Annotated in this window: 227 protein-coding genes, 2 tRNA genes and 1 other RNA gene (2 of these 230 only partly in view); 129 read left to right on the top strand and 101 right to left on the bottom strand. The window is 70.7% G+C overall.

Going from position 1 to position 221,015, the window contains the following annotated elements; genetic code table 11:
• Together HQQ85_RS05070 and HQQ85_RS21445 are read left to right on the top strand one after the other, a co-directional pair.
• Positions 1 to 1,572, top strand: the 3' portion of a protein-coding gene (locus HQQ85_RS05070) for a CYTH and CHAD domain-containing protein (RefSeq protein WP_173181375.1). 96 nt of this gene lie to the left of the window's left edge; only the last 1,572 of its 1,668 coding nucleotides appear in the window; its start codon lies beyond the left edge, outside the window; its stop codon occupies positions 1,570 to 1,572.
• Positions 1,573 to 1,663: 91 nt separating this feature from the next.
• Entirely contained in the window at positions 1,664 to 4,282 is a 2,619-nt protein-coding gene (locus HQQ85_RS21445; protein ID WP_173181374.1) for an acyltransferase family protein, read from the top strand.
• A gap of 118 nt (positions 4,283 to 4,400) precedes the next feature.
• Here HQQ85_RS21445 and HQQ85_RS05060 read toward each other — a convergent pair whose 3' ends face one another.
• A complete protein-coding gene (locus tag HQQ85_RS05060; protein WP_173181373.1) occupies positions 4,401 to 5,582 on the bottom strand; it encodes a Na+/H+ antiporter NhaA in 1,182 nt (393 codons plus the stop codon).
• Positions 5,583 to 5,759: 177 nt separating this feature from the next.
• On the opposite strand from HQQ85_RS05060, the gene HQQ85_RS05055 reads away from it, so the two are divergent.
• The 7 genes from HQQ85_RS05055 to HQQ85_RS05025 are packed head-to-tail and all read left to right on the top strand — an operon-like array spanning position 5,760 to position 11,268.
• Complete coding sequence (locus HQQ85_RS05055) at positions 5,760 to 6,161, top strand: arsenate reductase ArsC (protein WP_173181372.1); 402 nt, start codon at positions 5,760 to 5,762, stop codon at positions 6,159 to 6,161.
• Between the two features lie 43 nt (positions 6,162 to 6,204).
• Positions 6,205 to 7,104, top strand: a complete 900-nt coding sequence (locus tag HQQ85_RS05050; protein ID WP_173181371.1) for a serine hydrolase — start codon at positions 6,205 to 6,207, stop codon at positions 7,102 to 7,104.
• A 54-nt stretch (positions 7,105 to 7,158) separates the two neighbouring features.
• Positions 7,159 to 8,208, top strand: a complete 1,050-nt coding sequence (locus HQQ85_RS05045; protein WP_371741764.1) for a permease — start codon at positions 7,159 to 7,161, stop codon at positions 8,206 to 8,208.
• Entirely contained in the window at positions 8,201 to 9,028 is an 828-nt protein-coding gene (locus tag HQQ85_RS05040) for a TIGR03943 family protein (protein ID WP_254069114.1), read from the top strand. Before HQQ85_RS05045 ends, HQQ85_RS05040 begins: the two co-directional genes overlap by 8 nt.
• Positions 9,028 to 10,494 carry a hypothetical protein gene (locus HQQ85_RS05035; RefSeq protein ID WP_173181370.1) on the top strand — a complete coding sequence of 489 codons (1,467 nt, stop codon included), beginning with the start codon at positions 9,028 to 9,030 and terminating at the stop codon, positions 10,492 to 10,494. The genes HQQ85_RS05040 and HQQ85_RS05035 overlap by 1 nt, the downstream gene beginning before the upstream one ends.
• Before the next feature lie 60 nt (positions 10,495 to 10,554).
• Positions 10,555 to 10,989: a hypothetical protein gene (locus tag HQQ85_RS05030; protein WP_173181369.1), complete on the top strand. Its 435-nt coding sequence runs from the start codon at positions 10,555 to 10,557 to the stop codon at positions 10,987 to 10,989.
• A gap of 24 nt (positions 10,990 to 11,013) precedes the next feature.
• On the top strand, positions 11,014 to 11,268 hold the full coding sequence (locus HQQ85_RS05025) for a three-helix bundle dimerization domain-containing protein (RefSeq protein ID WP_173181368.1): 255 nt from the start codon (positions 11,014 to 11,016) through the stop codon (positions 11,266 to 11,268).
• A 100-nt stretch (positions 11,269 to 11,368) separates the two neighbouring features.
• On the opposite strand, the gene HQQ85_RS05020 is transcribed toward HQQ85_RS05025, so the two are convergent.
• A complete protein-coding gene (locus HQQ85_RS05020) occupies positions 11,369 to 11,989 on the bottom strand; it encodes a DUF1992 domain-containing protein (protein ID WP_371741763.1) in 621 nt (206 codons plus the stop codon).
• Positions 11,990 to 12,231: 242 nt separating this feature from the next.
• Here HQQ85_RS05020 and HQQ85_RS05015 point away from each other — a divergent pair, with 242 nt between their 5' ends.
• Positions 12,232 to 12,468: a hypothetical protein gene (locus HQQ85_RS05015; RefSeq protein WP_173181367.1), complete on the top strand. Its 237-nt coding sequence runs from the start codon at positions 12,232 to 12,234 to the stop codon at positions 12,466 to 12,468.
• 110 nt (positions 12,469 to 12,578) lie between these two features.
• Here HQQ85_RS05015 and HQQ85_RS05010 read toward each other — a convergent pair whose 3' ends face one another.
• The 3 genes from HQQ85_RS05010 to HQQ85_RS05000 all read right to left on the bottom strand — a co-directional run bounded on the left by HQQ85_RS05010 (position 12,579) and on the right by HQQ85_RS05000 (position 14,765).
• Complete coding sequence (locus HQQ85_RS05010) at positions 12,579 to 12,950, bottom strand: hypothetical protein (RefSeq protein ID WP_173181366.1); 372 nt, start codon at positions 12,948 to 12,950, stop codon at positions 12,579 to 12,581.
• A 58-nt stretch (positions 12,951 to 13,008) separates the two neighbouring features.
• Positions 13,009 to 14,199: a zinc-ribbon domain-containing protein gene (locus HQQ85_RS05005; RefSeq protein WP_173181365.1), complete on the bottom strand. Its 1,191-nt coding sequence runs from the start codon at positions 14,197 to 14,199 to the stop codon at positions 13,009 to 13,011.
• Between the two features lie 227 nt (positions 14,200 to 14,426).
• Positions 14,427 to 14,765, bottom strand: coding sequence for an ATP-dependent DNA ligase (locus HQQ85_RS05000; protein WP_173181364.1), 339 nt, complete (start codon positions 14,763 to 14,765; stop codon positions 14,427 to 14,429).
• A 238-nt stretch (positions 14,766 to 15,003) separates the two neighbouring features.
• Here HQQ85_RS05000 and HQQ85_RS04995 point away from each other — a divergent pair, with 238 nt between their 5' ends.
• Together HQQ85_RS04995 and HQQ85_RS04990 are read left to right on the top strand one after the other, a co-directional pair.
• A complete protein-coding gene (locus HQQ85_RS04995; RefSeq protein ID WP_173181363.1) occupies positions 15,004 to 15,387 on the top strand; it encodes a Rid family detoxifying hydrolase in 384 nt (127 codons plus the stop codon).
• A 108-nt stretch (positions 15,388 to 15,495) separates the two neighbouring features.
• Positions 15,496 to 16,074: a GIY-YIG nuclease family protein gene (locus HQQ85_RS04990; protein ID WP_173181362.1), complete on the top strand. Its 579-nt coding sequence runs from the start codon at positions 15,496 to 15,498 to the stop codon at positions 16,072 to 16,074.
• A 141-nt stretch (positions 16,075 to 16,215) separates the two neighbouring features.
• Here the strand turns inward: HQQ85_RS04990 and HQQ85_RS04985 are convergent, their stop codons facing one another.
• From HQQ85_RS04985 to HQQ85_RS04970, 4 genes are all read right to left on the bottom strand, one after another.
• On the bottom strand, positions 16,216 to 17,436 hold the full coding sequence (locus HQQ85_RS04985) for an MFS transporter (RefSeq protein ID WP_173181361.1): 1,221 nt from the start codon (positions 17,434 to 17,436) through the stop codon (positions 16,216 to 16,218).
• Positions 17,433 to 18,710: an FAD-dependent oxidoreductase gene (locus HQQ85_RS04980; protein ID WP_173181360.1), complete on the bottom strand. Its 1,278-nt coding sequence runs from the start codon at positions 18,708 to 18,710 to the stop codon at positions 17,433 to 17,435. Before HQQ85_RS04980 ends, HQQ85_RS04985 begins: the two co-directional genes overlap by 4 nt.
• 27 nt (positions 18,711 to 18,737) lie before the next feature.
• The gene (locus tag HQQ85_RS04975) at positions 18,738 to 19,901 is read right to left on the bottom strand and encodes a helix-turn-helix domain-containing protein (RefSeq protein ID WP_173181359.1); all 1,164 of its coding nucleotides are present in this window, start codon (positions 19,899 to 19,901) and stop codon (positions 18,738 to 18,740) included.
• A gap of 67 nt (positions 19,902 to 19,968) precedes the next feature.
• Positions 19,969 to 20,319: a UBP-type zinc finger domain-containing protein gene (locus tag HQQ85_RS04970; RefSeq protein ID WP_173181358.1), complete on the bottom strand. Its 351-nt coding sequence runs from the start codon at positions 20,317 to 20,319 to the stop codon at positions 19,969 to 19,971.
• A 181-nt stretch (positions 20,320 to 20,500) separates the two neighbouring features.
• On the opposite strand from HQQ85_RS04970, the gene HQQ85_RS04965 reads away from it, so the two are divergent.
• From HQQ85_RS04965 to HQQ85_RS04955, 3 genes are all read left to right on the top strand, one after another.
• Positions 20,501 to 20,956, top strand: a complete 456-nt coding sequence (locus HQQ85_RS04965) for a DUF3817 domain-containing protein (RefSeq protein ID WP_173181357.1) — start codon at positions 20,501 to 20,503, stop codon at positions 20,954 to 20,956.
• Positions 20,957 to 21,081: 125 nt separating this feature from the next.
• A complete protein-coding gene (locus tag HQQ85_RS20730; protein ID WP_254069112.1) occupies positions 21,082 to 22,614 on the top strand; it encodes a serine/threonine-protein kinase in 1,533 nt (510 codons plus the stop codon).
• The gene (locus HQQ85_RS04955; protein WP_173181356.1) at positions 22,604 to 23,128 is read left to right on the top strand and encodes an SRPBCC family protein; all 525 of its coding nucleotides are present in this window, start codon (positions 22,604 to 22,606) and stop codon (positions 23,126 to 23,128) included. Before HQQ85_RS20730 ends, HQQ85_RS04955 begins: the two co-directional genes overlap by 11 nt.
• A 36-nt stretch (positions 23,129 to 23,164) precedes the next feature.
• On the opposite strand, the gene HQQ85_RS04950 is transcribed toward HQQ85_RS04955, so the two are convergent.
• The 6 genes from HQQ85_RS04950 to HQQ85_RS04925 form a co-directional block, all read right to left on the bottom strand.
• The gene (locus HQQ85_RS04950; protein ID WP_173181355.1) at positions 23,165 to 23,494 is read right to left on the bottom strand and encodes an ATP-dependent DNA ligase; all 330 of its coding nucleotides are present in this window, start codon (positions 23,492 to 23,494) and stop codon (positions 23,165 to 23,167) included.
• A gap of 70 nt (positions 23,495 to 23,564) precedes the next feature.
• Entirely contained in the window at positions 23,565 to 24,368 is an 804-nt protein-coding gene (locus HQQ85_RS04945) for a sigma-70 family RNA polymerase sigma factor (RefSeq protein ID WP_173181354.1), read from the bottom strand.
• Positions 24,369 to 24,445: 77 nt separating this feature from the next.
• On the bottom strand, positions 24,446 to 24,640 hold the full coding sequence (locus HQQ85_RS04940; RefSeq protein WP_173181353.1) for a DUF2795 domain-containing protein: 195 nt from the start codon (positions 24,638 to 24,640) through the stop codon (positions 24,446 to 24,448).
• Positions 24,641 to 24,700: 60 nt separating this feature from the next.
• Complete coding sequence (locus tag HQQ85_RS04935; RefSeq protein ID WP_173181352.1) at positions 24,701 to 25,582, bottom strand: glycosyltransferase family 2 protein; 882 nt, start codon at positions 25,580 to 25,582, stop codon at positions 24,701 to 24,703.
• Positions 25,579 to 27,195 carry a D-glycero-beta-D-manno-heptose 1-phosphate adenylyltransferase gene (rfaE2, locus tag HQQ85_RS04930; RefSeq protein ID WP_173181351.1) on the bottom strand — a complete coding sequence of 539 codons (1,617 nt, stop codon included), beginning with the start codon at positions 27,193 to 27,195 and terminating at the stop codon, positions 25,579 to 25,581. Before rfaE2 ends, HQQ85_RS04935 begins: the two co-directional genes overlap by 4 nt.
• The gene (locus HQQ85_RS04925) at positions 27,192 to 28,667 is read right to left on the bottom strand and encodes an aldehyde dehydrogenase (RefSeq protein WP_173181350.1); all 1,476 of its coding nucleotides are present in this window, start codon (positions 28,665 to 28,667) and stop codon (positions 27,192 to 27,194) included. Before HQQ85_RS04925 ends, rfaE2 begins: the two co-directional genes overlap by 4 nt.
• Before the next feature lie 210 nt (positions 28,668 to 28,877).
• Between HQQ85_RS04925 and HQQ85_RS04920 the strand changes: the two genes are divergently transcribed.
• On the top strand, positions 28,878 to 30,044 hold the full coding sequence (locus HQQ85_RS04920; RefSeq protein WP_254069110.1) for a glycosyltransferase family 9 protein: 1,167 nt from the start codon (positions 28,878 to 28,880) through the stop codon (positions 30,042 to 30,044).
• Between the two features lie 68 nt (positions 30,045 to 30,112).
• Here the strand turns inward: HQQ85_RS04920 and HQQ85_RS04915 are convergent, their stop codons facing one another.
• The 7 genes from HQQ85_RS04915 to HQQ85_RS04885 all read right to left on the bottom strand — a co-directional run bounded on the left by HQQ85_RS04915 (position 30,113) and on the right by HQQ85_RS04885 (position 36,827).
• Positions 30,113 to 30,811, bottom strand: coding sequence for an SDR family oxidoreductase (locus HQQ85_RS04915; protein ID WP_173181349.1), 699 nt, complete (start codon positions 30,809 to 30,811; stop codon positions 30,113 to 30,115).
• 72 nt (positions 30,812 to 30,883) lie between these two features.
• Entirely contained in the window at positions 30,884 to 32,311 is a 1,428-nt protein-coding gene (locus tag HQQ85_RS04910; RefSeq protein WP_173181348.1) for a PfkB family carbohydrate kinase, read from the bottom strand.
• Positions 32,308 to 32,967 carry an SIS domain-containing protein gene (locus tag HQQ85_RS04905; protein ID WP_254069108.1) on the bottom strand — a complete coding sequence of 220 codons (660 nt, stop codon included), beginning with the start codon at positions 32,965 to 32,967 and terminating at the stop codon, positions 32,308 to 32,310. Before HQQ85_RS04905 ends, HQQ85_RS04910 begins: the two co-directional genes overlap by 4 nt.
• Positions 32,964 to 34,214, bottom strand: a complete 1,251-nt coding sequence (locus HQQ85_RS04900; protein ID WP_173181347.1) for a glycosyltransferase — start codon at positions 34,212 to 34,214, stop codon at positions 32,964 to 32,966. Before HQQ85_RS04900 ends, HQQ85_RS04905 begins: the two co-directional genes overlap by 4 nt.
• On the bottom strand, positions 34,211 to 35,200 hold the full coding sequence (locus HQQ85_RS04895) for a glycosyltransferase (protein WP_173181346.1): 990 nt from the start codon (positions 35,198 to 35,200) through the stop codon (positions 34,211 to 34,213). Before HQQ85_RS04895 ends, HQQ85_RS04900 begins: the two co-directional genes overlap by 4 nt.
• Entirely contained in the window at positions 35,197 to 36,267 is a 1,071-nt protein-coding gene (locus HQQ85_RS04890) for a glycosyltransferase family 9 protein (protein ID WP_173181723.1), read from the bottom strand. The genes HQQ85_RS04895 and HQQ85_RS04890 overlap by 4 nt, the downstream gene beginning before the upstream one ends.
• Positions 36,267 to 36,827: an HAD-IIIA family hydrolase gene (locus HQQ85_RS04885; protein ID WP_173181345.1), complete on the bottom strand. Its 561-nt coding sequence runs from the start codon at positions 36,825 to 36,827 to the stop codon at positions 36,267 to 36,269. Before HQQ85_RS04885 ends, HQQ85_RS04890 begins: the two co-directional genes overlap by 1 nt.
• 152 nt (positions 36,828 to 36,979) lie before the next feature.
• Between HQQ85_RS04885 and HQQ85_RS04880 the strand changes: the two genes are divergently transcribed.
• From HQQ85_RS04880 to HQQ85_RS04855, 6 genes are all read left to right on the top strand, one after another.
• Positions 36,980 to 37,984 (top strand): glycosyltransferase family 9 protein, encoded by a 1,005-nt coding sequence (locus HQQ85_RS04880; RefSeq protein WP_173181344.1) that lies wholly within the window; start codon positions 36,980 to 36,982, stop codon positions 37,982 to 37,984.
• Positions 37,985 to 38,083: 99 nt separating this feature from the next.
• Positions 38,084 to 38,455, top strand: coding sequence for a hypothetical protein (locus tag HQQ85_RS04875; RefSeq protein WP_173181343.1), 372 nt, complete (start codon positions 38,084 to 38,086; stop codon positions 38,453 to 38,455).
• Between the two features lie 90 nt (positions 38,456 to 38,545).
• Positions 38,546 to 40,249: a RecQ family ATP-dependent DNA helicase gene (locus HQQ85_RS04870; protein WP_173181342.1), complete on the top strand. Its 1,704-nt coding sequence runs from the start codon at positions 38,546 to 38,548 to the stop codon at positions 40,247 to 40,249.
• Between the two features lie 97 nt (positions 40,250 to 40,346).
• Positions 40,347 to 41,360 (top strand): SDR family oxidoreductase, encoded by a 1,014-nt coding sequence (locus tag HQQ85_RS04865; protein WP_173181341.1) that lies wholly within the window; start codon positions 40,347 to 40,349, stop codon positions 41,358 to 41,360.
• Positions 41,357 to 42,805, top strand: coding sequence for an NAD(P)/FAD-dependent oxidoreductase (locus HQQ85_RS04860; RefSeq protein WP_173181340.1), 1,449 nt, complete (start codon positions 41,357 to 41,359; stop codon positions 42,803 to 42,805). Before HQQ85_RS04865 ends, HQQ85_RS04860 begins: the two co-directional genes overlap by 4 nt.
• Before the next feature lie 75 nt (positions 42,806 to 42,880).
• Positions 42,881 to 43,399 carry an SRPBCC domain-containing protein gene (locus HQQ85_RS04855; RefSeq protein WP_173181339.1) on the top strand — a complete coding sequence of 173 codons (519 nt, stop codon included), beginning with the start codon at positions 42,881 to 42,883 and terminating at the stop codon, positions 43,397 to 43,399.
• 15 nt (positions 43,400 to 43,414) lie between these two features.
• On the opposite strand, the gene HQQ85_RS04850 is transcribed toward HQQ85_RS04855, so the two are convergent.
• The gene (locus HQQ85_RS04850; RefSeq protein WP_371741762.1) at positions 43,415 to 44,128 is read right to left on the bottom strand and encodes a GAF and ANTAR domain-containing protein; all 714 of its coding nucleotides are present in this window, start codon (positions 44,126 to 44,128) and stop codon (positions 43,415 to 43,417) included.
• A complete protein-coding gene (locus HQQ85_RS04845) occupies positions 44,125 to 44,841 on the bottom strand; it encodes a GAF and ANTAR domain-containing protein (RefSeq protein WP_173181338.1) in 717 nt (238 codons plus the stop codon). The genes HQQ85_RS04850 and HQQ85_RS04845 overlap by 4 nt, the downstream gene beginning before the upstream one ends.
• A 93-nt stretch (positions 44,842 to 44,934) precedes the next feature.
• Between HQQ85_RS04845 and HQQ85_RS04840 the strand changes: the two genes are divergently transcribed.
• Positions 44,935 to 45,153 (top strand): hypothetical protein, encoded by a 219-nt coding sequence (locus tag HQQ85_RS04840; protein ID WP_173181337.1) that lies wholly within the window; start codon positions 44,935 to 44,937, stop codon positions 45,151 to 45,153.
• Positions 45,154 to 45,186: 33 nt separating this feature from the next.
• Here HQQ85_RS04840 and HQQ85_RS04835 read toward each other — a convergent pair whose 3' ends face one another.
• Positions 45,187 to 45,525 carry an ATP-dependent DNA ligase gene (locus HQQ85_RS04835; protein ID WP_371741761.1) on the bottom strand — a complete coding sequence of 113 codons (339 nt, stop codon included), beginning with the start codon at positions 45,523 to 45,525 and terminating at the stop codon, positions 45,187 to 45,189.
• 187 nt (positions 45,526 to 45,712) lie between these two features.
• Here HQQ85_RS04835 and HQQ85_RS04830 point away from each other — a divergent pair, with 187 nt between their 5' ends.
• From HQQ85_RS04830 to HQQ85_RS04820, 3 genes are read left to right on the top strand one after another with little or no spacing between them, the layout of a single operon-like run.
• Positions 45,713 to 46,441 (top strand): hypothetical protein, encoded by a 729-nt coding sequence (locus HQQ85_RS04830; RefSeq protein WP_173181336.1) that lies wholly within the window; start codon positions 45,713 to 45,715, stop codon positions 46,439 to 46,441.
• Positions 46,438 to 46,854 (top strand): phage holin family protein, encoded by a 417-nt coding sequence (locus HQQ85_RS04825; protein WP_173181335.1) that lies wholly within the window; start codon positions 46,438 to 46,440, stop codon positions 46,852 to 46,854. The genes HQQ85_RS04830 and HQQ85_RS04825 overlap by 4 nt, the downstream gene beginning before the upstream one ends.
• A complete protein-coding gene (locus tag HQQ85_RS04820; protein ID WP_173181334.1) occupies positions 46,851 to 47,441 on the top strand; it encodes a DUF3618 domain-containing protein in 591 nt (196 codons plus the stop codon). Before HQQ85_RS04825 ends, HQQ85_RS04820 begins: the two co-directional genes overlap by 4 nt.
• Before the next feature lie 132 nt (positions 47,442 to 47,573).
• Here the strand turns inward: HQQ85_RS04820 and HQQ85_RS04815 are convergent, their stop codons facing one another.
• The 4 genes from HQQ85_RS04815 to HQQ85_RS04800 form a co-directional block, all read right to left on the bottom strand.
• The gene (locus HQQ85_RS04815; RefSeq protein WP_173181333.1) at positions 47,574 to 48,827 is read right to left on the bottom strand and encodes a cytochrome P450; all 1,254 of its coding nucleotides are present in this window, start codon (positions 48,825 to 48,827) and stop codon (positions 47,574 to 47,576) included.
• A gap of 10 nt (positions 48,828 to 48,837) precedes the next feature.
• Positions 48,838 to 49,689, bottom strand: a complete 852-nt coding sequence (locus HQQ85_RS04810) for a glycosyltransferase family A protein (protein WP_173181332.1) — start codon at positions 49,687 to 49,689, stop codon at positions 48,838 to 48,840.
• Complete coding sequence (locus tag HQQ85_RS04805; protein ID WP_173181331.1) at positions 49,686 to 50,567, bottom strand: manganese catalase family protein; 882 nt, start codon at positions 50,565 to 50,567, stop codon at positions 49,686 to 49,688. The genes HQQ85_RS04810 and HQQ85_RS04805 overlap by 4 nt, the downstream gene beginning before the upstream one ends.
• Positions 50,568 to 50,743: 176 nt before the next feature.
• On the bottom strand, positions 50,744 to 51,724 hold the full coding sequence (locus HQQ85_RS04800; RefSeq protein ID WP_173181330.1) for an SDR family oxidoreductase: 981 nt from the start codon (positions 51,722 to 51,724) through the stop codon (positions 50,744 to 50,746).
• Positions 51,725 to 51,864: 140 nt separating this feature from the next.
• On the opposite strand from HQQ85_RS04800, the gene HQQ85_RS04795 reads away from it, so the two are divergent.
• The 10 genes from HQQ85_RS04795 (at position 51,865) to HQQ85_RS04750 (ending at position 58,534) form a co-directional block, all read left to right on the top strand.
• Positions 51,865 to 52,665, top strand: coding sequence for an MBL fold metallo-hydrolase (locus tag HQQ85_RS04795; protein WP_173181329.1), 801 nt, complete (start codon positions 51,865 to 51,867; stop codon positions 52,663 to 52,665).
• A 61-nt stretch (positions 52,666 to 52,726) separates the two neighbouring features.
• The gene (locus HQQ85_RS04790; protein WP_173181328.1) at positions 52,727 to 53,176 is read left to right on the top strand and encodes a hypothetical protein; all 450 of its coding nucleotides are present in this window, start codon (positions 52,727 to 52,729) and stop codon (positions 53,174 to 53,176) included.
• A gap of 79 nt (positions 53,177 to 53,255) precedes the next feature.
• A complete protein-coding gene (locus tag HQQ85_RS04785; protein WP_173181327.1) occupies positions 53,256 to 53,924 on the top strand; it encodes a DUF6766 family protein in 669 nt (222 codons plus the stop codon).
• 34 nt (positions 53,925 to 53,958) lie between these two features.
• Positions 53,959 to 55,320, top strand: coding sequence for an NAD(P)/FAD-dependent oxidoreductase (locus HQQ85_RS04780; RefSeq protein WP_173181326.1), 1,362 nt, complete (start codon positions 53,959 to 53,961; stop codon positions 55,318 to 55,320).
• Positions 55,321 to 55,385: 65 nt separating this feature from the next.
• Positions 55,386 to 55,643, top strand: a complete 258-nt coding sequence (locus HQQ85_RS04775) for a hypothetical protein (protein ID WP_173181325.1) — start codon at positions 55,386 to 55,388, stop codon at positions 55,641 to 55,643.
• A 1-nt stretch (position 55,644) separates the two neighbouring features.
• On the top strand, positions 55,645 to 56,424 hold the full coding sequence (locus HQQ85_RS04770; protein ID WP_173181324.1) for an alpha/beta fold hydrolase: 780 nt from the start codon (positions 55,645 to 55,647) through the stop codon (positions 56,422 to 56,424).
• The gene (locus tag HQQ85_RS04765; protein ID WP_173181323.1) at positions 56,421 to 57,095 is read left to right on the top strand and encodes an alpha/beta hydrolase; all 675 of its coding nucleotides are present in this window, start codon (positions 56,421 to 56,423) and stop codon (positions 57,093 to 57,095) included. The genes HQQ85_RS04770 and HQQ85_RS04765 overlap by 4 nt, the downstream gene beginning before the upstream one ends.
• Positions 57,092 to 57,454, top strand: a complete 363-nt coding sequence (locus HQQ85_RS04760) for a hypothetical protein (protein WP_173181322.1) — start codon at positions 57,092 to 57,094, stop codon at positions 57,452 to 57,454. Before HQQ85_RS04765 ends, HQQ85_RS04760 begins: the two co-directional genes overlap by 4 nt.
• 80 nt (positions 57,455 to 57,534) lie before the next feature.
• Entirely contained in the window at positions 57,535 to 57,792 is a 258-nt protein-coding gene (locus HQQ85_RS04755; RefSeq protein ID WP_173181321.1) for a hypothetical protein, read from the top strand.
• Between the two features lie 130 nt (positions 57,793 to 57,922).
• On the top strand, positions 57,923 to 58,534 hold the full coding sequence (locus HQQ85_RS04750; RefSeq protein WP_173181320.1) for a hypothetical protein: 612 nt from the start codon (positions 57,923 to 57,925) through the stop codon (positions 58,532 to 58,534).
• Between the two features lie 71 nt (positions 58,535 to 58,605).
• On the opposite strand, the gene HQQ85_RS04745 is transcribed toward HQQ85_RS04750, so the two are convergent.
• Together HQQ85_RS04745 and HQQ85_RS21440 are read right to left on the bottom strand one after the other, a co-directional pair.
• A complete protein-coding gene (locus HQQ85_RS04745; RefSeq protein ID WP_173181319.1) occupies positions 58,606 to 59,877 on the bottom strand; it encodes a M18 family aminopeptidase in 1,272 nt (423 codons plus the stop codon).
• 22 nt (positions 59,878 to 59,899) lie between these two features.
• Positions 59,900 to 61,096 carry an NAD-dependent epimerase/dehydratase family protein gene (locus HQQ85_RS21440; protein ID WP_173181318.1) on the bottom strand — a complete coding sequence of 399 codons (1,197 nt, stop codon included), beginning with the start codon at positions 61,094 to 61,096 and terminating at the stop codon, positions 59,900 to 59,902.
• 159 nt (positions 61,097 to 61,255) lie between these two features.
• Between HQQ85_RS21440 and HQQ85_RS04735 the strand changes: the two genes are divergently transcribed.
• Both HQQ85_RS04735 and HQQ85_RS04730 read left to right on the top strand, forming a co-directional pair.
• Positions 61,256 to 61,900 (top strand): hypothetical protein, encoded by a 645-nt coding sequence (locus HQQ85_RS04735; protein ID WP_173181317.1) that lies wholly within the window; start codon positions 61,256 to 61,258, stop codon positions 61,898 to 61,900.
• An 81-nt stretch (positions 61,901 to 61,981) separates the two neighbouring features.
• A complete protein-coding gene (locus HQQ85_RS04730; RefSeq protein WP_173181316.1) occupies positions 61,982 to 62,773 on the top strand; it encodes a PhzF family phenazine biosynthesis protein in 792 nt (263 codons plus the stop codon).
• Positions 62,774 to 62,863: 90 nt separating this feature from the next.
• Here HQQ85_RS04730 and HQQ85_RS04725 read toward each other — a convergent pair whose 3' ends face one another.
• Positions 62,864 to 64,360, bottom strand: coding sequence for an MFS transporter (locus tag HQQ85_RS04725; RefSeq protein ID WP_173181315.1), 1,497 nt, complete (start codon positions 64,358 to 64,360; stop codon positions 62,864 to 62,866).
• A 106-nt stretch (positions 64,361 to 64,466) separates the two neighbouring features.
• On the opposite strand from HQQ85_RS04725, the gene HQQ85_RS04720 reads away from it, so the two are divergent.
• Positions 64,467 to 65,105: a TetR/AcrR family transcriptional regulator gene (locus HQQ85_RS04720; protein ID WP_173181314.1), complete on the top strand. Its 639-nt coding sequence runs from the start codon at positions 64,467 to 64,469 to the stop codon at positions 65,103 to 65,105.
• 109 nt (positions 65,106 to 65,214) lie between these two features.
• Here the strand turns inward: HQQ85_RS04720 and HQQ85_RS04715 are convergent, their stop codons facing one another.
• The gene (locus tag HQQ85_RS04715; RefSeq protein WP_173181313.1) at positions 65,215 to 66,030 is read right to left on the bottom strand and encodes an SDR family NAD(P)-dependent oxidoreductase; all 816 of its coding nucleotides are present in this window, start codon (positions 66,028 to 66,030) and stop codon (positions 65,215 to 65,217) included.
• A 162-nt stretch (positions 66,031 to 66,192) separates the two neighbouring features.
• On the opposite strand from HQQ85_RS04715, the gene HQQ85_RS21435 reads away from it, so the two are divergent.
• On the top strand, positions 66,193 to 70,149 hold the full coding sequence (locus HQQ85_RS21435; RefSeq protein ID WP_216851419.1) for a bifunctional RecB family nuclease/DEAD/DEAH box helicase: 3,957 nt from the start codon (positions 66,193 to 66,195) through the stop codon (positions 70,147 to 70,149).
• Positions 70,150 to 70,315: 166 nt separating this feature from the next.
• Here the strand turns inward: HQQ85_RS21435 and HQQ85_RS04700 are convergent, their stop codons facing one another.
• The 3 genes from HQQ85_RS04700 to HQQ85_RS04690 form a co-directional block, all read right to left on the bottom strand.
• The gene (locus HQQ85_RS04700; protein WP_173181312.1) at positions 70,316 to 70,948 is read right to left on the bottom strand and encodes a DNA-3-methyladenine glycosylase; all 633 of its coding nucleotides are present in this window, start codon (positions 70,946 to 70,948) and stop codon (positions 70,316 to 70,318) included.
• Complete coding sequence (locus HQQ85_RS04695; RefSeq protein ID WP_173181311.1) at positions 70,945 to 72,582, bottom strand: cyclic nucleotide-binding domain-containing thioredoxin-disulfide reductase; 1,638 nt, start codon at positions 72,580 to 72,582, stop codon at positions 70,945 to 70,947. The genes HQQ85_RS04700 and HQQ85_RS04695 overlap by 4 nt, the downstream gene beginning before the upstream one ends.
• A 70-nt stretch (positions 72,583 to 72,652) precedes the next feature.
• Positions 72,653 to 75,898 carry a BTAD domain-containing putative transcriptional regulator gene (locus tag HQQ85_RS04690; RefSeq protein ID WP_173181310.1) on the bottom strand — a complete coding sequence of 1,082 codons (3,246 nt, stop codon included), beginning with the start codon at positions 75,896 to 75,898 and terminating at the stop codon, positions 72,653 to 72,655.
• 132 nt (positions 75,899 to 76,030) lie between these two features.
• On the opposite strand from HQQ85_RS04690, the gene HQQ85_RS04685 reads away from it, so the two are divergent.
• The 8 genes from HQQ85_RS04685 to HQQ85_RS04650 all read left to right on the top strand — a co-directional run bounded on the left by HQQ85_RS04685 (position 76,031) and on the right by HQQ85_RS04650 (position 81,588).
• Positions 76,031 to 76,795 (top strand): tetratricopeptide repeat protein, encoded by a 765-nt coding sequence (locus HQQ85_RS04685; protein WP_173181309.1) that lies wholly within the window; start codon positions 76,031 to 76,033, stop codon positions 76,793 to 76,795.
• Positions 76,788 to 77,414 carry a TetR/AcrR family transcriptional regulator gene (locus tag HQQ85_RS04680; RefSeq protein WP_173181308.1) on the top strand — a complete coding sequence of 209 codons (627 nt, stop codon included), beginning with the start codon at positions 76,788 to 76,790 and terminating at the stop codon, positions 77,412 to 77,414. The genes HQQ85_RS04685 and HQQ85_RS04680 overlap by 8 nt, the downstream gene beginning before the upstream one ends.
• Positions 77,415 to 77,502: 88 nt before the next feature.
• Entirely contained in the window at positions 77,503 to 78,366 is an 864-nt protein-coding gene (locus HQQ85_RS04675) for an alpha/beta fold hydrolase (RefSeq protein WP_173181307.1), read from the top strand.
• 151 nt (positions 78,367 to 78,517) lie between these two features.
• Positions 78,518 to 79,273, top strand: a complete 756-nt coding sequence (locus HQQ85_RS04670) for an alpha/beta fold hydrolase (RefSeq protein ID WP_173181306.1) — start codon at positions 78,518 to 78,520, stop codon at positions 79,271 to 79,273.
• 17 nt (positions 79,274 to 79,290) lie between these two features.
• On the top strand, positions 79,291 to 79,557 hold the full coding sequence (locus tag HQQ85_RS04665; protein WP_173181305.1) for a hypothetical protein: 267 nt from the start codon (positions 79,291 to 79,293) through the stop codon (positions 79,555 to 79,557).
• Between the two features lie 23 nt (positions 79,558 to 79,580).
• A complete protein-coding gene (locus HQQ85_RS04660; protein ID WP_173181304.1) occupies positions 79,581 to 80,423 on the top strand; it encodes an alpha/beta hydrolase in 843 nt (280 codons plus the stop codon).
• An 84-nt stretch (positions 80,424 to 80,507) separates the two neighbouring features.
• Positions 80,508 to 81,140 (top strand): pyridoxamine 5'-phosphate oxidase family protein, encoded by a 633-nt coding sequence (locus tag HQQ85_RS04655; protein ID WP_173181303.1) that lies wholly within the window; start codon positions 80,508 to 80,510, stop codon positions 81,138 to 81,140.
• A gap of 67 nt (positions 81,141 to 81,207) precedes the next feature.
• A complete protein-coding gene (locus HQQ85_RS04650) occupies positions 81,208 to 81,588 on the top strand; it encodes a hypothetical protein (protein WP_173181302.1) in 381 nt (126 codons plus the stop codon).
• A gap of 98 nt (positions 81,589 to 81,686) precedes the next feature.
• Here HQQ85_RS04650 and HQQ85_RS04645 read toward each other — a convergent pair whose 3' ends face one another.
• Genes HQQ85_RS04645 through HQQ85_RS04635 form a run of 3 tightly spaced genes read right to left on the bottom strand, consistent with a single transcriptional unit; the run spans position 81,687 to position 83,041 of the window.
• Entirely contained in the window at positions 81,687 to 82,076 is a 390-nt protein-coding gene (locus HQQ85_RS04645) for a nitroreductase/quinone reductase family protein (protein ID WP_173181301.1), read from the bottom strand.
• A gap of 3 nt (positions 82,077 to 82,079) precedes the next feature.
• Complete coding sequence (locus HQQ85_RS04640) at positions 82,080 to 82,661, bottom strand: TetR/AcrR family transcriptional regulator (protein ID WP_173181300.1); 582 nt, start codon at positions 82,659 to 82,661, stop codon at positions 82,080 to 82,082.
• The gene (locus tag HQQ85_RS04635) at positions 82,658 to 83,041 is read right to left on the bottom strand and encodes a hypothetical protein (RefSeq protein WP_173181299.1); all 384 of its coding nucleotides are present in this window, start codon (positions 83,039 to 83,041) and stop codon (positions 82,658 to 82,660) included. The genes HQQ85_RS04640 and HQQ85_RS04635 overlap by 4 nt, the downstream gene beginning before the upstream one ends.
• Positions 83,042 to 83,183: 142 nt before the next feature.
• On the opposite strand from HQQ85_RS04635, the gene HQQ85_RS04630 reads away from it, so the two are divergent.
• From HQQ85_RS04630 to HQQ85_RS04620, 3 genes are all read left to right on the top strand, one after another.
• Complete coding sequence (locus HQQ85_RS04630; RefSeq protein ID WP_173181298.1) at positions 83,184 to 83,588, top strand: DUF6188 family protein; 405 nt, start codon at positions 83,184 to 83,186, stop codon at positions 83,586 to 83,588.
• Between the two features lie 148 nt (positions 83,589 to 83,736).
• Positions 83,737 to 84,015, top strand: a complete 279-nt coding sequence (locus tag HQQ85_RS04625; RefSeq protein WP_173181297.1) for a hypothetical protein — start codon at positions 83,737 to 83,739, stop codon at positions 84,013 to 84,015.
• Positions 84,016 to 84,646: 631 nt separating this feature from the next.
• Positions 84,647 to 84,922, top strand: a complete 276-nt coding sequence (locus HQQ85_RS04620) for a hypothetical protein (protein ID WP_173181296.1) — start codon at positions 84,647 to 84,649, stop codon at positions 84,920 to 84,922.
• Positions 84,923 to 85,046: 124 nt separating this feature from the next.
• Here HQQ85_RS04620 and HQQ85_RS04615 read toward each other — a convergent pair whose 3' ends face one another.
• Positions 85,047 to 85,328: a hypothetical protein gene (locus HQQ85_RS04615; RefSeq protein ID WP_173181295.1), complete on the bottom strand. Its 282-nt coding sequence runs from the start codon at positions 85,326 to 85,328 to the stop codon at positions 85,047 to 85,049.
• Positions 85,329 to 85,675: 347 nt separating this feature from the next.
• On the opposite strand from HQQ85_RS04615, the gene HQQ85_RS21580 reads away from it, so the two are divergent.
• The gene (locus tag HQQ85_RS21580) at positions 85,676 to 85,912 is read left to right on the top strand and encodes a PLDc N-terminal domain-containing protein (protein ID WP_173181294.1); all 237 of its coding nucleotides are present in this window, start codon (positions 85,676 to 85,678) and stop codon (positions 85,910 to 85,912) included.
• A gap of 100 nt (positions 85,913 to 86,012) precedes the next feature.
• On the opposite strand, the gene HQQ85_RS04605 is transcribed toward HQQ85_RS21580, so the two are convergent.
• A complete protein-coding gene (locus HQQ85_RS04605) occupies positions 86,013 to 86,285 on the bottom strand; it encodes a hypothetical protein (protein ID WP_173181293.1) in 273 nt (90 codons plus the stop codon).
• 112 nt (positions 86,286 to 86,397) lie between these two features.
• Positions 86,398 to 87,264 carry an AraC family transcriptional regulator gene (locus HQQ85_RS04600; protein ID WP_173181292.1) on the bottom strand — a complete coding sequence of 289 codons (867 nt, stop codon included), beginning with the start codon at positions 87,262 to 87,264 and terminating at the stop codon, positions 86,398 to 86,400.
• A gap of 331 nt (positions 87,265 to 87,595) precedes the next feature.
• Between HQQ85_RS04600 and HQQ85_RS04595 the strand changes: the two genes are divergently transcribed.
• A complete protein-coding gene (locus HQQ85_RS04595) occupies positions 87,596 to 87,877 on the top strand; it encodes a hypothetical protein (protein ID WP_173181291.1) in 282 nt (93 codons plus the stop codon).
• A 1,011-nt stretch (positions 87,878 to 88,888) separates the two neighbouring features.
• On the opposite strand, the gene HQQ85_RS04590 is transcribed toward HQQ85_RS04595, so the two are convergent.
• Entirely contained in the window at positions 88,889 to 89,179 is a 291-nt protein-coding gene (locus HQQ85_RS04590) for a hypothetical protein (RefSeq protein ID WP_173181290.1), read from the bottom strand.
• 115 nt (positions 89,180 to 89,294) lie between these two features.
• On the opposite strand from HQQ85_RS04590, the gene HQQ85_RS04585 reads away from it, so the two are divergent.
• The 4 genes from HQQ85_RS04585 (at position 89,295) to HQQ85_RS04570 (ending at position 93,850) form a co-directional block, all read left to right on the top strand.
• Positions 89,295 to 89,891 (top strand): SRPBCC family protein, encoded by a 597-nt coding sequence (locus HQQ85_RS04585; RefSeq protein ID WP_173181289.1) that lies wholly within the window; start codon positions 89,295 to 89,297, stop codon positions 89,889 to 89,891.
• Positions 89,888 to 92,587 (top strand): hypothetical protein, encoded by a 2,700-nt coding sequence (locus HQQ85_RS04580; RefSeq protein WP_173181288.1) that lies wholly within the window; start codon positions 89,888 to 89,890, stop codon positions 92,585 to 92,587. Before HQQ85_RS04585 ends, HQQ85_RS04580 begins: the two co-directional genes overlap by 4 nt.
• An 85-nt stretch (positions 92,588 to 92,672) precedes the next feature.
• Positions 92,673 to 92,834, top strand: a complete 162-nt coding sequence (locus tag HQQ85_RS04575) for a helix-turn-helix domain-containing protein (RefSeq protein ID WP_173181287.1) — start codon at positions 92,673 to 92,675, stop codon at positions 92,832 to 92,834.
• A gap of 44 nt (positions 92,835 to 92,878) precedes the next feature.
• Positions 92,879 to 93,850 carry a TIR domain-containing protein gene (locus HQQ85_RS04570; protein WP_173181286.1) on the top strand — a complete coding sequence of 324 codons (972 nt, stop codon included), beginning with the start codon at positions 92,879 to 92,881 and terminating at the stop codon, positions 93,848 to 93,850.
• Between the two features lie 93 nt (positions 93,851 to 93,943).
• Here HQQ85_RS04570 and HQQ85_RS04565 read toward each other — a convergent pair whose 3' ends face one another.
• Both HQQ85_RS04565 and HQQ85_RS04560 read right to left on the bottom strand, forming a co-directional pair.
• On the bottom strand, positions 93,944 to 94,303 hold the full coding sequence (locus tag HQQ85_RS04565; RefSeq protein ID WP_173181285.1) for a hypothetical protein: 360 nt from the start codon (positions 94,301 to 94,303) through the stop codon (positions 93,944 to 93,946).
• Positions 94,304 to 94,340: 37 nt separating this feature from the next.
• Positions 94,341 to 94,646 (bottom strand): hypothetical protein, encoded by a 306-nt coding sequence (locus tag HQQ85_RS04560; protein ID WP_173181284.1) that lies wholly within the window; start codon positions 94,644 to 94,646, stop codon positions 94,341 to 94,343.
• An 82-nt stretch (positions 94,647 to 94,728) separates the two neighbouring features.
• Between HQQ85_RS04560 and HQQ85_RS04555 the strand changes: the two genes are divergently transcribed.
• Positions 94,729 to 95,319, top strand: coding sequence for a hypothetical protein (locus tag HQQ85_RS04555; protein WP_173181283.1), 591 nt, complete (start codon positions 94,729 to 94,731; stop codon positions 95,317 to 95,319).
• Between the two features lie 2 nt (positions 95,320 to 95,321).
• Here HQQ85_RS04555 and HQQ85_RS04550 read toward each other — a convergent pair whose 3' ends face one another.
• From HQQ85_RS04550 to HQQ85_RS04485, 14 genes are all read right to left on the bottom strand, one after another.
• On the bottom strand, positions 95,322 to 95,960 hold the full coding sequence (locus HQQ85_RS04550) for a hypothetical protein (protein ID WP_173181282.1): 639 nt from the start codon (positions 95,958 to 95,960) through the stop codon (positions 95,322 to 95,324).
• A gap of 2 nt (positions 95,961 to 95,962) precedes the next feature.
• Positions 95,963 to 97,090: a hypothetical protein gene (locus tag HQQ85_RS04545; RefSeq protein WP_173181281.1), complete on the bottom strand. Its 1,128-nt coding sequence runs from the start codon at positions 97,088 to 97,090 to the stop codon at positions 95,963 to 95,965.
• Complete coding sequence (locus HQQ85_RS04540) at positions 97,087 to 97,446, bottom strand: hypothetical protein (protein WP_173181280.1); 360 nt, start codon at positions 97,444 to 97,446, stop codon at positions 97,087 to 97,089. The genes HQQ85_RS04545 and HQQ85_RS04540 overlap by 4 nt, the downstream gene beginning before the upstream one ends.
• Positions 97,446 to 98,657: a hypothetical protein gene (locus HQQ85_RS04535; protein ID WP_173181279.1), complete on the bottom strand. Its 1,212-nt coding sequence runs from the start codon at positions 98,655 to 98,657 to the stop codon at positions 97,446 to 97,448. Before HQQ85_RS04535 ends, HQQ85_RS04540 begins: the two co-directional genes overlap by 1 nt.
• Complete coding sequence (locus HQQ85_RS04530; RefSeq protein WP_173181278.1) at positions 98,638 to 99,144, bottom strand: hypothetical protein; 507 nt, start codon at positions 99,142 to 99,144, stop codon at positions 98,638 to 98,640. The genes HQQ85_RS04535 and HQQ85_RS04530 overlap by 20 nt, the downstream gene beginning before the upstream one ends.
• A gap of 21 nt (positions 99,145 to 99,165) precedes the next feature.
• Positions 99,166 to 99,831, bottom strand: coding sequence for an IPT/TIG domain-containing protein (locus HQQ85_RS04525; RefSeq protein WP_216851417.1), 666 nt, complete (start codon positions 99,829 to 99,831; stop codon positions 99,166 to 99,168).
• 4 nt (positions 99,832 to 99,835) lie between these two features.
• The gene (locus HQQ85_RS04520) at positions 99,836 to 100,201 is read right to left on the bottom strand and encodes a hypothetical protein (protein WP_173181276.1); all 366 of its coding nucleotides are present in this window, start codon (positions 100,199 to 100,201) and stop codon (positions 99,836 to 99,838) included.
• Complete coding sequence (locus tag HQQ85_RS04515; protein ID WP_173181275.1) at positions 100,198 to 100,572, bottom strand: hypothetical protein; 375 nt, start codon at positions 100,570 to 100,572, stop codon at positions 100,198 to 100,200. Before HQQ85_RS04515 ends, HQQ85_RS04520 begins: the two co-directional genes overlap by 4 nt.
• A 67-nt stretch (positions 100,573 to 100,639) precedes the next feature.
• Positions 100,640 to 102,259, bottom strand: coding sequence for a hypothetical protein (locus HQQ85_RS04510; RefSeq protein WP_173181274.1), 1,620 nt, complete (start codon positions 102,257 to 102,259; stop codon positions 100,640 to 100,642).
• Between the two features lie 6 nt (positions 102,260 to 102,265).
• Positions 102,266 to 103,288, bottom strand: a complete 1,023-nt coding sequence (locus HQQ85_RS04505) for a phage portal protein (RefSeq protein WP_173181273.1) — start codon at positions 103,286 to 103,288, stop codon at positions 102,266 to 102,268.
• 114 nt (positions 103,289 to 103,402) lie between these two features.
• A complete protein-coding gene (locus HQQ85_RS04500; RefSeq protein ID WP_173181272.1) occupies positions 103,403 to 104,995 on the bottom strand; it encodes a hypothetical protein in 1,593 nt (530 codons plus the stop codon).
• Complete coding sequence (locus HQQ85_RS21575) at positions 104,989 to 105,207, bottom strand: HNH endonuclease (protein ID WP_371741795.1); 219 nt, start codon at positions 105,205 to 105,207, stop codon at positions 104,989 to 104,991. Before HQQ85_RS21575 ends, HQQ85_RS04500 begins: the two co-directional genes overlap by 7 nt.
• Positions 105,208 to 105,390: 183 nt before the next feature.
• Positions 105,391 to 105,606, bottom strand: coding sequence for a hypothetical protein (locus HQQ85_RS04490; protein ID WP_173181270.1), 216 nt, complete (start codon positions 105,604 to 105,606; stop codon positions 105,391 to 105,393).
• Complete coding sequence (locus tag HQQ85_RS04485) at positions 105,603 to 106,004, bottom strand: hypothetical protein (RefSeq protein WP_173181269.1); 402 nt, start codon at positions 106,002 to 106,004, stop codon at positions 105,603 to 105,605. The genes HQQ85_RS04490 and HQQ85_RS04485 overlap by 4 nt, the downstream gene beginning before the upstream one ends.
• A gap of 427 nt (positions 106,005 to 106,431) precedes the next feature.
• Between HQQ85_RS04485 and HQQ85_RS04480 the strand changes: the two genes are divergently transcribed.
• Positions 106,432 to 106,752: a hypothetical protein gene (locus tag HQQ85_RS04480; RefSeq protein ID WP_173181268.1), complete on the top strand. Its 321-nt coding sequence runs from the start codon at positions 106,432 to 106,434 to the stop codon at positions 106,750 to 106,752.
• Positions 106,753 to 106,986: 234 nt separating this feature from the next.
• A complete protein-coding gene (locus HQQ85_RS04475; RefSeq protein WP_173181267.1) occupies positions 106,987 to 108,135 on the top strand; it encodes an AAA family ATPase in 1,149 nt (382 codons plus the stop codon).
• Between the two features lie 290 nt (positions 108,136 to 108,425).
• On the opposite strand, the gene HQQ85_RS04470 is transcribed toward HQQ85_RS04475, so the two are convergent.
• The gene (locus HQQ85_RS04470) at positions 108,426 to 109,919 is read right to left on the bottom strand and encodes a recombinase family protein (RefSeq protein WP_173181266.1); all 1,494 of its coding nucleotides are present in this window, start codon (positions 109,917 to 109,919) and stop codon (positions 108,426 to 108,428) included.
• Positions 109,920 to 109,921: 2 nt separating this feature from the next.
• Here HQQ85_RS04470 and HQQ85_RS04465 point away from each other — a divergent pair, with 2 nt between their 5' ends.
• The gene (locus HQQ85_RS04465) at positions 109,922 to 110,101 is read left to right on the top strand and encodes a hypothetical protein (protein WP_173181265.1); all 180 of its coding nucleotides are present in this window, start codon (positions 109,922 to 109,924) and stop codon (positions 110,099 to 110,101) included.
• A gap of 36 nt (positions 110,102 to 110,137) precedes the next feature.
• Here HQQ85_RS04465 and HQQ85_RS04460 read toward each other — a convergent pair whose 3' ends face one another.
• The 4 genes from HQQ85_RS04460 to HQQ85_RS04445 all read right to left on the bottom strand — a co-directional run bounded on the left by HQQ85_RS04460 (position 110,138) and on the right by HQQ85_RS04445 (position 112,952).
• Complete coding sequence (locus HQQ85_RS04460) at positions 110,138 to 110,461, bottom strand: hypothetical protein (RefSeq protein ID WP_173181264.1); 324 nt, start codon at positions 110,459 to 110,461, stop codon at positions 110,138 to 110,140.
• A 109-nt stretch (positions 110,462 to 110,570) separates the two neighbouring features.
• On the bottom strand, positions 110,571 to 111,335 hold the full coding sequence (locus HQQ85_RS04455; protein WP_254069103.1) for an ABC transporter ATP-binding protein: 765 nt from the start codon (positions 111,333 to 111,335) through the stop codon (positions 110,571 to 110,573).
• Complete coding sequence (locus HQQ85_RS04450; RefSeq protein WP_173181718.1) at positions 111,335 to 112,120, bottom strand: ABC transporter permease; 786 nt, start codon at positions 112,118 to 112,120, stop codon at positions 111,335 to 111,337. Before HQQ85_RS04450 ends, HQQ85_RS04455 begins: the two co-directional genes overlap by 1 nt.
• 139 nt (positions 112,121 to 112,259) lie before the next feature.
• Entirely contained in the window at positions 112,260 to 112,952 is a 693-nt protein-coding gene (locus HQQ85_RS04445) for an NTP transferase domain-containing protein (protein ID WP_173181263.1), read from the bottom strand.
• Positions 112,953 to 113,196: 244 nt separating this feature from the next.
• Here HQQ85_RS04445 and HQQ85_RS21570 point away from each other — a divergent pair, with 244 nt between their 5' ends.
• On the top strand, positions 113,197 to 114,486 hold the full coding sequence (locus HQQ85_RS21570; RefSeq protein WP_371741759.1) for an ATP-binding cassette domain-containing protein: 1,290 nt from the start codon (positions 113,197 to 113,199) through the stop codon (positions 114,484 to 114,486).
• The gene (locus tag HQQ85_RS04435) at positions 114,462 to 116,045 is read left to right on the top strand and encodes a hypothetical protein (RefSeq protein ID WP_173181262.1); all 1,584 of its coding nucleotides are present in this window, start codon (positions 114,462 to 114,464) and stop codon (positions 116,043 to 116,045) included. Before HQQ85_RS21570 ends, HQQ85_RS04435 begins: the two co-directional genes overlap by 25 nt.
• 10 nt (positions 116,046 to 116,055) lie before the next feature.
• Here HQQ85_RS04435 and HQQ85_RS04430 read toward each other — a convergent pair whose 3' ends face one another.
• Complete coding sequence (locus HQQ85_RS04430; protein WP_173181261.1) at positions 116,056 to 116,349, bottom strand: DUF3039 domain-containing protein; 294 nt, start codon at positions 116,347 to 116,349, stop codon at positions 116,056 to 116,058.
• A 54-nt stretch (positions 116,350 to 116,403) separates the two neighbouring features.
• The gene (locus tag HQQ85_RS04425) at positions 116,404 to 117,672 is read right to left on the bottom strand and encodes a nicotinate phosphoribosyltransferase (protein WP_254069251.1); all 1,269 of its coding nucleotides are present in this window, start codon (positions 117,670 to 117,672) and stop codon (positions 116,404 to 116,406) included.
• Between the two features lie 93 nt (positions 117,673 to 117,765).
• Here HQQ85_RS04425 and murI point away from each other — a divergent pair, with 93 nt between their 5' ends.
• Genes murI through HQQ85_RS04405 form a run of 4 tightly spaced genes read left to right on the top strand, consistent with a single transcriptional unit; the run spans position 117,766 to position 120,949 of the window.
• Entirely contained in the window at positions 117,766 to 118,602 is an 837-nt protein-coding gene (murI, locus tag HQQ85_RS04420; RefSeq protein WP_173181259.1) for a glutamate racemase, read from the top strand.
• Positions 118,599 to 119,366 (top strand): ribonuclease PH, encoded by a 768-nt coding sequence (rph, locus tag HQQ85_RS04415; protein WP_173181258.1) that lies wholly within the window; start codon positions 118,599 to 118,601, stop codon positions 119,364 to 119,366. Before murI ends, rph begins: the two co-directional genes overlap by 4 nt.
• Positions 119,363 to 119,962, top strand: coding sequence for an RdgB/HAM1 family non-canonical purine NTP pyrophosphatase (gene rdgB / locus HQQ85_RS04410; protein ID WP_254069250.1), 600 nt, complete (start codon positions 119,363 to 119,365; stop codon positions 119,960 to 119,962). Before rph ends, rdgB begins: the two co-directional genes overlap by 4 nt.
• Positions 119,963 to 120,007: 45 nt before the next feature.
• Entirely contained in the window at positions 120,008 to 120,949 is a 942-nt protein-coding gene (locus HQQ85_RS04405; RefSeq protein ID WP_173181256.1) for a cation diffusion facilitator family transporter, read from the top strand.
• 45 nt (positions 120,950 to 120,994) lie between these two features.
• Here HQQ85_RS04405 and HQQ85_RS04400 read toward each other — a convergent pair whose 3' ends face one another.
• The 3 genes from HQQ85_RS04400 to HQQ85_RS04390 form a co-directional block, all read right to left on the bottom strand.
• Entirely contained in the window at positions 120,995 to 121,759 is a 765-nt protein-coding gene (locus HQQ85_RS04400; protein WP_371741757.1) for a DedA family protein, read from the bottom strand.
• A 52-nt stretch (positions 121,760 to 121,811) separates the two neighbouring features.
• Positions 121,812 to 121,893 (bottom strand) — tRNA-Leu (locus tag HQQ85_RS04395).
• A 41-nt stretch (positions 121,894 to 121,934) separates the two neighbouring features.
• A complete protein-coding gene (locus HQQ85_RS04390; protein WP_173181255.1) occupies positions 121,935 to 123,197 on the bottom strand; it encodes an MFS transporter in 1,263 nt (420 codons plus the stop codon).
• Between the two features lie 55 nt (positions 123,198 to 123,252).
• Between HQQ85_RS04390 and prfB the strand changes: the two genes are divergently transcribed.
• The 4 genes from prfB to smpB all read left to right on the top strand — a co-directional run bounded on the left by prfB (position 123,253) and on the right by smpB (position 127,097).
• Complete coding sequence (gene prfB / locus HQQ85_RS04385; RefSeq protein ID WP_173181254.1) at positions 123,253 to 124,359, top strand: peptide chain release factor 2; 1,107 nt, start codon at positions 123,253 to 123,255, stop codon at positions 124,357 to 124,359.
• 109 nt (positions 124,360 to 124,468) lie between these two features.
• Entirely contained in the window at positions 124,469 to 125,629 is a 1,161-nt protein-coding gene (gene ftsE / locus HQQ85_RS20910) for a cell division ATP-binding protein FtsE (protein WP_254069101.1), read from the top strand.
• Positions 125,626 to 126,540, top strand: a complete 915-nt coding sequence (gene ftsX / locus HQQ85_RS04375) for a permease-like cell division protein FtsX (protein WP_173181253.1) — start codon at positions 125,626 to 125,628, stop codon at positions 126,538 to 126,540. Before ftsE ends, ftsX begins: the two co-directional genes overlap by 4 nt.
• An 80-nt stretch (positions 126,541 to 126,620) precedes the next feature.
• A complete protein-coding gene (gene smpB, locus HQQ85_RS04370; protein WP_173181252.1) occupies positions 126,621 to 127,097 on the top strand; it encodes an SsrA-binding protein SmpB in 477 nt (158 codons plus the stop codon).
• 48 nt (positions 127,098 to 127,145) lie between these two features.
• On the opposite strand, the gene HQQ85_RS04365 is transcribed toward smpB, so the two are convergent.
• On the bottom strand, positions 127,146 to 128,108 hold the full coding sequence (locus tag HQQ85_RS04365; RefSeq protein WP_173181251.1) for an SDR family NAD(P)-dependent oxidoreductase: 963 nt from the start codon (positions 128,106 to 128,108) through the stop codon (positions 127,146 to 127,148).
• A complete protein-coding gene (locus HQQ85_RS04360; protein ID WP_173181250.1) occupies positions 128,105 to 128,788 on the bottom strand; it encodes an SIMPL domain-containing protein in 684 nt (227 codons plus the stop codon). The genes HQQ85_RS04365 and HQQ85_RS04360 overlap by 4 nt, the downstream gene beginning before the upstream one ends.
• A gap of 124 nt (positions 128,789 to 128,912) precedes the next feature.
• Between HQQ85_RS04360 and ssrA the strand changes: the two genes are divergently transcribed.
• Together ssrA and HQQ85_RS04350 are read left to right on the top strand one after the other, a co-directional pair.
• Positions 128,913 to 129,311: a transfer-messenger RNA gene (ssrA, locus tag HQQ85_RS04355) on the top strand.
• A gap of 105 nt (positions 129,312 to 129,416) precedes the next feature.
• Positions 129,417 to 129,908 carry a hypothetical protein gene (locus HQQ85_RS04350; RefSeq protein WP_173181249.1) on the top strand — a complete coding sequence of 164 codons (492 nt, stop codon included), beginning with the start codon at positions 129,417 to 129,419 and terminating at the stop codon, positions 129,906 to 129,908.
• 28 nt (positions 129,909 to 129,936) lie between these two features.
• Here HQQ85_RS04350 and HQQ85_RS04345 read toward each other — a convergent pair whose 3' ends face one another.
• From HQQ85_RS04345 to aroA, 6 genes are all read right to left on the bottom strand, one after another.
• Complete coding sequence (locus tag HQQ85_RS04345; protein ID WP_173181248.1) at positions 129,937 to 130,596, bottom strand: histidine phosphatase family protein; 660 nt, start codon at positions 130,594 to 130,596, stop codon at positions 129,937 to 129,939.
• Positions 130,597 to 130,639: 43 nt separating this feature from the next.
• Positions 130,640 to 131,497, bottom strand: a complete 858-nt coding sequence (locus tag HQQ85_RS04340; RefSeq protein ID WP_173181247.1) for a DUF72 domain-containing protein — start codon at positions 131,495 to 131,497, stop codon at positions 130,640 to 130,642.
• A gap of 31 nt (positions 131,498 to 131,528) precedes the next feature.
• On the bottom strand, positions 131,529 to 132,032 hold the full coding sequence (locus HQQ85_RS04335) for a septum formation family protein (protein ID WP_173181246.1): 504 nt from the start codon (positions 132,030 to 132,032) through the stop codon (positions 131,529 to 131,531).
• Positions 132,033 to 132,184: 152 nt separating this feature from the next.
• Positions 132,185 to 133,108, bottom strand: coding sequence for an inositol monophosphatase (locus HQQ85_RS04330; protein ID WP_371741756.1), 924 nt, complete (start codon positions 133,106 to 133,108; stop codon positions 132,185 to 132,187).
• Between the two features lie 82 nt (positions 133,109 to 133,190).
• Positions 133,191 to 134,234 carry a ribosome small subunit-dependent GTPase A gene (rsgA, locus tag HQQ85_RS04325; protein WP_173181245.1) on the bottom strand — a complete coding sequence of 348 codons (1,044 nt, stop codon included), beginning with the start codon at positions 134,232 to 134,234 and terminating at the stop codon, positions 133,191 to 133,193.
• Positions 134,231 to 135,616, bottom strand: coding sequence for a 3-phosphoshikimate 1-carboxyvinyltransferase (gene aroA / locus HQQ85_RS04320; RefSeq protein ID WP_173181244.1), 1,386 nt, complete (start codon positions 135,614 to 135,616; stop codon positions 134,231 to 134,233). Before aroA ends, rsgA begins: the two co-directional genes overlap by 4 nt.
• An 80-nt stretch (positions 135,617 to 135,696) precedes the next feature.
• Here aroA and HQQ85_RS04315 point away from each other — a divergent pair, with 80 nt between their 5' ends.
• Together HQQ85_RS04315 and HQQ85_RS04310 are read left to right on the top strand one after the other, a co-directional pair.
• Positions 135,697 to 136,332 (top strand): sigma-70 family RNA polymerase sigma factor, encoded by a 636-nt coding sequence (locus tag HQQ85_RS04315; RefSeq protein ID WP_370545272.1) that lies wholly within the window; start codon positions 135,697 to 135,699, stop codon positions 136,330 to 136,332.
• Positions 136,329 to 136,568, top strand: coding sequence for a zf-HC2 domain-containing protein (locus HQQ85_RS04310; RefSeq protein ID WP_173181242.1), 240 nt, complete (start codon positions 136,329 to 136,331; stop codon positions 136,566 to 136,568). The genes HQQ85_RS04315 and HQQ85_RS04310 overlap by 4 nt, the downstream gene beginning before the upstream one ends.
• A 70-nt stretch (positions 136,569 to 136,638) precedes the next feature.
• Here the strand turns inward: HQQ85_RS04310 and HQQ85_RS04305 are convergent, their stop codons facing one another.
• A complete protein-coding gene (locus HQQ85_RS04305; protein ID WP_173181241.1) occupies positions 136,639 to 140,415 on the bottom strand; it encodes a multifunctional oxoglutarate decarboxylase/oxoglutarate dehydrogenase thiamine pyrophosphate-binding subunit/dihydrolipoyllysine-residue succinyltransferase subunit in 3,777 nt (1,258 codons plus the stop codon).
• 139 nt (positions 140,416 to 140,554) lie between these two features.
• Between HQQ85_RS04305 and HQQ85_RS04300 the strand changes: the two genes are divergently transcribed.
• Together HQQ85_RS04300 and HQQ85_RS04295 are read left to right on the top strand one after the other, a co-directional pair.
• Positions 140,555 to 141,952 (top strand): hemolysin family protein, encoded by a 1,398-nt coding sequence (locus HQQ85_RS04300; protein ID WP_173181240.1) that lies wholly within the window; start codon positions 140,555 to 140,557, stop codon positions 141,950 to 141,952.
• On the top strand, positions 141,945 to 142,985 hold the full coding sequence (locus HQQ85_RS04295; protein WP_173181239.1) for a hemolysin family protein: 1,041 nt from the start codon (positions 141,945 to 141,947) through the stop codon (positions 142,983 to 142,985). The genes HQQ85_RS04300 and HQQ85_RS04295 overlap by 8 nt, the downstream gene beginning before the upstream one ends.
• Positions 142,986 to 143,046: 61 nt before the next feature.
• On the opposite strand, the gene HQQ85_RS04290 is transcribed toward HQQ85_RS04295, so the two are convergent.
• Positions 143,047 to 144,147 carry an NADH:flavin oxidoreductase/NADH oxidase gene (locus HQQ85_RS04290; RefSeq protein WP_173181238.1) on the bottom strand — a complete coding sequence of 367 codons (1,101 nt, stop codon included), beginning with the start codon at positions 144,145 to 144,147 and terminating at the stop codon, positions 143,047 to 143,049.
• Here HQQ85_RS04290 and HQQ85_RS04285 point away from each other — a divergent pair.
• Complete coding sequence (locus tag HQQ85_RS04285; protein WP_173181237.1) at positions 144,146 to 145,093, top strand: ADP/ATP-dependent (S)-NAD(P)H-hydrate dehydratase; 948 nt, start codon at positions 144,146 to 144,148, stop codon at positions 145,091 to 145,093. The genes HQQ85_RS04290 and HQQ85_RS04285 overlap by 2 nt on opposite strands.
• Before the next feature lie 66 nt (positions 145,094 to 145,159).
• On the opposite strand, the gene HQQ85_RS04280 is transcribed toward HQQ85_RS04285, so the two are convergent.
• A complete protein-coding gene (locus HQQ85_RS04280) occupies positions 145,160 to 145,849 on the bottom strand; it encodes a YceI family protein (RefSeq protein ID WP_173181236.1) in 690 nt (229 codons plus the stop codon).
• Positions 145,850 to 146,019: 170 nt separating this feature from the next.
• Between HQQ85_RS04280 and HQQ85_RS04275 the strand changes: the two genes are divergently transcribed.
• Entirely contained in the window at positions 146,020 to 147,327 is a 1,308-nt protein-coding gene (locus tag HQQ85_RS04275; protein ID WP_173181235.1) for a glycosyltransferase 87 family protein, read from the top strand.
• Entirely contained in the window at positions 147,275 to 147,598 is a 324-nt protein-coding gene (locus tag HQQ85_RS04270; RefSeq protein WP_173181234.1) for a thiamine-binding protein, read from the top strand. The genes HQQ85_RS04275 and HQQ85_RS04270 overlap by 53 nt, the downstream gene beginning before the upstream one ends.
• A gap of 30 nt (positions 147,599 to 147,628) precedes the next feature.
• Here the strand turns inward: HQQ85_RS04270 and HQQ85_RS04265 are convergent, their stop codons facing one another.
• The 6 genes from HQQ85_RS04265 to HQQ85_RS04240 form a co-directional block, all read right to left on the bottom strand.
• On the bottom strand, positions 147,629 to 148,336 hold the full coding sequence (locus tag HQQ85_RS04265; protein WP_370545204.1) for a response regulator: 708 nt from the start codon (positions 148,334 to 148,336) through the stop codon (positions 147,629 to 147,631).
• A gap of 22 nt (positions 148,337 to 148,358) precedes the next feature.
• Positions 148,359 to 149,681, bottom strand: a complete 1,323-nt coding sequence (locus HQQ85_RS04260; RefSeq protein ID WP_173181233.1) for a hypothetical protein — start codon at positions 149,679 to 149,681, stop codon at positions 148,359 to 148,361.
• Positions 149,678 to 150,841: a sensor histidine kinase gene (locus tag HQQ85_RS04255; RefSeq protein WP_173181232.1), complete on the bottom strand. Its 1,164-nt coding sequence runs from the start codon at positions 150,839 to 150,841 to the stop codon at positions 149,678 to 149,680. Before HQQ85_RS04255 ends, HQQ85_RS04260 begins: the two co-directional genes overlap by 4 nt.
• A gap of 162 nt (positions 150,842 to 151,003) precedes the next feature.
• Positions 151,004 to 152,209 (bottom strand): homoserine O-acetyltransferase, encoded by a 1,206-nt coding sequence (locus HQQ85_RS04250; protein WP_173181231.1) that lies wholly within the window; start codon positions 152,207 to 152,209, stop codon positions 151,004 to 151,006.
• 78 nt (positions 152,210 to 152,287) lie between these two features.
• Complete coding sequence (locus HQQ85_RS04245; RefSeq protein ID WP_173181230.1) at positions 152,288 to 153,613, bottom strand: bifunctional o-acetylhomoserine/o-acetylserine sulfhydrylase; 1,326 nt, start codon at positions 153,611 to 153,613, stop codon at positions 152,288 to 152,290.
• Between the two features lie 32 nt (positions 153,614 to 153,645).
• The gene (locus tag HQQ85_RS04240) at positions 153,646 to 154,719 is read right to left on the bottom strand and encodes an acyltransferase family protein (RefSeq protein WP_173181229.1); all 1,074 of its coding nucleotides are present in this window, start codon (positions 154,717 to 154,719) and stop codon (positions 153,646 to 153,648) included.
• A 65-nt stretch (positions 154,720 to 154,784) separates the two neighbouring features.
• On the opposite strand from HQQ85_RS04240, the gene HQQ85_RS04235 reads away from it, so the two are divergent.
• Positions 154,785 to 155,558, top strand: a complete 774-nt coding sequence (locus HQQ85_RS04235; protein ID WP_173181228.1) for an SDR family oxidoreductase — start codon at positions 154,785 to 154,787, stop codon at positions 155,556 to 155,558.
• Here HQQ85_RS04235 and HQQ85_RS04230 read toward each other — a convergent pair.
• Positions 155,545 to 157,038 carry an MFS transporter gene (locus tag HQQ85_RS04230; protein WP_173181227.1) on the bottom strand — a complete coding sequence of 498 codons (1,494 nt, stop codon included), beginning with the start codon at positions 157,036 to 157,038 and terminating at the stop codon, positions 155,545 to 155,547. The genes HQQ85_RS04235 and HQQ85_RS04230 overlap by 14 nt on opposite strands.
• Positions 157,039 to 157,096: 58 nt before the next feature.
• Between HQQ85_RS04230 and HQQ85_RS04225 the strand changes: the two genes are divergently transcribed.
• The 6 genes from HQQ85_RS04225 to HQQ85_RS04200 all read left to right on the top strand — a co-directional run bounded on the left by HQQ85_RS04225 (position 157,097) and on the right by HQQ85_RS04200 (position 161,625).
• Complete coding sequence (locus HQQ85_RS04225) at positions 157,097 to 157,666, top strand: phosphoribosyltransferase (protein ID WP_173181226.1); 570 nt, start codon at positions 157,097 to 157,099, stop codon at positions 157,664 to 157,666.
• Entirely contained in the window at positions 157,663 to 158,394 is a 732-nt protein-coding gene (locus tag HQQ85_RS04220) for a peptidase S51 (protein WP_173181225.1), read from the top strand. Before HQQ85_RS04225 ends, HQQ85_RS04220 begins: the two co-directional genes overlap by 4 nt.
• On the top strand, positions 158,391 to 159,089 hold the full coding sequence (locus HQQ85_RS04215; protein WP_173181224.1) for a uracil-DNA glycosylase: 699 nt from the start codon (positions 158,391 to 158,393) through the stop codon (positions 159,087 to 159,089). The genes HQQ85_RS04220 and HQQ85_RS04215 overlap by 4 nt, the downstream gene beginning before the upstream one ends.
• Before the next feature lie 36 nt (positions 159,090 to 159,125).
• Entirely contained in the window at positions 159,126 to 159,716 is a 591-nt protein-coding gene (locus HQQ85_RS04210) for a GNAT family N-acetyltransferase (protein WP_173181223.1), read from the top strand.
• Positions 159,717 to 159,724: 8 nt separating this feature from the next.
• Entirely contained in the window at positions 159,725 to 161,155 is a 1,431-nt protein-coding gene (locus HQQ85_RS04205; RefSeq protein ID WP_371741755.1) for an amidase, read from the top strand.
• A gap of 83 nt (positions 161,156 to 161,238) precedes the next feature.
• Positions 161,239 to 161,625, top strand: coding sequence for an SIP domain-containing protein (locus HQQ85_RS04200; RefSeq protein WP_173181222.1), 387 nt, complete (start codon positions 161,239 to 161,241; stop codon positions 161,623 to 161,625).
• Here HQQ85_RS04200 and HQQ85_RS04195 read toward each other — a convergent pair.
• The 5 genes from HQQ85_RS04195 to HQQ85_RS04175 all read right to left on the bottom strand — a co-directional run bounded on the left by HQQ85_RS04195 (position 161,622) and on the right by HQQ85_RS04175 (position 167,437).
• Positions 161,622 to 162,008 (bottom strand): Fe-S oxidoreductase, encoded by a 387-nt coding sequence (locus HQQ85_RS04195; protein ID WP_173181712.1) that lies wholly within the window; start codon positions 162,006 to 162,008, stop codon positions 161,622 to 161,624. The two genes, HQQ85_RS04200 and HQQ85_RS04195, sit on opposite strands and share 4 nt — an antisense overlap.
• A 65-nt stretch (positions 162,009 to 162,073) precedes the next feature.
• Positions 162,074 to 163,519, bottom strand: a complete 1,446-nt coding sequence (locus HQQ85_RS04190; RefSeq protein ID WP_173181221.1) for an NAD(P)/FAD-dependent oxidoreductase — start codon at positions 163,517 to 163,519, stop codon at positions 162,074 to 162,076.
• A gap of 98 nt (positions 163,520 to 163,617) precedes the next feature.
• Entirely contained in the window at positions 163,618 to 164,478 is an 861-nt protein-coding gene (locus tag HQQ85_RS04185; RefSeq protein ID WP_371741754.1) for an arginase family protein, read from the bottom strand.
• A gap of 40 nt (positions 164,479 to 164,518) precedes the next feature.
• Complete coding sequence (locus tag HQQ85_RS04180; RefSeq protein WP_173181220.1) at positions 164,519 to 165,265, bottom strand: PspA/IM30 family protein; 747 nt, start codon at positions 165,263 to 165,265, stop codon at positions 164,519 to 164,521.
• Between the two features lie 45 nt (positions 165,266 to 165,310).
• Positions 165,311 to 167,437: a TPM domain-containing protein gene (locus HQQ85_RS04175; protein WP_173181219.1), complete on the bottom strand. Its 2,127-nt coding sequence runs from the start codon at positions 167,435 to 167,437 to the stop codon at positions 165,311 to 165,313.
• Positions 167,438 to 167,648: 211 nt separating this feature from the next.
• Between HQQ85_RS04175 and HQQ85_RS04170 the strand changes: the two genes are divergently transcribed.
• Positions 167,649 to 168,398 carry a gamma-glutamyl-gamma-aminobutyrate hydrolase family protein gene (locus HQQ85_RS04170; protein WP_173181218.1) on the top strand — a complete coding sequence of 250 codons (750 nt, stop codon included), beginning with the start codon at positions 167,649 to 167,651 and terminating at the stop codon, positions 168,396 to 168,398.
• Between the two features lie 211 nt (positions 168,399 to 168,609).
• The gene (locus HQQ85_RS04165; protein WP_173181217.1) at positions 168,610 to 169,959 is read left to right on the top strand and encodes an NlpC/P60 family protein; all 1,350 of its coding nucleotides are present in this window, start codon (positions 168,610 to 168,612) and stop codon (positions 169,957 to 169,959) included.
• A gap of 77 nt (positions 169,960 to 170,036) precedes the next feature.
• On the opposite strand, the gene HQQ85_RS04160 is transcribed toward HQQ85_RS04165, so the two are convergent.
• Positions 170,037 to 170,109, bottom strand: a tRNA-Arg gene (locus HQQ85_RS04160).
• Between the two features lie 102 nt (positions 170,110 to 170,211).
• On the opposite strand from HQQ85_RS04160, the gene HQQ85_RS04155 reads away from it, so the two are divergent.
• From HQQ85_RS04155 to HQQ85_RS04045, 23 genes are all read left to right on the top strand, one after another.
• Entirely contained in the window at positions 170,212 to 171,006 is a 795-nt protein-coding gene (locus HQQ85_RS04155) for a transglutaminase family protein (RefSeq protein WP_173181216.1), read from the top strand.
• Between the two features lie 80 nt (positions 171,007 to 171,086).
• On the top strand, positions 171,087 to 172,742 hold the full coding sequence (locus HQQ85_RS04150; protein ID WP_173181215.1) for an arginine--tRNA ligase: 1,656 nt from the start codon (positions 171,087 to 171,089) through the stop codon (positions 172,740 to 172,742).
• 128 nt (positions 172,743 to 172,870) lie between these two features.
• Complete coding sequence (locus HQQ85_RS04145; RefSeq protein ID WP_173181214.1) at positions 172,871 to 173,641, top strand: DUF2993 domain-containing protein; 771 nt, start codon at positions 172,871 to 172,873, stop codon at positions 173,639 to 173,641.
• A 264-nt stretch (positions 173,642 to 173,905) separates the two neighbouring features.
• The gene (lysA, locus tag HQQ85_RS04140) at positions 173,906 to 175,354 is read left to right on the top strand and encodes a diaminopimelate decarboxylase (RefSeq protein ID WP_173181213.1); all 1,449 of its coding nucleotides are present in this window, start codon (positions 173,906 to 173,908) and stop codon (positions 175,352 to 175,354) included.
• Positions 175,351 to 176,688, top strand: a complete 1,338-nt coding sequence (locus tag HQQ85_RS04135; RefSeq protein ID WP_173181212.1) for a homoserine dehydrogenase — start codon at positions 175,351 to 175,353, stop codon at positions 176,686 to 176,688. Before lysA ends, HQQ85_RS04135 begins: the two co-directional genes overlap by 4 nt.
• 50 nt (positions 176,689 to 176,738) lie before the next feature.
• Entirely contained in the window at positions 176,739 to 177,824 is a 1,086-nt protein-coding gene (gene thrC / locus HQQ85_RS04130; protein WP_173181710.1) for a threonine synthase, read from the top strand.
• Positions 177,825 to 177,874: 50 nt separating this feature from the next.
• A complete protein-coding gene (gene thrB, locus HQQ85_RS04125; RefSeq protein ID WP_173181211.1) occupies positions 177,875 to 178,828 on the top strand; it encodes a homoserine kinase in 954 nt (317 codons plus the stop codon).
• Positions 178,829 to 179,056: 228 nt separating this feature from the next.
• Positions 179,057 to 181,483, top strand: a complete 2,427-nt coding sequence (gene rho / locus HQQ85_RS04120; protein WP_173181210.1) for a transcription termination factor Rho — start codon at positions 179,057 to 179,059, stop codon at positions 181,481 to 181,483.
• The gene (gene prfA, locus HQQ85_RS04115) at positions 181,483 to 182,562 is read left to right on the top strand and encodes a peptide chain release factor 1 (protein ID WP_173181209.1); all 1,080 of its coding nucleotides are present in this window, start codon (positions 181,483 to 181,485) and stop codon (positions 182,560 to 182,562) included. The genes rho and prfA overlap by 1 nt, the downstream gene beginning before the upstream one ends.
• 46 nt (positions 182,563 to 182,608) lie before the next feature.
• A complete protein-coding gene (gene prmC / locus HQQ85_RS04110; protein WP_173181208.1) occupies positions 182,609 to 183,505 on the top strand; it encodes a peptide chain release factor N(5)-glutamine methyltransferase in 897 nt (298 codons plus the stop codon).
• A gap of 53 nt (positions 183,506 to 183,558) precedes the next feature.
• A complete protein-coding gene (locus HQQ85_RS04105) occupies positions 183,559 to 183,750 on the top strand; it encodes a PLDc N-terminal domain-containing protein (RefSeq protein ID WP_173181207.1) in 192 nt (63 codons plus the stop codon).
• 47 nt (positions 183,751 to 183,797) lie between these two features.
• Complete coding sequence (locus HQQ85_RS04100; protein WP_173181206.1) at positions 183,798 to 184,460, top strand: L-threonylcarbamoyladenylate synthase; 663 nt, start codon at positions 183,798 to 183,800, stop codon at positions 184,458 to 184,460.
• 1 nt (position 184,461) lies between these two features.
• Complete coding sequence (locus HQQ85_RS04095; RefSeq protein ID WP_173181205.1) at positions 184,462 to 185,667, top strand: MraY family glycosyltransferase; 1,206 nt, start codon at positions 184,462 to 184,464, stop codon at positions 185,665 to 185,667.
• On the top strand, positions 185,664 to 186,158 hold the full coding sequence (locus HQQ85_RS04090; protein ID WP_173181204.1) for a hypothetical protein: 495 nt from the start codon (positions 185,664 to 185,666) through the stop codon (positions 186,156 to 186,158). The genes HQQ85_RS04095 and HQQ85_RS04090 overlap by 4 nt, the downstream gene beginning before the upstream one ends.
• 192 nt (positions 186,159 to 186,350) lie before the next feature.
• On the top strand, positions 186,351 to 187,142 hold the full coding sequence (gene atpB, locus HQQ85_RS04085; protein WP_173181203.1) for a F0F1 ATP synthase subunit A: 792 nt from the start codon (positions 186,351 to 186,353) through the stop codon (positions 187,140 to 187,142).
• A 95-nt stretch (positions 187,143 to 187,237) separates the two neighbouring features.
• Positions 187,238 to 187,426 carry an ATP synthase F0 subunit C gene (gene atpE, locus HQQ85_RS04080; RefSeq protein ID WP_173181709.1) on the top strand — a complete coding sequence of 63 codons (189 nt, stop codon included), beginning with the start codon at positions 187,238 to 187,240 and terminating at the stop codon, positions 187,424 to 187,426.
• Positions 187,427 to 187,457: 31 nt separating this feature from the next.
• Positions 187,458 to 188,003 (top strand): F0F1 ATP synthase subunit B, encoded by a 546-nt coding sequence (locus HQQ85_RS04075; RefSeq protein ID WP_173181202.1) that lies wholly within the window; start codon positions 187,458 to 187,460, stop codon positions 188,001 to 188,003.
• A gap of 4 nt (positions 188,004 to 188,007) precedes the next feature.
• Positions 188,008 to 188,805, top strand: coding sequence for a F0F1 ATP synthase subunit delta (locus HQQ85_RS04070; protein WP_173181201.1), 798 nt, complete (start codon positions 188,008 to 188,010; stop codon positions 188,803 to 188,805).
• Positions 188,806 to 188,858: 53 nt separating this feature from the next.
• Positions 188,859 to 190,496 (top strand): F0F1 ATP synthase subunit alpha, encoded by a 1,638-nt coding sequence (atpA, locus tag HQQ85_RS04065; protein ID WP_173181200.1) that lies wholly within the window; start codon positions 188,859 to 188,861, stop codon positions 190,494 to 190,496.
• A gap of 2 nt (positions 190,497 to 190,498) precedes the next feature.
• Positions 190,499 to 191,401, top strand: coding sequence for a F0F1 ATP synthase subunit gamma (locus HQQ85_RS04060; protein ID WP_173181199.1), 903 nt, complete (start codon positions 190,499 to 190,501; stop codon positions 191,399 to 191,401).
• 59 nt (positions 191,402 to 191,460) lie between these two features.
• On the top strand, positions 191,461 to 192,924 hold the full coding sequence (gene atpD, locus HQQ85_RS04055; RefSeq protein ID WP_173181198.1) for a F0F1 ATP synthase subunit beta: 1,464 nt from the start codon (positions 191,461 to 191,463) through the stop codon (positions 192,922 to 192,924).
• Positions 192,925 to 192,926: 2 nt separating this feature from the next.
• Entirely contained in the window at positions 192,927 to 193,193 is a 267-nt protein-coding gene (locus tag HQQ85_RS04050) for a F0F1 ATP synthase subunit epsilon (RefSeq protein WP_173181197.1), read from the top strand.
• A gap of 92 nt (positions 193,194 to 193,285) precedes the next feature.
• Positions 193,286 to 194,035 carry a YaaA family protein gene (locus tag HQQ85_RS04045; RefSeq protein WP_173181196.1) on the top strand — a complete coding sequence of 250 codons (750 nt, stop codon included), beginning with the start codon at positions 193,286 to 193,288 and terminating at the stop codon, positions 194,033 to 194,035.
• Positions 194,036 to 194,089: 54 nt separating this feature from the next.
• On the opposite strand, the gene HQQ85_RS04040 is transcribed toward HQQ85_RS04045, so the two are convergent.
• Positions 194,090 to 194,608, bottom strand: a complete 519-nt coding sequence (locus tag HQQ85_RS04040; RefSeq protein ID WP_254069099.1) for a methylated-DNA--[protein]-cysteine S-methyltransferase — start codon at positions 194,606 to 194,608, stop codon at positions 194,090 to 194,092.
• 160 nt (positions 194,609 to 194,768) lie between these two features.
• Here HQQ85_RS04040 and HQQ85_RS04035 point away from each other — a divergent pair, with 160 nt between their 5' ends.
• The 5 genes from HQQ85_RS04035 to rbfA all read left to right on the top strand — a co-directional run bounded on the left by HQQ85_RS04035 (position 194,769) and on the right by rbfA (position 201,416).
• Positions 194,769 to 196,532 (top strand): proline--tRNA ligase, encoded by a 1,764-nt coding sequence (locus HQQ85_RS04035; protein WP_173181195.1) that lies wholly within the window; start codon positions 194,769 to 194,771, stop codon positions 196,530 to 196,532.
• 60 nt (positions 196,533 to 196,592) lie between these two features.
• Positions 196,593 to 197,591, top strand: a complete 999-nt coding sequence (gene nusA, locus HQQ85_RS04030; RefSeq protein ID WP_173181194.1) for a transcription termination factor NusA — start codon at positions 196,593 to 196,595, stop codon at positions 197,589 to 197,591.
• 53 nt (positions 197,592 to 197,644) lie between these two features.
• A complete protein-coding gene (locus HQQ85_RS04025; RefSeq protein WP_173181193.1) occupies positions 197,645 to 197,920 on the top strand; it encodes a YlxR family protein in 276 nt (91 codons plus the stop codon).
• Positions 197,921 to 198,002: 82 nt separating this feature from the next.
• The gene (infB, locus tag HQQ85_RS04020; RefSeq protein WP_173181192.1) at positions 198,003 to 200,864 is read left to right on the top strand and encodes a translation initiation factor IF-2; all 2,862 of its coding nucleotides are present in this window, start codon (positions 198,003 to 198,005) and stop codon (positions 200,862 to 200,864) included.
• Positions 200,865 to 200,981: 117 nt separating this feature from the next.
• On the top strand, positions 200,982 to 201,416 hold the full coding sequence (gene rbfA / locus HQQ85_RS04015; RefSeq protein ID WP_173181191.1) for a 30S ribosome-binding factor RbfA: 435 nt from the start codon (positions 200,982 to 200,984) through the stop codon (positions 201,414 to 201,416).
• 156 nt (positions 201,417 to 201,572) lie between these two features.
• Here the strand turns inward: rbfA and HQQ85_RS04010 are convergent, their stop codons facing one another.
• The 3 genes from HQQ85_RS04010 to HQQ85_RS04000 all read right to left on the bottom strand — a co-directional run bounded on the left by HQQ85_RS04010 (position 201,573) and on the right by HQQ85_RS04000 (position 204,708).
• Positions 201,573 to 203,015: an HNH endonuclease signature motif containing protein gene (locus HQQ85_RS04010; RefSeq protein ID WP_173181190.1), complete on the bottom strand. Its 1,443-nt coding sequence runs from the start codon at positions 203,013 to 203,015 to the stop codon at positions 201,573 to 201,575.
• A 164-nt stretch (positions 203,016 to 203,179) separates the two neighbouring features.
• On the bottom strand, positions 203,180 to 204,058 hold the full coding sequence (locus HQQ85_RS04005) for an A/G-specific adenine glycosylase (protein WP_173181189.1): 879 nt from the start codon (positions 204,056 to 204,058) through the stop codon (positions 203,180 to 203,182).
• Positions 204,059 to 204,093: 35 nt separating this feature from the next.
• Positions 204,094 to 204,708 carry a hypothetical protein gene (locus HQQ85_RS04000; protein ID WP_173181188.1) on the bottom strand — a complete coding sequence of 205 codons (615 nt, stop codon included), beginning with the start codon at positions 204,706 to 204,708 and terminating at the stop codon, positions 204,094 to 204,096.
• A 56-nt stretch (positions 204,709 to 204,764) separates the two neighbouring features.
• On the opposite strand from HQQ85_RS04000, the gene truB reads away from it, so the two are divergent.
• From truB to HQQ85_RS03950, 10 genes are all read left to right on the top strand, one after another.
• A complete protein-coding gene (truB, locus tag HQQ85_RS03995; RefSeq protein WP_173181187.1) occupies positions 204,765 to 205,820 on the top strand; it encodes a tRNA pseudouridine(55) synthase TruB in 1,056 nt (351 codons plus the stop codon).
• On the top strand, positions 205,817 to 206,185 hold the full coding sequence (locus HQQ85_RS03990; RefSeq protein WP_173181186.1) for a hypothetical protein: 369 nt from the start codon (positions 205,817 to 205,819) through the stop codon (positions 206,183 to 206,185). The genes truB and HQQ85_RS03990 overlap by 4 nt, the downstream gene beginning before the upstream one ends.
• Positions 206,186 to 206,210: 25 nt before the next feature.
• Positions 206,211 to 206,624, top strand: a complete 414-nt coding sequence (locus HQQ85_RS03985) for a hypothetical protein (protein ID WP_173181185.1) — start codon at positions 206,211 to 206,213, stop codon at positions 206,622 to 206,624.
• Positions 206,621 to 207,559 carry a bifunctional riboflavin kinase/FAD synthetase gene (locus tag HQQ85_RS03980; protein WP_173181184.1) on the top strand — a complete coding sequence of 313 codons (939 nt, stop codon included), beginning with the start codon at positions 206,621 to 206,623 and terminating at the stop codon, positions 207,557 to 207,559. Before HQQ85_RS03985 ends, HQQ85_RS03980 begins: the two co-directional genes overlap by 4 nt.
• The gene (locus HQQ85_RS03975) at positions 207,546 to 208,817 is read left to right on the top strand and encodes an MFS transporter (protein WP_173181183.1); all 1,272 of its coding nucleotides are present in this window, start codon (positions 207,546 to 207,548) and stop codon (positions 208,815 to 208,817) included. The genes HQQ85_RS03980 and HQQ85_RS03975 overlap by 14 nt, the downstream gene beginning before the upstream one ends.
• Positions 208,818 to 208,940: 123 nt before the next feature.
• A complete protein-coding gene (deoC, locus tag HQQ85_RS03970; protein ID WP_371741752.1) occupies positions 208,941 to 209,963 on the top strand; it encodes a deoxyribose-phosphate aldolase in 1,023 nt (340 codons plus the stop codon).
• Between the two features lie 9 nt (positions 209,964 to 209,972).
• The gene (locus HQQ85_RS03965) at positions 209,973 to 211,415 is read left to right on the top strand and encodes an aldehyde dehydrogenase family protein (RefSeq protein WP_173181181.1); all 1,443 of its coding nucleotides are present in this window, start codon (positions 209,973 to 209,975) and stop codon (positions 211,413 to 211,415) included.
• Positions 211,412 to 212,275 carry an aldehyde dehydrogenase family protein gene (locus HQQ85_RS03960; protein WP_173181180.1) on the top strand — a complete coding sequence of 288 codons (864 nt, stop codon included), beginning with the start codon at positions 211,412 to 211,414 and terminating at the stop codon, positions 212,273 to 212,275. The genes HQQ85_RS03965 and HQQ85_RS03960 overlap by 4 nt, the downstream gene beginning before the upstream one ends.
• Before the next feature lie 118 nt (positions 212,276 to 212,393).
• The gene (locus HQQ85_RS03955; protein ID WP_173181179.1) at positions 212,394 to 213,929 is read left to right on the top strand and encodes an SDR family oxidoreductase; all 1,536 of its coding nucleotides are present in this window, start codon (positions 212,394 to 212,396) and stop codon (positions 213,927 to 213,929) included.
• A 30-nt stretch (positions 213,930 to 213,959) separates the two neighbouring features.
• A complete protein-coding gene (locus HQQ85_RS03950) occupies positions 213,960 to 214,568 on the top strand; it encodes a GDSL-type esterase/lipase family protein (RefSeq protein ID WP_173181178.1) in 609 nt (202 codons plus the stop codon).
• Positions 214,569 to 214,610: 42 nt separating this feature from the next.
• Here HQQ85_RS03950 and HQQ85_RS03945 read toward each other — a convergent pair whose 3' ends face one another.
• From HQQ85_RS03945 to HQQ85_RS03930, 4 genes are read right to left on the bottom strand one after another with little or no spacing between them, the layout of a single operon-like run.
• A complete protein-coding gene (locus HQQ85_RS03945; protein WP_371741751.1) occupies positions 214,611 to 215,957 on the bottom strand; it encodes a M20/M25/M40 family metallo-hydrolase in 1,347 nt (448 codons plus the stop codon).
• Positions 215,954 to 217,078, bottom strand: coding sequence for a PfkB family carbohydrate kinase (locus HQQ85_RS03940; protein WP_173181177.1), 1,125 nt, complete (start codon positions 217,076 to 217,078; stop codon positions 215,954 to 215,956). Before HQQ85_RS03940 ends, HQQ85_RS03945 begins: the two co-directional genes overlap by 4 nt.
• A 3-nt stretch (positions 217,079 to 217,081) precedes the next feature.
• Complete coding sequence (locus HQQ85_RS03935) at positions 217,082 to 218,038, bottom strand: pseudouridine-5'-phosphate glycosidase (RefSeq protein ID WP_173181176.1); 957 nt, start codon at positions 218,036 to 218,038, stop codon at positions 217,082 to 217,084.
• Positions 218,038 to 218,448, bottom strand: a complete 411-nt coding sequence (locus HQQ85_RS03930) for a hypothetical protein (protein ID WP_173181175.1) — start codon at positions 218,446 to 218,448, stop codon at positions 218,038 to 218,040. Before HQQ85_RS03930 ends, HQQ85_RS03935 begins: the two co-directional genes overlap by 1 nt.
• A 39-nt stretch (positions 218,449 to 218,487) precedes the next feature.
• On the opposite strand from HQQ85_RS03930, the gene HQQ85_RS03925 reads away from it, so the two are divergent.
• Together HQQ85_RS03925 and HQQ85_RS03920 are read left to right on the top strand one after the other, a co-directional pair.
• Complete coding sequence (locus HQQ85_RS03925) at positions 218,488 to 218,820, top strand: DUF6804 family protein (RefSeq protein WP_173181174.1); 333 nt, start codon at positions 218,488 to 218,490, stop codon at positions 218,818 to 218,820.
• 123 nt (positions 218,821 to 218,943) lie between these two features.
• Positions 218,944 to 221,015: the 5' portion of a DEAD/DEAH box helicase gene (locus HQQ85_RS03920; RefSeq protein WP_173181173.1), read on the top strand. The gene runs 43 nt beyond the window's last position; the window shows 2,072 of its 2,115 coding nt (coding positions 1-2,072); it begins with the start codon at positions 218,944 to 218,946; its stop codon lies off the right edge, out of view.

The following is a 221,015-nucleotide window of genomic DNA, read 5'->3' as shown; positions in this document are numbered from 1 at the left end:
GTCGCTCAGGTGACGACGCTCGAGCCCTTCACCCTCGAGGCGGTCTACTTCGACACGGCCGAGCTCGCGCTGGCCCGGGCGCGGATCGCCCTGCGGCGGCGGGAGGGCGGGCACGACGCGGGCTGGCACGTGAAGCTCCCGGCCGCCGAGGGCCGCACCGAATTGCAGTGGCCGCTCGGCTCGGGCGACCCGTCCGAGGTGCCGGAGGAGGTCGCCGACACCGTGCGGGTGCATGTGCGCGACCACGGGCTCACCCCGCTCGCCCGGATCGTCACCACCCGGCACGTCACCGAGCTGCGCGACGCCGAGGGCGGGCTGGTGGCCGAGATCGCCGACGACACGGTGCAGGCGACGGATGCCCGGCAGGGCACGGCCCGCGTCTGGCACGAGTGGGAGGCCGAACTCGGCCCCGCCGGGCCCGCCACCGCCGCCGAGCGCACGACGCTGCTCGACGAGATCGAGCGGCACCTGCTCGCGGCCGGAGCCACCGTCTCACCGAGCGTCTCGAAGCTCGCGCAGGCGCTGGGGCGCACGGGGCTCGGATCGGACGAACCGGCACCGTCGTCCCCATCCGTCACCGCGAAGCCGACGGCGGCCGACGTGGTGCGCGCGGGAGTCGCCGAACTCGTGCAGCGGCTCGTCGAGCTCGACCCGGCGGTCAGGCGCGATGACGAGGACGCCGTGCACCGCTTCCGCACGACGGTGCGGCGCCTCCGCAACGTGCTCGCGATCCATCGCGGACTGTTCGACGACGCAGTGGTGGCGGGGCTCCGCGACCGGCTCTCCCGACTCGGCGCGGTGCTCGGCGAGGTGCGCGACCTCGAGGTCCGCGCGGACTGGGCCGCACACGAGCTGGACGCCTTCGCCCGGGAGCGCGGCATCGACGACCCGGATGCGGTGCGCCGGCTGGTCGAGGACACCCGGGCCGAGCACGCGGAGGCGCACCAGCGCCTCGTTCGGGTGCTGGGGCAGGGGCCGTACTTCCGGCTGCTGGAGGACCTGGAGGAGTTCGCCGGCGTCGGGGCGGGCGCGGGCGCGAGCGGCGCAGATGCCCCCGAGGACGGGAAGACCGCCCCCACCTCGCCGAAGAAGGACGCGAAGAAGGCCGTGAAGCGCACCGGTCGCCGGGCGCTCACGAGAGCCGCGCGCATCCGGGAGGCCCTGCCGGTGCTGAGCGACGGCACCGGTGACCGCGACGCCGACACCGACGCTGACGCCGACGGCCCCGAACTGGTCGCCGAGGCCGAGGCGATCGGGGCCCTGCACGACTCGCGCAAGGCCGCCCGCCGGCTGCGCCACGCCGCCGAGTTCTCGACCGACGGCCCCGCGGCCGTGCTCGGCTCCTCGGTCGCGACCGTCGGAGAGTCGGCCGAAGACCTGCAGGACGCCCTCGGCCGGCACCGCGACGCCTCGCTCTTCGCCGAGTTCGTGCTGCTCACCTCGCGCCGGGCCGAGGCGGCGGGGGAGGGCTCGTTCACCTACGGCGTGCTCTACCAGCGTTCGCTCGACCAGGCCCGGCAGGCCCTCGACGCCGCCGACGCGGCGCGCAAGGCCCTCCGCCGCCTGCTCTGAGGAGGACGACCCGCCGGCCCCGCCCGGGCGGCGGGGCGCTCGACCCGCAGCGGAAGGAGAGCGCTCTCCTCCCCGCTAGGATTCTCACGCCATGAACTCCCGCCGTCACGACATCCAGGGCCTCCGCTCCCTCGCCGTGATCGCGGTCATCCTCGACCACGTGATCGGCTGGCCGCTCGGTGGTTTCGCCGGCGTCGACGTGTTCTTCGTCATCTCGGGCTTCCTCATCACCGGCCTGCTGCTGCGCGACGCCGCGGCCGGCACGCTGTCGCTCCGCCGGTTCTACGCGAAGCGGATGCGCCGCATCGCCCCCGCCGCGGTGACCGTGCTCGTCGTCACCACGGCGCTCGCGTGGCTGCTGTTCAACCAGCCGCGCTTCTGGTCGACCGCGTGGGACGCCGTATCGGCCCTCGTCTTCGTCTCGAACTGGCGCTTCGCCGCCCAGGGCACCGACTACTTCCGGCAGGGCGACGCGGTCTCGCCGCTGCAGCACTTCTGGTCGCTCTCGGTCGAGGAGCAGTTCTACCTCGTCTGGCCCGTGCTCGTCGTGCTGCTCGTCGCCCTGATCGGCCGCCGCGTCTCGGCGAAGGACGGTGCCGGGGAGGACGGTGAGGCGGCGGCCACCGGGGACGCTGCGGCACGCGCATCCGCTCGCCCGGTGCGGCGGCAGCGGTGGGTGCTCGGGATCGTGCTGGCGCTGCTCGCGGCGGCGTCGTTCGCCGTGGCGCTCTGGCAGAGCACCGAGAACCCCACGGTCGCGTACTTCTCGACCCTGACGCGGGTCTGGGAGCTCGCATTCGGCGGGCTGCTCGCCGTGACCGCCCCGCTGTTCGCGCGCCTGCCCACGGCGGTGCGCGCGGTGCTCGGCTGGCTGGGCCTTGCCGGCATCGTCGCGTCGCTGCTGCTCGTCGACTCGACGATGGCGTTCCCGGGGCCATGGGCGGCGCCCGCCGTGATCGCCACCGCCGCCGTCATCGTGGCGGGCATCGGCGGCCGGCAGCGCTGGCTGTTCCCGCTCGAGAACCCCGTCAGCGGATTCCTCGGCGACATCTCCTACTCGCTCTACCTCTGGCACTTCCCGGTGCTCGTGTTCGTGCTGCTGCTCGTGCCCGAGCAGTCGCTCGCCGTCACGCTCGCGGTGCTCGGGCTGACGCTCGCGGTGTCGCTCGTGGCCTACTTCCTGATCGAGCAGCCGCTGCACCGCTCGCCCTGGCTGCGCGGCCGCGAGCTCCTCGAGAAGCCGAAGCCGGCCGAGCTGGAACCCGAAGCTGATCCCGAGCCGGCGCAGGTTCAGGATGCGCGGCAGCCCGATCCCGTGCAGCCGACCACCACGACGCGCGAGCCCGCACCCGCACCCGCCGTGGTGCCGCCGCGCCCGGCGACTGCCGCCGCGCGCGCGGGCTCCCCGGTGTCCGATCGCGTGCGCGCCCGGGCACTGGCGGCCGAGGCCGAGCGGGCGAGGCTGCGGGCCGAACTGGCCGCCTCGACCTCCGCACCCACGGCCGTTCCGGAGCGAGTCGCGGCGAAGTCGACGGCCGCGTCCGGCACCGACCGGGAGGCTGGCGCCCCCGAGACTGGGGCCGAGGGCGAGCGCGTCCGCCTCCGCGACGCGCGCCGCACCGCGTGGCAGGGCTGGCGGGAACGCTTCGGTGCGCAGTTCCTCGGCGCCGGCCTCGGGTTGGTCGTGATCGTCGTGGTGATCGCCGTGACCGTTCAGCTCTCGGTCAAGGGGGAGGGGCCGCTCGCCCTCGCGGTGCCGAGCGGGGTTCCCGCGGCGGGGCTGGGCGGGGACGGGCATCCGGAACCCGCCGCCACCGGCGACGGCCAGACCGACCCCGGCGCCGACCCCGCCGCCCCGGTGAACCCCGAGGACGAGCTGCAGGCCGAGCTCTGGAACGCCGCCTCGGCCACCGAGTGGCCGTCCGACCTCTCGCCCTCGATGGACGCCGCCATCTCGGAGACGTCCAGCCGCAACCCCGCGAAGGGCTGCTTCGACCTCGGCGGCACCCCCGACTTCGGGCGCTGCACCTGGGGCAGCGGCGACGCGCCGAACCACATGTACCTCGTCGGCGACTCGACGGCGCTGGCGTACGCGCCGGCCTTCCGCGAGATCGCCGATCGCAGCGGCGGCCAGTGGAAGGTCACCACCGTCGGCCTCTACGGCTGCCGCTTCACCGACGTGCTGGTGCAGAACGACGGCGACGGCGTGATGGACTCCTGCCCGCAGCGGAAGGCCGACGTCACCGCCCAGATCGCCGCCGACGCCCCGCAGCTCGTGGTCGTGTCGAACGCCTACGCCCTCGGCAACGCGGCCGACCGGCAGCCGCTCACCGTCGCCCAGCTGGTGGGCTCGACCATCTCACTGGCGTCGCGGTTCGACACCCCGGGGCACGTCGTCTACCTCGCGCCGCCGCCGCTCGGGGCGAACCTCGGCGCCTGCTACTCGCCCGTGAAGAGCCCCCAGGACTGCACGGCCGGTGTCGACGGCGCCTGGTACGACTTCCAGAAGTCCTTCGAGGCGGGGGTGGCGGCGCAGGGCACCGGCGACCACGTCGTCAGCTCGCTCGGCTTCACCTGCGCGCAGGGCTTCTGCCCGGCCTTCGCGGGTACGATCCCGACGCGCTACGACCAGGTGCACATGACGCCCGAGTACGCGGTGCGGGTGGCCGAGTCGATCCGCTGGGAGCTGGCCGCCCGGGGCGTCATGTAGCTCTCCGGATGCTCGGCCGCCGGTACGGGAGGAGAATCCTGCCGATGAGGCGTATATCGGCCTATCGGCGCGATTCTCCTCCCGTACCGACGTGCCGCGGCCGGGTCGTGTGGCTGGGTCAGGCGGACGCGATGCGGCGCTCGGCCTCGAGGCGCAGGCGGCGGAGCCGCCGGTAGGTGCCCGCGAGGGTCGAGACGAGGATCGCCGCCATCACGATCGAGATGCTCGAGCCGAGCAGCACGGCGAGGGTGCCCTCGTCGGCCACCTCCGGCTGGGCGGCGAACGCGAGCTCGTTCATCAGCAGCGACACGGTGAAGCCGACGCCGCCCAAGGCCCCTGCGGCGAGCAGCCCGTGCAGCGTGAGGTGCGGCCTCTTCTCACGCGGCCCGACGAAGCTCGACAGCCAGCCGCCTAGGCTGATGCCGATCAGCTTGCCCACCGGGAGTGCGACCAGGATGCCCCAGAACGGCGCCGCCAGCTCGCTCGGCGCGACCTGCGGGATCGCCACGAGCGCCGCCGAGAACGCGAACAGCGGGAGGATCGCCCCGTTCGTAATGGGCTCGAGGTGGTGCCGGAGCTTCATGGCGGGCTTCCGCACCATGGCGAGCCCGAGGGCGACACCGGCGATCGTGGCGTGCACGCCCGAGAGGTAGACGAGCGACCACGTCAGCACGGCGGTGACGACCATGGCGGCGGCCACGAGCATCCGGAACCTGGTGCCGAGCAGTCGGCTGAGCAGACCGAATACGACGACGCCGACCGCCCCCAGGACGATCAGCAGCAGGTTCGGGTCGGCGGTGAAGAACACGGCGATGATCAGGATCGCGACGATGTCGTCGAGGATCGCCAGGGCGAGGATGAAGATACGGAGCCTCGACGGGATGCCCTTGCCGAACACCGCCAGCACCCCGAGCGCGAAGGCGATGTCGGTCGCGGTGGGGATCGGCCAGCCGCCCTCGTAGCCCGATCCGGCGGTGATCAGGAGGAAGATCAGGGCCGGCACGATCACGCCGCCGAGCGCGGCGATCGCCGGGCGCACCGCCTTCGAGACGGAGTTCAGCTGCCCGACCGCGAACTCGTTCTTCAGCTCGACGGCCACGACGAAGAAGAAGATCGCGAGGAGGCCGTCGCTGATCCAGTGGCCGACGGAGAGGTCGAGGGGCGTGCCCGGGATGGCGAGATGGGCGTCCTGCATGTCCATCAGCGCGGTGCCGATCGGCGTGTTCGCGGCGATCAGGCCGAGGGCGGCGGCGATGAGGAGGAGGAACGCGGCGACGCGCTCGGAGCGGATGACGGCCATGCGGTGTCCTTGCTGCCACGGGTGGTGGCTCGGTGGGGCATCGAGAGCGGTCGCTCGACCGCCCGCCGACCAGACTTCCCGGCACACCAGAGGCCAGTCTACCGGGGAGGGTCGGGGCCGGCATCCGCTGTTCACCCACCCCGTCTACGATGGGCGCCACCGACCCCTTGGAGCCCCATGAGCGACCCGCGACCCGCCGTGCTGTTCGTCTGCGTGCACAACGCCGGCCGCTCCCAGATGGCCGCCGGGTACCTGCGGGCCCTCGCCGGCGACCGTATCGACGTGTTCTCGGCCGGCAGCGAGCCGGGCGACGCCGTGAACCCCGCGGCCGTCGCCGTGATGGCCGAGGAGGGCATCGACCTCGCGGGGGCCGTGCCGCAGATCCTCACGACCGATGCCGTGCAGCAGGCCGACGTCGTCATCACGATGGGCTGCGGTGACGCCTGCCCGATCTTCCCCGGCAAGCGGTACGAGGACTGGGAGCTCACCGACCCCGCCGGGCAGCCGGTCTCGGTCGTGAGGGACGTGCGCGACGACATCCGCGGCCGCGTCGAGCGGCTCATCGCGACCCTCGTCTGAGGCGAGGTTCGCCACTGTCGGGGGTGCCTGGTTGACTCGGGGCATGACTCGCGCCGATGACGTCCTCGCCCGTTTCGTCGCCGGTGTCGACGCCGAGCAGCTCGCCGCTCACGGTGTGCACGTGCTGGTCGGCGACGACGAGGCCCGGCGCCGCTGGCGCAGCGACGACCGCGAGAACCTCTACTCGGTCTCGAAGGGCGTCTGCGCCATCGCCGCCGGCATCGCGGCCGACGGCGGCCTGATCGCCCTCGACAGCACGGTCGGCGAGCTGCTCGGCGACACGGTGCCGGTGCTCGGCGAGGGCGTCGAGGCCGTCACCGTCGAGCACCTGCTCACCATGACCAGCGGCATCGACTTCCGCTGGTTCGCGCACCAGTCCGTGCCCTGGCCCGACCTCGCCCAGCAGATGCTCGGCCGGCCGACCGCGGGCCCCGGTTCCGTCTTCCAGTACAGCGACGCCAGCACCTGCGTCGCGATGCGGATGCTCGCCCGCGCGATCGGCGGCGACGTGCGCGACTGGCTCCTGCCGCGCCTCTTCGACCCGCTCGAGCTGCACAACCCGCAGTGGCTCCGCTGCCCGCTCGGTCACGTCATGGGCGGCAGCGGCCTGGAGCTGCGCACCGACGAGCTCGCCCGTCTCGGCCGGCTGCTGCGCGACCGCGGCCTGTGGCGGGGCGAGCGCCTCGTCTCGGCCGAGTGGGTCGACCGGATGCTCGACACCCGTGTCGACACCGCCGGCGCCGCCCCCTACCTCCGCTACGGCCTCGCGGTCTGGGCCGGCCCCGGTGAGTGCCGCCGCCTCGACGGCCGCTACGGGCAGTACGTCGTGATCGACGACGCGCACGACGCCGTCGTCACGATCACCGCGCACGAGGAGCACCGCGACGCCCGGCTGCAGGAGCTCGCAGGGGAGGCCCTCGCGGGGGAGGCGCTCGCGGGCTAGGCCGACACGCCGTTCCCAGGGACGTCAGGTCGCCCTGCCCTACGCTGGCTCCTTGTGACGAGCGACGTGCTGCCGCCCCGCACCCGGGCCCCCCGATCCCGCACCGCGCTCCGCGGTCTCGTCGTCGGCGCCGTGCTCGCGGTGGCGCTGCTCGTGCTCCGGGCCGTCTCGGCGACGTGGGGGGCGGATGCTCTTCCCGACCGCATCCGCGACTTCGTCACCCTATCGGTGAGCGTCGTGATCGAGTCGCTGCCGTTCGTGTTCCTCGGCATCCTGATCTCGGTGGTGGTGCGGTTCTGGGTGCCCGATCACGTCATCCATCGCATCATGCCCCGGAACCCGGCGCTCAGGCGCGTGGTGATCTCGCTGGTCGGCGTGCTGCTGCCGGTATGCGAGTGCGGCAACGTGCCGCTCGCCCGCGGCTTCATGATGAAGGGCTTCACCGTGCCGGAGGCGATGACCTTCCTGCTCGCGGCGCCCATCCTGAACCCCGTCACCATCGTCACGACCTACCAGGCCTTCGGCTGGAACGACGGCATCCTGATCGGGCGGATCGCGGGCGGCTTCGTGATCGCGAACCTGGTCGGCTGGCTGTTCAGCCGGCACCCGCGACCCGAGCTGCTGCTGACGCCCGCGTTCGAGGAGGCCTGCCGGATCGGCGACGGCGACCACGGCCATGAGCACGGACGGGCCGGGCAGCTGGCGAAGCTGCGGCGCGGTGTCGTCGCCTTCGCCGACGAGACATCCACCATGCTGCCCGCGCTGATCGTCGGCTCGGCGATCGCCGGCGCCATCCAGGTCGGGCTCTCGCGCGACGTGCTCACGGCGCTCGGCAGCAACCCGATCTGGTCGGTGCTCGCCCTGATGCTGCTGGCGTTCGTGATCGCGATCTGCTCCAACGTCGACGCCTTCTTCATCCTCGCCTTCGGTTCGACCTTCCTGCCCGGCGGGGTGGTCGCATTCCTCGTGTTCGGGGCGATGGTCGACGTGAAGATGATCACGCTGCTGCGCACCACCTTCACCACCGGCGCCCTCGTGCGGCTCGTCGCCGTGGTGGCCCTCGCCTCCCTCGCCCTCGGATTCGGAGTGAACCTTCTTGCGTGACCGACTGCTCACCCGCTGGCGCGGCATCCTCCTCTCGCTCGTCGGGATCGTCGCCATCATCTGGCTCGCCGTGACCGGCCAGCTCGGTCTGTACATCCACCCGCGCTACTACGAGTTCACGGTGATCATGGCGGTGCTCGCGGGTGTCGTGGTGCTCGCGGCGTTCGCGATCGTGCCGACGGCGACCGAGGCCGATCACGACCACGAAGGCCACGATCACGACCACGACCACGACCACGACCACGAAATCCACGACCACGACCACGAAGGCCACGATCACGAGCGCGGACGACGCCGGGACACCGTCTGGGCCGTCGCCGCCGGCGTCGTGATCGCCGCCACCGTCGGCGCCCTCCTGATCGTCCCGCCCTCGACGCTCACCACCGCCACCGTCGACCAGCGCGACCTGAACGCCTCCGCTGCCGTCACCGACACCAGCGCGACCGAGACCCTCGTGGGCAGCGACACGGCCGCCTTCACTATCAAGGACTGGGCCTCGCTCCTTCGTCAGGGCGCCGGCGAGGACTACTTCGCCGGCAAGTCCGCCACCCTCACCGGCTTCGTCACCCCCGATCCCACCGACCCCGACGACGTCTTCTACGTCGCCCGCTTCGCCGTCACCTGCTGCGCCGTCGACGCCCAGCCCGTCGGCGTGCCCGTCTACCTGCCGGGATGGCAGGACAGCTACGCGGTCGACACGTGGGTCGAGGCATCCGGAACCTTCGGCACCAACCCCAGCACCTCGAGCAGCCAGCCCATCGTCTTCGAGCCGGCCGACATCACCCCCGTCGACCAGCCCGATGAGCCCTACGTCTACTGATGGCCCGCCGCCTGATGGCCCGTGCTCGGGCCGCCTCCGCCCCCTCGCACGAGCGTGCCGAGCGCTCCCAGCTGCGCCGCTTCCGCCGCACCAGCGCCGTCACCCTCGTCGTGCTCGCCCTGGCGGCGGCCGGCCTCGGCACCGCAGCCGTGCTTCGCGGTCCGACCCTGCAGGCCGGCTCGGTGAACCCGGCCGCCACCATCACGCGCCCCGATCAGAAGCTCGTGCTGCACGCCGACCAGCCGCTCGAGTCGGTCGACGCCTCGCAGGTGACGGTGACACCGGCAGCACCCTTCACCCTCGACTCCTCGGGCGCAGACGTGACCCTGACGTTCGGGGCGGTCCTCGACTATGCCACCGACTACGCCGTGCGGGTCGACGGGGTGACCGGCGACGGCACGGGCCTGACCGGCACCATCGACTACTCCTTCCGTACCCCCGACATCGACGTCTACAGCCTGCTGCGGCGCGGCGGGGCGGCGGCCGGCGCCGACAAGCCCGACGACCAGATCCTGCGGTCAAGCCTCGCGTCGGGCGCGGATTCGTCGACCGACGTGGTGCTCGAGGCCCCGCGCATCCAGCAGTACGCCGTCGCCGGAGACGCCCTCGCGGTCATCCTGCTCGACGCCGAGGGCGGCAGCACGCTCGCGGTCGCCCAGGCCGGGGCGACGCCGGCGACGGTGTTCACGCCGACGGGCTCGCGCATCCAGAACCTGCACGCCTCGGCGACGGCCGGCCTGTTCGGCTACACGGTGAACGGGGGTCAGGATGCGCAGGGCCGCGTCTACCAGAACGCCCTGTTCACCTTCGACCCCCTCGACGCCTCCGGGCGCCCGAAGGAGGTGACCGGCTTCGACGGCTCGCCGCTGAGGGTGGTCGACTGGCAGTTCGTACCGGGAAGCTCGGCGCTCGTCGCCCAAAGCACCGACCAGCAGCTCTACCTCATCGACCCGCTCGGCAGCGGCGGGCCCACGCCGCTCGGCCGGCACGTCGAGATGCGCGACTTCCTCGCGGGCGGGCTGAAGCTCGTGGTCGCCGATCCGGCCGGCACCTCGACGATCGACCTCGCCGACGGCACCGTCGAGCCGCTCGACCAGGCGGTTCCGGATGCGGATCCCGCCCTCTACCCCGGGGCCATCGCCACCCTGCCGAACGGTGCCACGGTGCGCCAGTACGACGCGGTCGACTACTCGTCGGGGTCGGCGGCGCAGTCGTCGGTGATCCTCTATGCCGATGAGGCGGGGACGCGCGAGCTGTACCGGCCCGCGGCGGCCGGCTCGCGCATCCGGAGCTTCTGCCTCTCGCCGAACGGGCAGTATCTGGCGGTCGAGACGATCGCCGGCGGCGCGGTCGGGGACGGGTACGCGCTGCCAGGCTATTCGGAGATGACGACGTACTTCGTCGAGGTCGCGACCGGCGCCGTGGAGCGCGGGGTGCCGGGGTTCCAGCCTGATTGGTGCGGCTAGGGCATCCGTCGCCTACTCGACGTTCATCTCCGGTCAACCCGGTCACGGCATGATGGCGCCATGCGGAGCCATTTCTCTGGGGTCGTGGTGTGGCCGGTCGTCGGCGTGCTGGCGATGGTGCTGACGGTCGAGGAGTGGGACATGTCCGGGCCGGCGGTGGCCGGGGTGCTGCTGGGCACTGCGGCGGCGTACGCGCTCTGCGGACTGCTGCTCTGGGTGCCCGCCGCCGCGTGGGTCTCTCGACGCCTGCCGCTGCGGCCCCGGGGGCTGCGCGTCGTTCTGTTCGCGGTGGGCCTGTTCGCACTGCTGGGCGCCGTCATCGGCGCCGGGGTCTGCGGACTCCTGGTGCTGGCGTCGGGCAACGCGACGTGGCCCTCGTCGCTCGGGGTGGTGGCGCAGAACGGCGCGGCGGCGGGGGTCGCATCGGTGCTCGGGTGGGTGGTGACGTCGGCTGTCCGCAGGCTTCGGGGTCGGTCGGTCGACCCCGGCCGTTAACCCGGTGGTGCCAGACTGCGGCACATGGCCAGAGAAGTGACGGACGAAGAGACCATCGAGCAGATCGTCGACCGCCTGCAGCAGCGGTTCCCCGATCGGCCGCGCGCGGACATCGAGCAGGCCACGCGGGCCGAGTTCACCGAGCTGGCGGGGCGGCCGGTGCGGGACTATCTCGCGATCCTCGTGGAGCGGTCGACGAAGAAGCGGCTGAAGAAGGGTGCGGCGTCGGAATCCGAGGTTCAGGACGCCCCCGGCGCCCAGGACGCCCCCGGCGCCTGATCTCCCGCAGCGTCCGTCGGATCGGACGCGATCACGGCTTTCCGGGCTCGTGACATTGCGCGCGATCGCAGCTTGACTTCTGCCGGCAGGGGTCCGCGCGTCACCAGCCGTCGCGCAGGCGGCGGGCGCGGAGGGCGCGGCGGCGTTCCCGCCACGGGAGTGCGGCGATCTCCGCGTCCTCCCGCTCGCGGGCTTCCCGGGCGACGCGACCGCGCTCTTCGCGCCGACTGCGCCACGCCGCCACCTCGGCGTCGACGTCGCGCGTCGCCGTCACCACCGGCGGACCGCCCTGCAGCTGCCGCCGCGCCTCGATCACCCGGCGGTTGAAGTCGCCGAGCAGTTCTCTCACGGCGTGCTCGCTGTGGGTGGCGTCGAGGCGGGCGTCGAGCTCGGCGTCCTCGGTGCGGAGGGTGAGCGCGGGCGGGCCGAGCCCGGTCAGGCGTTCCCGCTCGATCTTCTGCCGGATCCACCAGTCCGGGTCGTACGTTCCCCCGAGCCCCGTCAGCGGCTTCCCGGCGCCCGGCAGGTCATCGAAGTCGCCCCGCCGCATGGCCTGCGCGATCTGGATCTCGACGTACTGCGCCCGCTGCTCCATGGTCGGCCGCCCGGCGTCGTCGGCCTCGGGCTCGTCCGTGTCGCCGGTGCCCGTGCGGTAGCGGGCGGCCTTCAGCCGCGGATCGGCGACCCGCCCGTCATCTCGCTTCGACCTGTCCTGCACCACTCGTTCAAGCGTAGAACGATTCCACAGTTCTCGGTCGCGACCCCCACGGCCGCCGCCCAGCCGCGAGCATCGCTGCATGAGCACAAGTACACCTGCGCATCCACCCGGTCATCGTCGTCGTCATCGTCACAGCGCGACACATGACGACGAAGTGACGTCACACCGGATGCTCGTCCCACCCGCTCGCCTACGGTGACCAGCACAGGCCGACGAGGGCGGCCACCGACCACGAGGAGAACCCCATGACCAACCGCGTGTGGACGACGCAGCACATCGACCACCGCCGGCGCCTGCACGCCCGCATCGACACCATCGCCGGACCGTCCCCGGCCGCCGCGGCGCGCCTCCGCCTGGCGCTCTACACGGTGACGCACGAGGCCGACACCGGCGTGCTCGACGCCGAGCTCCTCACCCTGGCGCTCGACGAACTCGACGCGGCCCTCACCGCTGCCGCCCGAGCGGCCCCGCGCGCCGCGTGACCCTCTTTCCCGCCACCGCCCGATCGTCGCCCTGCGCCGCGTGACGCTCTTTTCCGCCACGGCCCGATCGGCGCCCTGCGCCGCGCGACGCTCGTCAGCGCGTGTTCGCCTCAGCGCGCTTCGTCGTCCCGGTCGCCGGTGGGTGGGCTGGCGGTAGACCGCTCGGCGGTGGGTGGGCTGGCGGTAGACCGCTCGGCGGCGTGTGGAGAGGCGGTCGATGGCCTGTCTGCGGGCGGGGTCGTGTCGTCGAGGAGGTAGGCGCCGGGGGTGGTGTCGGGGCGGAGGCTGCTGCCTCGCGCCGACGGTGAGCGCGAGGATGGGGTGCCGGGAGTGCGGCCGCGGGCAGGGCCCGTCGAGAAGTCGCCGCGTCGGGCGGCTGCGGCCATCCGGATCAGGCGCCACGCCACCAGCGCGAAAACGACCAGCACCGCGACGAGCACGATCACCCAGAACGCCACCCCGACGCGGTCGACCCACTCCATGCCCTCAGGCTACCGCCCGCGCCTCACCACGATTCGAGGAGCTGACGACGGGGCGGGCTCAGCGGAGGTAGGCGTTCACGAACAGGTCGCCGCGGATGGTGCGGAGCGTGTCTATCAGCGAGTCGATCAGTCGGGCGGTGACGCCCGAGGCCACGATGTCGTGCGGGCCGAGGGTCTGCAGCTTGCCGCAGCGCACCCGGACGACCTCCCAGTCGACGGCGCGGAGCATGCGGTCCTTGCGGCGGTCGGTGTCCTCGCGGGGGCCGACGTGCTCGAGGCCGAAGCGGCCGACGGTGTCGTACTCGATCGCCACCCGCAGTTCGGGGATGACGATGTCCGGCCACACCTCCGTGCGCCCGAAGAACGGCCGGGTCACGGCCACGGCGTTGGCCCGCTCGGGGGAGAGGTCGAGGTCGAACCGCTCGGCGAGGCGGCTTCGCAGCTCGGCCTCGGCCGCCGAGGCCGTGCGCGGGGCGCGCGTGCTGTGGAACGCGTCGCCGGCCCGGTGGCGGGGGTCGGTGCGCACGTCCTCGCTCCGAACCTCCGCTCCGGGCATGGCGGGTGGGGGCGGATGCGCGGGCCCGACGCTCTCCGCGGGCGACTCCGGCAGCGGCGGCACCACGAAAGGCGCCACCGCCAGCCGCACGATCCCCGCCCTGGCGCGGCGCGCGGCCGCCCCGACCCCCGGCCCCGCCGGCGGCAGCGGATCCGCGGCCCGCTCCGACCGCGCCGCCCCCCGATACGCCGTGGGGCCGCTGGCCCGCCCGTCCCGGCGTGAGCTCCGAGTCCCACCGGTAGCCGTCACGCGGCTGCCGGGACGCGTCGCCCGCGACAGAGGCCTCGATTCGACTCCGGCGAGGGGATCCGGCGTCGGGGTCACGGCGGCTGCCGGGCCGTCGAGGGGGACCGCCGGGCCCGGGAAGGGCTTGGGCGGGCGGCGGGGGGCCGCCAGGTCGGAGCAGGTGGGGCACCAGACCGAGCGGCGCCGCTGGCCGCCGCCGGGGCGGGAGCGCTGCTCCGCGGGGGTGGCGATGAAGACGTGGCCGGACTCGCACTGCCATGTCAGGTAGACGTCCGCCGCCGGCGGCACCTGGGTGAGCGTGATCATGCGGTTCAGATCGGGGTGGTACTGACGCACGAGCACGGGGTAGGGCGCCCAGTCGTCGCGATAGGTGCCGACGGCGTAGGGCACGTCGCTGCCCTTCGAGCGCTGGCGTCGCGACCACCAGGCGTCGATGCTCTCGGGCACGCCCGCGCTCCTCTCCGGCCGCCGTGCGCGGCGGCCGCTCCGACCCTACGAGCGACCACCGACATCCGACGCCGCGTGCCGATACCGCATCCGCCGCTGATAGCCGCCGCCGACATCCGGCCTCGACATCCGCCGCCGGCCAGCGACGCCTATCACGCCGCCCGGCCACGAAGACCGGCCGCGAAGACAGGCCGCGAATCGACGGCGGGTAGCGCCGAACGTTCCGCTCAGCCGGGCAGTGCCGCCGCCGACCCGTCGGCCGAGGGCTCAGCCGCGGGTTCAGGGAGCAGCTGCAGCCCCGAGGCCGAGTTTGCGGACAGCATCAGCGCCTCGACCCAGCGGCGGTTGATCGCCGGAGGCCGACCGCCGAACGACTTGAACACGAGCGGGACGGCCGGGTGGATCCAGATGGACGTGCGCCCGTCGCCCAGCTGACCGTCGTCCTTCCACGAGAACGTGAACGACTCCCCGCGGCGCAGCTTCGCGCCGATCACGACCTGAAGGTGCGCGATCACCCGATCGTCGAAGTCGACCGTCAACGACGAGTCGTAGATGAGCTTGCCCACGGGTGTCCTTTCGCGGCCCGCTCGCCGGCGCGCCCGTCCCAGGGTTTCACGTCCCACCCTGCCGTTCCAACACGCCCCGGGGCTCGATCCCGGCGGTTCGTTTTCGGACCCGCCCGAAGCGGGCGCCGGCACCTCACCGTGCCTGCGGACAGACTTCCGCGAGGCTCTCGAAGCCGTTCGCGGCATAGCCGCCGAGGCGCCCGCCGCCAGCGGGGGCCCGCCGTGGCAGGATCGGGGCATGCCCAGACAGACCGTCCACGCGAACGACGCCCCCGCCGCCGTCGGCCCCTACTCCCACGCCGCGACCGGGCAGGGGCGCGAGCTGCTGTACCTCTCGGGCCAGACCCCGATCGACCCGGCGACCGGACGTCTGGTCGACGGCGACGTCGTCGCCCAGACCGAACGCGTGTTCGCCAACCTCGGCCTGGTGCTCGCTGCCGCCGGCCGCACGCTGGTCGACGCCGTGAAGGTCAACGTCTACCTCACCTCCATGGAGGACTTCGCGGCGATGAACGGGGTCTACGAGCGGATGTTCGACGCGCCGTATCCCGCCCGCACCACCGTCGCCGTGGCCGGCCTGCCGCTCGGCGCCCGCATCGAGATCGAGCTCGTCGCCGCCTGAGGCACCCGCCCGGGTGCAACCCGCCCGCCGCACGCCGCCCGCCGCACGCGGAACACATGGCCTACCGCGCCGCCCGCCGGTGTCGGAGGCTCGCGATAGCGTGCGGGCATGGACGATCCGAGCGCCGGCTGCGGCGCGGCCGACCCGAGCGGCGGGAGCGGCCGGTGCGCCCGACCGGTTGTCGTCGAGGCCGGGCTAGGGCTCTGCGAGGAGCACCTGCTGCGCGCCTCCGAGTGGGTCGCGGGTGAGGTGGGAGTCACCGACGTGCTGCCGTCGCCATGTCCGGCCTGCGGGTCACGGCTCGGCGTGAGGTGGCCGTCGGGGTGGCTGTGCGCGGTGTGCGAGTGGCGGCTGCACGAGCATCCTGATCCGGATGCGCGGCCGGTGCGGGTGGACGTCGTGTACTACATCCGCTCACGGGGCCGGATCAAGATCGGCACCTCGGCCAACCCGCGATCGCGGCTCGGGCAGCTGCACTACGAGGAGCTGCTCGCGTTCGAGCGCGGTGACCGGCGGCTGGAGCAGCGGCGGCATCAGCAGTTCGCGGCGCATCGGGCCGGGCGGGAGTGGTTCGACGAGCACGACGCGCTGCTGGCGCACATCGACGTGCTGCGCGCGGGCGCGACCGACCCGTGGGACCAGCACCGCCGCTGGCTCAGCGAGGCCGCCGCCCTCGCCGGCCACTAGCCCCACCGACCGGCCGACGCCCACTGCCCTGCCCGACGACCCACTGCACCGCCCCCACCGCACGGCTCGATGCCCCTACCGCACGGGCCGAAGCCCTACCGCACCGCACCGCCCGGTGCCCCCACCGCACGGTCCGAAGCCCTACCGCACCGCCCGCCGCCGCATCAGCACCGTCGCCACCGTCGTCGCCACGAGCACCAGCCCCACGAACACCACCAGCGCCACGATCGCCGGCACGAACGCCAGCGCCGCCCCCACCCCGAGCGCCGGCACCGCGAGCCCGGCGTACGCGATCAGGAACACCAGCGCCAGCGTCTCGCCGCGCCGCTTCGGGTCGGCGAGCCCGATGGCGGTGCCGAGCGCCCCCTTGAACAGCAGCCCCACTCCGAGCCCCGCCACCACGCCGCCGATCAGGAACAGCGCCAGCGCGGGCAGCAGCGCTCCGGCCGCGACGAGCACGAGGCCGGTCGTGCAGCCGAGGAGGGCGATGGTGAGCTGGGTGCGCATCCGGAGCTTCACCAGGGCCAGCTGACCGAGGGCCGCGGCGGCGAAGACCGAGAACGAGACGGCGCCGGCCAGCAGGTGGTCGGGGGAGTCGAAGGTGACCACCAGGAAGGTCGGCGCGAGCGACGAGAACAGCCCGAACACGGCGAAGCCCGAGAAGGCGCCGAACGCGGCCACGGCGAAGGCCCGGCCCGACCCCGCCGGCACCGAGAGGCGCTGCGGCCGGTACCGGGGGCGGTCGTCGCCGGTGGGCACGTCGACCGTCTCGGGCACGAGCAGCAGGGCGAGGGCCGCGACGATCAGCACGACGAGGAACACCAGGTGCGGCAGCATCAGCGGGTCGGGCAGGAACTCGGCGAACAGCCCGCCGATGAGGGGGCCGAGGGCCAGCCCGCCCAGGTTGGCCGCGCCCGACACCGAGGCCGCCACGATCGTGTTCTCGTCGGGCTTCGCCCTGGCCCGCAGCTCGCCGAGGTGGGCGGTGGCCGTCGCGGTCAGGATGCCGATGCTCGCCCCGTTCACGAAGCGCGCGACCAGCAGCCCCGGCACCTCGGTGAAGAACAGGAACAGCACGGCCGACAGCGCCGAGACGAGCACGGCAACGAGGAGCACGCGGCGTCGCCCGAGCCAGTCGCTGACGTGACCGGCGAGGTACAGGCTCACCATCACGCCCACGGCGTAGGCGGCGAAGATCATCGTGACGACGAACGGCGGGAAGCCGTCGCGCTGCTCGTAGAGCGGATAGAGCGGTGTCGGCACGGTCGAGTAGGCCATCACCAGCAGGAAGGTGACCGCGACGATCCAGAAGGCGGGCCCGTGCGAGACCGAGAAGCGGCGGGGCGCAGGGGAAAGGCTCATCCGAAGGTCTCCGAGAGGTAGCGGTGCACGAAGGTGACGGCCATCGCGCCCTCGCCGACGGCCGACGCGACGCGCTTCACCGAATTCTGCCGCACGTCGCCGGCGGCGAACGACCCCGGCACGCTCGTCTCGAGGAAGAACGGGTGCCGCTCGAGGGGCCAGACGCCGAGGTCCGCGGCACTGAGGTCGGGCCCGGTGACCAGGTAGCCGAGCCGGTCGCGCACGATCGGCGTGCCGGCCGCCCACGCCGTGTCGGGCGCGCCGCCGATGCAGACGAAGACCCGCGAGGCGGCAACCTCCTCGCTCGCGCCGGTGCGGCTGTCCTCGAGAGTCAGCCCGGTCAGGGCGTCGTCGCCGTGCAGAGCGGTGATGCGGGTGTCGAGACGGATGTCGACGTTCGGCTGCGCCATCACCCGCGTCGCGAGGTAGCTGGAGAGCGTGGCGCTGAGATCCGCACCGCGCACGAGCATCGTCACGCGGGCGGCGTGGGCGGCGAGGTTCATCACGGCCTGGCCGGCGGAGTTCCCGCCGCCCACCACGAAGACCTGCTCTCCCGCGCACTCCGGCGCCTCGCTGGTGCCGGCGCCGTAGTAGAGGCCGAGGCCGAGCAGCTCGTCCTCCCGGTCGAGGCCGAGACGCCGCCACTCCACGCCGGTGGCGCAGATGTTGGACCGGGCGACGAGGGTGCTGCCGTCGGCGAGCCGGGCGTGGATGCGGCCGTCGTGGAACTCGCCCTGCACCCCGGCCCGCATCATCAGCAGCTCGGCGCCGAACTCGACGGCCTGCTGCCGCGCGCGCTCGGCGAGGTCGGCGCCCGCGATGCCGTGCGGGAAGCCGAGGTAGTTCTCGATCAGGCTGCTGCAGCCGGCCTGGCCGCCCACCGCCTCGCGCTCGACCACGACGACCCGCAGGCCCTCGGAGGCGGCGTAGACGGCGGCCGACAGACCCGCTGGGCCGGCACCGTAGATCGACAGGTCGTACTCGGCGAGCTTGGGGGCCTCGACCCAGCCGAGGCGGGTGGCGATCTCGGCGAGGCTGGGGTCGCTCAGCCGGGTGCCGTCGGGCAGGTCGACGACCGGCAGCCGCGCCCCCGCTAGGGGCACGCCGAGGATGCTGCGGCACTGCTCGTCGGTGGCGAGCGTCGTCCAGGTGAAGTCGACCACGCTGCGGGTCAGGAAGTCGCGGATCGCGTAGGCGTCGCGGCTGCGGCGCTCGCCGTACAGGTGCACGGTGCGCGGGGCTGTGCGGGGGGCGGTCCGGGTCTGCTCCGTCACGGCGGCCTCTCCTCTCGCGGGCCGGGCCTAGGCCCGGCCCGTCGCTTCCCAGAACCGGATCAGCTTGAGGCACAGGTGCAGCGTGCTGCGCTGCATGCCGTCGTCGAGCGCCGCCTTCACGACCTCCGGCATGTTCTCGAGCCGGTAGTACAGCGTCGTGCGGTGGATGTGCAGCAGTTCGCAGGCGTCCCGCACCTGACCGCAGACGTCGAGGTAGGTCTCGACGGTGGTGCGCTGCAGCGGGTCGCCCTCGACGCAGAGCCGGTGGGCGGCCGGCGAGAAGATCGCCAGCTGCCGCCGGTCGCCCACCACGGCCGACAGCATCGCCCAGGCGCCGAGTTCGCCGATGTCGGCGCCGGGGCCGAGGTGCGGCAGGGCCGAGACGATCGCGGCGGCGGTGCAGGCCTGGTCGACGGCGTTCTGCAGGTCGTCGTCGGCGCGGTCGTGGTGCGCCGAGCCGATCGCGGCGACGGCCATGCCGTAGCGCTCCGCCTCGCGGCGCACCGTCTCGTCGAGGGCCTCCCGGTCGCCGGCGCGGCCGACGACGATCAGCGCGTCGCCGCACTCGCCGAGGAAGGCGAAGCCGGGGGAGCGGAGGGCACCGAGGTGCCGGCCGAAGGCGACGCGCTCGACGTGCGAGCGGTCGGAGCCCACCATCACGGCCCGCACCACGGTGCCGGGGCCGCGCTCCAGGAAGCGCTTGGTGACCGCGTCCGAGAAGGCGCGGCGCCGCGTGGCCGGGTCGGCCGAGAGCAGGCGCCGCAGCACGGCGGGGCGGCTGGTGCCCTCGCCCGCCCCCTCGCCGTCGGCCGAGAGCAAGGCCCGCAGCAGCGACCCCGCGGCCTCGATGGCGGCGTAGTCGGCGGCGGTGAGGGGCGGCAGGTCGCCCGTGATCAGCCACAGAATGGCCACGGTGCCCGACTCGTCGCGGATCGGCACGGCCAGCCGCTCCCGCCCGCCGAACTCCTCGAGTCCGATCAGCATCGGCTGGCGGGCCGTGTTGACCTGCAGCTCGTCGAGGTAGGCCTGATAGGGCTGGGGGGTGGCGCGCTGCAGCAGGCTCACCGTGCGGATCCGGTCGATCTCGTCGCCCTGCGCGCTCGCGGCGAGCGGACGGTAGGCGAGATCGTTCACCACCACGGAGCGGCCGAGCGATTCGGCGAGTTCGTCGACGACGTCTTGGAGGTTCATGCCCTCAGGCTAGGAAACCCCCCGGGCGGGCGCGTGGCCCTTCCGCTACCACTCAGCCCGCTACCACTCAGCCGAGCAGCGACTCCCAATCGGCGGGCACACGCTCCGCCGGCCCCGGCACCGTCTGCGACACGGGGTGGCTCTGCGGGTCGGCCAGCCGCGGCCCGTCGGTGTAGTCCTCGGTCGAGTAGTCCCAGAACCAGTCCTCGCCCGGCTCGAAGCTCTGCATCACCGGATGCCCGGTCTGCCGGTAATGGGCCGTCGCATGCTTGTTCAGCGAGTCGTCGCAGCATCCCACGTGACCGCAGGCGGCGCAGCGCCGGAGGTGCAGCCACCAGCTGCCCGTCGCCTCGCACTCCACGCACCCGGTTCCACTCGGCGGCACCGAGGGATCGATCGCCTGCACCGCTTCGGCCATGACGGCTCCCTTCGTCGGCACGACGCTACGCCACCCGGCCGCCCGTGCGGAAGTCTGGGCGTCGAAGGGCCATCCGACGATCGTCGCACGCGCGCACGCTCGCACGCCCATACGCAAGCACGTACGCCCGGCACGGTCCGCGGGCCGCGGCACGGCATCGGCGCTGGCTAGGCTGGAGGGGATGTCTCCCCGCCTGCTGTACCGCGCCGTGTCCATCGCCGAAGCCGTCACCTGGACGGCCCTGATCGCCGCCATGGTGGCCCGCTACGCCGCCGGCGCCGAGGTGCCGTTCTTCTTCGCGATCGGGCTCGCGCACGGCACCGTGTTCATCGCCTTCGTCGTGACGACGGTCGTGGTCGGGCTGAACCAGCGCTGGCCGTGGTGGCTGATCGTCGTCGCCGGGCTGACGGCGGTGCCGCCCTACGGCACGCTCGTGATGGATGCCGTGCTCGAGCGCCGGCGTCGGCTCGAAGGCGGCTGGCGCACCGAGGCGGGCTCCGATCCCCGTGACCGCACGCCGATCGACCGGCTGCTGCGCTGGTTCCTGCGGCATCCGTGGATGTTCGTGGTCGTACTGCTGGTCGTCGTGGCGGTGCTCACGACGGTGGCCCTGGTGGCCGGCCCTCCGGTCGGCTGAGCGCCCGCGCATCCGCTCGCTCACCTCACCCGTACCCTGCGGAATTCCACCCTTTTAGGTCAATCGCTGTTGACCTGATCGTGGTAGGCAAGAAGGAGCGGATTCCCCCGCGGGAAGGATCGGTGATGCGCGAGCTGCTGACCGACGACGTCCCTCGCACCGGCGAGATCCTCGATGGCCGCTACCGGCTCGAGGCCACGGCCGGTGAGGGCGGAATGGCCACCGTGTACCGCGCGAACGACGAGCTGCTGGGGCGCACCGTCGCCATCAAGGTCTTCCGCCCGGGTGCAACCGAGCCCTCCGAGTCGGGCCGCACCGTCTCCGAGACGCGGGTGCTCGCCTCGCTCAACCACCACGCGCTGGTGACCCTGTTCGACGCGCGGGTGGAGGAGGGCGGCCTCAGCTACCTCGCCATGGAGTTCGTCGAGGGACCCACCCTGCGCGGCCGGCTCGCCGACGGGCCGCTGGCGCCCGCCGACGCGGCTGCGATGGCCTTCGACCTCGCCGAGGCGCTGCACGTCGTGCACGAGCGCGGCGTGGTGCACCGCGACATCAAGCCCTCCAACGTGCTGCTTCGCCCGAGCTCGACGCCGGGGCCCGCCTTCCGCGCGAAGCTCGCCGACTTCGGCATCGCCTACCTCGTCGACAGCACCCGGGTGACCCTGCCGGGCACCATCATGGGCACCGCGGCGTACCTCAGCCCCGAGCAGGTGCGCGGGGCACCGCCGGCGCCTGCGGCCGACATCTACTCGCTCGGGCTGCTGCTGATCGAGTCGCTGACCGGCCGCCGGGCGTTCCCGCAGACCGGCACGCACGAGTCGCTGATGGCTCGCGTCACCCAGACCCCCGAGATCCCGGGCGGCCTCGGCTACGGCTGGAAGTCGCTGCTCACCGCGATGACGGCACCGCGACCGGATGACCGTCCCACCGCCCTCGACGTGGCCGTCGCCGCGCGGGAGCTGCAGCTCGCGCTGCTCGTGCCCGCCACCGCCGCCTCCGACGACGACTCGCTCGCGGCGACCGGCGTGATCGAGCTGCCGGCCGCAGCGACGGCGGCCGGGATCGCGACCGCGCCGCTCGAGGCCGCGCCCCTCGTCTCCATCGCCGAGCCGCACATCGGGTCCGATCTCGAGCCGGAGCTCGACCGAACGGTGGCGATGGAGCTGCCGACCCGGCGCACGCAGCGCCGTGCCGAGCGTCGGCGCCCCAAGGTGCTCGCCCTGGCGATCGCGGTGCCTGGAGCCCTGGCGGTCGGCGTGCTCGCGGTGCTGATCGGGCTCGGGGCGGCCGGCGGTTCGGTCAGCCCGACGGCCCCTCCCGTGGTGGAGTCCTCGACTCCGGCCACCGTCGAGGAGACGCCGGCGGAGCAGACACCGGTGGAGCCGGTCACCGACTCCGGAACCGGCGGCGACACGGCGCCGGTCGTCGAGGAGCCGGCCCCGGTGGAGGAGCCCGCCCCGGTGGAGGAGCCCGCCCCGGTCGAGCCGGAGCCGGCCCCGGCGGAGGAACCCCAGCCCGGCAACGGCAACGGCAACGGCAACGGCAACGGGAACGGTAACAGCGGCCCGGGCAACAACAACGGGAACGGGAACGGCAACGGGAACGGCAACAGCGGCCCCGGCAACAACAACGGCAACGGAAACGGCAATGGCAGATAGCATCACCCCTCGGCCCCTCCGCAAGGCCACCCGCTCGATCGTGGTGAAGGCCCCGCTCTCGGCCGCCTACAAGCAGTGGGTCGACCTGGAGTCCTTCCCCGACTTCCTCGAGCCGGTGTCCTCGGTCGCGGTGACCTCCGAGACCTACAGCCACTGGGTGCTCTCGGTCGGCCGCGTCACGCGCGAGTTCGACGCCGAGATCCTCGAGCAGATCCCCGACGACCACCTCTCCTGGCGCACCATCGGTGGCGACCTCGCCTTCACCGGCCGGGCCGACTTCGCCGCCGTCGACGACGATTCGACGCGGGTGACGCTCTCGGTCTCCTGGGAGCCGCACACCGCCGCCGAGCGCGCCGCCGCGACCGTGGGCATCGACGCCAGGGTGGTCGCCTCGGCACTCCGCTCCTACGCGAAGCACCTCGCCGCGACCGGTGGCCCGAAGGGCCGCTCGCACGTGACGATCAAGTCGGTCGACCGCGACGACCCGCCGCCCGCGAACGCCGAGCACGCATAGCCCGCCTTACTACCGGGCCGTAGCGAGGCATGGCCCTCAGTCGTGCAGGTGGTCGCCCGGTGCGCCCGGCTCGTCGGGCTCCCCGACGAGCTGCAGCCCCTGGGGCGAGTTGGCGGTGAGCATCAGCGCCTCGACCCAGGCCCGGTTCACCGCTGGTTGCCGCCCGCCGTAGAACTTGAACGTCAGGGGGATGTGCGGGTGCACCCAGATCACGGTGCGGCCGTCGCCGTTGCTCGGGTCGTCCTTCCACGAGAAGAAGAACGCCTCGCCTCGGCGCAGCTTGGCGCCGATGACGAGCTGGAGGTGGGCCAGCACGCGGTCTTCGAAGTCGACCGTGAAGGTCGAGTCGTACACGATCTTTCCCATGGCCGGCAGCCTCCCTGGCTATCCACTTTCCTCCGGTCCCGGGTATTCTGCAACCGGGTGGAACTCCTGATCACGCGACCAGACGGGTGCGGGCAAGATGAGCGGATGCGCGTCCCGCCGCCCGCCAGCGCACCGACGGTCCGCGGGCGATCCGCTGGCGCAGTCCGTCCAGGGCGCGGGCGAGCAGCCGCGACACCTGCATCTGCGTGACGCCCAGCTCGGACGCGATCTCCTGCTGGGTCAGGTCCTCGAAGAAGCGCAGGTAGATGATCCGCCGCTGCTGCTCCGGGAGCTCCCGGCAGGCGTAGGCGATCGTGGCGCAGGTCTCGGCGTCGCCGATCTCGTCGCCCGCGGAGGGGATGACGTCGGAGAGCCGTACGCCCTCGTCGTCGCCCACCGCACGATCGAGCGACGCCGGGAACAGGGTCGTGCTGGAGGCGAGCGCCTCGAGCACCTCGTCGACGCCGCAGTCGAGCTCCTGGGCGAGCTCGGCGGGCCCCGGGGCCCGGCCGAGCCGCTGGGTCAGCCGGGGCACAGCCTCCCGCACGCGCCCGTGCAGCTCCTGGATGCGGCGCGGCGGCCGGATGATCCAGCCGTTGTCGCGCAGGTGCCGCTTGATCTCGCCCGCGACGGTGGGCACGGCGAACGAGGCGAAGTTCTCGCCGCGCTCCGGGTCGAAGCGCTGCGCCGCCTTCACGAGACCGACGTAGGCGACCTGCAGCAGGTCCTCGTTCTGGTTCGCTCCGGCGCTGGGCCGGAAGTACCGGCGCGCGACGGCCTGGGCCAGCGCGAGATGGCCGAGCACCAGCTGCTCGACGGCCGGCGCATCGAGGGTCGGCGAGGCCGGAGCAGGGGAGAGTCGGAGTCGTGTCATGAACTCGGTCTACGGCCGCACCGTGGGCCCGAGAACACCCTTGACTCCTTCTCCCCACTGCTCTATGAGCCCGCCGGCTACGATCCCGACAGCGCCTCGCTCACCGCGGTCGGCGCGTCGTACTCCCGGTCGGGCAGCCCGCGCAGCGCCTCGAGCACGGTGTCGTCGGCTCCGGACTCCTCGGCCTTCGCCACGATGTCGTCCTTCGAGGCGGGGTAGTCGAGACCGCCGAGGTGCTTCTGCACCTGGATCGGGTTGGGGGTGTCGGACATGGTGTCTCCTTCTCTCATCTGTTCTGTCATCACTCGGGGTCTGTCATCACTCCGGGGCGGTCATCCCTCGGGGTCGGCGGGCGCGAAGACCACGTCGAACAGGTCGACCGGCCGGTGCGGGATGGTCGTCGGCGCCTCGAGGTGCACGGCGCCCGACGGCAGCACGCCCGCCCCGCCCCAGTGCTCCATCACCCGCCACTCCGCCGCGACGTCCTCGCCGGAGTGCACCGGTGGGGCGTCGCGCCAGAAGTCGAAGCCCCCGGCCTCCCGCAGCCGGGCGGTGTCGTAGAGCACGCAGCCGCCCAGCCAGGTGATCCGGTAGAGCACGATGTCCTCGTCGTCCAGATCCAGGTCGGCGGCCAGGTGGGCGAGGTTCGCCGCGTTGTGCAGCGAGAGGCGGTCGAAGCCCACGGCCCCGCGCCGCATGGTCTCCGGATGCACGGCCCCCCGCCACGGCTCGAACGACGCCCGCTCGTGCGGTCGCGCATCCGCCAGGTACGACAGCCCCTGCGGTGCGGCACCGACGAACCCGGCACCGCTCGCCCGGAGCGCCCCGTGCAGCCGCGCCAGCTGGCCCGGCTCGAGCCAGACGTCGTCGTCGAGGAAGAGGGCGGCCGGCGCCCGGGCGGCGTCGAGGAGGAACTGCCGCTGCTCCGCCATGCCGCGCCGTGGGACGTGGTGCTCGAGCCGCACCGGGCGTCCCTGCGCGGCGAGCACCCGCACCATCGCCTGCACGGCCGGCGCCCGCGCGGAGCCGAAGTCGTCGGACTGGTCGCTGACCACCACGCCGAACGGCGGGTCGTCCTGGGCGGCGAGCCCGGCGAGGGTCACCGCGAGCTCGGCCACGCGGCCGACCGTCGGGATGAGCACGTCGATCTCGGGGACGGGTGGTTCCGCCGGCCGGCCCCAGCGCGCCGAGCCCCGGCGGCTGCCGCCGCTCACGAGGGCACCGCCGGGCCGGTGCCGGTGCGGATGCGGTCGACCAAGGCCGTCGTGGAGTGCTCCGGAACGTAGTCGAGCATCACCACCTGGCCGCCGTAGGCCCGCACGAGGGCGGCCTCCTCGAGCATCTCGGGGGTGTAGTCGCCGCCCTTGGCGTAGACGTCGGGATGCACGGCCTCGAGCAGCGCCGCCGGGGTGTCCTCCGAGAAGGCGACGACGTGGTCGACGCTGCCGAGCGCGGCGAGCACGGCCGCCCGGTCGGCGAGCGGATTGACCGGCCGGCCCTCGCCCTTCAGCCGGCGCACCGAGTCGTCGTCGTTCAGCGCGACGACGAGCACATCGCCGCGCTGGGCGGCCTGACGCAGGTAGCTGGTGTGCCCCCGGTGCAGCACGTCGAAGCAGCCGTTGGTGAAGACGATGCGCCGCCCGGCGGCCCGATCGGCCGCCAGTGCCCGCACGAGACCGCTCGCGTCCAGCAGCTCGGGCGAGCTGCGGGCGACCGAGCGCTCGAGCTCTTCGGAGTCGCAGACCGAGGTGCCGTACTGCTGCACCACGATGTCCGCGGCCGCCTGGGCGAGGTCGGTGGCCAGGGCGAGCGGTGCGCCGCAGACGACGGCCAGAGTCAGGGCCGCCGCGAAGGTGTCGCCGGCACCGGAGGCCTGCTGCTCGAGGCTCGGCCGGGCGGTCGTGCGGTGCACGGGCGCGCCGGGCTGGAGCAGCACGGCGCCGTCGCGGTCGAGGGTCGCGACGACCGCCCCGGCGCCGGAGGCGGCGAGCAGCTCCGCGGCCAGCGCGGTCGCCGCCGCCGGCCGGTCGGAATCGGGGTCGCCGAGGGCGCGCAGCTGCTCGGCGGACTCCGGCCGCCGTCCTGCTCCCGCCAGGGCGCGCACGGCCTCGGCGGCGTTCGGCGTGACGACGTCGGCACCGAGACCGGCCCAGGCCGCGATGTCGTGGGCGTCGACGACCGTGATCGCGGGGCGGCTGTCGCGACCGACGAGGGCCGAGCGCACACGGTCGCCGAGAAGGCCCGTTCCGTAGTCGCAGACGATCTCGGCCTCGGCGCCGGAGCGCGCATCCGTCGCCGCCCGCACGGCCGCCACGAATCGTTCGTGCACCTCGGGCGTCGGCGGCGGGGCGTGCCGGTCACTGCGCACGATGATCTGGTCGCTGCCAACCACCCGGGTCTTCGTCGTGGTGGTGGCGCCCGGATGCTCGATCAGCCCGCTCGTGTCGACACCCGCCTGCTGCAGCAGGAGTGCGAGTTCCCGCCCCGCCTCGTCGTCGCCCACGACGGTCACCAGCCGCACCCGGGCGCCGAGGGCCGCGAGGTTGACGGCGGTGTTCGCCGCCCCACCCGGGCAGGAGCGGGTCTCGTCGACATCGACCACGGGCACGGGGGCCTCACGACTCATCCGCCGGGCGGGGCCGCGCCACCACCGGTCGAGGATGACCTCGCCCACCACCGTCACCCGCGGCGCGCGAGCCCGGATGAGGGCCGGCAGCTCGGCGAGGGCGAGCCCGGGCCCGACGCCGTGCCCGACCCCGTGTCCGACTCCCGCCCCGGCCCCGACTCCAGACCCGACCCCCGCCCCGCGCTCGGCCGCGGTCGTCATCGCGGCGTCCCGATGTGCACGACCTTCGTCAGGGTGAGTTCGTCGAGCAGTCCGGGGCCGTAGCCGAAGCCGCTTCCGCTCGCCTTGCGCGGCTCGGCGGATCCTCCGGGGGCGCCGCCGAACACGTCGTTGACCTTGACCGTGCCGACGGTGAGCTGCTCGGCCGCCTGCTGCGCGTGCTCCATCGACGGCGTCAGCACCACGGCCGAGAGCCCGTAGCGGTCGTCGTCGGCCAGCCGCAGGCCCTCGGCGAAGGAGCGCACGACCTGAATCGGGGCCACCGGACCGAAGGTCTCCTCCTGCATCACCGTCATGCCCGGGCGGCAGCCCGTCAGCACGGTGGCCGGGTAGAACGAGCCGGGGCCGGCCGGCACCTCGCCGCCCACCAGGGCCGTCGCGCCGCCCTGCACGGCGTCGGCGACCTGCTCGTGCACGGCCTGCCGCATCCGCTCGTCGACCAGGGGACCGAGAGCGCCCGAGCGGTTCAGCTCGCCCGCCCGCTCGACCAGTGCCGCCACGAACGGTTCGGCGACGGCCTGGTGCACGTAGATGCGCTCCACGGCGGTGCAGAGCTGGCCGGTGTTCGTGAAGGCGCCGATGGCGGCCTGCTCGGCGGCCCAGCGCGGGTCGACGCCCTCGTCGACGATCAGGGCGTCGTTGCCGCCGTTCTCGCGCACGACGTGGGCTCCGGTCAGGGCGGCGGCGCGGGCGATCCGCTCCCCGGTGGCGCTCGATCCCACGTGGGCCACGGTCGAGACGGCCGGATGCGCGATCAGCCGCGCCCCGGTCGAGCCGTCGCCCGACACCGACACCAGCACGTCGCGGGGGAACGCCGAGGCCAGCACCTCCCCGAGCCGGCTGCCGAGGTGCGGGCACCGCTCGCTCGGCTTGTGCACCACGGTGTTGCCGGTCACCAGTGCGGCGCCGATCAGACCGACGGCGACCGCCACCGGATCGTTCCACGGGGTGAGCACCGCGACGACGCCCCGGGGCTCGGGCACCGTGTAGTCGATGGCGCCCGATCCGCCGCGCAGGGTGCGGCCGGTGTGCAGCGGGCCGAGCTCGGCGTACTGCACGAGCGTCGACACCGCGGCCCGCACCCCTTCGAGCGCCTGCTCGAGCGGGCGGCCCGTCTCGCGGTGGTTCAGTTCGGCCAGCTCGAGCTCGCTCTCGGCGAGCAGTTCCGCGGCGTTCGCCAGCGTGCGCCCCCGGTCGGCGGGGGAGATGCGGCGCCAGCCCGGCAGGGCGGCCGCCACCCGGTCGACGGCAGCCGTCAGCTCATCGTCGGTGGTGAAGTCGACCCAGCCGACGAGGGCACCGGTGCGCGGGTCGGTGATGGCGACCTCGCCGCCGGGTGCGGCTGATCCGGGTGCGGCTGATCCGGCGGCAGCTGATCCGGCGGCGGCCGATCCGGCGGCCCGTGCCGTGGCCGGCGTCGTGGGCGGGGTGATGGTGTCGCTGTCGAACTGCATGCGTCCTCCTCGGTGCCGCGGGGGCCGACGCCGCACGGGCTGGTGCCGCGCGGAGCCGTCTCGGTGCCGCGCGGTGCGATGCCTGCGGCGCGGTCACCCGTGCTGTACCCAGCGAGGCCGCCGCTTACACACCCGGTGCGGCATCCGATGTTTCCCGCGGGGCTCTCCGGGGCACTCAGGGGGAACAGCACGAGGAAACGAGGATGCCGGATGACGATGACCCTGACCGACCTGCCGGGACAGACACCGGGCCCCGCGCTGGCCCCGCTCCGGGAGCGCTTCGACGGCATCCGCCGCATCGCCGTGCTGCGGGGAGGCGGCCTCGGCGACCTGCTGTTCGCCATGCCCGCCGTCGACGCGCTCGCTGCGGCCTATCCCGACGCCCGCATCACCCTGCTCGGCACCCCGCTGCACAAGGCCCTGCTCGAAGGGCGCCCGGGCCCGGTCGACGGGGTCGAGCTGCTGCCCGCGGCCCGCGGGGTGCACGGCGCCGACGACGCGGGCGATCCGCTCGCGACCGCCCGGTTCCACGACCGGATGCGCGCCGAGGGCTTCGACCTGGCGGTGCAGCTGCACGGCGGAGGCCGCTACTCCAACCCCTTCCTGCTGGCCCTCGGGGCCCGGCACACGGTCGGCACCATGACGGGTGACGCCGCGCCGCTGGAGCGCACCGTGCCGTACCTCTACTACCAGCACGAGGTGGTGCGGTGGCTCGAGACGGTGGCGCAGGCGGGCGCCGCGCCGGTGACGATGGAGCCCGTCATCCGGGTGCTCGACGAGGAGCGGCGGCGCGGCGAGGAGCTGCTCGGCGGGGGCCGGGGCGACAGCGCATTCCGGGGGGTCGTGGTCGTGCATCCGGGAGCCACCGACCCGCGCCGCCGCTGGCCCGCCGAGTCGTTCGCCGAGCTCGCCCGGCGCGCCCTCAACGACGACCACCGGGTCGTGGTGGTGGGCGACGCGAGCGACGTGCCGACGGCCGAGCGCATCGTGGCCCTGGCCGGGGGCGAGCGGATGCGCGGCCGACTCGTCTCGCTCGCCGGAGCGCTGACCCTGCCCGAGCTCGTCGGGGTGCTGGCGTCGGCCGACGTGCTGGTCGGCAACGACAGCGGACCGCGGCACCTCGCCCAGGCGGTCGGAACGCCGACCGTGTCGGTCTACTGGGTGGGCAACCTGATCAACGGCGGGCCGCTGACCCGACGGGAGCACCGCGTGCATCTCTCGTGGACGACGGCCTGCCCCGTCTGCGGTCAGGACTCGCGGCAGCCGGGCTGGACGGCCGAGCGCTGCGAGCACGACGACTCGTTCGTCGCCGAGGTCGAGGTCGGGCCGGTCTTCGACGACGTGCGCCAGGTGCTGGCGCTCGGCCGCCGCCGCTGAGCACGGGGCCGGCCGCACCACGGCCGGCCCCCGTGCCGCTGCCCGTCACGGCCCGATGGGCCGGCTCGTCACGGCCAGGACGGCTCCTCCTCGTGCGCGATCACGAGCTCGCGCACCTCGCAGCCCTCCGGCTGCTGCAGGGCGAACAGCACCGCGTTCGCGACGTTCGCCGGGTCGTTCAACTTCGCGTCGGCGCCCGGTCGGTACTGGTCGGGCCGGTCGTCGAAGAAGCGGGTCTGCATGCCGGCCGGGATGAGCGTGGTGACGCCGATCTCGCCCCGGGTCTCGGCGGCGAGGGCGCGGCTGAAGCCGAGCACGCCGAACTTCGAGGCGCAGTAGGCGGTGGCGTCGCTGACCGCGCGCAGGGCGAGCGAGGACGCCACCGTGACGACCCGGCCGTGCCGCTCGGTGAGGGACGGCAGGGCGGCGCGCACCACGGCGACCGTACCGAGGAGGTTCACCCCGATCACCCGCTCCCACTCCGCGGCTTCGACGTCGAGCAGCCGGCCGCAGCGATCGATCCCGGCCGCCGTCACGACGGCGTCGAGCGGGCCGAGGCGCTCGACGAGCTCGCGGACGGTCTGCTCGACGGCCCGCGTGTCGGACACGTCGGCCTGCACCGCCTCGTGGCCCTCGACCCGGCTCACGTCGAGGTCGAGCACGACGGGGGTGCCGCCCGCGGCGGCCACCGCGTCGGCGACGGCCGCCCCGAGGCCGGAGGCCCCTCCGGTGATCAGCACGCGTCCGAGTGGTCGTCGTTCGGTCATGGTGTTCCTTTCGTCGGTGCTGCGGCTGCAGCCGTGGTGCGGAGAGAGTGGAAACAGGACGCGGGAGGCGCGTCAGCCGACCTTCGCGAGCGCGGAGGCCAGCCGGGTGGTCGAACGGCCGGGGTGGTAGGGCACGGTGACGGTCTGCCCGCCCCATTCCGCGAGCACCGCCGTCTCGGGCAGGGCCGCCGCGACGTAGTCGCCGCCCTTCACCCAGAGCTCGGGCTCGAGTCGGCGGATCACCTGCTCCGGGGTGTCCTCGTCGAAGACGAGCACGGCGTCGACGCACTCGAGCGCGGACAGCAGCGCCACGCGGTCGTCCTGGCTCATGATCGGCCGGTCGGCGCCCTTCAGCCGGCGCACCGAGTCGTCGGAGTTGAGGCACACGATCAGGCAGTCGCCGAGGGCGCGCGCCGCTGCGAGGGTGCGGGCGTGCCCCGCGTGCAGCAGGTCGAAGCAGCCGCCCGTCGCCACGACGGTGCCGCCCGCGGCCCTGACCCGGGCAGCCACGGCGACGGCCTCACGGCCCCCGCCGACGAGCACCGCCGGTTCGGCCCGCTCCCCGCGATCGGCGGCGCTGCGCAGCCCGGCGACGCCGCCGGAGGCCAGGAAGGCGGCCGCCTCGTCGATGGCACGCTGCACCGCATCGGGGAGGGGGAATCGCTCGCCGAGGCTCCGGGCGAGCGTGGCCGCGAAGCGGTCGCCCGCGCCGCAGGGGTCGAGGGTCTCGACTCGAGGGGCCGGCACGACCAGCGGCCCCGACCCCGCCCGGTGCAGCAGGGCGCCCTCGTGGCCGAGCGTGACGACGACCGTCTGGGCGCCCCAACTCCCGGCCAGCGCCGAGGCCGCGCGGGCTGCTCCGGCGATGCCGTGGCCCGACGCTCCCGACAGAGCGAGCGCCTCGCTCAGATTGGGCGTGACGACGGCGGTGCCCGGAACCGGCTCGGTGCCGGCCGGGTGCGGGTCCCAGATCACGGGCACGACGGCGGCCCGCTGCGCGAGTGCTTCCCTGAGGGCCGGCACGGCCGTGAGACCGCGGCCGTAGTCGGCCACGACGATCACCTCGGCGGCGGCCACGGCGGCGAGCATCTGCTCGGTCACGACGGGGGCCGGCGGGGGATCGCAGCCCTCGTCGAGCCGCGCGACCGCGTGCCCGTCGGTGCGCACCCGGGTCTTCACCGGCGTCGGGGCGCCGGAGGGGCCGGCGACGAGACGGATGCCCGCCCGCTCCTCGAGCAGCGACCGCAGCTCCCCGGCGCCCTCGTCGTCCCCGAGCGCCGTGACGAGCTCGACCCGGAGGCCGCCCCTCTGACCGCCGCCGTCACCGCGAACGCCGCCGCCGTCGCCCGCGAGCATGGCCGCGACGAGGCCGGCGCCGCCCGCCCGCGCCCGCCGGTCGGTGACGCCGACGACGGGCACCGGAGCATCCGGGCTCAGCTTCGTGGTGCGGCCGTCGAGGTCGACGTCGAGCAGCACGTCGCCCACCACGGTGACGATCACGACGACCGCCCGGCAGTGGCGATGGCGTGGTCGAACACCCGGCAGAGCAGGTGGATCGCCACGAGCTGCGCCTCCTGCACGCTCGCCGCCGTGCCCGGAAGGGCGAGTGACTCCGCACTCGCCCGGGTGAGCGGGTTCGGCCCCTCGCCCGTGAGCGCCCAGGTCGCGGCGCCCGCTCGCACTCCCGCGCGGGCCGCCGCCACGAGGTTGGGGCTCCGCCCGCTGGTGGACAGCAGCACCACCACGTCGCCCGATCGGGCGTGGGCCGTGACCTGCCGGGCGAAGACCTGCTCGAAGCCGTAGTCGTTGCCGATCGCCGTGACGCTCGAGCTCTCGGCGTTCAGGGCGAGCGCCGAGAAGGGCGCTCGCTCGCCGTCGAAGCGCCCGACGATCTCGGAGGACAGGTGCTGGGCCTCCGCCGCCGATCCGCCGTTGCCCGCGACCAGCAGCCGCTGGCCGCGGCCGAGGCGGGCGGCGAGCTCGCGCCCCCAGCGCTCGATCACGGGCACCTGCGCCTCGAGCTCGGCCATCGCCCGGGCGTGGTCGTGCAGGTGCAGCCCCAGCAGCGCCCGCTCGGCGGTGCGGAGGGGCACCGAGGCGGGTGTGCGCCGCGTCGTGGTTGTCGTGGTGCTCGTGGTGCTGCTGCTCGTCGTCATAGCGTGACGCTCCCTCGGCGTGCTCTCTCGGCTGGGCGGGCCTGCCCGGCGGCCTGCCGGTAGGCGCGTTCGGTTTCCGCGGCGACCCTCGACCAGGCGTAGCGCCGCTCGGTGCGGCGGCGCCCGGCGGCTCCCAGCGCGGCGGCGAGAGCCGGGTCGTCGAGGATCGAGCCGACGGCGGCGGCGATCGCGCGGTCGTCCCGCGGGGGCACGTGCAGGCCGGTGACGCCGTCGACGACGCTGTCGATCAGGCCGCCGACCGCGGCGGCGACCAGCGGCACGCCCGACGCCATCGTCTCCAGCGGCACGATGCCGAAGGGCTCGTACCAGGGCGCGCAGACGACGACGTCGGCCGAGCGCATCATCGCGGGCAGCTCGGCCTGGCGGAGCTGCCCGCGGAAGGTCACCCGGTCGAGCACGCCGAGGCGCTCGGCGTGGGTGCGGAGCCGCCGCACGTCGGGATCCTCGAGCACCGCGTCCGGCCCGGTCGAGCCACCGACGATCACGAGCTCCACGTCGTCACGGCCCTCGGCCACGAGCCGGGCGAGCGCCGAGATCGTCGAGCCCACGCCCTTCCGGGGCACGAGCCGACCGACCGTCATGATGCGCCGGCGTCCGCCCCGCGGGGCGACCTCCCCGTCGGGCCGGAACAGCTCGACGTCGACCCCGCACGGCACCACCGAGATGCGTCCGGCAGGCACGCCCATGGCCTTCAGCTCGAAGGCCTCGTCGGAGCAGGTCGCGACGATGCGGTCGGCGCCGCGCCCCACCATCGGCTCGAGCACCGTGCGCTCGGGCGCGCTCGTGTCGTCGCGCCCCTGGTGCCGCTTCTTCACGGTGCCGAGGGCGTGGAAGGTGTGCACCACCGGCACCCCGATCCCGTCGCGGCCGGCGGCGTCGAGGGCTGCGAGCCCCGACATCCAGAAGTGGCTGTGCACGATGTCCGGCGGGTCCGATTCCCAGTGCTCCGCGAGCCGTGCGCCGAAGTCGGCCATCAGCGGCAGCAGCTCGTCCTTCGGCACGGGCTCGGCGGGGCCGGCGTCGAGGTGCACGACCTCGACGCCCGGCGTGAGCGTCACCCGCTCGGGCAGCGTCGCCGAGTCGCGCCGGGTGTACACCGTCACCTCGTGCCCGCGCTCGGCGAGGGCCGTGGACAGGGCCGCGACGTGCACGTTCTGGCCGCCCGCGTCGACCCCGCCGAGGGTGGCGAGGGGGCTGGCGTGTTCGGACACCATGGAGATCTTCACCGGGTGCTCCCTACTGTCGGTCGACCGCGCGCGAGCTCGGCGAGCACGCCCTCCCAGCGGTCGAGGAAGGTGGACAGGCTGTGGTGCTCGAGCGCGAACTCCCGGGCGACCCGGCCGCGGCGCCGGGCCTCGTCGGGGTCGGTGATGAGCAGCCGGGCCGCAGCGACCAGCTCGGCGACGTCGCTCGAGACGGCCCCCGCCTCGGGCGGCACGGCCCGGGGCACGTCGGTCGCCGCGAGCGCGACGACCGGCATACCGAGGTGCATCGCCTCCAGCAGCGAGAGCCCGAGCGAGGTCCAGCGGTTCGGGTGCAGGTAGAGCCGGCGCTCCGCGAGAGCGGGGTGCAGGAGTGCGGTCGGGAGGTCGCCGGCGGCGGTGACGAGGCCGTCGGGCAGGCCCAGGGCGCCGGGCAGCGCATCCGTCTTCATGCCGTAGACGTCGAGCGGGGCCACCGCGGCGAAGGCGGGCAGCAGGTCGGTGCCGGTCACCCGCCCGCGACGCACCGGCTCGTTGACCACCACGCCGATCCGGTCGAGGCTGCCCGTGTAGAGCGGGCCGGGGTCGGGCACGCCGTGCTCGACGACGAGGCTCGGCGCGCGGCCCGAGTCCCACATCAGGGCGTTGAAGTGGGTGACGTGCACGATCGGCACGGCGCTCTGATCGGCGAGCGGATGCACGGTCGAGGGCACCTCGCCCTTCGGGGTGTTGTGCTCCACGTACACCGCGGGCAGGTCCCGGCCCGGCCGTCGGCCGAGCAGCCGTTCGACGTGGGCCCGCTCCACCGGCCGCTGCAGGACGACGGCGTCGACCTCCGCGTCCCGGAGCTCCGCGAACGGAACCTCGACGGTCGTCGCCGGCCAGTCGCGGCCGCCCCGGCCGATGCCACCGCCCCGCTCGGCGTCGCCGGTCGGCAGCAGATAGTCGTGGCCGCCGCGCACGAAGGAGTCCATCCAGCCGCCGTGCACGTGCCACACCAGGATCCTCATCGGGCCGCCCCCGCCCGCTCGGCGAGCGGCACGAGGCGCCCGAGCGTCTCGAGCACCTCCGTCGCCGTCACGGATGCCAGGCACGGATGCCCGGGTACCGGGCACTCGACGGCCCGGGTGCCCCGGCAGGCCGCGAGCTGGTCGCCGAGCAGCTCGTGGGCGACCCGGTAGGGCGCCCAGCGCACCGCCGGCACGACGGGGGAGAACAGGCTCACCACCGGGGTGCCCACCGCGGCCGCCAGGTGCGCCGGGCCGGTGTTGCCCGTGACGACCGCCTCGGCGCCCTCGATCAGGGCGGCCAGGGCACCGAGGCCGGTGCGGCCGGCGAGATCGAGTCCCTCGCCGCCGGCGACGGCGGCGGTGAGCTCGCGCTCCCCGGCGCCCCCCGTCACCAGGGGCCGGATCCCCCGTGCGGCCAGCAGGCGCACCGTCTCGCGGTAGCGCTCTGCCGGCCAGCGCCGCGACGACGCGGTGGCTCCCGGGTGCAGCACGACGTACGGAGCCTCGGGCGCGAGAGCCTGTGCCGACGCGCGGTCCTCCGCACCGATCCGCACCGCGAGCCGCCCGTCGTCTCCCGGGAGCGGCACGAAGCCGCCCGCCGCCGCGATGGCGAGGGCGCGCTCGGGCTCGGGCAGGTCCTCGTCGAGGTCCTCCCCGGGGCGGAGGCGCACGTCGAGGAGTGCGCCGGCGTAGTCCACCGAGGCGCCGACGATGCGGGGCACCCCCGCGAGCCGCAGCTGGAGGGCGAGCGGCAGCGGCGACTGGTGGAACGAGGTCAGCAGCACGGCCACGTCGAGCGACGCACCGGCTGCGGCCTCGTCGAGCAGCCCGTCGAGCCGAGCGAGCTGCTCCCGGGTGGCGTCCGGCGGCGGGGAGGTGATCCAGGGGCAGTCCCAGGTGAGCACGCGGTCGACTCCCGGCAGCAGGGCGGCCGCGGCCTCGCCCTGGCGGCTGACGAGCATCCAGACCTCGTCGACACCGGGCGACGCGGCGACGGCCCGCACCGCGGGACCGGCCAGCAGCACGTCGCCGGCGTTGTCGAGCCGTGCGACCAGGGCGCGGCGGATCACGCGGGCACCCGATCGACGAGGGCCGTGAGCGCCAGGTCGACCGCCTCGGCGAGGTCGTTCGCCACGAGCTGTGCTGCCACGATCTCCTCGGCCCGCGTCACGGGGGTGGGCACCAGGATGCCGGTCGCCCCGGCCGCGCGGGCGGCCTCGACGTCGGCCCCGATGTCCCCGATCAGCACCACGCGGGCGGGCGGCACCCCGAGCGAACGGGCGGCGTCGACCACCATCCCGGGCGCGGGCTTCCGGCACGGGCATCCGTCGCCCGGTGCGTGCGGGCAGAGCCGCCAGACGTCCACGGGTCCGAGGAGACGCTCGACCTCGGCGTTCACGGCGTCGACCTGCTCCGCCGTCACCAGCCCCCGGGCGATCCCCGACTGGTTCGTCACGACCCCGACGGCCAGCCCCGCGTCGCGCACCCGCTGCAGCGCGGCCGCGGCGCCGACGACCGGCTCGACGCGCGACGGGTCGCCGTTGTACGGCACGTCGACCACGATCGTGCCGTCGCGGTCGAACAGCACGGCGGCCGGCCAGGCGGAGGGGGAGGCGTTGGCTTGCATGCTGGAGGAGTTCCCCGCTCCCCGGAGAACTAAACACCGTCTTCTCTTCTTCTCCCACCCGGAGTCAAGCCCCTCGCCGGAATCCGCTGCATTCCGCCGGTCCCAGGTGTCGGACGGTGGCGCACGGCACGGCTTCCGGGTTGCATGGGGGCATGCTGCACTTCGATCCCCGCGACGACGACGACCGCCCCGTGCTGCTGGCCCTCCGCGCCCTGAAGCTCGGCGACCTGCTGGTGGCCGTGCCCGCGCTGCACGGGCTGCGACGGGCGCACCCCGGCCACCGGCTGGTGCTGGCGGTGCCCGGCTGGCTCGAGCCGATCGTCGACCTCGTCGGCGGGATCGACGCACTGCTGCCGACCCCCGGCCTGAACGACCCCTTGCCGATCGCACCGGGGCGCATCGACGTCGCGGTGAATCTGCACGGCAGCGGGCCGGAGAGCCGCCTGATCGTCGACGCGCTCGGCGCCCGCCAGGCGATGGTGCACCAGGTGCCCGGTCTGCCCGCTGCTCCGGCACCGGCGCCCGAGTGGATCGACGAGATGAACGAGCGCGAGCGCTGGGTGCGGCTGGTCGGTGCCTACGGCGTGCCGGCCGACCCGGGCGACACGGTGCTCGAGATCGCGGCCCCGGCTCCGGATGCGCGGCGGCTCGGCGCCGATCTGCTGACCACGGCGCCGACCGTCGTGCACGTGGGCGCCTTCTACGGCTCCCGACTGTGGCCCGCCGACCGCTTCGCCGCCGTCGCCCGTCAGCTGGAGCAGGGCGGCCACCACGTCGTGTTCACCGGCAGCGCGGCCGAACGGGAGCGGGCGCTCGCCGTCGCGGGGGCGGCCGGGCTCGGACCCGGCCGGGTGCTGGCCGGCGAGCTGGGGCTGGCCGAGTTCGCCGGCGTGATCGCCCACGCCCGGCTCGTGGTCTCGGCCGACACCGGGGCGGCCCACCTCGCGTCGGCCTACCGCCGGCCCTCGGTCGTGCTGTTCGGGCCGGCGGCGCCCGAGATCTGGGGTCCGCCCCCGGGCCCGCACATCGTGCTGACCGACGCCGCGCAGCGCCGGGGCGACGCGTTCGCCGACACCCCCGACCCGGCCATCCTCGCCGTGTCCGTCGAGGACGTCCTGGCCGCCATCGCCTCCCTGACCCCCGAAGGCGTACTCTGAGAGGGACGCCCCAGACCCCGGTGTTCGACGACACGAACGCAAAGGGGTAGTTATGTCCAGCCAGCCGAAGGCCGTACGGCAGACGAGGGTCGTGCGGCCGTGAAGCGCATCCTGATCGGCGCGGCCGATCTCCTGACCGGAGACGCCTTCTCCGACGCCCTGCTCGACTACGCGGTGCTGCTCGGCCGGGCGGGGGCCACCGGCGTCGCCACGATCCCCGTCGTCGGCCCCGACGGGTGTGTGCAGCCGGCCCGTCTGCTCCTCGGGCCCGGCACGCCGATCGTCGTGCTGAGCACCGACTCGGAGCATCCGGAACCGGTCGACGCCGACGCGCTCGGCGAACTCCGCGAACTCGCCCGGCCGGGGCCGACGACTGCCGGCTGGACCGACGTCTACGACGACTACGACGTGTTCGGGCTCCCCGGCGAGCCGCTCCCTACCACGACCACCGCGGGGGACGAACCCGCCTGATCGGGCCCCGCTGTCAACCCCGTGCCGCCGGTTTTCGGCGCGCGTACGGTTCCGGATGCGCTGACCGCGCGCGTGCCGGAAGGAAGCCCGTTGACCACCACCCCCGACCTCACCCTGCTCGCCGGCCGTCTCGGCTACGACACCCTCAGGGAGGGTCAGGAGGCCGCCGTGCAGACCGTGCTCGCGGGCCGGGACCTGCTGGCCGTCATGCCGACCGGCCACGGCAAGTCAGCCATCCACCAGCTCGCCGCCCTCGCGCTCGGCGGGCTCACCGTCGTGGTCACGCCGCTGATCGCCCTGCAGTGGGACCAGGTGCGGCACGTCGACGAGGACGGCGGGCCGCTCCGGGCGGCGGCCGTGAACTCGGCGCAGTCGGCGGCCGAGAACGACGCGGCGTGGGAGCTGGCCGAGCACGGCACGGGAGCGCGCACGCTCCATCTCGCCCCCGAGCAGCTCGCGAACGACGAGACGGTCGACCGGCTGCGGGCGGTCGGGGTCGTGCAGTTCGTCGTCGACGAGGCGCACTGCGTCTCGGCGTGGGGGCACGACTTCCGGCCCGACTACCTCCGGCTCGGCGAGATCGCCGACCGGCTCGGGCATCCGCCGGTCGTCGCGCTCACCGCCACCGGCTCGGCCCCCGTGCGGGAGGACGTCCTCGAGAAGCTGCACCTCCGTGACCCGCGGGTGCTGGTCAGCGGCTTCGACCGCCCGAATCTGCACCTCGCGGTCGTGCGGCACGAGAGCCCCGACGAGAAGCGGCGTGCCGTCCTCGAGCAGCTCGCCTCGCTCGAGGTGCCCGGGCTGCTCTACGTGGCCACCCGGCGGGCCACCGAGGAGTACGCCGAGGCGCTCCGCGAGCGGGGTCGGCGGGCGGCGGCCTTCCACGGTGGCCTCCCGGCCCGGGTCAAGGAGGAGGTGTACGCCGCCTTCCACGCGGGCGAGCACGAGATCGTGGTGGCCACCTCGGCCTTCGGCATGGGCATCGACAAGGCCGACATCCGCTTCGTGGTGCACGCCGACGTGCCCGACTCGGTCGACAGCTACTACCAGGAGATCGGCCGGGCTGGCCGCGACGGCGAGCCGGCCGAGACGACACTGCACTACCGGCCGGAGGACCTCGGGCTCCGCAGCTTCTTCGCGTCCTCCTCGCCGGACGCGTCGCGGCTGCGGGCGATCGTCTCCGCGCTCGCGTCGGCCGAGCGCCCGCTGACCCGGGCGGCCCTGGCGAAGGCCTCCGGCGTGCCCGCCCGCTCGGTGACCCAGCAGGTGAACCTCCTCGCCGAGGCGGGGGCCGTGATCGACCGTCGCGCGGGCCTTCGGCTGGTGCGCGGGATCGACGAGCAGGAGGCGGTCCGCGGGGCGGTCGAGGCGCACGAGCGCCGCACCCGCATCGAGCACTCGCGCATCGACATGATGCGGGGCTACGCCGAGACGCTCGGCTGCCGCCGGCGCTTCCTGCTCGACTACTTCGGCGACACCACCCCTGTCCACGACGCCACCGCCGTCCACGGCACCACCCCCGTCGACGGCGCCGAGACGTTCTGCGGGCACTGCGACCTCTGCGAGACGCGGGCAGCGGCTCCGGATGCGCGCCCCGACGCCTCCGGCACGGCCCTCGCCGACACGGCGGAGGGCCCGGGCGACTTCGCGGTGGAGCAGCGCATCCGCCACCGGAGCCTCGGCGAGGGCACCGTGGTGAGCGTCGACCCCGACCGCATCACCGTGTTCTTCGACGGGGAGGGCTACACCGTGCTGTCGCGCTCGGTGATCGCCGAGCAGCACCTGATCGCCTGATGCGAGCGGGCCGGATCGGCCCGGGGTACGTTGACGAGCACAGTCCACCGGGCCGGCCACCTGGCCGGAGCACTCCGCCGGACACCAGAGGAGCAGCATGAGCAGGGGAGTCGCCGTCGTCACCGGAGGCACGGCCGGACTGGGGCGGGCCACCGTTCGAGCACTGGCGGGCCGGGGCTGGGACGTGGCCGTGCTCGCGCGCGGCACCGACGGACTCGACGGGGTCGTCGAGGAGATCGAGGCGTACCGCCGTCGGGGCCTCGGCATCGTGACCGACGTCGCCGACCGCGAAGCCGTCGAGCGGGCCGCCGACCAGGTCGAGCGGGAGCTCGGCCCGATCGACCTCTGGGTCAACGACGCGATGGTGGGCTCCTTCGCGGAGTTCGTCGAGACCGACCCGGAGGACTTCGAGCGGGCGACCGCCGTGAACTACCTCGGCTTCGTCAACGGCACCCGGGCGGCGCTCACGCGGATGATCCCGCGGGAGCGCGGGCACGTCATCCAGGTCGGCTCCGCCCTCGCCCACCGCGGCATCCCCCTGCAGGCGGCGTACTGCGGCGCGAAGCACGCGGTGCAGGGCTTCACCGAGTCGGTGACGACCGAGCTGATCCACCGGGAGAGCCCGGTGCGCATCTCGACCGTCGACATGCCCGCCATGAACACCATCCAGTTCAACTGGGTCAAGTCGGCGCTGCCGCACCACCCGCAGCCGATGGACGTGATCTTCGAGCCCGAGGTCGGTGCCAGCGTGATCGCGCACGTCGCCGAGCATCCGCGCCGGCGCACCTGGGTGGGGGGCCCGACCGCGAAGACCGTCATCGGCAACCGCTTCGTCGCGGGCTTCCTCGACTGGTACCTCGCCAAGACCGGCTACGACGGTCAGCAGGCGCCCGAGAAGACCGAGCCGATGCTGCCGACGAACCTCTACGAGCCGACCCCCGGCGACCAGGGCGCCCGCGGCATCTTCAGCGACCAGGCGAAGACCCGCTCGCTCGAGGTCTGGTACATCCTGCACCGGCCGCTCGCCCTCTCGATCGCGGGTGCCGGCGCCGCCGCCGGCATCGGTGCGCTGGGCCTCGCCGCACGCTCGATGCTGAGCGGCCGGCGATGAATTCGACGCCCGACGCGATCGTCGTGGGCGCGGGGCCGAACGGTCTCGCCGCCGCCGTGACCCTCGCCCGGGCGGGGCTGTCGGTGCAGGTGCACGAGCGCGACAGCACCATCGGCGGTGGTGCGCGCTCGGCGGAGGTGACCCTCCCGGGCTTCCTGCACGATCTGTGCTCGGCCGTGCATCCGATGGCCCTGGCGTCGGGCTTCTTCCGCAGCTTCGGGCTCGAGCGCCGGATCGAACTCGTGGTGCCCGAGGTGTCGTACGGGCATCCGCTCGACGGGGGAGAGGCCGGCATCGCGTTCCGGGACATCCGGCGGACGGCCGAGCACCTCGGAGCCGACGGCCCGGCGTGGATGCGGCTGATGGGCCCGCTGGCCGAGGAGGCCGACCGGGTCGCCCAGTTCGCCGGCTCCCCGCTCCTGCGCATCCCCGCGCATCCGCTCGTCGCCGCGCGCTTCGGCCTGCGGGCGCTCGAGCAGGGCTCGCCCCTCTGGAACGCGCGCTTCCGGGGCGAGGTCGCGCCGGCGATGCTGACCGGAGTCGCGGCCCACTCCATCCTGCCGATGCCCGGGCTCGCCACGGCGGGTGCGGCGCTGTCGCTCGGCGCCTACGCGCACGGGCGCGGCTGGCCCATCCCGATCGGCGGCAGCCAGGCGATCGTCGACGCGATGGCGGCCGACCTCCTCGCGCACGGGGGAGAGATCGTCACCGACTCCGAGGTGACGAGCCTCGACGAGCTGCTGGCGGCGCGGGCCGTTCTGCTCGACGTCACGCCGCGGGCGCTGGCCCGGATCGCGGGAGACCGGCTGCCCGCGCGGTTCCGGGCGCGGCTCGAACGGTTCCGCTACGGCAACGCGGCCGCCAAGGTCGACTTCGCGCTCGACGGCCCGGTGCCCTGGACGAACGAGCTGCTCCGGCAGGCCGGCACCGTTCACGTGGGGGGCACCCGAGCCGAGATCGCCGCCGCCGAGCGGGCCGTCGCCGAGGGCCGGCACGCCGAGTCGCCGTACGTGCTCGCGGCCCAGCCCTCGATCGCCGACCCGACCCGCGCCCCCGAGGGCAAGCACGTGCTCTGGACCTACACGCACGTGCCCCGGGGGTCGACCGTCGACCCGACCGAGGCGATCACCCGGCAGATCGAACGCTTCGCACCGGGCTTCCGTGACCTGGTGCTGGCCTCGTCGGCCCGCTCGGCCGTGCAGCTGGAGAGCTACGACCCGAACTACATCGGCGGGGACATCGCCGCCGGTGCGGCCGACTTCGTGCAGCTCGCCGCCCGGCCGCGGCTCTCGCTGAACCCGTGGGCGACCCCCGCCAAGGGCGTCTACCTCTGCTCCTCGTCCACCCCGCCCGGGCCCGGTGTGCACGGCCTGGCGGGCTGGTACGCGGCCCGCCGTTCGCTCGCCGCCGACTTCGGCATCGACTCCCCGCCCTCGCTTCGCTGAACCCGCTTCGCCGAACCCCACTTCGCTGAACCCCTCGCCGGGCGTCATCGCCCCTCCACCGGAAAGGTGACCACCATGTCGACCAACGTCCGCTTCATCCGAGCCACCCCGGAGCAGGTCTTCGACGTGCTCGCCGACGGCTGGCTGTTCCCCGTCTGGGTCGTCGGCGCGTCCCGCATGCGCGAGGTCGACGACGACTGGCCCCGGGTGGGCACGAAGCTGCACCACTCCTTCGGCGTCTGGCCGACCGTCATCGACGACGAGACGACCGTGCTCGAGTGGGACCCGCCGCATCGGATGGTCATCCAGCCGGCGGGCTGGCCCATCGGCGAGGCGCGGGTGACGGTCGACGTGAAGCCCCGCGGCGACGGATCGCTCGTGCGCATCCGGGAGCGCGCGGTGAAGGGGCCTGGTGCGTTCGTGCCCTCGCTGGTGCTCGACATGCCGCTCTACGTGCGCAACGTGGAGACGCTCCGCCGCCTGGCCTGGATCGCCGAGAACCGGCCGCACAACGACGCGACCGAGAGCCGCACCACCACGCCGGGCGCGGCCGGGGCGCCTGGCGCGACCCGGGCGCCCGGCGCCGCCCGCTAGAAGATCGCCGGCCGCCTAGAAGATCAGGGTGCGCCCGACGAGGCGCTGGGCCACGTCGTGCAGGCCCAGCCGGTTGGAGCGGGCGTAGCCGCGCAGCAGGTCGAACGCCTGCTCGGTCGACACGCCGTGGGTGTGTGCGAGCACCCCCTTGGCCTGCTCGATCACGACCCGGGTGTTCAGGGCGCGTTGCAGCTGGGTACGCACGGCGTCGGTCTCGCGGAACACGCGCTCGTGCAGGATGCCGATGGTGGCGACGTCGGCCAGGGCCTGGGCGGTTCGGAGATCGGCGCCCGACAGGGGAGTCTGCTCGAGGCGATACAGGCTGAGCACCCCGATGCGCGTCTCGCGGAGGCGCATCGGCACCGCCGCGACCGCCCCGAAGCCGAGCTGCTCGGCCGCCTTCCGGAAGGGGCCCCACTCGTCGGGAGCGTCGTCCAGCCGCTCGAGGCTGACCTGCTCCCCGGTCTCGAAGCTGCGATGACAGGGGCCGGCCTCGGCACCGAGCTGCATGGTGTGCACGAGCCGGGGATCCTCGCTCGTGGACGCGACCACGTCGAGCTCGCCGGTCTCGTCGGCGAGCAGCAGCCCGACGGCCTCGACCGCCAGTACGTCCTGGCAGATCTCGACGAGGGTCTGCAGCAGATCCACCACGTCGTAGCCTTCGACCAGTGTGTCGGCCAGGGTGGCGAAGCCCTCGATCAGGCGGGTCTCCCGCAGTTCGCCGTTCACGCGAGGTCCTCGATGCCGTCCCCGTCGACCGAGAAGCGCAGGCGGCCGTTCAGGATGTCGTCGGCCACCTCGGCCATGGTGCGACTCTCGGCGTAGGCGTGACCGCGCACGAGCATCTCCGCGTCGTCGACCGACACCCCGAGCTGGGCGATCACCATCCCGGTGGCCTGATGGATGGCGCGCCGGGAGTAGCGGTCGATCGGTGCCGAGACCGGCTCGTCGTCGGAGGCGGCCTCGAGGGCGCGTCGCAGGACCAGCCTGCTCACCACGGCGGCCATTGCCGAGGCCTGCCGGGCCTGCTGGGGCGTGAGGGTCGTCGGGTCGACGGAGTAGAGGTCGACGGCCCCCAGCCGCAGGTGGCCGATGACGAGCGGGAACGCGAACACCGCCCCGATCTCCTCCTGCGCGACGGCGGGGAGGAAGAACGGCCAGGAGCCCCGCGGTCGGTGGCGGATGTCGGGCTCCAGCACGGGGGAGACGGTGCGCAGGGCGTCCCAGCACGGGCCCTCGCCGAGGTCGAGCTGCAGTTCGTCGAGGCGCGCGGCCAGCGGGTCGCTCGCCGAGACCGTCTCGGAGGTGAGGATCTCGCCGAGGGTGGAGATCGAGGCGCCGGACACCGGGAAGCTGCGGGCGATGGGCTCGGCGAGGCGGGAGGCGTCGACCCCGTCGAACTCCCGGAGCTCCTGCAGAGCATCGGTGAAAGCATCGGCCATGCAGGAAACCGTACCAAGTACTGCCGGTTTCGGCCCGGGCATTGCCAAACCGGTTCCGGGGGCACAGTCTGGAGCATTCAGAGGAAGCGTGACATGAAGAGAATCAACATCGACTACGCCGGCAACCACTACTCGGTGGGCGGCCGGGACGTCGACGTTCTCCAGAAGGAGATCGAGACCATTGTGCGCAGCGGCGAGCCGGGCTGGCTCATCGTCAACCACGGTGAGGGTGTGCCCCAGGAGGCACGCCTTCTGATCACGCCCGGCGTCGCCCTGGCGCTGCTGCCCATCGAGGACAACTCTCAGGCGTAGCCGCTCCGCCAGGACCGTGATCGGGCCCGGCGTCTACGCGTCCGGCTCCGGCCGGAGCTGGAGTCCGCTCGGTGAATCCGCCGAGCGCATCAGTTCGTCGATCCAGCGTCGGTTGATCGACTCGGTGCGGGCGCGGACGAACGAGAAGATGAGCGGCAGCTCGGGCCTGATCCAGATCGAGGTGCGGCCGTTGCCGCCTGCCTGGCCGTCGCTCCAGCTGAACTGGAAGCCCTCCCCGCGGCGCAGCTTCGCGCTGATGACCATGGAGAGATGGGCCAGCGTGCGGTCGTCGACGTCCAGCGTCGTGGTGCCGTAGCTCAGCCGGCCCATCGGATTCCGTCGTGCCGGGGGTGCCGGGGGGAACTCATCCACCCATCGAGCCGCGTCGCTGTCCCGGTGCACAGGGCCTTGCGCCGGGAGCGCCTGAGGCGGTAATGGCGGTCCGCGCATCCGCGCGCCTGGATTGTAGCGATCGGCCGCGCCGTTCGGAAGCCCCGTTCGCCCCACCCCCTGCGAGGTGTTGGTGGGGGACATGGACAGCCGAACGGAAGGAACTCTGATGTCGGAGAACGGTGCAGCCGGACAGGCCGCGCAAGTGAAGGACACGGCGACCGCCCAGGCCGGTCAGCTGAAGGACACGGCCACCACGGAGGCCGGCCACGTCGCCGGAGTGGCGAAGGACGAGGCCGCCCGGGTCGCCCACGAGGCGGGATCCCAGGTGCGCGACCTCTACCAGCGCACGCAGAGCGAGCTGAAGGACCAGGCAGGGGAGCAGCAGCAGCGGGCCGCCGCGGGTCTGCGCTCGCTCGGGGAGGAGCTCGGCCGGATGGCCTCGAGCCAGGACTCGCCGGGCGTGGCCTCCGACCTCGTCGGGCAGGCCGCGTCGCGGGTCGGTGCGGTCGGCGACTGGCTCGAGGGCCGTGACCCCGGATCGCTGCTGGACGAGGTGAAGTCGTTCGCGCGCCGGAAGCCGGGCACCTTCATCGCGGTCGCGGCGGTCGCAGGCGTGCTCGCCGGCCGCCTGACGCGCTCGCTCGCGAGCGGCGGGAGCAGCGACACCAGCATCACCACGACCAGCAGCACCTCGACCGGCAGCAGCACCGGCAGCGCCGGCAGCACCGGTGACGCCCCCGTCGCCACGAGCTTCGGTGCCGCCGAGACGGTCGCCCCCGCCACGACGACCCCCGCCTACACCACCCCCGTGGTCCCCCCGGTGGTCTCACCCGAGGACACCCCGGTCTACACCGAGCGCGTGCAGGCGCAGGGAGACGAGGGGCTGCGGCCATGACCGACGTCCCCACCCCCTCCGAGCAGAAGGCCGCGAACACCTCGCTCGGCGACCTGCTCGGCGAGGTCACCCGCGACCTCTCGACGCTCATGCGTCAGGAGATCGAGCTGGCGAAGGCCGAACTGACCGACTCGGCCAAGAAGGCCGGCAAGGGCTCCGGCCTCTACGCGGGGGCCGGTTACGGCGCCCTGATGGCCGTGCTCTTCCTCTCGATCGCCCTCTGGTGGGGTCTCGGCTACCTCATCGGCAACGCCTGGTCGGCCGTCGTGGTCGCCGTGATCTGGGCGATCGTCGCCCTGGTGCTCTACCTCCAGGGCAAGAAGCAGATGAAGGCGGTCAAGGGTGCCCCCCAGACCGTGGACAGCGTCAAGAGGATCCCCGACGCCGTGAAGAGAAATGAGGAGAACCGATGACTGATTCACCCGAAGAGATCCGTGCCCGCATCGAGTCGACCCGGGCCGAGCTCGGGAGCGACGTCGACGCCCTGGCCGACAAGGTCACGCCCTCGAAGATCGTGCACCGCCAGACCGACAGGGTGCGCGGAGCCGTCGGCTCCGTGCGCGACCGCGTGATGGGAGCGGCGGGCGACGCCCGCGACGCGGTCTCGTCGGCGGCCGGCTCGGCCGGTGAGGGCATCGGCGGCGTCGGCGGGGCGGCGAAGGCCAAGGCGGAGGGCAACCCCCTCGCCGTCGGCCTGATCGCCTTCGGCGTCGGCCTCCTCGCCGCCTCCCTGGTGCCCGCCAGCACCAAGGAGAAGGAGATCGCCGAGAACCTCAAGGAGCAGGCGCAGCCCCTCGTGCACGAGGTCGCCGACGCGGCCAAGGGTGTCGCCGAGAACCTGAAGGAGCCGGCCAAGGAGGCCGTCTCCTCGGTGCAGTCCAGTGCCGCCGAGGCCGTCGACACGGTGAAGGGCGAGGCCCAGGACTCCGTGTCGACCGTCAGGGACGAGGCGCAGGGTGCCGCCTCCGAGGTCAGGGACACCGCCCAGTCAGGCAGCTGACCCGCACCAGCGCGACCCGAGACGGGCAGTCGCCGACTTCCGGCGGCTGCCCGTATCGCTGCTCGGCGTGACCGGCCAGCAGGGTCAGCCAGGACCAGCCAGAGCCAGAGCCAGGGTCAGCCAGAGCCAGGGTCAGCCAGACCCGGCGGAGCTGCGCCCGCGCGCCCGCACCTCCGTGATCGTGAAGTCGTCCACGGTCAGCGCCGGCATCCGCCGCAGCCCGATCCGCAGGTCCTGCGGGGGCACCCGGTACTCCAGGCTCGTGGTCAGCAGTCGCGTCGCCTCCACCACGAGGGCCACCGTGGCGGTCTCGCCGGGGCAGCGGTGCCCGTGCGCGGCGTCGCCCGCGCCCTGCGGCACGAGGGTGTCCGGGTTCCCGTCCCAGCCGGCGAACCGGTCGGGGTCGAAGCGCTCCGGCTGCGGCCAGCTGCGCTCGTCGCGGTTGGTGCCGAAGAGGTCGAGCAGCACCCACTGGCCCTCCCGCAGCCGTTCGCCCCGGAACTCGAGGTCACGCGTCGCGACCCCGCCGATGACGGGGAAGAACGGGTAGAACCGCCGCACCTCCTGCGCGAAGTGCAGTCGGTCGTCCGCGTCGGCGGCGACCCGGCCGGCCCACTCGGGGTGATGGTGCAGGGCCAGCGCGGCGAAGACGATGAAGCGGGCCACGGCGACGGTGGGTCTCAGGATGTTCAGCAGCTCCACCGCGGCGACCTCCGCCGGCAGCAGCCGCCCGTCGAGGTCGAGGTGCTCGGCGATGGTCCGCGCGAGCGCGTCCTCCGGCAGGGTGCGCCTGCCCTCCCGGATCTCCTCCACGACCTCGCGCGCCCAGCGCTCGGCGCGCAGCCGCTTCGTCCGCGCGGCCCAGTTCAGCGGGCCCACGGCAGCGGCCCGGTCGACCATGGTGCTCAGCGTGTCGGCGAGCCACTCGGACGCGGGCTCGAGCCCGGCCCAGCGCGTGGCGCTGCGGGCGAGCACCCCCACCGACTCCCGGTAGAGGTCGACCTCGGGCAGCCGCTGCCAGCGCTCCGCGGCCTCGGCCCACTCGTCGCGGAAGGCCTCGAGGAGGAGCTCGATCTGCTCCTCGCGCCGGGCCGCCAGGAACATCAGCTTGCGGTGGTCGTGCGCCGCGCCCTCGAGCGTCTGCACGCTGCCTGCGTCCTGCAGCAGGTGCACGACCGACAGCGGAAGGGCGCCGGCTCGCGAGAACCGGCCGCCGCCGTAGAAGAAGCCCGCGGCCTCGGCGCCGTACAGGCACACCACGGGCCGCAGCATCAGCCGCGTGCGGAAGGCATCGGTGCCCACCGAGCGGGCCTGGCGCCGCACGAAGGTGTAGCCCTGCGCGAGGAAGCGGAGGGTCGAGTCGGGCGTGCGGAGCCGGGGGATCATCGTGGTCCTCTCAGGGGCCGGGCGGCCGCGGGGAACGGGGCTCAGGGGTCCGGGGCAGCAGCGGGCGTGGCAGCTCCTGCCCGCCGTGCACGGTCAGGCTGTGCACCCCCCGACGCACCCGCAGCAGAAACGCCCGCGGGTCGGCGAAGGGCCGCATCGAGATGCCCATGCCGATGCGGCGGTCCAGACGGATGCCCGGCCGCCGCCACCGGCCACGGGCACCGTGCGCGGCCGCCGGCAGGGCGCCGAGGTGCACCGACAGGTCGAGGTCGTCGTGCACGAGCAGGTCGTGCCGGTGCACCTCGTCCCGCACGGCGAGCCAGGCCTCGCGCCGCACGGCGCAGTTCGAGCCGAACAGGGGCGGATGGCCGAGGGCGGGCGCCGAGAACAGGGCGTAGGCGCCCAGGTACACGACGGCGAGGGGCCGGCGCAGCAGCCGCGGCCCGTCGGAGAACCGTGCGTCGCCCGTCACGGCGACGAGCCCCGGGCGCTCGCGGAAGGCGCGGGCGACACCCGCGATCCACTCCACGGGCGGCACGCAGTCGGCGTCCAGCCGTGCCACGATGTCACCCCGCGCCTCGTCGAAGCCGCGGGCGGAGGCGGCGGGGATGCCCTCCTCGTCCTCCGTCACCACGCGGGCGCCGGCCGCGCGGGCCACGGCCGCACTGTCGTCGCTCGAGCCGTTGTCGACGACCACGATCTCCAGGGGCGCGAGGGTCTGGGCGGCCAGCGCGCGGAGACACCGCCGGAGCCCGTCGGCGTCGTCGCGCACCGGGATCACGACCGAGATCGTGGGCGGGGTGTCGCGGGCGTCGGCAGGGCGGTCGGGGTCTCCGGCGGTGTCTCGTCGATGGTTCGTCACTTGGTGCTGAGCTTGTCCTTCACGACCCCGGCGGCCTTCTCGACGATGTTGGGCTTCGGCGTGGTGCCGTAGTAGCGCTCGTCGGGCTGCGTCGCCGGTGGCATCGGTGCCGAGGTGCCGGGCGCGTCGAGGTAGGTGAACTCGCCCTTGCCGTCCGGCGTGGGGCCGCTCGCCCAGGATCCCTCGGCCGCGGCGGCGCCGTCGGAGAAGTTGATGTACTGGTACGAGACGTCACGGTACTCCTGTGAGAGCGGGAAGTTGCTCGGCACGGGCAGATCCTCCCGGCCCTCGGCTCGCAGCTCGGCGGCGGCGGCGGTCCACTGGTTCTGGTGCATCGTGTCGCGGGCGAGCAGGAACGACAGCAGCTCGCGCACGCCGTGGTCGTCCGTCATGTTGTAGAGGCGCGCGACCTGCACCCGGCCCTGCATCTCGGCGTTCGCGTTGGCCGTGAAGTCGGCCAGCAGGTTGCCGCTGGCGGTGATGTACGAGCCCTGCCAGGGATTGCCGTTGGAGTCGACGGCCCGGGCACCGGCGCCGGCGACGATGGCGTGCTGCACGTCCATCCCGCCCATCACGGCCCCGAGCACGGGGTCGGACGCGGCTGCGGCCTCCGACTGCTCGATCGGCGCCTTCTCGAGCAGCTGCGCGATCATGATGGCGAGCATCTCGACGTGACCGAACTCCTCGGCGCCGATGCCGAACAGCAGGTCGCGGTACTTGCCGGGCTCGTGGGAGTTCCAGGCCTGGAAGCCGTACTGCATGGCCACCGTGATCTCGCCGTACTGGCCGCCGAGCACCTCCTGCAGCCGTCGCGCGAAGAGGGCGTCGGGCTTCGCGGGCGTGGCCTTGAACTGCAGTTCCTGCTTGTGGAAGAACATCTGATCTCCGATCTGGTCCGGGTGCGCCGAGCGGGTCGACGCCGTTGCGGGCCACGGTACGGCCGCCCCGGAATGCCACGAGGGGCTTGACACTCCCAGGCCGACGCCCCAGTGACACCGCCGTCCCGACGCCGCAGTGCCGACGCCGCAGTGCCGCTCCGGGAACGCCGACCGCGTCAGCCCGCCTTCCGCACCCGGTCGACGACGAAGACCGCCGCCGCGGCGACCGCCAGCCAGCCCACCAGGCCCCGCCCCGTGCGCCGAGACGTGCCGTGCCAGCCGCCCGAGACGGAGGCCTTCGAGGCGTGCACCGGCCGGTACAGGATGCCCGTGCTCTCGGGCGCGCGCTCCGTCGGCGAGAGCTGCCCCGCCTCGGTCAGGGCCGCCATCTGCGCCTCCACCGCGCGCGGCGTGGCGGCGTGCTGGCGCACCAGGGCGCGCCCGAGCCGGCCCACCACGAACTCCGCCTTCGGCTTGGCGGCGAGCGAGACGATCGCCTTGGCGACGTCGTCGGCGGGGTACACCGGCGGCATGGCGATCACCCGGCGGCCGGTGTGGTTCGCGGCGTGCTGGAAGAAGGGCGTGTCGATCGTCGGGGGCAGCACGGTTGCGACGTGGATGTGCTTCTCCCCGGCCAGCGCGAGCTCGGAGCGCAGGCTCACCGACAGGGCGCGCACGGCGGCCTTCGACATGGCGTAAGGAGCCGCGTAGGGCTGCGGCACCTCGCCGACGATCGACGCCACGTTCACGATCACCCCGCGGCCGGCCGGCTTCATCTGCCCGACTGCGGCGCGCACCCCGTGCACGTAGCCGAGCTGGTCGACCTCGATCACCCGGCGCACGTCCTCCAGCGGCAGCTCGTCGATACGGCCGAACGAGGACACCGAGGCGTTGTTCACCCAGACGTCGAGCCGGCCGTATTCCGCGACCGCCCGCCGGGCCGCCTGCTCCATGTCGGCGGGCGAGGTCACGTCGGTCGTCACCGCGATCGCCTCGCCGCCGGCCAGCCGGCACTCCTTCGCCAGCTGCTCGAGCGCCGCCGTGCTGCGGCTGGCCAGCACGAGGCGGGCCCCGCGCGCGGCGAAGCGCAGGGCGGTGGCGCGGCCGATGCCGCTGGATGCTCCGGTGACGACGACGACCGGACGGTGCTTCGACATGACTGATCTCCTCTTATCGGGCGCACGGGGCGGCGCCGGTGCCGGGCCGGACGCCCGGAGGGTGTGCGGTGCACCGTACTCCGGGCACGCCCGTCGTCAAGCCCGGTTGCACGGATGCCCGGGCGGGGGAGTCTGGCGGCATGACCGTGCCCGTGCATCCGCTCCCCACGCCCTCCCGCCGCCGCTCGCGCCCCCGGCTCACCCGCAACGTGGCTCCCGGCGTGCACCGCCTCGAGCACGCCTACGTGAACCTGTACCTGATCGACGACGGTGCGGCCGGGGTGACCGTGGTCGACGCGGCGTTCCCCGACACCTGGATGCCCCTCCGGCTCGCGCTCGAGGCGATCGGCCGTCATCCGCGGGACGTGCGGGCGCTGGTGCTCACCCACGCGCACTTCGACCACGTCGGCGTGGCCGCGCGGCTGCGGGCGGAATGGGGTGTGCCCGTGTGGGTGCACCCGGGCGACCGGCGGCTCGCCGCGCATCCGTACCGCTACCGGCACGAGCGCTCGCGACTGCTCTACCCGATCGTCTACCCGCGCGCCATCGGCGTGCTCGGAGCCATGACCCGGGCCGGCGCTCTGCGCGTGAAGGGGGTGCCGTTCGCGAACACCGTGCCCGAGAGCGGCCCGCTCGACGTGCCGGGGCGCCCGCAGCCCGTCTTCTCGCCCGGCCACACCGACGGGCACATCGGGCTGCACCTGCCCGAGCGCGACGCCCTGCTGACCGGGGACGCGCTCGTGACGCTCGACCCGTACACCGGCCTCGTCGGGCCGCAGATCGTCGCGGGCGCGGCCACGGCCGACTCGGCGACGGCCCTCCGCTCACTCGACGCGCTCGCCGCGACCGGAGCGCGGATCGTGCTCCCGGGCCACGGCGAGCCGACGCGGATGGGGATCCGCGCGGCGGCCGAGGCGGCACGGGCGGCCGGGGCACGCTGAGGCCGGGACGGTGGCGTCGCACCCCCTGCGGAACGCGCCGCCCGCGAGTATGGTCACGGCCATGAACGGTGCCTCGACCTCGCACCGCGCCCTCCGCCCGGCGGCACTGGCCGCCCTGGCCGGCGCGGCGCTGCTGCTCGCCGGCTGCGCGGGCGGCACACTCTCGCCCTCGGCCGACGACGCCGCCCGGGTCGCCCAGGAGTTCTCGGCGGCTGTCGCCGCGGGCCGGGGCGCCGACGCGTGCGCACTGCTCGTGCCCGCCGCCCAGGAGCGGGCGGCCGAACTGGCCGGACCGACGAGCGGGGGCGGATGCGCGGCCGGCGTCGTCGCGCTCGCCCTCCCCGACTCGGGGCCGGTGCTCCATCAGCAGGCCTCGGGCCGGGCCGCCTTCGTCGAGCTCGAGAACGACACGGTCTTCCTGGCGGTGTCGGGCTCGGCCTGGCGGGTGCGCGCGGCGGGTTGCGTCGAGCAGGGCGACGCGCCCTTCGACTGCGTTCTGGAGGGCAGCTGATGCGCGCCGTGTTCGTCGGCTACGTCGCCGTCATCGTGGTCGGACTCGTCGCGATGTTCACGATCGGGCTGCTGCAGCGATGAAGCGCTTCGTGCGGGAGAACGGACTGGCCCTCGGGTTCGGTCTCATCTTCGTGCTCGCGCTCGTCGGTCAGTCCTTCGCCGGTCACGCCGCGTTCAACGACGAGCAGGTGAGCGCGCAGCTCGAGCCGATCGGCTACCTCGCCTACGTGACCTCGTCGAGCTTCGCCGCCGACGTGGCCGAGAACTGGCAGTCGGAGTACCTGCAGTTCTTCCTCTACATCGGTGCGACGATCTGGCTCGTGCAGCGCGGGTCGCCGGAGTCCAAGGAGCTCGGCGACGAGGGTCCGCAGTCCGACGCCGAGCAGCGGGTCGGACGCTACGCCGGGCCCGACTCGCCCCGCTCGGCCGCGGCCGAGGGGCTCCGTCAGGTGCTCTACTCGAACTCGCTGCTGATCGCGATGGGCACGATCTTCGTGCTCAGCTGGCTCGCGCAGTCGGTGGCGGGTGTGGCCGCCTTCGACGAGCAGCAGATCACCGACCTGGAGCGCCCGGTCACCTGGGCCGAGTACCTGCTCGAGCCCGACTTCTGGAACCGCACCCTGCAGAACTGGCAGTCAGAGTTCCTCGCCGTCGGCAGCATGGTCGCGCTGTCGATCTACCTCCGGCAGCGGGGCTCGCCCGAGTCGAAGCCGGTGGGAGCGAGCCATGCCCAAACAGGCACCTGAGCATCCACGACCCGATCACGAGAAGGAGACGACCATGAGAACAGGCGGAATCGCCCGCGTGCTGATCCTCGGCGGCGGCTACGGCGGCCTGATGGCGGCCCGGCTGCTGCAGCGGCACACCGACCGGGACCTCGAGGTCACCGTCGTCGACCCGAACACCTACATGACGTACCAGCCGCTGCTGCCCGAGGTCGCGGGCGGGCACGTCGCCCCGCGCGACGTCACGGTGCCGCTCGGCCGAACCCTCCGCCGCTGCCGGGTGCTCCAGGCCTCGGTCACGGGCGTCGACTCCGGCTCGAGGAGCGTGTCGCTCCGCGCGGCCGACGGCACCGAGTCGACGCTCGGCTACGACGAGCTGATCGTCGCGATGGGAGCCATCTCGCGGGTCTTCCCGACGCCTGGGCTCCAGGAGCACGGCATCGGCTTCAAGACGGTGGAGGAGGCAGCCTTCCTGCACGACCACGTGATCGAGCAGGTCGAGCGCGCGGCGGGCACCGACGACCCGGCCGAGCGCGCGAAGGCGCTCACCTTCCTCGTCGTCGGCGGTGGCTACACCGGGGTCGAGGGGCTGTCCGAGCTGGCCGACCTGAGCGTGAAGGCCGTCGCCCAGCACGACCGACTGTCCCGCACGGACATCCGCTGGGTGCTCGTCGAGGCCCTCGACCGGGTGGCTCCCGAGGTGGGCCCGGAGCTCTCCCGCTGGACCCTCGGGCACCTGCGCGAGAAGGGCATCGACGTGCGGCTGGAGACGACGGTGAAGAGCGTCGAGGACGCGGTCGTCGAGCTGAGCACGGGGGAGAGCTTCGCCGCCGGCACCGTGATCTGGACGGCCGGGGTGCAGCCGAACCCCGTGCTCGACGCCACCGACCTGCCGCGCGGGCCGAAGGGCCACCTGATGGCCGACGCCTCGCTGCGCGTGGTGCGCGAGGACGGCACGCCGGTCCCCGGCGTCTGGGCCGTCGGCGACATCGCCCAGATCCCCGACCTCACCGCGGAATCGCAGCCCGCCTACTACCCCCCGAACGCGCAGAACGCGATGCGGCAGGGCCCCGTGGCGGCCCGTAACGTGCTCGCCGACCTGGCCGGCCGGGAGCCCGAGGAGTACCGCCACGTCTCGCTCGGCACCGTGGCGAGCTACGGCATCGGCGACGGCGCCGCGAACATCAAGGGAGTGCGCCTGAAGGGCCTGCCGGCGTGGCTGGCCCACCGCAGCTACCACCTGCTCGCCCTGCCCACCCTCGGCCGCAAGACCCGCGTGCTGCTCGGCTGGATCGCGGAGGCCGTGGCCGGCCGCGAGCTGGTCGCGCTCCCGGCGGTGCGCCACCCCAAGCGCGCCTTCGACGGGTCGTTCAAGGCGCTCGCCGCCGCGGCGGCGAAGAAGCGGAAGTCCTCGTGAATCCGGTGCGGCAGCTGTTGTCAAGGCCCCCGGTCCTCCCCGGGCGGCGTCGTAGGGTCGCACGCATGAGCCGTCTCGCCCCCGCCACCGTCGACGTGCACCTCGTGCAGACCTCCGTCCTCGAGTGGGAGGTCAGGGTCGATCCCACCTGGGACTGTGTCGGCTACATCACGCGCTGCCCGGACGGCTACGAGGCCATCGACGTGCTGCCGCCCTACGAGGTGGTGCTCACGACGGAGCTCGACGACGCCTTCGACCGCATCAGGGACACCCTGACGACGGGCGACGCGGTGGTGGCGGCCTACACCGCCGCCGCCGGCTGACGTGCCGGAGTCCTCCGTCGCGCCGGGCGACCCGCCCGCCGTCGTCATCCTGCACGGGATCGGCGTCTCGCACCGCTACAGCGACCGGCTGCAGGAGGAGCTCTCCGACAGCCGCCTGACCCTCTCGTTCGATCTGCCCGGGTTCGCGGGCACCCCGCGCCCGCCCCGGCCCTTCTCGGTCGCCGACCACGCCGAGGTCGTGGCCGCCGCCCTCGACGCCCGGGGCTTGTCGGGGTGCACCGTCGTCGGGCACTCCATGGGGGTGCAGTTCGCGCTGGAGCTGGCGCTCCGCCGACCCGACCTCGTGGGCGCCCTGGTGCTGATCGGGCCGGTGACCGATCCGGCACGGCCCACGGCGTGGCAGCAGGCGCTCGACCTGGCGGCCGACACCTTCTGCGAGCCGCTCGGCACGAACGCGATCGTGGTGACCGACTACCTCCGCACGGGGGTGCGCTGGTTCTTCACCGAACTGGGGCCGATGCTCTCGTACCCGACCACGGAGGCGGTCGCCGCCGTGCAGGCGCCCGTCCTGGTGGTGCGCGGCAGCCGTGACCCGATCGCCCGGGCGCCGTGGTGCCGGGAGCTGGCCGCGGTGGCGGCCGACGGGCGTCTGCTGGAGGTGCGGGGTCACGGCCACGTCGTCCAGCGCTCGGCCGCCCGCACGGTGGCGGCCTCGATCGAGCAGTTCGCGGCCGAGTACGAGCGCGCGCACGGGCCGGCGGACACGCACGCGCCGGCGCACGAACACCGACCCGGACGCGCGGCCGGGGTGCACGGGTGACGGGCCTCGTCGCCCGCGCCCGCTGGTTCGTCGAGGACTACGCCACCGCCGCCGGCCTCCAGCTCGCCGGGATGGCCTCCCGCTCCGACCCGGCCGACTTCCAGACCGGCACCGAGCGTCCGTGCATCGTCATCCCCGGGGTGTACGAGACCTGGCACTTCATGGCGCCGGTGATCGAGGCGCTGCACGGCCGCGGGCATCCGGTGTTCGTGATCGAGGCCCTGCGCCACAACCGCCGGCCCGTGATCGACAGCGCCGGGGTGGTCGCCGACTTCGTGCGGCAGAACGGCCTCGACGACGTCTTCATCGCCGCTCACAGCAAGGGCGGGCTGATCGGCAAGTACGCGATGCTCGAGCTCGACCCCGACCGCCGTCTCGTGCGGATGGTCGCGATCGCGACGCCCTTCTCGGGATCCCGCTACGCGGACTTCGCGCCGAACCGCACCCTGCGCGCCTTCCGTGCCAGCGACCCGCTGACCGTGCTGCTCAACAAGGAGGACCGGGTCAACGACCGCATCACCTCGGTCTTCGGCGAGTACGACCCGATCATCCCCGAGTCGAGCGTGCTGCCCGGTGCCGAGAACGTGAAGGTTCGGGTCGGCGGGCACTTCCGGGTGCTCCGGCACGCGACGACGCTGGCGGTGACGGTCGAGGCGGCGGCCCGGCCGTGACCCGCTACCTGGTCGCGCTCGCGGTCGACGCGCTCGGCACCACGGTGCTGGCCCTGCTGGCCCTGCCGACCGGCTCGACCGCGCTGCTCGTGCTCGCCGCGACGTCCGTCGCGGGTCTGCTCCTCGCCGCCCTCGGGTTCGGCGCGTGGCGCGAGGCCGGGCGGCCGTGGCTCGCGCGCGGGCTGCTGCTCGCCGGGCTGATCGTCACGACGGCCGGATGCGCGGCGGTGCTCCTCGGCGCCGTCGGCCTCGCGCATCCGCTCGCCCTGCCCGCGGCCCTGGGGCTGCTGATCGCCGGCGACCTGCTGAGCGTGGTGTACCTGCGGCAGCTCGGCCGGGCTCGCGGGTACGCCGGTTGAGCGGGTTTGTCCAGCCTCCTGGCGAGCCCCCGTTCCGGGGGGTTTGCTGGAAGGAGACCGCGCCCTTGGAAGGACGACCCATGACCACCCTCCGCCACCGCATCCTCTCCCTCTCCGCCGCCGCCCTGCTCGCGGGCGGGGCCGTCGCCGGGCTCACCGGCTGCGACGCCGACGCGCAGACGCCGTACCCGGAGCGCACCTCGTCGGGAACGCCCGTGGCCCCCGACGACGACATCACGCCGTCGCCGTTCCAGTCCTCGACCCCGACGCCGGCCGAGTCGGACTTCCCGACGCCCGCCCCCACCTCGAGCGACGAGTCGGGCACGCTGGACGGCTAGCCCCGGCTCTGCGGCTGGCCCCGGCCGTGCCGCCGGCCGGGCCTTGCGGCTCAGTGGCACCGCGGGCGCCGGTCAGCCGGCTCCGATGACGCTCCGGTAGCATCGGGCCGTCGAGAACGGAAGGGGCCCGATGCCCGAGGACCGCGCACCCCGCGACCCCCAGCTGCCGAGCCGGGAGCCCACCGCCGCCACGGCCCTCGACGGGTTCCGGCTGCTGCCGCGCCGGAAGCTGCCCGTCATCCCGCCGAAGGGCGAGCCGTGGGCCGGACTGCTGCGGCCGGCGACGCTCGTCTGGCTCGGGATCGGCATCGTGCTCGTGGTGGCCGTCGTGATCGGTCTCACGACCTCGCGGTCATCCGCTCCCACGACCCTCGAGGGGGCGACCGCCGAGGCCTCGGCCCAGGCCGACGAGCTGACGGCCACCCTGCCGGCGCCGCCGGTCTCGGTCCAGGACTCTTCGGTCGTCGAGCCGTGCGTCGACGAGAGCGACCGCCAGCAGTACGAGCTCGAGCGGGTGCTGACCCTGGCTCCCGGGTTCGACCCGGCGGCGTGGGCGGCGAGCGTCTCCGACTCGTACGAGGCGAAGGGGTGGAGCGTCGTCACGGAGGCGCAGGGGGAGGACGGCGGAACGAGCATCCGTCTGATCGGGCTGAACCTCGTGCCGCTCACCGCCATCGTCTCGCCCGGCGACGACGGCACGACGGTGACGCTCCGCAGCATCTCCCGCTGCGGCACGGCCTGAGCCTCAGGCTCCGGCGCGTCAGGCCCTGGCGCCGCGGCGTGAGCGACGAGGCCGACAGCACGGCCTGAGCCTCAGGCTCCCGCGAAGAACGCGCCGATCGCCGCCGACAGCGCCACGAGGTCGTCGACGTGCGCGAGCTCGCGGGCCGAGTGCATCGACAGCAGCGGCACCCCGACGTCGACCGTGCGGATGCCGAGACGCGTCGCCGTGAGCGGCCCGATCGTCGACCCGCAGGGCACCGTGTTGTTCGACACGAACTCCTGGAAGTCGACCCCGGCCCGCTCGCACGCCCGGCGCCAGAGCGCGGCGCCGCGCGCATCCGTCGCGTAGCGCTGGTTGGCGTTGATCTTCAGCAGCGGACCCCCGCCCGCGACCGGCCGGTTCACCGGGTCGTGCTTCTCGGGGTAGTTCGGATGCACGGAGTGCCCCGCATCGGACGAGAGGCACCACGAGGCGGCGAACGCCCGTGCCCGCTCCTCCTCGCTCGCGCCGAGACCGACCTGCACCCGTCCGAGCACCTCGGCGAGCAGCGGACCGCTCGCGCCGGAGCGTGACTCGGAGCCGAGCTCCTCGTGGTCGAAGGCGGCGAGCACCGAGACCGTGTCGCCCTCGAGCCCCACCGTCAGCAGGGCCGCCAGGCCCGCGTGCACCGAGCTGAGGTTGTCCATCCGCCCGGCGGCGAACAGCGCTGAATCGAGCCCGAAGCGGGCCGGCGCCGCGGTGTCGGCGGTCAGGATGTCGTAGCCCGCGACCTCCTCGACCTCGACCCCGGCCGCCCGCGCGAGAATTCCGAGCAGGTCGGCCTGGCTCGCGTCGCCCACCCCGAAGACCGGCGCGGTGTGCCGCTGCCGGTCGAGGGTGAGCCCGGTGTTCGCGTCGCGGTCGAGGTGGATGGCGAGCTGCGGGATGCGCAGGAACGGCCCCGTGCGGGTGAGGTGCTCGACGCCGTCGCGGGTGACGAGACGCCCGGCGAGCTCGAGCTCCCGGTCGAGCCAGGAGTTCAGCAGCGGGCCGCCGTAGACCTCGACGCCGGCTTGCAGCCAGCCGTTCGAGCCCGTCGTCGGCTTCGGCTTCAGCTTGAAGCCGGGGGAGTCGGTGTGCGCGCCGAGCACCCGGAACGCACTGAGCGCGGTCGCGCCCTCGGGCACCACCCACGCGATCACGGCGCCGTCGCGCACCACGACGTAGCGGCCGGGCTCCCGCGGCCACTCGTCCGCCTCGGCCAGAGCCGTGAAGCCGGCCTCGAGCAGGCGCCGCCTCGTCTCGGCGGCCGCGTGGTACGACGACGGCGACTCCCGGATGAAGGCGGCGAAGTCGTCGATGTGCGAGGCGGTGTCGATCATCCCCCCATCCAACCATCCGCGGTCACTGCCGCAGCCGCTCCAGCACGCGGCGCTCCTTCTCGGGGGAGAGCCCGAGCGACGGCCGGTCGGCCCGCTGCGGCGGCACACCGCCGCGCTCGCCGAGCCACGCCCAGGTGTCGGCGACCGTCTCGGCCAGCGGCCGGAACGCCAGCCCGGTGGCGAGCGCCCTCGACACGTCGGAGCCGTGCAGGGCGTCGTGGTCGGGGCCCGCGGGCAGCCACACGGGCAGCTCGATCCACGGCTCGACGCCCTCGGCGAGCAGCACGTCCTCGGGCGCCCAGGTCAGCTGCACGGCCGGGCCCGTTCCCGCGACGGCGGCGCAGGCCTCGAGCAGCTCGCCCATCGTGTGCCGGCCGACGGGACTCACCGCGTCGACCGCGAGACTCCGCCCCGCACCAGCCACTCCGGGGTCGATGACCCTCGCCGCCGTAGGGCCCGCCACCCCCGCCGCCGTCACAGCAGCCCCCGCCACCGGCACAGCCGCCGCCGCCCCCGCCACCGGCACCGCAGCCCCTGTCTCCGCGACCGGCACCGCCGCCGGCAGCCCCAGCAGCCACCACGCCAGATCCCGCGCATCGACGTACTGGATGCCCGCCCCCGCCGCGCCCGGAGCCAGCACCTCCCCGCCCCGCGCCATCCGCGTGAGCCACCAGGGCAGCCGCCCCACGTTCTCCCACGGCCCGAGGATCAGCCCGGGCCGCACCAGCAGCCCCCGCGCGCTGAACGCCTCCTGCACCGCCCGCTCGCCGCCCGCCTTCCGCCCCGCGTAGTCGCCGTCGTCCTCCTCGGGAACCGGCACCAGCGCCGCCGTCTCGTCCGCCCCCGCGCCCGGCTCGGCGTACACCGACCGCGACGAGACGTAGCAGTACCGTTCCGCGACGGGCTCGAGCAGACGGGCGCTCTCCCGCACGACCTCCGGCTCCCACGACCAGGTGTCGACGACGAGGTCGTAGCGGCAGCCCTCGGAGGCGGGGGCGGCGAGCTCGTCGCCGAGGGCGCGGGAGGCGAGCTCGTCGCCCAAGGCGCGGGCGAGAGCATCCGGAACGCGCCGGTCGGCCACGAGCGACCTCGCCCCCGCGGGCGCCGGCTGCCGCCCCCGGTTCACGACCGTCACGTCGGAGCCGCGGGCCAGCGCGGCCTCGACGACCGCCCGCCCCACGAACTCGGACCCACCCAGCACCAGCACGCGTTCGACCATGCTGCGAGTCAACCCTCTCCGGCCGCCCCGATCCACCCTGTCTGCCGACGGCAGAGCGCCGCGCGCGCCCGGCGGCCCGCGTGAAGCTGACGGTCGGTTTCGTGGGCTACGGTCGTGGGTCGGAGCGATCCGCCGAGCGGCGGACCGGAGAGGGAGCGGATGCACAGGCGAGGGGCGGGCGCATCGATCGCCCTGGGGCTGACTGTCGTCGCGCTGGTGCCGGTGCTGCTGAGCGGATGCGCGGCGAGCCCCACGGCGGCCCTGTCGCGCATGGCGCATCTCGACCAGGGCACCCCGGTCTCCGAGCACGTCGTGCCGCCCGTCGTGCCCGACGTCGACGCCGACCTCGTCGACTCCAGCGTGCGTCTGCTCGCCGAGCAGGACGGCACCGCCTTCTGGGTCGGAGCCACCTCCGCCGACGACATCTGCTTCATCGCGGCGCCGGCACCGGCCGATCTGCTCGCGACCCCGTCGCCCACGCCGCCACCGGCCGGTGCGGGAACCGTCGGCCCGGGTGCGACCCCGACGCCCTCGGCCTCCGCCTCGTCATCTGCGGCGGACTCCGCCCCGGCAGCCGTCTCGGAGGGCTTCGGGCCGCCGACCACCGCGGCGCCCAGCCTGCCGGTGCCCTCGCTCACCGTGTCGCAGCCCGAGGCGGTGTGCCTCTCGCCCGACTCCTTCGGCTCGCACGGCGCCACTCTCCGCCTCGGCGCGGAGGGCACCCGCGTGTGGCTGCACACCGAGTACATGACGGTCGGCACGGGCTGGGTGTCGATCGCGCAGAACATCGCAGTCAAGGCCTGATCGCCCGGTCCCGCGCGTGCCAGGCCACGAGCCCTGCGGTGGCCCCTTGAGGGCCCGCCTCTGCGCGACCACACTCGAGGGATGAGCACCAGCCTCCCCGTCGACGTCGTCACCGTGTTCACCGACGAGAGCGGCGGCCACGGCAACCCGCTCGGCATCATCCGCTCGAGTGAGCGCACGCGGGGCGCCGAGCAGCGGATCGCGACCGGCCTGGGCTTCAGTGAGACGGTCTTCCTCGACGAGCTGGTCGAGCGCGGCGGCGGATCGGGCGCGGCTGGCGGATCGGGCGCGGCCGGGGGAACGGGTGAGGCCGGGGTGTCGGCGGTGGCCAGGGCAGCGACGGCGGTCGCGGGTGGCCGCCGGGCGCGCATCCGCATCTTCAGACCGGCGACCGAGCTGCCCTTCGCCGGCCACCCCTGCGTCGGAACGGCCTGGTGGCTGGCGCGGCAGGGCACCCCCGTCGTCGCCCTGGACACCCCGGCCGGCCCGGTGGCGGTGCGCGACACCGGAGACCTCGTCTGGATCACCGGCCGCGCCGCCTGGGCGCCCGACTTCGCCTTCACCCACCTGGACTCGCCCGCCGAGGTCGACGCGCTCGACCCGTCCGGCTTCCCGGACGGGCGGCACTACGCCTGGGCGTGGATCGACGAGACCGCCGGTCACCTGCGGTCACGGATGTTCGCCCCCGCGCTCGGCGTCCCGGAGGACCAGGCGACCGGCTCGGCGGCCGTCGCGTTGACCGCCCGCCTCGGCCGCGACCTGGCGATCGACCAGGGCCTCGGCTCGCGCCTGCTCACCCGAGTGCTCCCGGGCGACGACATCGAGGTGGGCGGCCGCACCGCGCCCGCGGAGCCCCGCACCCTCGACGTGTGACGTCGCGGCGCTCGGCCCCGGATGCGCGAAGCCCCGCACCCGCGACGTGTGACGTCGCGGCGCGGGGCTCCGGTCGTGCGGCTCGGGAGCTCAGTGCCCCATCGCGGGCGCTGGCTCGGCCGCGGTCTCGCCGGCCCGCTCCTCGGGCACCGCGACCCCCACGGTCACGCCCTGCCCCTTGCGCCGGAACAGCAGCGCCGCGATCACGGCGCCCACCGCGAAGAAGCCCGCACCCCACCAGTAGGCGGTGGCGTAGCTGTGCACGGCGGCCTGCGCGGCCACCTCGGCGGTCGCCGGCAGGTTGTCGGCCACGTAGTTCGCGGCGGCGGTCGCCGCGAGGGTGTTGAGCAGCGCCGTGCCGATCGACCCGCCGACCTGCTGCGAGGTGTTCACCATGGCCGAGGCCACCCCGGCGAACTGCCGGTCGACCCCGAGCGTCGCGGTCTGGATCGACGCCGGCATGATCGTGCCCATCGCGAGGCCCAGCAGCATCAGCGGCGGCATCACGTCGAGCGCGTACACGGCGGTCACGTCGAGGTGCGTCAGCCAGACCATCCCGAGCGCGGCCAGCGTCATGCCGATCGGCACCATGACCTTCGGCCCGAACCGTGGCACGAAGATGTTCGTCGACAGCTGCGCCGCCGTGATCAGCAGCAGGATCATCGGCAGGAACGACAGCCCCGTCTGAATGGGCGTGTACCCGAGCGTCGTCTGCAGGTAGTACGTGACGAACAGGAAGATGCCGAACATGCCCGCACCGGCGATCAGCACCGAGCTGTAGGCGGCCCCCCGGTTGCGGTCGAGCACGATCGAGAGGGGGAGGAGCGGATGCGCGGCCCGCCGCTGCCACAGCACGAACGCCACCAGCAGCACGACGCTCGCGCCGAGCATGCCCCAGGTCAGGGGCGAGTCCCAGTCGTTCGTCTCGGCGCTGGAGAAGCCGTACACCAGGGCGAACAGCGCGGCCGAGACGAGCACGGTGCCCGGCAGGTCGAGCTTCGGGCGGGCGCCCTCGCGCTTCGGCGTGCTCACGAAGATCACGGCGCCGACGATCGCGATGATCGCGATCACGACGTTGATGTAGAGGTTCCAGCGCCAGCTGAAGTTCTCGGTCAGCAGTCCGCCGAGCAGGAGGCCCACGGCCCCGCCGGCGCCGGCGATCGCGCCGAAGATGCCGAACGCGCGCGCCCGCTCCTTGGGGATCGTGAACGTCGTGGTGAGCACGGCCAGCGCGGTCGGGGCGAGCAGCGCGCCGAACACGCCCTGCAGTGCGCGGGCCGCGACGAGCAGGCCGAAGCTGTCGGCGGCGCCACCCAGGGCGCTGGCCGCGGCGAAGCCGATCAGGCCGATGATGAAGGCGCGCTTCCGGCCCATCAGGTCGGACAGGCGGCCGCCGAGCAGCAGCAGGCTGCCGAAGGCGAGGGAGTAGGCGGTGACGATCCACTGGCGGTCGCCGTCGGAGAAGCCGAGGTCGGCCTGCGCGGAGGGCAGGGCGATGTTCACGACGGTCGCGTCGAGCACGACCATCAGCTGGGCGAGGGCGACCGTGGTGAGGGTGAGCCAGCGGCGCGATGAATTTTCAGGCATGGTGGGACTATATACGGAACCAATCAGTTTCGGATACCATCAGTTCTGTAAATGTCGTGAAACAATCAGAGTGTCCGAACCGACGCCCGAAGGAGGAGCTGCGACGATGCCGCTCGACCTGATCGACTCCACGCCCACGCCCGCTCCTGGCCGCCCCGGCCGCCGCCGCGACCACTCCCGCGACCCCGAGATCCTCGACGCGGCCATCGAGGTGCTCGCCGAGGAGGGCTACGACGGCATGACCATGGAGATGGTCGCCGCCCGCGCGAAGGCCGGCAAGGCGACGCTCTACCGCCGCTGGCCGTCCAAGGGCGAGCTCGTGGTCGACGCGGTGGCGTGCATGAAGTCGCGCGACCTCGACGTCGACAACCTGCCCGACACGGGCACCCTCCGAGGCGACCTGGTGGCGATGATCAAGCCGCGCACGCTCGAGGAGGCCGACCGCAAGATGCAGGTCATGGCCGGCCTCATGTCGGTGCTCTCGCGCTCGCCCGAGCTGGTCGACGCCATCAACTCGGCCATCGTGGCCCCCCGCGCCGAGGTCAACCGGCGGCTGCTCGAGCGTGCCGTCGCCCGTGGTGAGATCTCGGCCGACGTCGACATCCCCACCATCGCCCTGGTCGCTCCGTCGATGACGGCTTACCGCCTGCTCGTCACGCAGCGCCCGGTCGACCGCGAGTACCTGTTGTCGATCATCGACGGCGTGGTGCTGCCGGCGGTCGGCCTCTCCGCCCCGCGCGCCTGAGCGGACGGCCCACCGGCGACGCGCCGGCTGTCCGTGATGAGGTGTCGATCGACGGATGCGCGACCGGTGGTTCTCCGGGCGCCCGCCGCACGGGCATCCGCTCGCTCTGCTACTCGGCGAGAAGCGCTTCGGTGTGCTCCCACAGCGCGAGCGCCGCAGCCGGATCGTCGGCCCCACGCCGGATCGCCGCCGGCGCGCGCTTGACGTAGTACCCGCCGCTCTGCCAGTCGATGCCGGGGGTGCCCGCTGCGAGCCAGACGAGCGTCTCGGCCCCCTGCTCGGGAGTGCGCAGCAGCCTCTTCAGCACCGAGGTGTAGACCAGCCGCAGGGCGCTGTTCGTCTGCCCGGCGAAGCTCGTCGACACCACGCCCGGGTGGAAGGCCGCCGCCGACAGGCCCTCGCCGTGGAACCGCCGGTGCAGCTCCCGCACGAACAGCAGGTTCGCGAGCTTGGCCGTGCCGTAGGCGCGCTCGGGCCGGTAGCCCTGTCGTGCTTCGAGGTCGTCGAAGTCGAAGGATCCGTAGCGGTGCGCGATGCTCGAGGTGGCGATCACGCTGGCGCGGCTCTCGATCAGCCGCGGCATCAGCAGCTGCGTCAGCAGGAACGGCGCGAGGTGGTTCACCTGCAGCGTCAGCTCGTGCCCGTCGACGGTCTCGGTGCGCGGGCCCATGATGCCGCCGGCGTTGTTCGCCAGAACGTCGATGCGCTCGTAGCGCTCGAGCAGGGTCGCGCCGAGCTCCCGCACCTCGTCGAGCCGCGAGAAGTCGCTCAGCAGCCACTCGGCACCCACGGACTCGGCGACCGCCCGCGTCTTCTCGGCCGACCGCCCCACGACGACCACGGTGTGCCGCTCGCTCAGGGCCCGCGTCGAGGCCGCCCCGATGCCGTCGCTCGCGCCCGTGATCACGATGATCTTGCCTGCCATGCGCCTGCTCCCGGTTCCGTCGCCCGTTCCGGCGATCCTTCCGCACCCTATCCCGGGCCACTGTCATCGGCCCGCCGTGGTCGACTCGCTGGCATCTGCCCGCCGTCGGCGGCCCGCTGTCGGAGGCTCGCACTACCCTGAACCCGACCCCAGGGAGGCCCCATGATCGTCGCCGGCGACCGCGTGCTCTACAGCGCCACCGACCTCACGGCCGCGGCGGTCTGTGAGTTCGCCCTGGTGCGCCGCCTCGACGCCAAGCTCGGCCGCATCGAGCCCGTGCCCGAGGTGGTCGACGAGATGCTCGAGCGCACCGCCCGCCTCGGAGACGCCCACGAGCTGCGCACCCTCGAGGCCTTCCGCGAGCTCTACGGCCCCTTCGACGGGGTGAACCCGCGCGGTGTCGCCGAGATCCCGCGGCCCGAGCGGCCCACCCCCGAGGCCCTGCTCGAGCACCAGCGCCTCACGCTCGACGCGCTCCGGGCGGGCGCCGACGTCGTCTTCCAGGCCACCTTCTTCGACGGCCGCTTCCTCGGCTTCGCCGACTTCCTGGTCAAGGCCCCCGCGCAGCCCGACTCGGCCATCGCATCCGCCGATGCCGACGTGCCCCGGCCGCCCGCTCCACCCGCCGACGCCGACGCGCCCCGGCCGCCCACCGCATCCGCCCCCCACCGCTACGAGGTCTACGACACCAAGCTGGCCCGGCATGCCAAGATCACGGCGCTGCTGCAGCTCGCCGCCTACGCCGACCAGCTCGACCGCCTCGACGTGCCGCTCGGCGACGAGGTGCACCTGCTGCTCGGCGACGGCACTCGCTCCACCCACCAGCTGCGCGACGTCCTCCCGGTCTACCTCGACCGGCGGCGGCGCCTCGAGGCCCTCCTCGACGAGCGGATGCACGAGCCCGCCGTCCAGTGGGGCGACTCCCGATACGCCATCTGCGGCCGCTGCGAGGTCTGCGCGCCCGAGGTCGAGGCGCACGACGACCTGCTGCTGGTGGCGGGCATCCGCGTGGCCCAGCGTTCGAAGCTGCTGGCGGCCGGCATCGCGACGCTCGACGAGCTCGCCCTGTCCGACGGCCCGGTCGACGGTCTGCCCGCGACGACGCTCGAGAACCTCCGCGACCAGGCCCGCATGCAGCGTGACGGACGCCACGGCCTGGCCGCCCGCGTCTACGACACGACGGCCCTCGACGGCCTGCCCGAGCCCGACGCGGGTGACATCTTCTTCGACTTCGAGGGCGACCCCCTCTACTCCGAGGGCGACGGAGCCGACTGGGGCCTCGACTACCTCTTCGGCCTCATCGAGCACGACCCCGACCGCCCCGGCGAGACGGTCTTCCTCCCGTACTGGGCGCACTCCTACGCCGAGGAGAAGGAAGCGCTGCGTGCCTTTCTCGATCACGTCACCTCGCGTCTGCGCGCCCACCCCGGCCTGCACGTCTACCACTACGCCAACTACGAGCGCGCCCACCTGCAGATGCTCTGCGCCCGCCACGGCGTGGGGGAGGAGCAGCTCGACGAGCTCCTCCGCGGCAACGTGCTGGTCGACCTCTACCCGGTCGTGAAGAAGAGCGTGCGCGTGAGCTCCCGCTCGTACAGTCTGAAGAAGCTCGAGCCGCTGTACATGGGGGAGCAGCTGCGCCAGAGCGAGGTCACCAACGGCGCCGACTCCATCACGGCCTACGTGCACTACACCGAGCTCCGCGACGCGGGCCGCACCGACCCCGCCGCGGCTCTCGCGGCGGACCGCCAGCTCGCCGAGATCGCCGACTACAACGAGTACGACTGCCTCTCGACCCTCCGCCTCCGCGACTGGCTCCTCACCCGCGCCGCGGCCCTCGATGCGGGCCCGCTCGCGCCCTCCCGCCTGGCCGCGGCGTCCGCTGCCGCCGCCTTCCTCTCCGGCGCTTCCCCATCCGACGCGTCCGCCTCCCACGACCCCTCCGCCCTCCTCGACGCCGCATCCCTCGTCGACCCCGCCGCATCCCTCGGCCGCGACCCCGACCCCGACGACCCCGCCTCCTTCGAGTTCGAGGAGAGCCCCCTCCACCGCGATCTGATGGCCCACGCGGCCGCCCTCGCCGTCGCGCGCCCCGACCCCGTCCAGCACTCTGACCCCGTCCAGCACTCCGACCCCGCCGAGCACTCCGGCCGCCCCGATCCCGCCACTGCCGCCACCGGCCCCGAGGCTGGCGCCGCGGCCCTCGATCCCGCCACCGGCGACCGCCACTCCACGCAGCCGGCCGCCCTGCCTCACCGCGACCCCGCGCATCCGGCCGCCGCGGGCCGCAGCGCCGACGAGCTGGCCGTCGCCGTGGCGGCCGCCGCCATCGACTACCACCGCCGCGAGGACAAGTCCTTCTGGTGGGAGCACTTCAACCGCCTCGAGCAGCCCCTCGACGAGTGGTCCGATACCCGCGACGTCCTCGCCGTCGAGACCGCCGTCGTCGACCGCCCCTGGTACCGCAACGCCGGCCAGCGCGCCGACCGCCGCGAGCTCCGCCTCCGCGGCACTCTGGCCCCCGGCAGCCGGCTCGAGCCCGGCGCGAACGGACGCTTCTTCGTCTACGACCCCCCGCATCCGTGGCCCGCCCCGCGCACCCGCCCCGCCGACCGCGTCGCCCACGCCCGTACCGTCCTCCGCGAGGTGCGCGAGCTCCCGAACGGCGTCACCCAGTACGTCTTCGAGGAGGCCCTCACCGTCGGCGCCGACCCTTACGACGCCCTCCCCGTCGCGGTCGCCCCGGCCGCCCCGCCGAAGACGGCCTCCCTGCAGGACGCCATCGCCGAGTGGGGCCGCGCCCTCGCCGACTCCCTCCCGGCCTTCCCGAACGACGCCGCGGTCGACATCCTGCGCCGCCGAGCCCCCCGCCGCCATGACGGCCGCCCCCTCGAACCGGTGGCCGAGCATCCTCGGGGCGCCATCGATGCCATCCGCGCCTCCCTCCTCGCCCTCGACGACTCCTACCTGGCCGTGCAGGGCCCACCCGGAACCGGCAAGACCTACACCGGCGCCCGTGTCGTCGCCGACCTCGTGCGCGACCACGGCTGGCGCGTCGGCGTCGTCGCTCAGTCCCACGCCGTCGTCGAGAACATGCTCACGGCCATCGTCGGTGCGGGCGTCGACCCCTCGCTCGTCGGCAAGGTCAGCGAGAATCCGGATGCCCGGTTCACTCCCTTGGCCAAGAACGCCCACCGCCGCTTCCTCGACGCCGCCTCCGCGAACGGCACGGGCGCGGTCATCGGCGGCACCGCCTGGGACTTCACCAACCCCACCCGCATCGACCGCCGCGAGCTCGACCTGCTCGTCGTGGACGAGGCCGGCCAGTACTCGCTCGCCAACACCATCGCGGTGAGCGTCGCGGCCCGCAACCTGCTCCTCCTCGGCGACCCGCAGCAGCTCCCGCAGGTCACCCAGGGCACGCACCCCGAGCCGGTGGACTCCTCGGCGCTCGGCTGGCTGACCGAGGGTCACGACGTGCTGCCGCCGGCGCTCGGCTACTTCCTGGCGGTCAGCTGGCGCATGCACCCCGCTGTCTGCGCCCCGGTCAGCGCCCTCTCGTACGAGGGAGAGCTGCACGCCGAGCCCAGGGCGACCACGGCTCGCTCCCTCGACGGTGTCGTCCCCGGCCTGCACCTGCACCCGGTGCTCCACCAGGGCAACTCGACGGATTCCCCCGAGGAGGCCGACCGCGTCGTCGCCCTCGTCCGCGACACCGTCGGCCGCCCCTGGTACGACCCCGCCGAGACCGCAGCCTCAGACCCGGCCGGCCGCCCGCTCCTGCCCGACGACATCATCGTGGTGGCGCCCTACAACGCCCAGGTCGAGCGCCTCCGTGCCCACCTGACGGCGGCGGGCTTCCCGGGAGTCCGGGTCGGCACCGTCGACAAGTTCCAGGGCCAGGAGGCTCCGGTGGCGATCGTCTCCCTCGCCGCGTCCTCGGCGGCCGACGTCCCGCGCGGAATCGCCTTCCTCCTCATGAAGAACCGCCTCAACGTGGCGATCTCCCGCGCCAAGTGGGCGGCCCACCTCGTCTACTCGCCGGCGCTCACCGACCACCTGCCCCTGAACCCGTCCGAGCTGGCGACCCTCTCGGCGTTCCTCCGCCTCACCCGGTGAATCGCAGCGCTAAATGAAATGGCCGTGTTCCGACAGCGCTTCCTATGACCCACGCTGCCCGTAACGCGATCCCCTATCGGGACGGGCCCACATGCGCGGAGCGCCGGAGGGTCCGTCCCGATCAGGTTCACGTCCGCGATTCGTGGCATGAGTCAAACTCGGACCGCTAGAGCGCTTTCAGTGATCGCCAGAGAAGAGCTGCGGCGCATGTACGGTGTGGCCTCCAGACCTCCCCTCGTTCCCGCACCTCGGCAATTGTGGGTGTCACGTCCAGGGAGTACGCCCGCTGCACCGCGAGCCGGATGCCCAGGTCACCTGCGGGGAGAACGTCGGGACGCATCAGTTGGTGGATGAGGAACATCTCGGCGCTCCACGGGCCTACTCCTTTGACCTGCGTCAGGACGGCGGTCGCCTCGTCATCAGACAGCCCATTCAGCTCGGAGAAGACGAGGTCGCCTCCCACGACTCGTGCGGCTAGATCGAGAAGGTATCTGGCCTTGGCGTGCGACGTGCCGAGCGCCCTGAGCTCGTCGGGGCTCATCCGCAGCAGATGTTCCGCAGTGGGGGTGCCACCCAACCTGTGCGAGAGGCGGTCGTACAGGGTGATCGCGACCTTCAGCGAGATCTGCTGCGAAAGGATGTGGAGCACCATGCCGGCGAACGGGTCGTCCGCGGTGCGGCCGTCGTCGGGGAACTTGAACGGGTCGGGTTTCCCGACTCGAGACACGAGGCTGGCCATGACAGGGTCTGCGGTTGCGAGAGCCGAGTAGGCGGCGTCACTTTCTTGGTGAGTGGTCATCGCGCCAACTCCAGGTCGGCTGCGAGGAGAGCGTGCACGGATGACACGGCGCTGGCACCTTCGCCGACGGCCGAGGCTACCCGTTTCATCGAGCCGGCTCGGACGTCTCCTACCGCGAAGACGCGTCGGTCGCTCGTCTGGAAAGGCAACGCCTCGTCGTGGCCGGGTAGCCGGGGGAGTCGGGTATCGGTGAGGATGAAGCCGGACTCGTCGAGCGCTAGCTCGGTGAGCCAATCGGTGTCAGGTACCGCGCCGACGAGACAGAAGACGATCCGGCTCTCCCGAGTCTCGGTCGAGCCGTCTGCGCTCTCGATCACAACCGCCTCGAGGGAGTCCGGCCCGGACAGCGTGACGACCTCAGCTTCGAGCCAAACGGTTATGAGTTCGTGGGCTCTGACGCGTCGGGCCAGGTAATCGGACATCTTCGACTCCAGGGCGGATGCACGAACGACCAGGTCCACTCGAGAGCCCTTGGAGGCCAGGAACAATGCAGCTTGACCCGCTGAGTTGGCACCTCCCACGACTGTCACGGGCTGCGAGCGGCAGTCGCGGGCGTCGAGTTCGGTTGCGGAGTACCGGATCTGCGTTCGTCGCTCGAAGTGGTCGCGGTGGGGAACGTCGAGGCGTCGGTAGCGGGCTCCCGTAGCGACGATCGCGGCGCGGGCTCGAAGTGTGGTGCCGTCGCGGAGAGTCACTATCGGGCCGGTGGCGTCGTGGGCGGATGCTTCGATACGGACGATCTGGCAAGGGGTGTAGAGCTGGGCGCCGAACTTCAGCGCCTGCAGGGTGGCGCTCTGAGCCAGGTCGCTCCCGCTCACTCCTCCTGGGAAACCGAGGTAGTTCTCGATTCTCGAGCTGGTCGCTGCCTGGCCGCCGGCACCGGTGGCGTCAAACAGAGCTGTGACCAAGCCCTCGGACGCCGCGTACACGGCTGCGGCCAGCCCGGCGGGGCCAGCTCCGATGACGACGAGGTCGACATCATGATCGCCCGGTGAATATGTGAGGCCTATCGCGGCGGCGAGATCATGGGGCGTGGCCCGCTTCAGCACTCGGTCGGCAGTGATCGCGACCGGGAGATCGGAGATCGTCAGTCCCCGCTCCGTCAGGAGTGCCTGTCCGGCGATGGAGTCGGCGTCGACCGTGGTGTGGGCGAGTTGCTGACGTGCGGCGAAGGTTCTCAGGGCCCGGTGGTCGGCGCAGTCGGTAACCCCGATGATCTGCGCCACGCTGCTGACCAGTTCGATGATGGCTTGGCGGCGCTGGCCGAACTCGCGGATCAGGATGTCGGCGACATCCGACTGTTCGTTGAGGGCCTTGCGGAAGTTGTTCGCGTCGATGCGCACGGCGGTGCCGGTTTCGTTGACTCGCAGCGTGAGGAAGACGCTTTGTCCGGTGAGCATTCCGAGTTCGCCGGTGAAGTCGCCGGCGCCTCGCGTGGAGACGATCCGTTCGGCATGAGTCCCGGTGGCGTCGCAGACAACGTGGATCGAACCGGACTCCACGAGGAAGAGGTCGTAGTGATGGTCTCCGCTTCGGGAGAGGATCTGGCCCGGGCGGATGTGTTCGCTCACGCCGTACGCGGCGAGGCGGCCGAACTGATCGGGGGTCAAGCGGTCGTGGGCGTCTCGATTCATGACCCCGAAGCTACGAGGGTGGTGTGCACGCCGAGTGGAGAGCTAGTGGATTAACGCGCACCTCAGTTGTTCAACGGCGCAGTTCAGTGAGGAGTCGCTCGGCGCGGTCGGCGAAGAGGTGAGCCTCGCGCTGTCTGGCCAGGGCGCGTGCGCGTTCGGCCTCACGGATGGCGGCGCGGTCGTCGCCGTCGGCTTGAGCGAGCTCGGCACGGACGAGAATGACGAGAGCCTCGGCCGAGCGCTGCCCGTGAAGGTCGAGTGCTTCATCGGCGCGGTCGAGCGCGCCCGCGGCCTCGGCGGGGGAGCCCGCAGCCAGGTGCATCTCGGCAAGGAGGGCGAGCCAGGTCGAGACGCAGGTGCGTGCCGGGCTGGTGAGGTTGCTGCGGATGAGCCGGTCGGCTTCATGGGCGGCGCGGGCGGGATCGAGCCCGGTCAGCGCTTGCCCCCACCAGCGGGCCAGCCTGAGGTAGGTGCCGAGAGAGACGAACGAGAATTCGGGATCGGCGGCGATGCCGCGATCGGCCGCTCTGAGGGCTCCGAGGGCGTCGCCGGCGACGGCGGCGGTTCTCGCCTCGAAAGAGGTGGCGACGGTGACTGCATAGGGGTCTCGACCCGCTGCTGTGTGCAGGGTCTCGAACAGGTCATCGGCGCGCGACAGGTCTCCGTGGTAGGCGACGATCTCAGCGAACATGCCGGCCGCCATGAGCTGCACACCGTCATGGACCGGGTCGTTCTCCTCCGAATCGATCTGCGGCACGAGGGCAGCGCTGATGGCGTCCAGCCGTCGGAAGGATTCGCCGACCTCGCCGACGCACCACCGGTGGATGCCGGCCGCGGTCGCACCGTAGGTGCAGACGACGGGGTCGCTTGACGTTGAGGAGAGCTGGTCGAGCTGGTCGGCGAGTGCTGTGCTCTGGTCGAGTTGGAGTCCTTGGCCGTGCGCGGTCCACCGCGAGAACAGGAATCCGGTCGCCATCCGGTCGTCCCCGAGTCGCTGCGCCACGTGCTCAGCCCGCTCGAGCAGGCTGACGGATGCGATGCCGTACATCGATCGCATGCCCACGACAGCGATCAGCTGAGACAGGCCGGTCAACTCGAGTTGGGGCAGCGAGGATTTGCGGGCCAGTTCGACCGCCGACCCGAGGTGGCGTTCTGCTGCTTGCAACGACGTCTTGGCGGTAGCCCTCGAGCCTGCACCGATCAGTGCGGAGATGGTGCGGGTGGGATCGGTGACCGGGCCCGCCGCCCACAGGTGGTGGGCCAGCCGTTCGGGCGCGGATTCATCATTCAACTGGCCCGCTTCGATCGCGTCGGCGATGCAGCCGTGGATCGTCGCGCCACGGCCGGGGGAGACTCCCTCCGACACGGCCTGGCGAACGAGGTCGTGCGTGTACCGGTAGGAGAAGGGATCGTCGGCGGCCGGGCCCATCAGACCGAGCTCGCGGACGGGCTCGAGGCGCTCGAGGCAGGTACCCACGTCGAGGGACGCCGCCCGGGCCAGCAGCAGCAGTTCGACGGAGCGCCCGATCAGTGCTGCCACCTCGAGCAGGGCGATCGTGTCGCTGCTCAGCGTGGCAAGCCGATCGCGCACGACGTCGCGGACGGTCAGCGGAACACCGCTCGATGCGACGGCCTCGATGCTGTCGACGCCCTGTGGACCGAGCAGTCGCGCCAGCTCCTGCACGAAGAAAGGATTTCCTGCGGTCCGCCGGTGGATCAGGTCGACGACGTCGCCCGGGGGGTTGATGCCGGTTTCGGAGCGCAGCAGTTCGCCGACCTCCGCCGTACTGAGCGGGCCGATGGACACCCGCCGGTGTCCCGGAGTTCGGCTCATCGTCGCGAGGGTGCGGGTGAGTTCGAGGCTGGGGGCTGCACCCCGGTCTCGTAAGGCGGCGATGACGGCGACGCCGGCGGGGAGGCGTGCGACGACGGAGTCGAGCAGTTGCAGTGAGCTCGCTTCCGCCCACTGGATGTCGTCGAGGATGAGCATCACGGGTCGGTCTGCAGCGGATTCAGCGATCACGTCGACCATCTGCTCGAGCAGTCGGAATCGCGCGTTCCCATCGGGATTGGCTGGAGTCTCGTCGCGATGGGCGCCGACGAAGTGACCGAGGTCGCGAGAGAGCCAGTGCTCGGTTCGGTCTTCGGGAAGCGCATCGAGCAGTCCTGTCGCGACCTGGACCCACGGCCACATCGTCGGTGCGCCGTCACCGTGCAGACAATGGCCCCAGATGACCAGAGCTCCACGAGACTCGGCATCGTTCGCGAGCGACTCCATGATCCGGCTCTTGCCCACCCCCGGTTCGCCCTCCAGTACGACGATCGCCTTTCCCCCGTCCCACGCGGGTTCGAGGGCGCGACTCAGAACGGCCAGTTCCTCGGCCCGGCCGACAAGACCGGGCCATGCGGAGGTGTCGGCCGATGCGGCGTCGAGAGCCTCTGGAGAAGATGGTGCGGGTGCGGGTGCGGGCGGTGGGACGGTCGTCACAATCGGGGCGGCCGACGGCTGCTCGAGCACACCCTGGCGGGCCGCGCGCAAAGCGCTACCGGGGTCGATGCCGAGTTCATCGACCAATCGTCGTCGCACGGCTTCGAACACCTCGAAGGCTTCGGCCTGCCGTCCTACCCGTCCGAGCAGGGTGACCAGACCAGCCTGTACCGGCTCGTGGAGGGGAGCCATCGCGGCGGCCCGCCGGAGGGCCGGCAGCGCGCGGGCAGGTTCGCCGAGCGCATCCGCGACCTGGGCTGCCTCGACGCAGGCTTCGAAGAACTCGTCGTTCAGAGCCGAGAAGATCGGTGCTGCGTCGGGGCTGTGTGCCCACCCGTCGCCGGCCGGGCCGTTCCACAGTGCGATGGCGTCAAGCAGGAGGCTGAGTGCCGTCGCCGCATCTCCGCCGACGAGTTCGGATCGAGCACGCGTGGTGAGTTGCCGGAAGCGAGTGAGATCGAGAACGTCCGGCCCGATGGTGCAGACGTAGCCGCTCGCCCGCTTGAGCAAGAACGCGCCGGGCTCCCGCGGAGGCAGTTCAGGTTGCAGGATGCGGCGAATCGCACCGATGTATTTGTGCAGCACGTTCAGCGCACTGGCGGGCGCATCTTCTCCCCAGATCAAATCGATAAGCTCGTCGGTCCCGGTCGGACGGCCTTCTCGGGCGAGCAGCACTCCCAAGAGGTAGGCCTGCTGACGCGGACCTGCGCTCACCTCGGTGGCGCCCTGCCACAGCCGGAGAGGGCCGAGCACCTGGAGGCGCAGACCACCGGTCACCGTTCCAGGCGCAAGGTCGTCGGCGCTCTCGGCGACGAGTTCGATGGTCATCTACGACTCCCTGGATGGGGTCGGCCCAGTCGAATCGCACCCTCGACGGGTGTGCGCTGGCGTGGTGTCAAGGTAAACTCTAGAGCCTGGAGTGCCACTCCAGCCAGTACAAGTTTCTTGAGTGGAGGGGTGATGACCGACGCACACCCCCTTCGCACGGCGTTCCGGCACGGTGAAACCACTGCAGTTCGGGAGGCGGCTTCCCAGCAGATTGACGCTGCGCGCCGGACAGGTGACACCGCCGGTGAGGTGGAGGGGCTATACGCCCTGGCGAGGGTCGCGCTCCGAGATCAGGATCTGCAGGTGGCCCGTGACAGAGCTGAAGAAGCTCTCGCCGTCGCCCGGCGTACGGGGGAGCGCCGTCTGGAAGAGAGGCCGCTGCACGTGCTGGCTGCTGTTGCCCGGCTGTCAGGCGATCACGAGAGAGCGACGGTGTTGTACGAGGCGAGCATCGACCTCAACCGCGCTCTCGGCAACGAGGTGAACGTACATACGGAGAGCCACAACCTCGCTCTCAGTGAGCTGCAGCTCGGGCATGTTGATCGCGCTCGTGAGTTGATGGCCGCGAGCGTCGATCGGGTTCATCAGGGCGGCCTCGACGACTTCGTGCCCTATCTGGGTCTCGCCGGGGCTGCCCTCGCCCTCGCCGACGACGACCCTCGTCGGGCCGCCCGCTTGATCGGGTTCACCGACCAGGCCTTCGTGGGCCTCGGTCAGGTACCGGACCCTGATGATGCCAGCGAACTCGAGGCATTGCGTGGCCGCGTTGTGGCCGAGCTCGGGGCGACGACGGTGCAGACTGAACTTGCGGCGGGTGCTTCCTGGTCACTCACCGAGGCCTTTGGTAGTACCCGGGCCCGTGCATCCGGTTCGATGCGGAAAGACGACGATGCCTGAGCAGACTGATCAGACCGCGGTGCAGAACCGGCGTGACGAATACGCGGAGATGACCCGACGTGACGTCGTGGCCGCGGCTCGGCGCCTGTTCGCCGAGCATGGCTACGAGCAGACGACGGTGGCGATGATCGCCCGTGAGGCTCGAGTCTCGCCGGCCACCGTCTATGCGCAGTGCGGTGGCAAAGAGGGCCTGCTCGGCACCCTGATGGATATGTGGACGACGAGTCCGACGGTGGGCCGCATCGTAGGTGACGCTGCGGAGGGGCTCACGGGCCGCGACAAGCTCCGCATCCTCGCCGAGGGATACGTGGCCCACGCCGCTGAGGCGGGAGACATCATGCGCATCGTCGAACGGGCGGCCGCCAGCTCGACGCCGGCGGAGGAGTTCATGGCGATCGCCGATGGCCGGCACACCGAGGCCCTCGAGATCATCACGAAGGGCATTGCGGATGTCGGCGAGCTCGCCGACGGGCTCTCGGTGACCGATGCGGCGAGGATCGTCTATTTCCACTTCCGCAATCCGCAGCTGGTGCTCGCCTCCGAGACCTTCGGGTGGGGGATCGACCGGGCTCAGCAGTGGCTTCTCGAGCGGGTGGAGTCCGCCATCCTAAAGCCGTGACGACCCGCGTCAACTGATCGTCAACAAGGCGTCTTTAGGCTCCAGACGAGCACGAAGCATCCGAGAATCTGGTTGGGGGCGCACAGACATGGTCCCCGTTCATCACCGGTACGCCGTCATCGGCGGACACCGCGTGTTCTACCGGGAAGCCGGCGGACTCGACCGCCCCACCGTGGTGCTGCTGCACGGATTTCCGACCAGTTCGACGATGTTCCGGAACCTCCTGCCGGTGCTCGCGGAACGGTGGCACGTGGTCGCACCAGACCTGCTCGGGTTCGGGCTCTCCGACGCGCCGCCGCCGGGCGAGTTCCCGTACTCGTTCGATTCGCTGGCTGACGTCACCTCCGCCCTGCTCGGGGAACTCGGCATCGAGCGCTACGCGCTGTTCGTGCACGATTACGGAGCGCCGATCGGCTGGCGCCTGGCGCTGCGCGCACCGGACGCGGTGCGGGCGATCGTCAGTCAGAGCGGAAACGCCTACAACGAGGGATTCCAGCCCGAGTTCTTCGTTCCCATGCGCGAGTATTGGCAGAACCCCGGTCCGGCCGCCGAACAGGCTGTCCGCGACACACTCACCCCCGAGGTCATCCGCTGGCTCTATCTGTCGGGAGCGCCCGACGAGACGCTCATCGATCCGTCGCTCTGGGTGCATGATCACGACCTCCTCGCCCGGCCAGGCAACGACCTCATCCAGCTCGCGCTCTTCAGCGACTACGCGTCCAACCTGACCCTGTACCGTACCGTGCAGCGCTATTTCCGGAGTACCCAGGTGCCCTTGCTCGCCGTTTGGGGACGCAACGACCCGGTCTTCGGGCCTGCTGGTGCACTCGCCTTCACCACCGACCTCCCGACCGCCGACGTGCATCTGCTCGACGGAGGGCATTTCCTGCTCGAGACCGCTCTCGGCGACGTCGCATCCCTCGTGACGGACTTCTTCGACAAGCACCTCTGAAGCCCCCTGCTGGGCAGTGAACAGTTCGGTCACTCGGCGTCAACAGGCCCTGTTTAGCGTCTGACGTATCAGCCATCGCCTCCTGATGGTCGAGTGTCATCCGGCACAGCCTCGTTACCGCCTCGGGCGATTTCACCGAAAGAAGACCATCATGTCGAACACCCCCACCGTCGTCCTCGTCCACGGCGCCTTCGCCGATGCCTCGAGCTACGCACCCGTCGTCCGTCGCCTCCTCGACGAAGGCGTCACGGTCGTGGCCCCGCCGTCGGCCAACCGCAGCCTCGCCTCCGATGCCGGCTACATCGCCTCCGTCGTGAGCCAGATCGACGGGCCGGTGCTGCTCGTCGGGCACTCCTACGGCGGAGCGGTCGTCACCGTCGCCGGCAACGAGCCCAACGTGGTCGGGCTGGTCTACCTCGCCGCGTACGTGCTGGCCGAGGGCGAGAGCTTGGGCGAGCTGCAGAACCGCTTCGCCCCGTCGCCGCTCGGCGAGGCCCTGGTCTACACGCCGTACCCGATCGAGGGCTCCTCTGAGCCGGGCATCGACGTGTCGGTCGACATCGCCCGGTTCCCCTCGATCTTCGCCGCCGAGGTCGACCCGGCGCTCACCACGGTGCTCGCGGTGTCGCAGCGCCCGCTGGCCGCGGCCGCCTTTGGCGAGCCGGCCGTCGGCGCACCCGCCTGGGCCGAGAAGCCGGCGTGGGGCATCGTCGCCTCCGCCGACCAGGCCATCAACCCGGACGTGCAGCGCTTCGGCTACGAGCGCGCCGGAGCCTCCGTGATCGAGGTCGACTCCTCACACCTCGTGATGCACGCCCACCCCGACGCCGTGGTCGCCGTCATCCGGGAAGCTCTCGCGTCCGTGTCCGCCGCGCAGAACGAGCCCGTCGGCTCGTCGGCGCTGTAGAACCGCCGGAGACGCAGATGACCGTGCAGCTCTCGGCCTACACCGAGATCGCAGAACGGGACCTTCCCCAGCTGCTCGCGGAGCTGCGCGGATCAGGCATCGTCACCCTCCAACCCGGTGTCGAGCAGGACGTTCCCCAGCTCGTCTCGGAGCTCATCGCTTCGGGACTCGTCCTGCTCGACACCATCCCGGGCATCCGGGCCGTCCCCGAGCCCGACCCGGCACCCCACCACGACATGGTCACGCACATCAGCCTGATGGCGTGGCAGCGGATCAAGCTGTGAACGACACGACAGAAGGAATGGCAATGACTCTCACCACCTCAGAACTCGACGAGGTCGCCGCCGCGAATGCCTCCGGCAAGACGCCGGTCGTGTTCGTGCACGGACTCTGGCTCCTCTCCAGTAGCTGGCGCGCCTGGCGCGACCTGTTCGAAGAACAGGGCTACGCGACCCTGGCCCCCGGATGGCCCGACGACCCCGACACCGTCGACCAGGCCAGGGCCGACCCCGATGCCTTCGCGGGCAAGATGGTGAAGCAGGTGACTGCTCACTATGCCGAAGCCATCGACGCCCTCGACGAGGCACCCGTGGTGATCGGCCACAGCTTCGGCGGCCTCATCGCACAGAAGCTCGCCGGCGAATCGAAGAATGCCGTGACAGTCGCCATCGACCCGGCTCAGTTCAAGGGCGTCACAGCGCTGCCTCCCGCGGCGTTGAAGGCCGCGGCTCCCGCGCTGCTCCGGTTCAACCACACCCGACACGGCGTCACACTCACCTGGGAGCAATTCGCGTTCGGCTGGTCGAACGCGCTCAGTGAGGAGGAAGGCCGCGCGCTCTACGAGGAATTCCACGTGCCCGCCTCGAGCGTGCCCATCTTCCAGGCGGCCACCGCCAACTTCAATCCCTTCGCGGAGACGAAAGTCGTCACGGACAACCAGGACCGCGGACCGTTGCTCCTCATCGCCGGCGCCGACGACAACACCGTGCCCCAGGCAGTCGTCGAGAACGAGTACCGCATCCAGCAGAAGAACGTCGGCGACACCGAACTGGCGATCATCCCGAACCGCGGGCACTCGCTGATCATCGACGCCGGCTGGAGGGAGGTCGCCGACACCGCCCTCGCGTTCGTGCACAAGCATGCCTCGTGACCTCGGCCTGGCGGCAGATCGGGGGTTCCGCGAAAGCGACGGAACCCCCGATCCCCCCTTGGTCGGCTCAATGGGAGCGCCGCGATGAGCCACCACTACGGATCAATCGCTTTCACTGACGCCGTCACATCGGAACAAGAAATCTACGGGAGCGTCGAGTTCTACGGTCGGGCAAAAAGTGGTCTGGCCGATTCCGCCAGCGACTCCCTTGGCGACCGAGAGAAGCACTTTCTCGAGAGCCGCGATTCCTTTTACCTGGCATCGGTTGGGGAGACTGGCTGGCCCTATGTTCAATTCCGCGGTGGGCCTGCTGGCTTCATTCAAGTCACTGACAACACCTTTGCCTGGGCCGACTACCGAGGCAACCTGCAACACATCACGACCGGTAATCTGCGTGCCAACGACCGAATCTCTGTGATCGCAATGGACTACCCACGCCGGCGACGGCTGAAGATATTCGGCACCGCGCAGGTAGTTCGCCTGACCGACGACCCGGCGTTCGTTGAAAGTTTGGTCCATCCAGACGATGCCAGTGCCATTGCCGAAAGGGCCGTGGTCATTACCGTGAGAGCATTCGACTGGAACTGCCCGCAGCACATCACGCCTCGCTTCACCGCCGACGAATTCGGAGACGCCACCGAGGCGCTACGTTTACGGATTTCCATGCTCGAGAGAAAGAACGCCCAGTTACGAGAGCAGCTCTCAGCTCATAGCTAATCGACCCGAGGTGACAGGAGCTGGACTAATTCTCGGCCGTGAAAAAGTACCGGTAGCCAGCAGATCTATGCGGCGCAAAGGCGTGCATATCAAACGCCGATTCGCTGTTCAGATGGGCGGCAGCGAGCTGTTTGTCAATGAAGCGCTTGGTACCGTCTCGTTCCTCACGCGAGAAGACTCCAAGCCCGGCGAGGAATGGCGTGTGTGCATCGACCAGCGTCTGTTGAATCAGCTCTACCCCAGACTCGCCCGGTCGGCTAAAGACCTTTGGCCGGAAGCCACCGAGGAGCGTGCGGCCTTCAACCTCATGGGAGTGCACCTCCAGGAAGCGCTGCTGACCTCGCGAAACTCTCGACACGTCGAACTTTCTGCGACCGGCATCACTTTTGTTGCCCTTGCGAATGAGACCGAGAAGACAACCCCACGCGGCACCCCTTCGCCCCTCTAAGGCTCAATCAACGAGACCTCAACGCAGCGCTCAAGATTGGAGCGTGCCGGACGCTGCCCGTCGAGGGATCCTCAAACGGTGCGAGCGCGGGTGTCTGCCTATTCGGAGTTGCCGGTGGTGCGGAGCAGTCGGAACTCGTGGCGGTGAAGGACTTGGAGGATGAGGCGCTGAGCAAAGGGGAAGGCGCGCCTGCCCGCGTCTTCCGGGTAGTTCTCTACAGAAATCACGTTGCGGGTGACGCCGGCCACGACGAGTTCGCAGCCACCTGCCGCGACGATGTTTCGGTACCAGTTCACGTTGTCGCCATAGGTGAGCTCCGCTATGAACCCTTCCGGAACCGCCGCGACGATGATCGGGGTTTGGTAGACCCTTCCCGTTTTCCGTCCGACGTGGCGCACGAGCGAGAAGGGGCCGCGTCCGGACGCGGCGATCCGTGTGGTCAGCCGGTTGAGGGTGTTTTTGAGTAGCCACAGAAGCCTTCGTCGCATGGGTCACTCTTCCGTTGTGATGCCGTGGAGCACGGTGTCGACGAACCCGTCAATCCATGGCTCGACGGGCTGACGTGTGATCCCGAGGACGAGAAGGCCGCTGATCAGCAAGCGCAACGCGGCTCGGGGGTCATGCTGACGCAGCTCTCCCGCCGCGATGCGCTCGTCCAGGTAGCGGCTGAGGTCGTCGAGAACCTGCTGCTGTATGTCGGCGATAACGGCATGGGTCGAGGGAGTTGGCGCGAGCACCTCGCGGAGAAGTATTCGGATCACGTCGCCTCGCGCCTCCAACAGCTCCGCGGCACGGCGGCTGAACTCCCGCAGCCCTTCTTCTGCCGGTCGGCCGGACAGACTCGCGGCGAGGCCCGCGAAAGCGGCGCGGGGACTGGCGGCGTCGAGGACGGCTGCGACCAGTTCGTCTTTGCTCTCGAAGTAGTGGTAGAGCAGGCCGGGCGTGACCCCCGCCCGCGTAGCCACGTCTGCCACGGTGACGTTTTCGAGGCCGCGTTCGATGAACAGCTCGAGGGTGACCTCGAGTAGCTGTTCTCTCCTGGCCTCGGCCTGTTCCCGCCTCGTCGAGGTCATGCTGCCCGCCTCCGGGCAATAACCACGAAGACGATCGTGACGACCACCCGCAAGCCGATGTTCGCGACGAGGACCGCACTCGGACCCTGGGTGCCCACGTAAACGACTTCGAGGATTGCAGTCGCGCCGTGGAAGGCCGCGAAACACAGCGCTATCAGGCGGACAGCTGCCGCGTCGTGCAGGCGAATCGCTGCGAGCGAGAGCAGCCCTACCCCGAGTTCCGCTGCGCCGAGGAAGTAGGAGAGGAGATACTCCTCGGGCTCGACCGAGACTCCCACAGTCGCAGGAATAGCGGCGGGGAACCCCATGAGTACGACTGCAGCGGCGAGAGTCACGACGCCGTGGCCGACGAATATTCCCCGCGTGAGACGAGACGACATGCGCTTAGCGTTTCATTGAATGAACGTTTAGTCAACAGAATAGTTTGCGTGAGAAGCGGCGCTGGTGTCATGGGAGCGCTGATGGAGCTCTCGCCGACTGTCCGTATGGGGATCGGCTGTCGCTCAGGTTCATACTGGCCCCGTGACCAATTCACCTGGCGACTCAGTCGTCCTCACCATTCGTAACGAGGATGTGACGCAGCTTCAGTTCGATTTTGCGTTCTCCATCGTCACCAGTGGCAGCCTCATCAGGATCGAGACACCTTTCCGGCTGACAAACGATGATGCACATACAGGCGGTACACGAACATGGGTCATTGACCCGGAAGGTTCAGATCGACCAGTTGAGCTGCTGCGCCTTCGGCATTTATCGCTGGATGCGGACTGCTTTGAGAGCGGCGCCCTCAGTCTGAAGTTCTTGAACGGGTCCACCATCGACGTGTGGGTGGACCAGCGCTTTGAAGCGTGGTCGCTCACTCGCCAGAATGGCGAAATGGTCGTTTCCCTCCCTGGCGGCGGCGTCGCAACATTCGAGGCTCGCCGGTGAAGGCTCGCGCGGGCACTGACTTACTTAGTGTTGTCGTGCGTTCCTGTTCGCTTCGACAGATCGGTTACCGGTGAAAGATGACGAACTGTGCCTGCACGATAGCCAACTAAGGACTGTATCCGTGGATTGGAAACGCGGATCAGCGCGCATGGAAATCAGCGCCTGGAGCAATGTTTCTATCCGGATCTTGGCCCGAGGCCTCGCGACCTTGGACGCTCCTCGTCAAGAACCGTGGGGACCTAGCGATTTCATCCTGTCTGCGTATTTCACGGACGAAGTGGGGCCATCAAGTCTCACCCTCGAGATGCAAAGCGGCGACGTAATCCAGCTCCGGGCCACCGAGATCGGCGTCATGTGCACCCGCCAATCGGATCGGCCGCTCACTCCCGATCCGCGCAACATTCCGTTGGGAGTCGACGAGGTCTGACTGGAGCAGCCGTTCCCGTCGCAGTATTTCCCAGTCCCGCTGCGGGAGGCCCATTCAAGGATTGGCCATCGGGCAGCTACCAATGCTTTGCGGACTGCCTGTGGTGCATTGCGAGATGATGGCGTAGTGAAAAAGCCACCGGTCGAGCGATCAATTAATCTTGACAGTTCACTGTCCGCTGAGGATGCCTCCATGAGGGTACGGAGATACTTTGCGCAGATTACGAAGACAGTTCAGGACGATCACGGCTTGACGGGGTCGGTACGAATGGGCTCTCGTTTTGCCTATCGGATATGGGGCGCAACGCCTATGGGTGTTCGTCGTATCCCCATCCGAGTGGCTTGGGCGGCAGCAGCAGCTCCGCGAGGGTGTGTGATGACGATCCACCTGGAAAGTGACGAGGGACCGTACGCCACCAGGGCAAGTTCTCATTTTCGTGCATACGAGCAGCAATTTGATGAGCTGTTAGAGAGGATACGAGCGCGGTTGAACTGACCAGTTCACTTCTCGAGTAGTCAGCTATTCCCGATAGCTGGAGATCCCGATGGACTAGCTGCCTCTAGCGAGCCACGGTTGGGTAGGCCATCCGACCACAATATGGCTCGCCCGTTCAACGATCCATCAGCGGGCAATGGTCAGGCGAACACGCCAGGAGCTAGAAGCGGTATCCACTCCGACCGGAATCGATCTGCACCTGCAGCTGCCGAAGTTCGCCGGCGAGGGCAGGATCAGAAGCGGAGATGTTATCGGCACGTCGACCGATCCCACCCTTCTGACGGAGGAGGGCGAATACGCCGACGAATGCTGCAGCAAGACCAACGGATCCTGCGGCTATTGCGGCGATGACTATACCCATGAGCGAGCTCCCTGCATCTGGTTCCTCAAGGCTAACTTCGACAGCCGATGATTACCAGGGAGTACCAAAAGTCGAGTGCCTGGGCGCCCGTAAGCCGATCCCCTAGTGGGACACGCTGTGAGGTTCAGCGCCGAGCCATCCTGATATCGCAGGGTGCTTCCGACGATTGACCTCCTTAGAAGTCATGCATATCGATGGCGGGCGGCGTTTCATCCCAGCTAGCCACCTCGTCGTCGTCGATCTCGCGGGTTTCGAACCGCACGCCTATACGGGGAGTCACCAGGACGGAGACGAGACCGTGGCCGGCTGCCGAGAACTTGACGAATTGGGGTCCGTCCTTTACCGCATTCACGATCAGGGCTTCGAGCGCGTCGATATCCTCCTCGGGTTCGAGGTAGAAGGACTGTCCGTCGACCTGCAGGTGTTTGACAAGCATCAGTGCGCCGCTCTCGGCCACCGATAGGACGCGAGGAGCCAGAAGCGGATTGCCCGACTGACGTAGCCCTCGCTGAGGGTGACTGCGACAAGCGTAGGCGCGGCTCCGTCTTCATGCACTCGAACGAAGGGGGTTGCGCAACGGGGAATGAGATGCTGCTCCACTGGGACCCAATTGCGGAACTTCCGCCGCATCGGCACATGAGATCGTATTGCTCTGATTTCCTAAAGCCCTTTGGGCCGGCCAACGGCGAGTCACCATCCTCATCGAACGCCGCCCCGTGCGGTAGCCGATCGTTCACCGGGCTTTTGGTCTGGTGACCTCTACGCCCGTCGATTTAGGATGAATGGGAGCGGGAGGTGTGACCCATGTCCGATCCAACGGTTCCGCTACTCCCGATACTTCTCGGAGCAGCGGCGATCGCGCTATATCTTGCGGCAGTCATTTTCGCCATCGTCCAAATTTCGAAGTCCTCGGAGCTCAACTCCACCGAACGGTCTATTTGGATCATCGGTGTTGTGCTTGCACCGGTTTGGGGAGCGATCGCCTGGTACGCACTTGGCCCCCACCCGTTCGGCCTTCGCGTGAGCCGCAACCTCCCGTAGGGGTTTCTGACTTTCCCGTCTCGCGGATGGTCCAAAGCGAACTTCAACTTCCTACGATTGTGAATCGCGCCTCTCTGATGGTGCCCTCAAGACGATCGGCTTACGAACGCGTTCGCCGTAATCGTCTGAGCTCATCGAGCTCGGCCCGTTTCCTCTCAATAGCGAAGCCAGCGATCAATCCTTCGAGCCGAGAGTTGGCCACGACTTTGGCCAGCGACAAAGGAACGCCCATCCGCGAAGCAATGAGGGTCGTGAAGTCCTCAGATGAGCCAATTGACGCGGCTTCTTCGAGGACGTCACTCAAGACGGGAGCGAAAGCTATCAGCGCCTCGAGAACCACAATCCTCGTCTGGACTTCGTCGTCATCCATCACGCCACCATTCTGCACCCGCTGAAAATAGATGATGTGAACACCGTGCCCGCTGATGGATCCATCAGCGGGCGGCGGACCTGCCGGCATCCCACGGCCGACAGGGCCTTCTCTGCTAAGCGCGCTCGACGGGGAGCCAGAGCTCGCAGGTGGCGGTGCTGAAGTCGTCGGCACGGTCGAGTACCGCGACGATGGACGGCCCGGGCCGGAGCCGCCAGGGGTTCGACGGGAACCAATCAGTCGCGGTCGCAGCCCATGCCTCCTGCAGCGCGGCCGGGTACTCGCCCTCGGTGTGGAACACAGCCCACGTGCCGGCCGGAACCTCGATCGTGTCGAGATCCTCGGCCACCGGGACCGTGCCCGTGACGGCGACGCCGTGCAGGTAGGTCAGTTCGCTTCCCTCGGTGTAGTCCGGGTCGACGTCGGCACTGACCTGCAGCAGGCCGGCCGGCTCGGTGTCGCTCAGGGCTTTGAGTTGTTCGTGTTCTGCCGCCGGCAGGGAGGCGATATGGGATTGGATGTGTGGGTTGACGCCCTCGTGGATGAGGGGCACGCGGGTAGCGTGGCCGACGAGGAGAAACGCCGGTCGATCGGTGATTCGGGTGTCCATGGTGATGTTCCCTTCTACGGTCAGGCGAAACCTGAGTTGCGGTTGTGTTCGAAGGGGGCCGCCGTCTCGCTTGACGTCGCCGACGCTGGCGCCGTGCACTGATCGGAATGCTCGGCCGAAGGCCTCGGTCGAGCCGTAGCCGTAGCGCACCGCGATGGTCAGCAGGTCGTCGGTTCCGAGAACATCCGCTGCCGCGACTGACATGCGGCGTCGCCGGATGTACTCCGACAGCGGCATCCCAGCGAGCGACGAGAACATCCGACGGAGGTGGTACTCCGTCGTGCCGAGTTCCCTCGCCAAGGATGCAACGTCGAGGTCGTCGTCCAGACGACCTTCGATCAGTTCGACCAGTCTGTTCAGCTCCGCGATCATGGCGCCTCCTTCGACACCCACACTTCCGGGTCGTCACGATCGGCACCCTACTATCGCGGTCCGATCGGATCGGCTACCGCACGGGGCGGCGTTCGATAAGGGGGTGTCTCGCCTTGGCCGGCCCAAGGGCTGGAGGTGATCAGGGCGGTTCGTTCTCAGGTGATTATGCGGCGGAAGCTGCGCAGCTGTTGGGGAGCATTTCATTCCTAGTTGCGCAACCCCCTTCGGTCGAGTGCATGAAAGCGCAGCAGTGCCTAGGCTTTGTCGGAGTCGCCCTCAGCGAGGGCTACGTCAGTCGGGCAATCCGCCTCTGTCTCCTCGCGTCCTATCGGTGGCCGAGAGCGGCGCACTAATGCTCGTGAAACACCTGCAGATCGACGGTCAGTCCTTCTACCTCGAACCCGAGGAGGATATTGACGCGCTCGAAGCCCTGATCGTGAAATCGGTGAAGGACGGCCCCCAATTCGTCAAGTTCTCGGCAGCCGGCCACGGTCTCGTCTCCGTCCTGGTGACTCCCCGCATAGGCGTGCGGTTCGAAACCCGCGAGATCGACGACGACGAGGTGGCTAGCTGGGATGAAACGCCACCCGCCATCGACATGCACGACTTCTAAGTAATTTGAACGTCAGATCTACGGGGTCCGGAAGGTCTGAATCATGTTGTCGAGATCATTGAGCCATACAGAACTAGGCGTGGTTGTACTTGCCGATGATTTTCCATCGGAGCTGACGACCGCGAAGATCGGAAAGTGAGCGCTGACCTCCTTCGGTCCCCGATCAACTTCAAGTATCAGTGTCGCTGGGCCATCACGCTCGAGTAGACCTATCCGTCCCCAAGGCACGCAAGTGATGACCTGAGGTTCGCGGTGGTCATTCCAAATCCGAAGGCCGTCCGGGCCCACGCTGACGGCGAATGTTAGTTCGCGCGGTCCGACCGCGGCACCGGCGTTCAAGATCTTTTCGACCAGCGTATCTAGAGGCCGGGATCGCTTGACCAGAAGCACTTTGCTATCCGGTACCCGACTCTGAACCTTGGGCCCAAACGCCAGTCCCTGTCGATCGGCCCACAGTCGAAAGAGAATCCCGCCGACGAGTAACCCGCTGAAGACAATCGCGAGGATACGGCCGGTGTCATCCCCGACTCGGGTCGCCATCGAAACTATTGAGAGGGTCACCCAAACGATTGGTAGACCAAAGCTCAGCCAGGTTCGTTGTTTCGGCTTCATCGCGGATGAGGCTAGCCGATAAAGGTGTCGAACAAGCCATAGAGGGTATGGCGACTGCTCACGCCGCCCGCAAGCCAGTCGGCCATCGGGCAGCAACGGCCGGCGACCAGCACGCCCGTCGCGACATTGGATGGGATGCCCGTTTACCCCGCCCGATTTACCTGCCCGCCAAGGTGCCCTATCTGCGACACGCGTTGAGGGCAGAACTACAACCAACACAGACGGTTGACGGCCTCTCCGGCTCCTCACCCAGATCGAACGAGTGACCGCGCTGAACGAACTCACAGATGTAACAGCTGAGGTCGCTGACGCCCTAGGCTCAGGCCGACTGGTACGGCCGAGCATCCGCCCATGTCCGGCCAACGGAACAGTGCGGCGATCGAGCGAGTGGGAACGCGATTACTGCACGAGCTCCCAGGCCCCGCCGACCCGGCGCGTCAGCTGCCACGCGATCGGCTCGACCGACACGCGCGAGCCGTCGACCCCCTGCTCGGCGATGAGGTACGCGGCCTCGTCCGTGTCGGCGGTGAACCGCACGACGACGCGCGGCGCGCCCTTCACGACGGTGACGTCCGACGCCTCGACGGTGGTGAAGTCGGCGATCGCCTGCGTCAGCGTCGGCAGCACCTCCTCGGGGCGCACGCCGAGCTCGAGCGATCCGACGATCATGGTCACGCGGTACGAAGGCATGCCCACAGCGTAGGGGAGCACCCAGGTCTCGCCCACTCACGACATCGGCAGAGCGACCGATCCCGCCACCCGTGACCTCCGCGGAGCATCCGCCGACCCGCGCTACGGTGAGCACATGCAGCAGCTCGTGCTCTTCGAGGCCGTCGGCGAGACGGCGGTGCCCGCCGCGGTGGCCTTCGCCCGGGTCGTTCCGCGCGACGACAGCACCCTCTTCCACCGCTTCCTCGTGCTCCCCGGGGTGACGGGCGTCACCGACGCGACCGGCCCGTGGGACACCCCGGGCCGCACCCGCACCGTCCACCTCTCCGACGGCAGCCGCTTCCGCGAGCACCTCGACGTCTACGACCCGCCCCTGGTTCCGGATGCGGTGGGCCGCTTCGACTACACCGTCACCGACTACACGAAGACCCTCGCGCACCTCGTCTCCGACGCCCAGGCGCGCTGGCGCTTCGAGCCGGCCGGCCCCGCGGGTGAGCGCTCGCGCATCCGCTGGACCTACGGCTTCCGCCCCCTGCCCGGCCGCCGCTTCGCCGTGGCCCACCTCATCGGCCCCGTCTGGCGCGTTTACATGCGCCGCAGCATGGCGGTCTGCGTCGCGGCGGCCCACGGCACCGACGGCTACGAGCCCCCCACCGCGCCGAGCGGCGACGGCGCGCCCGCGCCGAGGGGCGACGGCGTGCACCCCACGGGCGGCCCGCGCCCGGCCGCATGACGTCGGTCCTGCTGACCGGGGCGCGGGCCCCCGCCACGCTCGACCTCGCCCGGCGGTTCGCCGACGAGGGCGTGCGGGTGATCGTGGCCGACAGCCAGCCCGCGATCAGCTCGGCGTCGAGGGCCGTGTCGGCCGCCTACCGTGTTCCCTCGCCGCGGTTCCGCCCGATGGAGTTCGCGAAGGCCGTCGCGGGCATCGCCCGCCGCCACGCCGTCGACCTGGTCATCCCCACCTGTGAAGAGACGTTCTGGCTCGCCGCGGCGATCGATGCGGAGACGTCGGGAGCTGCGACGCGATCGGTGTCCGCGCTCGGGCGGGTGCTGTTCGCGCCCCCGATCGACGTGCTGAGACGCCTGCACGACAAGGCGGACTTCGCCGCCCTGCTGGCCGAGCTCGGTCTGCCGCACCCGGTGACCGAGGTCGTCGATTCAGCCATCGACTGGCGCCACCGCGCCGAGGCCCGCGAGCGCACACGGGATCGTGACGGTGCCGATGGTCCCGCACGTCTGGTGCTGAAGCCGGCATTCTCCCGTTTCGGCACCCGGACGCAGCTGATCGAGCCGCACCAGCCCCTCCCGACCCTGCCGCGCGTCACACTCGGCGAGCGATGGGTGCTGCAGGAGCATGTCCAGGGCACCGAGTTCTGCACCTACGCGGTCGCGCTCGAGGGTCGCCTCACGGCATTCGTTGCCTACCGCCCGGTGTGGCGCGCGGGCCCCGGCGGGGACACGGGCGCCGGTGTCGCCTTCGAGCGGCTCGACCCGTCGGCCGCACCGGTGAGAGAAGCCCTCCGCATCGCCAAGCGCCTCGCCGAGGCCCTCACCCTCACCGGACAGTTCGGCCTCGACCTGATGCACCGCCCCGACCACCCCGCCGCGCCCGTCGTGGTGCTCGAGTGCAACCCGCGCGCGACGAGCGGCATCCACCTCTTCGCGCCTGCCGACCACCTCGCCCGCGCGTTCCTCCCGCACCTCGTTCCCGATTTCCCGAAATCAGCGGCCGCCGCCGCAGCCACGTCCGCGTCCGTCGATTTCCCGAGATCACCGGTCACGGCCACAGCCACGTCCGCGTCGGCGTCGGCGGATGCTCGCCCACCCGCGATCGCAGCCTCCCGCCCCACCAGTCGCCTGGGCCTGCCCCACGCGATGTACCCGCCGCTCGCCGGCGCCCCCACTGAAGCCGGCAGCAATCGCCTGAAGCGGCTGAAGGTCTACGCCGAGCAACTGCGATACCCGGATGCTCTGCGTCCGCCCGAGGATCGCCTCCCTCTAGCGTCCCTGGTGCGGTCGCTCGCCGTGCAGCTGCGCGAGAGCCGACGCGCCCACGTCGATCTGCTGGCCGCCTCCACGTACGACCTCGAGTGGAACGGCGAGCCCGTCGTCCCGGGTCCATCTTCAGGCGGCCCACCGGCCGAGCCGCTGTCATCGCTCGATGCCGGCGACGAGCAGGGGAGCCGCGGGTGGGCACGAGCCCTCGCGGCCGCGATCGCAGACGAAGGCGGGGTCACTGCCGCGGTGACGAACGCGACCGCCGAACTCCAGACGGTGCAGGTGGGGCGGTACGAGCTGCCGCTGACGGTGTTCACCCACCGCGCGCGATCGCGGCGCGCCACGCGCGAGGGCGACCGCCGAGGACGTGGACACGGTGGCGCCACCACCTTCGCCGCCGCACCGACCCCCAGCTACGTCGTCTCGCCCTTCACCCACTACGTCGACTACGCCCGCGAGGAGCTCGGCGAGCTGCAGTCCGCCGGGATGCAGCGAGCCGCGTCTCTGCTGCTGCGCGGCCTCGGCGCCGTGCTCGACGCGGGACGGGTCGACGACGTGGTGCTGATCGGGAACGGGCTCGTGTCGACGAACCTGCTGCCGGATCTGGGGGAGCGGGAGGTGACGGAGGTGACCGCGCGGCTGCGGCGCGAGCATCCGGACCGCGCGATCGGGTTCAGGAGCGTGCACGGTCGCGGGATGCTGCTGCCCGAGGTGCTGCGGCGGAGCGGCTACCGCCTGCTGCCGTCGCGCAGCGTGTTCTTCGCTCCGACGCGCGGGCGGGAGTGGCTCGCGCTGCGCGACGTGCGCCGCGACCGGCAGCTGTTCGAGACCTCCGACTACGAGGCCGTGCCGGCTCCGATCGATCCCCGAACCGGTGCGTCCGACCGGCCGACCCGCGAGCGCATCGTCGAGCTGTACCGCATGCTCTACCTCGACAAGTACTCGCAGCTGAACCCCGCGTACACCCCCGAGTTCGTCGCAGCAGCGCAGCGCAGCGGCTTTCTCGACTTCACGCTCCTGGTGCGGCGGGGCGGAACCGACCCCGAGAACCACCCCGACACCGAGAACCACCCCGACACCGAGATCGGCACCTTCGCCGGGCGCATCGACGGTGTGATGGGCACGCGCACCGCGCACGGCTTCCTCGCCGCACCCGTCTTCGGCTACGACACCGGTCTCCCGCCCGAGACGGGGCTGTACCGGATGCTCAGCTGGCTCGTCGCCCGCCGGGCCCACGACCAGGGGGCTGAGCTACACGCCTCGAGCGGGGTCGCCGACTTCAAGCGCCACCGCGGAGGCGAAGCCGAACTCGAGTACACCGCCGTCTTCGTGCGCCACCTGTCGTGGCGCCGCCGGCTGGCCTGGGGCGTGCTCGAGGTCGTGCTGACGCGGGTGGCAGTGCCGCTGGTCATGCGAGAGGGACTGTGAGTCGCGTAGCCGCAAAGCGTTAGGTTGCAACACATGTAGTTCGGCCGCTCTGGTTGCCTGAGCATGGGGCAGGTAGGCATGGGGTGTGACTTCGAACTCCGATGCGGCCCGGCTGCTGGGCACCCGCATCCGGGAGGAGCGCCAGCGCTTCGCGATCAACCAGATGGAACTGGCCGAGCTCGCGGGGCTGCACTTCACGAACCTCGGCAAGATCGAGCGCGGGCAGGCGAAAGCTAATGCAAGCTAAGACACTCTTCGAAGTGAGTGGGTCGTTCCAGGGATACTAGATAAATGTCGACGACCTTCCGATTCGAGAGTGTGACGCCAACGCCTATCCTCCTCGGAGACTTAGCGGAAGCTGTGCGGAGATGTACCCGCCGGTGGTTTGACATGATGTCCTCTCCGGAGCGGAGTGAGTCGAACCGTTTGTGGTGGTACGACCCAATCAACCGGGTTAGGGAGGAGGTGGGTGACTCTGACGCCCTCCCCTCGGTCAAGATCGAACTCAGCAACGTCGAGATCGGTCCTCGGCGAATTGGCGAGTATGGCGAACCCTTTCTCTTTCCCCTTGAGAAAGGCATGGATTACATCACAAACATCGGGGCGTCATCTTTCGATCTAAAGATTGGGGACAGCTCTCCGGTAGGAATCCGCGTCGAGTTCCGAGGGTGGTCGACCACGGTCTCCATGTTCAACAGCATGGTGATGATGGAAGCGGACTTCGGCGCATCCCTTCTGGAGGATGAGGTAGAAGCCATCTTCACGACTGCTGAAGCTGAGAAAGCGGCCGCTGCCAAGACGGAAGCGCTAGCCTCGCAAGTCGCTCCCTTCGTCTACGAGCCTCCGCCCTTTCGAGTCTTTCTCGGCCACGGCGGCGATGATCAGTGGCGAGTCTTGCGGGATCAGCTTCGGGATGACCATGGTTTTGAGGTCAAGGCCTTCGAGGGTGAGCCGCGGGCGGGTTACACGATCGAGTCGGTTCTCGGGTCAATGGCGAACGAGTCGTCGGTTGCCGTGATTGTCATGACGGAAGCAGACACGATGGCCTCGGGGCAGATGCGCGCGAGGCAGAACGTGGTGCATGAGGTGGGCTACTTCCAAGGAAGGCTCGGCTGGTCGAACACCATTGTTCTCATGGAGGGCCAGGTGGAGGAGTTCTCGAACCTGGCCGGAACACAACACATCAAGTTCCCGAAGGGCCAGATTGCGGCCTCGGTAGGAGCGTTGGTCGCCGCGTTGAACAAGCGCAAAGCGTCGCGCTAACTGTTTAAGCAAGGGGGACGCTGCCGTCTCAGGAAAGCGACCCCCCGGCCCGCTTAAAACCTAGGGGTGCTAGCTGGGCAAATAGCAAGTTCTTTACGCCTCGGTAGTTTTCCTGCTCTGCCACGCTTTGACTAGAAAGTCCAGCGAGGGCACGAACATTGCAAACACGATGCCTGCGCCCATTGCGTTGAGCGCGATGCTGATGAACGGTTGCCCAGCGGCGTTTCCGTAGATGCCACCAACTACGCCAATAGCAAAGGTTTCAGTAGCTATCAGGGCCAGGCTGACAACGAATGCGTAGACGGCCGCTATCCGAGTAAGGACAACAGAACCCACCCACTGCGCAGAAAACATCTGCCGCATCTCAAGCCCAAGTGCAATTCCTAAGACGGGGATCAGTTGCGCCGTCATGCTCCAGAACTCGATCAGTCGGTCCCCGGTCAATTCGATCATTCCTGGACACTACCCTGACCGAAACAGCCACGTTTGATCAACGCCGCTTCACTGATCCGAGGAAGACCCAGGCGGAGTGTGCCTGACCCTCAGAGTCGATCCACTCGATCCGAACAGCGGTCTTGTTCCACTCCACCGCCCGCGCCTGGATGCGTACCTTCCCCGCAGTGATCGGCACCCAGGCCTCTACGTCGACCGGCTCGCGCGCCTGCACCGGCTTGTCTGTCTCGGCGTTCACTACGCCAGCGGGCAAGCTCTCGAACTTCGGGCGGAGGTTCATCTCCTCGATCTTGCGGGCCATGCGAGCGTCGACCTTGTCCGCATAGCGCCTGTTCGATCCCATGCTCCGATATTAGAACATACGTTCGATTGGCGATCGCGCGTGCTGCCGGACGGTTGTGCATTCTGTCGCTACGATCCGATGTATGGCAGGCGTAACCGTCACATTTGAGGGTGTTCGATTCAGGGCATCGACCGTCGAATCTGCGATCGCGGAATTTCGAAAGGGGCTCGATAGGGCTGAGAGGACATGGCGGAAGGAATGGACCGCCGTACATGGCGCTAACGGTTATCCCGCACCCTCCTACAACGGCGGAGGCAGTGACTCAATCGGTCTAGTGACGGTAGCTGTCACGGCGAACGGTGCTGAGCGGTCGTATGACGACCTGGACCGGTTCTTGGGCGCACTTCGGTTGGAGTTCGAATCAGCCACATTGATCCTTGCGTCGAGCTCCACCTACTACAAATCCATGCCCTCTCTTACGATGTATCAGTTCCCGACGGAAGCCAGAATTTCAATCTCCATGCCGTCCGACGGGGATGCTGACCGGCTAATGGGGGTGTTTCAGGACGCGCCGGAGGCCATAGCTGTCACATCTAGAAAGCCAAAGTCCGGCCGTCCGCGCGCTGTACGCGCGTTCATAGGTCAACACAAGGCTGAGTTCATCACCGGTGGAATCCTCGCTGTGTTTGGTGCTCTGGTCTCCTCCGGCCTGGCCCTTTTCAGCGGCAAGTAGCATCAAGGCTGGAAGTCGGGGGCTACGGCCATCCAGTAGAACCGAATCGGCGCGTTCGCCAGTACTGTGCCGGTGTTGGCGTTCGTGCACTGCACGGTGAAGGTCGTGTTGGTGCGGGTCGCTACCTGGAAGTTGATGCGACCGGCCTCGGATGATGTGTTGCTCGGGGTCATGAATACGAACGGCTGCACCCCGAGGCCGTGCGTGACCGTGACGATGCCGGAACCGTTCGAGTTCGCCGACAGCCATCCGGTCTGCTTGCCATCTGCGGGGTACCAGCCTGCGGGTGTGCGTCCGTTTGAGTTGTCGGAGACGGTGTCGCCGGAGTCGTTCTCGGCCCAGTACTTGTAGAACTTGTTCAGGCTCTGGACGTGCACCAGGTTGCCCTCGGCCTGCAACGCCAGCCGGGCCGCCTTGGTGGCCGGGGGCGGGAACAGGGCGTCGATGGCTAGAGGGCTGATGGCCTTGTAGACCTTGACGCGCCGGTTAAGTTCCGTCTCAACAGCGGTGACCCGACCCTTGGCCGTGCCGATCGCGCTGGATGCGGACTGCCCCAGCTTGTTCAGGGTGTCGGACTCGGAGACGTAGGGGTCGTCCTCAGCGAAGTTCCAAACTCCGTTTGTGTCGTAGTAACCGGGCATGTCTAGCTCTCAATCATTCGGGTAGGTGTGAGGCGCATCTCTGCGCGGGCAAGGTCGAAGGTCACGGCACGGATGATGCCGTTGACCTCCGAGGAGTCGAGGGTGAGGCGTAGGCCGTCTCGGGGTGCGGTGTCGTAGTTGGCGAGGCCGACAACATTCCAGGTGTCAGCGCGTACGGGTCCTCGGCGTAGAAGGTCCTCGGCGGCTTGCTGCGCGTACCGTCCTGGTGCGGTCCGGTAGTCGAAGCGCCGGACGCGGAGCGGCGTCGCACTGGTCGCGGCGTAGTAGAACGCCGACTCCGTGGTCGTGCCGTTGTCCCACTCGTACGCCACTACAACAGCGTCGAAGTAGTCGCCTGCGGTGCTTGTCTCGCGCTCGGCCGAGAGGACGTCTGTGCCCTTGGTGAGGGTTGTCAGCTGCGCGCCTTCGTAGGCGTCGGGGGCGAGGAGGAACCAACGGCCCGAGTCGCACCACAGCTGGAGCCCGCTGGCCTTGAGGTGCGGGTCTAGGAAGTCCAGCGCTGAGACGCCCGGCTCCCACACGGCCCCGTCCGGATCGATCGGCCCATCCTCGTCGCCATACTCCGGCACAGCACCGATCCGCGCCAACACGGTTGCCACGAGTTCGCGAATGCTTCCCGCGGTGAACGTGACCGGGGCGTTGCCGGTGAGAGCGTAGGACTGTAGTAGCGCCTCATCCGAGGCGAGCGCGAGGCGGACGGTCCCTGCGACGAGATCGCGCGTCCGGGTGAGGACCATCAATTCGAGGCTCTTGCTGCTGGGCGGAAGATACGTGTTGTTGAACGGTGTTCCGGTGAACTTGGCACTCTTGGTCGCGAGGTTAGGCCCGCCCACATCTGCTGAGATCTTCGCCAGAGTCGCGCCTGTAGAGGAATAGCGGTTCGTCAGGTCCGACAGTCGGCCGGGCTCAGCGAAGGTGCGAAGGAAGGTCAGGCGGGCTCGGGCGGTTCGCAACGGATCCAAAGAGTCGTACACCTCGCGCGAGGGGTCAGCGATGGTCACGGAGGCCTGCGCGTACGGGGACCACTCCGCGTCCAGGGTCAGGGTTGCGTCCATCACATCGATCGCGGTGTCGCCCGCGAAGAGGGTGGCGGTGTGCTTGTCGATCACGCGGACACCTCCCGGTAGTCCACACGGACCACCCAGCGTGTGCCCGTCTCTGTATCCAGGCTGCGGGTGACGCTGCCGGAGGGGAGGTAGGTCATGGCGATGGTCGGCCGCGCTGGGTCGGTAAGCGTGAAGACGCCGTTGGCGTCATGGAACGCGACGGCCTGCGCAGCCGAGATCTCATCGAGAAATAGCATTTCCAGCGTGCCCGACCGTCCACCTAGAGGGCGAAGCGAGACGGCTGGAAGAGCGGTGTCCCAAAGGTCGTGAAAGACGTGCTGGGAGGCCCTGGTGGCCTCGTAACCGAGGATCAGGCGGGGCGTGATGGCGGCGCTGCCACGTGAGATTGTCGCTACCATCACCACACCTGATTCCCGATGCGCGTGACCTGTCCTTCGAGGTTCACGGAGATGGTCCGGCCCTGCTGGCGGGTGATGGCCCGCTCAAGCTCGGAGTCATCGACGGACAGCCGAACAGTCGTGTTGGACGGCAGGGCGGCAAGTTTCGACTTGACCACATCGACTGAGGACGCTGCCCCTTCGTTCGCGGCAGCAAAGTCGCCCATGGCCTGCGCGTAGATGCGAGCCTTCTCGGTGGCGGTGTCCTTCTCGGAGTTGGTCCGGTCGAAGGCCTTGGCCTGCGTCTCAAGGGTGGAGATGTTGTATTCGATCGATGCGGACTCTTCGCCGTTCTTGGCGATGTAGGCGGCCTGCTCAGCCTGAGCCTCTTTGAGCGCGGAGGTTCGCGCGGACTCCACCTCCGTCTGCGCGGCGGTGTCACCGGCTAGCCCGCGAAGAACCGTTGATAGCTCTGCGCCGGTCATGGTCGCGATCTCCTGAGCCTGCGCGTAGGACGCAACCGCACCCTCCGCGTCAGTCTGAATAGCTTTGATGGCCTCAGAGACGTAGCTGTCCGTGACGAACTTCTGACCGGACTCGATCATGTCGTCGTACATCGCGGAGACGCGCTCCTTGGACTCCTCGGTCCCGGTGTTGATGGCCTCCGTCAGAATTCCAAAACCAGCCGCTCCTGCGATTCCCGCTGCCAGACCGATCGGCCCGAATCCTCCGAGCGCATTGGCCAGGACCTCCTGCACGAGATCTCCAGCGTCCCCAACCTCCCGGAAGCTGGCGGCAGTCTCGCGAGCGCTCTGCGCAGCCTCGGACTTGAGGTCTGTGAAACCTGACTCCGCCTTGTCGGTGCCGCGCTTGACGTTGCGCCCGAGGTCATCCCCGGCGTCCCGCGTCTCTCGCTTAGCAGTGTCGGCAAGCTCCTTGAACGACCGTTCCAGCTTCTCGGTGGCGCGGCGTCCCTCATCGGAGCCGTCCTCGATCCGACCGGCTGCGGTCTTGTAGTTGCGACCCAGGTCCTCGGCTGCACGGCCCGCATCCTTGGTGCTGTCGGCGATGTCGTCGCCAGACTTGTCAGCGGCACGCGTGAGGTCATCGAGTGCGTCGGCAACGTCTTCGAAAGCGTCCGCTGTGTCCTTGGCACCGGCGATGACAGAGCGGGTGTTGGCAGCGATGTCGATACTGAAGCCAGCCATGGCGCTACTTCCCTTCTGCTCCATCGCGGAGCGTCTTGATTGCTGTCTGGAACCAGAGACTGGCTAGCCTCGGGAGGAGATCATCGACGGTCGGCCCGATGACGTAGCCGTTGCGGCGTCGGGGACGAAGCTGTGCCGAGGTGTGGCGGGTGACCTGATACCGGTTTCCCTTCCGAGAGGTCGCGGTGTAGGTCGTGGTCTTCCCGGCATCTGCGCCGAACTCGGCTGCGTACCAGGACTCTGAGGGCTTGAGGCCTCCGGAGAGTGACTTGCTGAGCGATGCGGACTTGAGTCGGACATTCTGATTGCTGACCGAGACTCGAGCCGTGTCTACTAGCACCCGGTGCTCTAGCCGCGTCTCCGCCCGCTGAGCCAGACCCTTCTGCCACTCCGGCTCAAGCTCAGACCGGGTGTACTTCCGGATGTTGCCTTGCATCTCCTTGGAGGCCCGGTTGAGTCCAAGAATCAGCGCTTGCAGCTCGCGTGAGCTGCGGGCGTCGATGCGGAACATTCCGGCCTCCACGTAGACAGATCAGATGACGGTGTAGTTGGTGGTCACCGTCGAAATACCAGTTGCGTTGGTGACGGTGACAGCCTTGACGCCGATGGACGCTGCTGGCGCAACTGCATAGATGACCGAGTCGCTATCGACCATGAAGGAGGTCGCAGGTGTCGAAGCGAACTTGACCGAGGTAGCGCCGGTGAACTTTGTGCCTGTGATCTTCACCTGGATACCTCCAGCGGCCCCGCCGCCGGTGGGGGTGATTCCCGTGACGGTAGGGATGACAGGGGTGCCCGGCACAATGACGGGCTTGCCGGTCAGGCCAAGGGTGACCGTGGCCTCTGCGGTCGCGTTGCCCGCTCCGCCGATGGCACCGGGGGTGAGGGCCAGGTTGACGGAGAAGCTAGGACCCGAACCCGAGCGGGGGCGGAAGACACCGGCAACCGTCGCGCCTTCGTTCGCGAAGAGGTACTGCGAGAGCGAACCAGCGGTGTCCCAATCCTGAACGTAGGAAATGGAAACCTGCCACGTCGCTACTGAGGTATCGGTGAATGAGTTGCCTCCGATCCCGGCCCAAGTTACGGCGTTAGCGGAGGGAGTGAAGGTGACGTTGGAGACAGCCTTCTCGAACTGGTCGGCCCCGATCTGGAGCACGGCGTCCTTGATGACGAGAGGTGCAAGGTTGATGACGGACACGGGGTCAGTCCTTTCGTGAGGTGACGGTGAGGGTGATGTCGAAGGCCAGCGAGTCCTCATACCGGACCTTGTTGGCCCCGGACCAGAGGAATGCGGGGAGGTCATCGAACGCGGCGAGAAGGCCCAGGACGGCGTCCTCAAGGGACTCCTCGGCCTTGTCGAAGTTCGATGTCGGAACGGCGATGGTGACGCGGAAGGTCAGGAGGTTGGACCCGGCCTGGATGTTCGGGGCGGGCTCGATGTTCTGTAGCGTCACGATGACCGTGGGGGCACTGAGGGTGTCGATGTTGCGCTCCGAGGTGACGTAGCGGAACTTCTCCGGAAGCATCGGCTTGAGTAGGCCAACCAGGTTCTCAGCGAGGGTGCTCATCCGATCACCGGCCTTCCCCGCTTCGGGCGGAGGAGTGCCTGGACCTGCCAGGTGAGCGGGAACGGTGTGAAGGTGAAGTCGCCGGCCCCTAGGTCACCCGCCGGCGACACACGGCCTGCGTTGTATAGGTTCCGGACCTGCATCAGCTGAGCCAGCCTGAAAGCGTCAGGGAGACCGGGCTGGTACAAGTACCCGTTTGTCTCGTAGGGCTCCAGCGCGGAGGCCGGAGCATAGGCGCTCAGCTGCTCGATCGCGGCGGCGTTCAGCATGGCCAGGAGGTCATCTGCGGGTGCGTCGGGCCAGAGGTCTGCGACCTCCTCATCCGACAACCAGTAGCGGTTGTTCGGGTCCTCGAATAGCTCAAGAGTCATGCGTTCACCTCCTCGGGGTGAGAAGGCGGCGGGGCAAACCTCTACTGAAACCCCGCCGCCTAAATAGTTAGACCGTGGCGGCAGTGACCAGCTGGAGTGCAGCCGAGTCGTTGACATTGACTGCCAAGTACGCGAAAGCGGCCTTATCGGTTCCGCCTCGGGCCAGATCCAAAGCGTCCAGGCGAATCGGAGCGCCGGGAAGCTCGAAGACCGTGACGGCCTCGCGAGCGCCAACCAGGACCTTGCCAGTGGCGACCGAAGCGGAGGGGCGGATGGTGAAGCCTGCGAGGTCACCCTCGGTGACACCCAGCGCAGCGGATGCGTAGCCCAGGATGTTGTTGTTCGGCTGCTTGAGAAGCTGCTTGTACAGGTTGGGGGCAACCAGCGCGAAGTCCGGCAGTGTGCCCGTTGCCGAGAGAGCAACGATTCCGTCGATGATCGCAGACGCTGCGGAACCGATGTTGCCGTTGGCACCACCGGGCAGGGTGGTGAGGGCGTCACCAGCTAGAACGGTCGCACCAGCGATAGCTGCGGCTGCAACCTTGGCGTCGGACCACTTGGCGTAGTCCTCGGAGACGGCAGCGGCGTACGACTCGAAGAATCCATCGACGGGGAAGTGAGCGAACTCGATTGCGATGTCGTGACCGATTGCGTAGCGAACGGCGCTACCGCTGACGGGGCTGACGGTCAGGGTGTTCGAGGGAACGTTGCTCTTGTTTCCTGCCCAGTCTCCACCACTCGGACGAACCCCCCACTTGAAGCCAGAGAAGGTCAGGCCGGTGAGGTCCTTGTGAGCGAACAGCGGCAGGATCTGCTGACGGTACTGTGTAGCGCTCCAGACCTCCCCGAGCCACTGAGGGGCGGAGGTCATGGCGGGGGCGATGCCGCCTGTCGAGTCGTACCTGATGTCCGAAAGGGCGGCGAACAGCGTTGCGCCGTTCTGCCCCTCGATGCGTGCAGCGAAGTCCGAGTCCGACAGAAGGCCGGAGGCGCGCTGTGCGTAGAGGGTGTTCATCTCGGCGAGGCCTAGGCCGCGCTCCTTGACTTCTACCGGAGCACCGGCGTTGAGAGTGTTTGGCAGGGCCACGGCGGGCTCCTCCGTTTCTTGGTTGGGGGTGAAGGTGGTGTTGCTGTCACCGGCTGTGACGGTGACCGTTTCGGGAACCTCGGTGGCCTGGATAGCGATGTCGCCATCCACGGGCGCGAGAGGTGCAGAGGCGTCGGCCTCGGACTCGAAGGGGAACTCCCCAGCGTCTGCGGCCAGGAGGGTTGCGCTCGGGAACGCGCCCTTGGCTACGACTGCGGCTCCGAAGATGCGGCCTGCGAGGGCCTGACCGGCGCGGAGAACAATCCCCTTGGCCTCGACAGAGAGCTTGGAGCGGGTGCCCGAGGCGAAGGCCTCTAGGGCTGCATCCGCCTCCTCGGTGTCCGCGAACTTGAATGTGGCGTGGATGCCGTCCTCGCGCTCTGCGAGGAGGACCGCGCGGCCAACGGGTGACTCTCGGTCGTGGTCTGTGTTGAGCGTCACAACGGACGGGTCGCGCGGGAGGGTGAAGGCCCCAGCCTTGACAGTGAAGCGGCCAAGGTTGGTGTTGCCCTCTTCTCCAAACGGGACCAGGAGGCCCGAGACGGTGCGCTCATCGCGGTTGGCGTAGAGCGTTCCGCTCTCGATCTGGATGTCAGTCATAAGGGGTTAGTCCTCCAAGACGGGACCGGTAGAAGTGGGCGTGAGGGCGTAAGCCTCGGAAAGGTCGAATGCCACGCGCTGTCCTCGGGGCACCACGTCATCCATCGAGAGACGGGCCGAGATGGCGTCCAGGTACATGGGCAAGGTCTCGTCGTAGAAGCGGTTCCGGTTGCCTTCAGCTGTGCTGTAGGTCAGCGAGGCGGTCGAGAGGGAGCCGTCTAGTAGCGAAGTCGGGACGTTGAGGAAGGATCCGATGTCCGTCCGGATTGCGTTGCGACCTTCGATGAACAGGTCGGTCGGGACCTCTCCGAAGGTCTCCATGGTCATACCGGCGGGCGTGTAGCCCACAGCACCCTCGGGACTGCGGCGGAGGGTGCGCCACTGTGTGAGAAGCGCCTCCGTCTCCTCGGGGTCCAGGTTGTACTCCGAATCCAGGGACAGCACCGTGACGGGAACAGGGTTTCGTACCCGAGCGGCCCACGAGTTTTCGAGGTCCCGCGCCGCTCGCAGCGTGCGCGTGGCTACGTTGAGAAGGCCATCCCAGTGCGAGTTGATGAGGATGTATGTGGACTCGGGGACGGGCTGCTCATCGATAAGCACGACACCCTCAGTGATCGTCCAACGGGACATGGGGAGCCAGTTGGCGCGTGTGATCTGTCCGGCCGCGCCGCGGTCGACCTGCCAGAGCGAGATGCCGTAGAAGATCAGGTCGTCGATGGTGAAGGCCAGGCGCTCGAACGGGGTGACCTCGGAATCGGTCCGGTAGAGGAAGGTCGGCTGCGTGGCTACCGGCCCGTTGGCATCGAGGGCGCGAAGCGGGAACTTGGAGCCGGTTGTGACGATCAGGTTGCGCGCCTTGGCAACCGCGGGGATGCTCATGGCCTCGGTGCGGGTAAAGGGTAGGCGCTCGGCGACATCGGATCCGAAGACCTCGGAAAGCAGTACCTGATTGAGCGTTGCGGAGCCATTGGTGAACGGGGACGCGATTGCTGAGGGACCGTTGCTGAGGTCCCGTGCGCGTCTGAACATTCCCATCTACTAAGCGTGACGTTTCCTCAGAATTGCGATCCGGGCCGTAACGCAGGAATGGCCCCGCTTCCCCTGCAACGGCGGGGAAGTCGGGGCCTAGGAAGTGCTCGGGGATCAGGCGGCGGTCATACTCGGAAGGCGCTGCCGTCTGGGCTGTGCGTCGTAGGCGTGCAACCCGAGGGCCGCGCACTCGACTGCCAGGATGTCGTCTGTGTCGAGTGCGCGGCCGATGAGGGTGGACCCTCGGTGCGAGCGCTTGACGGCTACCTTGACTGCGATGTTGAGCGGATCCTGGTTCCAGTGGCGGACGTTGCCCGTCTCGATCTCTGAGATGAGGAGACTGGTGGCGGTCTGTACGTCGCGGAAGCTCCGGGGGTTCAGACGCGGCCGGGGCTTGAGGCGGCTCATGCGCTCGGTGACCACCAGCACTTCCGAGCCGGTGCGGTTGTCGTAGACCACCGGGATGCTCCGCTTGAGCGCTGCGGCGCTAGCGAAGTCGGTCAGCCAGTCCAGCCCCGGCGCATGCTTGAGGACCAGGAAGCACGCCTTGCCCTTCTCGTCCCGCCAGGCGGCGAGGGCGACCGAGGCGAGCCGGTCAGGGTGCACGGAGATGGTGAGCGTGGCGTTGGCCGGGGGCTTGGGGAACGCTACGGGCGAGGCGTGCAGCATCCAGGCTTCATAGTCGAACAAGGCGTTGGCCTGACCGGCCATGCCTGGGATAGACAAGTATTCTTTCAAGTACGACTGAGGCTTCTCGCGGTACTGCCTCCAGCGCTCCTCCATCACATCGATGGTGGTCAGCGTCCCGACGCCTGGATGAGCCTTGAGGGTGATCTCCCGCATAGTCGGCCAGTCTGCGTAGTCCTCGATCGTCACCGGCTCGGGGGCGCTGTACTCGACAATCCCAACCCGAGGCGCACTGGCCTTGAACTCCTCCAGGGTGTCATAGAGGAGGTTGCCAGCGCGGTAGCTCGGAGCGGTACCGGCGATGATGAATTGGCCGTCCGGGCGCGTGTCCTGCGTGGCTCGCGCACCGGCCAGAAGGTCCTCCCCAAGCTCGGGACTGGCCTCTCCACTCTCGTCAATCACGACGGCATCTAGCGCGTCCGAACGGAATGATTCACCCGAAGGTGTCAGCACAGAGAACCGGCTGCCCGAGGGCCACTCGATAGCCTCCGAACCCGCCGCCTTCCGGATGGCAAAGGGCCTAGTCTCAGCGTTCGGCCAAATTCGTTCGAGCGGGCCAACGATGTCCGCGCGAAACCGGGCTCTGGCCTTTGCACCGGTCGTGGCCAGCGTGAAGCCCACCAGGTACTCCTCCCGGAGGGCGCACCGGCCCAGCATCACGCACACGATGGAGGTGGTCTTCGAGCTACGACGCGGAACCAGGATGCCGACCGTCGAGTTGACCGGGCGACCGTCCTCAAGCTCGGCTCCAAGGGCGTCCGCAATGACCAGCTGCTGCGGGTGCAGGGGCTTCCTTATGGTGTTAAGTCCGAGCATCCGGGCACCCTCAAGGAACTCCTCCCGACTCCGCCGAGATCCGTTCAAGTCGGAGACGAATCGTGGAGAAATTCCGGAGTCTCGGATGGCCTCCCAGTTGTCGAGAGTGACGATGGCTCCCGGGGAAAAAGAAGATTCTCTTGCCGGAACGGGGGTTTCGCGACCGATCTCAAAAAGCGTTTCATCTGCGTTCGCGATCACCATTCCGGCTCTCCTCTCTTGTCTCGTCGCGTTGTTCCGTTGGTCTTGTCCGATCCCAAGCGGCCCCCATCTGATCGATTGCATCTCACGTGCGAGGGCCACAGGTTCTGCGCTGTGCTCGGGCCGCCCGCACTCAACGGGATGAGGTGGTCGATGTCGTAGCGGGTGCCGGGCATGACAGCGCTCCCGCACTTGGAGCACGGCACCGGCAACATCGCGTCGAACACGATGACCCAGCGACTGCGGTCTGCGCTGGTCCAGTGCTTGCGGTGGTGTCTACTCACTGGCAGGCTCGCCCTGCTCGGCTAGGTCCTCGCACGCCTGTGCGGCCCGCAGGAGGCCCAGCGCTACGGCTGCCAGCACGCGGCCCTCTCGGGTCTTGTAGTCGTCTAGGGCGCTCATCGAAGTCCCTTCTTCTTCCGGTAGGTGCGGTTCGCGTCTCGGCACGGTTCGCACCGGCACCCGCGTTGCGCGTAGGTGTAGTTCTTGCCATGCACCAGGGGTGCGGTGGTGGTCTTGAGCCAGCGCTTCTTGTAGCACGCGTAGCAAGCGCCGTGGCTGTACACGGTGGCCCGCATGCATTCGCACAGCTGGAGGTTCAGGTGGTAGCTCATGCCGTCCCCCGATCGCGCTCCAGGTGGTGAGGCTTGCAGAGCGGGTCGTAGGCGTTGATGTCGGGGGACCATGACAGGAAGTGGCGGGACTCGGTGCCCTTCCGTGTGCGCTGGATGCGCTCCTCGGTCTGCTCGTACTCGGAGCCGCCTCGGTAGCTCCACTCCTCGGCTGGAGTGCCGTTGTCGCAGAGGAGGCAGGGGTGCTCGGCTGCCTTGCCGCGCCAACGCGCGACCTTGACATGAGCGTGTGTGTAGGTGCAGGGGCCGAGGGTTGAGCCGCCGGAGGGGCGCGGGTTGGCTCGATGCTCCCGGTACCAGCGCCGCTGATAGCAGGTGCTGCACTCTCCTGTGACGGGGTGCTTGATCGGCTTCCCGCACTCGCAATTCGTGGTTGACATATTCTCAGGATGACAACCTGGCGGAGGGATGATTCGGGAGTACTACACGATGATGGGCTGCGGATCGGCTGACATTTGCGGTTCTCGCAACAGTTGAAACTGCTCGAACGTTCGAAATCACTTCGGTGTGATCGGAACTCAAATCAGTTCTTGATGGACATCCACAGCAATGGACACATGGACACCCTACGGGTGTGTCATGCGTGTCCACTTTTGCTTGTCCACTGTCTACATCCCTTTGTTTACGCGGAAGTCGACCCTGAAAAAGTGGACAAATGGACAGAGTGGACATGTCCACTTTCCCTAAGTGTCCATCTTTTCTGACTCCACCAAGCGGGCCTTCTCGCCCGAATCACCCTCTGAGAATTCCTCTCTAATTGAAATACCGCGGCAGACGCTCGCGGTTCCCTAGAAGAGGAGCACCCCCTTGTTCATCGTGAACACTTTCACCGAAACCCTCCGGCCGCTGGTCGCCATCTATGAGGTTGGAGGCAAGCACCAGGCGCACGCCATCATCGGACTGGCAGCGTATCGAGACATGGCACCCGAGGCCCGGGGCACCGTCAACCCTCTGGTCCCGATCCTTCAGGATGACCTCACCACCCTCCAGACGCACGCCTACAAGGCCTACGCGGACATCCCCCTCCCGGAGTACGTCGTCCAGGACGCGGACCTGTATGGGCAGCTGGAGTTTGGTTGGGCCTGGGTTGTCGAGGACGCGACCGGCGCTTGGGTGGTGTCCGCATGAGCCCCGAAGACTACACAGAGGCCCTTGTTCTCATCGCAGCGGCGCGGGCCACCTTGACCCAGGCGCTTCCGGCTCAGGCGGGTGAGGCCGATGTCTGAGCACCTAGACGGAGGTACCCCAGAAGACACAGAAGACTATGGCGACATCACGAGGGAGGCTCGGGCCGCGTTGGAATGGGCGGCGGCAAGGCGCGGCGGGCTTCCGGCCTGGGATACACCCGAGGCGCATGCCCGAGTGGCTGAGAAGCTGGACGCCATCCAGGCCAACACCCCCGAACAGAATGACGCTCTACTTCGAGAGGAGCTAGTAACCGGAGCCGACGCCGCGGAATTTGAAACGGCGGTCAGGGCGGAGACATTCAAGCTGAAGGTCCGCGAGGAGGCTCAGCGCCGCCACTCCGGCATCGCCAAGGCGGAACTGACCCTTGTGTCTGAGGCCGACATCCTGGCCCGGCCTGCACCGGACTGGTGGATTGATGGTCTTCTTCAGAAGGGCACGGTGGCTGTTTTCGCTGGCGAGGCGGGAATCGGTAAGAGCTTCATGTCACTTCATATGGCCCGGTGCATCGCGACCGGCCAGCGGTTCTTCTACCGCGACACCAGCAAGGGGACGGTGCTCTACGTCGTAGCTGAGGGCGCGAGCGCGTTCGGCAAGCGAGCGCGAGCTTGGGACTCTGCCAACTACACCACGCCGCCGGAGGGCTCCATGAACTACCTGGAGTCCGGGGTCAACCTGTCAGACCCTGAGTCGGTGCAACGCCTCGGAGCCCTCCTGGACGACCTCCAGCCCGACATCGTCATTCTGGACACCCTGTCGCAGCTGGGGGGAGTCGAGAACGAGAACGATGCGGGCCAACTCTCCAAGGTCTTCCGCACCGCGAAGGAGCTACGAGACCACAAGGAGGGTTCCACCGTCATCCTGGTTCACCACGTGAACAAGTCCAGCGGAGGCGTCCGGGGATCATCGGTCATCCGCGCCAACGCTGACACTGTAATTGTGGCCAAGTCATCCAAGGGCGGCTTTTGTCTCTCGACCGAGGTATCCGACGATGGCAAGCAGAAGGACGGTGCGCCCCTCAAGCTAGAGGGCTTCTACCTTGATGACCACGCAGGGTCGGCGGTTGTTCGGCAGGCCAACACCGTCGAATCAGACACTGATTGGAACATCGTGCGAGATCTTCTCGCGGATGCCTCGGCCAAGTCGAAGGCTGACCTTCGCATCGCCTGCGGCATCCCGAAGGCCACGGCGACTGACTCCGCCTACAAGGCTTGGAGTCGGAAGTGGAAGCGCTGGACGGCGGCGGACGGCCCGCTGATCGTGTCGGCGGACGGGAAGACAGTAACCCTGGCCGGGATCACTACGCCGACAGCCGAGGCCGCTTGATATGAATGGAAGGCCCTCCTGTTGCGCCGGGAGGGCCTTCCGTTATGTTCGACACATGGCTAATGAGACTGCTGAACTCCGCTACCACGATGAGGACCCGGGGTGGCGGCTGACCGTGACCGGCCACCCGGCTAATCCGCTAGGGGGTTTCGCAGGCGAACCCCTCGACCCGGCCCCGCACTACGGTGTCGCCGAAGGGATTCTGGAGATGGCCGGTTACACGATTACCGAGACCTGGGAGCCCGCCCAGGGCTACGCGTTCGCTCGGGTCACTCGGCCGGGTCCGACGATCATGAGTGGCGGGCGGTAGCCGCAATCTCGAACCGGTGTGCACCCTTGCCGTGATGCACCGTGACGGTGAACATCGACTGCACCAGCGCGCGTTGCTTGTCGATCGGCAGCGCTCGCAGTGCCCGGTCAATCGAGGGGGCGAGGTCCTGAACTTGGACCCCGCTGAGCATGGCATCCCGGATCCCGGCGAGGACTCCAGATCGCGCATCGGCCTCTGCGATGGCGTCGCGCTCCACGATCAGAGCCGCCTCCTCTGTTTGTAGCTGCTCCGCCTGTCGGCTGGTCGCGAGAATGTCGAATCCGGGCATGGCAGCGAGTGCTAATAGATTCGCGCGGGCCTCGCGGATCTCAGCGAGCCGCACCTCGATCCGGTCGCGGGCAGGGCCGTTCGGGTCCTTCGGGAGTCGGGGCTTGACGTAGACGGCGACAGCACCTGAGGGGTGCTCCACCTCTTGGAGGTCCGGCTTGATGTACTCCTCATGGAAGACCCGCACCACTTCGGACAGGACGGCGGTGTCCAGGTCATCGCGGCGAGCGGTGGTGTGCCGCCGACCATCGTTCTCGCGTTGATCGGTCTTGCTTGAGCACCGGTACTGCGCCGTCTTGATGCCGTTCTTCGAGGCGGAGGCTGATCGCATCACCTCTCCGCAGATCCCGCATCGGGCGACCCCGGCAAGTAGGAAGGTGGTGTTGGCCCCGTGGCTCTTGCGGCGGGCAGGATTGGCCAGGATCTTGTTCACGGACTGCCAGCTGGGGAGGTCGACGATAGCCTCCCAGTCGCCCTCTTGACCGTCCTGGATAACACCATAGGACTCCACCAAGCGAGCGTTCCGCGGACGCTGAAGGATGTCCCGGATCGCTCCGCCGTTGAATGGCTTGCCGGTTCGTGTTGTGTGCCCGGCGTCGTTGAACCGGCGGGCGATTGAATAGAGGGTCTTGCCTTCGAGAACGTCGGCGTAGGCCTGCGTGACCAGCGGGCCCTCCTCGGGATGCGCGGTGTGACGGTCCGAGTACCCGAACGGGACGCGTCCCCAGAGGGGTGAGCCTGCGGCCCTTGCGGTGGTGATGCGAGCGCGGATCTTTTGCGACTTCGATGCGCTCTCCATGTCGGCAAGCACCTGGAGCATCCCGGCCATGGCTACGGAGGACGGATCCTGGCTGTCCACCTTTCCATTCGCGATGGTGTGCACAAGCGCCCCCGACCGCTGGCAGGCAACCTTGAGGGCTAGCCAGTCGGTGTCGTTGCGGGACAGGCGGTCCTGCGCCACTGCTACGACAACGTCAATCTCTTCGGCCGTGACTGCCGATAGAAGGTCGAGAAAGCCGGGACGTTCCTTCCCGGACCATGCGGAGATACCATCGTCCGTGAAGATGCGGGTGACGGTGTAACCCTCGCGGTCTGCGAACTGCTGGCAGCGGTCAAGCTGAGACTCGACCTTGTCGAAGGACTCGTCCTTCTGGGAGATGCGGGCGTAGATGGCGGCTCGTGTCATGAGTGTCACAGTACGGATACTCTAACCCGTCACTGCACACCATTCTGCGGATCGCCGGGGCGCTGAACCTCAACCCCGCCGTGCTGATCGACGGGATGACGCCCGACATGCTGCCCGAGCGGCCGCACAAGGTCACGGTCGCCGACCTCATCCGCGCCCGCGAGACCGGCGGAACTCCCTAGCCGGAGGCGCAGTACCCCGCCGGCGGGCGAGCCCGCTCAGAAGCTCACCCGCCAGAGGTACTCGTCGCCGTTCGGCCGGAACCAGCGCACGACCAGCACCGCCGTGAGCGGCAGCGTGGCACCGCGGATGCCCAGCCGCACCTCCTGGCCCGGAGCGAGCAGGAGCGGAGCGGTGGCCCGCATGAGACCGGCCCCGAGCAGGCTGAACGAGAGCCCCCGGAGCGGCTCGTCGCCGACGTTGCGGAGGAGGTAGCGGTTGGGGGCGCCGCGGCGGTCGAGGCGGAGCGGGACCTGGTAGGCGAGACGGCCGGTTCCGGGGCGAGTGATGGGTGTGGGGCGGGTGATGGGTGTGGTGGTCATGGGTCCACCACACCGGGTGCCACTGACGGTGGGGGCGGTCGGGGGCCGTGGGGGCGTGCTTGTGGAGAGAACGTGGAAGTGCACAGGCAGTTGCAGGAGGAGTCGACCCTCAGGCCGTGTCGGCCGCGTACCGCCCCAGCGCCTCGTCGATCGGCCCGTCGAACACCAGCCGCCCCTTGTCGAGGTACAGCCCACGGGTGCAGAAGCGCCGCAGGTCCCGCTCGTTGTGCGACACGAAGAACAGCGTGCGGCCCCCGGCGAGCAGCTCCTCGATGCGCCGGTAGCACTTCTCCCGGAAGCCCTTGTCGCCCACCGCCAGCACCTCGTCGACCAGGATGATCGGCTCCTCGAGCTGCGCGATGACCGAGAAGGCGATGCGCACGCGCATCCCGCTCGACAGATGCTTGTACGGGGTGTCGAGGAAGTCGCCGATCTCGGCGAACTCGATGATCGAGTCGAAGCGGGCGTCGACCTCCTTGCGCGTCATGCCGTGCAGGCCCGCGGTGAGGTAGACGTTGTCGCGCACCGAGAGGTCGTCGACGAAGCCGCCGGTGATCTCGATCAGCGGCGCCACGCCCTCGAACACGCCGACGCGGCCCTCGTCGGGCAGCACGACCTCGGCGACGAGCTTCAGCAGCGTCGACTTGCCCTGCCCGTTCCGGCCGATGACGCCAATCGCCTCGCCCTGCTTCACCGTGAAGCTCACGTCGCGGAGCGCCCAGAACTCGTCGGGCCGCGAGCGGCGGCTGCGGCCGGCGAACAGGTCCTTGAAGCTGCGGCGGGCACGGCGGTTCCGTTTGAAGCGGATGCCCACCTTCTCGACCGCGATCACGTCGTGGTCCGTGCCGACCGCCCGATCCATACCCCCGGCCATCAGATCTCCTTCAGCACCGAGCGCTCCGAGCGCTGGAAGACGAGCACGCCGATCGCCAACAGCACGAGCGACATCAGCGCGCCGATGCCGACCTGGTACCAGTCGAGCTGGTCGGGGAAGAACCCGGCCCGGTAGAGCGAGAAGATGCCGCTCAGCGGGTTGAAGGCCGCCCAGCTCTGCAGCTCGGAGGGCAGGTCGTGGGTGCCGTAGATGATGGGCGAGGCGTAGAACAGGAAGCGCAGGGCGAGCTTCACGGCCCGCTCGAGGTCGCGGAAGAACACCACGAGCGGCGCGACGATGAGCGTCACTCCGACGGTCAGCACGGCCTGCAGCAGGATGCCGAGCGGGAACCAGACGAGGTCGACGTCGACGGCGGCGCCCGAGAAGATCGCGAAGAAGGCCAGCACCGGGATGCTCGCCACGAACTCGATGCCCTTGGAGAGCACGAGGCGGTTCACCCAGATCGTGCGCGGGATCTTCGTCGAGCGGATGAGCTTCGCCTCCCGCAGGAAGGCGCGGGTCGAGTCGGAGACGGAGCCGTTGAACCACATCCACGGCAGCAGCGCCGAGAGCAGGAAGACGATGTACGGCTCGGCGCCGACGGGCCGCTGGAACACCTGGGTGAAGACGAACCAGTAGATTCCCGCCATGACGAGCGGGTCGAGGATAGACCAGACGTAGCCGAGCGCCGAGGTGGAATAGCGCACCCGCAGATCGCGGCGGGTCAGGAGCCAGAGCGAATGACGGTACCGCGACCATCCGCCGCCCTTGCGCGCCGGCGGCAGCTGTGTCGCTGCGCTCACGGATGGTGCCCTTTCGTCGCCTGAGGGCTCAGCCTAACGCCCCGCGCCCAGCGGGCGGAACCCAGCACGCCGCCGACGCTCGCCGAAACGATTTCGGCGGCGAGGACGCCGAAATCAGAGATCAGACAAAAAGGTTCGCGCGCTCCAGGTCTTCCGCGAAGTCGACCTCGACCGCGTAGAGGTCACTGATGTCGATCGGCTCGACCAGCACGCCGTCCTTCTCGATGGCGAGCTCGAGGCCGCGCTCGAAGTAGTCCTGGTCGTTGACGCGCTGCAGGTGGCGGATGAACGCCGCCTTGTCGCGCGAGGAGATGTAGTTGATGCCCACGGCCTCGCCGAGCCCGCCCACGACGGTCTTCGACAGCTCGTCGATGTAGCCCTCGGCGGTGGTCGTGTACTTGACCTCCTCGTCGGACACCTTCGCGGTGTTGACGGTGACGAACGACTGGTCGCGTGCGATCAGCGGCACGGTGCGGTCGAGCACGCTGGGGGAGAAGACGACGTCGCCGTTCATCCAGAGCACCCCGCCGGAGGTCGACGCCTGGAGGGCGCGCAGCAGGCTCTTCGAGGTGTTCGTCTGGTCGTACTCCTCGTTGTAGACGAAGGACGCGTCGGGGAACGCCTCGATGATGTGCTCGAGCTTGTAGCCGACGACCACGGTGACCTTGGCGGCGTTGCCGAAGGTGTGCCGGATGTTGTCGAACTGCTGCCCCATGATGGTGCGCCCGTCGCTCAGCTCGGTGAGCGGCTTCGGAAGTGAGCGGCCCAAGCGGCTGCCCATGCCGGCGGCGAGAATGACGACCTGCGTTGTCATGTTTTCTCCTCTGGTCGATGGGTTCGACCAGTTCTCAGGCCTGGTTAACCTCATGGTCATGTTCCAGACACGTCTTCATGCCTCCTGACAGCGTACTATGAGCCCTTTTTCGGGCAAGGGGAAACCCGTGTATCGTTTCTCTTTCGTGATGCGTCGGCGGGGGCCGAGGGTGTCAGACTGGGGGCTTCGTGAACGTGCGCCTGGGGCCGGTGCGGCGTCTCGACGGGATTGATAGGTTGGTGCGGTGAGCTCAGAGTCAGACACTCCAGATGCTGGGGGAGCGCGCTCGGGTGATCAGCGCGCACCTCGCAAGGCGCCGGCCACCTCGGCCGCCGGCACGAGCTCCGCAGCGCCCCGCAAGCCGGTGAAGCGCACGCCCGCCGCAGCCAAGACGGCTGCAGCGCGCACGACCGCAGCCAAGACCTCCGCGGCGAAGACCACGGCATCCCGTGCGGCGACCGCCAAGGCCACCGACCCGACGACGATTCAGGATGCTCAGGCCGCCCCCGAGGCCACACAAACCTCCGAGGCCACACCGGCCTCCGAGGCCACCACCGCCTCCGCGCCCGCCGCGAAGGCCCCGGCGAAGAAGCCCGCCAGCCCCCGCAAGCCGGTGCAGCGCAAGCCCGCGGCCGGAGCCGCCGCGGCCGGAACGGCACCCGCGGCCGCCACCACCCCGGCCGCCCCCCGCACCCCCTCGAAGCCCCGCACCCCGGCGCGCCGCCCGGCCCAGCGCTCCGCTCCGGCATCCATCGTGCGCGACCTCGACCCGAACCGCATCAGCCTCTCCATCTCGGGCCTGACGAAGAAGTTCGGCAGCACCACGGCCGTCGCGGGCATCGACATCGACGTGCCTCAGGGCTCCTTCTACGGCATCGTCGGCCCGAACGGCGCCGGCAAGACCACCACGCTCTCGATGGCCACCGGCCTGCTCCGCCCCGGCGGCGGCTCCATCACGGTCTTCGGCCACGACGTCTGGCGCGACCCGGCAGCGGCGAAGCGCCTGATCGGCGTGCTGCCCGACCGCCTCCGTCTGTTCGACCGCCTCACCGGCCGTCAGCTGCTGCACTACTCCGGCACGCTCCGCGGCCTCGACTCCGCGACGGTGCGTCAGCGCGCCGACGACCTCACGGTCGCCTTCGGCCTCGAGGACGCGATCAACCGCCTGGTCTCCGACTACTCGGTCGGCATGACCAAGAAGATCGCCCTGGCGAGCTCGATGATCCACTCGCCGCGCATCCTGGTGCTCGACGAGCCGTTCGAGTCGGTCGACCCCGTGTCGGCGTCGAACGTCGTCGAGATCCTCGAGCGCTATGTGGCCGGAGGCGGCACGGTCGTGCTCTCCAGCCACAGCATGGACATGATCCAGCGCGTCTGCGACCGGGTCGCGATCATCGTCGAGGGCCGGGTGCTCGCCAAGGGCACGGTCGACGAGGTGCGCGAGGGCGGCACGCTCGAGGAGCGTTTCATCGAGCTGGCCGGCGGCCGCAAGAGCGCGGAAGGCATGGAATGGTTGCTGAGTTCCTCCGACTGAGACTGCGGCTGCTCGGCAACGCCGGGCGGCGTCCGGCATCGCAGCTGGTGGGGGTGCTGATCGGCCTCGCCTACGCGGCGGTCATGACGATCGCCCTGGTGGCCGGCCTCGTCACCCTGCGTGACGCCGATCCCGAGCTCGCCCGCACCGTCGTCGTCATCTCGGGCAGCGTCGTGGTCGCCGCCTTCTGGCTGGTGCCCGTGGTGTTCGGCCTGACCGACCGCCTCGACCCGCGCTCCTTCGCCCTGTTCGGCGTCACCGACGGGCGCCTCGCGATCGGCCTGCTGGTCGCCGCCTTCCTCGGCGTTCCCGCCCTCGTCGTCACGATCGTCGGCCTCGCCACCGCCGTCACGTGGTCGCAATCGCCCGGGTCGACCTTGCTCGCGATCGTCTCGGGCCTGATCGGCGCGATCACCTGCGTGCTCGGCGCCCGCATCTCGATCTCGCTCGGCTCCTTCGCCTTCACCAGCCGCCGCGCCCGCGAGGTGGGCGCCGTGGTCGGCGTGCTCGCCGTCGTGGTGCTCGTGCCCGGCCTCCTGCTTCTCATGATCACCAGCTGGGGCGGCAACGCCTCCGCCGGCGACGGCGTGCTGCCGGCCCTCGCGGGTGCCCTCGGCTGGACGCCGCTCGGCGCCGCCTGGGCGGTCCCCGCCGACGCGGTGAACGGCCAGTGGGTCTACGCGGTGCTGAAGCTCCTGATCGCGGTCGCGACCGTGGGCCTGCTCTGGCTCGCGTGGCGGGGCCTCGTCGGTCTGATGCTGGTCTCGCCCGGCACCCGCGACGACGAGACGCGCGACGAGGCGGGCCTCGGCTGGTTCGGACGCACCCCGTCGACCCCGACGGGCGCCATCGCGGCCCGCGTGCTCACCTACTGGGCCCGCGACCCCCGCTACTTCGCCCAGCTCGTCATCGTGCCGGCTCCTGCGGTGCTCGCGGTGCTCGTGTTCGCGTTCGTCGGCGTGCCGATCGAGTACCTGGCCCTGCTGCCGCTGCCGATGATGTGCGTCTTCCTCGGCTGGGTCGTGCACAACGACACGGCGTTCGACAACACCGCCGTCTGGCTGCACCTCGTGGCCGGCAGGGTCGGTCTCGCCGACCGCATCGGCCGCATGATCCCGATCGTGCTGATCGCCGTTCCACTGATCGGCATCGGCTCGTTCCTCAGCGTGCTCTTCGCCGACGATCTGGATGCGCTGCCTGCCGTGCTGGGCGTCTGCACCTGCCTCGTGCTGACCGGTCTCGGCCTCGGCAGCATCTTCTCGGCCCGCTTCCCCTACGCGGCCACGCGCCCGGGCGACAGCGCCTTCACGCAGCCTCAGTCCACCGGCCCGACCTCGGTGCTGGCGCAGCTGTTCTCGCTCTTCGGCACCATCGCGCTGTCGACCCCGGCACTCGTCTACGGCGTGCTCGGCGTCTTCGTCGACCCGATGTACCTCTGGGTCTCGCTCTGGACCGGCCTCGGCGTCGGCGTCGTGGTGCTCGTCGTCGGCGTCATCGCCGGTGCCCGCATCTTCGACCGCCGCGGTCCCGAGATCCTCGCCGCGGCCCAGCGCAACTAGCCCCGAACGATCACTCGTCGAGCAGGCGCTCGTAGATCTCCTTGCAGGTGGGGCAGATCGGGAACTTCTCCGGGTCGCGGCCCGGGGTCCACTTCTTGCCGCAGAGCGCCTTGACGGGCTTGCCGGTCATGGCCGATTCGAGGATCTTGTCCTTCTCGACGTAGTGCGAGAAGCGCTCGTGATCGCCCGGATCGATGTTCTCGGTGTTGAGAAGCTCCTCGAGCTCGCGGTCGAGTGTCGTGGTTCCACCACCGCCGTCGGGGAGGTCGCCGGGTTCGGAGGTGCGCGCGAGAGGATCGGACATGGAGACGATTCTAGAACGCGTCGCGGGGTGCTCGGCCCGTACCGGAGCAGCTGCTCAGACGGTCTCGTACACGGTCGGCACGACCGGCTCCCCGGCCGCCAGCCGGAACGCCTCACCCGGCAGCTCCGCGACGGCCGAGGCGTGGTGCGCACGAGCGGCCCGCACCCCCTCGGCACCCGTGAACCCGTCCTGAACGACCCCCTCCACGACGAGCGGCACGTGCAGTGCCCGCCCCGAGTCGAGCGCCGAGGCCGGTGCCGCGTCGCCCACGTAGATCGTCTCCGACACCGCTGTCCCGGATGCTCCGAGGAGCCTCACCGGATGCTTCCGCCCCCCGTGCGTGGCCTTGTCGGCCGACTTCTTGGCGACCGACACCCAGGCCCCGTCCGCCCCCTGCCGCGCCACCAGCTTGTAGACCATCCCGGCCGCCGGATGGCCCGAGCCCGTCACCAGCGAGGTGCCGACCCCGTAGGAGTCGACCGGTGTGGCCGCCAGCGCCGCGATCGCGTACTCGTCGAGGTCGTTCGTGACGGTGATCTTCGTCGAAGTCGCCCCGAGTGAGTCGAGCTGCTCGCGCACCTCGTGCACCAGCGTCAGCAGGTCGCCCGAGTCGAGCCGCACGGCGCCGAGCGAGGTGCCCGCGACGCGCACGGCGGTGGCGACGCCGGCCGGCACGTCGTAGGTGTCGACGAGCAGCGTCGTCGAGGGTCCGAGCGCGTCGACCTGGGCGCGGAACGCCTCCTCCTCGGAGTCGTGCAGCATCGTGAAGGCGTGGGCGGCGGTGCCCATCGTCGGGACTCCCCAGCTGCGACCGGCCTCGAGGTTCGAGCTGGCGCCGAACCCGGCGATGTACGCGGCACGGGCGGCGGCGACCGCCGAGCGCTCCCCGGTGCGACGAGATCCCATCTCGGCGAGCGGACGTCCTCGCGCGGCCGACACCATCCGCGCGGCGGCGCCCGCGACCGAGGAGTCGTAGTTCAGCACGCTGAGGATCAGCGTCTCGAGCACGACGCCCTCGGCGAAACTCGACTCCACGACGAGCAGCGGGGAGCCGGGGAAGTAGACCTCACCCTCCCGGTAGCCCCGGATGGTGCCGGTGAACCGGTAGTCGGCCAGCCAGTCGAGGGTCGGTGCGCTCACCACCTCGTTCGCGCGCAGCCACTCGAGCTCGTCGTCGCCGAAGCGGAACCGCGCGATCAGCTCGAGCAGCCGCCCGGTGCCCGCGACCACCCCGTACCGCCGGCCCCGGGGCAGCGAGCGGCCGAAGGCCTCGAAGACGCTCGGCCGGTCGTGCGTGCCGGCCCGCAGCGCGGCATCGACCATGGTCAGCTCGTAGCGGTCGGTCAGGAGGGCTGTGGAAGCAGCGGAGGAGGTCACGGCTCGAGCTTAGAACGGGCGGGGCTAGGCTGGTCTACCGTGAGTGACGCGCCGATCGGGATCTTCGACTCCGGAGTCGGCGGCCTGACCGTCGCCCGCTCGGTGCGCGACCAGCTCCCGCGCGAGTCGATCCTCTACGTCGGCGACACCGCCCACTCTCCCTACGGCCCGAAGCCGCTCGCCGACGTGCGCCGCTACGCGCTCGACGTGCTCGACGACCTCGTCGCCCAGGACGTGAAGATGCTCGTGATCGCCTGCAACACGGCCTCCGCCGCCATGCTCCGCGACGCCCGGGAGCGCTACGACGTGCCGGTGATCGAGGTCATCCAGCCGGCCGTCCGCACGGCGGTGACCGTCACCCGCAACAACCGCGTCGGCGTCATCGGCACCGAGGCGACGATCACCTCCCGCGCTTACAACGACGCCTTCGCGGCGGCCCCCCACCTCGAGCTGTTCACGCAGGCCTGCCCCGAGTTCGTGCAGCACGTCGAGGCCGGCGACACCACGAGCCGCGAGCTGGTCGCCCTCGCCGAGCGCTACCTCGAGCCGCTGGTCGAGCAGGGCATCGACACCCTCGTGCTCGGCTGCACCCACTACCCGTTCCTGAAGGGCGCCATCTCCTACGTCGTGGGGGAGGGCGTGCGGCTCGTCTCGAGCGACACCGAGACCGCCAACGACGTCTACCGCACCCTCGTGCGCACCGGCATGGAGCGCACGAGCACCGAACCTCCCGAGTACCGCTACGAGGCCACCGGCACGAGCGCGCAGGAGTTCCTGCGCCTGGCCGAGATGTTCCTCGGCCCCGAGGTCTCGCGGGTCGAGCTCGTCGAGACCGGCGTCATCCCCATCCCCCATCCCGCAAGGAGAGCACCGTGACCGATTCCCCGACCACCGGCCCCCGCAAAGACGGCCGCACGGCCGACCAGCTGCGTCGCGTCACGATCGAGCGCGGCTGGAGCGACCAGGCGGAGGGTTCGGCCCTGGTGTCGTTCGGCAAGACCAAGGTGCTCTGCACCGCATCCTTCACCAACGGCGTGCCGCGCTGGAAGTCGGGCTCGGGCAAGGGCTGGGTGACGGCGGAGTACTCGATGCTGCCCCGCGCCACGAATTCCCGCACCGACCGCGAGTCGGTGAAAGGCCGCATCGGCGGCCGCACCCACGAGATCTCCCGCCTGATCGGCCGCTCGCTCCGTGCGGTGGTCGACATGAAGGCGCTGGGCGAGAACACCATCGTGATCGACTGCGACGTGCTGCAGGCCGACGGCGGCACCCGCACCGCCGCGATCACCGGCGCCTACGTCGCGATGGTCGACGCCATCGAGTGGGCCCGCCAGAAGAAGTTCATCGGCCAGAAGTCGCAGCCGCTGATCGATTCGGTCTCGGCCGTCTCGGTGGGCATCATCGACGGCACGCCGATGCTCGACCTCGCCTACGTCGAGGACGTGCGGGCCGAGACCGACATGAACGTCGTCGTCACCGGAAGGGGCCTCTTCGTCGAGGTGCAGGGCACCGCCGAGGGCGCGCCCTTCGACCGCACCGAGCTGAACGCGCTGCTCGACCTCGCGCTGCACGGCACCGCCGAGCTCGCGACGCTGCAGACCGCGGTGCTGACGGATGACGCGGCCGGGGAGACCGCCTGATGCGCGTGGTGCTCGCGACCCACAACGCCCACAAGGTCGAGGAGTTCCAGAACATCCTCGGCCAGGCCCTGCCCGAGCTCGAGATCGTCGCCTACGACGGCCCCGAGCCCGTCGAGGACGGCGTGAGCTTCGCCGAGAACGCCCTGATCAAGGCCCGCACGGCGGCCGAGCACACCGGGCTGCCGGCCCTCGCCGACGACTCCGGCATCTGCGTCGACGTGCTGGGCGGCGCGCCCGGCATCTTCTCGGCGCGCTGGGCCGGCCACGGCAAGGGCGACCGCGCGAACGTCGAGCTGCTGCTCGACCAGCTCGCCGACGTGCGCGACGAGCACCGCTCGGCGAGCTTCGCCTGCCACATCGCGATCGTCGTGCCGGCCACCGGCTTCGAGCAGGTCGTCTCGGGCCGCTGGCCCGGGCGACTGGCGCGCGAGGCGGCGGGCGCCGGCGGGTTCGGCTACGACCCGGTGTTCGTGCCCGAGGGTCTCCAGGTCTCGGCGGCCGAGCTGAGCGCCGCCGAGAAGAACGCGATCAGCCACCGCGCGCGCGCCTTCGAGGCCGCCATCCCGGTGTTGAGAATGAACGTCATTCCCGACTAGCCGAATCACGCCACGGGGCTCCCGCGGGCCGTTACGGTGGTCGGTATGACGGATGCACGGGGCACTGCCGAGGGCCACTCCCACGGTCACTCGCACGGCGCCGGCGCGAACCGCCGCCGTCTGACCGTCGCCATCGCGATCGTCTCGACCGTGCTCGTGGTCGAGGCCGTCGGTGCCGTGCTGTCCGGATCGCTGTCGCTGTTCGCCGACGCCGGCCACATGCTCTCCGACCTGATCGGCCTGATCGTCGCGCTGATCGCCACCGTCGTGGCCGCCCGGCCGGCGAACGAGCGGCATAGCTACGGCTACCAGCGCGCCGAGGTGTTCGGCGCACTGATCAACAGCCTGATCCTGATCGTCGTGGCGGTGTTCGTCACCGTCGAGGCCGTCGGCCGGCTGCTCTCCAGCGAGCCGGGTGAGGTGCAGGGCGCGCTGATGCTGGGCGTCGCAGCCGTGGGCCTCGTGGCGAACTTCGCCTCGCTGATGGTGCTGCGCGGGGGAGCGAAGTCCTCGATCAACATGCGCGGCGCCTACCTCGAGGTGCTCGGCGACCTGCTCGGCTCGATCGCCGTGATCGTGGCGGCCGTCGTCATCCTGACCACCGGCTTCGAGAAGGCCGACGCCATCGCCTCGCTCGCGATCGCCGCGATGATCGTGCCGCGGGCCGTGTCATTGCTCCGCGACGTGGTGCAGGTGCTGAGTCAGGCGACGCCGTCGAGCATGGACGTGGCGGGCATCCGCTCGCACATCATGGACGAGCCCGGCGTGGTCGAGGTGCACGACGTGCACGTCTGGGCCATCACCTCGGGCCGCTACGTGTTCTCGGCCCACGTCGTGGTCGAGCCGGTGGTCTTCCAGCGCGGGGAGACGGGGCTGCTGCTGGATTCCCTGGGCGAGTGCCTCGAGGGGCACTTCGACGTCGAGCACTCGACGTTCCAGCTGGAGCCGGTCGAGCACGCGCGGCATGAGGAGAACCCGCACCGCTAGAAGCGGGCAGCGGGCAGCGGGCAGCGGGAAGCGGCCCGCGGGTCGTCAGCCCTTCGGCTTCGTGTCGACGTCGCCGCCGAACACCTCGGGCTCGAGCGTCAGCCGCTCGGCCGCACCGGTGATCTCGACCTCTTCGGCCTCGGCCTCGAGCAGGTCGCGCTTGGCCTTGCGGGACTCGCGGATGTAGTGGAACACGGTCGGGATGACCGTCAGCACCACGACGGCGATCAGCACGATGTCGAGGTACTTCTCGGTGAACTCGCGCACCGGTTCGATCTGGCCGAGGGCGAAGCCGAGCAGCACGATGCCCGAGCCCCAGATCAGCGCTCCGATGGCGTTGTAGAGCGAGTACTTCTTGTAGTTCATGTGGCCGACGCCCGCGGCGATGGGGGCGAAGGTGCGGACGATCGGCACGAAGCGGGCCATGATCACGGCGAGGGCGCCGAAGCGCTCGAAGAAGGCGTTGGTGCGCTCGACGTTGCGCACGCTGAACAGCCCAGACTCCTTGCGCTCGAACACCCGCGGGCCGAGCTTGTGGCCGATCAGGTAGCCCACCTCACCACCGAGGAACGCGGCGAACGAGATGGCGAGGCAGACCCACCAGATGTCGATGCCGAACTTGCCGCCGACGGCCAGCACGCCGGTGAAGAACAGCAGCGTGTCGCCCGGCAGCAGGAAGCCGACGAGCAGGCCGGTCTCGGCGAACACGATCGCGCAGACGACGAGCAGGGCTACGGGGCCGAAGACGCCGCCGAGCAGCGTGTTCGGATCGAGCCAGGGGATGAGGGCGGCAGGTGCGGCGGCGATCACAGTCTTCTCCAGTCGTCGGGGCGGATGCCCGCCCGGCGCAAATCGATGAGAGTGCGGGAGAAGGGACTTGAACCCTCACGCTCGAAAGCACAGGAACCTAAATCCTGCGTGTCTGCCAATTCCACCACTCCCGCAGACGCAAATCCAGTGTAGGGGGTGGGTCGTCGGCGGCCTGTCAGCGAACGGGCGGGGCGGCCTCGAGTGCGGCCGCACGCCCCGACTGCGGCAGGTAGCGGGGGATCGCCCGGATCAGGATGCCCGCACCGACGATGCCCACGACGCCGACCAGTCCGGTCGCCAGCGGCAGCGACGCGATCGCCACCACCGCCGAGACGCCGAGCGGGGCGAGCGCCGCGCCGGCGTCGGCCGTGAAGCGGAAGGCGCCGAGGAAGGGTGCCGGGTTCTCCCGCGGCGCGAGATCGGCGCTGAGCGTCATGATGATGCCGCTGCCCACGCCGTTCGCCACTCCCATCACGATCGCGATGACGACGAACCACTGCTCCGCGCCGCCGAGGTCATGGGTGAACGAGAGCGTGATCAGGGCGGCGCCCATGCCGACCATCGAGGGCACGACGCTCCAGAGCCGCCCGAAGCGGTCCATGATCCAGCCGCTGGTGTAGAACAGCGCGAAATCGGCGGCCCCGCCGAGGCCGATCACGAGCGCGGTCGTCGAGGGGGAGAGGCCGATGCTCACCGCCCAGAGCGGCAGGATGGCCATCCGGCTGGCGCGGAGGGCGCCCACGACGCCGGCTCCCGATCCGACGCGGAGCAGCACACCGCGGTTGTCCGCGATGGTGCGGAACAGTCCCTTCGCCTCGGCCCCGACGAGCGTGCGGCCGGCATCGGGCTGCGTGAGGCGGGCGGTGGGGTCGGGCATCCGGAGCAGGATGATCACGACGGCCACGAGGCAGACGATGTGCACCCCGAAGGCGGTCCAGACGCTGCCGGTCAGCGTGATCACCGCGCTGCCGAGGAACGGCCCGACGAACCAGCCCGCCCGGAAGGCGCCGCCGAGCGTCGACAGCGCACGGGCCCGGATGCGCACGGGCACGAAGCTCGTCATGAACGCCTGCCGGGCGAGCGCGAACACCGCGGCCGAGAGCCCGAGGAGGAAGATGCCGACCCCGAACAGCACCGCGTTCGGCGCCAGCATCGCCAGCACGACGGATAAGAGGGAGAGGATGCCCGCCGCGATCATCGAGCGCCGCTCGCCGATCCTCGACACCAGCCAGCCGCTCGGGATGTCGCCGACCAGCTGGCCCACCACGATCATCGCCGCGATCAGGCCGGCGCCTGCGAGCCCGGCACCGAGGGAGTGGGCGATGCCCGGGATGATCGGGATCACCGCGCCCTCTCCGATCGCGAACAGGAGGGAGGGCAGAAGGGCCGGGAGCGCGATCGAGCGGAACCGGAAGGTGTCGGTCTGTGCGTCGCTCATCACCGATTAGTTTACCCCTGCTAACGATTGGCCCGCCCGGTAGACTTCTCGCATAATGCTCGACTTAGACCTCAGTGACCAGATCGCCCAGCTGCGAAGCACCTTCGCCGACATCCGGACGGTGGTCGACGTCGACGGCCTGCGGGCCGAGATCGCCCGCCTCAGCGAGGAGGCCGGTGTGCCCGATCTCTGGGACGACACCGAGAAGGCGCAGAAGATCACGAGCGCCCTCAGTCACCGGCAGGGCGAGCTGGCGAAGATCGAGTCGATCGAGTCGCGGCTGGACGATCTCGAGGTGCTGATCGAGCTCGCCAACGAGGCGGGCGACGAGGAGTCGGCCGAGGAGGCCCGCGCCGAGCTCGTCTCGCTGCAGAAGGTGCTCGGCGACCTCGAGGTGCAGACGCTGCTGAACGGCGAGTTCGACGCCCGTCCGGCCGTCATCACCATTCGCGCTGGAGCGGGTGGCGTCGACGCCTCCGACTTCTCCGAGATGCTGATGCGCATGTACCTGCGCTGGGCCGAGAAGCACGGCTACTCCAGCACCGTCATGGAGACGAGCTACGCCGAGGAGGCGGGCATCAAGTCGGCCACCTTCGAGATCGACGCGCCCTACGCCTTCGGCACGCTCTCGGTCGAGGCGGGCACGCACCGGCTGGTGCGGATGAGCCCGTTCGGTGCGGCCGGCAAGCGCCAGACCAGCTTCGCCGCGGTCGAGGTCATCCCGCTGCTGGAGGAGGCCGCGGTGATCGAGATCCCCGAGAACGACATCCGCGTCGACGTCTTCCGCTCCTCCGGCCCCGGCGGCCAGTCGGTGAACACCACCGACTCCGCGGTGCGCATCACCCACCTCCCGACGGGCACCGTCGTCTCGATGCAGAACGAGAAGAGCCAGATCCAGAACCGCGCCGCGGCGATGCGGGTGCTGCAGTCGCGTCTGATGCTGCTCCAGCGCGAGCAGGAGGCGGCCCAGAAGAAGGAGCTCGCCGGCACCATCACCGCGAGCTGGGGCGACCAGATGCGCAGCTACGTGCTCGCGCCGTACCAGATGGTCAAAGACCTGCGCACCGACCACGAGGTCAACAACCCCTCGGCGGTGTTCGACGGCGACCTCGACGGCTTCATCAACGCGGGCATCCGCTGGCGCAAGCGCAAGCAGGACTAGCGCCGGGCCCAGGCGGGTGGCGCGCCGCTTCATGTGGATCCTATGAATCGGCGCGTCCAGCGAGTCGCGCGCTGGGATCGCGGGGGGCTCTGCTTAGAGTCATCACGTCATGATTCGGTTTGATCACGTATCCAAAACCTACCGGGGCACCAAGCGTCCGGCACTCGACTCGATCGACCTCGAAATCCTCCGGGGCGAGTTCGTGTTCCTCGTCGGCGCCTCCGGTTCGGGCAAGTCCAGCTTCCTCCGCCTCGTGCTCAAGGAGGACCGCCCCACGGGCGGCAACATCCACGTGCTCGGGCAGGACCTGAACGCGATCTCGAACCGCAAGGTGCCCTACTTCCGGCGCAACCTCGGTGTCGTGTTCCAGGACTTCCGCCTGCTGCCCGGCAAGAACGTCTTCGACAACGTCGCGTTCACCCTCCAGGTCATCGGCAAGTCCCGTGGCTTCATCCAGGAGGCCGTTCCCGACGTGCTGCAGATGGTCGGTCTCGCCGAGAAGGCGAACCGCCTGCCGCACGAGCTGTCGGGTGGTGAGCAGCAGCGCGTGGCCATCGCCCGCGCGGTGGTCAACAAGCCCGCCATCCTGCTGGCCGACGAGCCGACCGGAAACCTCGACCCCTCCACGAGCGCCGGCATCATGACCGTGCTCGAGCGCATCAATGCCGGGGGCACCACCGTCGTGATGGCTACCCACGACAACGCGATCGTCGACCACATGAAGCGCCGCGTCGTCGAGCTCGTGACCGGCCAGATCGTGCGTGACGAGGACCAGGGCGGCTACGGCATGACCGCCGAGATCGCTCTGCAGGACTCGGGCCTCACCGCCGAGATCGCCCTCTCCGAGGGTCTCGTGCGGCCGACCGGTCCCGCCCAGCCGCACACGGCGCCGGTGCGCCAGGTTCCCCCCATGCCTTCCGCGACCGCGGCGACGCCCGTCGTGAGGCCGGCCGAGCCCGAGCGCGAGCGCGTCACGGTGCCCCCGGCAGCCGAGCAGGCGACGGATGCCCAGGAGCAGGCAGCCCGTCAGCAGCGCGCCACCGCCCAGCAGCAGGCCGCCGCGCAACAGGCCGCCGCCCTCCAGCAGGTGCAGCAGAACCGGGCCGCTGCAGCCGCAGCCGCCGCGCCGCCGATGCCGCCGCAGGGCCCGCCGCACGATCCCCGCGACCCGGCCACCGAGTCGCTCACCCTGGCCGAGAAGCTCGGCCTCCGGGCTCCCGGTGCCGCCGCCGACCCGGCGAACGACCAGAACGTGGGGCCGACGACGTGAGATTCGCACTCATCCTGGGCGAGGTCGGCACCGGCCTTCGCCGCAACGTCTCGATGGTCATCTCCGTCGTGCTCGTGACCTTCATCTCGCTCACCTTCGTGGGAACGGCCATCCTGCTGCAGATGCAGATCGGCCAGATGAAGAACTTCTGGTACGACAAGGCCCAGGTCGCCGTGTACATGTGCACCGCGACCTCCGGCGGAGACAACTGCGCCGGGGGCGAGGCGACGCCCGACCAGATCGCGGCCGTGCAGGGGCAGCTCGAGTCGCCCACCCTCGCGCCGTTCATCGACCGGTTCTACTTCGAGGACCACGACCAGGCCTACGAGAACTTCCAGAAGCAGTTCGCCGGCAACCCGGTCACCGAGTACGTCACCCCCGACCTGCTGAACCAGACCTACTGGGTGAACCTCGTCGACCCGACGCAGTCCGACGTGCTGGTCGAGAGCCTCTCGGGCCTCGCCGGAGTCGACAGCGTCACCGACCAGCGCAGCTACCTCGAGCAGATCTTCTCGATCCTGAACGCCGCCAGTTACACGGCGATCGGCATCGCCGCCCTGATGCTCGTGGCCGCGGTGCTGCTGATCGCCACGACGATCCGGCTCTCCGCGTTCTCGAGACGCCGCGAGATCGGCATCATGCGGCTCGTCGGAGCCTCGAACAGGTTCATCCAGACGCCGTTCATCCTCGAGGGGGTGATCGCCGCGCTGATCGGATCGATCCTCGCGGGCGGCGCGATCGTCGCGATCGTGCAGTTCTTCGTGCGCGACTTCCTCGTGCCCGCGCTGCCGTTCACCTCGTTCGTGAGCATCGGCGACGCTCTGCTGGTGGCGCCGATCCTGCTGGTGGTGGGCGCCGTCCTGGCGGCCTTCTCGGCGAAGTTCGCGATCACGCGCTACCTGAAGGTCTGACCATCCCCGGCCGTCCGACCGGGTAGACTGGTGGGCTGCCGCATCCGGCAGCTGATCGATCCGAACCCCAGGAGAAGCCCGTGCCCCGCGAACGCGGAGAGAAGGTCGTCGCGACCAACCGCAAGGCGCGCCACGACTACACCATCGAAGACACCTACGAGGCCGGCCTCGTGCTCACCGGCACCGAGGTCAAGTCGCTGCGCGCCGGCCGCGCCTCGCTCGTCGACGGCTACGCCTTCATCGACGGCGGGGAGGCCTGGCTCGACGCCGTGCACATCCCCGAGTACAACGAGGGCACCTGGAACAACCACCCGCCCCGGCGCAAGCGCAAGATGCTCCTGCACAAGGAGCAGATCATCAAGATCTCGCACAAGACCAAAGAGGGCGGCTACACGCTGGTGCCGCTGCGGCTCTACTTCCTCGACGGTCGCGCGAAGGTCGAGATCGCGGTCGCCAAGGGAAAGCGCGAGTACGACAAGCGCCAGACGCTGCGCGAGCGCCAGGACAAGCGCGAGGCCGACCGCGCCATGGCCGGCCGCCGCAATCTCGGCGACTGAGCCTCGCCTCCGCCCGGGCGGCCTCTGCGGGGCGTCGGGCGCCCTTGGTCAGACCGGGTAGCGGATGCCCGTGAGCTCCTCCGTGGCGGCCCACAACCGCTCGGCGACGGCGCGGTCCCGCGCGTACGGCTTCGCGGCCACGATCGCGGGGCGGCCCTTCAGCTGGCGCCAGCCGCTCGGCCCCCAGTACTGCCCGCCCGCGGAGCGCGGATCGACGGCGGCTGCCACGAGCGGCAGCGCCCCGGCGTCCTTGCCCTGCGCGCCGACGCGGTAGCCGGCCCGCACGAGAGCGCCCGCCGTCTTGGGCGTCGGCAGGATGTCGCGCGAGGGCGTGAGCTCGTCGACCGCGAACCCCGGATGCGCGACGAGGCTCGCCACGTCGGCCCCCGCCGCGCGCACCCGCCGGTCGAGCTCGAAGGCGAAGGTCATCACGGCGAGCTTCGATCGCCCGTAGGTGCGGAACTCCCGGAACCGTCCGCGTTCGCTCTGCAGGTCGTCGAGGTCGAGCCGGAAGAACTCGTGGCTGATCGAGCCGAGGCTCACGATGCGGGGAGCAGCCTGCCCGGGTGCGCGGCCGGGCTCGAGCATCCGGGGCAGCAGGCGCCCGATCAGGGCGGAGTGGCCGAGGAGGTTCGTGCCGATCATCGACTCGAAGCCGTCGGCGGTGACCTGACGGCCGTCGCTCGAAAGCACGCCCGCGTTGGCGATCAGGGCATCGATCGGCGGGAGCCCGGCCAGTTCGAGGGCGGCGGCCTCGACCGACGCGAGGTCGGCGAGGTCGAGTCGCACGAAGCGGGCGTCGGCGCCGGGGACGTGCTGCGCGAGGGAGGCCAGCGCGGCCGCGCCCTTCTCGGGGGAGCGGGCCGCGATCACGACCGAGGCGCCCCGGGCGGCCAGCTGCTCGCTCGCCCAGTAGCCGAGCCCGCCCGTGCCGCCGGTGACGACGACGTGGCGGCCGCGCAGCTCGTCGCGCGACCCGCCGGCGGGAGAGCCGGCCGTGGAGTCGGTCATCGGGAGACCGGGGGAGCGGCGCTGAAGCGCGCGTGCACCGAGGCCTCGATCACGATGGCGTTCGGCCGCAGCTCGATGCCTCCGCCGCCGGAGGACTTGGCCATCGCGAGCATGCGCGGCTGGCCTCCGCCGGAGGAGCCCGCCGAGGGGTCGTCGAGCAGCCCGGGGTCGCTCAGCGAGAGCGCCGTGACCGTGCCGAGCCCCAGGGCGTCGGCGTACTCGCGGGCCTTGGTCAGGGCATCCTGGATCGCGGCCTGGCGCACCTCGCGCTGCAGCACGGCCTCGGTGTCGGGGGCGAGACGCCACTCGATGCCGTCGACCGCGATGCCGTCGCCGGCCGAGACCACGTCGATCCACTCGGAGAGCGCTTCGAAGTCGCCGAACTCGGCGTCGACGAACACGGCGCTGTGGAACTCGACGGGCAGGCGCGAGCCGTCGGGGCTGTAGGGGCGCTGGCCCCAGACCCGGATGTCCTCGGAGGCCCAGTCGATGACGGGGCCGCCGTCGGGGTGCAGCAGGGTGACGAGCGAGCCCGTGACCGACTCGTGGGCGGCGCGGGTGGCGGCGAGCACGCTGTCGCGCTTGGACCCCTCGAAGCCGATGCCGATGCGCACCTTCGCGCGTTCGGGGGTGCGGCGCAGCCGGCCGGTGCCGGCGACGGTGATGATGGTCTCTGGCATGCCTTCACGCTAGTCCATGACCCTGGTGGCGCACCGTGCCGCCGCTGACGTATACTAGAGGGCTGCAGCGGATGAGCATCCGGTGCATTTGGAAACTCAACAGCGTACGACAACGGCCCATCGCGGGGATGATCGGTTTCGACACTGCCTGCGAAACTGCGAGAAGCGGGTCGAGGATGCGGGGTTATCTCGTTAACGCCCTCCGCAAAACATAAGTGCCAATTCAAACAGCACTGTTGCGGCCAAGAAGGCCACCTTCGCCCTCGCGGCCTAGGTCTTCCTTCCTAGCTAAATAGCAACTGTCGGTCCGGGAATGCTCTCTACCCGGGTTCCGGCATTATCTAGAGAGATTGCTGCGTGACTGTGTCTCAGGGTCACGTGGGACTTGCACTGTGACTGGGCCCGTCGACCTAGATGCCTGTGGCAAAGGTCGGGGCCGAGCAGAACGCCTGCACAGGCTACGCCCGTAGAAGGCGCGGAATCACAGTAGTGGACGGGGGTTCAATTCCCCCCATCTCCACCAGCGCCGTTGTCGTACGCTGTTGCCCCTCTCTCGGGGTGACCTCTGGCCGTGACCTCTTCCGGACATGTCCGCATCCGGGCGTGCTCCGGCGCGTAGCGTTCTGGTATGCCTGAACCCGAACCTCGCACCCTCACGCGCCGAACGCTCGTCGGCGCCGCCTGGGCCGCCCCCGTCGTCGTCGCCGCCGTGGCGACCCCGCTCGCCGCCGCCAGCACCGGGGAGCCCTCGCTGAGTTCGACCTTCGCCGGACCCACCAGGGACGGCGGCGGGGGAACCTTCTACCAGGTCTACTTCAAGAACGAGGGCCCGTACTCCCTCGCGCCCACCGAGCTCACCGTGTACATCCCGACCTCGGGCCAGGGCTGGACCTGGCAGGGCTTCGGCGGCTCCGGCTGGAACTACGCCTCGGGCGGCATCACCCCCACCTCGTACACCTTCCGCTACGAGGGCACCGTGAATCCGGGCAGCAACGCCGGGATGCTGTACTTCATCGTGTCCAGCGCCAGCCCCGGGGTCGAACCGTTCCCCACCGCGACGCTGACCGCGATGGCGCCCGGGTACCCGTCGACCACGCTGTCGCTGCCGGTCCCGTACTAGCCGGCCGGTTCCTGCGCCGGCGCCTGCGCTAGAGCGGGGCTTCGCCCGTGGGGTCGGGGGCCGCCGGGTCGTCGAGCGCCGCGCCGCCGAGCGGTTCGCCCGCCCACTCGACGCAGACCCAGCCGCCCTCGGGGGAGCCCTCCAGCACGACCACCGCGGTGTTGTGCAGCTCGAGCGCGAGGGTCGTCGACTCGTCGATGTTCTCGGAGAACCAGGCCGCCCAGGTGCGGATGGCGGCGCCGTGGCTGAACACCGCGACGGTGCCCTCCGGATGCGCGGCCCACAGCTCGGCGACGGCCGCCGAGTAGCGCTCCACGAACTCGGCGCCGTTCTCGCCGCCGGGGATGCGGGCCTCGATGTCGGTCCACCACGACAGCAGCGTGCGCATGTAGGTCGTGACGGACTCGCGGTCGCCCCGGCCCTCGAGGTCGCCGGCGGAGATCTCCTGGAGGCCCTCGAGTACGACGGGGTCCAGGCCGAGTGCCGCGGCGAGCGGGGCGGCGGTCTCCTGGGTGCGGCGCATCGTCGAGACTGCGATCGCGTCGATCGACTCGGAGACGAGGGCGGCAGGTACGGCAGCGGCCTGCTGCCGGCCGAGCTCCGTGAGCCCGGGGCCGGGCACGACCGTGCCGATCTCGCCCTTGACGTTGTCGATGGTCTGGCCGTGTCTGATCAGGAGGAGTCGCATCCCCACCAGCCTACGACCGACCGCCCGGCAGTGGGCGCGCGGCCTACGGCCGACCGCCGGGCAGCGCCTGCACCCGCTCCCGCAGGCGTTCGGCGTCGAAGGGCGCGTGGCCGGCGGCGTCGTTGTCGAAGTACACCACCACGTCACGGGGATCGCCGTCGGGGGTGCCGGTGCCGTCGAGCCAGCGGCCGATGCGCCGGGCCCAGTCGTCGAGCTCCTCGTCGGTGTAGCCGCTGGTGTACAGCTCGCGCGAGCCGTGCAGCCGCACGTAGACGAGGCTCGAGGTGATCGCCTGCGGCTCCACCCAGCGTCCGGCCGTGTCGGCGATCACCAGGCCGATACCGTGCGCCCGCAGCAGCGCGGCCGGCCGGTCGCCGAGGAACGACCCGTGCCGCACCTCGAGGCTGTGCCGGAGCGGGGTGTCGCCCTCGATCTCGAGGTGCGCCCGTCCCTCCAGCCGCTCGTCGTGCCCGCGGGCGAGTGTCAGCGCCTGGGAGGTGCTGCGGGGGAGGAGGTCGAAGAACCGCTCGAGCAGCGCCTCGTCGAACTCCTGGCGCTCCGGCAGCTGCCAGAGCACCGGGCCGAGCTGCGGGCCGAGGGCGAGCACCCCCGAGGCGAAGAAGTTCGCCAGGGCCGTCTCGACCCCGGCGAGCCGCTTCATGTGCGTGATGAAGCGGCCGCCCTTCACGGCGAAGACGAAGCCGGGCGGCACCTCCGACCGCCAGCGGCGGTGGCTCTCCGGTCGCTGGAGAGAGTAGAACGAGCCGTTCAGCTCGACGCTGTCCATCCGCTCGGCGACGTAGGACAGCTCCCGGCGCTGCGCGAGCCCCGTCGGGTAGTAGTCCCCGCGCCAGCGCGGGTAGCGCCAGCCGGAGATGCCGACGAGAGCCCGCGCCGTCATGCCCCGCAGATCCTTGTGCTGCGGACCGCGGCTACTTGGCCGCGCCCTTCAGCGTGCCCGAGACCTTGCCGTTCGGGTCGCCGATGAGGCACGAGACCAGGCGGTCGTCGCCGTCGGTCCAGGAGCCCTCGGTGGGGGTGAAGTAGGTGTAGCCGAGCGCCGAGTCGTCGTAGGAGATGCCCACGAAGCTCTCGAAGGCGGTCAGGCACTCCGCATCGGCCTGGGTGTTGATCTCGTCGGTGCCGGGGAACTCGTCGCCGGTGAGCTCGAAGTCGGAGTAGACCTCGAAGTCGTGCTCGTCGGCGCAGTCGACCAGCGGAACCTCGCTGACCTCGGTGCCGTCGGTGTCGTTCAGGCACTGGCCGACGCTCAGGGCGAAGACGTCGGTGTCGGTCTGCTCGATCTCCTCGCCCGTGGAGGAGTCGGTCGCCGGCGGGGCCGAGCTCGGGAACAGCGCGGTGCAGCCCGTGAGGGACAGGCCGGCGATGAGCAGCGCGGCAGCGGCGAGAGAGAGTCTGGACGGGGAAATCGCCATGGAGGCCTCCGAGGTAGGGATGGAACGCCGAGGCACCGCCCCCGGCTACAGCACCTGGGAAACGGCTGTGCAGGCCCCCGCGTCACCATTATGGCCCGAGTGTGCCCATTTCGGGGGCGCGCTCCTCGAGCGTCACGCCCGCTCCGCGAGGGTCACGCCCGGAGGGGTCGCCCGACCAGCGCCAGAGCGGCGTCGTGCAGCACTCCGTTGCTCGCGAGGGCGCTGCCGCTCCACGGCCCGTCCACACCGTCCACGGAGGTGAACCGCCCGCCCGCCTCCTCGACGATCGGGGCGAGCGCCGCCATGTCGTACGGCTTGAGGTCGAACTCCGCCGCCAGCTCGAGCTGGCCCTCGGCCACCATCATGTACGACCACATCTCGCCGTAGGCCCGCGTGCGCCAGACCGAGCGCGAGAGGGCGACGAGCTCGTCGAGCCGGCCCTCTTCGTCCCAGCCCTTGAGGCTGTTGTAGCTGAGCGACGCGTCCTCGAGCGAGGAGATGCCCGAGGTGCGGATCGCCCGGGGCCCGTCGCCCCGGGCATCCAGCCGGTCGGTCGTGAAGGCGCCGAGGCCCGTGGCGGCCCACCAGCGGCGGCCGAGTGCGGGCGCCGAGACCACACCCACGACGGGCACGCCGTCGATCGCGAGCGCGATCAGCGTGGCCCACACGGGCACCCCGCGCAGGAAGTTCGCGGTGCCGTCGATGGGGTCGACGATCCACTGGCGGTGGGGGTGGGCTCCGGATGCGCGACCGCTCCGTCCGGCATCGGCGGCGCCCGGCGCCCCTCCCTCGTCGGCCGTCTCGTCGGGGTCGGGCTCGCCCGCCGTCTCCCCGTACTCTTCGCCGAGGACCGCATCGCCCGGGCGCGCGTTCGCGAGCCCGTCGCGGATCGACCGCTCGACGGCCTGATCGGCATCCGTCACCGGCGTGCGGTCGGGCTTCGTCGTGACGTGCAGGTCGTGCGCGCGGAAGCGCTGCTGCGACAGCGCGTCGGCGGCATCGGCCAGCGCCAGGGCGAGGGCGAGGTCGTCGGAGAGGTCGGTCAGGGACTCGGGGCGGGGGGTCGCGGAGCTCACGCGACCAGGCTAGCGGGCGCGCCGTGCTCAGCCGGCGGTCCGCGCGGCGTGGGCAAGCGATGCCGTCGGCCCCGAGCCGCGCTCAGGCGGTCGTCTGAAGCAGCTTCTGCAGCGACTCGAGCCGCGCCCGCCCGCTCTCACCGAGCTCGCCGGCCTCGACCCGGTCGACGATCTCCCAGTCGTGCGCCTCCGTCAGGGGGATGCCCCCGGGCGGCTCGCCCTCGGGCACCCGCGCGGTCTGCGCGAACGACCGCAGGATGTTCGCCGGATCGACGTGACCGAGACCGAAGGAGCGCACACCCGGGGTGTCGATGATCCAGCCCGTGCGACCGTCGGCGGCGCGAAGGCGCAGGCACAGCGTCGACGACGAGGTGTGCCGGCCGCGCCCGGTGACGGTGTTGACGACGCCCGTCGCGCGGTCGGCACCCGGCACCAGCTCGTTCACCAGCGTCGACTTGCCGACTCCCGAGTGGCCGACGGTCACCGTGGTGTGGCCGACCAGCAGATCGGTCAGCTCCTCGAGCGGCACCTCGTCGCGCGACAGCGTGATCACCCGGATGTCGAGGCAGGCGAACTCGGACAGCAGTTCGCTCGGGTCGGCGAGGTCGGTCTTGGTGATGCAGAGGATGGGGGTGATGCCGGCGTCGAACGCCGCCACCAGGTAGCGGTCGATCAGTCGCGCCCGAGGTTCGGGGTTCGCGGCGGCCACCACGATCAGCATCTGGTCGGCGTTGGCGACGATCACCCGTTCCACGGCGTCGGAGTCGTCGGCGCTCCGGCGGAGCAGCGTCGAGCGCTCCTGCACCCGGACGACCCGTGCCAGGCTGCCCGGCTCACCGCTGACGTCGCCCACCAGGTCGACGCGGTCTCCCGTGACGATGGGCGTGCGGCCGAGCTCCCGAGCCCGCGAGGCGGTGATCTCGTGCTCCTCGGGGGTGTCCTCGCCGATCAGCACGGCGAAGCGCCCACGATCGACGGTCATGATGCGGCCGGTGACCGCGTCCTTGTGGTCGGGGCGCTGCTTCGTGCGCGGGCGGTTGCCCTTCGGGTTCGGGCGGATGCGCACGGTCGACTCGTCGAAGTCGCCCTCGTCGTCATCGTCGTCGGCCGAGTCCCACCAGCTCATCCGCGCCCCACAGCCGGCTGCTCGGGAGAGGTGCCCCCGAGCATCGACGCCCAGAGCTCGGGGAACTGCGGCAGCGTCTTGGCGGTGGTCGCGATGTCGTCGACGAGCACGCCGTCGACGGCGAGGCCGATCAGGGCACCGGCCGTGGCCATCCGGTGGTCTTCGTAGCTCGACCAGAGCCCGCCGTGCAGCGGCCTCGGCGTGATCTCGAGGCCGTCCTCCAGCTCCGTCACATCGCCGCCGAGGTTGTTGATCTCGGTCGCGAGCGCGGCCAGGCGGTCGGTCTCGTGGTGCCGGATGTGGCCGATCCCCGTGATGCGGCTGGGCTCGTCGGCCAGCGCGGCGAGGGCCACCAGCGGCGGCGCCAGCTCGCCCCCGGTCGACAGGTCGATCGACACGCCCCGGATGCTCGAGCCCCCGGTCACCGTCAGCCGGTCTCCCTCGCGCACGACGGTGGCGCCGAACAGCGGCAGCAGCTGCTCCAGGTCGGCCCCGACCTGCGTGGTCGACTCCGGCCAGCCGGTGATCGTGACGCTGCCGCCCGTGACGAGCGCGGCGGCGAGGAACGGTGCGGCGTTCGACAGGTCGGGCTCGATGTCGATCTCGATACCGGCGATCGGGCCGGGGGCGACGCGCCACCGGCCGCCCTCCTCGGACTCGGCGTCGACGCCGCGACGCACCAGGGCGGCGACGGTCATGTCGATGTGCGGCTGGCTCGGCAGCCGGGAGCCCTCGTGCTGCAGCTCGAGACCGTTCTCGAAGCGGGCGGCCGCGAGCAGCAGCCCGCTGACGAACTGGCTCGAGGCGGACGCGTCGATGGTGAGGGGCCCGCCCTCGATGCGGCCGGAGCCGTGCAGGGTGAAGGGGAGGGCCGCACGGCCGTCGTCGGCGATGTCGGCGCCGAGCGCCCGGAGCGAGCTGATCGTGGTGGACATCGGGCGACGGCGGGCGCCCTCGTCGCCGTCGAAGGTGACGGGGCCGAGTGCCAGGGCGGCGACCGGCGGCAGGAAGCGCATGACGGTTCCGGCGAGTCCGCAGTCGATCGTGGTGCTGCCGACGAGCTCTGCGGCGGGCGTGACGAGGAGGTCGGGGCCGAAGGCGCCGTCGCCCGGTGTCTCGACGATGGTGGTGCCGAGGGCTCGCAGAGCATCCGTCATCAGGGAGCTGTCACGGGAGTGCAGGGGGGAACGCAGCCGCGACGGGCCGTCGGCCAGGGCCGAGAGCACGAGCTCGCGATTGGTCAGCGACTTCGAGCCGGGCAGCGAGAGCACGGCCGAGACGGGGCCGCTCGCGCGCGGCGCGGGCCAGTGCTCGTCGACCGCCTGCGGGGAGTCGTCGCCGTAGGGGTTGAACTGCGGAGCGGAATATCTCTGGACAGGCATCGGTTATCAGAATAGTCGCCCGCAGCATCCGCTGCCGGTGCAGCAGAGCCCTCTGGAGGAGCGATTTGACCGCGACCGCCGTGTTGGACCGCCCGGTCGTAGACTGGCCGGTGATGAGTGATACCACCCCTGATCCGCGCGCCCTTTTCGAAGAGCAGGCCATCCCGTTCCTCGATCAGCTCTACGGCGCTGCGCTGCGCATGACGCGCAACCCGAGCGACGCCCAAGACCTCGTGCAGGAGACCTTCGTCAAGGCCTACGCCGCGTTCGGGCAGTTCGAGCAGGGCACGAACCTCAAGGCGTGGCTGTACCGCATCCTGACGAACACCTTCATCAACACCTACCGCAAGAAGCAGCGCGACCCCTACCAGGGCTCCACCAGTGAGATGGAGGACTGGCAGCTGGGCACCGCCGAGTCGGTGACCGCGAGCATGTCGAGCCGCTCGGCCGAGGCCGAAGCGATCGACCACCTGCCCGACAGCGACGTCAAGGAGGCGCTGCAGTCGATCCCCGAGGACTTCCGCCTGGCCGTGTACCTGGCCGACGTCGAGGGATTCTCCTACCAGGAGATCGCCGACATCATGAAGACCCCCGTAGGAACCGTGATGAGCCGCCTGCATCGAGGCCGGCGGCTGCTTCGCGGACTACTGACCGATTACGCGCGGTCGCGCGGCCTCGAGGTCGCCACCGCCACTGCCAAAGGGAGCAAGAAATGAGTGACTGCGGCTGCGACAAGGCCCGCGCCGAGCTCGAGGAGTATCTGCGCAACGAGATCTGCACGACCGACGCGAAGGACATCCGCGACCACCTGGAGACCTGCGAGGGCTGTCAGTCGGAGCTGCACATCGGCGTGGTGCTGACCCAGACGGTGCAGCGGGCCTGCAAGGAGACCGCTCCCGAGGAGCTGCGCGACCAGCTGCTGGCCCGCCTCCGCGCCGTCCAGACGCACTAGCTGTCGCACCCGATTACTGAGAAGGGCCCCGCTCGGCAACTGCCGGTGGGGCCCCTCCTCGTTGCTCGACCTAGCTCAGTGCGCGGGCGATCAGTGCCGCCTGCTCCGTGGCGTGGCGCTTGGCGCTGCCGGCGGCGGGGGAGGCCGCAGCCGGGCGCGACACCACCGAGACGGTGCGGCCCTCGAGGTGACGGGCCAGCTCGGTCAGGATGAACGGCCAGGCGCCCTGGTTCTGGGGCTCGTCCTGCACCCAGACCAGCTCGGCGTTCGGGTAGCCGGCGAGCGTGGCCGTGATCTCCTCGATCGGCAGCGGGTAGTACTGCTCGAGCCGAACCAGGGCGATGGCCTCGTTCGGGTTCTTCTGCAGCTCGCTGGCGAGGTCGTAGTGGATCTTGCCCGAGTGCAGCAGCACCTTGGTGACGGCGCCCTTGTCGGTGATGCGGCCGTCGTCGATCACCGGCTGGAAGCGACCCGTCGTCAGGTCCTCGACCGAGCTCGTCGCTCCGCGCAGGCGCAGCATCGCCTTCGGGGTGAAGACGATCAGGGGCTTCCGGGGCCGGGCGTACGCCTGGCGGCGCAGCAGGTGGAAGTACGACGCGGGGGTCGAGGGGCGGGCGACCGTCATGTTGTCCTCGGCGCACATCTGCAGGTACCGCTCGATGCGGGCGGAGGAGTGGTCGGGGCCCTGGCCCTCGTAGCCGTGCGGCAGCAGGAGCACCAGCGACGAGCGCTGGCCCCACTTCTGCTCGGCCGAGGAGATGAACTCGTCGATGATGATCTGGGCGCCGTTGGCGAAGTCGCCGAACTGGGCCTCCCAGAGCACGAGCGCGTCGGGGCGCTCGACCGAGTAGCCGTACTCGAAGCCCATGGCCGCGTACTCGCTGAGCAGCGAGTCGTAGATCCAGAACCGGGCCTGCTTGTCGCTGAGGTTCGCCAGCGGCAGCCACTCCTGGCCGTTCTCCCGGTCGTGCAGCACGGCGTGGCGCTGCACGAAGGTGCCGCGACGCGCATCCTGACCCGCGAGGCGCACGGGGGTGCCCTCGTTCAGCAGGGAGCCGAGCGCCAGCAGTTCGCCGAAGGCCCAGTCGATGCCGCCGTTCCGGCTCATGTCGACGCGCTTGGTGAGCAGCTGCTGCAGCTTCGGGTGCACGGTGAAGCCGGCGGGCTTGTTGTCGAAGGCGTCGCCGATGGAGTGCAGCGCGTCGAGCGAGACGGCCGTCTCGAACGGGGCCGTCGTGCTGTCGTCGCGCTGCGCCTCGGGGCGCTCCAGGTCGGAGACCGCCTGGGTGTCGGCCGTGATCACCGGGATCGACGCGGTCTGCGCCGCGTGCGTCTCGGCGAAGGCGCGCTCGAGGCGGTCCTGGAAATCGCGGTGCGCGGCCTCGTACTCCTCTTCGGTGATGTCGCCGCGGCCGACGAGGGCCTCGGTGTAGAGCTTCCGCACCGAGCGCTTGGCCTCGATCAGGTTGTACATCAGCGGCTGGGTCATCGAGGGGTCGTCGCCCTCGTTGTGCCCGCGGCGGCGGTAGCAGATCAGGTCGATGAAGACGTCGCGGTGGAACTTCTGGCGGTACTCGAAGGCGAGCTGCGCCACCCGCACGACCGACTCCGGGTCGTCGCCGTTCACGTGGAAGATCGGTGCCTGGATCGTCTTCGCCACGTCGGTGGAGTACACCGAGCTGCGCGACTCGCTGGGCGGGGTGGTGAAGCCGACCTGATTGTTGATGTTCACGTGGATGGTGCCGCCGGTGCGGTAGCCCCGCAGCTGCGACATCTGCAGCGTCTCGACCACGACGCCCTGGCCCGCGAGGGCGGCGTCGCCGTGGATCAGGATCGGCAGCGTCGAGAACGTGCCGATCGGCTTCCGGTCCTGCTTGGCGCGCACGATGCCCTCGAGCACGCCGTCGGCGGCCTCCAGGTGCGAGGGGTTGGCGGCGAGGTAGACCGGGATCTCCTTGCCGTCGGAGGCGGTGAAGGTGCCCTCGGTGCCGAGGTGGTACTTCACGTCGCCCGAGCCCTGCACGGTGCGCGGGTCCTGCGTGCCCTCGAACTCGCGGAAGATCTGGCCGTAGGTCTTGCCGGCGATGTTCGTCAGCACGTTCAGGCGGCCGCGGTGCGCCATGCCGATGGCGACCTCGTCGAGGCCCTCCTCGGCGGCGCCCTGGATGATCGCGTCGAGCAGCGCGATGGTGGACTCGCCGCCCTCGAGCGAGAAGCGCTTCTGGCCGACGTACTTGGTCTGCAGGAACGTCTCGAAGGCCTCGGCCTCGTTCAGCTTCTCCAGGATGCGCATCTGCTCGTCGTGGCCCGGCTTGGCGTAGGGGCGCTCGATCTTCTCCTGGATCCACCGACGCTGCGCCGGGTCCTGGATGTGCATGTACTCGATGCCGATCTTGCGGCAGTAGGAGTCGCGCAGCACGCCGAGGATGTCGCGCAGGTAGGCCTGGCGGGTCAGCCCGAACTCGCCGGTGACGAACTCGCGGTCGAGGTCCCAGAAGGTCAGCCCGTGGGTCGCGATGTCGAGGTCGGGGTGCGTGCGCTGGCGGTACTCCAGCGGGTCGATGTCGGCCATCAGGTGGCCGCGCACGCGGTAGGCGTTGATCAGCTCCTGCACGCGGGCCGTCTTGTCGATGGCGCTGGCCTCGTCGACGGAGATGTCGGCGGCCCAGTGGATGGGCTCGTAGGGGATGCGCAGCTCGGCGAAGATGTTCTCGTAGAAGCCGCGCTCCCCGAGGAGGAGCTCGTGCACCTTCTTCAGGAACTCGCCGGAGCCGGCGCCCTGGATGACGCGGTGGTCGTAGGTGCTGGTGAGCGTGATGATCTTGCCGATGCCGAGGTCGGAGAGCACGCGAGGCGAGGCGCCCTGGAACTCGGCCGGGTACTCGAGGGCGCCGGCGCCGATGATCGCACCCTGCCCCTTCATCAGGCGCGGCACCGAGTGCACCGTGCCGATGCCGCCCGGGTTCGTCAGCGAGATCGTGGTGCCCTGGAAGTCGGTGGCGGTGAGCTTGTTGCCGCGGGCGCGGCGCACGAGGTCTTCGTAGGCGGCGAGGAACTCGTTGAACGACATCGTGTCGGCGCGCTTGATGCCGGGCACCAGGAGGGCTCGGGTGCCGTCGGGCTTCGGGATGTCGATCGCGATGCCGAGGCCCACGTGGGCGGGGGCGACGACCGAGGGCTTGCCGTCGACCTCGTCGTAGTAGACGTTCTGGCTCGGGAACTCCTTCAGCGCCTGCACGAGCGCCCAGCCGATGAGGTGGGTGAAGGAGACCTTGCCGCCGCGGGCGCGGCGCAGGTGGTTGTTGATCACGATGCGGTTGTCGATCAGCAGCTTGGCCGGGATCGAGCGGACGCTCGTGGCGGTGGGCACCGTGAGGCTGGCGTCCATGTTCGTGGCGAGGGACTTGGCCATGCCGCGGAGCGGGCTGACGACGTCCTTCTCGGCGTCGGCGGCCGCCTGGTCGGCGGCCTCCTCGGCTGTGCTCTTGCGGGTCGAGGGCGCCTCCGCCGGGATGGGCTGCGGCTTCGCCTCGATGCTGGTGGTCTTCGCGACCGGCTGGGTCGCGGCGCGGGCACCGGAGGCCTCGGCGACCTGGGCCGACTCGGTCTGCGGCACGGGCGCGGTGGTCTCGGCCGGGGCGGCGCCCTGGTCGGCCGCCGGCGCGGCTGCGCCCGACTTCGCCTGCTGGTGCGAGCGGTAGCTCTCGAGCACCGGCCACCACGACTTGTCGACCGAGTCCTTGTCGGCGAGGTACTGCTCGTACAGCTCGTCGACGAGCCATTCGTTCGCGCCGAACTCGCCCGACGCGCCCTCGTCTGTATTCGTACCCGTCAATTGGCTAGCCAAAGCCGATCGCCCACTTCCCGTTGCCTCGTGATGGCACGTGCCGGTGTCTGCTTCGCTGCGTGTTCACGCGCGGACACGTGCACCTTCAACCCTAAACCTTTCCCGGTGCCGTTCGGGCGGCTGTAGAGTCAGGGAGACAATGGCTCTCGAATGGATCTTGCTCGGTGTCGGGCTGCTGCTCACGGTCGGCACGGGGTTCTTCGTGGCCAGCGAGTTCTCGCTCGTCAACCTCGACCGCTCCGATCTCGAGGCGCGCTCCGCCCGCGGTGAGAAGGGCCTCCAGCCGGCCATCACCGCGCTCCGGCACACCTCGACGCACCTCTCCAGCGCGCAGCTCGGCATCACCCTGACCACGCTGCTCACGGGCTACACGATGGAGCCCGCCGTCTCGAGCCTGCTCGAGGCCCCGCTCACCGGGATCGGCATCCCCGAGGGCGTCGTGCCCGCCATCAGCGCCACCGTGGGCATCCTGTTCGCCACGCTGCTCTCGATGATCGTCGGCGAGCTCGTGCCGAAGAACTTCGCGCTGGCGCTGCCGCTGAAGACGGCGCGAATCGTGGTGCCGTTCCAGCTCGCCTTCACGATGGTGTTCCGCCCGGCGGTGGCCCTGCTGAACAACAGTGCGAACGCGCTGCTGCGGCTGATCGGCATCGAGCCGAAGGAGGAGCTGTCGGGCGCGCGCACCGCCGAGGAGCTCTCCTCGCTCGTCCGCCGCTCCGCGGTGCAGGGCAGCCTCGACGTCGACACGGCCACGCTGCTGAACCGCACGCTCCTGTTCTCCTCCCACGACGCCTCGGACGTGATGACACCGCGGCCGCGCATCGTGAGCGTCAAGCGCGACGAGTCGGCGTGGGCCGTGCTCGAGCTCGCCCGCACCACCGGCCACTCGCGCTTCCCGGTCGTCGACGACGACATCGACGACATCGTCGGGCTGGTGCACGTGAAGCAGGCGGTCTCCATTCCGCGCGACCGGCGCGGTGACGTGCCCGCCGTGGCGATCATGACCGAGACGGTGCGCGTGCCCGAGACGATGACCCTCGACCTGCTGCTCGGGGAGCTCCGCGGGCAGGGCTACCAGATGGCCGTCGTGATCGACGAGTACGGCGGCACGGCCGGGGTCGTCACGCTCGAGGACCTCGTGGAGGAGCTGGTGGGCGAGCTCGTCGACGAGCACGACCGCTCCCGCGCCGGCGTCGTGCGCACGCGGGCGGGCACCACCTTCCCCGGCATGCTGCGGCCCGACGAACTGGCCGACCAGGCCGGAATCGCTGTGCCCGAGGACGGCCCGTACGAGACCGTCGCCGGCTTCGTGATGAGCGCGCTCGGCCGGATGCCCGTGGTGGGCGACACGGTCGCCCTGCCCGACGGCGCGCTGCGGGTCGAGCGGCTCGACGGCCGTCGCATCGACCGGCTGCGCTTCGTGCCCTCGCCCGCCGAGCCCGGCAGCCCCGGGCGGCAGGCGCCCGACGGCATCGCCCCGGAGAACCCCGCCCCCGAGAACCCCACGCATCAGAACCAGGAGGTGCCCCGTGGCTGACTGGCTCGGGATCGTCTGGCTGATCGTGCTGCTGGCCGGCAACGCCTTCTTCGTCGCGGCGGAGTTCGCCGTCATCTCCGCCCGCCGCTCGCAGATCGAGCCGCTGGCCGAGCAGGGCAAGGCGAGCGCGAAGACGGCGCTGTGGGCGATGGAGCACGCGACGCTCATGCTCGCCACCACGCAGCTCGGCATCACGGTGTGCTCGCTGCTCATCCTCAACGTCTCCGAGCCCGCCATCCATCATCTGCTCGAGGGCCCGTTGCACCTCGTGGGGCTGCCCGAGGAGGCCAGCGGCGCGGTCGCCTTCGTCATCACGCTCGTGCTCGTGTCGTTCCTGCACGTCGTGCTGGGGGAGATGGTGCCGAAGAACATCTCGTTCTCGGTGCCCGACCGCGCGGTGCTCCTCCTCGCGACGCCGCTCGTCGCGATCGCCCGGGTGCTGAAGTTCGCCATCGTCGCCCTGAACGCCACCGCCAACGGAGTGCTCCGACTGTTCCGGGTCGAGCCGAAGAGCGAGGCGGCCAGCGCGTTCACCCTCGACGAGGTGTCGACGATCGTCGCCCAGTCGCAGAAGGAGGGCGTGCTCTCCGACACGGCCGGCACGCTCACCGCGGCGTTCGAGTTCACGGCCAAGACGGTCGCCGACGTGGCCGTCCCCCTCGACTCGCTGGTCAGCCTGCCGCCCGATGCGACCCCCGCCGACGTCGAGCGGGCCGTGGCGAAGTACGGCTTCTCGCGCTACGTGCTGCTGGATGACGAGGGGATGCCCGCGGGCTACGTGCATCTCAAGGACGTGATCGACCTCGATGACGACGAGTTCGACGACCCGATCCCCGCCAAGCGCGTTCGCCAGCTGCCCTCCCTGTTCGAGAAGACCGAGCTGGAGGACGCCCTGGCGAGCATGCGCAAGTCGGGCGCCCACCTCGCCCGCTCGTTCACCGAGTCGGGCCTGACGACGGGCGTGCTCTTCCTCGAGGACATCATCGAGGAGCTGGTCGGCGAGGTGCACGACGCCACCCGGCGCGTGCGCTAGATCTCCTGCCGCGGCGGCGGGTCAGCCGGCTGGCGGGTCAGCCGGCTGGCGGGTCAGCCGGCTAGTGGGTCGGGCGCGCCCGCACGTACTGCGGCGCCCAGTAGTCGATGTCCTCGCCGAGCTCCTCGGCGGCGCGCAGGGCGAAGTGCGGGTCGCGCAGCAGCTCGCGCGCGAGCATCACGGCGTCGGCGCGCCCTGACGCCACCACGTCCTCGGCCTGCTGCGGGGTCGTGATCAGACCGACGGCCGACACCGGCACGCCCGACCCGTCCTTGACGGCCTCGGCGAGCGGCACCTGGTAGAGCGGGCCGACCGGGATGCTCTGATGCCGCACGTTCCCGCCGCTGGACACGTCGACCAGGTCGCCGCCGGCGTCGCGCACCCACCCCGAGACGATCGCGGTGTCCTCCTCGTTCCAGCCGCCCTCGGCCCAGTCGGTCGCGGAGAACCGCACGAACACCACCAGATCCTCGCCGACGGCGGCCCGCACGGCGCGCACGACCTCGAGCACGAGACGCGCCCGGTTCTCCAGCGAGCCGCCGTAGGCGTCGGTGCGCGTGTTGGAGAGGGGGGAGAGGAACTGGTGCAGCAGGTAGCCGTGGGCGGCGTGCACCTCGAACACCTCGAAGCCGGCCTCCCGGGCGCGGCGGGCCGCGTCGCCGAAGGCGGTGACCAGTGCGGGCAGCTCGGCGGCGTCGAGTGCGCGGGGCTCGGCGTAGTCGCCGAACGCGATCGCGGACGGCGCGACGGTCGGCCAGCCGCCCTCCTCGGCGGGCACCGTGCCGCGCCGGGCGTCCCACGGGCGGAAGGTCGAGGCCTTGCGGCCGGCGTGGGCGAGCTGGATCGCGGGAACCGCCCCCTGGGCGCGGATGAAGGCCGCGATGCGGGCGAGGGCGTCGCGCTGCCCGTCGTTCCAGAGGCCGAGGTCCTGGGGGCTGATCCGGCCCTCCGGCACGACCGCGGTGGCCTCGGTCATCACGAGACCCGCGCCGCCGGCCGCGAACTGGCCGAGGTGCATCAGGTGCCAGTCGGTGGGCACGCCGTCGCGCGCCTCCACCGAGTACTGGCACATGGGCGCCACCCAGACCCGGTTGCGGGCGGTGACGGAGCGCAGGGTGAACGGACGGAACAGAGCGGTCTGGGGCACGTATCGTGGAACCATGTCCGACCCCGCCGCTATTCCCGACGACCGTGACGACGCCCCGCGCGATGCCCGCGCCGATGCGACGGATGCCCGCGACGACGCCCCCGTGCAGTGGCGCGACTGGACCGAGCTCGCCGCCTCCGAGAGCATCGCGGTGCCCGGCCCCGACGACGACAAGTACAGCCGGGGAGTGCTCGGCGTGGTCACCGGCAGCGACGAGTTCCCCGGCGCCGCGGTGCTCGGTGTCGACGCCGCGGTGCGCACCGGCGTCGGCATGGTGCGCTACCTCGGTGCGGCCCGCGCCGCCGACCTGGTGCTGCGGCGCCGGCCCGAGATCGTGACGGCCCCGGGCCGGGTGCAGGCGTGGCTGATCGGCTCCGGCCAGAGCTTCGACAAGCGGGACGAGGAGACGACCGCCGCCCTCGAGCACGCGATCGCCGACGGGGTGCCGCTCGTCGTCGACGCCGGCGCCCTCGACCTCGTCGACCGCCTCGATGCACCGGCCGTGCTCACCCCGCACGCGGGCGAGCTGGTCACGCTGCTGAAGAAGGTCGGCACCGAGGTCGACCGCGCCACCGTCAGCGCCGACCCCGAGCGCTGGGCCGCCCGCGCGGCCGACGCCACCGGGCACGTCGTGCTGCTCAAGGGGCGCACGACCCACGTCTGCGCGCCGCTCGCCGGCGCCGGCCCGCGGGTCGGAGCGCGGGTGCAGGCGCCGTCGAGCTGGGCGGCCACCGCGGGCAGCGGAGACGTGCTGGGGGGGATCGTCGGATCCCTCGTCGCGACGCACTCGGACGAGGTGCTCGCCGACCCCGAGCTGCTGGTCGCCCTGGCGGCCACGGGAGCGTTCGTGCACGCCTGGGCGGCGGAGCGCGCATCCGATCGCGGACCCATCGCGGCCCTCGACATCGCCGAGGCCGTGCCCCGGGTGATCGCCCGCCTGGTCAGCGGCGTCGCGAACTGAGGCGAGCAGCGAGCAGCGAGCAGCGATCAGCCGGCAGTTAGCGACGAGCACCAGCACCGGCCCCCGTCAGTTCGCGGGCGCCGCCACCAGGTCGATGTCGATGTGCGCCGTGTCGGAGGCGCCCACCACGGCCAGCGCGGTGCTCGAGAAGCCGTAGTCGGAGAGCGCGATCGGGATGCTGCCGGTGAGCGTTCCCGACTCGCCGTCGAAGCCGATCTCGGCCTGCGCCTGCACCTCATGACTGATGCCGCGCACCGTGAGCGTGCCCGTGATCGTCGTCTCGACCGGATCGCCGCCCGCCTCGGGCAGGGCCACCGGGTCGGAGAGCACGAACGAGGCCGTCGAGTTGCCGCCGGTCGCCGCGAGCAGGGCGCTCAGCACCGCATTGCGCGGCCCGCCGTCGCCCGCGAGCGTCGCGAGGTCGACCATGAACTCGGCCGTGGTGATGGTGTCGCCGGTGCGGGCGATGACGCCCGAGATCTCGTCGGTCTCGGCCGAGACGAGGTCGTCTCCCGAGGAGCTCTCCATGCGGTAGCCGATGGAGGAGGAGCGGTCGATCGAGAAGCTCGTCGACTCGTCCGCACCGTCGAGCTGGTCGTCGGGGGTGCCGAAGACGGTCGGCATGACGGCCTGCACCGTGGCGCTCTGATCGAGCGTCATGCTGCGCGCGAGGATCGGCACGGCGACCAGGGCGACGGCGCCGATGGCGGCGACCGAGGCCATCAGGGCGACGGCGGTCTTGGCGGATCTGTTCACGAAGGACTTCCGGTTCGGTGGGAGTGACTCCAGTGAACCAAGGAAAGGTGGTTGCGGGCTGAGAACCACCGGTGCGCGCCCTGGGCCGCGGTTCCCGGCCCGGCCGCACGGCCCACGCACACGGCCCGCGCACACGGGCCACTCACGGGGCACACCCTAGGATGACCCTCGTGCTGACACGCCTCCACCGCCTCGCGGCCAACCCCCTCGTGCTCTGGGCGGCCTTCCTCGCCCTCCACGTCTGGCTCGGCTACGACGGTCTCACGCACCCGAACCAGCCCTTCGGCGACGTCACCAGCGTCTACAAGGGCTGGGTGGAGCAGTCGCTCGACGGCTACCGGCTCGGCATCGACGGCCCGTGGGTCTACCCGATCCTCGCCTTCGTGCCGATGCTCGCGGCGATGGCGCTCGGCCCCGGCCTCTACGGCATCGGCTGGATGATCGTGGTCGGCATCGCGAACGCGGCGATCTTCGCCTACCTCGTCACCCGCCGCCGGAACGGCCACGGTGCGGCCCCGCGCCCGCTCGAGACAGGGGAGCGGCTGCGCCTCGCCGCCGCGTGGTGGTGGCTGCTCTTCCTGCTGCTGCTCGGGCCCGTCGCGGTCGGGCGCATCGACATCGTCACCGTCGACATCGTGATCGCGGGGCTGCTCGTCGCCCGCAACCGTCCGGTGCTCGCGGGTGTGCTGCTCGCGATCGCCACCTGGGTGAAGGTCTGGCCCGCGGCGATGATCGCCGCCGTCGTCATCACACTGCGTCGACGGATGCGCACGGCCGTCGCCGCAGCCGTCACCCTCGTCGCGGTGCTGGCCGTCGCCCTCGCGCTCGGCGCCGGCCTGAACGCCTTCAGCTTCGTCTCCGAGCAGACCGGCCGGGGCATGCAGGTCGAGGCCCCGGCTTCCGTGTTCTGGCTCTGGTCGGCCTACGCGGGCGGCAGCTCCGAGGTCTACTACGACATGGAGATCCTCACCTTCCAGGTGACCGGTCCGGGCAGCGACGTCGCCGCCATGCTGATGACCCCGCTGCTCGTGGTCGCGGTCGCCGCGGTGCTGCTGTTCGCCGTGTACGTGGTGCGGAAGGGCGCTCCTGCGACGCACGTGCTGCCGCCCCTCGCTCTCGCGCTCGTGATGGCCCTGATCGTGTTCAACAAGGTGGGCTCGCCGCAGTTCATGGTGTGGCTGTCGGCCCCGATCATCCTGGGCGTCGTGACGCAGGGTCGGCGGTTCTTCTGGCCGGCCGTGCTCGCGTTCGTGATGGCCGGGCTGACCCAGGTGATCTACCCGGTCGCCTACGACGCCATCCTCGGGCTCGACCCGGTGATGCTCGGGGTGCTCACCCTGCGCAACCTGCTGAGCATCACGATGCTCGTGATCGCCGTGGCGATGCTGTGGCAGAGTAGACGCGGATCGGGAAAGGCGGATCAGCATGCTCGTGGCGTTTTCGGTGGCACCGTCGGGCGGGGCCTTCCCCGCGGGTGAGGGCGACGGGGCGAGCGTGCACGACGCCGTCGCCGCCGCGGTCGAGGTGGTGCGGGCATCCGGACTGCCGAACTCGACCGACTCGATGTTCACGACGATCGAGGGCGAGTGGGACGAGGTGTTCGACGTCGTCAAGCGGGCGACCGAGGCCGTCGGCGCCTACGGCTCGCGGGTCTCGCTCGTGCTGAAGGCCGACATCCGGCCCGGGCACTCGGGAGAGCTGACCGGCAAGGTCGAGCGTCTCGAAGCGGCGCTCGAGCGCCGCAGCTAGCTGGGCAGCACGCCTAGCTCGGCAGCACGCCTAGCTCGGCAGCACGTCGTCCTCGAAGTCCTCGGCGCTCTGGTTGCCGAGGTACTCGTCGCGGGGCAGCAGCCCGTCCTGGATCGCGCGCTTCCGCAGCGCCACCTTGGTGCCGACGTCGATGCCCACGAGGCGGTACTTCTCGCGGATGCGCTTGAGGTAGGACTTCGCCGTCTCCTCCGAGATGTCGAGCGCCTTCGCGACCTGCTTCACGGGCTCGCCGCCGCCGTACAGCGCCATCACGCGGCGTTCCTGGGCCGAGAGGCGCGGTGAGGAGTCGAGGTCGTCGGCCGCCAGGGCGAGGTCGAGCTCGGTGGAGATGAAGCTGTCGCCGGCCGAGGCGGCGCGGATGGCCTCGACGATCATGTCGGCCTCCTCGCTCTTCACCAGGTAGCCGAGGGCGCCGGCCGCGATGGCCTCGCGCACCACGACGGGCTCGGAGTAGGTGCTCATCAGCACGGTCTTCACGCCGGCCGACTTCAGCGCGCGCAGCTTCACCGAGACCGGCAGGTTGTCCTTCAGGTCGAGGTCGAGCAGCACGACGTCGACCGGGAACTCCGGGTGGGTGAGGAGGTCGGGCCAGGTGGTCACGGCCGCGACCATGGAGATGTCGTCGGCGGCGCCACGGATCCACTCGGTCAGGGCGCCGAGGAGCATCCGGTGGTCGTCGACGATGGCCAGTCGGATCGGTTCGCGTGTGATCGTCACCACAGGTCTCCTTCTGTCCGGCTCACCGTGAGGCGTCCGGCACGACAACGTGGGCGTCGACACTGACCCGGAGGCGGCCGGTGCGGCCGTCGACGGAGTACTGGCCGACTCGGGATAGTGCCGACCAGACAGCCGGGTCGATGCGGCGCCGGGGGATGCCGCCGACCGACATGGCTATCGGGAGCACCATCCTATCCAGAGCGTCGGGTCCGCTGAGGGAGCCGGGCCGCCCGATCTCGACATCGATGGTGGGCGTGTAGCGGCCCGATTCGTCGACGATCAGCCAGACCGTCGAGAGCAGTCCGTCGCGCTGGCCGGCCTCGAGGTAGCCGGCGAGCCCGTCGGGGTCGGTCAGCCGCACGGCGGAGGCGAGGTACTCGGAGTCGGCGACGGCGTGATGCAGCCAGGTCTCGCGCCGCCCCGCGACGAGCAGGCGGCGCAGGTCGGTGGCGAGTCCGGATGCGGTGGCCGCCTCCGAGCGGTCCAGCGGCAGGGTCGTGCGGCCGCTGGCGACATCCTGCAGCAGCTCCTCGGCGGCGAGGTCGAGGCGGGCCAGCTCGGCCGAGGCGAGGAGCCCCAGACCGTAGCGGGGGGCCGTGATCGTGCTCTCGGCGACGGTGCGGTCGAGTTCGCGCTGCACCAGGCGGCCGAAGGAGCGCACCACGATCACGCCGGCGAACAGCGGGGCGACGGCGAGGGACACCTGCTGGCCGGTGTAGGCGACGCCGTCGGGGTCGATCAGGGCGACCACCACGATGTTGCCGAGCTCGACGACCGTGAGCCCGATGGCGGCCAGCAGCACCTGGTTCACCGGGCGGAAGGTGGAGCAGGCGAGCAGGGTCGCACCCACCCCGATCGGCACGGAGACGTAGTTCGTGTCGGGGGAGTTCCAGACGGCGACGTGGTCCAGGGTCAGGGCGACCGCGCCGGCCGCGAGCAGCGCGATCCACGCCGCCGACGGCAGGCTGCCCCGGGTGCGCCGCGCGATCACCACGGCCGCGGCGAACGAGCCGATCACGATCAGCCAGCCCGCGATGCTGAACCCGACGAGCTCGTTGCGGTCGTAGGTCCAGCCGAACGAGAACAGGCCGCGCAGCACGAGCAGGGCGCCGATGATCACGGCCCCGATGCCGAGGTAGCCGATGCCGAGGCGCGAGTCGCGGGCGATGCCCTGGCGCACTGCGTCGACCGCGTCGGGGCCGAGGCGCCTCGCCCGCACGAGCTGGGTGAGTGCTCCGTCGGGGTCGGCGCTGCGCATGCGGCTGCGCGTGCCGGCGCCGGGCGTGAAGGTGACGGGGGTCGGGCGCACCGGCTGCTGCTGCTCCGCCTGATCCTGATCCGTCACTTCGGCACCTCCAGCACCACGGTCGTCCCGGCGCCCGGGGAGGAGAACAGCCGCACCTTGCCGCCCACGTCGCGCACCCGGGCCATCACCGATTCGGCGAGGCCCAGCCGCTCGATGTCGACGGTGTCGAGGTCGAAGCCGACCCCCGCATCCGTCACCATGGCCCGCACGGAGGTGTCGTCCTCGGAGATGGTGACGTCGGCCGAGCCCACCTGGGCGTGCCGGCGCACGTTCTCGAGGCATTCGGAGAGCGAGAGCAGGAAGGCGTCGAGCACGTGCGAGGGCAGCAGGATCTGGCCGCTGCCATGCCAGGCGACCTGCAGCCCCATCCGCCCGAAGCGCTGCTTGACCGACTCGAGCGTGTGGCCGAGGTCGCCCGTCTCGACGTGCTCGAGCGTGTAGCCGCCCGAGGAGCGGGGCATCGGGGTGCCGCCGAGGCGGAGCTGACGGAGCAGCCGGGCGTCCTCACCGGCCTGCTTGCGCAGGGCCTCGGGCTTCACGCCGATGCCCGAGTGCGCCAGAAGCGTCAGGGTCGCGAGCACGGTGTCGTGCAGCAGGCGGGCGCTGCGCCGGCGCTGCGCCTCGAACTCGCTCGCCTGGCGCTCCACGGCGTGGGCCCGGCCGAGGCGGGCCATGCCTCCGAAGGCGCGACGGAGGCTCGCGGACAGCCAGGTCGCGGTGATGAACAGGGCCACCCAGCCGGCGACGATCGACACGATCACGAACGGCGCCCGGCCGGTCGGCCAGGTGATGACGGTCGTGATCGCGAGCACGGGGAGGTAGGCGGGCACGACGATCCAGAGCAGGCGGCGCGTGGTCGCGACGGTGAGGATGAGCGTGGGGATCGCCGTGGACGCGAAGAACGTCACGGCGCCTGTCGTGGCCACGTCGGGGATGAGGGTGTCGGAGAGGGCGAAGCTCCCGAGCGTCAGCAGGCTGAGGCCGTAGACGATGCCCGGCCAGAGCAGGGAGCGGGCGCTGCCGACGAGGTAGAAGCCGAGCCCGGTCAGGGCGAACAGCACCACCGGAACGGCGATCTGCTCGAGCCGGCCGAGGTTCGCCAGCACCACCGATCCGAGCGAGGCGCCGGTGAACAGGATGCCGAGATCGCGCGCCGACCGGGTGAGGAGCTTTCGCCGTTCACGGTCGGTCCTGGGCACAGTCTGAATAGTACAGGCGGGCCTCCCCACAACGGGGGCGATGAAGAAGTCGACACTTGTCGCTAAGCTGGAGGCAGTTCCGGGGGGAAATGCACCGGGGGTCGCTGAGGCGGCCCCCGGTTTTCTCTGCTCAGGGGGTCGCTGCGGCGGCCCCCGGTTTTCTCATGCCGCCAGCAGCCTGGCGATCTCCCGCCCCACCACGTCGAACTCGATCAGGAACCCGTCGTGGCCGAACTTCGACTCGATCACCACGGGCCGGTCGCCGTCGAGGGTGTTCGGCAGGTGCCGGGCGATCAGCTCCTGGTCGGCGACGGGGAACAGCCGGTCGCTGTCGATGCCGACCACGAGCGCCGTCGCCCGCACCGACTCGAGGGCGGCCTGCACGCCCGCCCGGCCACGGCCGAGGTCGTGCGAGTTCATCGCCTCGACGAGCGTGATGTAGCTGTTGGCGTCGAACCGCCGGGTGAACTTGTTGCCGTGGAAGTCGAGGTAGGACTCGACCGCGAACCGGCCGCCGCCGCCCAGCGGGTCGAGGCCGCTCTGCCAGCTGCGCCGGAACCGGTCGTTCAGCTCGCTCGGGCTCCGGTAGTTCAGCAGCGCCATCCGTCGGGCGAGCGCCAGTCCGTGGTGCGGCCCGTCACCGTCGGCGGCGTCGTAGTAGTCGCCGCCGTTGAAGGCGGGGTCGGCGCGGATGGCCTGCACCTGCACCGAGTTCAGCCCGATCTGGTCGGCCGAGCTGAAGGCCGGCGCCGCGATCACGGCGATCCGCTCCATCGCCTCCGGGTAGCGCACCGCCCACTCGAGCACCTGCATGGCGCCCATCGAGCCGCCCACGACGGCCGCCCAGCGGTCGATGCCGAGCGCCTCGGAGAGCGCGTGCTGCGCCCGCACCTGGTCGACGATGGTGGTGAACGGGAAGCGCGCGCCCCACTCGGCCCCGTCGGGCGCCATCGACGAGGGGCCGGTGGTGCCCTGGCAGCCGCCCAGCATGTTCGGGGCGATCACGAACCAGCGGTCGGTGTCGATCGGCAGGCCCGGCCCCACGAGCCCCGGCCACCAGCCGTCGGTCGGATGCCCGGGCTCGGCCGGATGGTTCAGGTTGCTGTCGCCCGTGAGGGCGTGCAGCACGAGCACCGCGTTGTCCCGCGCGGGGGAGAGAGTGCCGTAGCTCTGATACGCGATCTGCACGTTCGGCACGGTCTCACCGGTCTCGAAGACCACGTCGCCGATCGCCGCGAACGAGCGCCGGCCCACCGGGTCACCGACCCGCCACGCCCCGGAGGCGGGCGGCTTGCCGAGCACCGACCGGATCTGGGCGTCGGTGACGAAGCCGCTCGGAACCGTGTCCTCGTTCGTCTGCCAGTCCATGTCGTTGTCGATTCTGCACGAGAAGGGGGCCCGGCGCGCGATTGTTACGCGCGCCGGGCCCCCGGTGGGAGATGACGGTCAGACGGCGTTGGCCGCGACCACCTGGCGGGCGGCCTCGAGACCCTGCTCGAGGTCGGTCTTCAGGTCGTCGATGTTCTCCAGGCCGACCGAGAGCCGCACGAGGCCGGGGGTCACGCCCGCGGTCAGCTGCTGCTCCGGCGTCAGCTGCGAGTGCGTGGTCGATGCGGGGTGGATGACGAGCGAGCGCACGTCGCCGATGTTCGCCAGGTGGCTGAACAGCGACAGGCTCTCGACGAAGCGGGCCCCGGCGTCGACGCCGCCCTTCAACTCGAAGCTGAGCACCGCACCCACACCCTTTGGGGCGTACCTGTTGGCAGCCGCGTACCAGGGGCTCGAGGGCAGGCCGGCGTAGTAGACGGTGGCCACGTCGGGGTGGGCGTCGAGCCACTCCGCGATCTCCTGGGCGTTCTGCACGTGCCGCTCGATGCGCAGCGACAGCGTCTCGATGCCCTGGATCAGCTGCCAGGCGCTGGCCGGCGCGATCGAGGCGCCGAGGTCGCGGAGCAGCTGCACGCGCGCCTTGATGATGTACGCGATCGGGTCGCCCAGGGCGCCGGTGTAGCTGACGCCGTGGTACGAGGGGTCGGGCTCGGTGAGCGCCGGGAACTTCTCGGTGTTCTTCGACCACTCGAAGCGGCCTCCGTCGACGATGATGCCGCCGATGACGGTGCCGTGACCGCCGAGGAACTTCGTGGCCGAGTGCACGACGATGTCGGCGCCGTGCTCGAACGGACGGATGAGGTACGGGGTCGCGATCGTGTTGTCGACGATCAGCGGCACGCCGCTCTCGTGGGCGACGCCCGAGACCAGCTCGATGTCGAGGATGTTGATCTTCGGGTTGCCGATCGTCTCGGCGAAGAACAGCTTCGTGTTCGGGCGCACGGCGCGACGCCACTCCTCGGCGTCGTCCTGGTCCTCGACGAAGGTGGTCTCGATGCCGAGCTTCGCGAGCGTGTACTTGAACAGGTTGTAGGTGCCGCCGTAGATCGACGACGACGAGACGATGTGGTCGCCCGCCTGCGCGATGTTCAGCACGGCGAAGGTCTCGGCCGCCTGACCCGAGGCCACCAGCAGCGCTGCCGTGCCTCCCTCGAGTGCCGCGACCCGCTGCTCCACGACGTCCTGCGTGGGGTTGTGGATGCGCGTGTAGATGTTGCCGAACTCGGCCAGGGCGAACAGGTTCTTCGCGTGGTCGGCATCGTTGAAGACGTACGAGGTGGTCTGGTAGATCGGCGTCGCCCGTGCGTTCGTCGTCGGGTCGGGCTGCGCGCCGGTGTGGATCTGCTTGGTCTCGAATTTCCAGTTCGCTGCGGAATCGCTCATGTCTTGGAGAGTAGGGCCGCCGCGACCCGCGATCAATCGCGCGTGACGCGGGGCGTAACGAACAGCCAGCGGGCGCGCGGCTCGACGAGCGGCCGGGTGACCCGGCGCACAGGCTTCGAGGCCAGCAGGAGGGTGAGGAGGATGCTGAACACGATCATCCCGAGCAGCAGCAGGTCGCTCTGCGGGCCGCTCAGGAAGCCCGACTCGCGGATGGGGTAGAGCACGAACGAGTGCAGCAGGTAGACGTACATGGTCGCCTGGCCGAGCGGTGAGAACCAGGTGGCGCTCCGGGGCATCAGCACGAGGAAGGCGAAGATCAGGATGCCCGCCAGGGCGATCACGCCGAGCCGCACCGCCCCGGCCCACCACTCGTCGTAGCCGAAGGCGGGGTAGGCCTCCTCGAACAGCAGGAAGCGCCGCAGCTTGATCTCACGGAGGAGCGGAACGTTCAGCGCGATCACCAGCGCCAGCAGGGCGAAGACGAGGATCGCCCCCGCCCGCACCAGCCGCACGGTGCCGACGGACGCCCGCAGCCAGATCGCGGTCAGCGGGAGCTGCCGCAGCCGCCAGCCCAGCACGAAGAAGGGCAGCAGCGTGAGGGTGCGATCGAGCGCCAAGACGCCGCCGATGCCCGGTAGGTAGCCCGAGGCCACCGAGATGGCGATCGCGATCAGCAGCGGATGCTTCAGCAGGGCGAGGTAAGGCAGCGAGACGCGCCAGATGATGAGGGCCAGCAGGAACCACAGCGTCCACGAGGGCACGACGTAGTCGAAGGAGAGCGAGCCGGAGACGATCGAGTGGATGACCGACCAGATGGTCTCGAAGATCAGGTACGGCAGCACGAGGTCGGTGACGATGCGGCGCAGCTGCTTCGGGCCCGGAGCATCCGACTTGGCGAAGTAGCCGGCCACGGCCACGAAGACGGGCACGTGGAAGGCGTAGATGAAGAGGTAGACGCCGTAGGCCGTGTCCGACTCGGCGATCAGCTTGAGGATCGCGTGACCCGTCACCACCAGCAGGATCGCGACGAAGCGGGCGTTGTCCCAGAGCGGCTCGCGCTTGGGCCGGGAGGGGGCCCGCTCAGCAGGGGTGGCAGGAAGAGTCACCCTCTTCACACTACCTTTGTAGGCACGGAAGGGACCGGGGCGGTCCCGGTCGGAGAGGTTCGCTGATGAAGCGCGCGGTAGTGACAGGGGCGAGTTCGGGCATCGGGGCGGCGACGGTGCGCCGGCTGCGTCAGGACGGCTGGAGCGTCGTCGGAGTGGCCCGCCGGGCCGACCGGCTCGAGGAGCTGGCGGCCGAGACCGGCTGCGAGGTGTTCGTCGCCGACCTGACGGAGGCTGCCGACGTCGACGCACTGCGGGACTTCCTCGCCTCGACCGGGGGCGTGAACGCGCTGGTCAACAACGCCGGTGGGGCCATGGGCCTCGACAGCGTCGAGAAGAGCGACGCCGACGACTGGCGGTGGATGTTCGAGATCAACGTGCTCGCGGTCAAGCGTGTCACGGCCGCTCTGCTGCCGCTCCTGCGGGCCGGCGTCGAGCCGGGAGGCTCCGCCGACATCCTGATGGTCTCCTCGACCGCCGGGCACTTCTCCTACGAGGGCGGCGGCGGGTACAACGCCTCCAAGTTCGCGGTGCACTCGATGGTCGACGTGCTGCGGCTGGAGCTCAGCGGTGAGCCGATCCGCGTGCTCGAGGTCGCCCCCGGCATGGTGAAGACGGAGGAGTTCTCGCTGAACCGCTTCCGCGGCGACCAGGAGCGCGCCGACTCGGTCTACGACAACGTGGCCGACCCGCTGAGCGCCGACGACGTGGCGGCCACCATCGCGATGATGCTCGGGATGCCCGCGCACGTCAGCCTCGACCTCGTGATCGTGAAGCCGGTCGCCCAGTCGGCGGTGCACAAGATCGCCCGCGGCGAGCTGAAGGTCAAGGAGAGCTGACCGGGGCGACCGCCGGCCGCGCATCCGGAGCCGGATCGGCGAACGCCAGCTTCGGCACGAAGAACAGCAGCACCGCGGCCGCCAGCGCCCCGCCGGCGCAGATCGCCCAGACCACGAGGTAGCCCGAGAGGCTCGACGCGGTCGACCCCACCACCGTCGACGCCCCGTGGAACAGCACCACCGCGAACACGGCCGAGGCGAACGATCCGCCGATCGTCTTGGTCGTGTTCGTCAGCCCGGCGGCGATCCCCGTCTGCCCCGCTGGTGCAGCGGCGGCGGCCGCGGCGGGCAGCGCCCCGACGAGCGCGCCCGAGCCGAGCCCGGCGATCACCATGTTCGTCACCACCTGCCAGGTCTCCTGGTGGAACGGCAGGAAGAGGGCGTAGCCGATCGCCACCAGGAAGGTGGCCCCGATCAGCGCCACCCGCGGGCTCGACCGCTTCGACACCAGGGGGAACAGCAGCGCGCCGACGATCATCGAGAGCAGGTAGGCGCCGATCAGGATCGAGCGGCTCGTGGCGGCGAGCCCCAGGCCGTAGCCGTTCGCCGGATCGGTGCCGGCGAAGGTGCTGAGCGGCGCCTGGGCGCCGAGCAGACTGATGCCCACAAGGCCGGCCGTGAGCTGCACGGGCCACATCGACGGCTGGCGGAGCACCCGGAGATCGATCGCCGGATCCTTCTGCCGCAGCTCCCAGCGCCCGAACGGGATGAACGCCAGCACCCCCGCGAGCATCAGCGCCCAGACCCACCAGGCCCCCGGGCCGTTGACCCGCAGGAAGGTGAGACCGCTCGTGATCAGCAGCAGGCCGATGGTGAGCATCGTGAAGCCGACCACGTCGAGGGTGCGCTTCCCGGGCTCCGGCGTCGACTCGGGCACGCCGAACAGGATGACGAAGAACACCAGGGTCACGGCGATCGCGGGGATCATCAGCGTGAGGCCGACGTCGCCGCCGAGGGCGGTGAACACGACGCCGCCCGCCAGCGCCCCGACGATCGCCCCGGTCTCCAGCGCGACGACGAGGAGGCCGGCGGCCCGGCGGGTCTGGGAGGCAGCCCGGCCGGAGCGGCGCCCGCGGTCGAAGATCAGGGCGACCTCGAGCGGCAGCCACACCACGTAGAAGCCCTGCAGCGCCCAGGCGACGAGGAAGCTCGTGAAGTCGTTCGCGACGACGAGCCACCAGCTGGCGCCAGCGGTCACCACGGTGGCGACCAGCAGCATCCGCTTGTGGCCCGTCATGTCGCCGAGCTTCGCCAGCACCGGCACCACGAGGGCCGAGAGCAGCAGCTGCGCCGCCTCGAACCAGTTGAAGTCGGCGTCGCGGATGCCGAGATGCTGCACCAGGTCGGAGATCAGTGGCACGTAGTAGCCCTGCAGGATGCCGCTGGTCAGCTCGACCGCGAACAGGAAGCCGATCAGGGAGGCCGAGACGCCCAGCGCGCCGCGGGCGGAGGGGGCGGCGGGAGTGACGGCGCGGGTCATGAACGGATGCTAGCGGCCGGGTCGTCCCGGTGGGCGGATTACCGATAGCGTTGCCTCCATGAATTCGGCCTCAGACGACGTGTCCCTCGACGAATCGGCGGCCGTCACGGCCGCCCCGGCCGCCGAGGAGGCCCCGGCCGCTCCCGAGCGGGAGGTGCTCGGCTGGCTCGAGTTCGGTGACGCGTCCCGCTCGCTCGCCCGCGACATCGTCGAGAGCGGCTTCGAGCCCGACTTCGTGATCGCCATCGCCCGCGGCGGCCTCATCCCCGGCGGCGCGCTCGCCTACGCCCTCGGCGTGAAGAGCTGCGGCAGCCTGAACGTGGAGTTCTACTCCGACGTCGAGGAGACGCTGCCCGAGCCGATCATCCTGCCCCCGCTGCTCGACAACGAGCCGCTGATCGGCAAGAACGTGCTGCTCGTCGACGACGTCGCCGACTCGGGCCGCACCCTGGCCCTCGTCGTGGAGCTGCTCGAGAAGGTCGACATCACCGTGAAGTCGGCCACCCTCTACATCAAGCCGCGCTCGGTGATCGCGCCCGACTTCCACTGGAAGACCACCGACCGCTGGATCGTCTTCCCCTGGTCGGCGCACCCTCCCGTGGGCGACGAGCGGTCGCTCGAGGCGTGAGCATCCACCTGATCGGCGGCGGCTGGCCGGTCGAGGACGAGGGCGCGGTGTACCGCCCGTTCTTCGACGAGCTCGCCGCCCACGCCGAGGCGGCCGGCAAGCTCGAGGGCGCGAAGCTCGCGATCGTGCTCGTGCGCGACGGCGACGCCCCCGAGAAGTACGCCGAGCTCGTGTCGGCCTTCGAGCTGCTCGGCAAGATCGAGCCGGTCGCCGTGCTGGCCCCCGAGAACGCGCCCATCGCGCCGGCTTCCTTCGCCGACGTCGACGGCATCGTCGTCTGGGGCGGCCTCACGCCCGCCTACCGCCAGTCGCTCGAGCCCTCCTTCCTCGAGCTGCGGCGCCTCGTCGCCTCGGGCGTGCCCTACCTCGGCTTCTCGGCCGGTGCCGCGATCGTGGCCGAACGCGCGATCGTCGGCGGCTGGAAGATCGACGAGGTCGAGATCGGGGCCGAGGAGGCCTCCGAAGACCTCGAGCAGCTCACCGTCGCCGAGGGCCTCGGCCTGATCGACCTCGCGGTCGACGTGCACGCCGCCCAGTGGGGCTCCGTCTCGCGCCTGATCGCCGCCACCGAGGCGGGTCTCGTCGACGGCGGCGTGGCGATCGACGAGCACACCGGCCTCGTCATCGGCGAGGGCCCCCTGCGGGTCGTCGGCCGCGGCAGTGTCTGGAAGGTCACGCCCGACTCGGGCAGCGTGCGCGTCTCGACGGCCGGCGCCGACCGGGCGTGAGCGCTCACGGGCAGTCGCTCGGCGAGCTGGCCGAGCACGGACTGATCGACGCGGGCTGGGCCGAGGCCCTCACGCCCGTGGCACCGCGGATCGCCGCGATGGGCGACTTCCTCCGCGCCGAGGTCGCGGCCGGGCGGCCCTACCTCCCGGCCGGCGACGACGTGCTGCGGGCCTTCCGCGCGCCGCTCGCCGGAGTGCGGGTGCTCATCGTGGGGCAGGACCCGTACCCGACGCCCGGGCATCCGATCGGCCTCTCTTTCGCCGTCGAACGCCACGTGCGCCCGGTGCCGCGGAGCCTCGCGAACATCTACCGGGAGCTCCACGACGACCTCGGGCTGCCGCCCGCCGAGCACGGCGACCTGTCGTCGTGGGGCGAGGCCGGCGTGATGCTGCTGAACCGGGTGCTGACGGTGCTGCCCGGGGAGCCCGCGTCGCACCGCGGGAAGGGCTGGGAAGAGGTGACGGAGCACGCCATCCGGGTGCTGGCGGGTCGGGGCACGCCGCTCGTCGCGGTGCTCTGGGGGCGGGACGCGGCCCGGTTGGAGCCGATGCTCGAGGGGGTGCCCGTGGTCTCGTCCGCGCATCCGAGCCCCCTGTCGGCCTCGCGCGGCTTCTTCGGCTCGAAGCCGTTCAGCCGGGTGAACGCGCTGCTCGAGCAGCAGGGTGCCGCGCCCGTGGACTGGACGGTGCGCTGAGCTGCTCGGTACCAGGCGCTCGGTAGGCTGAACGACATGTTGGAAGAGGAGTACCAGCCGCGCCGTCAGCTGCCCCGCGCGCTGCGCCCCGCCCCCACCGAGAAGCCCCCGCTCGAGGTGCCGTTCGAGTACGAGCTGCGGGATGCGGTGGCGAGCGATCTGCCGTACATCCGCGAGATCTACAACCACTACGTCGCCAACACGGTCGTGACCTTCGACGAGGACGCCATGACCCTGAAGGAGTGGCGGCACAAGTTCGCCTGGACGCAGAAGGCGAACTACCCCTTCATCGTGGCGGTCTCACCCAGCGGCACCCTGCTCGGCTTCGCCTACGTCTCGGCCTGGAAGCAGAAGGCGGCCTACCGTCGCACGGTCGAGGACTCGATCTACCTCGGTCCGGCAGCCACCGGCAAGGGTCTCGGGAAGGTGCTGCTCGGCGAGCTGATCGACCGGTCGAAGAAGGCCGGCATCAAGGAGATGCTCGCGGTCATCGCCGACCAGGGCGCCGAGGCGTCGATCGCGCTGCACGAGCGCTTCGGCTTCAAGGAGGTCGGGCGGCTCGGCCGGGTCGGCTTCAAGTTCGAGCACTGGCTCGGCACGGTGCTGCTGCAGAAGTCGCTGAAGTAGGGGAACTCGTGCCCACGCAGATCCATGAACTCGGTGCCCTGCAGCAGTACCGGCTGCTGCAGCGCCGCGAACTCGGGGTGCTCGAAGCCGTCGACCACTACCTCGAGCGCATCGAGCGCCTGAACCCGTCCCTCGGCGCGTTCCACACGGTCACGGCCGACGCCGCACGCGAGCGGGCCCGGATGCTCGACTCCTCCGACGACCGCACCGCGCTGCTCTGGGGGCTCGCCCAGGCCGACAAGGACCTGGTGCGCCGGGCCGGCGTGCGCACCACCTTCGGCTCGCGCCTGTTCGAGCAGTTCGTGCCGTCGGAGTCGGACGAGCTCGCGCTGCAGCTCGACGCCGCCGGCACGGTGAGCCTCGGCAAGACGGCGACGCCCGAGTTCGGGCTGACGGGCTACACCGAGAGCAGCGTGGCGCCGCCCGCCCGCGACCCCTACGACCTGGCGCTCGGCGCCGGCGGTTCGAGCGGGGGAGCGGCCGTGGCGGTCGCGGCCGGCCTGCTGCCGTTCGCGCCGGGCTCCGACGGCGGCGGCTCGATCCGCATCCCGGCGGCCGCCTGCGGGCTGGTCGGGCTGAAGCCCTCGCGTGGCCTCGTCCCGGCCGGATCGGGGCAGGACTCGCTCGCCGGGCTGCCGGTCGCCGGCCCGATCGCCCGCACGGTCGTCGACGCCGCCCTGCTCCTGGACGGCATGATCGCCCGCACCGGCGACCGCATCCGCCACACCCACACCCTCCGCCCGCCCGCCTACGACGACGGGCTCTTCCTCGGTGCCGCCGTGCGGGGCGAGGGCCGCTTCAGCATCGGCGTCACGACGAGCACCCCCTGGGAGCTCGTGCAGGAGATCCGGCTCGATCCGGCGGCGACGGATGCTCTCGCCGTCGCCCGCGACACGCTGGCCTCGCTCGGGCACGGCGTGGAGGAGTTCGCGCTCGAACCGGCCCCGGACTACGGGCCCGCGTTCCGCACCATCTGGCAGGCCGGGGCTTCCACCCTCCCGGCCGACGAGACCACCGAGCATCTGCTCGAGCCGCTCACCCGCTGGCTGATGCACCGGGGTCGCGCCCTGCCCACGTCGGAGCTCGTGGCGGCCCTCGCGACGCTCTCGCGCTTCGAGCGCTCGATCGTGCGCCAGTTCGACCGCTTCGACGCGGTGCTCACACCGACGCTCGCGCTCACGCCCCGGCCGGTCGGCTGGTACGACCGGGAGGACGGGGAGCGCAACTTCGCCCAGCAGGTCGAGTACGCGCCCTTCACCTCCTACGTGAACGTGGCGGGGCTCCCGGCGATCACGCTGCCCGTGCACCGCACGGAGGGTGGCGTCCCGATGGGGGCGCAGCTGATCGGCCGGCCCGGGGGAGAGGCCACACTGCTCGCGCTCGGCGCGCAGCTCGAGCGCCGGCTGCGGTGGGGGCGTATCCACCCGCCGCAGTGGTAGCCGGGGTGCTCCGGCGCCTGCATCCTGTACGAACGCCGTAGGTGTGGCAATCCTAAGTAAGGCATGCCTATACTCATCAGGACATGTACTCGATCGCCTCTGACGCCACCCTCGTCTCCCGTGCCTCCGGCCGCGTGCTCCTCGCCGGAACCGAGGCCGACCTCGACGCCCTGAGGGCCCTCGTCGCCACCCTCGGCCACCGCGCCCGCGGGCAGGTCTTCGTGGAGGTGCCCACCGCCGCCGAGATCGACCCGATCGCGACGCCCGAGCGCGTCACCGTCACCTGGCTGCCGCGCGACGTGCGCAGCGGCGCCATGGGCACGGGCCTCGCCTGCGCTCCCGGTCAGGCCCTCGGCCGCGCGGTCACCGCGTGGATCGGCGAGATGTCGACGGGCGAGCTCGAGCTCGACGGCGACGAGATCTGCGTCTGGCTCGGCCAGGCCGTGCCGGCGGAGCACCTCGCGGTTTAGTTCTTCTTCGGGCGCGGCAGGTAGTTGCCGTCCTCGAGGCCGGCCTCGATCTCGAAGTGGTTGTGCAGCGGGTCGCTGCCGGCCAGGGCGTAGAGCAACGGGAACATCAGCCCGTACTTCTTCCACTGGTGGCGGTGCACCGCCTCGTGCCGCAGCACGTGCGGGGCATCGTTGCGGTCGGTGAGGTAGACGCCGCCGACGCAGGTTCCGCCGCGCTTGAAGGCCCACTTCGGCAGCCCGGTGCAGACGATCAGGCCGTCCTCGACCCGGCGCACGCGCCCGGTGCCGAGCACGGTGCCGTAGGTCGCGGCGACCGCGGTGGCGTACAGATACCCCGCGCGGGCCACCGGCGGGTAATACAGGATGCTCCGCACGCGCTCCATGATCGGCCCGCCGGGTGCGGTCCCGGTCTCGGCGGCCCCGGTGGTGGAGGTGCTCTCGCTGGCCGTCATGCGCTCTTCCGTCCGTAGCCCTCGAGGAGGCGCAGCCACACCTCGCTGATCGTCGGATACGACGGCACCGCGTGCCAGAGCCGCTTCATCGGCACCTCGCCCACGACGGCGACGGTCGCGGAGTGCAGCAGCTCCTGCACGTCGGGCCCCACGAAGGTGGCGCCGACGATCACCTGACGGTCGTCGTCGACGACGATCCGGGCGGTTCCCTTGTAGCCGTCGGTGTGCACCGCGGCGCCCGCGACGCTGCCGATCTCGTAGTCGACGACGGTGGTGGTCAGCCCCGCCTCCTCGGCGGCCTTCGCGGTGAGCCCGATCGAGGCGACCGCCGGATCGGTGAAGGTCACCTGCGGCACTGCGCGGTGGTCGGCGGTGGCGACGTGCCGGCCCCACGGGGCGTCGTCGACGGTCTCGCCCTTCGCGCGGGCGACGATCACGTCTCCGGCGGCGCGGGCCTGGTACTTGCCCTGGTGCGTGAGCAGCGCGCGGTGGTTCACGTCGCCGGTGGCGTAGAGCCACTCGCCCTCGAGGGGAGAGCCGTCGGCGCCGAGCACGAGCATCGTGTCGTCGACGTCGAGCCACTCGTCGGGGGTGAGTCCGATCGTCTCGAGCCCGAGGTCACCGGTGCGGGGGAGTCGACCGGTCGCGATCAGGATCTCCTCCGACTCGATGGTGCTGCCGTCGGAGAGCGTGGTGCGCACGACGCCGTCGTCGTCGCGCTCGATGCGCTCGGGGGAGTCGCCGAGGCGCAGGTCGACGCCGAGCTCCTTCAGGGCATCCGCCACCAGCTCGCCCGCGAAGGGCTCCTGGTTCGCCAGCAGGCCGCTGCGGGCGACGAGGGTGACGCTCGAGCCGAGCGTCGCGTAGGCCGTGGCCATCTCGACCGCGACCACGCCGCCGCCGACGACCGCGAGGCGGGGCGGGACCGTCTGGGCGCTGGTGGCCTCGCGGCTCGTCCACGGCGCGGCCTCCGCGAGCCCGGGGATGTCGGGCAGCAGGGCGACCGAGCCGGTCGAGACCGTCACGGCGTGGCGGGCGCGCAGCTCGGTGGTGCTGCCGTCGCCGGCGGTCACGGCGAGCGTCTTGACGCCAGTGAAGACCGCGTGGCCGCGCACGAGGTCGATGCCCGCGCCCTTCACCCAGTCGACCTGACCGCTGTCGTTCCAGTCGCTCGTGAACGAGTTGCGGCGGGCCAGCACGGCGGCGGCGTCGACCTCGCCGGTCACGGCCTCCTTCGCTCCGCCCACGGCCCGGGCGGCGCGCACGACCTCGCCGGCGCGCAGCAGTGCCTTCGACGGCATGCAGGCCCAGTAGGAGCACTCGCCGCCGACCAGCTCGGCCTCGACGAGGGCCACCGAAAGGCCGCCCTGGGCGGCGCGGTCGGCGACGTTCTCGCCGACGGCGCCGGCTCCGATGACGATGAGGTCGTATTCCTGGGTCACAGCTGCTCCTGGTGCTTCTCGGGTCGTGCGTCTGATGGTGCGGGTCGCACCTCGGTCGGTGCGGAGGGTGCGGCGGGCTGGTGCCTGGCCGGTGCTGCTCAGCGCACCAGCGCCGAGACGATGCGGAGGATGGCCGGCAGGTCGTCGACCGCAGCCTCCGGGGTCGACGGCGCGAACTCCGTGATGCCGGCGCCCGTGAGCGGGAACCGTTCACGCACCGCGCGGATGGCCGTCACGAGCTCCGCGACCGGCAGCCCGAACGGTTCGGGGAACTGCACGCCCTCGATCTCGCCCGGGTCGATCACGTCGAGGTCGACGTGCAGGTACACCTCGGTGGCACCGGAGGCCACGAGGGTCTCGACGAGGGCGGCGGGGTCGGCGAGCTCGGTGGGCCCGAGCATCCGGATGCCCGCTTCGGCGACGTACTCGGCCTCGGCGTCGTCGAGGGCACGGGCCCCCGCGAGCACCACCTGCGCGGGTTCGAGCACCGGTGCGACGGCACCCGTGCCGGACGGGTCGGAGAGCTCGGCCGGCCCGCCGCCGAGGAGCGCCCGCAGCACCATGCCGTGGAACGCGCCCGACGGCGAGCTCTGCGGGGTGTTGAGGTCGGCGTGCGCGTCGAACCAGACCACCGCGAGCCGGGCGTCGGGCGACCGGCGGGCGACCGAGGCGGCGTGCCGGATGCCCGCGAACTCGACACCGCAGTCGCCGCCGACGAGGATCGGTGTGCCCGGGGCGTCGGCGAGCACGGCCTCGGTGGCCTGCGCGATCGCGGCGATCGACGAGAAGCGGTGCACGCCGGTGTCGAGCGACTCGCCCGCGCCCTGCGGCACCTCGACGACGCGGGTGGCGGCGGCGGGCAGGTCGCCGCGCACCGCCTCCGCGCCGTCGATCAGCCGCATGGCCCGGCTCGAGCCGGAGCCCTGCCAGCTCGGCACGACCACGAAGGTCGCGCTCACGACCGCCACCCAGCCCGCGTGCTCACCGCGATCGCCGTGCCTACTCGCCGCTCGTGACGGCGCGCGACCCGCTGCCCGAGCCCGCCTTCAGCGCCGCGAGACGGGCCTCGACCTCGGTCAGCTCGCCGAGGTCGTCGAGGCTCTCGAACTGGGCGTCGACGCTGGAGGCGTTCAGCTCCTCCTGGCCACGCACGCGGGCCTCCTCGCGACGGATCTTCTCCTCGAAGCGGCCGAGGTCGCTGGTGGGGTCGAGCACGTCGATGTTCTTCAGCGCCGACTGCACCTGGCTCTGCGCTTCGGCGGTCTTGGCCCGGGCGACGAGGTTGTCGCGCTTGGACTTCAGCTGGTTGAGCTTCTCCTTCATCGCGGCGAGGCCCGACTTCAGCTTCTCGACCGACTCGGTCTGGCTGGCGATCGACGGCTCGGCGTCCTTCGCCTCGTTCTCGGACTGCAGCTGGCGGGTCAGCGCGACCTTGGCGAGCGCGTCGAACTTGTCGGCGTCGACGGTGTTGCCGGCGCTGCGGAACTCGTCGGCCTTCTGGCTCGCGGCGAGGGCCTTGCGGCCCCAGTCGGAGGCGGCCGCCACGTCTTCGCGGTGGTCGTCCTCGAGCAGGCGCAGGTTGCCGATGGTCTGAGCGATGGCGCTCTCGGCGTCGGCGATGTTCGTGGTGTAGTCGCGCACGAGCTGGTCGAGCATGAGCTGGGGGTCTTCGGCCTGATCGATCAGCGCGTTGATGTTCGCCTTGGCGAGCTGCGCGATGCGACCGAAAATCGACTGCTTGGACATCCTGTCTCCTTCTGGTGGTGCCGATGGATTCTGATACTGCAAGAGCTAGAAGCGACCGCCGCCGCCGCGCCGGCCTCCGCCGCCGAAGCTGCCGCCGCTCGAGCGCCGGCTGCCGCCGCCGAAGCCGCCGCCCCCGAAGCCACCGCGCCGCGACGAGCCGCCGCCGAAGCCGCCGCGGTACGAGGAGCCGCCTCCGCCGCCCCCGCCGAGCATGCTGCCGATGATGCCGCCGAGCAGGGCCCCGCCGAAGTCGTCGCCGCCGCCGCTGCGCCGGCTGCCGCTGTTCGACCAGCTGCCGCCCCCGCCCCAGCTGCTCTCGCTGGACTGCGCCCACGACACGTCCTGCTGGGCCGACGCGGCCGCGCGCGTCGCGAGCTCGGCCGCGGTGGTCGCCTCGCGGAGCGAGCCCTCGGGGTCGGTCGTGGCGAGGGCGTGCGCCTGGTCGAGGTGGCGCTGGGCCTCCGAGAGGCGGGTCCGTGCATCCGGCCCCACCGCGCCGCGGCGCGTCTCGAGGAACTGCGCCGTCGACGCGACCTGGCTCTCGGCCGAGCTGATGGCCCGGTCGCGCTGGCTCAGGATGCGCGCCTGACGCTCGCGCTCGGTGCGTTCGGCGGCCAGCGCCTGATCGAGCGGCGCGTCGGCACGCTCGAGGGACTGCCGGGCGTTCAGCGGGTCGCGGGCGCCGGTCGTGCGCGCCCGCTCGAGCTCGACGCCCACCGCGGCCGACAGGCCGGCGATGCCGGTGCCGGGGCGGCTCGCCTCGAGCTGCGCGGCGGCGGCGAGGTCGGACTCGGCGTCGGCGATCGCGGCGGCGAGCCCGGCGGAGGCCTCGCGGAGGTTCTTCTCGAGCGTGAGCACGGCGAGGGCGAGCGTGCGCACCTGCGCCGAGGCCTGGCGTGCGGCGCGGATCTGCACCGCGGCCTCGCCCGTGCGGCCGGCCGCGATGGCCTGCTCGGCCTCGGACAGCTGAGCAGTGGCGAAGGCACGGAGCTTCTCGATCTGCTCGGCGCTGCCCTCGACGGTGCCGAGCGCGGCGGGGTCGTAGCTCGCGCCGAGTGCGGTCAGACGCTCCCGCACCTCGGCCGGGGCAGTCTCGGAGTCGGCGAGCTCGCTCCGCGCCTCGGCGAGGGCCGGCGCGGGGTCGCGCTCGACGTCTCGCAGGGCGTCGAAGGCCTCGGCCTCGGAGTCGAGCCGTGCATCCGCCTTCTCGCAGATTTCGATGATCTCGAGCGACCAGGCCCGGCGCTCCTCATCGGTGTCGGGCTCGGCGTCGTCGAGCTTCTGCTTGATGGTGAAGGCGCGGGACAACTCGGTCTTGACCTCGGTGAGCGCGGTCTGGAAGGGGGCCGTGGCCTCGGCGCCGAACTGCGCCACGGCGAAGCCGAGCTCCTCGGTGCTCGAGGTGACGGCGTCGTCGAGCTCGACGAGCAGGGCGCCGACCTTCTGGTCGAGCTCCTTCTGGCTCGGACCGGCGGCCTGCGCCTGGGCCGTTACGGCCTTGTCGAGGGTGCGGCGGCGGCGCAGCACGAGCGCGATCACGACGGCGCCGACGAGCAGGATGACGAGGATCGCGACCACCCAGATGAAGCCGCCGAGGAGGCCAGCCCCGTCGCTGTCGGCGGTGCCGTCGACCGATCCGCTGCCGCCGAGCGCGCCGTCGAGACCCTGGGCGGCCGCCACGGCGGCGCCGGCCCAGTTGCCCTCGCGCAGCTGCGGCACGATGTCGTCGGTCTCGATGCTCTGCAGCTGCTGGTCATCCAGCGGGAAGCCGGAGTCGACCGAGAGCTGGTAGAGCCGGTCGTCGACGGCGACGGCGAGCAGCACGTCGTTCGTGCCGAGCTGGTTCAGCTGGGCGGTCTCGCTGGCCCACTGCTGCCGGTCGGAGGGGTTCTCGAAGCTGTCGGTGTAGATGACGAAGAGGTTGACGCCCTGCTCGGTGGCGAGGGTGTCGATCGCGTCCTGCACCTCGGCGGTGGAGCCGCCGAGCACACCCGCCTCGTCGACCACGTAGCGGCCGTCGAGCGACACCGGGTCGCCGGCCAGGGCGGGCTGGGCCGGGGCCATGACGAGGGCGAGCGCGGTGAGGGCGATCGCGCCGGCGGAGGCGCCGATCCGGGCGAGGAGGCGGTGCGGCGCTCGCGCGGACGCGTGGGCCGGGAGGGGCTGTCTCATTGCGTGAAGTCTAGGAGGGAGGGGGCCGGGGCCGCTACGAATCCGTGCGCTGTCCGAGAGATTCCCGGGAGCCTCCCGGGTGGGTCGGAGCGCGGCGGCAGGTGACATCCGATCCCCTCCAGTCGCATGCGGTGCTCGCGACGAACTCCCTGTGTTGCGCCGCATGACACGAGCGGATGCACGTGCCGCCGCCACTCGACAGGATTGAGCCATGACCACCGCCCGCACCCTCAGCATCGTCACCGTGACGGCCCACCGGCCGCACGCGCCGGAGTACCACGCGTACTCGACGATGCTGATGCGCCGGGCCGTCGCCGTGTCCCAGGCCTCGGGCTGGACGGTCGAGGTCGTCGCGGCCGAGGACACCTCCGTGGTCGAGACCCTCGCCCGCACCGATCGCGCCGACGCCGTGGTGCTGCTCGGCGGCGAGGACATCGCGCCGGAGTACTACGGCGCCGCCCGCGGCTACCGTGCCGAGGGCCGGCACGCCGAGCGCGCCGACGAGGCGCAGCTCACGATCGCCCGGCGGGCCGTCGACCGTGGCACGCCGCTGCTCGGCATCTGCCGCGGTCACCAGATCATCAACGTCGCGCTCGGCGGCACCCTCGTGCAGGACCTGGGGGAGGGCTCGTCCCACCGCCGCGACGGCGAGCCCATCGAGCGCGTGATGTCGACCCACGACGTGGAGCTGACCGCCGGCACCGTGCTCGCCGGGTCGCTGATCGACCGGCTCGGCCGGGTCGTCTCGACCCAGAGCGCCCACCACCAGGCGGTGGCGCGGCTCGGCAGCGGACTCGCCGTGGCCGCCGTCGCGCACGATGGGCTCGTCGAGGCGATCGCGCACCGCGAGGCGCCGGTGCTCGGCGTGCAGTGGCACCCGGAGGACCCGGGAGCGGTGCGCGGCCAGTTCGGCGCCCTGCTCGCCGCGGTCACCGAGCCCGCCCTCGCCGTCGCGGCCTGAGCGCCCTGCGGCACCCGGCGGCATCCGCGGGCCGGCACCGCCTGAGCACCTGCCAGCCGGCGCCGGCCCGAGCGCCGAACCCTACGTCCGCCCTGCCCTCCGGACTGTCATTGTCGTCGGCGTGTTGCTACTGTGATCGAAGTTGTTGATGTTGCGTGTGTGACTGGAGTTACTCGAGTCGACGCGTCACCCGATCATCAGAGGTCCTCCCATGCCGCTCGACCCCACGTCCGCCCGTCGCCGCCGGGCGCCCGCCGTCGCGGCCCTCGCGACCGCTGCCGCCCTCGCCACGAGCCTGTTCATCGCCTCGCCGGCCGCCGCCACCGACTACCCGTCGTGGAACGACGTCGTCGCCGCGCGTGCCAGCCAGAGCGCCACGCAGAGCAAGGTCGCCGAGCTCGAGGGCCTGATCACCGGCCTGCAGACGCAGGTCGACCAGGCCAAGGCCGCGGCCGACGAGGCCTGGGCCGCCGACAAGGCCGCTCAGGATGCGCTGGCCGACAAGACCCGGGCCGCCGAGTCGCTGAAAGCCCAGGCCGAGCAGGCCGCTGCCGACGCCGAGGCGTCGAAGAAGCGCGCCGCCGGCCTCGCCGCCCAGTTCGCCCGGAGCGCCGGCAACGACCTCACCTCGCAGCTGATGGTCTCCGGCTCGGGCAGCGACGACCTGCTCTACCAGCTCGGCACCATGTCCAAGCTCTCCGAGACCTCGCAGGAGGTCTTCACGGCGGCCAAGCAGGACCAGAACACGGCCACGGCACTGACCGAGCAGGCCGAGGTCGCGGAGGCCGAGCTGCAGAAGCTCGCCGACGCGGCGAAGGTCTCGCTGCAGTCCGCGATCGACGCGCAGAAGGCCGTGCAGTCGGCCCTGCTCGAGCAGGAGGCCCACCAGGCCGAGCTCACGGTGCAGGTGAAGGTGCTGAAGGCCGCGGCCGACACCACCGAGTCGCAGTACAACGACGGCGTGGAGGCCGAGCGTCAGCGGCGCATCGCCGAGGAGCAGGCGGCGGCCGCAGCGGCGGCGGCCGAGGCCGCGGCGCAGCAGGCGGCCGAGGAGGCAGCGCAGAACGCCGGTGGCTCGGGTGGCGGCAGCGGTGGCGGCTCCGACGAGGGCGGCTCGTCGTCCGGCGGTGGTGGCGGGTCGTCCAGCGGCGGCTCCGGCGGCTCCGGCGGGGGCGGTGGCGGTGGCGGCGGCATCGTCGTCAGCCCGCCCGCGCAGTCCTACAGCGGCGCCGCCGTGGTGGCGTACGCCGAGCAGTTCGTCGGCGTGGTGCCCTACGGCTGGGGTGCGAACCCCAACGACTCCTTCGGCTGCGACGGCCTGACCCAGTACGTCTACGGTCAGTTCGGCATCTCGCTGCCCCGCATGGTGAGCAACCAGGCCGCCATGGGCGTGCGGGTCTCGGCTCAGGACGCCCAGGCCGGCGACCTGGTGGTCTGGCCCGGCGCGCACATCGGCATCTACGACGGCAGTGGCGGAGTCATCCACTCGCCCGACTGGGGCCGCTACGTCACCCATGCCACGGGCCTCTGGGGCAGCTACTACTTCGTGCGCCTCGTCTAGAGCGAGCGCAGGCCCGGAAAGCGAGAAGTCCGCCGCAGCGATGCTGAGGCGGACTTCTGGTTTCCCGAGGGTATCTGTGCCCCCAGTAGGATTTGAACCTACGGCCTTCTGCTCCGGAGGCAGACGCTCTATCCCCTGAGCTATGGGGGCCCGGGGTGCCTGAACAGATTAGCAGGCAACAGCCGTCACGTCCGCCACACGCCACACCGGTACCGCCACCGCCACACCTCCCCGACCCGAGAGGAACGACGCATGCAGCGCTCCGTCACCGCCGCGATCGACGCCACCATCGATCGCGCCACCACCGTCGTGTTCTCGATCGCCGCCGCCGAGGGCGCCGAGCTCTCCCGCGAGGTGATCGAGTACCGCCTCGACGGCGAGCCCGTCGACTTCGAGACGGTGCTCGACCAGCACGGCACCCGACTGCACGTGTTCGACGTGCAGCCCGGCAGCTTCTCCGCCCGCTACGAGGCCACCGCCGAGGGCCGCACGGTGCCGGCGCCGACCGAGACGGTCGACCTCATCCGCTACCTCCGCCCCAGCCGGTACTGCGAGAGCGACACCCTGCTGCCGACCGCACAGGCCGAGTTCCGCGGTCTCGCCGGCCGCGACCTGCTGACCGCGGTGAGCTCGTGGGTGGGGGAGGAGCTCAGCTACGTGCCCGGCTCCAGCGCTCCCACCGACGGAGCGGTGCAGACCCTGCTCCTGCGCCAGGGCGTCTGCCGCGACTACGCCCACCTCGTGATCGCGCTGCTGCGCGCGCTCGACGTGCCGGCACGCCTCGCCTCGGTCTACGCCCCGGGCCTCTATCCCATGGACTTCCACGCGGTCGCCGAGGCGCACATCGACGGCGAATGGCAGGTGGTCGACGCGACCACGCTGGCGCCCCGCGACTCCCTGCTGCGCATCGCCACCGGCCGCGACGCGAGCGACACCGCATTCCTGACGAACCACGGCGGCTACCTCAGGCTCGACCGCCTCGAGGTCTCGGCCGTCGTCGACGTGCTGCCGAACGACGACATCGACCGCCTGGTGCAGCTGGGCTGAGCATCCGTCGCCGCACGCGGTGACCTGCGCGGCCGGGCTCGATCAGTCCGGAACCGCCCCGGGCGGTAGGATCGTACGCCGTGACTCCTGAAGCCCTCTCCGCCGCTCTGTTCGCCATCGTGAGCGACCGCCTGGCCGGTGTGCCCGACGTGTCGATCACCGAGTCCGACACCACTGTGGAGCGCCCCCGCAACCGAGACCACGGCGACTGGGCCTCGAACATCGCGATGAAGCTGGCCAAGCGCCTCGGCACCAACCCGCGTGACTTCGCCCTCGAGCTGGCGCCGCTGATCCAGCGCATCGACGGCGTCTCGGCCGTCGACGTCGCCGGCCCCGGCTTCATCAACATCACCCTCGACGCGGCCGCCGCCGGCGAGATCGCGCGCACCGTCGTCGAGGCGGGCGAGTCGTTCGGGCACAACGCCGTGCTCGCCGGCCACACCATCAACATGGAGTTCGTCTCGGCGAACCCCACCGGGCCGCTGCACATCGGCCACACCCGCTGGGCCGCTCTCGGCGACTCGATCGCGCGCGTGCTCCGCGCATCCGGTGCCGAGGTCACGACCGAGTACTACATCAACGACGCCGGCAGCCAGATGGACACCTTCGGCCTCTCGGTGCTCGCCGCCGCCAAGGGCCTGCCGACGCCCGAGAAGGGCTACCCGGGCCCCTACATCCAGACCCTCGCGCAGCGCGTGCTGGCGGCCGTGCCCGACCTCCTCGACAAGCCCGACGACGAGGCGCTGGCCATCGCCCGCGATCTCGCCTACGAGTACCAGCTGGCCGAGATCAAGCAGTCGCTGGCGAACTTCCACGTGCACTTCGACGTGTTCTTCTCCGAGCGCACGCTGCATGCTCCGGATGCGCAGACCGGCCTGACCGCGATCGACGACGCCGAGGCGCGCCTCCGGGCTCAGGGCCACGTCTTCGAGGCCGATGACGCCGTCTGGGTGCGCACGACGGACTTCGGCGACGACAAGGATCGGGTGCTCACCCGCGGCAACGGTGTGGTCACCTACTTCGCGGCCGACGCGGCCTACTACCTCAGCAAGAAGGACCGGGGTTTCGGCGAGAAGATCTACCTGCTCGGCGCCGACCACCACGGCTACGTGGGCCGCCTGAAGGCCCTCGCGGCAGCCGCCGGCGACGACCCCGACACGCTCACGGCGCTGATCGGCCAGCTGGTGAACCTCAACGGCGCGAAGCTGTCCAAGCGCGCGGGCAACATCATCGAGCTCGACGACCTGCTCGACTGGCTCGGTGCCGACGCGCTGCGCTACTGGCTCGGCCGCTACCCGGCCGACTCGCCGCTCTCTCTCGACGGCGAGAAGCTGCGCTCGCGCACCAACGACAACCCCGTCTTCTACGTGCAGTACGCGCACGCCCGCACCCGCTCGGTCGCCCGCAACGCGGCGGACGCCGGGGTCACCCGCGCCGACTTCGCGCCGTCTCTGCTCGTGCACCCCACCGAGACGGCGCTGCTGGGTGCGCTGCAGGAGTTCCCCCGGGTGGTGGCGCACGCCGCCGAGCTGCGCGAGCCGCACCGGGTCGCCCGCTACCTCGAGGAGCTCGCGGGCTACTACCACCGCTGGTACGACGCCTGCCGGGTGCTGCCGTTCGGCGACGAGGAGCTCGCGCCGATCCACGGCACGCGCCTCTGGCTGAACGACGCCACCGGCCAGGTCATCCGCAACGGCCTCGAGCTGCTCGGCGTCTCGGCGCCCGACCGCATGTAGTCAGCCAGGTCATCCGCAACGGCCTGGAGCTGCTCGGCGTCTCGGCGCCCGACCGCATGTAGTGGTGCGGCGCCGGTGCCCGGAGCGCCGGGCAGGCGCGCATCGGGTCGACCGGGCAGTATGAACTCATGACCACCGAGACGTTGCCCGGCGAGACCGCGCCCGCCCCCCGCCGCCGCCGCCGCTGGCCGTGGGTGCTCCTCGCGGTGCTCGTGCTGCTCGCCGTGGCGCTCGTCGTCGCCGACATCGCCTTCCGCGCCTACGCCCAGAACGAGGCGGCGACCCAGATCGAGGAGCAGCTTCCCGAGAACGTCGACGGCGACGTCGACGTGTCCATCGCCGGCTTCTCCTTCCTCGCCCAGGTGGCCGCCGGCCGGCTCGGCGAGGTCACGCTGGATGCTCCGTCGCTCACGGTCAGCGGCATCCCGATCGCCGCCCACGTCGTGGCGACCGGCGTGCCCACCGACCTGACGCAGCCCGTCGAGGACATCCGCGCCTCGATCTCGCTCGACCAGTCCGCGGTCGACGCGGTCGTCACGCTTCCCGGCGACGCGCAGCTCGCGCTCGGCGACGGCGACGTCTCCTACGAGGGCAGTGTGGACGTTCTGGGGCTGAGCGTCGGCTACCGCGTGACCGGGCAGGTCAGCGCATCCGGAACCGACGTCACGATCACCCCGCAGGACGCCGAGCTCACCCAGGGCGGCAACTCGCTCGACCTCGGTGGCCTGCTCGAGGGCGTGGCCGGGCAGCCGATCACGGTCTGCGTCGCGTCGTACCTGCCTCAAGGGGTTTCGGTCGACTCGCTCGACGTCGCCGACGGGGGAGCGACCGCCACGGCCTCGGCCCAGGACTTCGTGGTCAACGAGCAGAGCCTCCGCACGCTCGGCACCTGTTCCTGACCCCCGGCTCGCTGCCGCGCCTGCGCACCCCGGCCGCAGTTCGTCACGAACGCCGCGCCACCCCGGGCACCCGCTAGAATCGGGGGCACGCGCGGGTGTTCACGCCTCGCGCGACGGCTTCAGGGACCAAGCCAGGTCCGCTCGCCCCTGCGCCGCACCGCGGCCGCCGCCCGGATCGTCGCCGTCCCCTCTGGCCCTCAGCCTGCCCGAGACCGGCGCCGCTCCCTCCAGCACGCCGCTTCCTCCAGCACTAGGGATCAGCCCATGACCGTCAGCCCCATCGCCCCCGCCTGGCTGCAGCACCCCGACGACGCGAACGCCCTCGATGCCGCGGTCTGGCCGCAGAACGCCGCCCGTGACGCCTCCGGTGAGATCACCGTAGCCGGCGTCTCCGCCTCCGCCCTGGCCGAGCGCTTCGGCACCCCGCTCTACGTCATCGACGAAGCGGATGCGCGGGCGCGCGCCCGGGGTATCCGCGACGCCTTCGCCGCCGAGGCCGCCGCGATCGGCACCACCGCCACCGTCTACTACGCCGCCAAGGCGCTGCTCACGGTCGACGTCGCCCGCTGGATGGCCGAGGACGGCCTCTGGATCGACGTCTGCTCGGGCGGCGAGCTCGCCGTCGCCCTCGCGGCCGGCGCCGACCCCGCGCGCCTCGGCCTCCACGGCAACAACAAGTCCGTCGCCGAGATCGACCGCGCGGTCGGCGCGGGCATCGGCGTGGTCGTCATCGACAGCGCCATCGAGATCGAGCGGGTCGCCGAGGCGGCCGCCCGGCACGGCCGCGTGCAGGCCGTGCGCCTGCGCGTCAACAGCGGCGTGCACGCGCACACCCACGACTTCCTCGCCACCGCCCACGAAGACCAGAAGTTCGGCGTGCGGCTCGACCAGGCCGTCGAGTACGCCTCGACCATCCGCTCGCACGACTCCCTGCGCTTCCTCGGCCTGCACTGCCACATCGGCTCGCAGATCTTCGGCTCCGACGGCTTCGCCGAGTCGGCGGCCCGCCTGCTCGAGGTGCACGCCGAGCTGCTCGCGGGCGGCGAGGTGCCGGGCCTCAACCTCGGCGGCGGCTTCGGCATCGCCTACACCTCGGCCGACGACCCCACCCCGGTCGCTGAACTCGCCCACGCCATCGTCGGCTCGGTCGCCCGCGAGTGCGCGCGTCTCGGCATCCCCGTGCCGGCCCTCGCGTTCGAGCCCGGCCGCTCCATCGTCGGCCCGGCCGGCGTCACCCTCTACGAGGTCGGCACGATCAAGGACGTTCTCGTCACCGTGCCGGGCGAAGACGCGGCCCCCTCCACCGAGGCCGTCCGGCGCTACGTCAGCGTAGACGGCGGCATGAGCGACAACGCGCGCACCGCGCTCTACGGGGCCGACTACTCGGTGCGCCTGGCGAGCCGGGTGACGGATGCGCAGCCCGCCCTCGTCCGCATCGCGGGCAAGCACTGCGAGAGCGGCGACATCGTCGTGAACGCCGACTACCTCCCGGGCGACGTGCGCCCGGGCGACCTCGTCGCGGTGCCCGCGACCGGCGCGTACTGCTTCTCGCTCTCGAGCAACTACAACTACCTCACCCGGCCGGCCGTCGTGGCCGTGGCCGACGGCGAGGCCCGGGTGCTCGTTCGCCGCGAGACCGAGCACGACCTGCTGGCGCGCGACGCCGGCTACAGCGCCCCCACTTCACCTGCCGACAACGGAGCCGACCGATGATCGAATACCGCAACCTCCGCATCGCCCTGCTCGGCGCCGGCTCCGTCGGCTCGCAGGTCGCCCGACTGCTGCTGGAGCACGGCGACGAGCTCGCCGCCCGCGTGGGCGCCGGCCTCGAGCTCGTGGGAGTCGCCGTGCGCGACGTCGACGCGAAGCGCGACGTCGACATCCCGCGCGAGCTGCTGACCACCGACGCGCTGACGCTGATCCAGTCGGCCGACGTCGTGATCGAGCTGATGGGCGGCATCGAGCCGGCCAAGCAGTACATCCTCGCCGCCATCAACTCCGGCGCCGACGTCGTCACGGGCAACAAGGCGCTGCTGGCGACCCACGGGCCGGAGCTCTTCGCCGCCGCCGAGCAGGTGGGCGCCCAGCTCTACTACGAGGCGGCCGCCGGCGGTGCCATCCCGATCATCCGGCCCCTGCGCGACTCGCTCGCGGGCGACCGGGTGAAGCGCGTGATGGGCATCGTGAACGGCACGACGAACTTCATCCTCGACCGGATGGACGTGCAGGGCGACAGCTTCGAGAACGCCCTGGCCGTGGCCACCGAGCTCGGCTACGCCGAGGCCGACCCCACCGCCGACGTCGAGGGCTATGACGCCGCGCAGAAGGCTGCGATCCTCGCGAGCCTGGCCTTCCACACGGCGGTGCCGGTCGAGGCCGTGCACCGTGAGGGCATGACCACGGTCACCGCCGCGCAGGTCGAGGCGGCCGAGAAGGCCGGCTTCGTGGTCAAGCTGCTCGCGATCTGCGAGCGGCTGACCGACCCGGAGACCGGTGTCGAGGGCGTCGTCGCGCGCGTGCATCCGGCCCTGATCAGCCGGCGTCATCCGCTCGCCGCCGTGCACGACGCCAAGAACGCCGTCTTCGTGCAGGCCGAGGCCGCCGGCGACCTGATGTTCTACGGCGCAGGAGCGGGCGGCACCGAGACCGCGTCGGCCGTGCTCGGCGACCTCGTCTCGGCCGCGCGCCGCCACGTCGCCGGAGGCCCGGGCGTGGGGGAGTCGGTGCACGCGAACCTGCCGGTGTTCGGCATCGGCTCGGTCACCACCCGCTACCAGCTCACGCTCGTCGTCACCGACAAGCCCGGTGTGCTCGCTCAGATCGCCGGCCTGTTCAGCGAGCACGGCGTCTCGGTCGAGGCCCTGCAGCAGACCGTCGCGAGTGCCGCGGCGGGCCGGTCGGGCGATCAGCCGCTCACCGCTACCCTTGTGATCATCACGCACGAAGCCACGGAGGCCGCACTCGCGGCCACGGTGGCCGCTGTCTCGGCCCACGACGCCGTCGTTCGGGTCGAGTCAGTGCTACGAGTTGAAGGAGACACGCCCTAGTGGCCGACACCACCGCCCGCATCCCCTCCCACGGCATCGAGTCACGCGGCATCGAGTCACGCCAGTGGCGCGGGGTCCTGCGCGAATACGCCGACCGCCTCGACATCACCGACGCGACGCCCGTCGTCACGCTCGGCGAGGGTGGCACTCCTCTCATCCCGGCCCCGGCACTGTCCGCCCGCACCGGCGCGAAGGTCTACATCAAGTACGAGGGCATGAACCCCACCGGCTCGTTCAAAGACCGCGGCATGACGATGGCCATCTCCAAGGCCGTCGAGCACGGTGCGAAGGCCGTCATCTGCGCCTCCACCGGCAACACCTCCGCCTCGGCCGCCGCCTACGCCACCCACGCCGGCATCACCGCCGCCGTGCTGGTGCCCGAGGGCAAGATCGCGCTCGGCAAGCTCAGCCAGGCCATCGCGCACAACGCGCAGCTCATCCAGGTGCAGGGCAACTTCGACGACTGCCTCGACCTCGCCCGCGAGCTGGCCACGAACTACCCGGTGCACCTCGTCAACTCGGTGAACCCCGACCGCATCGCCGGTCAGAAGACCGCCGCCTACGAGGTGGTCGAGGTGCTGCAGGATGCGCCCGACTTCCACCTGCTGCCGGTCGGCAACGCGGGTAACTACACCGCGTACTCCCGCGGCTACACCGAGGAGCTGGAGCGCGGCGTCACCACGAAGCTGCCGCGCATGTTCGGCTTCCAGGCCTCGGGCAGCGCGCCCATCGTGCTCGGTGAGATAGTGCGCAACCCCGACACCATCGCCAGCGCCATCCGCATCGGCAACCCGGCGTCGTGGGAGCTCGCGATCGCGGCCCGTGAGGCCACCGACGGCTACTTCGGTGCCATCAGCGACGAGCACATCCTCGCGGCGCACCGCCTGCTTTCGGCCGAGGTCGGCGTGTTCGTCGAGCCCGCCTCCGCGATCGGCGTGGCCGGACTGCTGGAGCGCTCCGAGGCCGGGGTCATCCCCGCCGGTGCGACCGTCGTCATCACGGTCACGGGTCACGGCCTGAAGGACCCGCAGTGGGCGCTCCGCACCGCGGACGGCGGCGAGGTCACCCCGACGATCGTCCCCGTCGACGCCGCGGAGGTCGCGGGCGTGCTCGGGCTGCAGAAGGCGGCCCTGTGAGCGCGGCTGCAGAAGGCGGCCCTGTGAGCGCGGCTGCAGAAGGCGGCCCTGTGAGCGCGGCCGTCTCGGCCGGTCCCCAGGTGGGCACGACCGTCACGGTGCGGGTTCCGGCGACCACCGCGAACCTCGGCCCCGGCTTCGACACGCTGGGGCTCGCGCTCGCGCTGTACGACGAGCTCACGGTCACCGTGCGCCCCGAGCCCGGGGTCTTCGTCGACGTGCACGGCGTCGGCGCGGGGGAGGTGCCCACCGACGAGTCGAACCTCGTGGTGCGCGCCATCGCCCACACCTTCGCGGCGCTCGGCCAGGAGATGCCGAACCTCCACCTCGAGGCGCATAACGTCATCCCGCACGGCCGGGGGCTCGGCTCCTCCGGTGCGGCCATCGTCTCGGGCATCATGGCGGCCAAGGGCCTGCTCGAGGGCATCGTCGAGATCGACTCGCTCGGTCTCCTCGCGCTCGCGACCGAGCTCGAAGGCCACCCCGACAACGTGGCTCCGGCCCTGTTCGGCGGCCTCACCATCGCGTGGGTCACGCCCGAGGGCCCGCAGTCGAAGAAGCTGATCGTGCACCGCGGCGTCTCGCCGCTCGTGCTCGTGCCGCACGAGACCATGTCGACGGCGCTGGCGCGGAGCCTGCAGCCCGAATCGGTGCCGCACGCCGACGCCATCTTCAACGTCTCGCGCTCGACGCTCCTGATCGCCGCCCTCATCCAGAGCCCCGAGCTGCTGCTCGCGGCCACAGAGGACAAGCTGCACCAGAGCTACCGGGCGAGCGCCATGCCCGAGACCGACCGGCTCATCCGGGCGCTGCGGGCGGAGGGCTTCCCGGCCGTCGTCTCGGGTGCCGGGCCGAGCATCCTGGTGCTCTGCAGCGACCCCGGACAGCGTCAGGCCGCCGCCGATCTGGTGGCCTCGAAGGCCGCGACACCCTGGGAATCGCTCGTTCTGGCCGTGGACTTCAAAGGTGCTACAGTGGTCGTGCACCCGGAGAATCAGAACTAGCCTCAGTTTTCGCAGATCTGAATACCTGCGCATCTGATGTCTTGTGCATCTGATCACCATCCCTGGTCGCATTTCCTCAACTCATTTCCTGCCGCGTGCAGAGACGTATCCGGCTCGTGTTGCATCCCACCGCATCTGCAGTGTGATTCCTCGCAGCTGTCTGCGTCCCCCTTCCGCAGCAGTTCTCTGCCTCGCCTCTGATGCCGGCAGGGGAAGGACACCATCTCCGTGACTGACGTCAACACCACCCCCGAGCTCTCGACGCTCAAGGTCTCCGAACTGCAGGCCATCGCCGCGCAGCTCGGCATGGCCGGCGCCTCGAAGCTCCGCAAGGGCGAGCTCGTCGAGGCCATCCGCCGTGTGCAGCAGGGCGACGACCTGCCCGCTGCCACTGCGGCCACGCTCGACCTGCCCGTCGATGCGCTCTCCTCCGAGGCCCCCGCTGCCGAGGCCCCCGCGGCTGAGGTCGCTGCCGCCGAGGCGCCGGCCGCTGGCGCCGACGCGCCGGCTGCCGACGCCGCTGCTCCGGCTGCCGAGGCGCCTGCCGCCGAGGCGCCCGCCGCCGAGGCCCCCGCCGCTGAGGCGCCGGCCGCCGATCTGGCCGGCCCGATCATCCCCGACGAGCTGCTCCGTGCGGCTCCTTCCACCGGATCGGCCCCCAAGGAGCCGATCGTGATCGAGCTCCCCGAGGGCCCGGTCTCACCCAAGCGCCGCTCGCGCCGGGTGAGCACCGAGCGGGTGAGCACCGAACGGGTGAGCGCCGGCGGTCACGCCAACCACGAGAGCGCCGAGGCGCCCATCCTCCCCGCTGACACCGCAAGCACCGAGGCTCCGGCCGAGGGCGGCAACGCCGCTGGCTCCGCGGAGCAGGGTGAGCAGTCCGAGCAGACCGAGCAGGCACCCCGTGAGGGTCGCGGCCGTGGTCGCAACCGCCGTGGACGCGGTGGCAACGCGGCTGAGAACGCCGACGGCTCTGCCCAGAACGGTCAGCAGCAGAACGCTCAGCCCGCTCAGAACGGCCAGGCTGCGCAGAACGACCGCCAGAACGGTCAGGCCGCGCAGAACGACCGCCAGAATGGTCAGGCCGCGCAGAACGGTCAGCAGAACGACCGCCAGAACGACCGCGGCAACGATCGCGGTGACCGCCAGAACGGTCAGCAGCAGAACGACCGCGTTCAGAACGATCGCGGCAACGACCGCGGCGACCGCCAGAACGATCGCGCCAACGACCGCGGCGCCGACCGCAACGATCGCTCAGACCGCACCGACCGCACCGACCGCTCAGAGCGCAGCCAGGGCGAGCCCAGCGAGGCCCGCCAGCAGGAGCAGTTCGACGAGCGCCGCAACGGCGAGCAGGGCGACCGCAGCGAGCGGGGCGCCCGCAACCGCTACCGCGACCGCAAGCGTCGCGGTCAGACCGGCGGCGACGACGTCGAGCCCGAGATCTCCGAGGACGACGTGCTCATCCCCGTCGCGGGCATCCTCGACATCCTCGACAACTACGCCTTCGTGCGCACGAGCGGCTACCTGCCCGGCAACAGCGACGTCTACGTCTCGCTCGGCCAGGTCAAGAAGTACAACCTGCGCAAGGGCGACGCCGTCGTCGGCTCGATCCGTCAGCCGCGCGAGGGCGACTCGAACGGCCGCCAGAAGTACAACGCGATCGTGCGCATCGAGTCGATCAACGGCCTGCCCGTCGACGAGGCGCAGAACCGCGTGGAGTTCGGCAAGCTGACCCCGCTCTACCCCCAGGAGCGCTTGCGCCTGGAGACCGAGCCCGGCAAGCTGACCCAGCGCATCATCGACCTGGTCGCCCCCATCGGCAAGGGCCAGCGCGGCCTCATCGTCGCACCGCCCAAGGCCGGCAAGACCATCGTGCTGCAGCAGATCGCCAACGCGATCTCGACCAACAACCCCGAGGTGCACCTCATGGTCGTGCTGGTCGACGAGCGGCCCGAAGAGGTCACCGACATGCAGCGCACCGTCAAGGGCGAGGTCATCGCCTCGACCTTCGACCGTCCGGCCGAAGACCACACCACGGTCGCCGAGCTCGCCATCGAGCGCGCCAAGCGCCTGGTGGAGCTCGGTCACGACGTCGTCGTGCTGCTCGACTCGATCACCCGACTCGGCCGCGCCTACAACCTGGCGTCGCCGGCCTCGGGCCGCATCCTCTCGGGCGGTGTCGACGCCTCGGCGCTCTACCCGCCGAAGCGCTTCTTCGGAGCCGCGCGCAACATCGAGAACGGCGGTTCGCTGACCATCCTCGCCACCGCGCTGGTCGAGACCGGCTCGAAGATGGACGAGGTGATCTTCGAGGAGTTCAAGGGCACCGGCAACTCCGAGCTGCGCCTCTCGCGTCAGCTCGCCGACAAGCGCATCTTCCCGGCGGTCGACGTGAACGCGTCGAGCACCCGCCGCGAGGAGCTCCTGATGGGCGCCGACGAGACCAAGATCACCTGGAAGCTTCGTCGCGCCCTCGCCGGGGTCGACCCCCAGCAGGCGCTGGAGATCGTGCTCGGCCGCCTCAAGGAGACCTCCTCGAACGTGGAGTTCCTGATGCAGGTGCAGAAGTCGATGCCCGCCCCCGCGCAGGGCCACGGCAACCACAGCGCGTCGAACCACAGCAACGGCTTCGGCGCCCACAAGGGCGAGTGATGTTCGAGTCGGTGGCCACGCTGCAGGCCGAGCACGACGACCTGCAGCGCCAGCTGAGCGATCCCGAGCTGCACGGCGATGCGGCGCGCTCCAAGCGCGTCAACCGCCGCTACGCCGAGCTCAGCCGCATCGTGGCCGCGCACACGGCCTGGGAGCAGAGCGTCGACGACCTCGAGGCGGCCCGCGAGCTGGCTTCGGAAGACCAGGCGTTCGCCGACGAGGTGCCGGCGCTCGAGGCGACGGCCGCCGAGAACGAGGAGCGCCTGCGGCGCCTCCTCATCCCGCGCGACCCCGACGACGCCCGCGACGTGATCATGGAGATCAAGGCCGGCGAGGGCGGAGCGGAGAGCATGCTCTTCGTCGCCGACCTGCTGCGCATGTACCTGCACTACGCCGAGTCGAAGGGCTGGAAGACCGAGCTCCTCGAGCGCACCGAGAGCGATCTCGGCGGCTACAAGGACGTGCAGGTCGCCGTCAAGGGCCGCTCGACCGACCCCGCCGAGGGCGTCTGGGCGCACCTGAAGTACGAGGGCGGCGTGCACCGCGTGCAGCGCGTGCCGGCCACCGAGTCGCAGGGGCGCATCCACACCTCCGCGGCCGGCGTGCTCGTCTTCCCCGAGGTCGACGAGCCCGAAGAGGTCGAGATCAGCCCGAACGATCTCAAGATCGACGTCTTCCGCTCCTCCGGACCCGGCGGCCAGTCGGTGAACACCACCGACTCCGCCGTGCGCATCACCCACCTGCCCACGGGCATCGTGGTGTCGATGCAGAACGAGAAGAGCCAGCTGCAGAACCGTGAGGCCGGCATGCGCGTGCTGCGCGCCCGCATCCTCGCGAAGCAGCAGGAGGAGATCGACGCCGAGGCCAGCGCCGCGCGCCGCAGCCAGATCCGCACGGTCGACCGCTCGGAGCGCATCCGCACCTACAACTTCCCCGAGAACCGCATCGCCGACCACCGCACCGGGTACAAGGCCTACAACCTCGACCAGGTGATGGACGGCGCTCTCGAGCCGATCATCCAGTCCGCCATCACCGCCGACGAGGAGAGCCGTCTGGCCGCCCTCGGCGGCGAGGCGTGACGAACGAGCGACCGACGATGACGAACGAATCCCGGACGACCGCGCGATGACCCTCATCGACACCGCGACCGGCGCCCCCGCGACCGTGCGCTCGATCTTCGAGCGCTCGAGTGCGATCCTGCGCGCCAGCGGGGTCACCGACCCCGAGGTCGACGCGGAGCTCCTGATCGGCCACGTTCTGGGCGCCTCGCGCGGCCGCGTCCAGTCGCTCGTGGTGACGGATGCGGCGCTCGGCGCCGAGGACACCGTGGCGATCGCCGAGGCGGTCGAGCGCCGCGTCGCCCGCGAGCCGCTCCAGCACATCACGGGGGTCGCCTGGTTCCGCTCCCTCGAGCTCGCGGTGGGCCCCGGGGTCTTCGTGCCGCGGCCCGAGACCGAGTTCGTGGCGCAGCTGGCGATCGACGCCCTGCGCGCCGTGGTGCCCGCGGAGGGCGCGCATCCGCTCGCCGTCGACCTCGGCACGGGCAGCGGGGCCATCGCCCTGTCGCTGGCCACCGAGGTGCCGCACGCCGAGGTCGTGGCGGTCGAGAACTCGACGGCCGCCTTCGTCTGGGCGAAGCAGAACCTGCGCTCGGTGGGCGCCGAGAACGCCCGCATCGTCTTCATCGATCTGGCGGATGCGCTGCCCGAGCTCGACGGCACCGTCGACGTGGTGGCCTCCAACCCGCCCTACATCCCGGTAGGCGCGATCCCTCGCGACCCCGAGGTGCGCCTGCACGATCCCGAGCACGCGCTCTACGGCGGACCCGACGGACTCGACGTGGTGCGCGACGTCTCCGCGACGGCGAAGCGCCTGCTCCGCCCGGGCGGAAGCCTCGTGATCGAGCACGGCGACCTGCAGGGTGCCGAGATGCGCGCGCTGCTCGGGGCCGACGGCTGGCGGGCCGTGGCCACCCACCGCGACCTCACGGGGCGCGACCGGGCGACCACCGGCATCCGCTGAGTCAGCACCCCCTAAGCCGGCACCCCCTGAGCCGGCACCCCTAGAATTCCAGCATGGAACCCATCAGCTTCACATTCGGCATCGTCGGCCTGATCGTCTTCATCGTGACGGTCGTCTCGATCGTCAAGAACCCCAACCACGGCGGGCTCGGCAAGTTCATCTGGATCCTGGTGGCGTTCTTCCTGTCGATCCTCGGCTCGATCCTCTGGCTGATCTTCGGCCGCGGGCGCGTCCCCAAGCGCTGAGCGCCTCCCGGGCCCTTCCGGGCGACCCAGCTATCATTGGTCCTGCAATGGCTTCCCTTTACGACTGCTCCGTGTCCACCGAGCTGCTGAGCGGCATGCGCCTCGCCCGTGCCGCGATCGCGCGTGGCGAACTCGCCGTCATCCCCACCGACACGGTGTACGGGCTGGCCGCCGACGCGTTCCAGCCCCGTGCGGTGCAGCGTCTGCTCGACGCCAAGGGCCGCACCCGCCAGTCGCCCCCGCCCGTGCTCATCCCGGGATCGCCGACGCTCGACGCCCTCGCGGTCGGCATCCCCGCCTCGGCGCGCGACCTCGTCGACGCCTTCTGGCCCGGTGGCCTCACCCTCATCCTCCGGGCGACCCCCTCCCTCGCCTGGGATCTCGGCGAGACCGGCGGCACCGTCGCGCTGCGCATGCCGAACGACCCGATCGCCCTCGAGCTGCTCGCCGACACCGGCCCGCTCGCGGTCTCGAGCGCGAACCTCACCGGGCAGCCCGCCGCCGCCACGGCGCAGCAGGCGCTCGACATGCTCGGCGACAGCGTCACGGTCTACCTCGACGGGGGAGAGCGGGCGGATGCGGTGGCCTCCACCATCGTCGACGCCACGCGCCCCGACGGCACGCTCCGCGTCGTGCGCCACGGGGCCGTCTCCGAGGAGCGGCTGCGCGAGGTCGTCGGCGAGCTGCTCATGCCAGGGCCCGGCGCCTGACGTGCGCTTCTACCTCCTCGTCGCCCTCGTCTCGGCCGTCGTCACCTTCGGTCTGACCTGGGTCATCTACAAGCTCAGCCACCGCTACCGGCTGTACCCGAAGATCCGCGAACGCGACGTGCACACGCGGCCGACGCCCCGGCTCGGCGGCATCGCGATGTTCCTCGGTGTCGTCGTCGCCATCGGGGTCGCCTCGCAGATCAGCTGGTTCCGGCTGGTGTTCGCCGAGCCCGGCAAGGTCTGGGCCATCCTCGGCGCCGCCCTGATCATCGTGGTCATCGGCGTAGCCGACGACATCTGGGACCTGGACTGGCTCACCAAGCTCGCCGGTCAGATCCTCGCGGCCGGGCTCCTGGCCTGGCAGGGCGTGCAGATCCTCTCCCTGCCGATCGGCGACACCCGGGGGATCGGCTCGCCCGCGATGTCGCTGATCATCACGATCCTCGCGGTCGTGCTGGTGATGAACGCCATCAACTTCATCGACGGGCTCGACGGGCTCGTGGCCGGCGTCGCGCTCATCGCGAACGGCGTGTTCTTCCTCTACAGCTACCTGCTGGCCCAGGAGACCTCGCCGACCGACTACTTCAACCTCGCCTCGCTCATCACCGCGGTGCTGATCGGCGCCTGCGCCGGCTTCCTGCCGCTGAACTTCCACCCGGCGAAGCTGTTCATGGGCGACGCCGGAGCGCTGCTCGTCGGCCTCCTGATGGCCACCAGCGCCATCGCGGTCACCGGCCAGGTCGACCCCGCGCAGCTCGGTCGCTCGGAGCTGCTGCCGGCGTTCATCCCGATCCTGCTGCCCTTCGCCATCCTGATCATCCCGCTGCTCGACTTCAGCCTCGCGGTGATCCGTCGGCTGCGGGCGGGCAAGAGCCCGTTCAGCGCCGACCGCAAGCACCTGCACCACCGCCTGCTCGACATGGGCCACAGCCACCTGCAGGCCGTGCTGATCTTCTATGCCTGGACGGCCGTCATCTCGATCGGATGTCTGCTCTTCTTCGTGCTCGACCCGTACTGGCCCGCCTTCATCGTGCTCGGTCTCGGGATCGCGGTCTGCACGGTGCTGACGCTGTCGCCCCTCAGCCGTGCCAAGCGACGCGAGTTCGCCGCCCAGTCCGCCGACGCGGGCACCCTCGAAGCCCGTGCCAAAGCCGGCGACGACCCGCTCGACGCGGCCGCCGACGACATCAAGGAGTCCACCCCGTGACCGTCAACGAACCCGCACCCGCTCCCACCCCCGACCCGCGGGGCAACTACCCGACGCCGTCCTCGACGGGGGTGTTCTCGACGATCCTGAAGTGGGATGCGGTGCTCGCCCTGGTCATCGCCGTCGTCGGGGGAGTGGTCGGCTACCTCGTCGACGGCTGGACGGGGGCGATCAGCGCCCTCATCGGCACGGTGATGGTGCTGGTGTTCGCGGGGATCACCGCGGCGAGCATCCTGGTGGCCAACCGCTTCGCCGCGTCACCGCTGTTCACGACGCTGTTCTTCGTGATCGTGCTCGGCTCGTGGATCGTCAAGTTCGCGCTGTTCATCGTGCTGGTGGTGCTGCTGCGCGGCGCCGACTTCACGAACGACGTCGTGCTGTTCCTCAGCATCGTCGTCGCCGTGATCGGCACCCTCGTGGTCGACGTGGTCGTCGTGGCACGCAGCCGGATGCCCTACGCCTCCGACGTGCGGCTTCCCGGTGGGCAGTGAAGGGCTTCACGATTCGTCAGGATGCCCTAACTCTTGATAGGGTTGTCAAGATCGTTCCGCCGCGGGACAATGCCTTCGCATTCTCCCTGCAGCACCCCTCCCACCCGCTCGTCGTCGCGAGAACTATGAACAGTTCCACGCCCCGAACAGGAGATAGCGCTGATAGCTAACGCTGTGCACCTGCTAGCCCCCATGGCAACCTCCGATGACGGCGGTTTCCACGGCCCGTCCATCGAAGAGTTCTTCCCCGAAGTCATCTTCTTCGCCGGAACCGATTTCGAGATCAACCGCATCATCCTGATCCGCTTCCTCGCGGTGCTGGCGATCGTGCTGATCTTCTGGCTCGGCACTCGGCGCATGAAGGTGGTGCCCGGCCGCTTCCAGTCCATCGTCGAGATGGGGCTCGACTTCGCGCGGGTCAACATCGCCGAAGACCTCCTCGGCAAGAAGGACGGCCGTCGCTTCCTGCCGCTGATCACCACCATCTTCTTCATGGTGCTGTTCATGAACATCACGGGCATCATCCCGTTCCTGAACATCGCCGGAACGTCGGTGATCGGTGTGCCGCTGGTGCTCGCGGTCGTCGCGTGGTTCGCCTTCATCTACGCGGGCATAAAGAAGCACCCCGGTGCCTTCTTCAAGAACGCGCTGTTCCCGCCCGGAGTGCCGAAGGCGCTCTACATCATCGTGACGCCGATCGAGCTGGTTTCGACCTTCATCCTCCGCCCGGTGACGCTGACGCTCCGACTGCTGATGAACATGGTCGTCGGCCACCTGCTCCTGGTGCTGTTCTTCTCGGCCACGCAGTTCTTCTTCTTCACCGCGACGCAGACGAACTTCTTCTACTCGCTGTTCGGCGTCGGCACGCTGGCCTTCGGCTTCGTCTTCACCCTCTTCGAGGTGCTGGTCGCGGTGCTGCAGGCCTACGTCTTCGCTCTTCTCACCACTGTCTACATCCAGCTCGCGCTGGCTGAGGAACACTAAGCGGTTCAGGCGTCCGCCCGAACCACCATCACGAAAGGGAACACAACGTGGCAGATGTATCGATCCTCGCTGAGGTCACCGGCAACGTCGCGACCATGGGCTACGGCCTCGCCGCCATCGGCCCCGCCATCGGCGTGGGCATCGTGGTCGGCAAGACCATCGAAGGCGTCGCCCGCCAGCCCGAGCTCGCCGGCCGTCTCCAGGTGCTGATGTACATCGGTATCGCGTTCACCGAGGCGCTCGCGTTCATCGGTATCGCGACGTACTTCATCTTCACCTCCTAGTAGCCCATCTTCGATCGATAAGGAGGCTGGAATGCTGAACGCAATTCTGGCTGCTGGCGAAGAAGGCACGAACCCGCTCATCCCGGCGCCATATGACATCATCTGGTCGGCCGTGTGCTTCGTCGTCATCCTCTTCTTCTTCTGGAGGCTCGTGCTTCCGCGCATGAAGAAGCTCCTCGACGAGCGGTCCGCCGCGATCGAGGGAAACATGGAGAAGGCCGACGAGGCCCAGCGCGAGGCGGAGGCTGCCCTCCAGCAGTACACCGCCCAGCTGGCCGAGGCACGCGCCGAGGCCGCGAAGATCCGCGAGCAGGCCCGTGTCGACGCCCAGCGCATCGGCGCCGAGGTCACCGCTCAGGCTCAGAACGAGGCCGAGCGCACCAAGGCGAACGCCCAGGTCGCGATCGAGGCCGACCGTCAGGCGGCCCTCGTGTCCCTGCGCTCGGAGGTCGGCTCGCTGGCCATCGACCTCGCATCGGGTGTCGTGGGCGAGTCCCTCTCCGACGACGCGAAGGCGACGGCCCTGGTCGACCGCTTCCTCGCCGACCTCGAGGCCGACACCTCGGGAAAGAAGTAGCACCATGGGTAGCGCGACCAGAGAAGCCCTCGCCGGCGCCACCGCTCGTCTGTCGAGCGTGGCCGGCGCGGTCGATCTGGCCACGGGAGAAGAGCTCTTCGCCGCTGGTCGGATCATCGGAGATTCGTCGCACCTGCTGGCAGCCCTCTCCGACCCCGGAGTGGAGCCGGCGGCCAAGGCGACGCTCGTGCGCCGCCTGTTCGGCACCGGCTACAGCGCGACCACGGTCGACCTGCTCGACACCGTGGTCGCCAGCCGCTGGTCGTCGAAGAACGACCTGCTCGCGGGCATCGAGGAGCTCGGCATCCGCGCCGTGGCCTTCTCGGCGCCCTCGTCGATGTCGATCGACCGTGAGCTGTTCGAGTTCGCCCGTGCGGTGACGAGCGACTCGTCGCTCGAGCTGGCGCTCGGCTCGAAGCTCGGCTCCACCGAGCAGAAGCGCGGCCTGGTCGAGCGCCTGCTCGGCGGGCGTGCCTCGGAGCAGACCGTCGCGATCGTCCGTCAGCTGGTCACCCAGCCGCGCGGCCGGCGCATCGGCGAGCTCATCCGCTACGCGTCCACGATCGTGGCCGACGAGGCCGGTTCGCGGGTTGCGACGGTCACCGTCGCGGCTCCGCTGAGCTCCGACCGCATCGCTCGGCTCGAGAAGGCCCTCACCGGCAGCTATCGGGTGCCGGTGCGGATCAACCAGGTGATCGACCCCTCGGTGGTGGGCGGCGTCCGCATCCAGATCGGTGACGACGTCATCGACGGGAGCGTCGCGACGCGCATCAACGATTTGAGACTTCAGCTCGCTGGCTAATCAGAGGGCACAGGAACACACTGGGGGCATACCCCATCAGAAAAGGGAAAACGATGGCTGAACTTACGATCCGCCCCGATGAGATCCGCGACGCTCTCAAAGACTTCGTCGCCGCCTACGAGCCCGGCAAGGCCTCGACGACCGAGGTCGGCTACGTCATCGACGCCGCCGACGGCATCGCGCACGTCGAGGGCCTCCCCGGTGTGATGGCCAACGAGCTGATCCGCTTCGCCGACGGCACGCTGGGCCTCGCCCAGAACCTCGACGAGGACGAGATCGGTGTCATCGTGCTCGGTGAGTTCACCGGCATCGAAGAGGGCCAGGAAGTCACCCGCACCGGCGAGGTCCTCTCGGTCCCCGTGGGCGACAACTACCTCGGCCGCGTCGTCGACCCGCTCGGCAACCCGATCGACGGTCTCGGCGAGATCGTCGCCGAGGGTCGCCGCGAGCTCGAGCTCCAGGCGCCGGGCGTCATGTCCCGCAAGAGCGTGCACGAGCCCATGCAGACCGGTATCAAGGCCATCGACGCCATGATCCCGATCGGCCGCGGCCAGCGTCAGCTGATCATCGGCGACCGCCAGACCGGCAAGACGGCCATCGCGATCGACACGATCATCAACCAGAAGGCCAACTGGGACTCGGGCGACGTCAACAAGCAGGTCCGCTGCATCTACGTCGCCATCGGCCAGAAGGGCTCGACCATCGCCTCGGTGCGCGGCGCCCTCGAAGACGCCGGAGCGATGGAGTACACCACCATCGTCGCGTCGCCGGCCTCCGACCCCGCGGGCTTCAAGTACCTGGCGCCCTACACCGGCTCGGCCATCGGCCAGCACTGGATGTACGGCGGCAAGCACGTCCTGATCATCTTCGACGACCTGTCCAAGCAGGCCGAGGCCTATCGCGCCGTGTCGCTGCTGCTGCGTCGTCCGCCGGGACGCGAGGCCTACCCGGGTGACGTCTTCTACCTGCACTCGCGTCTGCTCGAGCGCTGCGCGAAGCTGTCCGACGAGCTGGGCGCCGGCTCGATGACCGGTCTGCCGATCATCGAGACCAAGGCGAACGACGTCTCGGCGTACATCCCGACCAACGTGATCTCGATCACCGACGGCCAGATCTTCCTGCAGTCCGACCTGTTCAACGCCAACCAGCGCCCCGCTGTCGACGTCGGCATCTCGGTCTCGCGAGTGGGTGGCGACGCCCAGGTCAAGTCGATCAAGTCGGTCTCCGGAACGCTGAAGCTCGAGCTCGCCCAGTACCGCTCGCTCGAGGCCTTCGCCATGTTCGCGTCCGACCTCGACGCCGCGTCGCGCCGTCAGCTCGCCCGAGGTGCCCGCCTCACCGAGCTGCTGAAGCAGCCGCAGTACTCGCCGTTCCCCGTCGAGCAGCAGGTCGTCTCGATCTGGGCCGGCACCAAGGGCAAGCTCGACGAGGTCCCGGTCGAGGACATCCTCCGCTTCGAGGCCGAGCTGCTCGAGTTCGTCGGTCGCACGACCGACATCCTCACCACGCTCCGCGAGACCAACAAGCTCGACGACGACACCGTCGCGGCGCTGGACAAGGCGGTCGACCAGTTCAAGCTCGAGTTCCAGACGGGTGAGGGCAAGCCGCTCGCCTCGGTGGGCAAGGAGCAGTTCCAGGCGACCGACAAGGCCGACGTCGGCCAGGAGAAGATCGTGAAGGGTCGCCGCTAAGCATGGGCGCTCAGCTCAGGGTCTATCGGTCGAGGATCAAGTCGGCCCAGACGACCAAGAAGATCACGAGGGCGATGGAGCTGATCTCCGCCTCGCGCATCCAGAAGGCGCAGCAGCGCGTGGCCGCCTCGGCCCCGTACTCCCGTGCCATCACGCGAGCGGTGTCGGCGGTGGCGACGTACTCCAACGTCGACCACCCGCTGACCAGCGAGCGCGAGAAGCTCGACACCGCCGCCGTGGTGGTCTTCACCTCCGACCGCGGTCTCGCCGGCGCCTTCTCCTCCTCGATCCTGAAGGAGGCGGAGCAGCTGGCCGAGCTCCTGCGGAGCGAGGGCAAGAACGTCGTCTTCTACCTCGTCGGCCGCAAGGCGGTGGGCTACTTCAGCTTCCGCAAGCGTGCCAGCGTGAAGGCCTGGACGGGCGGCACCGACCAGCCCCAGTTCGAGATCGCCAAGGAGATCGCCGACGCGGTGGTCGAGGCCTACAACCTCGACGACCAGGAGGGCGGGGTCGACGAGATCCACCTCGTCTACAACCGCTTCGTGAGCATGGTCAGCCAGGTTCCCGAGGTCGTGCGTCTGCTACCGCTCGAGATCGTCGAGGGCGAAGCCCCCGTCGAGCCCTCGAACGAGGTCTACCCGCTGTACGAGTTCGAGCCCGACGCGGCCACCGTGCTGGATGCACTGCTCCCGATCTACGTCGAGAGCCGCATCTTCAACGCGATGCTGCAGTCGGCCGCCGCCGAGCACGCCGCACGTCAGAAGGCCATGAAGTCGGCCTCCGACAACGCCGACAACCTGATCCGCGACTTCACGCGACTGGCCAACAACGCCCGCCAGTCCGAGATCACGCAGCAGATTTCCGAAATCGTCGGCGGGGCCGACGCCTTGGCTTCGGCCAAGTAAGCGTCCCGGCCTCCGCCAGTAGTCACAGAGCCAAGTAGACACAGAGAAAAGAGAGCACAATGACTGACACTGTCATCGCGCCGACCAAGGCGGAGGAGACTCCGCAGGGAGTCGGCCGCGTCGCACGCGTCACGGGTCCGGTGGTCGACATCGAGTTCCCGCACGACTCCATCCCCGAGGTCTACAACGCCCTCAAGACGACGATCGTCATCGGCGAGCACCGCGCCGAGATCACGCTCGAGGTCGCTCAGCACCTCGGCGACGACCTGGTGCGCGCCATCGCCCTGAACCCGACCGACGGTCTCGTCCGCGGTCAGGAGGTGCGCGACACCGGTGCCGCCATCTCGGTTCCCGTCGGTGACGTCACCAAGGGCAAGGTCTTCAACGTGATCGGTGAGGTGCTGAACGCAGCTCCCGGCGAGAAGATCGAGATCACCGAGCGCTGGCCCATCCACCGCAAGCCCCCGGCCTTCGACCAGCTGGAGTCGAAGACCTCCCTCTTCGAGACCGGCATCAAGTCGATCGACCTCCTGACCCCCTACGTGCTGGGTGGAAAGATCGGACTCTTCGGTGGTGCGGGCGTCGGCAAGACGGTCCTCATCCAGGAGATGATCCAGCGTGTGGCCCAGGACCACGGTGGTGTGTCGGTGTTCGCCGGTGTCGGTGAGCGCACCCGTGAGGGCAACGACCTCATCGCCGAGATGGAGGAGGCGGGCGTCTTCGACAAGACCGCCCTCGTCTTCGGCCAGATGGACGAGCCGCCGGGAACGCGTCTCCGCGTCGCCCTGTCGGCCCTGACGATGGCGGAGTACTTCCGCGACGTGCAGAACCAGGACGTGCTGCTGTTCATCGACAACATCTTCCGCTTCACGCAGGCGGGCTCCGAGGTGTCGACGCTGCTCGGCCGCATGCCGTCCGCGGTGGGCTACCAGCCGAACCTCGCCGACGAGATGGGTGTGCTTCAGGAGCGCATCACCTCGACGCGTGGCCACTCGATCACCTCGCTGCAGGCGATCTACGTGCCGGCCGACGACTACACCGACCCGGCTCCGGCGACCACGTTCGCGCACCTCGACGCCACCACCGAGCTCTCGCGTGAGATCGCGTCGAAGGGCCTCTACCCGGCCATCGACCCGCTCACCTCGACCTCGCGCATCATGGACCCGCGTTACTTGGGCGCCGACCACTACCGTGTCGCGACCAACGTGAAGCAGATCCTGCAGAAGAACAAGGAGCTGCAGGAGATCATCGCGATCCTCGGTGTCGACGAGCTCTCCGAGGAAGACAAGATCACCGTGTCGCGGGCTCGCCGCATCCAGCAGTTCCTGTCGCAGAACACCTACATGGCGAAGAAGTTCACCGGTGTCGAGGGTTCCACGGTTCCGCTGAAGGACACGATCGAGTCGTTCGACGCGATCACCAAGGGCGAGTTCGACCACGTGGCGGAGCAGGCGTTCTTCAACGTCGGCCCGATCACCGACGTCGAAGAGAAGTGGGCTCAGATCCAGAAGGAGAACGGCTGATCATGGCTGCTCCCCTGAACGTCAGCGTTGTCTCGGCCGACCAGCAGATCTGGGCCGGCGAGGCCTCGATGGTGGTCGCCAAGACCGTCGAGGGCGAGATCGGCATCCTGGCCGGTCACGAGCCGATGCTCGCGATCCTCGCTGCCGGTGAGGTGCGCGTCAACGCGACGAGCGGTGAGCGCCTCGTGGCGCGTGCCGACGACGGGTTCCTCTCGGTCGAGAACGACACCGTCACGATCGTGGCGCGCGACGCCGAGCTGATCAAGTAGTCACTCTTCGAAGGCCGCCGGTCCCGCTCCTCGTGAGCCGGGCCGGCGGTCTTCGGCATTCCCGCCGCGCTTCGTGTGCAGAAAGATTCCGGATGCTCGTCCTGCTCCCGCCCTCGGAGACCAAGCACGACGGGGGAGACGGCCCCCCGCTCGATCTCGCCGCCCTGTCGCACCCGGGCCTCACGCCGACCCGCCGCGCCACCGTGCGTCGCTTGAAGCAGCTCAGTCGCGACCGCGAGGAGTCGCTGAAGCGCCTCAAGCTCGGCCCGAAGCTCGCCTCCGAGGTGGAGCGCAACCGGGCCCTGACGGTCTCGCCCACGCTGCCCGCGATGGACCGCTACACGGGCGTGCTCTACGAGGCCCTCGACGCGCCCTCGCTCGACGCCTCCGCCCGCTCGTTCGCCGCTCGGCACGTGCGCATCCACTCGGCGCTGTTCGGTCTCGTCGGCGCCGGGGACCCCGTGCCCGCCTACCGCCTCTCGCACGACTCGCGCCTCGAGGGCGACAGCCTGAAGGCGACCTGGGGAGCACCGATCTCGAAGGCGCTGCTGGCCCACCGCGACGAGCTCGTACTCGACCTGCGCTCGGAGGCCTATGTTCATCTCGGCCCCGTGCCCGCCGCGGTCACCCATGCCCACTTCCTGCGCGTGGTCAGCGAGGGCCCGGACGGCGTCAAGCGCGCCCTCAACCACTTCAACAAAAAGGGCAAGGGGGAGCTCGTGCGCGCACTCGTGGAGCACGGCACCGACTTCGCGGAGGTGGACGAGTTGATCGCGTGGGGAGCAGCGGCCGGCCATCGCCTCTCGCTCGCGCCCTCGGGCGAGCTGGTGCTGGAGGTCTGAACTCGGTCTCGGAATCTGAGGCTGGTCTTCGGGGCCTCGACACGGTCATCGCCGTCAACCCCCCGCGAACGCGATTGACTCGTGGGACAGCAGCCAGGCCTTGGTCGGGACGCCCTCGCCGTGGCTCCAGCCGGTGATGCGCCCCGCCACCGAGAGCACCCGATGGCAGCCGACGAGCAGGGGTGTCGGGTTCAGCGCGACCGCCCCGCCGACCGCGCGCCCGGCCCCGGCCTTGCCGACCGCCCGGGCGATGGCCCCGTAGTCGGTGGGCTCACCCCAGCCGAGCGCGGCCAGCTCCTGCCACACTGCTACCTGGAACGGCGTGCCGCGGTGCGCGAGCGGCACCGTGAACCGCTGCCGGCTGCCCTCGAAGTAGTCGAGCAGCTGCGCGATCGCCTCGTCGGCGACCGTGTCGGAATCGAAGACGAGTCCGTCGTGCGGCAGCGCCCCGGCCGCCTCGAGTGCGACGCGGGTGACGGCCTCGCCGTCGCTCACGACCTCGACCCGGCCGATCGGGGTCGTGCAGCGCTGCAGGAACGGCGCGGCAGCCCGCAGCTGAATCAGAGTGTCCATGCCGTGAGGGTAGGACGCCCTCGTGGGCCGCTCCGGCGTCGGGCTGCGATCTGTGGAGAGGGACGAGCATCCGTCGCTCTGTGGAGGAGGGATGACGGGAGTTGTGCACAGGTGCAGCGGCCGATGTGAGCGGGTCGGCGGTGCTGGCTAGACTCGGTGCGTGCCTACTCGCCTGTCCAACTACTTCCTCCGCACGCTGCGGGAATCGCCCTCCGACGCAGAGGTCGCGAGCCATGTGCTGCTCGTGCGCGCCGGCTACATCCGTCGCCAGGCGCCGGGCATCTTCGCCTGGCTGCCGCTGGGGCTCCGGGTGAAGGCGAAGATCGAGGCGATCATCCGCGAGGAGATGGAGGCCGCCGGCGCCTTCGAGGTGCACTTCCCCGCGCTGCTGCCCAAGGAGCCCTACGAGGTCACCGGCCGCTACACCGAGTACGGGCCCGGCATGTTCCGGCTCTCCGACCGCAAGGACGCGGGCTACGTGCTGGCGCCCACGCACGAGGAGGTCTTCACCCTGCTCGTGAAGGACCTCTACAACAGCTACAAAGACCTGCCCCTGTCGATCTACCAGATCCAGGACAAGTACCGCGACGAGGCCCGGCCCCGTGCCGGACTCCTGCGCGGCCGCGAGTTCACGATGAAAGACGCGTACTCGTTCGACTACACCGACGCCGGGCTCGACACGAGCTACCAGGCCCAGCGCGACGCCTACGAGCGCATCTTCACGCGCCTCGGCCTCGAGTACGTGATCGTGAAGGCCGACGCGGGCGCCATGGGCGGCTCGAAGAGCGAGGAGTTCCTGCACCCCACGCCGGTCGGTGAAGACACCTTCGTGCGCTCGGCCGGCGGCTACGCGGCCAACGTCGAGGCGTTCACCACCCTCGCACCCGAGCCCCGCTCGTTCGAGGGCCTCACCCCGGCCGAGGTGCACGACACCCCCGAGACGCCCACCATCCAGACGCTCGTCGACGCGGCCAACGCCTCGCATCCCCGGCCCGACGGCCGGTCCTGGACGGCGGCCGACACACTGAAGAACGTCGTGCTCGCCCTCGTGAACCTCGACGGTACCCGCGAGGTCGTCGTGGTCGGCCTCCCCGGCGACCGCGAGGTCGACCTCAAGCGCGCGGAGGTCGCCTTCGCGCCCGCCGAGGTCGAGCCGGCCACGGAGGCCGACTTCGCCAAGAACCCGGGCCTGGTCAAGGGCTACATCGGGCCCTGGACGCCCGAGGGTGCGGTGCTCGGCGACGAGTCGAGCACGGGCATCCGCTACCTCGTCGACCCCCGTGTGGTCGACGGCAGCGGCTGGATCACCGGCGCGAACGTGCACGGCAAGCACGTGTTCGGCCTCGTGGCCGGGCGCGACTTCGCCGCCGACGGCACCATCGAGGTGGCCGAGGTGCGGCCCGGCGACCCTGCTCCCGACGGATCCGGGCCGGTGGAACTCGCCCGCGGCATGGAGATCGGTCACGTCTTCCAGCTCGGCCGCAAGTACGCCGAGGCACTGGGCCTCAAGGTGCTCGACGAGAACGGCAAGCTCGTCACGGTGACGATGGGCTCCTACGGGATCGGCGTCACGCGCATCCTGGCCATCATCGCGGAGCTGAACAACGACGAGAAGGGCCTCATCTGGCCGCCCTCGGTCGCCCCCTTCGACGTGCACGTCATCGCGACGGGCCGGGACGCCGAGATCTACCAGGCGGCCGAGTCGGTCGTCGCCGACCTCGAGGCGAAGGGCCTCGACGTGCTCTTCGACGACCGCCCCAAGGTGAGCCCCGGCGTGAAGTTCGGCGACGCCGAGCTGATCGGCGTGCCGCGCATCGTGATCGTCGGCCGCGGGGTCGCCGAGGGCGTCGTGGAGCTGTGGGATCGGGCGACGGGGGAGCGCACCCAGGTCGCGCTGGATGACGTCGCCGCGAGCTTCGGGTAGTCTTTCCGTTTGACCGCCGGAGACATCGGCGGCGACAGATCTGAACAGAGGAGGCCGGAAGTGGACATCGACCTCAGCGTCTTACGCCTCTTGGAGCGTGAACGAGAGATTCCCTTCGAGGAACTCGTGGGAATCATCGAGCAGGCGATCCTGACCGCATTCCTCAAGCACACCGACCGCCCGGCGACCACGGAGGACGGCACCGACTCGGCTCGCGTGCACCTCGACCGCAAGACCGGTCACATCGGCATCTTCGTGCCCGAGCTCGACGAGGACGGCGTTCTCATCGGCGAGGCCGAGGAGAACCCGAGCGACTTCGGCCGCATCGCCGCCTTCGCCGCGAAGCAGGTCATCAACCAGCGGCTGCGCGACATCGGTGACGACAAGGTGCTCGGCGAGTTCAAGGGCCGCGAGGGCGACATCGTCGCCGGCGTCATCCAGCAGGGCCCGAACCCGCGGATGATCCACGTCGACCTCGGCACCATCGAGGCCATCATGCCGCCCGAGGAGCAGGTGCCGGGCGAGGTCTACGCGCACGGCTCGCGCATCCGCGTGTACGTCACGAGCGTCGCCAAGGGGCCGAAGGGCCCGGCGATCACCGTCTCGCGAACGCATCCGTCGCTCGTGCGCAAGCTCTTCGCCCTCGAGGTGCCCGAGATCGCCTCGGGCGTCGTGGAGATCGTCTCGCTCGCCCGCGAGGCCGGCCACCGCACGAAGATCGCGGTGCGGGCCACCGAGCCCGGTGTGAACGCCAAAGGCGCCTGCATCGGCGAGCTGGGCCAGCGCGTCCGGGCCGTCACGTCCGAGCTCGGCGCCGAGAAGATCGACATCGTCGACTACTCGGAAGACCTGCCGACGTTCGTCGCCAATGCGCTCTCGCCCGCCAAGGTCTCGAGTGCCTTCGTGATCGATCAGGCCACCAAGGCCGTGCGCGCCCTGGTGCCCGACTACCAGCTCTCGCTCGCGATCGGCAAGGAGGGCCAGAACGCCCGACTCGCCGCGAAGCTCACGGGCGCGAAGATCGACATCCAGCCCGACAGCATCCTCGACGGCGACTGATCGGCGCACTTCCGGAGCGGGCCCCGACGGCCGCTCCGGGAATATGGAGTACCATGGAACCCGTTAGAACGTGCGTCGGATGTCGTGCGCGCGCCTCACGGTCCTCTTTGCTGAGGGTCGTCGCCAGGAACGTCGTTCCTGTTGGACAAGCTCTGGTCGTCGATGAGACGGCCACACTTCCCGGGCGAGGCGCATGGTTGCATCCGACACTCGCGTGCTTTCACCTCGCGGTCACGCGTCGCGCTTTCGGGCGTGCGCTCCGGGTGGACGGAACACTCGAGACGACAACATTAGAGAACAGGCTGAACGGCACCGTGAACCATGAGTGACAACTGATGAGCGGCTCGAAATGAGACCCGTCCGCTACTAACGGCCTGCCCTGTCTGGGTGGGCCATCCAGACAGGAGAATTGTGGCTGCAAAACCACGTGTACATGAAGTCGCCGCCGAGCTCGGTGTCGACAGCAAGGTCGCCCTTGCGACGCTCAAAGAGATGGGTCAGTTCGTCAAGGGCCCCTCGTCGAGCATCGAGCCCCCCGTGGCTCGTCGCCTCAAAGAGGCACTGATCAAGGCCGGCGCCGGCGCCGCCTCCGGCGGCTCGACCGCTCCGGCTGCCGGTTCGTCCTCGGCTGCGCCGAAGTCGTCGTCGTCCGGGCCCCGCCCCGGTGGCGCTCGTCCCGGCGCTCCGGCTCCCGGCCCCTCGGCCGGCCGCACCTCGACGCCGGCACCCGCCGCGCCTGCTGCTCCGGCCGCACCCGCCCCGGCCCCTGCCGAGCGCGCTGCTGCCGCCGCTCCCGCCACTCCGGCGGCCGCTGCTCCGGCTGCGCCCGCCGCCGCTGCCCCGGCACCGAAGTCCTCGACCGACGCCCCCGCGGCGTCCGGCTCGGCGACGCCTGCGGCTCCGGCCGCTCCGGCTGCCTCCGGTGACTCCGCTGCGCCCCGCCCCGGCGGACCGCGTCCCGGCATCCCGCGCCCGGGCAACAACCCGTTCGCCAGCCAGCAGGGCATGCAGCGCCCCGGTGCGCCGCGCCCGGGCAACAACCCCTTCGCCAGCCAGCAGGGCATGGGTCGCAGCGGTTCGGGTGGTGGCGCCGGTGGCGCCATCCCGCGTCCCGGTGCTCCTCGTCCGAGCGCTCCGCGTCCCGGTTCGCCCCGTCCGGGTGCTCCTCGCCCCACGGGCTTCCAGCGCCCCGGCACCGGTGCGGGCTTCCGCCCCGGCGCTCCTCAGGGTGGCGGCGCTCGCCCGGCTCCCGGTTCGCCCGGGTTCCGTCCCGGTGGCGCCCCCGGCGGCTTCGCGCCGCGTCCGGGTGCCGGCGGTCGTGGCCGTGGCCCCGGTGGTGGAACCGCCGGTGCGTTCGGTCGCGGTGGTGGCAAGAGCAAGGCCCGCAAGTCCAAGCGGACGAAGAGGGCCGAATTCGAGCTGCGCGAAGCCCCGTCGCTGGGTGGCGTCAGCGTCCCCCGCGGCGACGGCAACACCGTCGTCCGCCTGCGTCGTGGTGCCTCGATCACCGACTTCGCCGACAAGATCGACGCGAGCCCCGGCAACCTGGTGACCGTGCTGTTCCACCTCGGTGAGATGGCGACGGCGACCGAGTCGCTCGACGAGGCCACCTTCCAGGTGCTCGGCGAAGAGCTCGGCTACAAGATCATGATCGTGTCGCCGGAGGAAGAGGATCGCGAGCTCCTCGAGGGCTTCGACATCGACCTCGACCAGGAGCTGGAAGACGAGACCGACGAAGACCTGGAGATCCGTCCCCCGGTCGTCACCGTCATGGGTCACGTCGACCACGGTAAGACGCGACTGCTCGACGCCATCCGCAACGCGAACGTCGTGGCGGGCGAGGCCGGTGGCATCACCCAGCACATCGGTGCGTACCAGGTGGTCACCGAGCACGAGGGGATCGAGCGTCCGATCACCTTCATCGACACCCCCGGTCACGAGGCGTTCACCGCCATGCGTGCTCGTGGTGCCCAGGTCACCGACATCGCGATCCTCGTGGTGGCGGCTGACGACGGCATCATGCCGCAGACGATCGAGGCGTTGAACCACGCCCAGGCGGCCAACGTGCCGATCGTGGTCGCGGTCAACAAGATCGACAAGCCCGACGCCAACCCGGCCAAGGTGCGCCAGCAGCTGACCGAGTACAACCTGGTCGCGGAGGAGTACGGCGGAGACGTCATGTTCGTCGACGTGTCGGCGCGCAACGACATCGGCATCCAGGACCTGCTCGACGCAGTGCTCCTCACCGCCGACGCCGGTCTCGACCTGCGGGCCAACCCGAACAAGGATGCGCGCGGCGTGGCGATCGAAGCCAAGCTCGACAAGGGCCGCGGTGCGGTCGCGACCGTGCTCATCCAGTCCGGAACGCTCCGGGTCGGCGACGCGATCGTGGCGGGAACGGCTTACGGCCGTGTCCGTGCGATGGTCGACGAGAACGGCGAGACCGTCACCGAGGCGACTCCGTCGCGTCCGGTGCAGGTCCAGGGCCTCTCCAGTGTTCCGCGAGCCGGTGACACCTTCCTCGTCACCGAGGAGGACCGCACGGCCCGTCAGATCGCTGAGAAGCGTGAAGCCGCCGAGCGCAACGCCTCGCTGGCCAAGGCCCGCAAGCGCATCTCGCTCGAGGACTTCACCCGTGCACTCGAAGAGGGCAAGGTCGAAGCGCTCAACCTCATCATCAAGGGTGACGTCTCCGGTGCCGTCGAGGCACTCGAGGAGTCGCTGCTCAAGATCGAGGTCGACGACAGCGTCCAGCTGCGCATCATCCACCGCGGTGTGGGTGCGGTCACCGAGAGCGACGTCAACCTCGCCACGGTCGACAACGCCATCATCATCGGCTTCAACGTGCGTCCCGACACGAAGGCGCGCGAGCGCGCCGCTCGCGAGGGTGTGGACATCCGCTTCTACTCGGTCATCTACAACGCGCTCGACGACATCGAGTCGTCGCTGAAGGGCATGCTGAAGCCGGAGTTCGAAGAGGTTCAGTCGGGTGTCGCGGAGATCCGCGAGATCTTCCGCTCCTCGAAGTTCGGCAACATCGCCGGTGTCATCGTGCGGTCGGGAACGATCACGCGAAACGCCAAGGCGCGTGTCATCCGCGAGGGTGTCGTGGTCGGGGACAACCTGGCCATCGAGTCGCTGCGTCGCTTCAAGGACGACGTCACCGAGGTGCGGACGGACTTCGAGGCCGGTATCGGTCTCGGCAAGTTCAACGACATCCAGATCGGCGACGAGATCGAGACCATCGAGATGAAGGAGAAGCCGCGCGTCTAGCCTCGGCTGGAGCAGCGTGAGCTGACGGAGGAGTGGTGCGGCGATGTCGCATCACTCCTCCTCCCATATACAGAGATCCCGTGTTCGGAGATCTCGGATTCAGAGAGAGGGATGATCATGGCTGATCCGGCTCGTGCCGCCAAGATGGCGGACCGCATCAAGGTCATCGTGGCGAAGCGCCTCGAGAAGGGCATCAAAGACCCGCGGCTCGGGTTCGTCACCATCACGGATGTGCGGGTCACGGGTGACCTGCAGCACGCGTCGATCTTCTACACGGTCTACGGCGACGACCAGGAGCGGGCCGACTCGGCTGCGGCTCTGAAGTCGGCGACCGGCATGCTGCGCAGCGAGGTCGGCAAGAACATCACGGCTCGGCTGACTCCGTCGCTGGAGTTCATCGCGGACGCGCTGCCGGAGAACGCGAAGGTGCTCGGCGATCTGCTCGCTCAGGCGCGCGCTCGTGACGCCGAGGTCGAGGGCCTGGCGAAGAAGGCGCAGTACGCCGGCGACGAGGACCCCTACGTGAAGCCGAAGGTGATCGAGGAGGACTAGCTTCTCCTCTGCACCCCGGTGCATTCCGGTGCACCCCGGTGTGAATGGCCCTGCCTCGAGAGAGGTGGGGCCATTCGTGGTTCCGGGCGCGACGACGCGCCGAGGTGCAGCGGGGCGCTGGGGGAAACCGCGGGCCGGCGTGGTCGAGCGGGGTCGTCAGTGTGGGGGTGGGTCGGGGGGTTCCGCGGTGAGGGAGTGGAGTTCGGGGGTGGTCGTGTAGGTGGCGCCTCGGGGGCTCGTCCAGTGGAGGGCGCGGGTGCCGTCGCGGGAGGGGGTGACGTGCCAGCCGCCCTCGTGCTTGAGGTGGTGGTGGCGGGAGCAGAGGTGCGCGAGGTTGTCGGGGGTGGTGCGGCCGCCCTCGCTCCAGGCGTGGGTGTGGTCGAGTTCGCAGCGGTCGGCTCGACGGCCGCAGCCCGGGAAGCGGCAGGTCTCGTCGAGCAGGGTGAGCACGGTGCGCACCACCGGGGAGGCGCTGTAACGGTGTTCGGCATCCTGAGGGTCCGGGCCGGCGGTCGGGTGCGTGGGGGAGACGGAGTTGAGGGTGGGGGTGATGTTCGTCGCTCCACCCGCTCCGTCGGACGCGGTGCTCCGGCGGCGGTGCCGCGTGACGATCGTGGTGGCGGCGCCGCCGGTGCTGCTTCCGGTGCTGCTTCCGGTGCTGCTTCCGGTGCTGCGGGCGGCGGTGGGTGCCGCGGCATGGAGGAGGGTGGGAGCGAGGCGCGCCAGGCGACGGGCGGTGCGAGGGTCGATGGGGCCGTAGCCGTGGAGGGAGGCGGGGGCGTCGTCGGAGCCGTCGAGGGTCGAGGCCGCGATGGTGACGAGCACCGTGGGGACCAGCGTCGGGCGGTCGCCGCGGGCGAGGACGAGGTCGGTGAGGGCGTCGCAACGGCGCTGGGCATGGGTGCGGCCGTCGTCGTCGGAGCGGGCGGCTCGGGCCACGCGGTCGATCAGGTCGTCGATCGCCAGGGCGTCGACCGCGGGCAGATGGTGCAGGATCGTCGCCATGCCGTCGCACTCGGGGGTGACCGCGACGTATCGTTCCTCGAGGGCGGCGCGGGTGCGCGTGACGATCGACTCGGGGTGCAGGCGTTCCCGTAGGCGGCGGGCGCGGTCGTCGAAGCGGTGAGCGGGGAGCGACTCGGCGTGGGGGAGCACCTCGCGCTCGAAGGCGGCCCGGGCATCCGCGGGAATCGTGAGGGCGTGGGCCACCAGCGACTTGGCGTGGGCGTACGAGATGGCACCCGAGGCGAGTCGCGACAGTGTCAGGGGGAGTTCGGTCACGAGGTGCTCGGCGTCGTCGATCATTCGGGCGACCGTGCGTTCGCTGCGCTTGGTCGCGCAGGCCACTTCGACGACCAGGCGGCGGTGGGCCCACTCCCGGCCGGCGGCGGTGGCGGCGCTGCCGTCGGCGCGCGACATCTGCTCGGCCAGCTCGGCCACCCGGGCAAGTCGGCGCACGCGGAGCGCCTCGGCCGCGGCGATCTGAGCATCGGCGGCTCGAACATTCTGAATCGCCGCATCGAACTGAGCACCCAGCGAGTCGACGCGCGGGGCGTCGAAGGCCGGGGCCTCAGTGAAGGCGACGGACGAACTGTTCATGAGGTTAATTCAATCAGAGACCACCGACATTGGACTCTGTGACCCGGCCATGATCCTCGAGGGCAAGCGCGGAGCGCGCGGCAGCACCTAAGACTGCCGCGCGCTTCGCGCTTGCCGACGATGGGCATGGGTCGCCTTCCAAGGGACAGCGCGACCAGGAGGAACTAAGGGAGGGCGTAGACGTCGTCGGAGTGGGTGATCAGGAGGCCGTCGGACAGGAGGCCGGACAAGGCGCGGCCTAGGCGAGCGGAGTCGGGGAGGGCATCACTCAGAGCGGCGTGCGGAACCGGGTCGGGGGAGGCTCTGAGGACGCCGAGGACGATGCCGCGTGCCTGGCGGTCCGAGCCCTCGTACTTCTTCTGCACCGGTCGGCGCGCGACGGGCGACTCGGGGTAGCCCGCCGCCCGCCAGGAGCACAGGTGCGCCACGGGGCACTCCGAGCAGCGCGGGGCGCGAGCCGTGCAGACGAGGGCCCCGAGCTCCATCATCCCGGCGTTGAAGCGCGCCGCGGACGAGTCTGACTCAGGCAGCAGCGCCGTCATCGCCGGCAGGTCACGGCGGGCATTGGGGGCGGCGGCATCCGGCGCACCCTCGATGGCCCGCGCGATCACCCGGCGGATGTTCGTGTCGACCACGGGGTGCCGGTCACCATACGCGAACACGGCCACCGCCCGCGCCGTGTAGTCACCGACCCCGGGCAGCGACAGCAGCGACGGCACGTCGCGCGGCACCACCCCGTCGAACCGGGTCGTGATCGCCACCGCGCACGCGTGCAGGTTCAGCGCCCGTCGCGGATAGCCGAGCGACTGCCACGCCCGCACCGCATCACCGGCGGGAGCTGCGGCCAGCGCAGCGGGCGTCGGCCACCGCTCGAGCCACTCCTCCAGCCGCGGGATCACCCGCACCACCGGCGTCTGCTGCAGCATGAACTCGCTGACGAGCGTGCCCCAGGCCGTGAATCCGGGCCGTCGCCAGGGCAGGTCCCGCGCCGCGGTCGCGAACCACGAGACCACCGCCGTCGAGAACGGTGTCGGGGAGGGCATCCTGACAGCCTAGATCGAGGCGCGAGCCCGGGGCGTCAGCAGCTGTCGGCGAAGCTGCGACGCGGATGCTCGGGCGAACTCACATCGATGATGGCGCTCGCCCCGAACCGTGGCCCGGCCTCGGCCTGGTACAGCGCATCCGCCCCGAGCACCTCGGGCGGCAGCTCGGCGTTCCGCCCCTCGAGGTAGGCGGTGAAGTTGAGCTGCCCCCGCAGGCCCGGACGCTGCAGGAACGGCCCGTCGAGCACCAGCACGGCATCCGCCGGAGCCGTCAGCCAGCGCGCCTCGGCCGGAACGTCGCGCGCCGCGTCGAAGGCGGTGGTCTGGAAGCCGGTGCTGCCGGCCATCCGGAACGGCTCGATCAGCACCCGCTTCAGCGTGTCGACGTCGTAGCGGTCGAGGTAGTAGCCCTCGGGGGAGTCTGGGCCGAGGCGGAGGCGCTCGGAGCGGGGCCGCTGGAAGTCGTCGAGCGAGGCCCGCACCGCATCCACCCCCGCGCGCTCGAAGGCGGCGGCGAGCTCGTCGGCGAAGCCACGGGTGTGCTCGACGCCGTCCACCCCCACGATCACCCGTCCGAGGCGGTAGTTGTGACGGATCTCGGCCGCGAGCGTGTCCGCGTAGACGCTGGCCGGGGTAGCGGGTTCAACCATGCTCCGAGCCTACGCTCGCGCACCTGTTAGCGTGTCAGCGTGAGAAAGCCCCAGGTGTGAAGAGTCCGACGAGCACGGCCAGCGGCATCCTCCTGGTCGACAAGCCGGCCGGCCGCACCAGCCACGACGTCGTCGGCCGCACCCGGCGCCTCGCCCAGACGCGCAAGGTAGGCCACGCGGGCACTCTCGACCCGATGGCCACCGGGCTGCTGATCCTCGGCCTGAACAGCTCCACGAGGCTCCTCACCTACCTGGTGGGCCTCGACAAGGAGTACCTCGCCACCATCCGCCTCGGCGCCTCGACCACCACCGACGACCGCGAGGGCGAGCTCGTCGAGCGCGCAGCAGCCCAAGCCGTCCAGGGTCTCGACGACGAGCAGGTCGACCGCGCCCTCGACGCCCAACGCGGCACGATCGAGCAGGTGCCGAGCTCGGTCAGCGCCATCAAGGTCGACGGCCAGCGCGCCTACGCCCGGGTGCGCGCGGGGGAGGACGTGGTGCTGAAGAGCCGCACGGTCACCGTGTCGGAGCTCGAGGTGCTCGGCAGTGGACGCCGAGGGGCCGACGACGACGGGCATCCGGTGCTCGACGTCGACGTGCGGGTGGTCTGCTCCTCGGGCACCTACATCCGCGCGATCGCCCGCGACCTGGGCGTGGCCCTCGGTGTCGGCGGTCATCTCACCAGCCTCCGGCGCACCCGCGTGGGCCCGTTCTCGGTGACGGATGCTCCGACCCTCGACACCCTCGACGCCCTCGTGGAGGCCGGCGAACCGCTCCCGCTCCGCGCACCGGCCGACGTGGCCCGCTCCCTGTTCCCCGTGCTCGACGTGGACGGCCCCGCCGCCGCCGCCCTCGGCCACGGGCAGCGCATACCCGTGGGTGACGACGTGCCCTCGGGCCCGGTCGCCGCCGTCACCGCCGAGGGGCGCTTGGTGGGCCTCGTCGAGCGCGCCGGGGCCTCGGCCAAGAGCATCGTGAACTTCCCGCCGGACGAGTACGCACCCACGCCCGATGAAGCCCCCAGCCCCAGCCTCACCCCCAGCCCCAGCCCCAGCCCCAGCCCCAGCCCCAGCCCCAGCCCCAGCCCCAGCCCGACCGAGGAGACCCCGTGATCGAGTGGTTCACGATCGTGCAGGTGGCCGTGGCCGTGCTGGCGGGCATCCTGTGCGTGGTGCTCGGTCTGGCCGGACGGAAGCCCACCGACCTCACGATGGGCGCCACCGCCCTGGTCGAGGTGCTGCTGATCGTGCAGCTCGTGATCGCCATCGCCGCCCCCGCCTTCGGCAACACCCCCTCCGGCGACCCGCTGGAGTTCTGGGTGTACCTCGTCTCGGCGGTGCTGCTGCCCGTCGCCGGCGGCTTCTGGGCGCTGGTCGAGCGCAGTCGCTGGAGCACGGTGATCCTGGGCGCGGTCTGCCTCGCCGTGGCGGTGATGGTCTACCGCATGAACGTGATCTGGTTCGTGCAGGGAAGCTGACCGGGTGCCATAAACTTCTAGAGCCATGGCTCACGACACCCTCGCCCCGACCCCGCCCCGCACCCGAGCCCGCGGCATCGGCCGGGTGCTGATCGCGGTCTACGCCATCCTGGCGCTCGGAGCGACCGGCCGCTCGGTCGTCGAGATCATCGGCAAGTTCGACCAGGCGCCGTTCGCCTACACGCTCTCCGCGGTGGCCGCCGTGGTCTACATCATCGCCACCGCCGCGCTGATCATCCCGGGGCGGGTCTGGTACCGCATCGCCTGGATCACGATCACCTTCGAGCTGATCGGCGTGCTCACCGTCGGCACCCTGAGCCTGTTCCTGCCCGAGCTGTTCGCGAAGGCCTCGGTCTGGTCGTGGTACGGCGCCGGGTACCTCTTCATCCCGCTCGTGCTGCCGGTGCTCGGCATGCTGTGGCTGCGGCGCACCCGGTGAGGGCCTACCACTCGCTGGCCGAGGTGCCCGAGGGCTTCGGTCCGGCCGCCGTCACGATCGGCAAGTTCGACGGGGTGCACGCCGGCCACCGCGCGGTGATCGCCGAGCTGATCGACGTGGCGGGCAGCCGCGGCCTGACGAGCGTCGTGATCACCTTCGACCGCCATCCGCTCGCCCAGCTCGACCCGTCCCTCCGGCCCGAGGCGCTGCTCGGCAACGCCCAGCGGCTCGAGCTGCTCGAGGAGACGGGCGTCGACGTCACGATCTTCCTGCCCTTCGACGAGGCGCTCGCCTCGATGACCCCGCGCGAGTTCGTCGAGACGGTGCTCGCCGGCGTCTGCCGCACCGAGGTCGTCATGGTGGGGGAGGACTTCCGCTTCGGCGCCAAGGGCCGCGGCACCATCGACACCCTGCGCGAGCTCGGGGGCGAGTTCGGCTTCGACGTCGACCTGATCCCCGACGTGCGGCCCGCCGAGGAGCGCAAGGTCTCCTCGACCTGGATCCGCGAGCTCCTCGCCGAGGGCGACGTCGAACGCGCCTCCGAGCTGCTCGGCCGCGCCCCCACCGTGCGCGGCATGGTCGTGCACGGCGCCAAGCGCGGGCGCGAGCTCGGCTTCCCGACCGCCAACCTCTCACCCGAGTCCGAGGGGCTCATCCCCGCCGACGGCGTCTACGCCGGCTGGTTGACGGATGCCGGGCGGCGCTACCCCGCGGCGATCTCGGTCGGCAACAACCCCACCTTCGACGGCGTGCCGCAGAAGCAGGTCGAGGCCTACGTGCTCGACGAGGACCTCGACCTCTACGACCACGTCGTCGACGTCTCCTTCGTCGCGCGCATCCGCGGGCAGGTCAAGTTCACGGGCATCGACCCCCTGATCGCCCAGATGGACGACGACGTGCTGAACGCCCGGCGCCTGCTCGATGACGCCCGCTGACCGGGGCGCCGCCGGTGTGCGGCCGCTCTGGCAGGGCCGCACCGTCGCGCTCCTCGCCGTGGTGCTCGTCGGGCTGAACCTCCGCACCGCCGTCGCCGCGCTGTCGCCCATCTACGACCGCATCGGCCAGGACTTCGCGATCGGCGCCATCGGCATCGGCTTCCTCGGCACCCTGCCGCCCGTGAGCTTCGCCGTGGTGGGGCTGTTCGCCCCCGCCCTGCACCGGCGGTTCGGCGTGGAGCGGGTGATGGTGGTGGCGATCGTCGCCATCCTGCTCGGGCACCTGGTGCGGGCATCCTCGGGCTCGTACCTGGTGCTCGTGCTCGCGAGCGCCGTGACCTTCGCGGGCATGGGCGTGGCGAACGTGCTGCTGCCCCCGCTCGTCAAGACGTACTTCCCCGACCGCATCGGGCTGCTGACCGCGCTGTACGCGACGATCATGGCGATGGGCGCGACCCTGCCGCCGCTGGTCGCCGTGCCGGTCGCCGACGCCAGCAGCTGGCGGGTCTCGGTGGGCATGTGGGCCGTGTTCGCGGTGCTGGCGCTGGTGCCGCTCGTGACACTGCTGGCGAGACGGATGCGCGATCGGCGCGATGCCGCAGACGGCGCCGCCCCGGCAGACGCCGCAGGCCGGCCCGGGCCCGTCGATGTGCCCGTCGAGCGCCGCAAGGGCTTCGGCCGCGTGCTCCGTTCGCCGGTCGCCTGGTCGCTGATGCTCGTCTTCGCCCTCACCTCGGTGAACGCGTACGCCATGTTCGCCTGGCTGCCGAGCATCCTGACCGACGTCGCCGGGGCCTCCGAGGCCGAGGCCGGTGCGCTGCTGTCGCTGTTCTCGGTGATGGGGCTGCCCGCCGCCCTGCTCGTGCCGATCCTCGCGACGAGGATGAAGACCGTCGGCCCGCTGATCGCCGCCGGCGTCGTGTTCTACCTCGTGGGCTACGGTGGACTGCTGCTCGCCCCCGGCGGACCGCTCTGGCTCTGGGTCGCGTTCATCGGGCTCGGGCCGCTGCTGTTCCCGCTCTCGCTCGTGCTGATCAACCTGCGCACCCGCACGCACGAGGGATCGGTGGCGCTGAGCTCGTTCGTGCAGTCGATCGGCTACGGCATCGGCGCCCTCGGGCCGCTCGTGGTCGGCGTGCTGCACGACACCACGGGCGGCTGGACCGTGCCGCTGCTGTTCCTGGTCGGCACCGCCCTGGCGCTGACCGTCAGCGGTATCGTGGTGGCCCGGCCGCGCATGCTCGAGGACGAGTGGTAGCACGACCGGTCGCAGCGCGGTGATTCGCCGCGCATCCGGTGGTCATGCAGGGCCACATGAGAGAATCGACGGATGCGGCACGACCGGACGGGTCGTGGCCGCGAAGGATTGGGAAGTGACCTCGTGACGATAGAAAGAGCGGTCAGCCCCGCGCAGCGCGCCGTGGAGGTGCTCGGCGGCGACCTGACCGAAGCCACCCTCAAGCGGTACCTCGACGGCCTTCCCGGCGTCGATACCGTCGGACTCGAGCAGCGCGCCGCCTCGCTCGGCACGCGCTCGATCAAGACCACGTCGAAGGCCTGGGCCCTCGACCGCATCATCGAGCTGATCGACCTCACCACGCTCGAGGGCGCCGACACCCCCGGCAAGGTGCGCTCGCTCGTGGCCAAGGCCCTGGTTCCGGATGCGGGGGACAACTCGACCCCGCGGGTCGCCGCCGTCTGCGTCTACGGCGACATGGTGCCGTACGCCGTCGAGGCGCTGGGCGACGCCCACGCCGCCGGCCGTGTGACCGAGCCCGGCGACGGGCTGATCAACGTCGCCGCCGTCGCGACCGCCTTCCCCTCGGGCCGCGCCTCGCTTCCGGTGAAGCTGGCCGACACCGCCGACGCGGTGGCCGCCGGGGCCGACGAGATCGACATGGTGATCGACCGCGGTGCCTTCCTCTCCGGCCGCTACGGCCAGGTCTTCGACGAGATCGTCGCGGTGAAGGAGGCCTGCCGCCGGGCCGACGGCTCGTTCGCGCACCTCAAGGTCATCCTCGAGACCGGGGAGCTGAACACCTACGACAACGTGCGCCGGGCATCCTGGCTCGCCATCCTCGCGGGCGGCGACTTCATCAAGACCTCGACCGGCAAGGTCGCCCCGGCCGCCACGCTGCCTGTCACGCTGCTGATGCTCGAAGCCGTGCGCGACTGGAACCGCCTCACCGGCGAGAAGATCGGCGTCAAGCCGGCCGGCGGCATCCGCTCATCGAAGGACGCCATCAAGTACCTCGTCACCGTCGCCGAGACGGTGGGCGAGGAGTGGCTCCAGCCGCACCTGTTCCGCTTCGGGGCCTCGAGCCTCCTCAACGACGTGCTGCTGCAGCGGCAGAAGCTCAGCTCCGGGCACTACTCCGGCGCCGACTACGTCACGATCGACTAGGACCACACGATGTCATTCCTCGAATACGCCCCGGCCCCGGAGTCGACGGCGATCCTCGACCTCAAGCCCGAGTACGGCCTGTTCATCGACGGCGAGTTCACCCCCGCCGCCGGAGAGTCGTTCCTGACGATCTCGCCCGCCACCGAGAAGCCGATCGCGCGCATCGCCAACGGCACCGAGGCCGACGTCGACCGCGCCGTGGCCGCCGCGCGCAAGGCCTACGAGAAGACCTGGTCGCGCATGTCGGGCCGCGACCGCGGCAAGTACCTGTTCCGCATCGCGCGCCTCGTGCAGGAGCGCGCCCGCGAGCTCGCCGTCGCCGAGTCGCTCGACAACGGCAAGCCGATCAAGGAGAGCCGCGACGTCGACGTGCCGCTCGTGGCGGCCTGGTTCTTCTACTACGCCGGCTGGGCCGACAAGCTCGAGTACGCCGGCGTCGGCGCGAACCCGCGCTCGCTCGGCGTCGCCGCCCAGGTCATCCCGTGGAACTTCCCGCTGCTCATGCTGGCGTGGAAGATCGCGCCCGCCCTGGCCGCCGGCAACACGGTCGTGCTGAAGCCCGCCGAGACCACGTCGCTCACGGCGCTGCTGTTCGCCGAGATCCTACAGCAGGCCGACCTCCCGGCCGGTGTCGTCAACATCGTCACCGGTGCAGGTGAGACGGGCCGCGCGCTCGTCAACCACCCCGACGTGAACAAGGTGGCTTTCACCGGCTCCACCGCGGTCGGCCGCGAGATCGCGCGCTCCACCGCGGGCACCGGCAAGAAGCTCACCCTCGAGCTCGGCGGCAAGGCGGCGAACATCGTCTTCGACGACGCGCCGATCGACCAGGCCATCGAGGGCATCGTCAACGGCATCTTCTTCAACCAGGGCCACGTCTGCTGCGCGGGCTCGCGGCTGCTGGTGCAGGAGTCGATCCACGACGAGGTCGTCGAGCGCCTGAAGTCGCGCCTCGAGACGCTGCGCGTCGGCGACCCGCTCGACAAGAACACCGACGTGGGCGCCATCAACAGCGCCGAGCAGCTGGCGCGCATCCGCGAGCTGAGCGAGATCGGCGAGGCCGAGGGCGCCGAGCGCTGGAGCCCGGCGTGCGAGCTGCCCGAGAACGGCTTCTGGTTCGCCCCCACGATCTTCACCAACGTGTCGACCAGCCACCGCATCGCCCGCGAGGAGATCTTCGGCCCGGTTCTCTCGGTGCTGAGCTTCCGCACCCCGGCCGAGGCGATCGCCAAGGCCAACAACACCCCCTACGGCCTCTCGGCCGGCATCTGGAGCGAGAAGGGCAGCCGCATCCTGGCCGTGGCCGACAAGCTGCGCGCCGGCGTGATCTGGGCCAACACCTTCAACCGCTTCGACCCCGCGTCGCCCTTCGGCGGCTACAAGGAGTCGGGCTACGGCCGCGAGGGCGGCCGCCACGGTCTCGCCGCATACCTGAAAGAAGGCGCACGATGAGTGGCCACGTCTCCGTTCCCAAGACCTACAAGCTCTACGTCAACGGCGCCTTCCCGCGCAGCGAGTCGGGCCGCGTCTACGAGGTGGTCGACTCCAAGGGCCGCTTCCTCGCCAACGCCGCCCAGGCCTCGCGAAAGGATGCGCGTGACGCCGTCGTGGCCGCACGCGCCGCCGTCGGCGGCTGGTCGGGCGCCACCGCCTACAACCGCGGCCAGGTGCTCTACCGCGTGGCCGAGGTGCTCGAGGGCCGCCGGGCGCAGTTCGAGGACGAGATCGTCAAGCAGGAGGGCGTGTCGGCCTCCGCCGCTCGTGCCCAGGTCGACGAGGCCATCGACCGCTGGGTCTGGTACGCCGGCTGGACCGACAAGTACGCGCAGGTCGCCGGCAACGCGAACCCGGTCTCCGGGCCGTACTTCAACCTCTCGGTGCCCGAGCCCACCGGGGTCGTCGCGATCGTGGCGCCCCAGGACTCGGCTCTGCTCGGCCTCGTCAGCGCCGTGGCGCCCGCGCTCGTCGCCGGCAACACCGTGGTGGTCGTCGCGAGCGAGGCGCATCCGCTCTCGGCCATCACCCTCGGCGAGGTGCTCGCCACGAGCGACCTGCCGAAGGGCGTGGTCAACGTGCTGACCGGATCGCCCGCCGAGTTGGCGCCGTGGCTCGCGAGCCACGCCGACGTGAACGCGCTCGACCTCGTCGGTGCGTCCGCGCTGGAGTGGATCGACCTCGAGATCGCCGCGGCCGAGACGCTGAAGCGCGTGCTGCCGCCCGAGGAGGGGCCGGACGCCGCCGCGCCGAGCCTCGCCCGCATCGGGGCGTTCACCGAGATCAAGACGGTGTGGCACACGAAGGCGCTGATCTAGCGCTGGGCTGATCCGACGCGGCCCCTCGTGGGGCACCGGGGCGAGCGGCCGCTGACCGTTCGCCCCGAGGGCGGCGCCTCCGGCCCGCCGTGGCCGTGCGAGGTCTAGCGTGGGCAGCATGACCTCCCCACGCTTGGCCCTCGTCACGGGCGCGACCGGCTACATCGGGGGGCGTCTCGTTCCCCGCCTGCTCGACGCGGGCTTCGACGTGCGCGTGCTCGTGCGCACGCCCGAGAAGCTGCGCGACGTGCCCTGGGCCGGGTCGGTCGACATCGTCAAGGGCGACCTCGGCGACGCCGAGTCGCTCCGCGCGGCGGTCGAGGGCGTCGACGTCTTCTACTACCTCGTGCACTCCATGGGTGGCACGGGCGACTTCGAGAAGGCCGAGGAGGCCTCGGCGAAGAACGTGGCCGCCGCGGTCGCCGACGCCGGCGTGAAGCGCGTCGTGTACCTCGGTGGGCTGCACCCGGAGGGCGGGAAGCTGTCGCCGCACCTGCGGTCGCGGGTCGCCGTCGGGCGCATCCTGCTCGACTCGGGTGTGCCCACCGCCGCGCTGCAGGCGGGCGTCGTGATCGGCTCCGGCTCGACCTCGTTCGAGATGATCCGGCACCTCACCGACGTGCTTCCCTACATGCCGGCACCGAAGTGGGTGCGCAACCACATCCAGCCGATCGCCGTGCGCGACGTGCTCTACTACCTCGTCAAGGCCGCCGAGCTGCCGCCCGAGGTGAACCGCACCTTCGACATCGGCGGCCCCGACGTGCTGCGCTACGGGCAGATGATGAACGGCTACGCGCTCGAGGCGGGGCTCGCCCAGCGGCCGATCGCCGCGCTGCCCGTGCTGACGCCCTGGCTCGCCTCGCAGTGGGTGAACCTCGTCACGCCCATCCCGCGCGCTCTGGCCATCCCGATCATCGCGTCGCTGCAGTTCGACTGCGTGACGCACGAGCACGACATCCGCGGCTACATCGACGACCCCGAGGGCGGGCTCACCCCGTACCGCCGGGCCGTGCGGCTCGCGCTGGGGAAGATGAAGGCCGGCGAGGTCGAGACCAGCTGGCAGGACGCCTTCGTGCCCGGTGCCGTCAGCGACCCGCTGCCGAGCGACCCCGACTGGGCCGGCCACACCGTGTACCTCGACGTGAAGCAGCGCACCACGCCGGCGCCGGCCGACGAACTCTGGCGCGTGATCGAGGGCATCGGCGGCGAGAACGGCTGGTACTCCTTCCCGATCGCCTGGGCCGTGCGCGGCTGGATGGACAAGGTCGTCGGCGGAGTCGGCCTCCGCCGCGGCCGCCGGAGCCAGACCGAGCTGCACACGGGCGACGCGCTCGACTTCTGGCGCGTGGAGCAGATCGACCGCGGGTCGTTCCTGCGGCTGCGCGCCGAGATGAAGGTGCCGGGCGGCGCCTGGCTCGAGATGCGCGCCACGCCCTCCGACGACGGCGGCTCGATCTACGACCAGCGCGCCATCTTCTTCCCACGCGGGCTCGGCGGTCGGCTGTACTGGTTCGCGATCCTGCCGTTCCACGGTGTGATCTTCAACGGCATGGCCAACCGCATCACCGAGACCGCGCTCCTCGCGGCGCGGAAGGACGCCGCGAAGGCCGGTTCGGTGAAGTCGGCCGGAGCGGGGATCGTCGCCCCCGGCTAAAATGGGGATCTACTTCACCTGGAGGTGCGGATGTCCGGAAAGCCCAAGACCGTCTTCGTCGGAGACAGCCTGATCGAAGGCGGCCGCTGGCAGGAGTGGTTCCCCGAGCTGGAGGTCGTGAACCTCGGCGTCGGCGGAGACACCACCGAGGGTCTGATCGCCCGGCTCGACGAGGTGGCGGCCGAAGACCCCGACACCGTCGTGCTGCTGATCGGCACGAACGACGTGGCGAACCGCCGCGGTATCGAGCAGGTCGTGCGCGGCATCGAGACCGCGCTCGCGAACATCCGGGCCGCGCTGCCCGACGCGCGCATCCTGGTGCAGTCGGTGCTGCCGCGCGGCGCCGAGTACGCCGAGTTCGTCAAGGAGATCAACCGGCACGTCTGGCAGTTCGCCGCCACCGTGCGCGCGCACTACCTCGACCTCTGGCCCGTCATGGCCGTCGAGTCGGGCGAGCTCAACCCCGACTTCACCGAAGACCGCCTGCACCTGAACGAGGAGGGCTACAAGGCGTGGCTCTCCGAGCTCGAGCCCGCTCTCGAGCGGGTGCACGACCTGCCGCCGTCGAGCCGGCCGATCCGGCTGCCCGAGCTGCACGCGCAGATGGCCGCCGAGCAGGCGAAGCGGGCCGAGCAGTAGCAGTAGCAGCAGCAGCAGCTGCGGCGCGGGCGATGGCCTGCGCTAGAGCCGCCTCAGCAGACGCTCGAAGAAGCGGATGCCCGTGAACCACGTGTGCACGTGCATCCGCTCGTTCTTGGCGTGCAGCGTGGCGCGCTCCTCCGACGACATCTCGAACGGGCTGAACCGGTACACCGAGCGGCTGAGCGGGGAGAACCACCGCGAGTCGGTCGCCCCGGTCTGCACGTAGGGCGTGACGACGGTGCCGGGGTAGCTCGCGACGATCGTCTCGGCGAGCAGGTCCCAGTCGGGCCCGTCCATGCGGGAGACCCGGGCGGGGCCGTTCTGCATCGTGGTCTCGACGCGCACCAGCGGGTCGGCGATCGAGCGTTCCAGGTGCCGCCGGGCCTCGTCGACCGTCGAGCCGACGGCGATGCGCACGTTGACGACGGCCTGGGCTCGCTCGGCCAGCGCGTTCGCGGCCGGTGACCCGGAGAGCTGCGTCACGGCCATCGTCGTGCGCACCATGGCGGCCGTCTCGTCGCTGAGCCGCGCGAAGACGGGCACGATCAGTGGGCGGAACAGCCCGACCCGGGTGAAGACCGTGCGCAGCGGGTTCGCCGCGTGGGCGCCGATGGTGGCGATCATGCGGGCCGTCACCGGATTCAGGCCCGCCGGGAACGGGTGCTTCTGCAGGCGCGTGATGGCCCGGGCCAGCCGGTTCGTGGCCGTGTCGGCCGGGGGAGTGGAGGCGTGTCCGCCCGGCTGCTCGACCGTGAGGGTGAAGTTCGTGGTGCCCTTCTCGCTCACGCCGACCACGGCGACCGGCACCTCGACCGTGGGGAAGGCGCGCTCGATCACCGCTCCGCCCTCGTCGAGCACGAGACCGATCTCGACTCCCCGGTCGTGCAGCAGGCGGGAGGCCGCCTCGGCGCCGGTGCCCGCCGTCTCCTCGTCGTGCCCGAACAGCAGGAAGACGTCGTGCTCGGGGGTGACGCCCGCGGCGAGCGAGCGCTCGACGGCTTCGAGAACGGCGACCACCGAGCCCTTGTCGTCGAGCGTCCCCCGTCCCCAGAGCACGCGGTCGGCGCCGTCGCCCGTGACCTCCGCGGCGAAGGGCGGATGCTCCCAGCCCTCGTCGGTGGCGACCACCACGTCGTAGTGGCCCATCAGCACGGCGGCGCGGCCTCGGGTGCGACCGGGCCAGCGGAAGAGGAAGGTGCGGTCGTGCATCCGCTCGAGCTCGAGGTGCTCGTGCACGAGAGGGTAGAGCTCACGGACGGCGTCGGCGAAGGCGTCGAAGGCGGCCTCGTCGCGCTCGGCCGGCGGCAGCGACATCGTGGGGATTCGGATCAGGGTTCGCAGGCGCTCGAGGGCGGCCTCGTCGTCGGGGGCGGAGCCGGCGATCACACCGGCACCGTCTCGGTCGCGGTCACCGGCTCGGGCCGGCCGGCGACCGGGGGGCGGGCGCCGAGGCGCTGGATCGCGATGGCCGCGCAGCGCACGCCCTCGCGGGCCGCACGCTCGAGTCTGGCCTCGTCGATCGCCTCGGCGACCACGGATCCCCCCGTGAGCAGCGCGTGCACGAAGCCGGCGCTGAAGGCGTCCCCCGCGCCGGTGGTGTCGACCGGGTCGACCAGCAGGGCCGGCACGCGCACGACCAGCGGATGCCCGTGCGCCCGCCTGACCGCGGCGAGCACCCCGCCGCGCCCCATCGTCAGCGCCACCACCGGTGCGTGCGCGAGCAGCGCGGTCGCCACCTCCTCCGGATCGGCGGCTGAACTGCCCGGAGCCGCCGGACCGGCGGACGCGATCAGCGCGCGCCCCTCGTCCAGGTTCGGCAGCAGCACCGTGGCGCCCCGGGAGGCGTCGAGCACCGTATCGGCACCGTGGTCGGCGATGAAGCCGGCGGAGCCCGGGTTCACCGAGATGGTCATGCCGGCCGCGGTGGCCGCGGCGATCAGGGCGGCGCAGGCGCGCACGGCGCTCATGCGTTCAGTGCCGGGCACGTCGTTGAAGAGCGAGTAGCCGGTGAGGTGCAGGTGCGCACCCGGCGCGAGCAGGGCGCGGTCGACGTCGGCGGGGCCGGTCAGCACGTTGGCGCCGCGCTCCGTGAGCATCGTTCGGGTGCGGTCGGGCTGCAGCACCACCACGATCGTGCCGGTCGGGCGCTCGGTGTCGGCCAGGAGGTGGGCCGCCACGCCGGCGTCGGCCAGCTCGGCGGCGTGCCGGTCCACGTCGGCCGCGCCGACCCGGCCGAAGAAGTGCGATTCGGAACCGAGGTGGCCGAACCAGGCCGCCGCGTTGGCCGCCGATCCGCCCGAGCGCCGCTCGATCGTGGCCGCCGTGTCGGTGTCGGGCCGGATGTCGCCGGCCGGGGTGACGATGACGTCGTCGAAGACGTCGCCGAACGCGATCACCCGCGGGGCGGCCAGGGGGACGATCACCCGGGGGGCGGCCAGGGGTGCGATCACCCGCGGGGCGGACAGGGGCGGGATCACCCGCGGCACGGGCATCCGCGGGTCGGTCACGGGCTAGGCCGCAGCGCTGTTCAGTGCGCTCCAGGAGAGCGCGATGCCGCCGGCGAGCCGCACGTTGTTGCGGGCGATGTCGAGGTTGACCTCGAGGCTGCGGCCGCCCGACTCCTCGACGATGAAGCCGAGCAGGAACGGTGTGACCGCCTTGCCCGAGACCCCGGCGGCGTCGGCCGCGGCGAAGGCGGTGGCCAGCACGCGGTCGTGCTCTGCCGGGTCCCACTGCTGATCGGCCGGCAGCGGGTTGGCCACCACGATGCCCTGGCCGTGGCCGAGCAGGTCCTGGCCGCGCATGACGCGGGCGATCTCGTCGGTGTCCTCGACCGACCAGTCGATCGTGTAGCCCGAGGTGCTGAGCCAGAAGCTCGGGAAGTCGGTGGTGCGGTAGCCGACCACGGGAACGCTGAGGGTCTCGAGGCGCTCCAGGGTGGCCGGGATGTCGAGCACCGACTTGACGCCCGCCGAGACGACGGTGACGCCCGAGAGCGCCAGCGCCGAGAGGTCGGCCGACTCGTCGAAGGTGTCGGAGGCGCCGCGGTGCACACCGCCGAGGCCGCCCGTGGCGAAGACGCGCACCCCGGCGCGGCCGGCGAGGTAGGCGGTGGCCGCGACGGTGGTCGCACCGCTCGCGCCCTTGGCCGAGAGGATCGGCAGGTCGCGGACGCTCGCCTTGGTCATGTCCTCCTCGGCGATGCGCCGCACGCCCTCGTCGTCGAGACCGATGCGGGGGATGCCGTCGAGCACCGCGATGGTTGCGGGCGTGACGCCGGCGTCACGGAGGATCGCCTCGAACTCCCGGGCCGCCTCGAGGTTGCGGGGGCGGGGGAGCCCGTGCGAGATGATCGTCGACTCGAGAGCCACGACCGGACGCCCGGCGGCGAGGGCCTCGGCGACCTCGTCGGAGACGCGGAAGGCCTCTGTCTGTGCCGGTGCCTTCGGGTTGCCGTCCGCCGCCATCAGTGGAGCCGCGCCTTGAGCGCGACCACCGGGTCGGCGGCGTTCAGGATGCCCGGCCCGAAGCGGAGCATCGTGACCGTGTGCGACACCGGGCCCCCGCCGATGCCCGAGCCGGCCGAGAGCCGCACCGCGACCGTCGCGCGCTCCCAGGTGAGGATGGCCTCCTGCGCCAGCTGCACGGTCAGCCCGAGAGGCTGCGTGTTGCCCGAGCGCACATCGGGCAGCGAGTAGCCGCCGAGCCCGGCGAGGGTGGAGTAGACCTCCGACACGTCTTTCTGCGGCAGCGGCACGGCGCCCTGCCCGGCGAAGACGGTGACGAACAGCCGCGCGGCGAGCTCCTCGGGATCAGCTGTCCAGAGCCCCTCGGGGCCTGCGAAAAGGGGGGTCGAAGCACCCGACGTGAATGACATGGCTTCACCCTACCGAGCGCCGCGTAGGATTGGCGAGACATGAGCGCGCGACAGACCACCCCCGACTTCACCCGTCCCGCACTCGCCCCCGGGCTCCTCGGCGCGATCGCCCTGGTGGCCTTCCTGGCCGTCATCGGCGACGACGGCTGGTTCACCGTGGCCCGCTTCGTGATCGCCATCCTGGCGCTCATCATGCTGGTCTTCGCGGTGCAGGCGAAGCAATGGTGGTGGCTCCCGCCGCTCGCCGCGATCGCCGTGCTCTGGAACCCGGTGCTGCCGATCGACCTGCCGCTCGTCGGCTGGCAGATCGCCCACGGCGTCGGCGCGATCGTGTTCGTCGCCAGTGGACTGCTGATCAAGGTGCATCGCTGATCAGGGTGCATCGCGTACACTGACCTTGCCACGGGATTTCCCGCTCCTCGCGCCGACCGCGATTTTATCGCCTTGCTCGACCGCCCAGGCCCCGTGCACTCCGCCTCACTCCCCAGGAGAACGATGTCAAGGTCCGGCAACCGCCGTACGCGCACCGCAGACAACACCGGTCTGATCCCGATCCTCGCCCGCAAGGTGCGCGAGGTCGAAGCCGCCGCCCAGCGCGGCAAGGTCGCCCCCGCCAACCGCACGAAGTTCCTCGTGGTCGCGCTGCTCATGCGCGAGGAGCGCGCGAGCATCAAGACCGACACGACGATCACCGACGCCGAACGCGCCGAGCAGCTGAAGCGCCTCGACGGCATCGCGTCGATCCTCGCGCGCACCGCCGCCCGCGACACCTCGCTCATCGCGCTGCTCGAGAACGACGCCCCGCTCTCGCCCGCCGCCCGGAGCCTCCGCCGCGAATACCTCGAGGACGCCGGCTACGAGGTGCCCGACGACGAGCCCGAGGCGCCCGCGCCCACCGCCACCGTCGTGCCGCCCGAGCTCGCCGAGCGCCAGGTCGTGCCCGTCTCGGTGAAGTCGCGCCAGCTGGCGAACCCGTTCATGGCTCCCGACCTCACGCCCGCGAAGCCGCACGGCGTCGGCCGGCTCTCGAACTGGGAGCTGCTCGGCCCGCTCTACCGCGCCTTCGAGTACGGCGCGGGCGGCAAGGCCGCCAGCATGGAGCTTCCCGAGGCCCCCACCATCGACCGCCTCTCGCCCCCCGGCCACGAGCTGATGGTGCACCAGTCCCGCTTCCTGCAGAGCGTTCAGGCCGGGCACCGCACCTTCCTGCTCGCCGACGAGCCCGGTCTCGGCAAGACGGCGCAGTCGCTCTTGGCCGCATCCGTCGCCGACGCCTACCCGCTGCTGGCCGTCGTGCCGAACGTGGTGAAGATGAACTGGGCGCGAGAGGTCGAGCTCTGGACCCCGCACCGCCGGGCCACCGTCGTGCACGGCGACGGCGAGACGCTCGACGCCTTCGCCGACGTCGTGGTCGTGAACTACGAGGTGCTCGACCGGCACCTGTCCTGGCTCGGCAGCATGGGCTTCCGCGGCATGGTCGTCGACGAGGCGCACTTCATCAAGAACATGACCTCGCTGCGCTCGCGCAACGTGCTGGCGCTGGCCGACCGCATCCGGCACACCGCCCCCGGCGGCAACCCGCTGATGATGGCGCTCACCGGAACGCCCCTGATCAACGACGTCGACGACTTCCGTGCGATCTGGCAGTTCCTCGGCTGGATCGACGGCGACAAGCCGGGCCCCGAGCTGATGGAGCACCTCGAGGAGATCGGGCTCACCCCGGCCGACGCGGGCTTCTTCGCCGAGGCGCGCGAAGCCGTCATCGACATGGGCATCGTGCGCCGCCGCAAGATCGACGTGGCCGCCGACCTGCCCGCCAAGCGCATCGTCGACCTTCCCGTCGAGCTCGACGACGACTTCGGCCGCTCCATCCGCGAGGCCGAGCGCGAGCTCGGTGCCCGCCTGGTGACGCGATATCGCCGCCTGGTCGCGGCCCGGGCCAACGCCCGCGGCGACGAGGTCGACGAGCTGCCAGACGACGACCTGATGCGCCTCGTCGCGCGGCAGGAGCTCGAGGACACGCAGGCCAACGAAGACGGCCTGAACGTCTTCACGATGGTGCGCCGCATCGGCACGGCGAAGGCCGGCCTTGCCGCCGACTACACCGCGCAGCTCGCCCGCTCCGTGGGCAAGGTGGTCTTCTTCGCCAAGCACATCGACGTGATGAACGCCGCCGAGGAGCTTTTCGCCAAGCGGGAGCTGAAGACGGTGTCGATCCGCGGCGACCAGTCGGCGGCCCTCCGTCAGCGCGAGATCGACGCCTTCAACAACGACCCCGAGGTGGCCGTGGCCGTCTGCTCGCTCACCGCGGCGGGCGTCGGCCTCAATCTGCAGGCCGCGTCGAACGTGGTGCTGGCCGAGCTGTCCTGGACCGCTGCCGAGCAGACCCAGGCCATCGACCGCGTGCACCGCATCGGCCAGGCCGAGCCGGTCACCGCGTGGCGGATCGTGGCCGCGCAGACGATCGACACCCGCATCGCCGAGCTGATCGACTCCAAGCAGGGCCTCGCCGCCCGCGCGCTCGACGGCTCCGACCAGGCGATCGGCTCGACCGACAGCGTGCAGCT

It is taken from the genome of Herbiconiux sp. VKM Ac-2851 (assembly GCF_013205105.1).
Taxonomy (GTDB): domain Bacteria; phylum Actinomycetota; class Actinomycetes; order Actinomycetales; family Microbacteriaceae; genus Herbiconiux; species Herbiconiux flava.
Note: the sequence above shows the minus strand (reverse complement) of the source record. Positions and strands in the feature narration are given on the sequence as shown.

Excerpts from the sequence above, each read along its gene's own strand:
- HQQ85_RS04225 (WP_173181226.1), top strand. The coding sequence starts at position 157,097 with ATGAATTCGGCCTCAGACGACGTGTCCCTCGACGAATCGGCGGCCGTC.
- HQQ85_RS04435 (WP_173181262.1), top strand. The coding sequence starts at position 114,462 with ATGGTTGCTGAGTTCCTCCGACTGAGACTGCGGCTGCTCGGCAACGCC.
- HQQ85_RS04730 (WP_173181316.1), top strand. The coding sequence starts at position 61,982 with ATGAGCACCAGCCTCCCCGTCGACGTCGTCACCGTGTTCACCGACGAG.
- HQQ85_RS04725 (WP_173181315.1), bottom strand. The coding sequence starts at position 64,360 with ATGCCTGAAAATTCATCGCGCCGCTGGCTCACCCTCACCACGGTCGCC.
- atpD (WP_173181198.1), top strand. The coding sequence starts at position 191,461 with ATGACTGACACTGTCATCGCGCCGACCAAGGCGGAGGAGACTCCGCAG.
- HQQ85_RS04750 (WP_173181320.1), top strand. The coding sequence starts at position 57,923 with ATGCCCGAGGACCGCGCACCCCGCGACCCCCAGCTGCCGAGCCGGGAG.
- HQQ85_RS04695 (WP_173181311.1), bottom strand. The coding sequence starts at position 72,582 with ATGAATCGAGACGCCCACGACCGCTTGACCCCCGATCAGTTCGGCCGC.
- HQQ85_RS04790 (WP_173181328.1), top strand. The coding sequence starts at position 52,727 with ATGAACGGTGCCTCGACCTCGCACCGCGCCCTCCGCCCGGCGGCACTG.
- HQQ85_RS04785 (WP_173181327.1), top strand. The coding sequence starts at position 53,256 with ATGAAGCGCTTCGTGCGGGAGAACGGACTGGCCCTCGGGTTCGGTCTC.
- HQQ85_RS04195 (WP_173181712.1), bottom strand. The coding sequence starts at position 162,008 with ATGGAGCGCGTGCGGAGCATCCTGTATTACCCGCCGGTGGCCCGCGCG.
- HQQ85_RS04175 (WP_173181219.1), bottom strand. The coding sequence starts at position 167,437 with ATGAGACAGCCCCTCCCGGCCCACGCGTCCGCGCGAGCGCCGCACCGC.
- HQQ85_RS04655 (WP_173181303.1), top strand. The coding sequence starts at position 80,508 with ATGAGCCACCACTACGGATCAATCGCTTTCACTGACGCCGTCACATCG.
- HQQ85_RS04135 (WP_173181212.1), top strand. The coding sequence starts at position 175,351 with ATGATCGAATACCGCAACCTCCGCATCGCCCTGCTCGGCGCCGGCTCC.
- HQQ85_RS04590 (WP_173181290.1), bottom strand. The coding sequence starts at position 89,179 with ATGCCTTCGTACCGCGTGACCATGATCGTCGGATCGCTCGAGCTCGGC.
- atpA (WP_173181200.1), top strand. The coding sequence starts at position 188,859 with ATGGCTGAACTTACGATCCGCCCCGATGAGATCCGCGACGCTCTCAAA.
- HQQ85_RS04945 (WP_173181354.1), bottom strand. The coding sequence starts at position 24,368 with ATGACACGACTCCGACTCTCCCCTGCTCCGGCCTCGCCGACCCTCGAT.
- HQQ85_RS04800 (WP_173181330.1), bottom strand. The coding sequence starts at position 51,724 with ATGTCGAAGCACCGTCCGGTCGTCGTCGTCACCGGAGCATCCAGCGGC.
- HQQ85_RS04505 (WP_173181273.1), bottom strand. The coding sequence starts at position 103,288 with ATGTTCAGACGCGCACGGGACCTCAGCAACGGTCCCTCAGCAATCGCG.
- HQQ85_RS05055 (WP_173181372.1), top strand. The coding sequence starts at position 5,760 with ATGAGCGACCCGCGACCCGCCGTGCTGTTCGTCTGCGTGCACAACGCC.
- HQQ85_RS04310 (WP_173181242.1), top strand. The coding sequence starts at position 136,329 with ATGAGTGACTGCGGCTGCGACAAGGCCCGCGCCGAGCTCGAGGAGTAT.
- HQQ85_RS04635 (WP_173181299.1), bottom strand. The coding sequence starts at position 83,041 with ATGTCGTCTCGTCTCACGCGGGGAATATTCGTCGGCCACGGCGTCGTG.
- prfB (WP_173181254.1), top strand. The coding sequence starts at position 123,253 with ATGCTCGACTTAGACCTCAGTGACCAGATCGCCCAGCTGCGAAGCACC.
- HQQ85_RS04895 (WP_173181346.1), bottom strand. The coding sequence starts at position 35,200 with ATGAGGATCCTGGTGTGGCACGTGCACGGCGGCTGGATGGACTCCTTC.
- HQQ85_RS04170 (WP_173181218.1), top strand. The coding sequence starts at position 167,649 with ATGACCACCGCCCGCACCCTCAGCATCGTCACCGTGACGGCCCACCGG.
- HQQ85_RS04815 (WP_173181333.1), bottom strand. The coding sequence starts at position 48,827 with ATGATCCCCCGGCTCCGCACGCCCGACTCGACCCTCCGCTTCCTCGCG.
- HQQ85_RS21580 (WP_173181294.1), top strand. The coding sequence starts at position 85,676 with ATGTCCGATCCAACGGTTCCGCTACTCCCGATACTTCTCGGAGCAGCG.
- HQQ85_RS04880 (WP_173181344.1), top strand. The coding sequence starts at position 36,980 with ATGCTGCACTTCGATCCCCGCGACGACGACGACCGCCCCGTGCTGCTG.
- HQQ85_RS04230 (WP_173181227.1), bottom strand. The coding sequence starts at position 157,038 with ATGACCCGCGCCGTCACTCCCGCCGCCCCCTCCGCCCGCGGCGCGCTG.
- HQQ85_RS21440 (WP_173181318.1), bottom strand. The coding sequence starts at position 61,096 with ATGGTCGAACGCGTGCTGGTGCTGGGTGGGTCCGAGTTCGTGGGGCGG.
- HQQ85_RS04660 (WP_173181304.1), top strand. The coding sequence starts at position 79,581 with ATGACTCTCACCACCTCAGAACTCGACGAGGTCGCCGCCGCGAATGCC.
- HQQ85_RS04685 (WP_173181309.1), top strand. The coding sequence starts at position 76,031 with ATGACCGACGCACACCCCCTTCGCACGGCGTTCCGGCACGGTGAAACC.
- HQQ85_RS04585 (WP_173181289.1), top strand. The coding sequence starts at position 89,295 with ATGCAGCAGCTCGTGCTCTTCGAGGCCGTCGGCGAGACGGCGGTGCCC.
- HQQ85_RS04675 (WP_173181307.1), top strand. The coding sequence starts at position 77,503 with ATGGTCCCCGTTCATCACCGGTACGCCGTCATCGGCGGACACCGCGTG.
- HQQ85_RS04565 (WP_173181285.1), bottom strand. The coding sequence starts at position 94,303 with ATGATCGAATTGACCGGGGACCGACTGATCGAGTTCTGGAGCATGACG.
- HQQ85_RS04180 (WP_173181220.1), bottom strand. The coding sequence starts at position 165,265 with ATGTCCAAGCAGTCGATTTTCGGTCGCATCGCGCAGCTCGCCAAGGCG.
- HQQ85_RS03925 (WP_173181174.1), top strand. The coding sequence starts at position 218,488 with ATGAGCGCGCGACAGACCACCCCCGACTTCACCCGTCCCGCACTCGCC.
- HQQ85_RS04670 (WP_173181306.1), top strand. The coding sequence starts at position 78,518 with ATGTCGAACACCCCCACCGTCGTCCTCGTCCACGGCGCCTTCGCCGAT.
- HQQ85_RS21435 (WP_216851419.1), top strand. The coding sequence starts at position 66,193 with ATGATCGTCGCCGGCGACCGCGTGCTCTACAGCGCCACCGACCTCACG.
- HQQ85_RS21575 (WP_371741795.1), bottom strand. The coding sequence starts at position 105,207 with ATGTTGCCGGTGCCGTGCTCCAAGTGCGGGAGCGCTGTCATGCCCGGC.
- HQQ85_RS05015 (WP_173181367.1), top strand. The coding sequence starts at position 12,232 with ATGACCAACCGCGTGTGGACGACGCAGCACATCGACCACCGCCGGCGC.
- HQQ85_RS04735 (WP_173181317.1), top strand. The coding sequence starts at position 61,256 with ATGCACAGGCGAGGGGCGGGCGCATCGATCGCCCTGGGGCTGACTGTC.
- HQQ85_RS04145 (WP_173181214.1), top strand. The coding sequence starts at position 172,871 with ATGACCACCGAGACGTTGCCCGGCGAGACCGCGCCCGCCCCCCGCCGC.
- HQQ85_RS04540 (WP_173181280.1), bottom strand. The coding sequence starts at position 97,446 with ATGGTAGCGACAATCTCACGTGGCAGCGCCGCCATCACGCCCCGCCTG.
- HQQ85_RS04290 (WP_173181238.1), bottom strand. The coding sequence starts at position 144,147 with ATGGTTCCACGATACGTGCCCCAGACCGCTCTGTTCCGTCCGTTCACC.
- prmC (WP_173181208.1), top strand. The coding sequence starts at position 182,609 with ATGACCCTCATCGACACCGCGACCGGCGCCCCCGCGACCGTGCGCTCG.
- HQQ85_RS04715 (WP_173181313.1), bottom strand. The coding sequence starts at position 66,030 with ATGGCAGGCAAGATCATCGTGATCACGGGCGCGAGCGACGGCATCGGG.
- HQQ85_RS04045 (WP_173181196.1), top strand. The coding sequence starts at position 193,286 with ATGCTCGTCCTGCTCCCGCCCTCGGAGACCAAGCACGACGGGGGAGAC.
- HQQ85_RS04965 (WP_173181357.1), top strand. The coding sequence starts at position 20,501 with ATGTCTCCCCGCCTGCTGTACCGCGCCGTGTCCATCGCCGAAGCCGTC.
- HQQ85_RS04500 (WP_173181272.1), bottom strand. The coding sequence starts at position 104,995 with ATGGTGATCGCGAACGCAGATGAAACGCTTTTTGAGATCGGTCGCGAA.
- rbfA (WP_173181191.1), top strand. The coding sequence starts at position 200,982 with ATGGCTGATCCGGCTCGTGCCGCCAAGATGGCGGACCGCATCAAGGTC.
- HQQ85_RS05030 (WP_173181369.1), top strand. The coding sequence starts at position 10,555 with ATGCGGAGCCATTTCTCTGGGGTCGTGGTGTGGCCGGTCGTCGGCGTG.
- HQQ85_RS04955 (WP_173181356.1), top strand. The coding sequence starts at position 22,604 with ATGGCAGATAGCATCACCCCTCGGCCCCTCCGCAAGGCCACCCGCTCG.
- HQQ85_RS04485 (WP_173181269.1), bottom strand. The coding sequence starts at position 106,004 with ATGTCAACCACGAATTGCGAGTGCGGGAAGCCGATCAAGCACCCCGTC.
- HQQ85_RS03965 (WP_173181181.1), top strand. The coding sequence starts at position 209,973 with ATGTCATTCCTCGAATACGCCCCGGCCCCGGAGTCGACGGCGATCCTC.
- HQQ85_RS04620 (WP_173181296.1), top strand. The coding sequence starts at position 84,647 with ATGGTCAGGCGAACACGCCAGGAGCTAGAAGCGGTATCCACTCCGACC.
- HQQ85_RS04970 (WP_173181358.1), bottom strand. The coding sequence starts at position 20,319 with ATGGCCGAAGCGGTGCAGGCGATCGATCCCTCGGTGCCGCCGAGTGGA.
- HQQ85_RS04245 (WP_173181230.1), bottom strand. The coding sequence starts at position 153,613 with ATGAGCGATTCCGCAGCGAACTGGAAATTCGAGACCAAGCAGATCCAC.
- HQQ85_RS04365 (WP_173181251.1), bottom strand. The coding sequence starts at position 128,108 with ATGACCGACTCCACGGCCGGCTCTCCCGCCGGCGGGTCGCGCGACGAG.
- HQQ85_RS05010 (WP_173181366.1), bottom strand. The coding sequence starts at position 12,950 with ATGGAGTGGGTCGACCGCGTCGGGGTGGCGTTCTGGGTGATCGTGCTC.
- HQQ85_RS04060 (WP_173181199.1), top strand. The coding sequence starts at position 190,499 with ATGGGCGCTCAGCTCAGGGTCTATCGGTCGAGGATCAAGTCGGCCCAG.
- HQQ85_RS03985 (WP_173181185.1), top strand. The coding sequence starts at position 206,211 with ATGGCTCACGACACCCTCGCCCCGACCCCGCCCCGCACCCGAGCCCGC.
- HQQ85_RS04925 (WP_173181350.1), bottom strand. The coding sequence starts at position 28,667 with ATGCAGTTCGACAGCGACACCATCACCCCGCCCACGACGCCGGCCACG.
- HQQ85_RS04270 (WP_173181234.1), top strand. The coding sequence starts at position 147,275 with ATGCTCGTGGCGTTTTCGGTGGCACCGTCGGGCGGGGCCTTCCCCGCG.
- HQQ85_RS04775 (WP_173181325.1), top strand. The coding sequence starts at position 55,386 with ATGAGCCGTCTCGCCCCCGCCACCGTCGACGTGCACCTCGTGCAGACC.
- HQQ85_RS04025 (WP_173181193.1), top strand. The coding sequence starts at position 197,645 with ATGGAACCCGTTAGAACGTGCGTCGGATGTCGTGCGCGCGCCTCACGG.
- HQQ85_RS04100 (WP_173181206.1), top strand. The coding sequence starts at position 183,798 with ATGGCTTCCCTTTACGACTGCTCCGTGTCCACCGAGCTGCTGAGCGGC.
- HQQ85_RS04665 (WP_173181305.1), top strand. The coding sequence starts at position 79,291 with ATGACCGTGCAGCTCTCGGCCTACACCGAGATCGCAGAACGGGACCTT.
- HQQ85_RS04535 (WP_173181279.1), bottom strand. The coding sequence starts at position 98,657 with ATGGAGCAGAAGGGAAGTAGCGCCATGGCTGGCTTCAGTATCGACATC.
- HQQ85_RS04860 (WP_173181340.1), top strand. The coding sequence starts at position 41,357 with ATGAATTCGACGCCCGACGCGATCGTCGTGGGCGCGGGGCCGAACGGT.
- HQQ85_RS05050 (WP_173181371.1), top strand. The coding sequence starts at position 6,205 with ATGACTCGCGCCGATGACGTCCTCGCCCGTTTCGTCGCCGGTGTCGAC.
- HQQ85_RS04455 (WP_254069103.1), bottom strand. The coding sequence starts at position 111,335 with ATGGCCGGGGGTATGGATCGGGCGGTCGGCACGGACCACGACGTGATC.
- ftsE (WP_254069101.1), top strand. The coding sequence starts at position 124,469 with ATGATTCGGTTTGATCACGTATCCAAAACCTACCGGGGCACCAAGCGT.
- HQQ85_RS04600 (WP_173181292.1), bottom strand. The coding sequence starts at position 87,264 with ATGATCGCGGAGCTGAACAGACTGGTCGAACTGATCGAAGGTCGTCTG.
- HQQ85_RS04515 (WP_173181275.1), bottom strand. The coding sequence starts at position 100,572 with ATGACTCTTGAGCTATTCGAGGACCCGAACAACCGCTACTGGTTGTCG.
- HQQ85_RS04550 (WP_173181282.1), bottom strand. The coding sequence starts at position 95,960 with ATGCCCGGTTACTACGACACAAACGGAGTTTGGAACTTCGCTGAGGAC.
- HQQ85_RS04050 (WP_173181197.1), top strand. The coding sequence starts at position 192,927 with ATGGCTGCTCCCCTGAACGTCAGCGTTGTCTCGGCCGACCAGCAGATC.
- HQQ85_RS04915 (WP_173181349.1), bottom strand. The coding sequence starts at position 30,811 with ATGACCGAACGACGACCACTCGGACGCGTGCTGATCACCGGAGGGGCC.
- HQQ85_RS04200 (WP_173181222.1), top strand. The coding sequence starts at position 161,239 with ATGTACTCGATCGCCTCTGACGCCACCCTCGTCTCCCGTGCCTCCGGC.
- HQQ85_RS04075 (WP_173181202.1), top strand. The coding sequence starts at position 187,458 with ATGCTGAACGCAATTCTGGCTGCTGGCGAAGAAGGCACGAACCCGCTC.
- HQQ85_RS05025 (WP_173181368.1), top strand. The coding sequence starts at position 11,014 with ATGGCCAGAGAAGTGACGGACGAAGAGACCATCGAGCAGATCGTCGAC.
- HQQ85_RS04680 (WP_173181308.1), top strand. The coding sequence starts at position 76,788 with ATGCCTGAGCAGACTGATCAGACCGCGGTGCAGAACCGGCGTGACGAA.
- HQQ85_RS04580 (WP_173181288.1), top strand. The coding sequence starts at position 89,888 with ATGACGTCGGTCCTGCTGACCGGGGCGCGGGCCCCCGCCACGCTCGAC.
- HQQ85_RS04640 (WP_173181300.1), bottom strand. The coding sequence starts at position 82,661 with ATGACCTCGACGAGGCGGGAACAGGCCGAGGCCAGGAGAGAACAGCTA.
- HQQ85_RS04345 (WP_173181248.1), bottom strand. The coding sequence starts at position 130,596 with ATGCGACTCCTCCTGATCAGACACGGCCAGACCATCGACAACGTCAAG.
- HQQ85_RS04920 (WP_254069110.1), top strand. The coding sequence starts at position 28,878 with ATGACGATGACCCTGACCGACCTGCCGGGACAGACACCGGGCCCCGCG.
- rsgA (WP_173181245.1), bottom strand. The coding sequence starts at position 134,234 with ATGAGCTGGTGGGACTCGGCCGACGACGATGACGACGAGGGCGACTTC.
- lysA (WP_173181213.1), top strand. The coding sequence starts at position 173,906 with ATGACCGTCAGCCCCATCGCCCCCGCCTGGCTGCAGCACCCCGACGAC.
- HQQ85_RS03960 (WP_173181180.1), top strand. The coding sequence starts at position 211,412 with ATGAGTGGCCACGTCTCCGTTCCCAAGACCTACAAGCTCTACGTCAAC.
- HQQ85_RS04040 (WP_254069099.1), bottom strand. The coding sequence starts at position 194,608 with ATGGACACTCTGATTCAGCTGCGGGCTGCCGCGCCGTTCCTGCAGCGC.
- HQQ85_RS04845 (WP_173181338.1), bottom strand. The coding sequence starts at position 44,841 with ATGGCCGATGCTTTCACCGATGCTCTGCAGGAGCTCCGGGAGTTCGAC.
- HQQ85_RS04560 (WP_173181284.1), bottom strand. The coding sequence starts at position 94,646 with ATGGGATCGAACAGGCGCTATGCGGACAAGGTCGACGCTCGCATGGCC.
- atpB (WP_173181203.1), top strand. The coding sequence starts at position 186,351 with ATGGCAACCTCCGATGACGGCGGTTTCCACGGCCCGTCCATCGAAGAG.
- HQQ85_RS04490 (WP_173181270.1), bottom strand. The coding sequence starts at position 105,606 with ATGAGCTACCACCTGAACCTCCAGCTGTGCGAATGCATGCGGGCCACC.
- HQQ85_RS04300 (WP_173181240.1), top strand. The coding sequence starts at position 140,555 with ATGGCTCTCGAATGGATCTTGCTCGGTGTCGGGCTGCTGCTCACGGTC.
- HQQ85_RS04445 (WP_173181263.1), bottom strand. The coding sequence starts at position 112,952 with ATGACAACGCAGGTCGTCATTCTCGCCGCCGGCATGGGCAGCCGCTTG.
- HQQ85_RS04720 (WP_173181314.1), top strand. The coding sequence starts at position 64,467 with ATGCCGCTCGACCTGATCGACTCCACGCCCACGCCCGCTCCTGGCCGC.
- HQQ85_RS04210 (WP_173181223.1), top strand. The coding sequence starts at position 159,126 with ATGTTGGAAGAGGAGTACCAGCCGCGCCGTCAGCTGCCCCGCGCGCTG.
- HQQ85_RS04865 (WP_173181341.1), top strand. The coding sequence starts at position 40,347 with ATGAGCAGGGGAGTCGCCGTCGTCACCGGAGGCACGGCCGGACTGGGG.
- HQQ85_RS04690 (WP_173181310.1), bottom strand. The coding sequence starts at position 75,898 with ATGACCATCGAACTCGTCGCCGAGAGCGCCGACGACCTTGCGCCTGGA.
- HQQ85_RS04820 (WP_173181334.1), top strand. The coding sequence starts at position 46,851 with ATGACTGATTCACCCGAAGAGATCCGTGCCCGCATCGAGTCGACCCGG.
- atpE (WP_173181709.1), top strand. The coding sequence starts at position 187,238 with ATGGGCTACGGCCTCGCCGCCATCGGCCCCGCCATCGGCGTGGGCATC.
- HQQ85_RS04650 (WP_173181302.1), top strand. The coding sequence starts at position 81,208 with ATGCGGCGCAAAGGCGTGCATATCAAACGCCGATTCGCTGTTCAGATG.
- HQQ85_RS04165 (WP_173181217.1), top strand. The coding sequence starts at position 168,610 with ATGCCGCTCGACCCCACGTCCGCCCGTCGCCGCCGGGCGCCCGCCGTC.
- HQQ85_RS04285 (WP_173181237.1), top strand. The coding sequence starts at position 144,146 with ATGTCCGACCCCGCCGCTATTCCCGACGACCGTGACGACGCCCCGCGC.
- HQQ85_RS03935 (WP_173181176.1), bottom strand. The coding sequence starts at position 218,038 with ATGGCGGCGGACGGCAACCCGAAGGCACCGGCACAGACAGAGGCCTTC.
- HQQ85_RS05035 (WP_173181370.1), top strand. The coding sequence starts at position 9,028 with ATGGCCCGCCGCCTGATGGCCCGTGCTCGGGCCGCCTCCGCCCCCTCG.
- HQQ85_RS21445 (WP_173181374.1), top strand. The coding sequence starts at position 1,664 with ATGAACTCCCGCCGTCACGACATCCAGGGCCTCCGCTCCCTCGCCGTG.
- HQQ85_RS04855 (WP_173181339.1), top strand. The coding sequence starts at position 42,881 with ATGTCGACCAACGTCCGCTTCATCCGAGCCACCCCGGAGCAGGTCTTC.
- HQQ85_RS04625 (WP_173181297.1), top strand. The coding sequence starts at position 83,737 with ATGGAAATCAGCGCCTGGAGCAATGTTTCTATCCGGATCTTGGCCCGA.
- rfaE2 (WP_173181351.1), bottom strand. The coding sequence starts at position 27,195 with ATGACGACCGCGGCCGAGCGCGGGGCGGGGGTCGGGTCTGGAGTCGGG.
- HQQ85_RS04940 (WP_173181353.1), bottom strand. The coding sequence starts at position 24,640 with ATGTCCGACACCCCCAACCCGATCCAGGTGCAGAAGCACCTCGGCGGT.
- HQQ85_RS03950 (WP_173181178.1), top strand. The coding sequence starts at position 213,960 with ATGTCCGGAAAGCCCAAGACCGTCTTCGTCGGAGACAGCCTGATCGAA.
- HQQ85_RS04470 (WP_173181266.1), bottom strand. The coding sequence starts at position 109,919 with ATGACACGAGCCGCCATCTACGCCCGCATCTCCCAGAAGGACGAGTCC.
- HQQ85_RS04905 (WP_254069108.1), bottom strand. The coding sequence starts at position 32,967 with ATGACGACGAGCAGCAGCACCACGAGCACCACGACAACCACGACGCGG.
- HQQ85_RS04950 (WP_173181355.1), bottom strand. The coding sequence starts at position 23,494 with ATGGGAAAGATCGTGTACGACTCGACCTTCACGGTCGACTTCGAAGAC.
- HQQ85_RS04335 (WP_173181246.1), bottom strand. The coding sequence starts at position 132,032 with ATGGCGATTTCCCCGTCCAGACTCTCTCTCGCCGCTGCCGCGCTGCTC.
- HQQ85_RS03975 (WP_173181183.1), top strand. The coding sequence starts at position 207,546 with ATGACGCCCGCTGACCGGGGCGCCGCCGGTGTGCGGCCGCTCTGGCAG.
- HQQ85_RS04390 (WP_173181255.1), bottom strand. The coding sequence starts at position 123,197 with ATGAGCGACGCACAGACCGACACCTTCCGGTTCCGCTCGATCGCGCTC.
- HQQ85_RS04795 (WP_173181329.1), top strand. The coding sequence starts at position 51,865 with ATGACCGTGCCCGTGCATCCGCTCCCCACGCCCTCCCGCCGCCGCTCG.
- HQQ85_RS04250 (WP_173181231.1), bottom strand. The coding sequence starts at position 152,209 with ATGGACTGGCAGACGAACGAGGACACGGTTCCGAGCGGCTTCGTCACC.
- HQQ85_RS04005 (WP_173181189.1), bottom strand. The coding sequence starts at position 204,058 with ATGCCCTCCCCGACACCGTTCTCGACGGCGGTGGTCTCGTGGTTCGCG.
- HQQ85_RS04985 (WP_173181361.1), bottom strand. The coding sequence starts at position 17,436 with ATGAGCCTTTCCCCTGCGCCCCGCCGCTTCTCGGTCTCGCACGGGCCC.
- HQQ85_RS04555 (WP_173181283.1), top strand. The coding sequence starts at position 94,729 with ATGGCAGGCGTAACCGTCACATTTGAGGGTGTTCGATTCAGGGCATCG.
- HQQ85_RS04780 (WP_173181326.1), top strand. The coding sequence starts at position 53,959 with ATGAGAACAGGCGGAATCGCCCGCGTGCTGATCCTCGGCGGCGGCTAC.
- HQQ85_RS04000 (WP_173181188.1), bottom strand. The coding sequence starts at position 204,708 with ATGGTTGAACCCGCTACCCCGGCCAGCGTCTACGCGGACACGCTCGCG.
- HQQ85_RS04460 (WP_173181264.1), bottom strand. The coding sequence starts at position 110,461 with ATGACCACCACACCCATCACCCGCCCCACACCCATCACTCGCCCCGGA.
- HQQ85_RS04755 (WP_173181321.1), top strand. The coding sequence starts at position 57,535 with ATGACCACCCTCCGCCACCGCATCCTCTCCCTCTCCGCCGCCGCCCTG.
- HQQ85_RS04805 (WP_173181331.1), bottom strand. The coding sequence starts at position 50,567 with ATGTTCTTCCACAAGCAGGAACTGCAGTTCAAGGCCACGCCCGCGAAG.
- HQQ85_RS04340 (WP_173181247.1), bottom strand. The coding sequence starts at position 131,497 with ATGACGGCGCGGGCTCTCGTCGGCATCTCCGGCTGGCGCTACCCGCGC.
- HQQ85_RS04350 (WP_173181249.1), top strand. The coding sequence starts at position 129,417 with ATGCCTGAACCCGAACCTCGCACCCTCACGCGCCGAACGCTCGTCGGC.
- HQQ85_RS04070 (WP_173181201.1), top strand. The coding sequence starts at position 188,008 with ATGGGTAGCGCGACCAGAGAAGCCCTCGCCGGCGCCACCGCTCGTCTG.
- HQQ85_RS04990 (WP_173181362.1), top strand. The coding sequence starts at position 15,496 with ATGGACGATCCGAGCGCCGGCTGCGGCGCGGCCGACCCGAGCGGCGGG.
- HQQ85_RS03955 (WP_173181179.1), top strand. The coding sequence starts at position 212,394 with ATGACCTCCCCACGCTTGGCCCTCGTCACGGGCGCGACCGGCTACATC.
- HQQ85_RS04105 (WP_173181207.1), top strand. The coding sequence starts at position 183,559 with ATGGAACCCATCAGCTTCACATTCGGCATCGTCGGCCTGATCGTCTTC.
- HQQ85_RS04840 (WP_173181337.1), top strand. The coding sequence starts at position 44,935 with ATGAAGAGAATCAACATCGACTACGCCGGCAACCACTACTCGGTGGGC.
- HQQ85_RS04570 (WP_173181286.1), top strand. The coding sequence starts at position 92,879 with ATGTCGACGACCTTCCGATTCGAGAGTGTGACGCCAACGCCTATCCTC.
- HQQ85_RS04995 (WP_173181363.1), top strand. The coding sequence starts at position 15,004 with ATGCCCAGACAGACCGTCCACGCGAACGACGCCCCCGCCGCCGTCGGC.
- HQQ85_RS04645 (WP_173181301.1), bottom strand. The coding sequence starts at position 82,076 with ATGCGACGAAGGCTTCTGTGGCTACTCAAAAACACCCTCAACCGGCTG.
- HQQ85_RS04700 (WP_173181312.1), bottom strand. The coding sequence starts at position 70,948 with ATGACCACTCACCAAGAAAGTGACGCCGCCTACTCGGCTCTCGCAACC.
- HQQ85_RS04975 (WP_173181359.1), bottom strand. The coding sequence starts at position 19,901 with ATGAACCTCCAAGACGTCGTCGACGAACTCGCCGAATCGCTCGGCCGC.
- HQQ85_RS04520 (WP_173181276.1), bottom strand. The coding sequence starts at position 100,201 with ATGAGCACCCTCGCTGAGAACCTGGTTGGCCTACTCAAGCCGATGCTT.
- HQQ85_RS04235 (WP_173181228.1), top strand. The coding sequence starts at position 154,785 with ATGAAGCGCGCGGTAGTGACAGGGGCGAGTTCGGGCATCGGGGCGGCG.
- HQQ85_RS04885 (WP_173181345.1), bottom strand. The coding sequence starts at position 36,827 with ATGCAAGCCAACGCCTCCCCCTCCGCCTGGCCGGCCGCCGTGCTGTTC.
- HQQ85_RS04830 (WP_173181336.1), top strand. The coding sequence starts at position 45,713 with ATGTCGGAGAACGGTGCAGCCGGACAGGCCGCGCAAGTGAAGGACACG.
- HQQ85_RS04430 (WP_173181261.1), bottom strand. The coding sequence starts at position 116,349 with ATGTCCGATCCTCTCGCGCGCACCTCCGAACCCGGCGACCTCCCCGAC.
- HQQ85_RS04530 (WP_173181278.1), bottom strand. The coding sequence starts at position 99,144 with ATGTTCCGCATCGACGCCCGCAGCTCACGCGAGCTGCAAGCGCTGATT.
- HQQ85_RS03930 (WP_173181175.1), bottom strand. The coding sequence starts at position 218,448 with ATGTCATTCACGTCGGGTGCTTCGACCCCCCTTTTCGCAGGCCCCGAG.
- HQQ85_RS04155 (WP_173181216.1), top strand. The coding sequence starts at position 170,212 with ATGCAGCGCTCCGTCACCGCCGCGATCGACGCCACCATCGATCGCGCC.
- HQQ85_RS20730 (WP_254069112.1), top strand. The coding sequence starts at position 21,082 with ATGCGCGAGCTGCTGACCGACGACGTCCCTCGCACCGGCGAGATCCTC.
- HQQ85_RS04745 (WP_173181319.1), bottom strand. The coding sequence starts at position 59,877 with ATGATCGACACCGCCTCGCACATCGACGACTTCGCCGCCTTCATCCGG.
- aroA (WP_173181244.1), bottom strand. The coding sequence starts at position 135,616 with ATGCCTGTCCAGAGATATTCCGCTCCGCAGTTCAACCCCTACGGCGAC.
- HQQ85_RS04510 (WP_173181274.1), bottom strand. The coding sequence starts at position 102,259 with ATGACTGACATCCAGATCGAGAGCGGAACGCTCTACGCCAACCGCGAT.
- HQQ85_RS04825 (WP_173181335.1), top strand. The coding sequence starts at position 46,438 with ATGACCGACGTCCCCACCCCCTCCGAGCAGAAGGCCGCGAACACCTCG.
- HQQ85_RS05060 (WP_173181373.1), bottom strand. The coding sequence starts at position 5,582 with ATGGCCGTCATCCGCTCCGAGCGCGTCGCCGCGTTCCTCCTCCTCATC.
- HQQ85_RS04360 (WP_173181250.1), bottom strand. The coding sequence starts at position 128,788 with ATGCCAGAGACCATCATCACCGTCGCCGGCACCGGCCGGCTGCGCCGC.
- HQQ85_RS04010 (WP_173181190.1), bottom strand. The coding sequence starts at position 203,015 with ATGAACAGTTCGTCCGTCGCCTTCACTGAGGCCCCGGCCTTCGACGCC.
- HQQ85_RS04405 (WP_173181256.1), top strand. The coding sequence starts at position 120,008 with ATGACGGATGCACGGGGCACTGCCGAGGGCCACTCCCACGGTCACTCG.
- HQQ85_RS04425 (WP_254069251.1), bottom strand. The coding sequence starts at position 117,672 with ATGGTCGATGCCGCGCTGCGGGCCGGCACGCACGACCGGCCGAGCGTC.
- prfA (WP_173181209.1), top strand. The coding sequence starts at position 181,483 with ATGTTCGAGTCGGTGGCCACGCTGCAGGCCGAGCACGACGACCTGCAG.